The organism is Streptomyces sp. NBC_01471 (assembly GCF_041438865.1).
Classification (GTDB): domain Bacteria; phylum Actinomycetota; class Actinomycetes; order Streptomycetales; family Streptomycetaceae; genus Streptomyces.
The window spans coordinates 627,244-857,929 of the sequence record NZ_CP109450.1 but is presented as its reverse complement, the minus strand read 5'-3'; the positions used below and the strand labels follow the sequence as shown (position 1 = coordinate 857,929).

The following is a 230,686-nucleotide window of genomic DNA, read 5'->3' as shown; positions in this document are numbered from 1 at the left end:
GAGTTCGGCGCACCACCTCGCGTACAGCTCGGGATGGTTCCTCGCGATGAGCGCCATCTGGAATCCGATGACCGACTTGGCGCCGGCCAGCAGGTCGTACGCCTGAAGGGTGCCGCCGCCCGAGCTGAAGGCGACCAGCCGTCCGTTCGGCGCGAGGGCCGCGACCGCCGGAGCGAGCAGCGCTCCGCCGACCCCGTCCACGACCACGTCCACCGGCTCGCCCCAGTCCGCTTCGCCGTACGTCACCACCGCGTCGGCGCCGAGTCCGCGCAGGAACTCCGACTTATCCGACGACCCGGTGGCGGCGACCACCCGCGCGGCGCCGTCCAGCCGGGCGAGCTGGAGCGCGAGATGGCCGACACCGCTCGCGGCGGCCGTCACCAGCACCGATTCGCCGGGGCGGGGCCGGGCGGCACGCAGCGCGCCCCGCGCCACCAGTCCGCTGCGCACCAGGGCCACGGCGTCCACCGCGCTCGCGTGCTCCGGGATCCCGGTGGCGAACGGCTCGGCCAGCACGGCGAGGTCCGCGTAGGAGTCGGCGAAGCAGAGCCCGGTCACCCGGTCGCCCGCGGCGAAGCCGGTGACCCCGGCGCCGACCGCAACGACCGTGCCCGCGATCTCCCCGCCCAGGGGTGCGGGTGCGCCGGCCTCGCGCACTTTCCGTACGGCCGGCAGGGTCACCCCGATCGCTTCCGAGTGCACCAGGAGTTCGCCGGGCCCGGCTTCGGGCGCCGGGACGTCCTCCAGGTACAGCACGCCGGGCCCGCCGTTCCTGTCGTACCGAACACGGCGCACGGGTACCTCCAGATGTCATGGGGAGCCCCAACGGTATCTGGTTTTCATTGGGAGCCCCAATGGTTTCGCGCTAGGGTTCCCTCATGACTGCCGTCCCCCCTCCCGCGCTTGCCCGGATCACCGCTCTGCCCAGCTGGCTGCTCGGCCGCGCCGCGGCCCGCGGCCACCGGCTGCTCGCCGATTCGTTCGCGGGGGAGGGGATGCGGATGCCGCACCACGTGGTGCTGACGGCCGTCGCCGCGCTCGGACCCGTGTCCCAGGCGGAGCTGGGCCGCACGGTGCGCATCGACCCCAAGGACATGGTCACGGTGCTCAACGAACTCCAGGCCAAGGACCTCGTCACCCGCACGGCCGACCCCGCCGACCGGCGCAAGAACGCGATCACCATCTCGCCCCCGGGACGCACCGCACTGCACCGCCTGGAGGAGCTGGGCGACGCCGCCAACGACGAACTGCTCGCCCCGCTCGATCCCGCCGAACGGGCCCAGCTCACGGCGCTGCTCGCCCGGATCGTGCACGCGACGGACAGCCCGGACACCCAGGAGAGGTGACGGCGGGTCGCTCCGGCGGGCCGGGGGAGAACCGTGCCGCCGGACGCGGCGGGGGAGAACCGTGCGCCGGACGCGGCGGGGAATGCCGTGCGGTCAGACGCGCCGGGGCGAGGCCAGCAGATAGGCCGCGCCCGCCCGCCGGTCCGCATGCGCCGAGGTCTGCCAGCCCGCACGCGCCAGCGTCTCGGCGTACGCCCAGGAGTCCGGCCCGTCCACCCGGACCGCCTCGGGCTGCGCGGACTCGCTCACCAGATAGCCGCGGCAGCAGCCCGCCTCCAGCGCGAGCGCGGCGGCCTGCGTCAGATGCGTACGCTCCCAGGCGCACGGCCGGTCCACCGAGCGGTCGGGGTTGCTGACCCGGCGCATCTCGACCAGGCCGGCCCACGCGCTGCGCACCTCACGCTCCCGCACGGGGTCCGGTTCCGCTGAGATGTCCCCGGCGCTCCCGGCGCTTCCGGTGGCGGTGCGGGCGTGGAACACGACGGGTGGCTCCCCGGCCGCAGGGCCCGGCGCCGGTGCGGGGTCCGGATCCGGCGGCGGGACCAGCCTGACCGGCTCGGCGGCCAGCCGCTCCCGCATCCGCTGTCCGGCCGGTGTCAGGTAGTGCCGGTGCGGGGGGCGCGGGTGGCGCAGCGCGAGACCCTGGGTGACCAGCGAGGCCAGGGCCGACGCGGCGCCCTGGAGAAGTCCGGACTCGGCGTCGGCGGTGCGGATCGCCCGGCGCTGGGCTGCGGACGGCTGACGGGTCATGCTCCTGACCGTACTGCCGCCGCACGGCGCAGGGAACAGCGGCCGCAGCCGCTCACCGGGGCGGCCGGTTTTCCGTCCGGATCAGACCCGGGGAGCCCGTCATGCTCCGGACGAAGGGCCCTGCACCCCGGAGCGCAGGGCGATCCGCTCGTCGCCGGCGTAGACGTTCATGGAGGAACCGCGGAGGAAACCGACCAGGGTCAGGCCGGACTCGGCGGCCAGATCGACGGCCAGCGAGGAAGGGGCGGACACGGCCGCGAGGACCGGGATGCCCGCCATCACCGCTTTCTGGGCCAGTTCGAAGGAGGCCCGGCCCGAGACCAGGAGAACGACCTGCGAGAGCGGGAGCAGGCCGCTCTGCAGGGCCCGGCCGACGAGCTTGTCCACCGCGTTGTGGCGGCCCACGTCCTCCCGTACGTCGAGCAGTTCGCCCTCCGGCGTGAAGAGCGCCGCCGCGTGCAGTCCACCGGTGCGGTCGAACACCTGCTGCGCCGCCCGCAGCCGGTCGGGGAGGACGGCGAGCACATGGGGTTCCACCCTGACCGGCGGGGTGTCGGCGATCGGGAAGCGCGCGGTGGTGCGGACCGCGTCCAGGCTCGCCTTGCCGCAGAGCCCGCACGAGGAGGTGGTGTAGACGTTGCGTTCCAGCGTGATGTCGGGCAGCTCGACGCCCGGAGCCAGCCTGACGTCCACCACGTTGTACGTGTTCGAGCCGTCGGCGGTGGCCCCCGCGCAGTACACGATCGACTGGAGCTCCTCCGCCGAACCGAGCACGCCCTCGCTGACCAGGAATCCCGCGGCGAGGGCGAAGTCGTCGCCCGGGGTGCGCATGGTGATGGCGAGGGCCTTGCCGTTCAGCCGGATCTCCAGCGGCTCCTCGGCCACCAGGGTGTCGGGCCGGGTGGTCACCGCTCCGTCCCGGATGCGGATGATGCGGCGGCGTTCGGTGACCCGGCCCATGGGAATCAGTCCTACTCTTCGATCGGTGCTGCGGCGAGGTGACCTCGACGGTCCCATTCTCCCGGACCGGGCGGGCGACCTGGCAACGGCACCGGACATCCGGCTGACAGGGGGTGCGGCGCTTCCCGTACGCGCGGCCGTTGCCCGCCAGGCGCCCGGAAGTGATCCGAAGCCTCCAAGAGGAGCGCCCGAATCTTGGTGCTTTACGTGCCGTCGTACCCGTGAGTCGCTGACGAGACTGGAGGGCTCCTGACATCAGCAGCAGAGGGGTCCCGGGCATGACCGGAACACGCATCGCCGCACTCGGCCATTACCAGCCGGCCAAGGTTCTCACCAATGACGATGTAGCCGCCCTTGTCGACACCAGTGACGAATGGATCCGGACCCGGGTGGGCATCAAGACCCGCCACATCGCCGGACCCGAGGAGCCCGTCGACGAACTCGCTGCCCAGGCCGGAGCCAAGGCCCTCGCCGCTGCCGGGCGGGCGCCGGGCGAGATCGACCTGGTCCTCGTCGCGACCTCCACGGCGATCGACCGCTCGCCCAACATGGCCGCGCGTGTGGCTGCCAAGCTGGGCATGGCCTCGCCCGCGACCATGGACGTCAACGTCGTCTGCTCGGGCTTCACCCATGCCCTGGCCATCGCCGACCACGCGGTACGGGCCGGATCCGCCGAGCGCGCACTGGTGATCGGCGCCGACAAGATGGCCGAGATCGCCGACTGGACCGACCGCTCCACCTGTGTCCTGGTGGGGGACGGTGCGGGCGCCGCCGTGGTCGAGGCCTGCGAGGAGGACGGCATCGGCCCGGTGCTGTGGGGATCGGTCCCCGCGATGGGCAACGCCGTACGGATCGAGGGGACACCGCCTCGCTTCGCCCAGGAGGGCCAGTCCGTCTACCGCTGGGCCACCACCCAGCTGCCGCCGATCGCCCGCAAGGTCTGCGAGAAGGCGGGGGTCACTCCGGAGGAACTGGCCGCCGTCGTGCTGCACCAGGCCAACCTGCGGATCATCGAGCCCGTCGCCGCGAAGATCGGCGCCGTGAACGCAGTGATCGCCCGTGATGTGGTCGATTCCGGCAACACGTCGGCCGCCAGCATCCCGATGGCCCTGTCCAAGCTGGTGGAGCGGAGGGAGATCCCGTCCGGCGCGCCGGTCCTGCTCTTCGGGTTCGGAGGAAACCTCTCGTACGCGGGGCAGGTGGTCCGCTGTCCGTGACGGACGGCGTACGGCTGACCGGCCACCGCCGGCCGGGCACTTCGGCCATGGTCCGCGCGCTCGTAGACTGTAGACGATAACCAATTGCTCCACGCCGACCGCCGACCCGCCGCCGACGCACCGCCGGCCCAGGCGGGCCGCAAGGGGGACCGTGATGTTGTCCACAGGACTGTCGCAAGGGGCCGTACCGAGGCTGGAGCGGCCGGGACCGCTGCGGGAGCGGGTGTACGAGACGCTGCTCGAACTCATCACCACGCGGGCGCTGTCGCCGGGCCAGCACCTGGTCGAGAGTGAACTCGCCGGTCACCTCGGGGTGTCCCGCCAGCCGGTGCGTGAAGCACTGCAACGGCTCAACACCGAGGGATGGGTCGATCTGCGCCCCGCGCAGGGCGCGTTCGTCCACGAGCCCACCGAACAGGAGGCCGACCAGCTGCTTTCGGTCCGCACGCTCCTGGAGGCGGAGGCCGCCCGGCTGGCCGCGGCCGGGTCCGGGTCCGCGGGGGTCGCCGCGCTGGAGAAGCTGTGCGAGAAGGGCGAGCGGGCCGTCGCGGACGACGACCCGGACCTCGCGGTGGCGGCCAACGCCGAGTTCCACGCCAAGGTGATGGAACTGGCCGGCAACGTCGTTCTGGCGGAACTGGCGGGGCAGGTGGACCGCCGGGTGCGCTGGTACTACCAGCCGGTCGCCCGGCAGCGCGGCACGCAGTCCTGGATCGAGCACCGTGCGCTGATCGCGGCGATCTCGGCACGGGACGAGAAGGCGGCGACCGAGGTCATGCGGGCGCACACCGAGCACACCCGCGCGATCTGCCACCGGCGCGAGAACGGCTGATCGCCCGGGTGCACGGTGGGGTGGCGGTCGACGCCCCGGTGGCGTCACTCGCCGTGGTGATCTGCACACGACGTGGTGGTCCTCGCGGCGTACGCTCACAGAACGGGCACCCGTGTCATCGGACCCGACCGTCCCGGCGTGACGGACCCGTAAGCCCAGCCCGGCAAGTCCGGCCCGCCGGGTCCGGGCCGAGAGGGCGGTCTTCCGCGCGCCGGGTCGCGTGCCAGGAATGCCACCACATGCCCCGCCCCAGCTGAGCGGAGACCCACCGATGGCGCCCACCCTCACCCTCAAGTCCGGAACCTCCTGGGCCGACGCCTGGCAGCGCTGCCGCGACGTGGCACCCGAGGCGTTCAGGGACGACCGTGTACTGAACCTCTGGAACGGTGCGTGGCAGGCCGACGGGCGCGTGCTGCCCGCGACCAGTCCGGTCGACGGCAGCCGCATCGCGGGCCCGCCGCGCCTGGACGCCCCCACCGCCCAGCAGGCCGTACGCGCCTCCCTCGACCAGCACCGCGCCTGGCGCCACGTCCCGCTGCCCGAGCGCCGGGCCCGGGTCTGCGCCACGCTCGACGCGCTCACCGAGCACCGCGAGCTGATGGCGCTCCTCCTGGTCTGGGAGATCGGCAAGCCCTGGCGGCTGGCCACGGCCGATGTCGACCGCGCCATCGACGGTGTGCGCTGGTACGCGGAAGGCATCGAGGCGATGGTCGCGGGCCGTACCCCGCTCGAAGGCCCGGTCTCCAACATCGCGAGCTGGAACTATCCGATGTCGGTGCTGGTCCACGCGATGCTGGTGCAGGCCCTGGCCGGGAACGCGGTCATCGCCAAGGCCCCGACCGACGGCGGTGTCGCCTGTCTGACGCTGGCGTGCGCACTCGCGGCCCGCGAGGGCATCCCGGTCACCCTGGTCAGCGGCAGCGGCGGCGAACTCTCCGAGGCCCTGGTCCGCTCCCCGGAGATCGGCTGCGTCTCGTTCGTGGGCGGCCGGGACACCGGGGCGAGGATCGCCACCGCCGTGGCCGACCTCGGCAAGCGGCACATCCTCGAACAGGAGGGACTCAACACCTGGGGCTTCTGGAACTTCACGGACTGGCCCGCACTTTCCGCGGTGATCCCCAAGCTCTTCGACTACGGGAAGCAGCGCTGCACGGCCTATCCCAGGTTCGTGGTCCAGCGCAGCGCGTTCGACGCGTTCCTGGCGGCGTACCTGCCCGCCGTGCGCTCCATCCGTACGGGCCACCCGCTGGCCGTGGAGAACCCGTCCGATCCCTTCCCGGAGCTGGATTTCGGGCCGCTGATCAACTCGGCCAAGGCCAAGGAACTGGACGGTCAGGTGGCCGAGGCCATCGACCGCGGTGCGATCCCGCTGTACCGGGGAAGCCTCGCGGAGGGCCGCTTCCTGGCCGGGCAGGACACCGGTGCCTACCTGCCGCCGGTCACGCTGCTCAATCCGCCGCCGTCCTCCCCGCTCTTCCACGCGGAGCCCTTCGGCCCGGTCGACACGATCGTGCTGGTCGATACCGAGGCAGAACTGCTGGCCGCCATGAACGCCTCCAACGGGGCACTGGTCGCCACCCTGTCGACGGACGACCCGAAGACGTACGACCGGCTGGCCCCGCAGATCCGGGCCTTCAAGGTCGGCAACTCCAAGCCCCGGTCGCGCGGCGACCGCGACGAACTCTTCGGCGGCCACGGCGCGTCGTGGCGCGGCGCCTTCGTGGGCGGCGAACTGCTGGTCCACGCGGTGACGGAGGGGCCGGCGGGGGAGAGGGCGCCGGGCAACTTCCCGGAGTACCAGCTCATGCCGTGACGGCCCGGCAGACGGTGCCGGGAACTGGCCCCCGTACGACGGCGCCGGGGACTGGCCGTGCGCGCTCGGCTACGCGTGGTACCGCCGCCGGGAACACGGGGCCGAAGCACCCCGGCGGCCGTCCGGGGCCAGCCGCTGACCACGGTAAACACGGGTGAAGGCGACCGCGAACCCCTGGTATTGTTGTCCTTGTCGCCGCGGGGAACAAAGCCGTGGCCGACAGACACCTTGTCCGGGTGGCGGAATGGCAGACGCGCTAGCTTGAGGTGCTAGTGCCCTTTATCGGGCGTGGGGGTTCAAGTCCCCCCTCGGACACTTCGAACAGACAAGAGACGGGTGGTGCGGACCGGATATCCGGTCCGCACCACCCGTCTCTTGTTCTTCCTGGACGTCACATCAGTCGGTGCGGTCGGGTCGGCCTGCGCGACTGAGGCGGCTCGCTCCGCCGGAACTCACGGCGCGGGCGTGGGCGGTGCGACTGCGTTTGGCCGCTACTACGGTGCACACCAAACCGAGTAGGGCGGTGACGCCACCGATGACCGCGTTGCTCCAGATGATCCCCTTGTCCGGATGGCTGCCCACGATCCATGGGGCAACGACCAGCCAGGCGCCCATCACGACCATGGCCCAGCTGAGGCCGTACATCCGCTCCGGCATGATGGTGAACCCGAGACCCAGCAGGGCAATCGCGATGCCCATGATGAGGTTGTGCGTCGTCAGCGCCGACTGGGTGCTCGAGAAGTGGATCACCCACGCGGACACCGCGCAGTACACACCGACGAGAAACACCGGCCCGTCCACGAGCGCCACATCGCGCCCGCCGAGCATTCGGTCGTACCGAGCCCGCATTTCGGGGACGTCGGGGTGGGTTGCTAGATCGCCTCTTGTGTGTGAGACGTCGGCCATGCGACTCGCCTCCTTCTTCGCTGCAAGTCCGACCGCGTGTGCACGGCCAAGCCGCGCACGTTCCAGTTTGCCCCTGTTTGCGTGTTTTGTATAGAGAAGATAAAGCGCCCGGGATTTCTGGTGGTCCTGGCCCCACCTGGCAACGACGCCGAGAGGGGCCCGCTGTCTCGCACCCATGGCGAGCAGCGGGCCCCTCTCTCGTGCGTGCTGTACGGGCCCGGTCGGCGAGCTCCTGCAGCGGACTCGGTCGGCGGGCTCCGTCAATGGTCCCGTCAGCGCAAGGTGGCGTAGACGATCAGGTTGTTCACCGGGTGTCCCTGCGCGTCGAACGATCCGTCGCATGTGATCAGGCGCAGGGCGCGGTCCGTGGTCTTGCCGTAGACCTTGTCGGTCGGGAACGTCTTCTTGCTGACGCTCTCCGTGCCGGTGACCGTGAAGTGGGCTGTCTTTCCGAGCGTGTTGCGGACGGCGATGTCCGCGCCCTTGTGGATCTTCCTGAGGTCGTGGAAGACGGCTTTGCCGAAGCGGGTGTCGTTGTGGCCGATCAGTACGGCGGCGCCCTTTTCGCCGGGGGTGGCGCTCCCCGTGTACCAGCCGGCCGTCATGCCCTTGTCCGCCGGCGGGACCTCGACCGTGCGGTCCGCGTTGAGTCCGAGCCGCAGCAGCGAACTGGTCACCCCGATCGACGGGATCGACACATCCGTCGGGGGCGCGGGCTGCTTCGTGTCCGTCTTCGTGTCTGTTTTGGTATCGGTCTCGGTGCTCTTGCCGGCGTCGGAGCCCGACGCCGTACTCGCCGTGCCGGCGGGCTTGTGCCCCGCTGAGTCCGAGGACCCGGACGAACAGCCCGTGAGCGCCGCCAGGGTGAGGCAGACGGCTGCTGCGGGCAGTGCGGCGGATCGCCATATCGGCTGGTGCGTACGGGGCATGAGGGCTCCAGGACGTTCAGGGCTACGGGAGAGAAGCGTGGGGCTGACTGAGTACACGGCGGACACGGGTGAGGACGCGAGACGCAGGCAGTGGCGCCGCCCGGTGACGGACGGCGCCACTGCTGGGGGTGTGTCAGCCGTTGCGCTGTGCGGCGGAGCGGCGGCGCAGCACGACCGTGCCGGCGCCCGCGAGAAGGACGGCCCCGGCGGCCGAGCCGATCAGGGCGGTGGTGTCGCTGCCGGTCCCGGCCGGGCGCTCACCCGCGGCGACGGCGCCGCGCGGGGCGACGACCGGCTGGGCGGCCCGGGCGCTCGGGACACGCGTGGCGGGCCGGGGCGCCGGGGCGGGCTTGTCGCCCGCGGCCACGGCGCCCTGCGGGGCCTGCGCGGCCCGCTTGGCTGCCTCGGCCCTGCGGGCGGAGGGGACCACGGTCGGCTGCTTGGACTTGGCCTTGCCGGCGGACGGCGCCGCGGACGGCTCGGCCTTGGGGGCGACGGGCTTGGGGCTGTCGGACGCGAAGGCGGCGGTCGACGGGACGATCACCGTGCCGACCGCTACGGCGGCGAGCAAAGCGGTACGCAGGGACAGACGTGGGGACATGAACAGCTCCAGTTCCAGCCCGGCCTTGGTGATTCCTGGTTGCGGTTCGCAGCAGGCGCCGGGCACAGCGACAGACTGGCAAGCAGTTATGAGGAAGCTGTCAGGACGCTGTGGTCATGGGATCAGGGCGAGGGCGCCGAGGTTTCAGCCGCCGGGCTCTGCGTTCCCCCCGGCCGCCGGCTCGTCCCTGTCCGTTGCCGGCTCCGGTCGTCGCAGCGGCAGTCTGAGGGTGAAGACCGAGCCCTCCCCCTCCGTACTGGCCGCACTCACGGTGCCGCCGTGCGCCTCGGCGAGTTTGCGGACGATCGCCAGGCCCAGGCCGCTGCCGCCCGTGCGGCGATTACGTGACTTCTCGGCACGCCAGAAGCGGTCGAAGACGTACGGAAGGTACTCGGCGGGGATGCCGGTGCCGGTGTCGGCCACCTCCAACACGGCCTCCGTGAAGGCCGCCTCGGCGGCCCGGCCCGCGGCCTGACCGGGCGTACCGCCCCGTACCCGCAGCGTGACCTGTCCGCCCGCCGGTGTGTGGCGCACCGCGTTGGAGACCAGATTGCCCACCGCCTGCCGCAGCCGGACCGGGTCGGCCGCCAGGACCAGCGCGGGGGCTGCCGGTGGGGCGCCGCTCACTGTCAGCGTCACCCCCGCGGTCTCCGCGCGCGCCTGGTGGGCCGACGCGACCTGGCCCAGCAGGTCCTGGATCCGTACCGGCTCCACGTGCAGCCGCAGCGCCCCCGCGTCGGCAGCCGAGAGGTCCTGGAGGTCGTCGATGATGTGCTGCAGCTGCACGGCCTCCTCCAGGAGCGAGGAGACGAAGGCGGGATCCGGTTCGGCCAGGCCGTCCTGTGCGGCCTCCAGCCAGCCGCGGATATTGCTGAGCGGCGTGCGCAGCTCGTGCGCGACATCGCTGACCATCGCCTTGCGCTGCTCCTCAAGACGTGCGCGGTGCGCCGACATGTCGTTGAACGTGGCCGCGAGTCGCCCTATCTCGTTGTCGGTTGTGACCTCGACCGGCTCCGAACTTCCGCTGTCCCGCATCCGCTGCGCGGCGTTGGTGAGCGCGTGGAGCGGGCGGACCAGCCGGGCCCCGGCGAGCACGGACGCGCCGACCGTGAGGGCGAGGACGAGTGCGGCGACCCCCGCGATACGGGCGGTGTTGGCCGGCGAGAGGTTGAAGCCGGGGACCGTGGCCCTGCCCTGGTCGCCGATGAACAGCAGGGCGGGCGACGCGACGTACGAGCTGAGCTGTTCGCGGCGCGCGGTGCCGACGCAGGACGCGATGGCCCGGTCGTCGTCGCTGTTGCGGACGCTCGGTGGCACGGGACTGGGCTGGGCGGCAGAGGGAGTGGGAATGGGAGCGGGCTGGTCGGCCACGGCGCTCGCGGCCCTCTTGGCCACGGGCACCGCGGCCTCGTTCCAGGAGAGGTTCAGGCTCAGATGAACCGCGTCGCGGTGCTGGCGGTCCAGGCAGGCGTCCGCCAGGTGGTTGAGCGCGGTGAGCGCCTTCTGCTCGGTGGGGGTGGGCGCGTCCAGCGCCTCCGTTTCGCACCTGGTCCCCTGGGTGCGGTCCGGGTCGTTGCCGACCGCCTGGATACGGGGGCGGCCACTCGGCCCCTCCACCACGTCCGACGCGATCCCGAGGCTGCCGAGGCAGGCCACGGCGTGGTCGGCGGCGTGTCTGAGCGTCCTGCGCTCCGGCGCGGGCAGCCGGAACGGCCCGACGGCCCGTGGATCGATCCGGTCGGCCGAGGTGTCGTTCTTGGTGGCACTCCGCGCAGCCAGCGTGGTGTCCATGGAGAGCGGGTCGACGACCGCTGAAACCTGGGGTGGCAGCGCCGGGGGCTGCTTCTGGGTCGCGGAGTCGGCGACGAGTTGGTGGTTCTCGGTGGTCAGGGCGATCCGCCGGCCGGACTGCCGGGCCAGGTCGCGCACCGTCGCCTCGACGCCGTCCCAGCGGGGATGCGCGGCCGCGTAGCCGAGCAGGGTGTTGTAGATGCGGGTGTCGGCGGTGAGGTTCTGGCCCTGCTCCTGCTTGATCGCACCGGATGTGGTCTGTGCGGCGAGCCAGGCGGTCGCCATCACCGAGCACGCTGCCACCAGCGCCGACACCGCCAGGAGCCGGCCGAGCAGACTCTTGCGCAGCGGCAGCCGGATCCGCCGTACAAGCTCCGGCTGCCCCACGGGACCGGAAGGCCCCGACGGCTGCCGGCTCCGCCTCTTACTGCGACGCAAGGTGGGCGCCCTTCGCCGGATCGGTCAGTTTGTAGCCGACACCGAACACGGTGAGCAGCCGGGCCGGTCTGCGCGGGGCCGTCTCGATCTTCTTGCGCAGGTTCATGACGTGTACGTCGACCGTGCGGTTGCTGATGTACCGGTCGAAGCCGTGCAGTTCGGCCAGCAGCTGCTGCCGGGTGAAGACCCGGTCGGGCTCGGCGGCCATCGCGGCCAGCACCCGGAACTCGCCCGGCGTGCAGTCGACCTCCCGGCCGCCGACCGACACCGAGTGCCGCGCCGGGTCGATGACCAGCGCGCCCACCGACAGCAGCGGATCGGCGGCGGGCGCCGCACCCCCGGACCGCTGCGAGCGGCGGAGCAGGGTGCGGACCCGCGCCATCAGCTCCCTTGGGCTGTAGGGCTTGGTCATGTAGTCGTCGGCGCCCAGATCGAGCCCGAGCAGCAGATCGTCCTCGGTGGTACGGGCCGTCAGCATCAGCACCGGCAGCTCCCGTGACTCCGCGCGCAGCACCCGTACGACGTCCAGGCCGTCGGCGCGCGGCATCATCACATCCAGGACCAGGAGGTCCGGTGTCCTCTGCCGTACCTCCTCCAGAGCAGCGAGGCCGTCACCCACGACGGTGACCGCGTGCCCTTCGCGTTCGAGGTATCGGCGTACCAGCTCGGCCTGTTTCTCGTCGTCTTCAGCGACGATGACATGTGCGCACACGTCGCTGATCGTAGATGAGTTCGGAAACCCCCGACGGCCGCCGCCTACCATGGGGCCGCATGGGGAACTGGGAGAGGGCCGGACAGCCGGCCCGGGACGTACCGGCCGCGCTGTCCTCCGTTTCGGGGGAGCCGGGCGGCCGCCTGAGCCTGCCCGAGGTAGAGGCGCTCGCCCGCCGGGTGCACGCCGAGCAGACCGACAAGGCGGGGCAGCCGTACACCGTGCACCTGGCGGCGGTCGCGGAGGGAGTCGCGGTACGGGGCGGCACCGACGACCAGATCGCCGCGGCCTGGCTGCACGACTCGGTCGAGGACGACGCGCTGAGCGCGGACTGGCTGGAGGGGGCGCCGCTGCCGCGCGGTGTCAAGGACATGGTGTTCGCCATGACCAAGCGGACGGGGGAGAGCCCGGAGGCTTACGCGGCCCGGATCCTCGCGGTGCCGGGGGCGCTGCTGATCAAGGAAGCCGACCTCGCCCACAACGCCGACCCGCGGCGGCTGTCCGTACTGGACGCACCGACCAGGGAACGCCTCACGGCCAAGTACGCGCGGATGCGGGAGTTGTTGGGGCTCGGCTGACTCCACCCCGGTCCGCCCAGCTGCCATGGCCGGGGTGGGCCCCCGCCCATGGCCCGAGCGACGGAACACCTGCGGGCAGAACGCCCGCAGGCGCCACAGCCGGCGGGGCTCAGGTACGCGGCCGGTGCCCCCGTTCCTGTCGTGGGAAGCTCTGGTCGGCGCCCGGCAGTGTCGGCTTCGGGAGCGTGGCCACCTCCTCCTTTGCCTGCTCCAGCTGTTCAGCCGTGTCCTCCGGCAGGTGCGGCGGGCGGCGGTGGGCGTCGGAGAAGCGGAAGGCCGAGGTCAGATCGCCGAAGGTGCGGCGGCGCCACTGGGTGATGTTGGGTTCCCGTACCCCAGTGAACCGCTCCAGGAACTGGAGCGCCGACGTGTGGTCGAAGCGCTCGCCCGCGACCCAGCCACCCACGGTCCAGGGCGACACGATGATCGCGGGGACCCGGAAGCCGCCGCCGATCGGCAGCCCCTGGACGAACTCGTCCGCCGTGCCGGGCTTCGGGGTGGGGGGCGCCACGTGGTCGAACAGGCCGTCGTTCTCGTCGTAGTTGAGGATGAAGGCGGTCTTCGCCCACACCTTCGGATTGGACGCGATGGCCTCGATCTTCTGAGCCACGAAGTCCGCGCCCGCCGCCGGCAGGTAGTCCGGGTGTTCGGACTGGTAGCTCGTTGGCATGATCCAGGAGACGGCAGGCAGCCGGTCGTTGCGGGCGTCGTCCTCGAACGTGCCTTCCGGCTGCGGGCGCACTCCGCGTTCGTACAGCTCGTCACCGGGCTTGGCGTCCTTGAAGGACTGGAAGTTCTCCAGCATGTTGCACCCGTAGTCGTCGTCCTGCTGGTAGACCTTCCAGCTGACGCCCGCCGCCTGCAGCCGCTCCGCGTAGGTCGTCCAGCGGTACGGCGTGGGGGCGGTGTTGTTCAGGATCGGGCCGCCCTGGGTCCCGTTCGGGTCGAGTGTGCCCGTCATCCAGTACAGCCGGTTCGGCCAGGTGGGCCCGAACACCGAGCAGAAGTAGTTGTCGCAGATGGTGAAGGTCTCCGCCAGCGCGAACTGGAAGGGAATGTCCTCCCGCGTGTAGTAGCCCATGACGTAGGGGCCGTTGAGCCCGTCGGCCTTGCGGTGGGCGGGGAGCCACTGGTCCATCCGGCCGCCGTTCCACGCCTCGTGCTGTACGGACCAGGCGTGGCTGGTGGACGGGATGGCCTGGGCGCTCGACGTGTGCGTGTCCAGGTGGAACGGGAGCAGATAGCCCTTCGGATTCACGGTGTCGGGCTGGTAGAAGACCGGCTTGCCGTTGGCCAGCTTCTGCGCCTGTGGATCGCTGAAGCCGCGTACGCCGGACAGTGTGCCGAAGTAGTGGTCGAACGAGCGGTTCTCCTGCATCAGCATGACGACGTGTTCGATGTCGCGCAGGGAGCCGTGGCGCGGCGGCCCGGCCGCGACCGCCTTCTGCACGCTGGGCGGAAGCAGCGACAGTGCGGCCGCACCGCCGACCGCGCCTGCCGCTGAGCCAAGGAGTCTGCGTCGCGTCAACTCGGCCATGAACATCCCCTTCTCAAGCTCGGACGGGCCCCTTTCAGGGCCCTCCGGAAACTCTTGCGGGCAGCCGGTGAGGAGCAGAGGGGTGAAACGGTGAACACGTGGACAATGAGTGGCAAGGGGTTGGCCAAGCCAGAACCTTGTGTTCGCACACGGACGGATCCCGCCCGGATGTGGTCCGGGCGGGATCCGTGGTCTCCGGGATACGGAGGCGAAGCCGTCAGTGCATCAGCGTGCCAGTGGGGGAGGCCGGTGCCGGTCGGCAGCTCGTGGTGCACGCGCTGCCGGTGGTGCCCGCCACGGCAGTTGACGCACGCACAGCTGTGGGTGCGCCCACAGCCGGTGGCGCACGCGCAGTTGGTCAGCTGACGGGGGCCGTCGTCCGCGCCGTCGTGCCGTCCGCGTCGTGTGCCGGAGCTGTCCGCGGCAGGAGATGACGCTCGGCGAGGTGGCCGAAGATCATGCCGAACCCGGTCCACAGGGTGAGCTGGATGGCGAGTGCCGAGAGCCGGAACTGCCAGAGCAGAGTGGCCGGGAAGTCCTTGGGCACCTCGTTGATGGCGGGCAGGAACTCATAGGCGAGTCCGACCACCACGAGGAAAGCGGCGCCCGCCGACACAGTGGCGTTCCAGTTGCCCAGCCGGGGCGCGAGCCGCTTGCCGAGGATCACGGCGGCGACGGCGAGCAGCACGCTGAGGACCATCATCAGGAAGTACAGCGTGGTGCGTTTGCCGATGGTGCCGGGGTCGCCGACGGACGGCGGGTTGGCCGGGTACTTGAGGAACGGCACGACGTACACGGCGATCAGGGCGCCGGCCGACACCAGCACGGCTGTCGCCCGGGGGCCGAACCTGCCGGTACGGCCGAGTGCGAAGCAGAACGCGAGGGCGGCGATGCCGCCGACCGCGACGCCGAAGACGAGCACACCGGTGGCCAGGCCGGCTGTCGACTGGAGGGAGCGGCTGACCACCTCCATCTCGTGCTCGTGGCTGTGCGCGTCCTCGAAGGCGATGGCCGAGTCCACCCGCGGCTCACCGAGCAGATAGGCGACGACCAGCGCCAGCACACCGGCGGCGAGGCCGGCCAGCATGCCGCGGACGAGCAGGGCGCGTATGGATATGGAGTTCATGAGAGAGGTCCCCTGGACGTCAGCGGTCAGTGGCAGGGGAAGCCGAGAAGGTGACGCCCGTCATGGACCCACTCGTGCACATCCGTCCCGGAGACGAGCGAGGTGGCGCCCTGTTCGGCGCCGACGAAGTACAGCAGGATGAGCATGAGGATCCCGAAGAAGACCGCCCAGGGGGCGATGGCCTTGAGGGAGAGAGGAGCGATCGCCGGAGTGGCGGGGGCGCTCGGGGTGGGGGCAAGGGAGTTTGCCATGGCAGAACCTCCTGGGGAACACGCGTCCCGATCGTGGTGCCTGAGACGAAGGTGCTGGGTCTGACTTCCCGCAGAACGGGTTCACAGTGGCGCGACCGTGCCGGATTCCCACCGGACTTCCATCACACCCTCGTCATGTTCATGTGGACCGTACCGCTTGCCGGGCCGGCTCCGCTACGGTGCCGGTCGGCCGGACGGCCCGTCACACCCCGTGCCCGCCGCCCCCAACTCACGTGATCCGCTTGCCCTGCCGAGCGGACGGACACCGCGACGGGGACAGCGATGACGGTACGCGTGATGTTGATCTCACCTGCCCACAGCGCCGCACTGCGCGAAGCGCGCTTCGACGGCGAGGGGCCGCGGATCCCGCCGCGGCGCCGCACGGTGGTGAGTCCCTGCACGCGCTCCGCGAGCGGACGGGCACCTGGCTGGAAGGGCCGGCCGGCGGGGGCGGCCGGGGGCTGGCAGTGGCCGGTCCCGCCGTGGTGCGGGCCGCCGTACCGCAGGTGCCGGCCCTCCCCGGCGAGGTGCTCTGGCGGCTGGACGCGGCACCGTGACGCTGACCGAGCTGAGCGGCAGGGCCGGACGGTGGAACCTGCGCATCGGACGGCCGCTGGAACCGTGACCCGGGATGCGCGCCCGCAGCCGGTGCGCTCCGCTGGGAGGCACGCGACCGGACTGGACAGCACCGGACTGGCCGACCGGGCTGGACAGCGTCGGACCGGACAGCACCGGACTGGCACAGCACCGGACCGGCACAGCACCGGACCGGACCGGGCCGGACTGCACCGGAGGAGCTGGACCCGGGCGTACCGCGGGCAGTGCGCCGAGCATCACAGCCCGCGGGCCCGCTCTGCGGGAATCTTCGCTGGTCGTGACAGGCTGAAGCCCTTGTACAACATCAACACCGACGTCACCCCCGGCACCGGCATCACACCGGCTTCGAGGTGACAGACGCGAAAGGGCAGGGCGGTCATGGGAGAGCTGATTCTCGTACGGCACGGTGAGACCAGCTGGAGCCGCACCGGGAAACACACCAGCTGGACGGATCTGCCGCTGACGGCGTCCGGCGAGGAGCAGGCCCGCAAGGTCGCACCACTGCTGGCCCAGCGGCGCATCGCGCTCACCCTGACCAGCACGCTGACCCGGGCCAGGCGGACCGCCGAGCTGGCCGGGCTGGTGCCCGCCCACACCGACGCCGACCTGCACGAGTGGGACTACGGGGCGTACGAGGGCATCACCAGCGCGGAGATCCACCGGGACCGGCCCGACTGGGACCTGTGGACCGACGGAGTGGCCGAGGGGCCGCCCGAGCACCCCGGTGAGACCCCGCAGCAGGTCGGTGAGCGCGCCGACCGCGTCCTGAAGCGGGTCGACGTGGCGCTGCGCGACGCCGACCTCGACGGCGAGGGCGGAGACGTCGTCCTGGTCGCGCACGCCCACTTCCTGCGGGTGCTGACCGCGCGCCGCCTCGGCCTGCCGCCCTCCGCCGGAGCGCTCTTCCGGCTGGACACCGCATCCGTGAGCCGGATCGGCACGGAGCACGGCCGGCCCGCCCTCGCCGTGTGGAACCAGGTCCCGCAGCCCGTCAGCGGCTGACGGGCACCGTCCCGGCCGTCGTCTCGACCTCCAGCAGCGAGGCGCTCTGCCGCTCGGCCTCGAAGGCCGCGTGCCCGCCGCGCAGGCCGAACAGGCGCTTGCCGAGCAGGATGTAGAGCACCGCCAGGATGTTGATCGCCAGCGTGGCGATCTTCAGCCAGCTGACCTTCTCGGTGAGTTCGTAGACCTCCAGCGGCAGGAACACCGCGGTGGCGATGACGGTGAGATACTCGGCCCAGCGCTTCGCGCGCCACAGCCCGACACCCTCGATGATCTCGATCAGCGCGTAGACGACCAGCAGCGCGGCCACGAGCACCAGCGTGGAGTGCTTGTAGCCGAAGGTCTTCTGGATGGTGCCGACCACCGGCGAGTTGTCCAGGTCGTAGTGGAAGTGACGGAACACCGGACGCAGCACGTCCAGATTCTCGTCGAAGAGCCGGCGCACCGCGTCCTGGCTGTTGCTGAACTTCCACACGGCCACGGCCGCCAGCACGATGAACACGCCGCGCACCGCCCGCTCCACGGCGAGAAAGCGCAGGATGAACAGATCGCGCAGCACCCTGCCGCGCGGCACCAGCGGGGCGTCCCGCGCGGGACCCGCCCCGTGCGGATCCCCCAGAGCGAAGTCCCCGCAGCGGAGGCAGCGCCAGGCCTCGCCGAGTCCCGTCTCGGCACGCAGCCGCGCCGCCAGTTCCGGTTCCTGCGGGGCGTACGTCACGTGCCCGCGCCGTGCGCAGGTGCGCCGGTCCCAGTCGATCTTCATGCTGTCTTCCCCGTGATCGTTCGGTTCTTGATGTTCTGGTCCCTCATGTTCCGGTCTTCGATGTTCCTGGCGGAGACCGGTGGCCGGCCGCACCGGTCCAGCGCGGACCGTAGCAGGGCATCGTAGGCGCCGGATGACAGGGCACCGACAGACGGGGGAGACGAGCGGGCGAGCCGAAAGCAGGGGCGGTTCACAGGATTAAGGCAGGGCCGGTTCACAAGATTACTGCCAACGCCCGCCGGGCATGCGAACTTCTGCCCACTCGTGAACCGGTCCTTCCGGACCGCCCCGCGGCCCCGGCCTGCCGGGATATTCTCGAAATCCGTTTTCAGGCAGGGGGAGGAACGATGGGGTCCCGGAAGGAACGCCCGGCCGCCGTGACGCTGCTGGAGCGGGACAGCGAGATCGCCGTGGGCACGCACGCCGTCGAGGCGTTGTGCGCGGGGGAGTCCGCCGGGGGTCTCCTCATCTACAGCGGTGAGGCGGGCCTGGGGAAGACCGCACTGCTCGACACGGTCAGCAGCCAGGCGGCCGGGCGCTGCACGGTGTGGTCGGCACGTGGCGGTGAGACGCTCACCTCCGTACCCTTCCACGTCGTACGCCAACTCCTGCAGCCCGCGCTGACGATGCCCGGGATCCGGGACGCGCGCGATCTGCTGGGCGACCGGTACGACATCGTCGGGCCCGCACTCGGCGTCGCCCCGCCCGGCGCCCAGCAGGCGGACCCGCAGGGGGTCCGCGACGGTCTGGACGCCGTGGCCGTGCGGCTCGCCGGGCTGTTCCGCCCGCTGGTTTTCATCGTGGACGACGCCCAGTGGTGCGATCTGGAGACGCTCGCCTGGCTGGCCTCCTTCACCGGGCGCGACGGCGGGCCGCCGGTGCTTGTGGTCCTCGCCTACCGCACCGGCGAGGCGGTGGGTGACGCCGCGGAGTATCTGCGCCTGCTGGAAGCCGCGGCCGAGAAGAGCGTGCTGCTGCGGGCGCTCACCCCCGACGCCATCGCCCAGCTCTCCCGCAGCGCGCTCGGGGAGCACGCCGACGACCCGTTCTGCCGTGAGGTCTGGGCGGTGACCGGTGGTAACGCGTACGAGACCGTCGAGCTCCTCGCCCGGGTGCGGGACGATGCGCTGGACCCGGTGGAGGACTCGGCGGGAGCGCTGCGCGCGCTGGGAGCATCGGCCCGCGGCTCGGGGCTGATCGCCCGCCTGGAGGAACTGGGCACCGGAGCCACCCGCTTCGCCTGGGCCGCCGGGATCCTGGGCACCGGTATCTCGCTGAGCCTGGCCGGGCAACTGGCGGGCATGAGCGAGGCCGAGGCGGCCGACTGCGCCGAGCGGCTGAGGGCGGCCCGCATCCTGACCGGCACCGACCCGATGGAGTTCGTCCACCCGCTGATCGCCGGCGCCGTCTACCGCGCCGTGCCGGCCGCCACCCGTACCGCGATGCACGGCCGGGCCGCCTGGGCCGTCACCATGGCGGGCCGGGGCGCGGCAGCCGCCGCGGCGCACCTGCTCCAGGTCCACCCCGACGACGACCCCGAACTGGTCGCGCAACTGCGGGAGGCGGCGGCCGAACACCTCGCGGTGGGCGCGCCGGACGCGGCCAGGCGCTGTCTGGAGCGGGCGCTGGACGAGCCTCCGCTGCCGACCGTGCGCGCCAGTGTCCTGTACGAGCTGGGCTGCGCCACGCTGCTGACCTCACCGGCCACCACGGTCGGCCATCTGCGTGCGGCGCTCGCCCTGCCGGGGCTCGACGGCGCCCTGCGGGTGGACGCGGTCTTCCGGCTCGCCCAGGCGCTGACCCACAACAACCAGACCCGTGAGGCGGCCGAAGTGGTGGCAGCCGAGGCGGAGGTGACCGAGCCGGGCAGCGCGAGGCGGCGGCTCCAGACCGCGCACTTCCTCTGGGAGGGTGTCCAGGCGGTCGAGGACGACGGCCCCGCCCGCTCCCGCCGCCTCGCCGCGATGACCGACGGTCTGGGCGGCCGGGACAACTCCGAGCGGATCCTGCTCATACTGCGCGCGTTCGACGGCACCGCCCGTGGTGAGAGCGCCGAGGAGATCGTGGAGATCTGCGACCGGGCCCTGGTCAACGGACGGCTGCCACCGGGCATCGGCTGGACCGGCACCTCCTGGGGGTTCGAGCCCGCCGCGCTGCTCGGCCTCTCCTACGCCTTCGCCGACCGGCTCGACCGGGCCGAGAGTCTCTTCTCGGAAGCACTCCGCTCGTTCGAGGTGTCCGGCTGGAGCGGCGGCCACCTCTCCTTCGCCAACGCGCTCGTCGGCTATCTCCAGCGCAGGCGCGGCCGGCTGGCCGAGGCGGAGACCTATCTGCGCGAGAGCCTGCGCCTCGCGCAGCGGGTCGGCAACGGCCTCCCGATGAACTGGGACGCCGCCTGCATGCTCATCGACACCCTGCTGGCCCGCGGCCATGTCCAGGCCGCCAGTGAGGCCGCGGAACAGTACGGCTTCGCGGCCCCGTACCCCTCCACGATCGTCATTCCCGACGCGCCTTCCGTGCGCGGCAGGCTGCTGCTGGCGTGCGGCCGTACCAAGGAGGCCGTCGCCGAACTGGAGGCCGCGGGAGAGGCGTTGCGCGGGCGCGGCCGGCACAACAGCGTGATGGCGCCCTGGGCGGGCGATCTGGTACGGGCCCTCGCCGTCGAGGACCCGGCCCGCGCGGCGCGGCTGGTCACCTATGTCCGTGACCGGGCCGAGCGGTACGGGACGGACACCGCCATCGGCGAGTCACTGCGGATCGCGGCCGTCCTGGAGAACGGCGGGCGCGCCGTGGAGCTGCTCGGTGGCGCCGTCGCCTATCTCGAAGCGTCGCCCTGCGCGTACGAACACGCGCAGGCCCGGGTGGAGTTCGGTATTGCCGCCCGCTCCGAGCCCGACCTCGTGCGCGGGCTCGCGCTCGCCGAGTCCTGCGGCGCCGACGGCCTTGCCGACCGGGCCAGGAGCGCCCTTTACCTGGGCTGATAGCAAGCTGTCCCCATTCGGGGGTAGTTGGGACACATGTGCGGTCACTCCTTGTGTGTGAGCGGGAGCTGACCGTGTAAAACCGGCGAGTCTATTCCTCCGGAGTCGCCACCGCACAGGGTTGGGAGAATGTGCCGCCGCGGTGATCTGATCGGGCTACGCTCGCTCATTGTGAGTTGAGATGACATGTATTCATGCACTTGTTCCCACATGTCTTGATAGTTCGATTCTCCCCACCGTCAACTGCCAGAGGGATCACATGGTTCGCGTTGAGGCGCCTCCAACCGATCGGACAGCGCCACTGGTTCGTGCGCTGCTGCTCTCCGTCGTCACGACGTCGGCAGCCACGGCCGTCGGCGCGGTCGTGGTGGACCGGGCCGCCCGGATACCCCTTGTCTGGGCCGGGGCACTGGCCACTGTCGTCATCGCCGTACTCGTCACCGCACTCGTCCGCCGCGCGTCCGCGACCCGCACGCTCCACCGGGCCTACGGCGAACGGCTGGCGTTCCTGGAGCAGCGGCTCGCCGCACACGACGCGGAGACCGTACGGCTCGCCAAGGAGCTGATGCCCGCCGCGATCCACCGGCTCAAGCACGGTGAGTCGCCCCCCGAGGTCATGCGCATCCTCGTCGACAACAGCGAGATGTACCGCGATCTCCCCTCCGCGCAGCGGGAGATCCTCGCTTCGCTGCTGAAGATCGTCGACGACGAGGAGTCGCAGCGTGAGGGCGCGCAGTTCGCGTTCGTCGGCATCGCCCGCCGCGTCCAGGCCATCGTCCACCAGCAGGCCGCGGAACTGCGGGAGATGGAGGAGGCCCACGGCCGTCAGCCGGAGGTCTTCGACGACCTGCTCCGGCTCGACCACGGCAACGCGCTCATCGGGCGTCTCGCCGACAGCATCTCCGTGCTCGGCGGCGCCCGGCCGGGACGCCAGTGGCCCAAGCCCGTACCGCTGTTCAGCGTGTTGCGCGGCGCGATGTCCCGCATCCTGGAGTACCCGCGGGTCGATCTGCACTCCATCGCCAAGGTCGCCATCGTGGGCCCGGCCGTCGAGCCACTGATCCACGCCGTGGCCGAACTCCTCGACAACGCGACCCGCTACTCGCCGCCGCAGACCCGCGTCCACGTCACCGCGGTCGAGGTGCAGACCGGGATCGCGGTCGAGATCGAGGACGGCGGTGTCAGTCTCAGCGAGGAGGCCCGCAAGCGGGCCGAGGGCATGCTGATCAAGGCGCAGGCCGGAGCCGACCTGAACCACCTGGGCGAGTCGCCCCGGCTCGGCATGGCCGTCGTCGGCCGGCTGAGCCAGATGTACAACCTCAAGGTCGCGCTGCGTCAGTCGGCCTACGGCGGCGTCCGGGCGGTGCTGATCGTGCCCCGCGAGATGATCACCACCGGGCCCGCCCCCGGGATCGCTCACGGAATCGGCGCGGCCGGGCAGCCCCGTACCGGAGCGGACACGGACATCGGCGCGTTCGCCGACCGCGTCCCCTCCAGGGCGCCGCGCAAGGCCACCGCGCCGAAGCGGCCCGCCCCGGCGGCGCTGTCGATGGAGGACGACGTACCGGTGGTGACCGAGTGGACCCCGAACGGGCTGCCGCAGCGACGCAGCCGCCTTCGTTCTTCCTTCGGCTCCGAGCCGGCCGCGGCGCCGGTGCCCGCCCCGGCCCCCGAGCCCGACCCGTACACGCCTCGGGCACCCGAGGGCAAGCAGCAACCGGAGAAGGAGGAGCCCCAGCCGGGAATCTGGCTGGAGGCCTTCACCAAGGCGGCCAACGGAGTGCCGCAGGAGCCGTCGGCCGTCGGAGAGTCCGGCGATCCGTGGGATAAGGGGGACCTGGCGTGATTCAGCAACTGGGCAGCATGGACTGGATGCTCAAGGAGCTGGCCGACGGGGTCCCCGGTATCCAGCAGATCGTGGTGCTCTCCGCGGACGGTCTGCGGATCGCCCGCCACGGCGGCGACCCGGACGGCGCGGACCGGCTCGCCGCGGCCTGTGCCGGACTCCAGAGCCTGGCGGCCGCGGTCGCCACCGAGATCCCGGACAGCGACGGCAGGATGCGCCTCGTCGTCATCGAGATCACCGGCGGGTTCTTCTATCTGATGGCCGCGGGCACCGGCTCGTACCTCGCGGTCCTCACCGACGAACGGGTCGAAGCCGGCCTGGTCGGCGCGCAGATGCGCGACATGGTGGTACGGATCGGCGCCCACCTGGCCAGCCCGCCGCGGCACGACGGGAAGGCCGGATGAATTCGCCACCCCGCAGAGAACGCCGCAGGGCGGAGCCGGACTCGGGGGACCCGGAACGTCTCTATGTGATCACCGGCGGGCCGGACGGCGGCGAACGGGCCGCGCTCGACCTGGTCACCATCGTGGTGTCCCGGGCCGAGCCGTCCCCGACCGTCCAGCCGGAACAGGCCGCGATCGTACGGCTGTGCAAGTCGCCGTTGTCCGTGGCCGAGATCTCCGCCTACCTGCGCCTGCCGTTCAGCGTGGTGACCGCGCTGCTGACCGATCTCCTCACGGCCGAACTCGTCGAGTCGCGCGCGCCCATCATCCGCGCCGCGCTGCCGGACAGGGCCCTTCTCGAAGCGGTGATGCATGGACTCCAGAAGCTCTGACACGATCGCAGGCCCCAGGAGGGAAGACGTACTGCCCGACACGGCCACGGCCGCGGTCAAGATCGTGATCGTGGGCGGGTTCGGGGTCGGCAAGACGACGATGGTGCGTTCGGTGAGCGAGATCCGCCCGCTGACCACCGAGGAGACGATGACCCAGGCCGGGGTCGGAGTCGACGACAACTCCGGTGTGGAGAGCAAGACCGCCACCACAGTGGCGATGGACTTCGGCCGCATCAGCATCAGCGAACAACTCGTGCTGTACCTCTTCGGCACCCCCGGCCAGGAACGCTTCTGGTTCCTGTGGAACGGCCTCTTCGAGGGCGCGCTCGGCGCCGTCGTGCTGGTCGACACCCGCCGGCTGGAGGTCAGCTTCGACGTGATCGGCAGGCTGGAGGAGCGCGGCGTGCCGTTCATCGTCGCCATCAACACCTTCCCCGACGCGCCCCGCCACCGGCTGGAGGCGCTGCGGGCCGCGCTCGACCTGCCCGACGAGATCCCGATCGTGGACTGCGACGCGCGGCAGCGCGCCTCCAGCCGCGACACCCTGATGGCCCTCATGCGCTATCTGCACTCCCTCGCCATGCGACGTGCCCAGACCTCGTGACGTCCTGGACCTCTCGTGACGTGCTGAGACCTTTCGTACCGTCCCGTCCGTACGTATTGGAGTGACCGTGACAACCCCCTTCGACCACCAGCCCGGCACCGGCGCGGCAGTCCCGCCGCCGCAGTGCCCGGCCCACGGGCTCGGGCCCGGCGGGCTGCGGCGGCTGTACGGGACCGAGGCAGAGCAGGACCCGATGGGCCTGTACGAGAAGCTGCGCGCCGAACACGGCCCGGTGGCACCCGTACTGCTGCACGGCGACGTCCCCGCCTGGCTGGTGCTCGGCCACAGCGAGAACCTGTACATGACCCGTACGCCCTCGCTCTTCTCGCGTGACTCACGCCGCTGGCGCGCCCTCCAGGACGGCACGGCGGCCCCCGACCACCCCCTCGCACCGGTCTTCACCTGGCAGCCGATCTGCGTCTTCGCCGACGGTGCCGAACACGAGCGGCTGCGCGGCGCGGTCACCGACGCGATGGCGCACATCGACACCCGCAGCACCCGCCGCTTCATCAACCGCTACAGCAACCGGCTGGTCAACGACTTCTGCCAGGACGGCAAGGCCGATCTCGTCAGCCGGTTCGCCGAACACCTGCCGATGATGGTGATGTGCCAGATCCTCGGTATGCCCGAGGAGTACAGCGAACAACTGGTGCAGGCCGCCCGCGACATGATCAAGGGCACCGAGACCGCCATCGTGAGCAACGCCTATGTGATGGCCGCGCTCAACCGGCTGGTCGCGCAGCGCAGATCCGCACCGCGGGAGGACTTCGCGAGCCGGCTGATCACGCACCCCGCAGGGCTCAGCGACGACGAGGTGGGCCAGCACATGCGGCTGGTGCTCATCGCCGCCTACGAGACCACCGCCAACCTGATCGCCAACGTGCTGCGCATGGTCCTCACCGACCCGCGCTTCCGGGCCCAGCTGAGCGGCGGCCACATGACGGTGCCCGAGGCGGTCGAGCAGACCCTCTGGGACGAACCGCCCTTCACCACGATCTTCGGCCGCTGGGCGGTCGGTGACACGGAGCTCGGCGGGCAGCGGATCAAGGCGGGTGACGCCCTGGTCGTCGGGATCGCCGCCGCCAACATCGACCCGGTCGTCCGCCCCGACCCGAGCGCCTCCATGCAGGGCAACCGGGCCCATCTCGCCTTCAGCGGCGGTGCGCACGAGTGTCCCGGGCAGGACATCGGACGCGCCATCGCCGACGTCGGGGTCGACGCGCTGCTGATGCGGCTGCCCGATGTGGAACTGGCGATGGGTGAGCACGAGCTGAGCTGGACCGGTTCGCTGATGTCCCGTCATCTGGACCGGCTGCCGGTGACGTTCGCGCCGCGCCCGCCGCAGGACATCATGGTGGCGCCGTCCCCCGCGGCGATGCCGCCTGCCCGCACCGACTGGGAGGTCACCTCGCACGCGCCGCCCGAGGCACCGGCCGTACCGCGGCCGGCACCACCGGCCGAGGCACCGGCCACAGGGACGCCGGCGCCCGCAGCGACGGTACCGGCCCAGCGCGGCACGGCACCGAAGCGGCTGTGGCGGGCGCTGACCAGCTGGTGGCGCGGCTACTGACCGTCGTCCAGCTGCTTCCACCACCAGGAGACGGACGGCAGGGGGAGCGGGTCCTGGTCCACCACGGCCGGGAGCCGCTTCCACCAGCCGTCGGGCCCGCTGGACGGGGCGCCCGGCACGGTGTACCGGGGGCAGACCGAGGCCCAGTCCAGGTGGCCGCGCACGAACTGGCCCAACCCATCGACGTACTGCGCAAGTTGGGGCCCGGCATCGCGCAGCGCCCGCTCCCGCAGCCGCATGAAGAGGACCATCACCCGGTCGCGCATCACCACGGCCTCCTGCTGGGCGCGGAGCGCGTCGATGCCGTACTCCTGGGCCAGTACGTCGATCAGGTTCAGATCGTCGTCGGCCCGCAGGAGTTCCTTGTTGCGGGAGTAGAGGTCGTTGTCCCAGCTGACCAGCGTCCAGGCGATCTCGGTCAGTGCGCGTATGCGGGGCTCGTCCAGTTCCTCGTCGGTGAGCGTCAGGCCGCCGGTGATCTCGATCATCGCGGTGGAGGGAGCCATGCCTATGGCCCGCATCCAGAGGGTGACGTAGTCGTCCAGCGAGGGGAGGCCGGTACTGGTGCGCCAGGACGCCTCCCAGACGAGCCCGGAGGTGTAGACACGCATGGCCTCGGTCCAGCGCCGCAGCTGGACCGGCGTCGCGTGCCTGCCGAGGTCGAGCCGGATGGACCGCAGCGCGGCCGTGCGCGCGGACTCACCGGACGAGGGGACCGCGTACGGAGCCTCGACCGCGCGCATGATGCGGCCGGTCTCCTGGGCGAGCAGGCCGGCCGTGGCGTACGACTCGTCGCACAGTCCGTCGTCGAGCGAGAACAGCACGGCGTGCAACCGGGCCATCAGGGTCAGTGGCTCGATCCGTCCGTACGGCATGGTCGAGGCGGTGAGGCCACCGAAGTCGCAGAGGGTGAGACGGCGCCGCTGCTGTTCATCGGTGTCCAGGTCCTGCTCCAGCATCCACCGTACGGTCGCCTCATTCAGTGAGGCGGCCTCGGGGTGCGTGTCGGGCGGCACCGGGCAGTAGAAAGGCGCTGCTGGGAGCTGCTGAACCAGCCGTTGGTGCGGGGCGATGGTCATGATCAGCCTCCAAGTGCGGAATGCCTGACGATGCGCTGGAGCGTATACGCCCACGCCCGATCGTTGTTTACCATACAACTATCAGACGGGTGACCTCAATTGATCAATTATTGTCTTGATTCGAATCTAGCGCAGGTGTGTTGCGCGGTCGATGGTCTGTGACCTGTTGCGCACCGGGCCTTGGTCGGACCGTGACCGGCCGCTCGGCCGGGCGGTCCGATCGAGGCCTTGCCGCAGTCATATCCACCTGGTTTCACGGTGGTTGACGCGGGGATTCTTCGCGGGTTGACTCTGGCCCTGCACCAAAGTCTGGACCGGAACGAGGGGTCGCCGCTGTCCGTGCTCCGACAGGCGCGTGTCACCCGAACCCCCGCTGGGACGCGGCCCTTTCCCCCCACATCCAGCCCCACATCAAGGAAGGCTCCCTATGAGCCACCCCTCCCGGCACGGCGTCAGGCCACTGCGCCGGCGTGTCCGTCCGCTCTCCCTCGCTGTCGCGGTGACGGCTGTCGCAGCCGGTACCGCTTTCAGCGCGCAGGCGGCGGCCCCCGCTCCGGCCGCCGCGCCGCAGGCAGTGGCCCCGTACCTCTACAACGGATGGGGTAGCCCGCCGGACCCCACCGAAGTTCAACAGGCCACCGGCGTGCGCTGGTTCACCCTCGCGTTCGTACTCAGCAACGGCGGCTGCGACCCCGAGTGGGACGGCTCCCGGCCGCTCACCGGCGGGGTCGACCAGCAGACCGTGGACGCCGTACGGCAGGGCGGCGGCGATGTGGTGCCTTCGTTCGGCGGCGCCAGCGGCAACAAGCTGGAGGAGTCCTGCGCGGACGCGGACGCACTCGCCGGCGCGTACCAGAAGGTGATCGACGCCTACGGCCTCAAGGCCATCGACATCGACATCGAGGGCGACGCGTACAACAGCGCGGACACCCAGCAGAAGACCGTCGACGCGCTCAAGAAGGTGAAGGCGGACAACCCCGGCCTGGTCACCTATGTCACCTTCCCCAGTGACCAGAGCGGCCCCGACGACAGCATGATCCGGCGCGCGGCCGACTCGGGGCTCACGGTGGACGGCTGGACGATCATGCCGTTCGACTTCGGCGGGGCCGGGAAGAACATGGCCGACCTGACCGAGCAGGCCGCCGACGGCCTGGCGAACTCCGTCAAGAGCGCCTACGGGTACAGCGACGACGAGGCCTACCGGCACAGCGGGATCTCCTCGATGAACGGCGTCACCGACGACCAGGAGACCGTCACCACGGCGGACTTCCAGGCGATCACCGACTACGCGTCGGAGCACCACCTGGCCCGGCTGACGTTCTGGTCGGTGAACCGCGACCGCCCCTGCCCCGGCAGCTACCCCAACGACGACACCTGCTCGGGCGTCTCCCAGGACCCGTGGCAGTTCAGCAAGATCCTCGCGCGGTACCAGGGCTGAGGGCAGGGCGGGACACGGAGGGACCGCCCGGGTGTCCCCGTCGCGGCACCCGGGCGGTGCGCCGACGCGTACGCGGACCCGGGCCGGGGCACCGATGACCTTCCCGGGACGGACCCGGGACGGCAGAGAGGACGCCCCGTATGACCCGCACCGCCTCCAGGACCGTCCAACTGCGCGCAGCCGGTGTCGGCCTGGTCGTCGAGCTGTCCGCCCCGCTGCCCCGGATCCTGCACTGGGGTGAGGACCTGGGCGACCTCACGGACGAGGAGTGCGCCGCGCTCGCGCTCACCGCCGACGGCGCCGTACTCCACAACGCCCTTGACACACCACGGCAGTTCACCGTCTGGCCCACCGAGGCAGACGGCTGGTCCGGCACCCCCGCCCACCAGGGGCACCTGGCAGGCGCCGCCACCACGCCGAAGCCCCGCCTCGTCGCTGCCGAGGAGAGCGACGGCGGACTGGTCGTCCGCCTCGCCGAGGACGGGGCGGGCCTCGATCTCACTCTCGCCTACCGGCTGGACCCCTCCGGGGTGCTCGCGGTACGGACCACGGTCGCCCGGCGCCCGGACGCGGAACCCGTTCCGTACGACCTCGGCGGGGTCACCACCCTGCTGCCGCTGCCCCGCAGGGCCTCGGAGATCCTCGACTTCACCGGCCGGTGGTGCCGCGAACGGTCCCCGCAGCGCAGGCCGCTCGGCCATGGCAGCCACGTCCGGGAGCAGCGCCGGGGGAGGACCGGCCAGGACGCCCCGTACCTCCTCACGGCCGGGGTGCCGGGCTTCGGATTCCGCACCGGCGAGGTCTGGGGGGTCCACATCGGCTGGAGCGGAAATCAGCGCTGGCTGGCCGAGCGGCTGCCCGAGGGCGCCGGGGCGCACGCCGCCGTGCTCGGCGGCGGCGAACTGCTCGCGCCCGGTGAGATACGCCTCGCGCCGGGGGAGACGTACACCTCGCCGGTCTGCTGGTTCAGCTGGTCAGGCGCCGGGCTCGACGGCCTGGCCGACCGCTTCCACGCGCTGCTCAGGGCCCGTCCCTCGCATCCGGTGACACCGCGCCCGCTGACCCTGAACAGCTGGGAGGCCGTGTACTTCGACCACCGGCCCGAGCGTCTTGCCGCTCTCGCCGACACGGCCGCCGGTATCGGAGTGGAGCGGTTCGTGCTGGACGACGGCTGGTTCCTGGGCCGCCGGGACGACACCGCCGGACTCGGGGACTGGGCCGTGGACCCGTCGGTGTGGCCGGACGGGCTGGCCCCGCTCGCCGACCGGGTGCACGCGCACGGGATGCAGTTCGGGCTCTGGGTCGAGCCGGAGATGGTCAACCTCGATTCGGAGCTGGCCCGCGCCCACCCCGGTTGGATCCTCGGGCCGAGCGCCGGACTCGGCCCCGCCTCCCGCCATCAGTACCCGCTCGACATCGGGCACCCGGAGGCGTGGTCGTATCTGCTGGAGTCGCTCGACGCGATCATCACGCGGTACTCCGTCGACTATCTGAAGTGGGACCACAACCGGGACCTGCACGAGGCGGTCCGACGCGCGGCGGACGGCCGCGACCGGCCGGGCGTGCACGCCCAGACCGAGGCGCTGTACCGGCTGCTCGACACGCTCAGGGAACGGCACCCCGGACTGGAGATCGAGAGCTGCTCCAGCGGCGGTGCCCGCGTCGACCTGGGGGTGCTGGCCCGGACGGACCGGGTGTGGGCTTCGGACTGCAACGACCCCGTCGAGCGCCAGGCCATCCAGCGCTGGACCGGGCAGCTGCTGCCGCCCGAGCTGATCGGCGCGCACGTCGGCGAGGCCCGCAGCCACACCACCGGGCGGATCACCGGCAGCTCCTTCCGGCTGCTCACCGCGCTGTTCGCACATGCCGGGATCGAGCGCGACCTCGGCGCCTGCTCACCGGACGAGCTGGCGGAGCTGAGGGCCTGGGGCGCGCTCTACAAGGAGCTGCGGCCGCTGCTGCACGGCGGACGGGTGGTCCGCGCCGATCTCGGCGGTGACGCCGCGCTGCTGCACGGGGTGGTGGCCCCTGACGCGAGCGCCGCCGTGTACTGCTGGGCGCAGCTGGCCAGTACGCCGGAGGCCCAGCCGGGCCGTACCGCGCTGCCCGGCCTGGACCGTACGGGGAGCTACCGGGTCCGCGTCAGGACCGAGGCCGGGCTGCCCTCGTTCCGCGAGGTGGTGGCGCCCGCCTGGGTCACGGCCGCCCTTGCCGGGTGGGTGGCGCTGCCCGGGGCGGTGCTCAGTGGAGCAGGGGTGCCGATGCCGGTGCTCGATCCGGGGCAGGCGCTGCTGATCGAGGTACGGAGGGTGGCGCGGGAGGAGCGGACGACAGGGGCGGGGTCTGCGGCCGGGGCGTGACGGTGGCCGGCGGCGTGGTCGGCAGCTCGGGCATCGCGGGTGGCCTCTGGAGGGCCGGCGGCCCGGGGGCGGCGGGTGACGGCGGTGCGGCCGGCGGATGAGACGCGGGCGTCGTCGTCGCGGTCGCCCGGGTGAGGAGGACCACTCCCCGGGCGGCGGCTGCCGCCCCCACGACGGCGAGCAGCACCCCGACGGCCCCGCCCTGGAGGCGTTCGCCCAGCAGCGCCAGGCCGATCACCGACGCGGCGACGGGGTTGGCGAGGGTGACCATGGCGAGCGGGGCGCCGAGGCCGCCCCGGTACGCGGTCTGCGAGAGCAGCAGCCCGCCCACCGCGAAGGCCGCGACGAGCAGGGCAAGGACGGCCGTCCGCCAGCTGATCGCCGGGCCGTGGGTGTGGTCGGTGACCGAGACCGTGACGGTCTGGGTGAGCGCCGACGCGACGCCCGAGACGAGCCCCGACGCGGCGGCGAACCGCAGGCCGGGGCGTGCGCCTGGCCTGCCCGCGCGCCGGACGAGCGTGGTGACCAGGACGAGCGCCACCGCCGCGATACCCAGCGCCTCGGGCAGCGAGAGCGTTTCGTGCGGGGGCGTGCCTCCGGCGGCCAGCAGCAGGGCGGCCAGACCGAGGAGCGTGAGGACGGTGCCGCGCCACTCGGTACGGGCGACCCGGCGCCCGGCGAGGCGGGCGCCGAGCGGGACGGCCGCGACCAGGGTGAGCGCGCCGAGCGGCTGTACGAGCGTGAGCGACCCGTATTTCAGCGCAGCGACGTGCAGGAGGGCCCCTGCCGCGTTGAGGCCGACCGCCCACCACCAGGCACCGTGGCCGAGCAGCCGAAGCACCCCGGAGCCCGGCCGGGTACGGGAGGCGAGTCGCTCCTGTGCGACCGCGGCCGTGGCATAGCCGACGGCGGAAAGGAGCGAGAGGACGACGGCGGCCAGAGTGGCGTTCATGGGCACACTCCTGGGGCGGTGAGGGCGCGGGCGGGCTCGGAGTACGGCTCGGGGCCGGTGCCCGGCCCGGGGCCGCGGGGCGCGGCGGGCGCGGGTACGACGGCGGCAGGGGTGGCGGGACCGGATGCGGCGGTGCCGGGCACGGTGGGACCGGGCGTGACGGTGCTGGGTGTGACGGTGCTGGGGGTGCCGGGCGCCGGTGTGTCGGTCGCGGCCTTCGCGCCGGGCAGCCGGATGAAGGCCAGCGCGACGGCGAGCAGCGCCGTGGCGACGATCGAGTCGAGCCAGTAGTGGTTCGCGGTGCCGACTATGACCAGCAGGGTGACCAGCGGGTGCAGCAACCACAGCCAGCGTGCGCGGGACCGGGTGGCGGCGATCAGGCCGATCGCGATCATCAGCGCCCAGCCGAAGTGCAGCGAGGGCATCGCCGCGTACTGGTTGGCCACCGAGTCGGTCGCGGGTGCGGAGCCGTAGACGGTCGGTCCGTAGACCTGCCCGGTGTCGACCAGGTGGGCCTCGGCCAGCATCCGCGGTGGCGCCAGCGGAACGAGCAGATGCAGGACCAGCGCGGCGCCGGTCAACGCGGTGAGGACCCGGCGCACCCACACGTAGTGGCGCGGACGGCGCCAGTACAGCCAGGCCAGGAAGAGGATCATCGCCGGAAAATGCACGGCCGCGTAGTACGTATTCGCGATGTGTATCAGCGAATCGCTGTGCAGCAGTGCCCGCTGCACCGAGCCCTCGCCGGGAAGGTGTACCGCGCGCTCGGCGTGCCAGACGCGGTCCGCGTTGTGGAACAACGCGGTCCGCGTTGTGGAACGCCTCGCCCACGTGGCCGCTCGCCACCTGGCGGCCCAGCTTGTAGACGAGGAAGAGACCGACGACCAGCAGGAGCTCACGGACGAGAGGGGGCCGGGCTGTGGTGTCCGGCTCCCGTTCGACTGGCTCGGTGAGGGCACTCATCACCCCGGCCCCTTTGCATTGCGTAACAGGATGTCCGAGGCGGAGTCCGGGAAGTTCCGGATCGCACCTCATCGAAACGACAGTGTACCGATACGGAGACGTATCGGTACACCAGCGTATCGGTACACTGGCGTATCGGTACGATGAAGTGCCGATGCTGCTCGTCACACCGAAAGGGAGAGCTCATGCCGCCCCAGGACTCCGCGCCGATGTCCTCGCGCTCCAAGATCACGCCGGAGCGTGAGCAGGAGTTCTACGAGGCGGTACTGGAGCTTCTCCGTGAGGGCGGCTACGACTCGCTGACGATGGAGGGCGTCGCCTCCCGGTCGCGCTGCGGCAAGTCGACGCTCTACCGGCAGTGGGGGAGCAAGCCGCAGCTGGTGGCCTGCGCACTGCGCGGCACCCGCGCCGGAAGCCTCACCGCCATCGACACCGGTACGCTCGCGGGGGACCTGCGGGAGGCCGCGAAGTCGCTGGGAGCGCACTCGACGCGCGACACACCGCTGATGCACGCGCTCAGCCACGCGGCCCTGCAGAACCCGGAGCTGCTGGAGGCGCTGCGCGAAGGGCTGGTCGAGCCGGCGGCGGCCGCGATCAACGCGATGGTCGCCCGTGCGGTGACCCGTGGCGAGGTCGCGGCGGACAACCCGGCGCTGGAGTTCGTCGCGCCGCAGCTGATGGGCGCGATGCGTATCCGGCCGATGCTGGAGGGCCACTACGGTGATGCGGAGTACCTCAGCCGCTTCATCGAGGGCGCGGTGCTTCCCGCACTGGGGCTGGCAGGCTCCCGGGGGGAGCGCGAGTCTCCGAGGGTGCCGGACCCGGCCGGCCCGGCCTGACGTACACCGAGAGGCCCGGGGCGTGCAGTCACCGGGCCCTGAAGACTGGCGGCCGTCGCCGAGCGGATGACGGCGGACCGCCTGCGCCGCACCGTGGGGACGGGGGCGGCGCGCCCCTCCGCCCGGAGCCCGCCCGCGAAGGCGGGCTCCGGGCGGCGCAGGGGATCTGCTCCTCGACGCGCGTACGCTGCCTGCCGCCGCACTGCCCGCGTCCGTGCGGGGCGCCTCGTCGTCCCGGCGGGCCGTTCGCCAGGGCTGCTGTTCCCCCTTCCTGGCGGGCCGGTCCGCGTCAGCGGTGTGACACGGACGGGAAATGCAACTCCAGTGCCGGTGCGGGCGGTTCGGGCCGCATGAGGGGCGCGGGTGGTTCGTGGGGCCCGGTGAACCTAGTCAGCGAACCGTCCGCGCAGCAAGCGGATTCCGCACCGTACGGGAGCCCCGGTGCTGCCGTGTGCCGTCTGCGGGCAGAATGCAGGGTATGTCCCGACGTACCCCCCGGCCGCAGAGGCCCCAGCCGGCCCAGCACATCCAGCGGCCCCGGCGGAGCCTGCCGGCCGGTGTTCCCTGTCCCTGCGGTCTGCCCGCCCCGTACGGCGAGTGCTGCGGCCGCTTCCACAGCGGGCAGTCCGCCGCACCCACCGCCGAGGCTCTGATGCGGTCCCGGTTCAGCGCGTTCGCCGTCGAGGACGCCGCTTATCTGCTGCGCAGCTGGCACCCGGAGGCAAGGCCGCCCCGCGTCGACTTCGACGCGGGGCAGCGGTGGCAGCGCCTGGAGATCCTGGCGACCACCGGGGGCACCGCCTTCCACACCACGGGCACCGTCACCTTCCGCGCCCACTACACCGTTCGGGGGGAGCCCGGCGAGCTTCGCGAGCACAGCCGGTTCGAGCGGTACGAGGGCGCCTGGGTGTACGTGGACGGATCCACCGACTGATCCGGATCCAGCGACTGGTACAGATCCATCGACCTGGTCCATCGACTGGTCCGTCGACGGGGAAGGCGGCGTGGGCGGTGGCGCGCAGGAGTGATCCTGCGGTCAGCAGGTGAAGTCGACCTGCTTGAAGGTGACGTAGTGGTCGGCGGTGTAGTAGTCCTCGGCGCTCTTCTCGCCGGTGATGATGCGGCGGGTCCCGCGGGTCGAGCTGCCCGGGGTCTTCACCGTGTACTCGTGGTAGTAGCCGGTGGACTGCGACGGCAGCACGCCTTCCCGGTTCTGGAAGACGACCCCGTCCTGCGAGTAGGGGAACGGGCCGTTGGTCTTGATGAGGTCCAGCGTGTCGTGCGCCTGGGAGGGGAGGGCGCCGTAACAGATGGTGCCGCTCACGGAGGCATGGGTGACGGTGGCATGGGCTTCGGTCGCGAGGAACACGGTAGGCGTGACGACGATCGCGGTGGCGATGCCGACGGCAGCAGCACGGGTGCGCAACGCGCGTAGAGTGATTCGCATGGCTCCAGGATGAGGGTGCCGGGAGCCCAGCGGAAGAGGCGTGATGAACCGTCACTTCCGCTTTACCCGAAGGTAATTGACCTCTACGGAACTTTCACCCAATGCGCGTGCGCGGGGGGCCCGCAGTGTGGTTCCGGGGTGTCCCGCCCGGCTGATACGGGACAGCGCGGGGCGGCACGGAGGAGGCGGACGGAAGCCGCCGGAGCACCGCGTGAAGCTCCGCTGTGACCCCGCTTAAGAAATCCTCGATGGACTTGGGAGGCCGCCGCTCGGCAGATTGGTGCCCTGTCCACCGAACATCACCGTCACGCCTGGAGCCGCCGCGATGAAGGCCCTTGTCAAGCAGCATGCCGAGCCCGGGCTGTGGCTCCTGGACGTCCCCGAGCCCCAGGCCGGCCCCGGCGACGTACTGATCAAGGTGGCGCGCACCGGTATCTGCGGCACGGACCTCCACATCCGTTCCTGGGACGGCTGGGCACAGCAGTCCGTCGGGACGCCGCTGATCCTCGGTCACGAGTTCGTCGGCGAGGTCGCCGAGGTCGGCGCCGATGTCACGGACATCGCCGTCGGCGACCTGGTCAGCGGCGAAGGACACCTCGTATGCGGCAAGTGCCGCAACTGTCTCGCGGGACGCCGGCACCTGTGCCGTTCCACGGTGGGCCTCGGCGTCGGACGCGACGGCGCGTTCGCCGAGTACGTGGTGCTCCCCGCGTCGAACGTCTGGGTGCACCGCACCGAGGTCGACCTCGATGTGGCCGCGATCTTCGACCCGTTCGGCAACGCCGTCCACACCGCGCTCTCCTTCCCGCTGGTCGGCGAGGACGTGCTGATCACCGGCGCGGGCCCGATCGGCATCATGGCGGCGGCCGTGGCGAAGCACGCCGGTGCGCGCAACGTCGTGATCACCGATGTCAGCCCCTACCGCCTGGACCTGGCCCGCAAGGCCGGAGCGACCCTCGCGCTCAATGTCGCCGAGAGCGGCATCGCCGAAGCGCAGCGCAGTCTCGGTCTCAAGGAGGGCTTCGACATCGGCCTGGAGATGTCCGGGCGGCCCGAGGCCATGCGCGACATGGTGGACAACATGACGCACGGCGGCCGTATCGCGATGCTGGGCCTGCCCGCCGAGGACTTCGCCGTCGACTGGGCGAAGATCGTCACCTCGATGATCACCGTCAAGGGCATCTACGGCCGCGAGATGTTCGAGACCTGGTACGCCATGACCGTGCTGCTCGAAGGCGGCCTCGACCTCTCCCCGGTGATCACCGGAAAGTACGCCTACCAGGACTTCGACGCGGCCTTCGACGAGGCGGCGGGCGGCAACTGCGGCAAGATCATTCTCGACTGGACGGCCTGACCCGAACCCCCTGAGGAGCACCCTGATGTACGAGTCCGTCCGCGACGGTCTGCGCGCCACCCTCGACGAGATCACCGAAGCCGGTCTCTTCAAACCCGAGCGTGTCATCTCCACCCCGCAGAGCGCGGCCGTCGGCGTCGCCTCCGGCGAGGTGCTGAACTTCTGCGCCAACAACTACCTGGGCCTCGCCGACCACCCCGACGTGGTCGCGGCCGCCAAGGACGCGCTGGACCGCTGGGGCTACGGCATGGCGTCCGTACGTTTCATCTGCGGCACCCAGGACGTCCACAAGCAGCTGGAGCAGCGCCTGTCGGCCTTCCTCGGCCAGGAGGACACGATCCTCTACTCCTCCTGCTTCGACGCCAACGGCGGTGTCTTCGAGACGCTGCTCGGCCCCGAGGACGCGGTGATCTCCGACGCCCTCAACCACGCGTCCATCATCGACGGCATCCGCCTCTCCAAGGCCCGCCGCTTCCGCTACGCCAACCGCGACCTCGCCGACCTGGAGCAGCAGCTCAAGGCAGCGGCCGAGGGCGGGGCCCGCCGCACGCTCATCGTGACCGACGGCGTGTTCTCCATGGACGGGTACGTCGCCCCGCTCGCCGAGATCTGCGATCTGGCCGACCGCTACGAAGCGATGGTCATGGTGGACGACTCGCACGCGGTCGGCTTCGTCGGCGCGGGCGGTCGCGGCACCCCGGAGCTGCACGGGGTGATGGACCGCGTCGACATCATCACCGGCACCCTCGGCAAGGCGCTCGGCGGCGCCTCCGGCGGGTACGTCGCCGCCCGCGCCGAGATCGTCGCCCTGCTGCGCCAGCGTTCGCGCCCCTACCTCTTCTCGAACTCGCTGGCCCCGGTGATCGCCGCCGCCTCGCTGAAGGTCCTCGATCTGATCGAGTCCGCAGGTGAGCTCCGTGAGCGCCTCGATGCCAACACCCGGCTGTTCCGTACGAAGATGACCGAGGCGGGCTTCGAGATCCTCCCCGGCGACCACGCCATCGCCCCGGTGATGATCGGCGACGCCGCCGAGGCGGGCCGGATGGCCGAGCTGCTCCTGGAGCGCGGGGTCTATGTGATCGGCTTCTCGTACCCGGTGGTCCCGATGGGCAAGGCCCGGATCCGGGTCCAGCTCTCGGCCGCGCATTCGACGGCCGACGTGGAGCGGGCCGTGGCGGCGTTCATCGACGCACGGGCGACAATGGCAGGGTGATCGACCCCCGCCGCCTGCGCATTCTGCGGGCCGTGGCGGACCACCGTACGGTGACCGCCGCGGCCGCAGCGCTCTATCTGACCCCCTCGGCCGTCTCCCAGCAGCTCGCCGCGCTGGAACAGGAGACCGGGCACGCCCTGCTGACCCGCAGCGGCCGCGGCGTACGGCTGACGGCCGCCGGTGAGATCCTGCTCACCCACGCCCACGCCGTCCTCGCCCAGCTGGAGCGGGCCGAGGCCGAGCTCGCCGCCTACGCGGGCGGCGCATCGGGCGAGGTCACGGTCGCCGCCTTCGCCACCGGGATCGCCGAAGTGCTCGCCCCGGCCATCCGCACCCTCGCCGGGCGCAGCCCCGGCATCCGGGTCCGGGTCAGGGACTCCGAGGGCGACGAGAGCCTCACCCTCGTCCTGGACGGGGAAGCCGATCTGGCGCTGGCCGTCGAGTACCGGGGCGCGCCCCGCGAGGACGACCGCAGGCTCGCCCGGGTGCCGCTGTACGCCGAGCCCTTCGACGCCGTGCTGCCCGCAGGCGACCCACTCGGCCAGGGCCCGCACGTCACCCTCGCCGAGCTGGCCGACAGCGAGTGGATCGGCCCCTATCCGGGCAACCCCTGCCACGATGTGGTGCTCCTCGCCTGCGAACGTGCCGGGTTCGAGCCCCGTCTCCTGCACTCCTCGGACGACTTCCGGGCCGTCGTCGCGCTGGCCGGCGCGGGCGCGGGCGTCGCGCTGGTGCCCCGCTCGGCGCTGGGCGGGATGGAGCTGAAGGACGCGGTCGTCCGCCCGGTGGAAGGCCCGGCGGCGACGCGCCGGGTGTTCGCCGCCGTACGCCGCGGCGCCGAGGACCACCCGCTGTTCCGGCCGCTGCTCGACGCCCTCGTCGCCGCCGCGGCCGGGCTGACCACGGGCTGACCGCGTACCGGACCCGGGCCGCCCGTGTGCGGCCGGGCCCGGTACGTTCCGGGTCCAGGACAGCTCAGGACCCGGGCTCCCCGGTGAAGACGAAGCCGAACTCGGCCGGACCTGCGTGGAGTTGGTGCTGCGGAAGGACGCCGGGACCGCAGGACTGCGAGCCGATGCCCTGCTGGGCGTGGTCGAGGTTCACCCAGACCTGCCGGCCGGCCGGGCGCAGATCCGTACGGTGCTCCGCCGCGTCGAGCTGCTCGCTCGTCCAGCGGCGGGCCGTGAACCAGAACTCCGGGTCGCCCGCCACCCGCACACCCCCGATCGTGACCCACCGGACGTCGGCCCGGGCGCCGTTCTCCTGCGGGCGGACGTACGGCGTCTGCAGGCCGTCCACCGAGGACTCCCACCGGCCGAGCCTCGACGCCGCCCGGGTGTCCGGATACGCCTCGCCGGGACCGCCGCCGAACCAGGTGGCCGAATCGGCGCCGCCCGGCAGCGCGAAGCGGATGCCGAGCCGGGGGAGCGGCACCGTCCACTCGCCCTCGGGTGTCACGGACACGGCGAGTCGCAGCCGGGTCCCGTCACTGGTCCAGCGGTACACGGTCACCAGCCCGGCGTCCCGCGCCGCGGGTGCCACCCTGGTCCGTACCGTCAGGGCGGTGCCGGACAGCTCGACGGCGTCCAGCCGGTGCTGCATCCGGTGCAGCCCCAGCTCGCGCCAGAGCTGCCCGTAGCGGGCTCCGGTCTCCGGGTCCCGGCCGTTGTCGTTGTCCGTCGGCGCCCGCCACACGTCCAGCCGCAGTTCCCGCAGAGCGGTGCGCCCGACCGTCCGCAGTTCCCCGGTGCGCGCGTCGAAGGCGGCCGGGCCGAGCATGATCAGCTCCCCGGCGCGGCGCGGTCCGCTGCTCTCCGCTACGGCCGTGGACCGCGTCCGGGGCGCCGCGGGCAGCTGCGCCCAGGCGACCTCGTGGCGGGTGCCGTCGGCGAGCAGCGCACGGACCGTCCACCGGCTCTCGCTGTCCCCGCCCGTGTCCGGCGGGGCGGGGAGCGGCACCTCGGCCCGCTCGCCGGGTGCCAGCGCCGGTACGCCGAGGACGCCCGCGCTCACGGTCTCGCCCGCCACGTCGTAGGACCACTCGAAGACCAGGTGCGACAGATCGGTGAAGTCGTGGCGGTTGACGACGCGGACCGTCCCCGCCGCTCCGCCCCCGTCGATGCCGACCGGCTCGATGACCTTCTTGTACTCGGCGAGAGCGGGGGACGGGGTGCGGTCGGGGAACAGCAGCCCGTCGCAGACGAAGTTGGCGTCGTGCAGTTCCTCGCCGAAGTCACCGCCGTAGGCGTAGCCGAGCCCGGGGTGCGTCAGCCCGTGGTCGATCCACTCCCAGACGAAGCCGCCCTGGTTGCGCTCGTACGCCTCGAAGAGCTGCTGGTACTCGGTGAGGCCGCCGGGCCCGTTGCCCATGGCGTGCCCGTACTCGCACAGGACGAAGGGGAGTTGGCGCCGCTCGGCCGGTCCGCCGTCCTCGCCGCGGCCGATGGCCGCCACCTCGGCGTGCGAGGCGTACATCCGCGAGTACATGTCGGTGTCCGCGCAGGACTGGTCGCCCTCGTAGTGGATGGGCCGGTCCGGGTCGCGGTCGCGGATCCAGCCGGCCATCGCGGTGAGCCCGCGTCCGGTGCCGCACTCGTTGCCCAGCGACCAGATGACGACCGAGGGGTGGTTCTTGTCGCGCTCCACCATGCGCGAGGCCCGGTCCAGCAGGGCCGGGGTCCAGCGTTCGTCGTCGACCGGATTGCCCCGCCAGTCCTGCTCGGTGAAGCCGTGGGTCTCCAGGTCGCACTCGTCGACGACCCAGAGCCCCAGCTCGTCGCAGAGCTCCAGGAAGTCGGGGTGGGGCGGGTAGTGGCTGGTGCGTACGGCGTTGATGTTGTGCTGTTTCATCAGCACCGCATCGGCCCGCATGGTCTCCACGTCCAGCGTCCTGCCGGTGTCCGGGTGGAACTCGTGGCGGTTCACCCCGCGGAAGAGGATCCGCCGCCCGTTGACCTTGATGACGCCGTCCTCGACCCGGACCGTACGGAAGCCGATGCGCAGCGCCACCCGCTCACCGGCGGTGGCCAGTTCACCGTCGTACAGCCTCGGGGTCTCCGCGGTCCACGGCTCGACCGGCACCGACACCTCGGCCCCGGCGGCCAGCTCGACCCCGAGCTCCGGTACGGTCACCCGGCCCGGAACCGCGCTGTCCACCCGCAGGGTCCCCCGGCCGGTCACATGGTCGTAGCCCGCGTGCACGAAGAAGTCCCCGGCGGCCCCCTCCGGGCGGTGCAGCAGCGTGACGTCGCGGAAGATGCCCGGCAGCCACCACTGGTCCTGGTCCTCCAGATACGACCCGGACGACCACTGGTGGACCCGGACGGCGAGCACGTTCCCGTCCGGCCGCAGCAGCGGGCCCACCGCGAACTCGTGGGGCAGCCTGCTGCCCTTGAACTCGCCCAGCTCCTCGCCGTTCAGCCAGACGCGGGCGCACGACTCGACCCCGTCGAACCGCAGCACGGCGCCACCGGACGACGGCCACCCCGGCGGCAGGCCGAACGTGTGCAGATGGTCGGCGGTCGGGTTGCCGGTCGGTACGCGCGGCGGGTCGACCGGGAAGGGGTAGAGGTGGTTGGTGTAGACGGGCGCGCCGTGTCCCTGGAGGACCCAGTGGCCGGGGACCGCCACCTCGTCCCAGCCGCTCGCGTCGTACCCCGGCGCGGCGAACGTGGCATCGGCGGTGTCGGCGGCCGGCGAGAGCCGGAAGCGCCAGTCGCCGTTCAGCGACAGGGTCATGGCATCGGATTCCGCGTACCGGGCGCGCGCCGGGAGGGCGCCGCTGCCGGGGGACACGTCTTCGTAGTACGGGGTGCTCATCGGTGCCGGCTCTCCTCGCTCCTGGGGTTTCCCGGTCGGGGCGCACGTCGACGCCCTTGCTGCGGGCGTGCGTTCGCGACTCACACGCTGCCCAGCAGCGGTGCCAGGAAGGTGTTGGTGAACTTGCCCCGGGGGTCGAACTCCCTTGCCAGGCCGCGGAAGTCGGCCAGTCTCGGATAGAGCGCGGACAGCCGCGCGGCCGGGACGGTGGAGAGCTTCCCCCAGTGCGGACGTGCGGCGACCGGCTCCAGCCGCTCTTCGAGCAGCCGGAGCGCCGGCAGTACGGCCGCCGGGTCCTTGCGCCAGGTGAAGTGCATCCCCACCGTGTCGTGGCCGTAGGCCGGACTCAGCCACAGGTCGTCGGCGGCCACCGTCCGGACCTCACAGACCTGCAGCACCGGCGCGAGCACGTCCCGGATCGCGTCGACGGCGTGCAGCGCGGCGAGCCCGTGGCGCCGGTCCACCAGGTACTCCGACTGGATCTCCTCGCCCGAACTCGGCGTGAACTCCGCCCGGAAGTGCGGCAGCCGCTCGTGCCACGGCCCCGGCACCCCCTGCTGCTGGGTGCAGTGCACGGGCGGTACACCCGGTACGGGGTGCAGCGGACCCGGCGCCTCGGCGCCCCAGGGGAACTCGGGTTCGAGGTCCGCGGCGTACTTGAGCCACACCTGCCCGAAGTGCGGGCCGCGCCAGTCGGTGAAGAGACTCACGCTGTACGCCGCCGATGTCACCGCGTCGAAATGCTCGTCCAGGACCGACAGCGGCAGCCCGGTACGGACCCGCTGGGCCAGTTCGAAACCCGGCACCAGGTCCAGGGTGAGTGAGGTGACGGCGCCGAGGGCGCCCAGCGAGACCACCGACCCGGCGAACCGGTCACCGTCCCGGTCGCGGCCGATCGTCCGCATTTCGCCGTCGGCGGTGACCAGTTCGAGCTCCCTGACCGAGGTGGCAAGACCGCCGAGCGCCACCCCGGACCCGTGGGTGCCGGTGGCCACGGAGCCCGCGACGGAGATGTGCGGCAGGGAGGCCATGTTGGGCAGGGCCAGCCCGTGCGCGTGCACCTCGCGGGCCAGCTCGGCGTACCGTACGCCCGCCGCGACCCGGACGGTCGACGCGGCCCGGTCCACCTCGATCTCAGGGGGCAGTCCGGCCACCGAGACCAGCGCGCCGTCGGTGTCCGCCAGGGCGTTGAACGAGTGGCCGCTGCCCAGCACGCGCACCCGGGCGGATGAGGCGACGAGGTCTCGCAGCTCGCGGAGGGTGGCGGGCCGGTCGATGTGCTGCGCCGTGAAGGCGATGTTCCCCGCCCAGTTCGTCAACATGTTCGAGATGCTAATCGGCGGTGAGGCGCTGCAGCAGGGGGTGTCGCAGGACGCGTGCCTGGTCAGCTGTGCAGGAGAGGCGGCCCGGCGCCGCGCGGCCGGGGCTCACCGCCGCCCGTCGACCAGACCGGATTCCCAGGCCCAGGCAGCGATCTCCACGCGGTTGCGCGCGGACAGTTTGATCTGCACGTTGGCGAGATGGGTCTTCACCGTGCCCACCGAGATGGACAGTTCGGTGGCGATCTCGGCGTTGGTCAGCCCTCTGGCCACCAGTCGCACCAGGTCCGTCTCCCGTGCGGAGAGCGCGGTGTGCGGTTCCCGGGGGGCCGGCACGGCGCTGTGCAGACGCCGCAGCAGCCGGACGGTGACTGCCGGGCTCACCAGCGCCTCGCCGGAGGCGGCCGCCCTGACGGCCTCGACCAGCAGGGCCGGGCCGGAGTCCTTGATCAGGAAACCGGAGGCGCCCTCGCTCAGGGCGCGCTGGACGTACTCGTCGTCGTCGAACGTCGTGACCACGACGACCTTCGGCGGATTCACCGTGCCGGGGCGCGTCAGCCTGCGCAGCGCCTCCAGCCCGTCCATGCGGGGCATACGGATGTCCATCAGCACCACGTCGGGCCGGTGCCGCCCGGCGAGCTCCACGGCGTGCAGCCCGTCCGTGGCCTCCGCGACCACGTCGATGTCGTCCTCCGCGGCGAGGATCATCGCGAACCCGGCGCGGACCATGGCCTGGTCGTCGGCGATCAGTACGCGGATCGTCATACGGCCACCGCCCCCGCCGGGGGCACCGGGAGCGTCGCCTCGACGCCCCAGCCGCCGGCCGTCACCGGCCCCGCCCGGACGCTTCCACCGATCAGGCCCACCCGCTCGGACAGGCCCTTCAGCCCGAAACCGCTGTGGGAGACGTGGCGCGGGCGTCCGTCGTCGCTGACCCGTACGGTGACCCGGCCCCCCGAGCGGTCCACGCGCACCAGCACTTCGGTGCAGCCGTGGGCGTGTTTGCGCACGTTGGTGAGGGCCTCCATGACCACCCGGTGCGCGGTGGTGGTCACCTCCACCGGCAGGTCGTCGAAGGTCCCTTCCAGATCGAGCCGGGCCCGGGCACCACCGACGGCCGAGAACTCCTCGACGAGCGAACGCACTTCGCCGATCCCGGCCAGCGGCGTCAGAGCCACTTCCCCGTCGGCGCCACGCAGCATCCCCACCATGTGCCGCATGGAGGTCAGCGCCTCCGAGCCCGCCTGTTCGATCCGCCGCAGTGCGGGCGGCACCAGTTCGGGCCGCCGGCCCGCCATCACCTGGGCACCCTGCGCCTGTACGACGATGCCGGTCACGTGGTGGGCGACGAAGTCGTGCAGGTCCCTGGCGAACTCCGTCCGCTGTTCCAGCCTGAGGGCCGCCGCCTGTCGCCGCCGGTCCACCAGCAGCAGGCGCATCCCGAGGCCGGTACCCAGTGCCGTGACCGCTGCCAGGGCGAAGAGCAGCGCCATGATGGTGGTGGACTGCCGCACCGAGACCGACACGGGCCGCAGCACGATCGCCATGACCAGCAGAGGGACGGCGAGCGCCGCCCACGACGGCTTCCCACGTCGGGCGACGAGCAGCAGGAGCCACACGAGCCCCGCCGGCTCGGCGAATCCCAGCGACTCCGAGCTGCCCGCCATTTCCAGGTGAATCCAGAACGAGAGACACAGCGACCCGACCGCGCACACGCACGCGGCCACCGGCAGCACCCGGCTGTCGAGCCGGGGTGAGACGACGGCGAGAGCGACGATCAGCAGGGCGCCGATCAGCTTGGCGGGGCCGTGGTGCTGGATCCAGTAGAGGCCGCCCGCCGAGTCGAGCACGACGAGGCCGACCAGGCCCCCGGCGAGCAGCATCCACGCCGTGACGGGCAGTACCTGCGAACGCCCCGTCTCGCTTGTGTCCGTGGGTGCGGGCGCTTGGTTCGCCGTCTGCACCATTTCTCTCAACCGTCCTTCCGGCGGACCGGCCGAAAGGAGGAGCCGGCCTCGCATGATCTGTCTTTCGCCCGATCCGCCGCGAGTCGCCGCGGAGGAGAGTCGTGGTCACCGGGCGGCGTTCGCCCTTCATCACGCAAGGACCACGTCATGATCACGGCCGACATCACCTTAGTGGGGAGCCCCGGAGGGGCGGGAACCCGCGTGGGGCGACTTCCCGGCAGTGGTCGACCGTACACAGCCGGCCCCCCCACATGTACAGGGCCGGCCCTCCCACACGCACAGGAGCCACACATGGACCACCCAGGAACGCATCGCGGAAACGGAGCGGGCTTCGCACCCCCCGCCGGTGAATCGGCGATCGAGGCCCATGGGCTCGGCAAGCAGTACCGGCGCGGCTGGGCCCTGCGGGACGTCTCCTTCCGGCTGCCGACCGGGCGGATCTGCGGCCTCGTCGGCCCCAACGGCGCAGGCAAGAGCACCCTGATGGGACTGGCCACCCACATGATCCGGCCGACGACCGGCGCCCTGCGGGTGTTCGGCGCGGCACCGGGGTCGACGGAGGCGGTCCTGCGCACCGCGTTCCTCACCCAGGAGAAGCCGTTGTTCCGGCGCTTCACCGTGGCGGAGACCCTGCGCCTCGGCCGTGAGCTCAACCCCCAGTGGGACCAGGAGGTCGCCGAGGGCATCGTCCACGCGGGCCAGGTGCCGCTGAAAGCGAGGATCGGCACGCTGTCCGGCGGGCAGCGCACCCGCGTCGCCTTCGCCCTGGCCTTCGGGAAGCGCCCCGACCTGCTCATCCTCGACGAGCCGATGTCCGATCTGGACCCGCTGGTCCGCCGGGAGCTCATGGCCACGCTGACGGCGGAGGCCGCCGAACACGGCACGACGGTCCTGGTGTCCTCGCACATGCTCGCCGAGCTGGAGTACATCTGCGACTACCTCCTCGTCGTCGCGAACGGTGGTCTGCGTCTCGCGGGCGAGGTGAACGAACTGCGTGCCGCACACGCCCTGTTCACAGCCCGGGTGGATGGTTCGCTCCCCGCCGTCGCACCGCACACGGTCATCGACTCGTGCAGCGGCGAAGGCCGGCCGGGCACCCTGGTGCGCCTCGACGGACCGGTCGAGTACGCCGGCCATGGCGGGCCCCCCACCCTGGAGGAGCTTCTGCTCGCCTATCTGCGTTCACCCGACGCGCCGCCGCTGATCGCCCCCAGCGCCCGGGTCGGCGACATCCACGACATCATCACCCGCGACCGGACGAAGGCTGTGACCGCATGACCACGCTCACTCGTGACCCCGCCCGCCAGGCGCCCGGGGAGCGCGCCCGGAACGGGCGGGGCCCCCGGCTCAGCGGTCCGGCCTGGCTCGTCTGGCGCCAGCACCGCGCGGCGTTCTGGACCCTCATCGCCCTCACCCTCCTGTGCGTGGTCGTGATGGTCCTTCTGCGTGGGCAGATGATGGACTATCTGGACACCCTGAGCTCATCCCGGCGGAAGCCGGGCAGCCTGCCGCCGGACTTCGAGAAGTACTCCTACCGCCTGGCCGACTTCGGGGGTTACCTGGGCTACCTCCCTGTCCTGGCCGGGGTCTTCCTCGGCGCCCCGCTGATCGCGGGCGACCTGGAGACCGGCACCGCCAAGCTGGTGACCTCGCAGTCCGTCAGCCGGCGGCGCTGGCTCACCACGAAGCTCGCCATGCCCGCCGTGCTGATCGCCCTGTCCGCCGCCGTGCTCGCCGCCGTGTTCAGCTGGTGGTGGCACCCGGTCAAGACCCTTACCGAGCAGCTGGAATGGACCAGCGGCATCTTCTTCGACGTCACGGGGGTCATGCCGGTGGCCTACGCCCTGCTGACGTTCTCCGTGGGCGCGGCGGTCGGCATGCTCCTGCGCCGCACACTGGTGTCGATGGTGGTCACTCTCGGCATCGTGGTGGCGGTCGGGGTCGTCTGGGACCGGTTCCGGCTGGACCTGGGGCACGTGCTGTCGGTCAGCACCAGCAAGGGTGTCGGCCCCGGCGCCAGGCTCCCGAAGCTGCCCGCCGGGGCGGTCCAGCAGGGACAGGGCGCCCACTTCCTCACCAGCTCCGGAGACCGCCTGGACTGGACCACCTGCCTCGGCACGTCGGACGACTCCAACGCGCGGACGGCCTGCCTGGAGTCCAAGCACGTCATCGGCTGGTCGGTGGACTACCTCCCCATCTCCCAGATGCACACCATGCAGTGGCTCGGAGCGGGCATCATGCTCGCCGTCAGCGCCGCCCTCGTCACCTTCATCATCCTCCGGGCCCGCAAGCGCCTGTTGTGACCCGCGGCTGCGGGCCCTCCCGGGAGCGGCCGTCCGGCGGGGCCCCGCCGCTCCGTACGCCGGATCCGTACACGGGATCCGTGCACCGGAAAAGCACCTCCCGGTGCTACGCGTCAGTGATGGCCGGACGAGGCCTGGGCCGCCTCGATACCGCCGTGCAGATCCGTCGCGGCGTCCAGTGCCCCGCCCGCCGACAGCGAGACGCACACGAGCAGCGCCCCGGCGAGGGCACAGGCGGCCCGGCCGTGCCACCCGTGGCCGGCGGCGCAGGCCGGACGGTGGCCCAGCAGCGCGGCGACCCGGCGCGGGACCGGGCCGGCCGTGGCGGCGAGTACGACGCTGGGGCGCGCGGCGGGCATCCGGTGGGCGGCCAGGGCCGCGCGGCCTATGGCACGGGCCGCGAGGGAGCGGTCGCCGACGGCCCCGGCCGCCGACTCGTCGGCGCAGCGCTCCAGGGCGTAACCGAGAGGCGCCCGCAGCCCGCGCAACGCCGGGTGGCAGAGCGCGGCCAGCTCCGCCGCCGCGATGAAGAGGTGGTGGCGGCCCGCGAGGTGCGCGCGCTCATGAGCGAACAGCGCCTCACGCTCGGCCGGTGCCAGGGCCCGCAGCATCCCGGTGGTGACCACGATCCGGCCCGGGCGGCCGGGCAGTGCGTACGCGTCGGGGGCGGTGTCCCGGACCACGGCCAGTTCGCCGCCGGTCCCGATCCGCCGCCGGGCCTCGCGCAGTTCGGCGCGCTGCCGCAGGACGGTCCGCACCAGCGCGGTGGCGCAGCCGGCGAGCGCGGCAGCGGCTGCCACGGCCGCCACGGCGGTGACCGGTCCGTCACCGTTCACGGGGTGGATCAGCCGGCCGAGCGCGGCGACCGGCGGCAGCCGCAGCAGACCCGCCACGACGAGCAGCCCCAGCGCCGCGGCCGAGCAGCCGCCGAGCGTGAGCGCCGCCGCCGTCAGCAGCCGGACGGCCTGCCGCGGCGCCAGCAGCTCGGCGAGCCACCGGGCGGCGGGCGCCACGAGCAGGGGTACCAGCAGGGGCACCCATACGGCGTAGATCACTTGCCCTCGCTCTCCAGCAGTTCGCGCAGCAGCCGCTCGTCGTCGGAGCTCAGCCGGGAGACGAAACGGGCGAGCACCGTGGAGCGGTCCTGCTCCTTCTCCAGCTCGGAGTGCATCCGGCGGGCGGTGAGGCCGGGGGAGTCCTCGGTCGGGGTGTAGGCGAAGCCGCGGCCCTCGCGGGTCCTGGTGACCCACCCCTTGTCGTGCAGCCGGCTCAGGATCGTCGTCACGGTGGTTCTGGCGAGGCCGCTGCCGAGGGTGCGCTGCACGTCGGCGGGGGTCAGCGGCTCTCCGGCCGCCCAGAGCACCGCCAGCACGCTCGCCTCCAGCTCGCCGGCCGGGCGCCGTTCCGGGTGCTCCTCGCTCATGGGGCTCTTCCTCCAGGAATGGGCGCTGCTGATCCGGCGGACGGGCCAAAATGCGGTGGTCGTCCGGGGGCCTCCGCCGCGAAGGCTCCGCACACCATTATGAAAGAACGCCCGGCGTCCGGGTTCCGAGCCCCCCGCCCCGCGGCATTCCCGGGGCGATGGCCAGCCGGCCCCGCTCAGCGGGCCGCCGTGGCCGTCCCGCGGGCCCGCGGCAGACCGGTGGCCAGGTCCTCGGCGAGGAGCCGCTTGGCGATGGCGTCCGCTGCCGCCCGCAGCTCCGCGCTGCGCGGCCTGCCGGTGTCCTCCTCCAGCTGGGCGTTCAGCCACTGAGCCCAGGCCGCCGTGATCGTCTGCGCCTCCCGGAAGCCGGCCGGCGTGTGTGAGAAGAGGCTGCCGTCCCGGGTCAGATAGCCCTCGTCGACCATCCGGTCGAAGACCGGTACCAGCACCTCGGGCGGGATCCGGTACCGGGCGGCGGTCACCCCGATGCTCGCGTGCCCGACCAGCCGGGTGAGCAGCTCGACCTGCATCACGGCCCAGGCGCCCGCCACGTCGAGCCGGGTGTCGGACTCGGCGACGATCCGGCGGGTGGCGTCCGGGCCCTGACTGTGCAGGATCTTCGCGACGGAGAACTCCAGCATCGTGGCCGAGTCCCCGGACGCGGGGGCGGCGAAGCCCTCGCCCATGTCGGTCGACCCGGCGCGGGCGGAGTCGCGGAGCTTGACCTGCTTCAGGAAGAGCGCCACGACGAAGCCGATGAGCGCGACCGGCACCGTCCACAGGAAGACGGTGTGGATGGTGTGCGCGTACGCCTGGATGACGGGTTCAGCCGTCGCGCCGGGGAGCTTGTGCAGCGACTTCGGGTCCTGTGCGGCCCTGGCGATCATGGCCGGGTCGCCACCGGAGGCTCCCGCGGCCCGGCCGATGGCCGAACTGAGTCTGGGCTTCAGGGTGTTGGCGTAGATCGTGCCGAACACCGCGGTGCCGAAGGCGCTGCCGAGCGTACGGAAGAAGGTCACGCCGGACGTCGCGGTGCCCAGATCGGCGTAGTCCACGGTGTTCTGCACGGCGATGGTCAGCACCTGCATGCAGAGCCCGATGCCGAGGCCGAGCACGAACATGTACAGCGACTCGCGCCACACGCCCGCGTCCGGACCCATCCGGGACATCAGGAACAGCCCCACCGCCATCACCAGCGATCCGACGATGGGGAAGATCCGGTAGCTGCCCGTCTTGCTGACGACGTTCCCGCTGAACACGGAGGCGATGAGCAGTCCGACGACCATCGGCAGCGTCCGTACACCGGAGATCGTGGCCGAGTCCCCGTCGACGTACTGAAGATAGGTCGGCAGGAAGGTCATCGCGCCGAGCATCGCGAAACCGACGATGAAGCTGAGGATCGAGCAGACCGCGAACACCGGGTTGGAGAAGAGCCGCATGGGCAGCATCGGTTCCGCCGCACGCGTCTCGACCACGCAGAACAGCGCGAGCGCGACCAGCCCCAGGGCGAACAGCCCGATGATGGTCCCCGAGCCCCAGGCGTACTGGTTGCCTCCCCAGCTGGTGGCCAGGATGAGCGCGCTCGCCCCGACCGTGACCAGCGCGATGCCCAGATAGTCGATGACCGGCCGGCTGGCGGACTTGACCGACGGGATGTTGCGGGCGGCCGCGATCACCACCAGCACGGCGATCGGGACATTGACGTAGAACGCCCAGCGCCAGGTCAGATGGTCCGTGAACACCCCGCCGAGCAGCGGGCCGATCACCGTGGACACCCCGAAGACCGCACCGATCGCGCCCTGGTACTTGCCGCGTTCGCGCAGCGGGATGACGTCCGCGATCAGCGCCATCGCGGTGACCATCAGCCCGCCCGCGCCGATGCCCTGGACCGCACGCCAGGCGATCAGCAGCGTCATGTTCGTCGCCAGGCCGCACAGGAACGAGCCCGTGATGAAGATGACCGCCGACACCTGGAAGATCAGCTTGCGGCCGAAGAGGTCACCGAACTTGCCGACCAGGACGGTGGAGACCGTCTCGGCGAGCAGGTACGCGGTGACCACCCAGGACATGTGCGCCGCCCCGCCCAGGTCCGAGACGATCGTCGGCAGCGCGGTACCGACGATCGTCTGGTCGAGAGCGGCCAGCAGCACACCGAGCATGATCGTGCCGAACACGATGTTCCGCTGCCGGATGTCGAGTACCGGCGGTGCGGCAGGGGCTGGACTGCTGGCGGTGGTCACAGTGGCACCCTCACACCGGCGCGCGGACGGCGCACACGCTGGAGGCCGGACCAGCGATCACCCGGCCGTGAGGTTCAGTCCTTCGGCGGTACCCGCGCCCAGGCGGATGTGGTGCCCCGGGATCGCCGCCGCCGCCGGGCGGCAGGTGCGGCCGGGCCCCGGGAGGTCAGGCGCGCCTCACACCGAGCGCCGGAAGCACTGTCTCCGCGACGCGGTACGCCTCTTCGAGGAGGGGGTTGCCGGAGAGGATGAAGGTGTCGATGCCCAGGGCCCGGTACTCCTGGAGGCGGTCGACGACCTGGGCGGTGGAGCCCACCACCGCTGTTCCGGGGCCGGGGCGGAAGAGGCTCATACCGGGCCAGATGTTGGGGTGTGTCTCCAGCTCACGGGCGTGTGCCGGGACCCGGCCACCGTGCTGGCGGAACTGACGCTGCCAGCCGACCCCGTCCTCCCCGGCCTGGCCGAGCTGCCGCTGGTAGGTGGCCTCGCCGGTGACGTCGAGCAGCCGGTCGGCGGCCGCCCACGCCTCGTCCTCGGTGTCGCGGACGATCAGATGGACCCGCAGGCCGAGACGGAGCGTGCGGCCGTGGGCGGCGGCCCGCTCCCGTACGACCGCCAGTTTCGCGGCGAGCTGTCCGGCCGGTTCGGCCCAGGTGAGATAGACGTCGACATGCTCGGCGGCCATCTCGATGCCCGGTGCGGACGACCCGCCGAACCAGAGTGGGATGTGCGGTGTCTGCACCGGCGGCAGTTCGCGCAGTTCGGCCCCGGCGTCCTTCAGATCGTAGAAACGGCCCTTGTGGTCGAAGACCTCGCCTGCCGTCAGCCGCTTCACCACGGACCAGTACTCGGCGCTGAGCTCGTAGCGCTCGTCGTGGCCGACGTGCAGTCCGTACTGCTGGAGCTTGGCGGTGGAGCCGTTGACGACGTTGAAACGGAGCCTGCCGCCGAACAGGTGGTCGAAGGTGAGGGCCATCTTGGCGAGCAGCGGCGGCGCGATCAGGCCGGGGTGCACGGCGAGGAGGGGCTTGAAGGCGGTACTGGTCCGGGCGGCGAGCGCGCTGCCGAGCGGCCAGACGTCGTGCAGGTCGGTGGCGAGGAGCGCACCGGTGTAGCCCAGCGACTCGACGGCCCCCGCGAGCCTCGACAGATACGCCAGATCGACGGGGCGACGGCCGGCCGGCTCCCAGGGGTAGGGCCCTTCGCGCGGGATGATGTACCAGAGAACTTCGGGCGCGGACACGGGTGTTCAGCCCTCCTGAACTGTGCTGACGGAGTGGGCCACGGCATCGGCCACGGTGACCTGCCCGGGCAGGAAGCCCGCCGCGTACAGGATGTCCGCGGCCTGCTGCTGCTCGTCGAGGAAGGCCTTCCCCGGCGCCTCGGTACGCCACGGGAGCGCGGAGAGCGCCTGCTGCCAGTGCACGGCGCTGCCGCCCGCCGCACCGGCGATCTGCGCCGCCGCCTCCTGCGGATGCGCGGCCACCCACGCGTCGGCCCGGTGCAGGGCCCGGGTGATCGCCGCCACCAGCTCGGGACGCTCTTCCGCGGTGTCGCGGCGGGCGAAGAACACGGAGCGGTCCGTGAGGACGTCGGCCGTGGGGATCAGGACACGCAGTCCGCCGCGCTCGCGGGCCGCCACCAGGTCCGCGCCCTGGGCCACCCAGGCGCCGATCACACCGTCACGCAGCAGCTGTTCCGAATCGGAGGTGCCGCGCCGCGGGGTGATGTCGCTGCCGTAGTCGAGTCCCGCGTCGTGCAGGGCCTTGGCGACCAGATGGGTCTGCCAGGATCCGATGGCCAGGTGGACGGTGGCGGTACGCAGGTCGGCCACGCGGTGCACGGGTCCGTCGTCGAGCACGAGCAGCGCACCGTGTCCTGGGCGGGGCGCGGAGACCGCGGTGTAGACGATGTCGTGACCTGCGGCCTGCGCGGTGATCGGCGGAGTCGATCCGGTCCCCCCGAAGTCCAGGGTGCCGTCCGTGAGCAGCGCGCCGGTGGAGACTCCGTCGGTGTAGTGGTGCCAGTCGACGGTCTCGCCCAGCGGAGCGAGTTCCTGCTGCGCGTAGTCGAGCCGGGCCAGGTGGAAGAGGGTCGGGTTGGCTGGGTGCACGCCGATGGTGACGCTCACGCGGGGACTCCTGTCGTAGTGGGGGCGGCGCCGGGCCGGTGCACGCCGAGGTCGTCGAGCAGTCGGCGGCGCAGCGCCGCGAAGGCGGGGTGCGCCGGGTCGCGCGGGTGGGCGATGTTCACGGGTTCGTCGGTGATGAGCCGGCCGTCGCGGAGCACGGCGACGCGGTCGGCGAGCCGTACCGCCTCGTCCACGTCGTGCGTGACCAGCAGCACAGCCGGCTGGTGCACCCGGCACAGCTCTCCCACCAGGTCCTGCATCCGCAGCCGGGTCAGCGCGTCGAGTGCGGCGAACGGCTCGTCGAGCAGCAGGAGTTCGGGGGAGCGGACCAGTGCCCGGGCGAGCGCCACACGCTGCGCCTCGCCGCCGGACAGGGTCCCGGGCCATGCGTCGGCGCGGTCCGCGAGGCCGACTTCGGTGAGCGCGGCCAGTGCGGAGTCCCGTCCGGCGGCGGCGCGCGGCAGGGCGACGGTGACGTTCTGCCAGGCCCGGCGGGAGGGGATGAGCCGGGGTTCCTGGAACACGGTCGTGCGTGCCTCGGGGACGAGCACGGTGCCCCCGTCGCTGTGGTCGAGGGCGCCCAGGATCCTCAGGAGGGTGGTCTTTCCGCTGCCGCTGGCACCGAGGAGCGCCACGAACTCTCCGCGCGCGACGGTGAGGTCGAGGCCGTCCAGGACGGGGGTGCCGTCGAAGACCCGGCGCACCCCGCGGACGTGTACCGCGATGTCACCGGCGGGCTGCACGGGTGCGGCGGTCATCGGGAACCCCCCTGGCGGGCCCAGGGCATGGCCACGTACTCCAGGAGCCGCACCGTCCCGTCGGCGAGCAGGCCGAGTGCGCCGTAGATCAGGATGCAGACAGCGAGGACGTCGGTACGGGCGTAATTCTGCGCCTGCGTCATCAGATAGCCGATGCCGGCCGTGGCGTTGATCTCCTCGGCGGCGATCAGTGCGATGACGCTGAGCGTCATCGACAGCCGCAGCCCGGCCAGCAGCGAGGGCAGCGCCCCCGGCAGGATCACCGTACGGATCAGACTCCACCGGCCCATGCCGAAACTGCGCATCGCCTCCAGCAGTCTGCGGTCGGCGTTGCGTACGCCGCTGCTGGTCGCGACGTACATGGGGAAGGTGGTTGCCACCCCGATCAACGCCACCTTGGCCGTCTCGTTGATGCCGAACCAGACCATGAAGAGCGGGACCAGGGCCAGGAACGGGACGGTGCGCAGCACCTGTACGGAGGAGTCGAGCAGCTCGTCGCCGAGCCGGGTGGAGCCGGTGATCACACCGAGGGAGAGACCGGCCGTGAGCCCGATGAGCAGACCGAGCGCGGAACGGGTGAGGGAGGTCCGCAGGGCGTCACCGAGCTGCCCGTTGGACCACAGCTCGCCGGTGGCGGAGAGGACCTGCGAGGGTGAGGCCAGCACATCGGCGGTGAGTACTCCGGTGGCCGATGCGGCCCACCACAGACCGATCAGGACGAGAGGCCCGACGGCGCGGACGCCGAGCGCGTAGCCACGCGGCCTCGGCCGGTGGCGCGGCGGACGCGGCGCGACGAGCCCGGTCGCGGCGGCCCCGGTGCCGGGGACGGTGAGGGTCATCGCAGCTTTTCCACATCGATGACGTGCCCGGCGGCCCTGGCGGCCTGCTTGGTGATGCCCTGGGCGGCGAAGAACGACGCGACGTGGTCGAAGTGCGCTGTCTGCTCCGCGCCGATCGGCTCGACGGGAGCGCCGGTCCGGGTGAGGCTGAGCTGTACGTTCCTGGCCCCGCCGGTGACGGCGGTGGGACCGGCGTCGGTGAAGACGTTGACGTACTCCTCCGGGTGGTCGTGCTGAGCCAGACTATGCGTGTGCAGATAGGAGTAGAGGGCCTTGACGACACCGGGGTTCTTGTCGGCGAAGCCGTCCCGGACAGCCCAGACGGTGTAGTTCTCGGAGCCGATGGCTGACCCGTCGGCAAGGAACTCCGCCGTGCCGCCGCCGAGTGCGGCGACCGAGTAGGCGCTCCAGGTCGCCCAGGCGTCCACCTGGCCGGAGGCGAAGGCGCCGGCCGTCTGGTCGGGGCGCAGATAGACGCGGTGCACGGCGCTCGGCTTCACACCGGCCTTCGACAGGGCCTTGAGCAGCAGGTACTCGCCGGTGCCGCCCTGGTTGACGGCGACCTTCCGGCCGGCCAGCCCCGCGATGCCCTTGATGCCGCTGTCCTTCTTGACCAGGATGCCCTCGCCTCCGTTCTCCGGTGCACCGGCGGCGAAGAAGGAGAACTTCGGCTGCTGGTTGAGAGCGTTGGTGCCCGAGGTGATCGAGCCGAGGGCGACATCGAGCCGGCCGGCGTTCATCGCCTGGGCCGCGGGCGCGAAGGGCCCGCTGCTCCCGGTCCAGGAGACGCCGGCGCCCGCCTTCGCCAGAGCCCTGGCGAGGCTGCCGTCCTTCTTGCCCTTGGCGAGGATCCCGGAGTTGCCCGGGTCCGGGATGCGCACGGTGATCCGGCCGCCGGATCCGGCGGCCGCCGTGGCCCCGGTCTTCGCGCACGCTGTCAGGGCCAGCAGGGCGGTGACGGCGGAGAGGGCGGTCAGGGCGGTTCGTACGGCTGGTGGTCGCATGAGGAGTCCTCGGCTGTCGGTGACGGGTGCGGCGGTACGGAGGTGTCGGCCCGTCATACGGCGTGCTCCGGACGCGTGTTGCGGTCCGCCGCGCGGCGCAGGGGTCCCGGGTCCGCCCAGGCGCCCACGTCCACCGGCTCGGGCAGGAAGCCCAGCGCGTGCAGGGCGCCCTGCTGCTCTGCGAGCAGGCCGAGCCGGTGGGGGGAGAGATCGAGCCCGAGCCGGGTCCCCGGGCGGTAGGCGCCCGCGACCCCTTCGGGGCCGGCGCCTGTCTCGCTGCCGAGGATGGCGGCCAGCTCCTGGGGACGCTGTGCGGACCAGCGCGCAGCGCGCAACAGCACGGCCAGGAAACGGTCGACGGCTTCCGGATAGCGGTCGAGCAGGTGCTGATGGACCGTCACCGGCCGAGGGGTGCCGTTGTTGATCCGGTGCCGCGGGTCGGGCAGTTCGTCGAGTTCGACGGCGACCTCCGCACCGGCCCGGCGGGCCGCCTCGACGGCGACCGCTCCCTTGGCGTAGACGGCGTCGACCTCCCCGCGGGTCAGTGCGGCGAGTTCGGCCGCCCACTGCCCGGCGCGGTCGGTGGCGGGGACCTCGACCAGCCGCGCGTCATCCAGCGTGAGACCCGCGGAGGCCAGCGCGCCCTGGAATCCGCGCAGTGCCATGGCCCGCCAGAAGTCGATCGCGATGCCGTGCACCGGGACGGCCAGCCGCAGGCCGCGCAGGGCCGCGGCCCCGCTGATACCGCTGCCCGCCCGGACGAGGACGGTCTGACGTTCCTCGATCCACGTCAGCGCGATCAGGCGGGTGTTCTCCCCGCGGGCCCTGGCCCAGAGGGCCGGTACGTTCCCCCCTTCGCGGACGAGCAGATCGAGCGAGTGAGTGAAGTGGTGGTCGGCCGCGACCTCGGCGGGGGCGTCCTGGAGCGAGGAGACGGTGAGGCCCTCGGCCGCGAACTCCTTGTCGAACCAGCCCAGCCGGGCGGCGACACCCGTTGCGGTGGGCACCGGGCAGCGGGTGTACCAGAGGCTTTCGGGCAGGGCGGAGACGGACATATGAGTTCCCATATCGTGAAAGGAGTGGTGGCGCCGCGAATCCCCGCAGCGGCGCTGCTCGGACAGGTCGCGGTGGGGCGGGGGCGGGTGAGCGGGCCTGCGTGAGACAGACGTGACCGCGCCGTCACGCCCGTGCGGTCCGGTCCGGGAGTGGTGTGGAGCCGAAGCGGCCGGGCGGCGGGTGGTCCGCGCGTCCCGCGGCGTACGCGCCCCACCGTGCGTGGTGGGGCGGCGCGAGGAGGCTTCGGACTACGCCCTGTTCGGGCCGGTTCGATGGGGGTGCGCCCGGCCTGGCGTCGGCGGGCCCGGCACCCGGAAGGTCAGCGACAGCCGGCGCTGTTGACGCGTGCCAGATCGATGTGGCGGCGGTGGGTGAGCCCCGGGAGTGCGGGAAGGGCGACAACGGCCTGACCGGCTCGCATCGAGGCACTCCTCCGTTCGGATTTCTGCGCGGTGTGCGGCTGATGCCGTGGCGCGCTGACGAGGAGGAGAATTCCACGTCGCCCCCTCCGTGAGCAAGTGGCTTCCCATAATGTGGGATGCGTGTCGCCGGGGCTGTCGGTGTGGCGCTAGGGTGATCGCGCGTCAGCCGCCGCTCACCGACGGCCGCCTCCTCCGGCCGGCCGCCACCCCCCCCCGGGTCCGGTGGACCGGCGTACGACAGAAGGAGTCTCCATGTCCACCGCCGCTCCCGCCGGCGCGCAGGCGGTCACCAGGGCGCTGCGCATCCTCGACTGTTTTCACGACAGCGGCCCCACCCTGAGCGCCTCGGACCTGTCGCGCCGTACCGGGCTCTCCGTGTCCACCGCCCACCGGCTGGCCCGCACCCTGGTCAGTGCCGGGTTCCTGGAGCAGGCGACCGGCGACTCCCGCTACCGCCTCGGTCCCTCGCTGACCGAACTGGGCCAGCTCTCGTACCACCAGCGCGGCCTGCACCACGCCGCACCCGAGGTGGCGGCGCTGTCCGCCCGCACCGGAGTCACGGCGGACCTCGCGGTCCGCAACGGCGGCCATGCGGTGATCCTCGTGGGCGACTCGCTCGGCCCCTCCGGCACCGGCCTGCGCAGGCCGCTGCACTCCACCTCACTCGGGAAGACCCTGCTGGCCTGGCGGCACCCGTCCGACGGCGGGCCCCGTTCGCTGGAGGCCCCGCAGCGTTTCACCGCGCGCACCCTCACCGACCCGGCCTCTCTGGAAAGGGAGTTGGAGCGGGTACGCAGAGCCGGGCACGCGGTGAACGAGGGCGAGTCCGCGCCCGGCGTACGGTCCCTGGCGGTCCCGGTCCTCGACCGGGAGGGCGTCGCGCGCTTCGCCCTGGCGCTGCGGTCCACTCCCGGCGTCATCACCGAGGACCGCAGGGACTGGTTCCTCGGCCGCCTCCACGACTGTGCCCGCACCCTGCAGATCCTGATGCTCCCGCTGGAGGAGCGGCCGGAACCGCAGTGACCGCGGGTCCTCGGACCTCGCAGCCGATCACCGGGCGGGCCGGGCCCGTTGGGCCGCTCCGCTCCGTATCAGGTCGCGGGCATCCTCTGGTGGCGGCCGGGGGGCTGTGCTACAAATCCCCCGTGACCAGCGATCAGTATCTGGTGGAGTGCCTCACCATCGATCTCTGCCGTGTGACCAGCTGCTCCTGTTGAGCCTGGCCCGGCAGCGCTGAGTACTTCCCGCAGACTGCGGCGTTGTCCGCCTGCCCATCGGCTGCCCCTCGGGTGACCGGGTGCCTCCCCCGACCGCGGCCTCCGCACGCCGGACGGTACGGCAACCGTTCCCGTACGGCGCACCGGCCGCGCACCTTCTCCGGGATCCCTCTCTCCCGGTCCGCGAACGCCGTCGGCCGTCACCTCGTACCGCCTCTCCCTGCCCTGGCGGTCTTCCGCCCTTCCGCACCTCTCGCCGGAGTCCGCCTTGACCACATCCACCGCCACGGAGAAACAACCGTCCGCCCCGGCGCCGACCGCGGAACCGCCGCCCCCTCGGCGGCGTTCCCCGGAAAGGGCCGCGCTGCTGCGCAGGGCGGGGCTGCGGCTGCTCGCGCTGGTCGTGCTGTTCGCCCTCTGGCAACTGGTCACCACTCTGCGGCTGTGGCCGCCCTTGCTGGTCCCGCCGCCGTCGGCCGTCTGGCACGCACTCATCGAGACGTCCGGCACCCATGACGGGGTACGCGGCTACCAGGGCCACACCCTGATCGAACACCTGGGCATCAGCCTGCGGCGGATCGGGATCGGGGCCGGCGCCGGAGTACTGGCGGGGCTCGTGGCAGGGTTGCTGATGGGCACGCTGCCGTGGGTGCGGGTCGTGTTCGAACCGGCGGTGGCGTTCCTCCGTACGCTGCCGCCGCTCGCCTACTTCAGCCTGTTGATCATCTGGTTCGGCATCGACGAGGCTCCCAAACTGTGGCTGCTGGCTGTCGCCGCCATGCCGCCGGTGGCTGTGGCCACCGCGTCCGCGGTCGCCTCCGCGCCCGCCTCGCTGATGGAGGCCGCACGGGCCATCGGCGCACGCCGCTCACAGGTCGTGACGTCCGTCGTCCTGCCGTCCGCGCTGCCGGAGATCCTGGTCGGCGTCCGGCTGGCCTTCGGTATCGCGTACTCCTCGGTCGTCGCCGCGGAAACCGTCAACGGACTGCCCGGCATCGGCGGCATGATCCGCGACGCACAGCGCTACAACCAGTCCGACGTGGTGGTTCTCGGACTCTTCGCGATCGGCGTCTCCGGGCTGCTGATCGACGCGTTGCTGCGGATCGCCGAGAACCGGCTCGCACCCTGGCGACGGCTTTCCTGACGTCCCGTCATCCGCCCTCCGTGCTCCATCCGCCATCCGGCGCGCTCATCCCTCCGCACATCGAAATGAAGGACTACGCCATGCCCGGAACACGCGGTCTGCGCCGCACCTCCACGCTCGTCGCGGCTCTGGGAGCGCTGATCGTCGTCGCCGGCTGCGGTACCGGCGGCGCCGGCGGCGGCGAGGGGGACGGCAAGACGATAAGGATCGCCTATCAGGCCTTCCCCAGCGGCGACCTGATCGTGAAGGAGAAGGGCTGGCTGGAGAAGGCGCTGCCGGGCCGCACGATCAAGTGGATCAAGTTCGACTCCGGCGCGACCATCAACACCGCTTTCGTCTCCGGTTCGGTGGATCTGGCCGCGATCGGCTCCAGCCCGGTGGCGCGCGGTCTGTCCGAGCCGCTGAACATTCCGTACCAGGTCACCTGGGTCCTGGATGTCGCCGGTGACAACGAGGCGCTGGTGGCCCGTGACGGCTCCGGCATCAAGGACGTCAGGGATCTGGTGGGCCACAAGGTCGCGACGCCGTTCAGTTCCACCTCGCACTACAGCCTGCTCGCCGCACTCGACAAGGCGGGCGTGGCCCCGTCCAAGGTGAAGCTGCTGGACCTCGAACCGCAGGACATCGCCGCCGCCTGGTCGCGCGGCGACATCGACGCGGCCTACGTCTGGCTGCCCACACTCGACGAACTCGGGAAGACCGGCAGGACCCTGGTCTCCAGCCGTCAGCTGGCGGCGGCAGGCAAGCCCACACTCGACCTGGGAGTGGCGTCGACCAGCTTCATCAAGGCCCAGCCCGAGGTGATCGCGGCCTGGCGCAAGGTGGAGGCACGTGCCCTGAACCTGATTCATGACGACCCGTCAGCCGCTGCCGGATCCGTCGGCAAGGAGCTCGGGATCAGCAGTCACGACGCCGCGGCCCAGCTCAAGCAGGGCATCTTCCTCAAGCCCGCCGAACAGGCCGACTCCACGTGGCTGGGCCGGCCCGGGCACGTGGGCGGACTGGCGCGGAACCTGCGCAGCGCGGCGGACTTCCTGGTCGGGCAGAAGCAGATCCCGGCCGCGCCGAAACTCTCCGAGCTGGAGAAGGCCGTGTACGTGGAAGGGCTCAGCGATGCCGTCTCCAAGTGAATCCCCGGCAGCGGGCGCGGGGGGAGCCGCCCCGGAGGCCGCCGCGACGGACACGGACGGCACGGCCGACATGGGTGCTGCGGCCGTCCCGGCCGCCGTGGCCGTGCGTGAGGTGCGGCACCGGTACGGCCGCGGAGCGGACGCCGTCACGGCGCTCGGCCCGCTGACCCTGGACATCCCGGCCGGCGAATTCCTGGTGCTCGTGGGCCCGTCGGGGTGCGGGAAGAGCACGCTGCTCCGGCTGATCGCCGGCTTCGAGCGCGCCTCGTCCGGGACGGTCGCCGTGCACGGCGGGACGCCGGAGCCGGGACGCCAGGCAGGAGTCGTCTTCCAGCAGCCGCGGCTGTTCCCCTGGCGCACGGTCGGCGACAACATCGCCCTGGCACTGCGCTTCGCGGGAGTCCCCAGACCGGAACGCCCGCTCCGGGTGGAGGAGTTGCTGGAGCGGGTCGGACTCGCCGGTACCGCGGGTCGCAGGACCTGGCAGATATCGGGTGGCCAGCAGCAGCGGGTGGCCATCGCCAGGGCGCTGGCAGGCGGCAAGGACCTGCTGTTGCTCGACGAGCCGTTCGCGGCCCTGGACGCGCTGACCCGTGAGCGGCTCCAGGAGGATCTGCGCACGGTGAGCGCCCAGACCGGAATCACGTCGGTCTTCGTCACGCACAGCGTGGACGAGGCGGTCTTCCTCGGTACCCGCGCGGTCGTTCTGAGTGCCGGTCCGGGCACCGTCGCACTGGACATCCCCATCGCGCTGCCCCGTACCGGGGGCGAGGACCCGGACGGGCTGCGAGGGCTGCCCGAGTACGCCGGACTGCGCGCCGAGATCGGCGCGGCGGTCCGCGACGCCGCTCGCTGAGCCGGCGGGGCCGACCCCGGCCGGGCGGCCCTGCCCGGCCGGGGCGGCCGGCGTCACCGCTACTGACGGGTACGCCGGACAACGCCACCCGGTCCGGCCCGGGTTACAGCCCGTCAGCGGATGTGGCGCCCCGAGATCGCCCGTGCGATCACCAGTCGCTGGATCTCGCTGGTGCCCTCGAAGATCGTGTAGATCTTGGCGTCTCGGTACATCCGCTCGACCGGATGCTCACGGCTGTACCCCGCGCCGCCGAGGATCTGCACGGCCTTCTCCGACGCCGCGACCGCCAGCTCGCCGGCGCGCAGCTTGGACATGGAGCCCTGGCCCGCGTCGAAGGTCTTGTCGTTCCTGGCCATCCAGGCGGCCTGCCAGATCAGCAGCCGTACGGACTCGATCTCGGTGCGCAGGTCCGCGAGGGCGAAGGCGATGGACTGGTTCTCGATGACGGGGCGGCCGAAGGCCTGCCGGTCGCCCGCGTACTCCAGCGCGTACTCGTAGGCGGCCCGGGCGATCCCCAGGGCCTGGGCGCCGACGGTCGGCCGGCTGACTTCGAACGTCGCCATGGCGGCCTGGCCCGTGGCGCGGCCGCCCTCCCGGGCGCGGGCGAGCCTGCGGTCCAGCTTCTCCTTGCCGCCGAGCAGGCAGTGGCCCGGCACCCGGACCTCGTCGAGGAAGACGTCGGCGGTGTGCGAGGCGCGCAGCCCCAGCTTCTTGATCTTGCGGTTCGCCGCCAGGCCCGGGGTGCCGGGCGGCACGATGAAGGCGGCCTGGCCGCGCGAACCGAGTTCCGGCTCGACCGAGGCGACGACCACGTGCACATCGGCTATGCCGCCGTTGGTGATCCACGCCTTCTGGCCGTGGATCACCCACTCGTCGGTCGCCTCCTGGTAGCGGGCCCGGGTCCGCATCGCGGAGACGTCCGAACCGGCGTCGGGCTCCGAGACGCAGAACGCCGCGAGCCGGGGGTCGTCCGGCTCGCCGAAGCACTGCGGGACCCACTCGGCGAGCTGGTCGGGGGTGCCGGACGAGAAGATCCCGGCGACCGCGAGCGAGGTGCCGAACAGCGCCATGCCGATCCCCGCGTCGCCCCAGAACAGCTCCTCGTTGGCGATCTGGAGGGAGAGCCCGCTGGGGTCGCCGTACATGTCGGCGAGCGACTCGAAACCGTAGAGGCCGATCCGGGCCGCCTCCTTGATGACGGGCCAGGGCGTCTCTTCGCGCTCGTCCCACTCGGCGGCTGCCGGGCGCACGACGCCGGCGGCGAAGCCGTGCACCCACTCCTTCAAGTCGCGCTGCTCCTCGGTGAGTTCGAGGGAGAATCCGCTCATGTCCTGCCCCCTCTCAGGCCTTGGGAATGTCGAAGTACCGGGTGAGTCCCGAGGCGAGGCCCACATCTCCCGCGATCTTGACCTTGCGCAGCATGAAGAGGGTCACCGGGCTCGCGTTGCCGGACACCAGCTTGAGGAAGTCGGCGTCGCCCATGATGAGCGTGAGACGCGGATCGGCCTCCGAGCGCCCCTCGGTGACGCTGCACGCCCCGTCGGCGATCGTGGTCTCGTACACCACGTCGCTCTCGCCCGTGATCTTCCAGCGGATCACGGCGGCGAGCGCACCGGCGCTCTCCGGACGGAACTGCCGCTCCATGCGTCCGAAGACCTCCGCGAGCACCCGCCGGCGCAGGTCGCCCCGGGCGATCTCGCCGAGTTCCTTCGTGGAGAGCCCCTTGATGATCTTCGCGAACTCCTGTGGAGAGACGGACGCGAAGTCCAGCTCCGCGAGCCTCTCGCTGATGCTGTCCGCCACGGATAGTTCCTTACTCCCGAGTAAACTTACTGGGGGGTCAGGTTATGGCGCGACAGGCATCCGGGCAAGGCGGGCGGCCCGGCGGGCGGGTCGGCGCCCCGGAGGGGCGGGCCGGTGTCAGCCGCCGCTCGATTCGAGCCGCATCGCGCGCAGGACGATCTCGATGGCGAACCGCCGTTCCGGATCGGACAGTTGCTGTCCGAAGATGCTCTCCAGCGTGCGCATGCGGTAGCGGACGGTCTGCGCGTGGACGTCCAGGACCTCACCCAGATGGGCGGCGGTGCCGCGGGTCGCGAGCCAGGCGTGCAGCGTCTCCAGGAGACGGTCCCTGCGGTTCGCGGTGAGGTGGGACACGGGGGCCAGTTCCCGTCCGGCCAGCTGTTCCAGGAGCGCTCGGTCGGAGAGCAGCCAGAGGGTCACCATGTGGTCCTCGCAGCGGACCGTCGGCGCGTCCTCGATGACTCCGGTGTCGACGAGATCGAGCACCCGGCGGGCCCAGCGGAGCGAGTCGGCGGCGTTCGCGAGCGGGACCGTGAGACCGATGGTGCGGTGCGCCCCGGGAAGCGCGACGTCCAGCATGTGCTGTCTTCGCTCGTCGAACGGTCCGGGGATCAGCAGATGGGGCTGCGGCTCGGCCAGGTCCGCCAGGACATCGTTGTCCAGAAGGGCGGACGGGATGCCCGCGGGGGGCCGCAGGGCGACCAGGGTGACCTGGTCGGGAAGCGTCCAGCAGGTCTGCTCCGCGAGTTCGGCGATGGCGGCGCGGGGCACCGGGGATCCGGCGAGGATCAGATGCACCAGGCGGCGCCGCTGGGTGTCGAGCTGGTCCCCGCCGGCCGTCCTGACCTCCAGATATCCCTCACGGGAGAGCGCTTCGAGCTCATCGACATAGGTGAACAGCGCGTCGGCGAAGGTGAGCATCAGGGTGGGGGAGAGGTTGTACCGCCGTCCCACCCGCTTCGCCCGCCGCAGCGCTATGCGGGCGCCGAGCCGGTACGCACCCTGGAGCTGGTCCAGAGTCCTGCCCTCGTACGCCTCGAACCGGCCGAACCGCCGGCACATCTCGTCCCGCAGCGCGGACGACGCGGTGGGCTCGGCGACCTGGTCGACGAAGACGGAGATGTTCTGCTCCACGCCGATCCGGATGCCCTGGGCGTAGGGGCCTTCGAGCAGCCGTGCGTACTCGGGGTAGGCGCGGGTGACTTCGAGTCCGATCTCCTTGATCAGGCTCGGGAGTTCGGGCCGCATGACGGCTGCGAACTCCTGGGGAAGCGGCCCCAGCGGTTCTCCGATGTCCGAGGGTTGTGCAACTCCCGGCATTCCTCGACCCCTTGCTCTCCGGCGCCCGGTGGGGGGTGGCCGACGGGAGAGCGCTCCCGGAGACCGTCAGGTGCGTACCGATTTGGGTTGCCGAACATAGTCGACGCCGGGGGCCGGTGGACACAGCCAGGACACGGCCCGAGGTGTCAGGGGGAGCGTATCCAGCCAACCCGTGCCCCGAGTTCCGGTCGTCGGACCGTTCGCTCGGGCAATTCCCCTCCGGTTCCGGAGTGTTCCCTTGTCATTTCTTGACAAGGAAATCGCCTCCGCTGTCGGCCGGGACGGGTGCTGCGGTGCCGGATCCGGCCGGGCCAAAGAGCGGGCAACTGTCACCGGGGCACACGGCGGGCCGCGCGGAATTACTCACTTTCGGCTAATGGGGAACCAGTCCCGTACTCGCCGGACAACAGGAAATCGACCCCGGAGAAGCCGCACCAGGATTTCTTCGTACAGGCCATTGCGGACTCAGGTTACTCACTCGTAGCGTCATCGCCGCACGGTCGGAACAAGCGGTCGCCCGGGACGAAACCGCCGTCCGGCCAAGTGAACCTCGTGGGGGCTCCGTTCTGCTCGGGACGGAACTCCGGGAATCTGATCAAGACGCCACGAAGGGAAATCACACCATGCACAAGCTTGTTGCAAGAGCCGCAGTCGTGACCGCCGCCATCGGTGCGGCCGTCGGCCTGGCCGCGACATCGGCTTCGGCCACCGCCACGTCCTCATGGACGGTCACCCACTCCGGCGCCTACACCGCGCACGCCGTCAACCCCTCGCTGGCGGTGCCTGCGGCGACTCTGAACTGTGCGTCGTCCGACGTGACCGCGGGCTCGCTCCAGGCGACGAGCACCAACGGTGTCGGGCTCGGCACCATCAACACCATCACGTTCACCAACTGCAGCGTGGCCGGCATCACGTTCAAGGTCACGATGAAGGCCACCCCCTGGAAGATCAACGCGGTCAGTGTGAACGCCACCCACCCGACCTGGGTGAACGGCACCGTCAGTTCCATCTCGGCGCACATCGCGGGCGTCGGCTGCGCGGCCGACTTCACCGGCACGGTCAACGGCCACTACGACAACACGGCCCACGCCCTGGTGATCGACGGCACGGGCACCGGCCTGGTGGCGTCCGGCGCGAGCTGCCTCGGACTCATCAACAACGGTGACGTGGCGGCGTTCAACGCCTCGTACGCGGTGAGCACCCTGCCGGTGATCAGCACGCCGTAACCCCGATGAAGCACAGCCGTACGGGCCGGAGGCAGCAGACGCTGCCTCCGGCCCGGATTTGACGTTTGCGGCCCGGCAGGCCGGCAGGGCCGCGCGGCAGCGGACGTCGGCGCGGCACCGGAAGTACAGGGAACCAGACCGTATGAGGCGGAGGGCAGGGCCGGAATGAATCCCAGGACAGCTGTGAAGGGCGGCAGGCGGCCGGTACGGCTGGCCTCCGCCGCGGCGGCCGCGCTCGTCGCCGGGCTGCTGGCCGGCAATGGCTCGGCCGCCGGTGAGGGCGGAACCCCGGGCACCCTCGCGTACGACTGCGGCCTCCCCTCCGGCGGCCCCGGCCGTGCCACCGTCGAGGTGGCGATGAACCTCCCGGCGTCCGCCGAGGCCGGCAAGCCGGTGCAGCCGGGCCCGGTGAAGGTCACGGTGGGGCTGGCGCGCGCGGATCTCGCGCCGCTGCTGCCGAAGGACACCGACGCGGTCCTGAGTACCGCGTCACTCGCCGTGAAGGTGAGCCAGAACGACCAGTCGGCCACGGCGATGTGGTCGGATCTCGCCGCGCCCAGCACGCCGGTTCCGGCGGAGGGCGACGTGCGGCTCGTCCACGCGGGCGCCGTACCCACCGTCACCGTGGGCGGCACGGGTGATGTCACCCTGGCCGCAGGCGAGTTGAGGCTCGGGCTGCTGACCGCGACGCCCGGCACCGGCCAGGAGGGCGCGCCGAAGCCCGTGCCGCTGGTCTGTGAGCCGGTCGCAGGACAGAACCTGCGGCTCGGGACCGTCCCGGTACCGGGGGACGGGAGCGCCGAACCCTCCACGACGCCGGGCGGCCCGGCGCCCAGCACCCCGGCGGGCGGGAAGGGGCGGAAGGAGCGAGGTGGCGGCGTCACCGTGCAGCCCCGGTCCGATCCCGCCCCGGTGGGCAAGTGCCCGACCGTGATACCCAAGGGCAAGGCCGACCCCAGCGACGCACCGGTGGCGCCGCCCGGCGCCACACCCGGCGAGTTCGACCTGCCCGGGAGCCCGGGCTGCGCGTACGCCCTCGGCGTGGCCAACGTCCGCAAGCTCAACGGCGCGATGATCATCAACGACCCCCGGCACAAGCCGGTGACGATCAGCGTCCTGGCGGTCACCCACTCATCGGTCAGGTCCAGCGTCCAGCCGGGCGGCCTCTATCTGCGTCTCGACTCGCTGGCGGACCTGCGGCTTCCCGACGCCGAATCGACCTTTCTGACGTTCGGATTCCAGCCGGTCACGGCGAAGGTGCGGTTCGAGACGGGGCCGGTCACCATCTCGACCGGAAATGTCGGCACCAGTGTGTTCTCGGTGATCTCGTTCAAACAGTCGCTGCGCCTGTACGACGTGAAGGTGAACGGGACTCCACTGGATGTCGGAACTTCCTGCAGAACCGCGACGCCGTACAAGGTGGTGCTCAATGGCGGTGCCAAATACACCAACGTGTTCTACGGCGGCACTCTCGACGGCACGATAGACATTCCGAAGTTCTCCGGATGCGGCACGAACGGTGAGGACCTGGACCCACTTTTCACCGCCGCGCTGTCGGGCCCCGGGAACAGTATCGAGATGAACCAGGGAACGACCTGCATTCCTGATTCCCCCGACAACCTCTGCCCGCCCAATATCCCCGAGCTTCCGGGCTCCGGGGCCGCCAAGCCGTGACGTCACGCTCCGTCCCGCCGGCCGCTCGCCATGAATGGCTGGTTGTCGGCACCGCGTCGGCTGTCGGCGCCATGCCTGGTGCCGGGCCGCATCGCCCGGCCCGGCAGGCCGATGGGGCCGCCCCCGTCTCGGGAGCGGCCCCACCGTGCGGGGTGGGGTGGACCGTCAGGGGCGGACGGCCGAGTGCCAGGCGTCCGAGAGTGCCTTGCCCTCGCCGGGGGCGGCGCTCGCCGGGTCGTTGAGCGTGGCGACATAGGTCGACGCGCTGTTCAGGGTCACGCTGTTCTTGCCCGATGGGGAGGGCAGCGCCGTCTTCAGGTTCACCGCCCAGTTCAGCAGGTTCAGCCCGCAGCCGCTGGCGCCCGGGACCGCGTAGGAGGAGTCGCCCTGGTTCGCGCCGAGGAGGTTGATCCGGCCCAGGGCGCCGTCCGGGTCGGCGGTGCCGTCGGCGTCGAACGCCTCGGTTCCGGGGGTCGGGGCGGTGAGGTTCTGCGGGCGCAGCAGGATCGGGTCCGCCGAGGTGCCGATGTAGCACTTGTCACCCAGGAACGGGTTCTGCAGATGGATCCGCACCGGCAGTGTCACGATCGGCTTCCCCGTGCCGGCCCCGGCCAGCAGGGTGAAGTCGCTCGGGTTGTTCACCGATTCGATCGTGGCGGTGACCCGGTTGAGGCTGTTGTCGGTGAGCTGCTTGCAGACGCCGCTGACCACGGGGACGTTGCTGGGACACATCAGGCCCAGCAGACCGCCCGGCAGCTGGGCGGAGTCGGCCACCAGGGCGCCGCCCGCGGGGGAGACCAGGGTCGAGGTGCCGTCGGGGTGGGTGATCACGCCGAGCTGCAGATCGCTCGCCCCTGTGGGGACCACGGAATTGCCGAGCTTGATGGAGCCGTTCGCCGAGTGCGAGGAGACGCAGAGCGCGGTGTCGTCCTGTCCGTCGGCCGCCAGCATGGCCGGGGCATCCACGGGGCACCGGGAGAACGGCGCCCAGCTGCCGTTCAGGCTGACGGGCCCACCGGCCGCGGTGGCCGAGCCCACGGACACGAACGCGGTGAGGGCGGTGGAGCCGGCGAGCAGTCCCAGGCGCAACCGGGTGGAAACGGATCTCATGTCTTCCCCTTTTTTCGGCAGACTTCCAGAAGGCAGTGCCGTACTCGGATCTGAATCGAGGTGCGCGAGGCCGGTTTCGCCTCCGAATTCACCGAGCCGTGAGGTTACTGGCGGGAAACACCGCTGCACAATCCTGCTGTCCGATGAACTTCGGCCGCCCGGGTCTTCTTGTTCCGGAATGAGCAAGGGGGAGCAGTCGCTTGTCAGTTGGCGCGCACCCGCGCGCGGTGGGCGGCTCCTGGTGCCGGTACGGAGGATTCGCGGCCTGCCGGCGCGGGGTGCGGGGGTGTGCCCCGGCGTCGCACCCCCGCACCCCTCCCGACGGCAGGCGGGATTTATCACTTCCGGATGAGTTTCCGTCCGGCACCGCTCAATAACCGCAAAGAAGCGGGTGGCTGAGCGTCAGCGGGACGAAACTTGCGGAACTGCTATTGCGGCCCCAGGTTACCCGGCCGTAACGTCGCTCTCCGCGCACCACTCGGCCGGTTGAGGCCGGGGCGTACGTCCCTCACCTGCGTCCCTGCTGTGAGTCAGCACTTTTCAACAAAGTTTCCGCACGGGCTTGTCACTCCATGACAAGTAGCTGGATTTCTTCGGGAGTTACCTGTTCAAGGGCTTGTCCCGGTGGCACCGGTGAACTTAACGTGCGCCTCTCGGCGCACTTCTGTCACTTCGTGAGTGCATGCAGGAGGTGAGATGGGAATCGAAGTAGTTGTTGAAGGGCTCACGAAGTCTTTCGGCAAGCAGAGAATCTGGCAGGACGTGACACTCACGCTCCCGGCCGGTGAAGTCAGTGTGATGCTCGGCCCTTCCGGCACCGGAAAGACCGTGTTCCTCAAGTCTCTGATCGGGCTGCTGAAACCCGAGCGGGGCAGCGTGCTCATCAACGGCGTCGACATGGTGAACAGCCCCGAGCGCGACATCTACGAGACCCGCAAACTCTTCGGCCTGATGTTCCAGGACGGTGCACTCTTCGGATCGATGACGCTCTTCGACAACGTGGCTTTTCCGCTCCGCGAGCACACCAGGAAGAAGGAGACCGAGATCCGCCGCATCGTCATGGAGCGGATGGACATGGTGGGCCTCCTGGGCGCGGAGGAGAAGCTGCCCGGTGAGATATCCGGCGGAATGCGCAAGCGGGCCGGTCTCGCGCGCGCCCTCGTACTCGACCCCCAGATCATCCTCATCGACGAACCCGACTCCGGACTCGACCCGGTCCGTACGTCGTACATCTCCCAGCTGCTCATCGACCTGAACGCGCAGTTCGACGCGACGATGCTGATCGTCACCCACAACCTCGACATCGCGGCCACCGTGCCCGACAACATGGGCATGCTCTTCCTGCGCAACCTGGTCACCTTCGGGCCCCGTGAACTGCTCCTGACCAGCGAGGAGCCGGTGGTCGCGCAGTTCCTGAGCGGCCGGCGCGAAGGGCCGATCGGGATGTCCGAGGAGAAGGACGCGGCGACCCTCGCGGCCGAGCAGCGCAGCGCGGCAGGCTCGCGCCCGCAGCCGCCCCGGCCCATCGTCCCGCAGCTCGAACCCTCCGCAGGGCTGCCCGAGCGCCAGGCGGTGCTGCGGCGCAGGGAACGGGTGCTCGGCATGATGGCGGAGCTGCCCGAAGCGGCACGCACCGCCATCCTGAAGAGTTACGTGGCGACGGGCTCCGGCGGTGGCCGCCCATGACCGCACCCCCGCCGGTCCGCCCCTCCGAGCCGTCCGCGAACGGCGCCGCCGGCCGGGCCGCCGACTACCGGCAGCCCCGCCCGCCGCTGCGGGTGCTCGCGCCACTGCGCGAGACCGGGAAGCTCTTCGCGCTCGGGGCCACCGTCACCCGGGCCGTCTTCCGAAGACCCTTCCAGGTAAGGGAGTTCATCGAGCAGTTCTGGTTCATCGCGAGTGTCACCATCCTGCCGGCCGCCCTGGTCTCGATCCCCTTCGGCGCGGTCATCGCCCTCCAGGTCGGTTCGCTCACCCAGCAGCTCGGGGCCCAGTCCTTCACCGGCGGCGCGAGCGTGCTCGCCGTCATCCAGCAGGCCAGCCCGCTGATCGTCGCGCTGCTGATCGCGGGCGCCGGCGGCTCGGCGATCTGCGCCGACCTCGGCTCGCGGAAGATCCGCGAGGAGCTGGACGCGATGGAGGTCATGGGCGTCTCGCCCGTCCAGCGCCTGGTCGTCCCGCGGGTGCTCGCCACCATGTTCGTCGCGGTCCTGCTGAACGGACTGGTCTCGGTCGTCGGCACACTCGGCGGATATTTCTTCAACGTGATCCTCCAGCACGGCACCCCGGGCGCCTACCTCTCCAGTTTCTCCGCGCTCGCCCAGCTGCCCGACCTCTACATCAGCGAGGTCAAAGCGCTGATCTTCGGGTTCCTCGCCGGAATCGTCGCCGCCTACCGCGGACTGAACCCGAGGGGCGGACCCAAGGGCGTCGGCGACGCGGTCAACCAGTCCGTCGTCATCACGTTCATGCTGCTGTTCTTCGTGAACATGGTCCTCACGGCGGTCTATCTCCAGATCGTCCCCGCGAAGGGGAGCTGAGAGATGTCCATGCTCGGCTGGCTCGACCGCTCCGGCGACCAACTCGCCTTCTACGTACGGGCGCTCATCTGGATCCCGCGCACCCTGCGCCGCTACATCAGAGAGGTCCAGCGGCTGCTCGCCGAGGTCGCCTTCGGCAGCGGCGGCCTCGGGGTCATCGGCGGCACCATCGGCGTGATGGTCGGCATGACCCTGTTCACGGGGACGGTCGTCGGCCTCCAGGGGTACGCCGCGCTCAACCAGATCGGCACCGCCGCCTTCACCGGGTTCATCTCCGCGTACTTCAACACCCGCGAGATAGCCCCACTGGTCGCCGGACTCGCCCTCTCGGCGACCGTCGGAGCGGGTTTCACCGCCCAGCTCGGCGCGATGCGCATCAACGAGGAGGTGGACGCCCTCGAAGCGATGGGGGTGCGCTCCATGCCGTACCTCGTGACCACCCGGATCATCGCGGGTGTCGTCGCGATCATTCCGCTGTACGCCATGGGGCTGCTCAGCTCGTACGTCGCGTCCCGGCTGGTGACCGTCCTCTTCAAGGGGCAGTCGTCCGGCACCTACGACCACTACTTCAACTTGTTCCTCTCCCCGGACGACGTGCTGCTCTCGGTGCTCAAGGTGCTGATCTTCAGCGTGCTGGTGATCCTCGCCCACTGCTACTACGGCTTCCGCGCCACCGGCGGCCCCGCCGGGGTCGGGGTGGCGGTCGGCCGGTCGGTGCGCAACGCCATCGTGCTCATCAGCGTCACCGACTTCTTCCTCTCCCTCGCCATCTGGGGTGCCACGACGACCGTGAAGGTGGCGGGATGAGCGCGCGGACAGTACGGCGCAGGCTCGCCGGTGTCGTCTTCATCGTGGTCCCCGCACTGCTGATCTGGCTGTCGATCGCCGTGTACCGCAAGGACTTCACGGACTCGGCGACGGTGCGGGTGGACGCGGACACCGTCGGCAGCGAGATGCACCTCAACGCCGACGTGAAGCTGCGCGGTGTCGTCATCGGGCAGGTGCGCGGCATCAGTTCGGACGGCGGCGGTGCCCGGCTGACCCTCGCCATCCAGCCGGACAAGCTGGGCCAGGTCCCCTCCGACGTCACCGCGCAGATGCTGCCGACGACCCTCTTCGGTGAGCGGTACGTCGCCCTCGTACCCCCGGCCCACGCGTCCACCCGCGCACTGAAGGCGGGCGACACCATCCCGCAGGACCGCTCGCGCAACGCCATCGAGCTGGAGCAGGTGCTCGACCACGTACTGCCGCTGCTCACCGCGGTCGAGCCGCAGAAGCTCTCCGCCACACTGACCGCCGTCTCGCAGGCCCTGAGCGGGCGGGGCCAACAGCTCGGCGACACGTTCGTCGCCCTCGACACGTACCTGAAGAAGCTCAACCCGCACCTCCCGACGCTGAACCGGGACATCGCGGAGCTGGTCAAGGTCACCAAGGTCTACTCGGACGCGGCGCCCGACATCCTCACCGCGCTCACCGACTTCACCACCACCAGCTCCACCCTCGCCGAGAAGCAGGCCCAACTGGCGGGCCTGTACGGCACGACCACCAGGACCGCCCAGGACATCACGGCCTTCCTCCAGCAGAACAAGGACAACATCATCCGGCTCTCCGCGACCGGCCGGCCGACCCTGGAGCTCCTCGCGAAGTACGCCCCCGAGTTCCCCTGCACCCTGAGCACCCTGGCGGGCTTCGTCCCCGCCATGGACAAGGCGCTCGGCAAGGGCACCGACGAGCCGGGACTGCACGTCAGCCTCGACTCCGTCCCCTCGCTCGGAAAGTACACACCGGGCAAGGACACCCCGTCCTACACGGCGAGCGGCGGGCCGCACTGCTACTCCGTCCCCTACACAGGCAGGACCGTGCCCACCGCCGCCACCGGAGCGAGCAGATCCGGCAGCCTCGGGCTGCCCAACTCGCCCCAGGAGAACGAGCTCGTCAACGAACTGCTGGCCCCCGGCGCGAAGACCTCGGCGCAGTCCCTTCCCGACTGGAGCAGCCTGCTGGCCGGCCCGGTCTTCCGCGGTGCGGAGGTGAAGCTCAAGTGAAGCGCCGCAGCCTGACGGCTCCGCTCGTCAAGTCCCTGGTCTTCGTCCTGGTGACCTCGTTGGCCACCGCGGTCCTCGGGCTGAGCATCGCCAACACGGACGTCGGCGACACCGTCTCCTACCGGGCGCGCTTCACCGACGCCACCGGGCTGATGGAAGGGGACAGCGTACGGATCGCCGGGGTGAAGGTCGGCCAGGTCGAATCCGTGAAGGTCGCCGACCGGCGGCTCGCCGAGGTGCGCTTCGCGGTGGAGAAGGGGCGCACGCTGCCCGCTTCGGTGACCGCGTCGATCAAGTACCTCAACATGGTCGGCCAGCGGTATGTCGACCTGGAACAGGGCACCGGGCCCGTCGGAAGGCTCTTCCCGCCCGGCGACACCATCCAGCTCTCGCACACCACACCGGCCCTGGACCTCACCGAGCTGTTCAACGGGTTCCAGCCGCTCCTCCAGGGGCTGGCGCCGGCCGAGATGAACCAGCTGGCCAACTCCATCGTGCAGGTGCTCCAGGGCGAGGGCGGCACCGTCGACAGCCTGCTGCAGCACGTCGGATCGCTGACCACCACGGTCGCGGCCAAGGACAAGGTCATCGGCCAGGTCATCAAGAACCTCAACACGGTACTGACGACGGTCAACGACCGGGAGTCGGACTTCAACGACCTCGTCGTCACCCTCCAGCAGCTCGTCTCCGGCTTCGCCGGGGACCGCAAGCCCCTCGGCGACGCGATCACCGCGATGGGCGCGCTGACGACCTCGACCGCCGGACTCCTCCAGGACGGCCGGGCGCCGCTGAAGAAGGACATCAGCGAACTCGGCCGCGTGTCGAAGCAGTTGGGCGACGCCACCCCGCAGCTTCAGGACTTCCTGCGGAACACACCCGCCAAGATGCAGGCCGTCACCCGGCTCGCCTCCTACGGGTCGTGGCTCAACCTCTATCTCTGCGAGGCCAGGGTGACGGGCGTGACCACATCGGACGGCAGTAAGCCGCCCACCGGCATCCCGGTCACCGAATCGAGGTGCCAGGGATGAACGCGTCCCGCCTGCGGCTCCCGCGGATCAAGCCCGTACGGGAGCGCAACCCGGTTGCCGTGAGCCTCGTCGGGCTGCTGGTGCTCGCACTGATCGGGCTCGCCGCCTACCGGGCCGACTCGCTGCCCTTCATCGGCGGCGGCACCACGTACACCGCCGACTTCAGCGAGTCGGCGGGGCTCAGCCCGGGCGACGAGGTACGGATCGCCGGGGTCAGGGTCGGCCAGGTGAAGGCGGTCGCGCTGGACGGCGCCAAGGTGAAGGTGTCCTTCAAGGTCAAGGGCGCCTGGGTCGGGAACTCCAGTACGGCGGCCATCGCCATCAAGACGCTGCTCGGCGACAAGTACCTGGCACTCGACCCGGTCGGTACGGGACCGCAGGACCCGTCGGCCCGGATCCCGCTGAGCCGCACCACATCCCCGTACGACGTCACGCAGGCGTTCAGCGGGCTCAGCGACACCATCGGCGACCTCGACACCAAACAGCTCGCGAAGAGCTTCGAGACGATCTCGGACACCTTCAAGGACTCGCCCCCCGATGTGAGGAACGCGGCGACCGGCCTCTCCGCGCTGTCGCGGACGGTCTCGCAACGGGACGCCGAACTGGCCAAGCTGCTCAAGGGCAGCAAACAGCTCACCAAGACCCTCTCCGACAAGAACAGCAGCTTCGACGCCCTCCTCAAGGACGGCAATCTGCTGCTCGGCGAGATCCAGAACCGGCGGGACTCCATCCATCTGCTGCTCACCGGGACCACCGACCTGGGCACGGAACTGACCGGTCTGGTCAAGGACAACAACAAGCAGCTGAAGCCGACACTGACGGCACTCGACAAGGTCACGACCGTCCTGCTGAAGAACCGCAAGAGCCTGGACAAGGCGCTGTCACTGGCCGGGCCGTACTACCGGCTCGTCGGCAACACCCTGGGCAACGGCCGCTGGTTCGACAGCTACATCTGCGGGCTCGTCCCGAAGAACTACCTGCCGACGGGCACACCTCCGGCCACCGGATGCATGTCGCCGCGGCAGACCCAGGGGGGCAGCCGATGAACCACACCACCAGGCGGATCGTGGGCATCGGGGCCGGACTCGTGCTGGTCGCGGGCGTGACCACCACCGGTGTCCTCGCCCTCGACAGCGCCGGTGGCCACCGGATCACCGCCTACTTCGACCGGGCCACCGGCCTCTACGCAGGCTCCGACCTGCGGATCCTCGGAGTGAAGGTGGGCAAGGTCGACTCCGTGCGGCCGGACGGCCGGGAGGTGCGGGTGGTGCTCGTCCTCGACCGGGGCGTGAAGGTGCCGGCCGACGCCCGCGCCCTGATCGTCGCGCCGAGCATCGTCGCCGACCGGTACGTCCAGCTGTCACCCGCGTACACCGGCGGCTCGCAGCTCAAGGACCGGGCCACGCTGGCGGCGGCCCGCAACGCCACCCCCGTCGAGGTCGACCAGCTGTACGCGAGCGTCACCCGGCTCGCCACCGCGCTCGGGCCGAAGGGCGCCAACTCCCAGGGCGCGCTGGACGATCTGCTGAAGACCGGCGCGGCCAACCTGGACGGCAACGGCAAGGCGATCGGCGACTCGATCGAGCAGTTCGGCAAGGCGGCCAAGACGCTCGACAAGAGCAGCGGCAACCTCTTCGACACGCTCGCCTACCTCCAGTCCTTCACCACGATGCTCAAGGGCAACGACGGAAAGGTGCACACCGCGGAGCAGCAGCTGGCCACGGTCTCCGGCTTCCTCGACGACGACAAGGACGATCTCGGCACCGCCCTCAAGGAACTGGGCACCGCGCTCGGCCAGGTGAAGACCTTCATCGAGGAGAACCGCGGCTCCCTCAAGAAGAGCGTCAGCCAGCTGCGGCCGATCACCGACACGCTGGTCAAACAGCGGGCCTCGCTCGCCGAGATGCTGGACGACGCACCGCTCGCGGCCGGCAACCTGCTCAACGCCTACGACCCCGTGCACCGCACCATCGACGGCCGGGGCAACCTCAACGAGATCAGCATGAACGGCCAACTCGGTTCGGCGGGCGCCGCATCGACGGCCGGGCCGGGGGCCGGAACCGCCGGCGGCGTCCCGGCCGGCGCCGGGCTCGACGGCCTGGTCCCCGTACAGCCGTCCCAGCAGAAGTCGCTGCCCGCGCTGCCGCTTCCGGCGGTCGGTGACGTGTACGGCCCCCCGTCGAAGCCGGCCGCGAAGCCCACGGCACAGAAGGGGGCCGCCCGGTGACCCGGACCACTGCTTCCCGCTCCTCCCGCACGTCCCGCTCCTCCCGTACGGGCATCGCGGCCGCGGTCGCCCTGGCCGTCGGCTGCACCGTCACCCTCGGTGGCTGCGCCGCGCCGTCGTTCTCCGGCATCGAGAACCTGCCGCTGCCGGGCGGAGCCGACCTCGGCCCGCACCCGTACGAGATCACCGCGGACTTCGGCGATGTGCTGAACCTGGTCCCGCAGGCCGCGGTCAAGGTGAACGACGTGGCCGTCGGCCGGGTCTCGAAGATCACGCTCTCGCCGGGGAACTGGTCGGCGCGGGTCACCATGCGCGTCAACGGCAAGGTGCGCCTGCCGCGCAACGCCTACGCGCACCTCGAACAGTCCAGTCTGCTCGGCGAGAAGTTCATCCAGCTCACCGCGCCCGACAAGGGTGCGGACGCCGCCCCGCTCACCGACGGCCAGACGATCCCGATCTCGCGCACCAACCGCAACCCGGAGGTCGAGGAGGTCTTCGGTGCGCTCTCCCTGCTGCTGAACGGCGGAGGCGTCCAGCAGCTCAAGACGATCAGCACCGAACTCAACAAGACCCTGGGCGGCCGGGAGCCGCAGATCCGCTCCACGCTCCAGTCCGTCAACACTCTGGTGACCAGCCTGGACGGGCACAAGAGCGACATCACGGACGCGCTCGACGGCGTCAACCGGCTCTCCGCGACGCTCGCCACCCGCAAACAGGAGATCGGCAAGGCGCTCACCGGACTCAGCCCCGGGCTGAAGGTCCTGGAGAAGCAGCGCGGCTCCCTGCTCACCATGCTCAAGGCGCTCGACACCCTCTCCGGGGTCGCCGTCGACACCGTGAACAAGAGCAAGGCCGACATGGTCGCCGACCTCAAGGCCCTCGCACCGACGCTCCAGCAGCTCGCCGACTCCGGCAAGGACCTGCCCGACTCGCTGCAGGTGCTCTTCACCTACCCCTTCACCGACGAGGTGCTGCGCGGTGTGAAGGGCGACTACCTCAATGTCTATCTGGATGTGACCGCCGTGCCGGGGACACAGATCATTCCGCCGATCACCCTCAGCGGGGGAGGGGCCCAGACAGGGGGCGCCACAGCGCAGCAGAAGCCCGGAGCCGCCGGTGCTCCACCACTGCCGCTGCCCTCACTCACCGCCCCGTCCACGGAAGGCGGCCACTGATGGTCACCAGGGCCACCCGGCTGAAGAACATCGCCTTCCTGCTGATCGCGGTGCTCGTCCTCGGCTACCTCGGCGCCCGCTACGCCGACCTCGGGCATCTGGTCGGGCTGCGCGGCTACTACGTGGTGAAGGTCGAACTCCCGGAGACCGGAGGGCTGTTCACCCACGCCAACGTCACCTACCGGGGTGTCTCGGTGGGCCGGGTCGGCCCGATCCGGCTGACCGCCAACGGCGTGGAGGCCGACCTGCGGATCAGCGATTCGGCGCCCGCCATCCCCGCCGACCTCAAAGCGGTCGTCGCCAACCTGTCGGCGGTCGGCGAGGAGTACATCGATCTGCGTCCGGTCGCCACGGGCAGCCCGTACCTGGCGGACGGCTCCCGGATCGCCCGGTCCGACGCGAGTGTCCCGGCCCCGGTGACCAACGTCCTCACCAGCGTCAACGACCTGACGTCGTCGGTGGATCTGGACGCGCTGCGCACGGTCGTGGACGAGTTCGGCACCGCACTCGACGGGCGCGGCGAGGACCTCCAGGTCCTGATGGACAGCAGCACCGACTTCCTCAAGGCCGCGGACAAGGCCCTGCCCACCGACACCAAACTGATGACCGACGGCGAGACCGTGCTCCGTACCCAGACGCAGGAGGGCGAGGCGCTGAAGTCCTTCGCCAGGGGTGCCAGGGGCCTGGCCGGACAGCTGGTGGACTCCGACACCGATCTGCGCGCGCTCATCGCGGCCACACCGGAGGCCGCGACGCAGGTCAGCGGACTGCTCAGAGACCTGAACCCCGATCTGAGCGTGGTCCTCGCCAATCTGCTGACGACCTCCGACGTAGCGGTCACCCGGCAGCGCGGCACGGAGGAACTGCTGGTGAAACTGCCGGCGGTGGCCGCGGCGGGGTCGACCGCGATCAATGCCAAGGGAGCACGCTTCGGGATGGCCGTCACCTTCTTCTCGCCGCTGCCGTGCACCGCCGGGTACGGGGGGACGACGTACCGCAACGGCCTGGACACCAGCGCCACTTCGGAGCTCAACACCGCAGCGCGCTGCACGTCGCCGCCCAGTACCGGCAAGGAGGTGCGCGGGTCCGCGAACGCACCGCGCGGCGGTCCGGTTCCGGCGCCCGCCAAGCCGGGATCCCTGCTCCTGGGGACCGACGCGGGTGGGTCCGGTTCGCTCCCCGGCGCGCTGGGGACACCCGCGCTGCCCGCCGGGGGCCCCACCGATCTGGGCGGCCTGCTCGGGCTGGGAGGCGGCGCGTGACCACGCGTACCAAGGTGCTGAGCGGGCTGGCCGTCGCGGTGGCCGTCCTCTTCTGCGCCGTCTCAGGGTGGGTGTACTGGCAGGCGCACCAGGACGGTTCGCTGAGGTACGCGGCGTCCCGGGACGCCGCGCTGGCGGCCGGGCGCGAACGGGTCGCCGAGCTCAACACCCTCGACGTGAAGGACACCGACAGCGGGCTGAAGCAGTGGCTCGACGCCTCGTCCGGCGCGCTCCACGACAAGCTGGCGGCCACCCGCGCCACCGATCGCACCACGCTCACCAAGGCCGGGACCTCCGCGCGCGGCACCGTCACCGGCGCAGCGCTCACCGCGCTCGACGACCGGGCGGGCACAGCTTCGCTGATCGCCACCGTCGACGTCGCCGTCACCCCCAGGGGCGGTACGGCCACCACCGACCGCAAACGCTTCACGGCCACGCTCGCCCGCACCCCGGACGGCTGGAAAGTCACCGCACTCAGCGCAGTGCCGGTCGGTAAGGAGGGCGCGTGAGCAGCACCGTCGAGGACATCGGGGTCGACGCCCCGGACGAGGAGACGCCCGCGGCGGGCGGGCGCGGCCACCGCAGGGCCCTGATCGCGGCGGGCCTGGCCGTTCTGCTGCTGGTGCTCGGCGGGTCCGGGATGCTCTTCCGGGCGCACCAGCTGAGGAGCACCCCGGCCGCCGGAAACCGCGCCCTCACCGACACGGAGGCGACCTCGCAGGTCACCGGCGACGTCAGCGACACGCTCGGCAAGGTCCTCTCCTACACACCGCAGGCCACCGACGTCACGGCGCAGTCGGCGCGCGAACTGCTCGCCGGGAAGGCCGCGAAGCAGTACGCGGAGCTCTTCGGCCAGGTCGGGAAGCGCGCGAAGGAGCAGAAGCTGACGCTCACCACCCAGGTGGTACGGGCCGGAGTCACCCGGCTGACCGGCAGCGAGGCGCGGCTGCTGGTCTTCCTCGACCAGACCGCACAGCGCAAGGGCAGACCGGCCGGGGCGGTGGCCGCGCAGCTTTCGGTGACCGCCGAACTCCGCGGCGGCAACTGGCTGATCACCGACATCACGGCCCGCTGAGGGAGACGTACATGCTGAGGACGCTCAGGACGGCAAGGAACCCGCTGACGGTCGTGGCGCTCGCGCTGACGCTGCTGGCAGCGGGGGCGGCGGGCTGGGGAGGGTGGTCCTGGTACGCGGCCGCGCACGACGACTCCGCCGTGTACGCACGGTCGCGGGACCGGGTACTGGCCGCGGGGGAGCAGGCCGTACAGAACATGAACACGCTGGACCACCGGAAGCTGACGGCCGGGCTCGACGCGTGGGAGGCGTCGACCACGGGAGATCTGCACAAGCAACTCACCGACGGAAGGCCCGAGTTCGAGAAGCAGATCAAACAGGCGCAGACGGTCTCCACGGCGAAGGTGCTCTCCGGCGCGGTCACCGAACTGGACGACCGGGCGGGCAGGGCGAGCGTGATGGTGGCGCTGCGGATCACGGTGACCGCCCCGAAGGGCAAGCCGGCCGAGAAGGAGAGCCGACTGCTCGGTGAACTCACGCGTACGTCCGGGGGCTGGAAGCTCAGCGCCCTGGGCCAGGCGCCCGTCGGCAACACCGCCGGCTGACCAGGAGAGGAGCTGAGGACGACATGTCGACCACCCGTCATCTCATCAACCGGCAGCGGCGACTCGCGGCCGTGGCCCCGGTGCGCGTCAGGCCGCGGGGGACGGAGGACCCGCCACCGGAGCGGGCGGAGCCCGGGCCGCCCGGGGAGCGGGGACCGGGCACGCCCGATGCGCCTGGCAGCTCCGACGCGCCTGGCCCCGGCACGGACGAAGCCGAACCCGATGAGGCGGGGTCTCCGGAGCCCGATGCCGGCAGCGTGTCCGGGGGAACCGTGCCCGGGAAGGCCGAGTCCGGGAAGGCCGCGTCCGGGAAAGGCACGTCCGGGAAGGCCGGGGCGGCGCGCCCGTCGCTCCGTGCATGGGTGCGGCTGCCCGTGGTGCTGGCCGTCCTCACGGTGCTGCTCGGCGGGTTCGCCGCCTACGCGGGGACGCGGGCCTCCGCCCTGCACGACGACGCCGCGACCAGCAACGGCGCACTGACCGACGTGGCCCGTACGACCGAGGTGAAGGGGCAGGTCACCAGCGCCGTCAACGCCCTCTTCTCGTACGACTACACCAGCACGGCCAAGGCCGACCGGGCCGCTGCGGCCCTCCTCACCGGCAAGGCCGTCAAGCAGCACAAGGACATGCTGGCGGCGGTACGCGCGCAGGCCGCCAAGCAGAAGCTCGTGCTGACCACCACCGTCACCGAGAGCGGCGTGGAGCTGATCGACGGCGACCGCGCCCGGGTGCTCCTCTACGCGGACCAGAGCAACACCGACACGGCGGCCAAGAAGGACCGGACGACCTACGCGGCGGCGATGTTCGCCGTCGACGCGGTGCGCGGCGGCGGCAAGTGGCGGATCTCGGACATCGACACGTTCACCCGATGACCCGGCGCAGTGCGATCAGTTGGCCGGTCGGCCGAGCGGCCGGCCGGCGGATTCCGGAATTCCGATGAGGGAGCGGCGTATGAGGCACGTGCGGCGGATGCGGCGGGGACTGGGGGGCAGCGCGGTGGCCGCCGTGGCCATGGCCGCGCTGACCGCCTCGCAGGCGCCCGGACTCGTGCACCATCAGCTGCCCCAGCCGAGGAGATCATCCGTACCGGCGGGTGAGACCACCGCGCGGGTCGACGGCCCCACCGACAACTCGTTCCACACCGAGATCCCGCCGCTGATCACTCCGCCTCCACCGGGCAATCCGGTCGACGCCACGGGCGCGGGACAGGTGTACGAACAGTCGGGGATCCCGGCGACCGTGCTGGCCGCCTACCGGTCCGCCGAGGCACAGCTGCGCCGCAGCGACCGCGCCTGCGGGCTGCCCTGGCAACTGCTCGCGGCCATCGGCAAGGTCGAATCGGGGCAGGCGCGGGGCGGGGCGGTCGACACGCACGGCACCACGCTCGCGCCGATCCTCGGCCCGGTGCTCAACGGCTCGGGCTTCGCGCACATCCCCGACACCGACCACGGCGCGTACGACGGGGACGCGACGTACGACCGGGCGGTGGGCCCGATGCAGTTCATCCCGTCCACGTGGGCGACCTGGGGGCAGGACGGGAACCACGACGGCAAGAAGGACCCCGAGAACGTCTTCGACGCCGCGCTCGCCGCCGGACACTACCTCTGCGCGGGAGGCCGTGATCTTCGCAGCAGCGGCGGTCTGGACAGCGCGGTCCTCAGCTACAACCACTCCGACGCCTACCTGCGGCTCGTGCTGTCCTGGCTCTCCTTCTACCGCAACGGGACGCACGAGGTCCCGGACGGCGAGGGGGTCCTGCCGGAGAGTCCGGGTGCGGGCGGCGCGTCCGACAGCAGCGGGACGCCGTCCGGCACAGGGCACGGGCACAAGGGACCGGGGCACGGCGGAAAGGGGGGACACGGCGGCGGAATCGTCATCGGACCGCAGCCCTCCCACACCCCGTCCGCCGGCCCGTCCCCGAGCCCGTCCGGCGGCGGCACACCGACCCCACCGGGCAGTTCACCGAGCGCCCCGGGGGATCCGGGCGGTACCGGCTCGCCCTCGTCCGGCCCCACATCGGGGCCGCCGGACACCTCGTCGCCCGATCCCGGCAGCGGTGGCAGCACACCCCCGGACTGCCCGTCGCCCTCACCGTCCCCCTCCGGTGCGCCCACGCCGGACCCGAGCCCGTCGGGCACGCCAGGCGACGGCTGCGCCTCGGCCCCCGCGGATCCGGGTACGCCGTCCTGACTGTGCCGATCTGTAGGAGGCGGCGAGCGCGGATGCTCCACATTGTCCGGTCACGCGGGCCGGGTATTCCGTGAGGCTGGTACGCATGCTGCGCAACTACATCAACGGTGAGTTCAAGGAGGCGGCCGACGGCCGCACTCTCGACGTGATCGACCCCTGTACGGGAGAGGTGTACGAGACCTCCGCGCTGTCGGGGGCCGCCGATGTCGACGCCGCCATGGAGGCCGCGGCCGCCGCGTTCCCCGCGTGGCGCGACGCGACCCCCGGCGCCCGGCAGAAGGTGCTGCTGCGGGTCGCGGACGTCTTCGAGGAGCGGGCGGCCGACCTGATCGCGGCCGAGGCGCGCGACACGGGCAAGCCGCTCGCACAGCTGACCGACGACGAGATCCCGCCGGTGGTGGACCAGATCCGCTTCTTCGCGGGCGCGGCCCGGCTGCTGGAGGGCCGGTCGGCCGGTGAGTACATGGAGGGGCTGACCTCGATCGTCCGGCGGGAGCCGGTCGGCGTCGTGGCCCAGGTCGCGCCGTGGAACTACCCGCTGATGATGGCTGTCTGGAAGTTCGCTCCGGCCCTCGCGGCCGGCAACACGGTCGTCATCAAGCCGTCCGACACGACCCCCGCCTCGACCGTCCTGGTCGCGGAGATCATCGGCGGTGTGCTGGCCGAACTCGGCCACAGCGAAGGCGTGTTCAACGTCATCTGCGGAGACCGCGAGACCGGCCGGCTGATGGTCGAGCACGCCACCCCGGCGATGGCCGCGATCACCGGCTCGGTGCGGGCGGGCATGCAGGTCGCCGCTTCGGCGGCCAAGGACGTCAAGCGGGTCCACCTGGAGCTGGGCGGCAAGGCGCCGGTCGTCGTCTTCGGCGACCTCGACGGCGAAGCCCTCACCAAGGCCGCCGGGGACATCGCCGTGGCCGGTTACTTCAACGCGGGCCAGGACTGCACCGCGGCGACCCGTGTCATCGTGCACGAGTCCGTCCACGACGCCTTCGTCGCGGCGCTCGCCAAGGCCGCGACGGCCACCAGGACCGGTGGCCCGGACGACGCCGAGGCGTTCTTCGGACCGCTGAACAACGCGAACCAGCTGGCCCAGGTGTCCGGTTTCATCGACCGGCTCCCCAGCCATGCCACGGTCGAGGCGGGCGGCCACCGGGTGGGTGACCGTGGGTACTTCTACGCCCCCACGGTCGTCTCCGGACTGCACCAGGACGACGAGATCATCCAGAACGAGGTCTTCGGTCCGGTCATCACCGTCCAGTCGTTCAGCACCGAGGAGCAGGCCGTGGCCTACGCCAACGGCGTCGACTTCGCCCTCGCCTCATCGGTGTGGACCAAGGACCACCAGCGGGCGATGCGGATGTCCAGGAGCCTGGACTTCGGCTGCGTGTGGATCAACAACCACGGTGCGCTCGCGGCGGAGATGCCGCACGGCGGGTTCAAGCTCTCCGGTTACGGCAAGGACCTCTCGGCGTACGGATTCGAGGACTACACGCGCATCAAGCACGTCATGACCGCGCTCTGACAGCCGACGGTCCCACGCGACACCGGTGAAGGCCCGCAGAGATGCGGGCCTTCACCGTCCCGGGGGCGGATCACGTACGCCATTGGGGTCGCCCGGCTACCCGCCCGGCCGTACCCGGAGGGCCGTGGCGAGCCGGATTGTCGGTGCCCGGTGCAAGACTCGGAAACGCAGGTCGACGGGGGACCCCAACCGAGGAGCGCACCATGCTGAGCATTCCGTTTGCCGCAGGCTCACCCAACTGGATCGATCTCGCGACCCCCGACCAGGAGGGGGCCACCGCCTTCTACGGCGCGCTGTTCGGCTGGGAGTTCCGGTCGGCGGGCCCCGACTTCGGTGGCTACGGCATGTATGTCCTGGACGGGAAGACGGTCGGCGGGGTGATGCAGGGGATGGACGGGCAGGCGGGCAAGGCGTCCTGGTCCGTCTACTTCCGTACGGCGGACGCGGAGGCGACCGCGCGGGCCGTCGGGGCGGCGGGCGGCGGATCGCTGTTCGGCCCGCACGACGTGGCCACGCTGGGCCGCATGTCCGGGTTCACGGACACGACAGGTGCGGCCTTCTCGACCTGGGAGCCGGGGGAGCACCAGGGCATGGACGTGGTGAACGATCCGGGCACGCTCTGCTGGACCGAGCTGTACACCACGGACGTCCCCGCCGCCGCTGCGTTCTACCGCGCGGTGTTCGGCTGGGAGACCAACTCCGCGCCGTACCCGGGGGGTACGTACACGATGGCGGCCCCGGAGGGGCGCGGCCCGGAGGCCAACATCGGGGGCTTCGTCGAGACCGGGGCGGCGGACGCGGGCCACTGGCTGCCGTACTTCGAGGTGTCCGACACCGACGCGGCGGTGGCATCGGCGCGGCGGCTGGGCGGCTCGGTCGTCATGGAGCCGGTCGATCTGCCGGGGGTGGGCCGGATCGCCAAGGCGACCGACCCCTACGGAGCACAGTTCGCGCTGATCAAGGGGGAGTCCGCCGCCGCGTGAGGCGTGAGACCCGAGGCCGGGGTGCTCGTTCATCGTTTGTTGAACGGACATTGATCGCCGCCGGGCACTGTGTCCGTCATGTCGATCACCACCAGCAACGCCCCTGAGCTCGCCTGGCAGGAGCGGGCCCTGTGCGCCCAGACGGGTCCGGAGTTCTTCTTTCCCGACCCCGGAAGCTCCACCCGTGAGGCCAAGCGCCTCTGCGGCATCTGCGAGGAGCGAGTGGCCTGCCTGGAGTACGCCCTCGACCACGACGAACGGTTCGGGGTCTGGGGAGGACTCTCCGAGAAGGAGCGGTACGGCCTGAGACGCGCCGCGAGCTGACGCCGGCCCGCACGGTGCGGGCGGGGGGCCCGCACGGAGGGCGCCCCCGCCCCGGCCGGAGGCCGCCGAGCGGTACCGGCCGGGGCGGGGGCGGGCGTTGACGGGGCCGAGCAGGCGCTGGGGCTGCTCGGTCTACGACGCTGCGGCGCGGGCGGCCAGCCGGGACTTGCGGGCCGCGAGCTTCGCGTCGAACTTGGCGGCCTCGGCATCCAGACCGCCCATGTACATGCCCAGCTCCTCCTGCGCCTTCAGTCCCTCCGGGCCGAGCCCGTCGATGTCCAGGACCTTCAGATAGCGCAGTACGGGCTGGAGCACGTCGTCGTGGTGGATCCGCATGTTGTAGATCTCACCGATGGCCATCTGCGCGGCGGCCCGCTCGAAGCCGGGCATGCCGTGTCCGGGCATCCGGAAGTCGACGACGACGTCGCGCACCGACTGCATGGTGAGATCCGGGGCGATCTCGAAGGCCGCGCCCAGCAGATTGCGGTAGAAGACCATGTGCAGGTTCTCGTCGGTCGCGATCCGCGCCAGCATCCGGTCGCAGACCGGGTCGCCCGACTGGTGGCCGGTGTTGCGGTGCGAGACCCGGGTGGCGAGCTCCTGGAACGCGACGTACGCGACCGAGTGCAGCATCGAGTGCCGGTTGTCGGACTCGAAGCCCTCCGACATGTGCGCCATCCGGAACTGCTCCAGCTTGTCCGGGTCGACGGCGCGCGAGGCCAGCAGGTAGTCGCGCATCACGATGCCGTGCCGGCCCTCCTCCGCGGTCCACCGGTGCACCCAGGTGCCCCAGGCGCCGTCGCGCCCGAAGAGTGAGGCGATCTCGTGGTGGTAGCTGGGGAGGTTGTCCTCGGTCAGCAGGTTGACCACGAGAGCGGTCCTGCCGATGTCCGTGACCTTGGACTGCTCGGGCTCCCACGCCTTCCCGTCCTCGAAGAAGCCGGGAAAGTTGCGGCCGTCGGAGAACGGCACGTACTCGTGGGGCATCCAGTCCTTGGCCACGGAGAGATGGCGGTTGAGTTCCTTCTCCACCACCTCCTCCAGCGCATACAGCAGCCGGGCGTCTGTCCACGCGTCCGTACTGCCGAGGTGGGGAGAGGTGATCGTCACGGGGGCTCCTGGGGACGGGAGTGGTTACCTACGGATTCGTAGGTTACGTATCCGTAGGTTAAGGCGGCAGTAAGCCTCAGCCAACCCCCACTTCCGATATGTGCCGTTACAGGCTGTTATGCCTCCAGGTCGGGAGCCGATACGGAGAGCCACATCACGCCTCGGCCCCGGGCTATTCGCTCCCGCCCAGTGTGAGCCACCGGGTGATGCCGACCGATTCCAGGAACGGCAGGTCGTGGCTGGCCACGATCAGCGCCCCCTCGTAGGACTCCAGCGCGGCCGTCAGCCGGCGCACGCTCGCCATGTCCAGATTGTTGGTCGGCTCGTCCAGCATCAGCAGTTGCGGGGCGGGCTCGGCCAGCAGCAGCGCGGCGAGCGCCGCCCGGAACCGTTCACCGCCCGAGAGCGTCCCGGCCGGCTGGTCGGCCCGCGCCCCTTTGAAGAGGAACCGGGCGAGCCGTGCCCGGATCAGGTTGTTGCCGGCGTCCGGGGCGTTGCGCGCCACGTTCTCCACGACACTCAGCCCGTCGTCGAGTACGTCGAGCCGCTGCGGCAGGAACCGGAGCGGCACATGGGCCGTCGCCTCCCCGGAGACCGGCTCCAGCTGGCCCGCGATGGTCCGCAGCAGCGTGGTCTTCCCTGATCCGTTGCGCCCGACCAGGGCGATCCGCTCGGGTCCGTGTGCGCTGAAGTCGCCCTCGACGCCGCTCCCGTAAGGCAGTTGGAGATTCCGCAGGGTGAGCACGCTCCGGCCGGGGTGCACCTTGGTGTGCGGCAGCTCGATGCGGATCTCGTCGTCCTCCCGCACCGCGTCCGCCGCCTCGCTGAGCCGCTCCTTCGCGTCGTCCAGCCGCTCGGTGTGCATGATGCGGTGCTTGCCCGCCGACTCCTGCGCCGCGCGCTTCCGCGCGCCCATCACGATCTTGGGCTCACGCTTCTGCTCCATCATCTTCTGTCCGTACCGCTTGCGGCCCGCCAGTTTGACCTGGGCATCGGCCAGTTCGCGCTTCTGCTTCTGCACATCGGCCTCCGCGACCCGCAGCATGCGCTCGGCCGCTTCCTGTTCCACGGCGAGTGCCTCCTCGTACGCGGACAGGGCTCCGCCGTACCAGTGGACCTCGCCGTCCCGCAGGTCGGCGATCTGGTCGACACGCTCCAGGAGTTCACGGTCGTGACTGACCACGACCATCACGCCCGGCCAGGCGTCGACCGCCGCGTACAGCCGCTGCCTGGCATGCCGGTCGAGGTTGTTGGTCGGCTCGTCGAGCAGCAGCACGTCGGGCCTGCGCAGCAGCAGCGCGGCGAGCCTCAACAGGACGGACTCGCCGCCCGACACCTCGCCGATGGTCCGGTCGAGGCCGATCGATCCGAGTCCGAGCTGGCCGAGTACCGCGTGGGCGCGCTCCTCCACGTCCCAGTCGTCGCCGACCGCCGTGAAGTGCTCCTCGCTCGCGTCACCCGCCTCGATGGCGTGCAGCGCGGCACGCTGCACGTCGATGCCCAGTGCCTGGTCCACGCGCAGCGCGGTGTCGAGCACGAGATTCTGCGGGAGGTGGCCGATGTCGCCCGTGACACGGACGGTTCCCCCGCCCGGGGTCAGCTCACCGGCGATCAGCCGGAGCAGGGTCGACTTCCCCGAACCGTTGAGGCCGATGAGGCCCGTCCGGCCGGGGCCGACGGCGAGCTGGAACCGGTCGAGGACCGAGGTTCCGTCCGGCCAGGAGAAGGAGAGCGCGGTGCACGAGATGTGGGTGGACGCATGGGTTGACATACGGGTCTCCCGGTTGCTGCGGAAAAGGGCGGGGGCAACGGGTGGAGACACCGCAGGGCGGACACGGAGAAGGCCCTGTTCCGGGAGGACAGCTCGAATACCGAGGTCACACGCGGTGCGCGCAGGTGTGTTCACTGCACGGCACGGTGTCTCAAGACCTCAGTAGCGCAATGTCCTGCTCCGATCAACGACGACAGGGCCAGGGAGAACGTTACGGCCGGCCGGGCCCGGCCGCAAAGTGTTTTACGGCCTCCGGCTCCGGACGGCTCATGTCCGGTCGGCGTGGAGCAGGGGGCGGCGTCCCCAGGCGGAGATCATGGGGGCGGTGGCCAGGTCGAGGCGGCCGGTGGCGACGTTCGCCAGGTGCCGGTCGATGTCCTGGTCGGTGGCGAGCCCGGCCGCCACCAGGCGGGCGCGGATCTGCCGCACGGTGGCGGCCTCCAGGACCGTGCAGGCCGGGGAGGTGATCGGGAAGTAGGCGTCCGCCCGTACGTCGTCGAGGCCGGCTTCGCGCAGCAGCCGGGGCAGCGTCCGCCCGTAGGCGAGATCCGCGCCGCGCGAGGCCATCAGCTCGCGGAAACCTGACCGCAGACGGTTGGCGAGCCGCTGCTCGGGACCGGACTCGTCGGGGCACAGGAGCGGCTGCAGCCCGGGGTCGGCGTCCTCGACCAGCAGCAGGCCGCCGGGGCGCAGCGCCCCCACCATCCGGCGCAGGGCTTCGGCCCGGTCGGTGACGTGGACCAGGACCAGGCGGGCGTGGACCAGATCGAATCCGCCGGGCGGCGGCGGGTCGGCCGCCACGTCGTGGCGCAGGACCTCGATCGTCCCGCCGGTTCCGGTTCCGGTGCCGAGTGCGGACTCGGTCCACGAGGTGTCGATGTCCGTGGCCACCACGGCACCGTCCGGGCCGACGCGTGCGGCCAGTCCCAGGGGGACGGTGGGGCCGCCGGCGCCGATCTCCCAGCACCGCATGCCCTGGGCGATGCCGAGCCGGTCGATGTGGCGGAAGGTCACCGGATCGAACAGTTCGGCCAGCGCGCCGAAGCGGATACCGGCTTCCGCCTGCTGGTTGTCGAGCAGATATCCGTCGTCCGCGCCGTGATCAGCCATCCCGCGAGTATCGCCGATCGGTCATGACCCTGACGACAGCCCTCAGCAGGCGTCCCGCAGTAGTTCCACGACGTCCTGGTCCAGGTCGAGGTAGCGGTGTTCGCGCCCGGCCGGGACGAGCGTCTCGGTCCGTTTCAGGAAGTGGCGCAGCTCGGCGGTGTGGATGTGGACCATCGCGACGCCCTCGCGCGAGTGGAATTCCAGGACGGTCCGGTTGTAGCCGAACGGCCGGATCCGTACGTCACCCATACCGGCCGGCGCATGGATTCCGGCGGCCAGCAGGTCGCGGGCGAACGCCCAGCGGACCGCCACGCCCGCAAGTGTGGCCTGCGCCGGGAAGCCCACACTGATCGCGAAGGGGTCCGCACGGTCGTAGCGCAGGGTGGTCGGGACGGTCTCCAACCGGGGTACGGGTGTGACCAGGCGAGCCTGGACAGCCTGTTCGACGACATGAGGCAAGGTCTCGCTCCCTTCTCGCGTTTCGGCCGGCGGTATTCCCTCGAAGGGTCAGACGTCCGGCGGGACCGTTCCGTGCACCGGGAGAAGGAGTGACGTCCATCACCCTGCGGTGAAGCGGCGCAGGCCCATGCTCGCAACTGCTCGGAAAGGCCTTCCTGCGCGCATCATTGACACACCATCAGTCGAGTGGTCTAGTCCTCCACAGCCCCGTCCAGGGGTCGGTGCCGAACCGTGGAGGATCGTTGATGTTCCGCAAAAAGCCGGCCGGACCGCGTCTCAGCCCGCTCTCCGGGCCCCTGCTCAGACCCCTCGTGGCCGGTCTCGCGCTGGCCCTCTCGGCGGCCTCGCTCAGCGCGGTCACCGCCGGGACCGCGAGCGCGGCCCCGGAGCCCGCCGCCCCCGTCATCACCCCCGCACCCCAGTCCGAGTCCGCCCGCCCGGACAGCGTCCGCATCACTCCGTCCGTCGACATCGTCACCGGCAGCACGACCGACGCCGCCGCGCTCTCCCTGGTCGAGAAGTCCCTCAGGACCGCCGGAGCCACCCACCTGACCGTCGGGCCGAAGAGCACCGGCCGTGACCGGCTCGCGGTCTACGTCGGCGGCCCCGGCGAGAACCCGGCGTCCGCCACCGCCCTCACCGCACTCGGCGTGCAGGGCCCCCAGGGCCTCGCCGCCGAGGGCTACGTACTCGCCGCGGGCCGGGCCCACGGCGACGGCGCGGGCCGGATCGTGCTCTCCGGGACCGACGCGACCGGGACGTACTACGCCGCCCAGTCACTGCGCCAGGTGCTTCCGCACCGCAGCGGCCCCGGTGCTTCCGTGCGCGGTCTGAAGGTGCGCGACTGGCCGGCCACGCCGGTACGCGGCACCATCGAGGGCTTCTACGGCACTCCGTGGTCGCAGGCCGCGCGCCTGGACCAGCTGGACTTCTACGGCGCGCACAAGATGAACATCTACGTCTACTCGCCGAAGGACGACGCCTACCTCCGGGACAAGTGGCGTGACGCGTACCCGCCGGACCAACTGGCCCAGATCAAGGAGCTGGTGGACCGGGCACGCGCCAACCACGTGCAGTTCACCTACGCGCTCTCACCCGGGCTGAGCGCGTGCTACAGCTCCGATGCCGACCTCAAGGCGCTGGTCGACAAGCTCCAGACCATCTGGGACATCGGAGTGCGGCAGTTCGCCATTCCGCTGGACGACATCAGTTACACCCACTGGAACTGTGACGCCGACCAGGCGAAGTTCGGCACCGGCGGCGGCGCGGCCGGCGCCGCGCAGGCGTATCTGCTCAACCGGGTCAACAAGGAGTTCATCAAGACCCATGAGGGCGCGCAGCCGCTGGAAATGGTGCCGACCGAGTACTACGACGTCACCCCGTCCCCGTACAAGACCGCCATCGCCGGACAGCTCGACAAGGACGTCCTGGTCGAGTGGACCGGTGTCGGCGTCGTCGCACCGACCATGACGGTCGCCCAGGCGAAGTCCGCCCGTACGGTGTTCGGCCATCAGATCCTGACCTGGGACAACTACCCGGTCAACGACTACGTGACCGACCGGCTGCTGCTCGGCCCGTTCAACGGACGGGAGAAGGGGCTCGCCGAACAGCTCGCGGGGATCACGGCCAACCCGATGATCCAGCCGTACGCCTCGAAGCTCGCGCTGTACACCGTCGCCGACTACACGTGGAACGACGCGGCGTACGATCCCGACCGCTCCTACCGGCAGGCCGTGCACGAACTCGCGGGCGGCAGCCCGCGCGTGGAGCGGGCTCTGCGGGCCTTCAGTGACGTCAACTACAGCTCGGCGCTGAACAAGCAGGAGGCCCCCGAGCTGTCCGCGGTCATCTCCCGCTACTGGGACGGCAGGGCGTCGTCCCGCACCCTCGCGGCCTCCCTGCGCGAGCTGCACGACGCCCCCGGTGTGCTGCGTGCCGAACTGCCCGACCGGGGCTTCGTCACCGACGCCGGGCCGTGGCTCGACTCCGCGCAGGCGTGGGGCACGGCGACACTCGCCGCGCTGCGGATGCTGGACGACGCGAAGGCCGGACACGGCGCGGCCGCCTGGCAGGAGCGGCAGCAGCTGGCCGGTCTGGTCGCGAAGGCCAAGGCGCCGGTCTACACCGACATGAACGGCGGCAGGATCCCGGTGGTCGTCGGGGACGGTGTGCTGGACGCGTTCGTGACGCGCGCGCTCACCGAGGAGGGCCGGCTCATCGGGCTTCCGCCGCAGCCTGCGGGCCAGAGTGATCTGGGCGTCTACTCGGGCAACGCCCCGGCCCGGATGACCGACGGCGACGACTCCACCTACTTCTGGAGCAGTGCGGCGGCGGCCAAGGGCGACTGGGTCGGCGTGGACCTCGGTGCCCAGCGTCCCCTCAGCGATGTCACCGTCACCATGGGCAAGTCCGGCAGTGAATCCGACTACCTCCACCAGGGCGTCCTGGAGTACTCCTCGGACAACAGCACCTGGCACGAGCTCGGCTCGTTCAAGGACCTGCCGACGGTCACGGCGAAGGCCCCGGCGGGCACCACCGCGCGGTACGTGCGGGCCCGGGCGACCGCCGACCAGACGAACTGGGTGGTGGTACGGGAGTTCCACGTCGGCGGTGCGGACGCACCGGACGTGACCGGCAACCCGCCCGCCGCGGAGGGAAGCAACCAGGCCTCGGCCGCGGACGGCAACGCGGAGAGCGTCTACCGGGCGTCCCGCGCACCCGCCGCCGGTGAGTCCCTCGACGTAGCCCTGCCGCAGGCCAGGACGGTGCACACCGTGACCGTGCTGGCGCCCGGCGGGGCGAAGGGCGTCAAGGCGGCCGTGCAGATCCGCACCGGCGGCCGCTGGCAGACACTCGGCGCGACGGCCGGTCCGTACACGCGCCTCACGACGCGTGCGGTCACCGCCGACGCGGTCCGCCTGCTGTGGGCCAAGGGCTCGGCGGCGCCGCAGATCAACGAGGTGGCCGTGCGGTAGCCGCGGGAACACCGCGCAAGGCGTGGGGGCCGGGCGGCCACGAACCGCCGGGCCCCCACGGCGTACCCGGACGGCTGGGTACGCGTACCCGGACAGCGGCGTACGCGGACATCGGAGTACCCGGACGGCGGCGCGAACCACGCCCCGGCACCCGGAACCAGTACCCTTCACCGCCCGCTGCCGGCCCCGGCGCCCCGGAGCCAGTACCCCTCAGCCCGCCCGCTGCTCCGTGTACGCGACCGGATCGGCCAGCACCTCCTGGACGATCAGCGCCGCCGCACCGCGCGCGGCGTCCCCCGACACCGAAGAGGCGCGCAGCCTGCCGCTGCCGCGCGGCCAGAGTCCGGAGACCACCCGGCCGGTCAGCTCCCGGTCGGCGCCCGGCGACAGCCAGGGCATCAGGCCGCGGAAGATCCCGCCGAGCACCACCGCGTCCGGGTCGAAGAGGTTCACCGCCCCAGAGAGCACCCGGCCCAGCATCACCCCGGCCTCCGCGATGGCGGCCACCGTGCGCTCGTCACCGGAGTGCGCCCGCCGCTCCAGCTCCGCCACCCCGGACGCTCCCGCGCCCTCGTCGATCCCGGCGGCCCACATCAGCGCCGACTGGCCCGCGTACTGCTCCAGGCAGCCGCGCGAGCCGCACCGGCACTCCGGACCGGCCGGGTCCACCACCACATGGCCGATCTCACCGGCGAACCCGTGCGCACCGCGCAGCAGTTCACCGTCGAGCACCAGTGCGCCGCCCACGCCCGTCTCACCGGTCAGATAGAGGAAGCTGCGGATCGCCCCGAGCCCGCCGAACCACAGCTCGGCCAGCGCGGCCAGATTGGCCTCGTTCTCCGAACTGACCGGCAGCGGGCGGTGGTCCGGGTGCAGCGCCGAGAGCGCCTGGGCGAAGACCGCCTCGGCCGCCACCCGGTTCCAGCCGAGGTTGGGCGCCTGCCGCACGGTCCCCCCGGAGACCAGACCGGGCAGCGCCAGCTGGACGCCGACGGGCCGCAGTTCCTGCTCGCGGGCCGACGCCAGCGCCCGCGCCGTGATCCGGGCGGCGCGGGCCAGTACGCCGGCCGGCGGCGTGCCCCGGTTGTCGAGGTGCTCGGTCAGGCGTACGCGGCCGGTGCCCGCCAGGTCCACCACACAGACCGACACGTAGTCGACGTTGATCTCGACGCCGACACCGGCGGGCCCCGTGCGGGCGGGCTTGAGCACCGTGCCCGGCCGCCCGGCCTGCCCGCTGAACGTCTTGCCCGACTCCGTCAGGAAGCCGCTCTCCAGGAGCTGCTCGACCAGCGACGAGACGGCCGCCCGCGTCAGCCCCACCCGTGCGGCGACACCGGCCCGGGTGGCCTCGCCCTGCTCCCGTACGGCGCGCAGCACCAGACTGAGATTGTGCCGCCGTACGGTGTCCTTGTCGGCCTTGGGGCCGAGCGGCGTGAGGTTGTTGGTCATATCGCCGCCGAGCCTATGCGACCCGATACCTCCTTCCTAAGCGCATGCTCAGCCAAAAGGCTTGTGCGGAGTGGAACACGTTCTTAACATCATCGATGTCACATCAGTTGTGTCACAGTCCTGGGGGCGTGATGGCAGAGGCAGGGAACGGTCCGCTGGCGGGAGTCCGGGTGGTCGAGCTGGCGGGGATCGGGCCCGGCCCCTTCGCCGCGATGGTCCTCGCGGACCTCGGCGCCGACGTCGTACGGGTCGACCGGCCGGGCGGCACCGGGCTCGCGGTCGACCCGGAGTACGACCTCACGAACCGCAACAAACGCTCGGTGCTCATCGACCTCAAGGCCGACGACGGGCCCGCCCGCGTCCTCGGCCTCGTGGAGCGCGCCGACATCCTGATCGAGGGGAACCGGCCGGGCGTCGCGGAGCGTCTCGGCGTCGGCCCGCAGGAGTGCCACGCCCGCAATCCGAAGCTCGTGTACGGACGGATGACCGGGTGGGGGCAGGAAGGGCCGCTCGCCGGACGCGCCGGGCACGACATCGCGTACATCGCCGTCACCGGCACCCTGGGGATGATCGGCAGCCCCGGTGAGCCGCCCACCGTCCCCGCGAACCTGGTCGGTGACTACGCGGGCGGCTCGCTCTATCTGGTCATCGGCATCCTCGCCGCGCTCCAGCACGCGCGCACCGAAGGGGGAGCGGGGCAGGTGGTCGACGCCGCCATCGTGGACGGTGCCACGCACCTCGCCACCATGATCCACGGCATGCTCGCGGCCGGCGGCTGGCAGGACAGGCGCGGGGCGAATCTGCTCGACGGGGGCTGTCCCTTCTACGGCAGCTACGCGACGTCGGACGGCGAGTACATGGCCGTGGGCGCCCTGGAGCCGCAGTTCTACGACGAGTTCGTGCAGCTGCTCGGCATCGCGGCCGAAGCCCCGGCGCGCAAGGACGTCGCACGCTGGGGTGGGCTGCGCGAGACGATCGCCGCCCGTTTCCTGACCCGGACCCGGGCGGAGTGGACGGCGGTCTTCGAGGGATCCGACGCGTGTGTCGCGCCGGTACTCTCCCTGCGTGAGGCACCGGACCATCCGCATCTCGCGGCCCGTGGGACGTTCACCGAGCACAGCGGGATCGTCCAGCCCGCGCCCGCGCCGCGCTTCTCCACCACGCCCGGCTCCGTACGGCTCGGGCCCGCCCGCCCGGGTGCGGACACGGCCGAAGTCGCCCGGGACTGGGACCTGCCCGGTCTCGCCGGGGCGGCCGGCCCGCCGGGCACGGCGGGACCGGACCGGGAAGCGAACGGCAGCGCGGCAGGGGGAGACCGGTGAAACGCCAGATCTTCACCGCGGAGCACGACGCGTTCCGGCAGACCGTCCGCACCTTCCTCAGCAAGGAGGTTCTCCCGTACTACGAGCAGTGGGAGAGGGACGGGATCGTCTCACGGGACGCCTGGCTGGCGGCCGGCCGCCAGGGGCTCCTGGGGTTCGCGGTCCCCGAGGAGTACGGCGGTGGCGGGAACCCGGATTTCCGCTACAGCGCCGTGCTCGCCGAGGAGTTCACCCGCGCGGGGGCGCCCGGACTCGCACTCGGGCTGCACAACGACATCGTCGGGCCGTATCTCACCGCCCTGGCCACCGAGGAGCAGCGCCGGCGCTGGCTGCCCGGCTTCTGCAACGGGCGGATCATCACGGCGATCGCGATGACCGAGCCGGGCGCCGGGTCGGACCTCCAGGGCATCCGGACGACCGCCGAGGACCGCGGGGACCACTGGATTCTCAACGGCTCCAAGACGTTCATCTCCAACGGGATCCTCGCCGACCTGGTGATCGTGGTCGCCAGGACCTCACCCGAGGGCGGTGCGAAGGGTCTGTCCCTGCTGGCCGTCGAGCGCGGGACCGCCGGGTTCGAGCGCGGCCGCAACCTGGACAAGATCGGCCAGAAGTCCCAGGACACCGCGGAGCTGTTCTTCCACGACGTCCGGGTGCCCAAGGAGAACCTGCTCGGCGAGCTCGACAGGGCCTTCATCCATCTGATGACCAACCTCGCCCAGGAGCGCCTGGCCATCGCCGTAGCCGGCATCGCCGCCGCCGAACACCTCCTTGAGATCACCACGGCGTACGTCAAGGAGCGCGAGGCCTTCGGCCGCCCGCTGTCGAAGCTCCAGCACATCCGTTTCGAGATCGCCGAGATGGCCACCGAGTGCGCGGTCACCCGTACGTTCATCGACCGCTGCATCGTCGACCACGCGGCGGGCGGACTCGACGCCGTACACGCCTCGATGGCCAAGTGGTGGGCCACCGAACTCCAGAAGCGGGTCGCCGACCGCTGCCTCCAACTGCACGGCGGATACGGCTACATGACCGAGTACCCGGTCGCCAGGGCGTTCACCGACGGCCGCATCCAGACGATCTACGGAGGCACCACCGAGATCATGAAGGAGATCATCGGCCGCTCGCTGCTCGCCTGACTCCCACGCCGTCTCACCCGATCCGCATCCCGATCCGTATTCCGATCCGTATTCCGAAAGGCCGCTGTCTTGAGTACCGAAGCGTTTGTGTACGACGCGATCCGCACCCCGCGCGGGCGCGGAAAGGCCAATGGTGCCCTGCACGGCACCAAGCCGATCGACCTCGTCGTCGGGCTGATCCACGAACTGCGCCGCAGGTTCCCCGGTCTCGATCCGGCGGCCATCGACGACATCGTGCTCGGCGTGGTCAGCCCGGTCGGCGACCAGGGCTCCGACATCGCCCGCACGGCGGCCGTCGCGGCCGGGCTCCCCGACACCGTGGCCGGTGTCCAGGAGAACCGCTTCTGCGCCTCCGGTCTGGAGGCCGTCAACCTGGCCGCCGCGAAGGTCCGTTCCGGCTGGGAGGATCTGATCCTGGCGGGCGGGGTCGAGTCGATGTCCCGCGTCCCGATGGCCTCCGACGGCGGGGCCTGGGCGATGGACCCGATGACCAACTGGGACACCGGTTTCGCGCCCCAGGGCGTCGGCGCCGACCTCATCGCCACCATCGGGGGCTTCACCCGGCACGATGTCGACTCCTACGCCGCGCGCTCGCAGGAACGGGCCGCCGAGGCGTGGAAGGACGGCCGGTTCGCCCGCTCCGTCGTCCCCGTCACCGACCGCAACGGCCTGGTCGTCCTCGACCACGACGAGCATCTGCGGCCGGGCACCACCGCCGACTCGCTCGCCGCCCTCAAGCCGTCCTTCGCCGCCATCGGCGAGATGGGCGGCTTCGACGCGGTGGCGCTGCAGAAGTACCACTGGGTCGAGAAGATCGACCACGTCCACCACGCGGGCAACTCGTCCGGCATCGTCGACGGCGCCTCGCTGGTCGCCATCGGCTCCGGCGAGGTCGGCGAACGGTACGGACTGACACCCCGGGCCCGGATCGTCTCCGCGGCGGTCTCGGGATCGGAACCGACGATCATGCTGACCGGCCCCGCGCCCGCCACCCGCAAGGCACTCGCCAAGGCAGGCCTGTCCATCGGCGACATCGACCTCGTGGAGATCAACGAAGCCTTCGCCGGTGTCGTCCTGCGCTTCGCCCGCGACATGGAGCTCCCGCTCGACAAGATCAACGTCAACGGCGGAGCCATCGCCCTGGGACACCCGCTCGGCGCCACCGGCGCGATGATCCTCGGCACCCTCATCGACGAACTGGAGCGCCGCGACCAGCGGTACGGCCTCGCCACGCTCTGCGTCGGCGGCGGCATGGGCGTCGCCACCGTCGTCGAGCGCCTCTGACCGCGTCCCCTCCCACGACCCACGGCCCTCACGGAGCAGCCACACCATGAGCGAGAACACCACCATCCGCTGGGAACAGGACGGGACCGGCGTCGTCACCCTCGTCCTCGACGACCCCAACCAGTCCGCGAACACCATGAACCAGGCCTTCAAGGAGTCGATCGCGGCGGTCGCCGACCGCGCGGAGGCCGAGAAGGACTCCATCCGCGGCATCATCTACACCTCAGCGAAGAAGACCTTCTTCGCGGGCGGCGACCTCAAGGACATGATCAAGGTCGGCCCCGACCAGGCCCAGCAGGCCTTCGACACCGGCACGGCCATCAAGAAGTCCCTGCGCCGCATCGAGACCCTGGGCAAGCCGGTCGTCGCCGCCCTCAACGGCTCCGCGCTCGGCGGCGGTTACGAGATCGCCCTCGCCAGCCACCACCGCATCGCGCTCGACGCGCCGGGCTCCAGGATCGGCCTGCCCGAGGTCACCCTCGGCCTGCTGCCCGCCGGAGGCGGCGTCACCCGGACCGTACGGCTGATGGGCATCGCCGACGCGCTGCTCAAGGTGCTCCTCCAGGGCACCCGGTACAACCCGCGGCGCGCCCTGGAGAACGGCCTCGTCCACGAAGTCGCGGACACCGCCGACGAGATGCTGGCCCAGGCGCACGCCTTCATCGACGCCCACCCCGAGTCGCAGCAGCCCTGGGACGTCAAGGGGTACAGGATCCCCGGCGGCACCCCGTCGAACCCGAAGTTCGCCGCCAACCTGCCCGCCTTCCCCGCCAACCTCAAGAAGCAGTTGCAGGGCGCGCCCTATCCCGCGCCGCGCAACATCCTCGCCGCGGCCGTGGAAGGCTCCCAGGTCGACTTCGAGACGGCGCTGACCATCGAGGCCCGGTACTTCACCGAGCTGGTCACCGGACAGACCGCCAAGAACATGATCCAGGCGTTCTTCTTCGACCTCCAGGCAGTCAACTCCGGCGCCAACCGCCCGCAGGGGATCGAGCCCCGCCAGGTCCGCAAGGTCGCCGTGCTCGGCGCCGGGATGATGGGCGCGGGTATCGCCTACTCCTGTGCCCGCGCCGGGATCGACGTCGTCCTCAAGGACGTGTCGGCGGAGGCCGCTCAGAAGGGCAAGGCGTACTCGGAGAAGCTGCTCGCGAAGGCGCTCTCGCGCGGCCGCACCACCGAGGCCCAGCGGGACGAGCTGCTGGCCCGCATCACCCCGACCGGCGACCCGGCCGACCTCGCGGGCTGCGACGCGGTGATCGAGGCGGTCTTCGAGGACGTGGCGCTCAAGCACAAGGTGTTCCAGGAGATCGAGGGCGTCATCGAGCCCGACGCGCTGCTCTGCTCCAACACCTCCACGCTCCCCATCACCCTGCTCTCCGAGGGAGTCGAGCGGCAGAGCGACTTCATCGGGCTGCACTTCTTCTCGCCCGTGGACAAGATGCCGCTCGTCGAGATCATCAAGGGCGAGCGGACCGGCGACGAGGCGCTGGCGCGCGCCTTCGACCTCGTACGCCGGATCAACAAGACCCCGATCGTCGTCAACGACTCCCGCGGCTTCTTCACCTCCCGGGTCATCGGCCAGTTCATCAACGAGGGCGTGGCGATGATCGGAGAGGGCGTCGAGCCCGCATCGGTCGAGCAGGCCGCCGCCCAGGCCGGCTATCCGGCCAAGGTGCTCTCGCTGATGGACGAACTGACGCTCACCCTGCCGCGCAAGATCCGCAACGAGGCGAAGCGCGCCACCGAGGAGGCGGGGGGCACCTGGACCGGGCACCCGTCGGACGCGGTCATCGACCGGATGGTCGACGAGTTCGGCCGGACGGGCCGCAGCGGGGGAGCGGGGTTCTACGAGTACGAGGACGGCAGGCGGGCCGGACTCTGGCCGGGGCTGCGTGAGCACTTCACGAAGCCCGGGACGGACATCCCCTTCGGCGACATGAAGGAGCGGATGCTCTTCTCCGAGGCGCTGGACAGTGTCCGCTGCCTGGAGGAGGGCGTCCTCACGTCGGTCGCGGACGCCAACATCGGCTCGATCCTCGGCATCGGCTTCCCGGGCTGGACCGGCGGTGTGCTCCAGTACATCAACGGCTACGAGGGCGGCCTGCCCGGCTTCGTCGCGCGCGCCCGTGAACTCGCCGAGCGGTACGGGGAGCGGTTCACGCCGCCCGCGCTGCTGGTCGGGAAGGCCGAGCGGGGCGAGACGTTCAGCGACAGCTGATCCGGGGGTCAGGCCTCCCGCCGGACCGGGCCCGGTCCGGCGGGAGGCCGGGCCGTGCCGGGCTTGTCAGGGTGCTGCGGGGCCGTTCACGTAGCGGGCCCGTAGCTCCTCCTTCAGTGACCGCCGCGATGTGGGGCACCAGTCGGCCCGGGCCCGCCGGTCAGGGTGCTGCGGGGCCGTTCACGTAGCGGGCCCGTAGCTCCTCCTTCAGTGACCGCCGCGATGTGGGGCACCAGTCGGCCCGGGCCCCGCCGGTCAGGGTGCTGCGGGGCCGTCCACGTAGCGGGCCCGTAGCTCCTCCTTCAGTGACCGCTGGAACGCAGTCACCAGGGCCTGTACGACCATCGGCTGCATGTCGGCGGAGAGCGACTTCATCGCCTCCACCGCCGCGGGGTCGCTCTCGCGCTCCCGGTAGGGGCCCCACACCTCGTCCTGGAACAGCCGCGTCAGCTCCTTTGCCGCGGCCCGGGTGTGCTCCAGCACCACCGTGCGCGCGGCCAGGATCGTCTCGTGGGCGATCGGCACGTCGAGCAGCTGCACCCCGAGCGCGAGCAGCCCCGGATCGACCCGGAAGGCGTCCCTCTCGCCCTCGACGCGCTCCAGTACGTTCATCGCGGCGAGCCGGTCGATGTCCGGCTCGGGCAGTGGCCGCCCGGCCCGGCGCTCCAGCTCCGCGCGGGTCGCGTCGTCCGCCCCCTCCGGCGACCACGAGGCCACCACGGCGCGGTGGATCGCGAGATCGTGCGCGCTCAGATCGTCGGGCAGCTGCCGGAGATAGCGCTCGATCGCGGCGAGCGTCATCCCGTGGTGCTGCAGCTCCTCGACCAGTGCGAGCCGGGACAGGTGGGCGGGCCCGTACAGCCCGACGCGGCGCGGCCCGATCTCCGGCGGGGGGAGCAGGCCGCGCGCGCTGTAGAAACGGACCGTGCGGACGGTCACCCCGGCGCGCGCGGCCAGTTCGTCGACCGTTAGGGCCGCGGCCGTGGCCGTGTTGTCGGGCCCGGTCGCCATGTCTGTGCCTCGTTTCCCGGATACCGGGCCGATCCCTGGTCGGTCACTCGGCTGATCCGGTACAACAGTATTGCTGTCCCACCAGCCTTGTGAAAGCCCTGGGCCGCCGGCCGGGAGGTCAGCGGCCGGCGAGGAGCGGGTAGTGGTCGCTCAGATTCGTGTAGGTGTAGTCGGTGCCCCAGCTGCTCACGGTCCAGGGCGTGCTCTCCTCCTTGACCACCTCGTTCCGCCAGCCGGACGGTCGGGCGTGACCGGCGCGGTGCAGTACGTAGTCCAGGTCCTGGCGCGGGTCGTCCGGGTAGCGGTAGCGGGCCACCGAGTTCTCCCGGGTGTCGAAGGAGTACGGGTGCCCGGTGCGCGCGTCCGCCGCGACCAGCCCGCCGTCCCGCAGCATCGAGGTGTACTCGGCGCTGCGCGAGTCGATGTTGAAGTCGCCCGCGACCATGACTTCCTCGTCCGCGGGAATGTTCTTGGCCGCCAGGAACGCGTCGATCTGCTTCAGCTGGAGACTGCGGTCCCCGGCCGCCTCGCCCGCCGCGCACGCCGTGTCGTCGGACTGGGTGTGGGTGCCGACGATGTGCACCCTGGTGCCGTTCACATCGAGGACGGCGTACAGGAACCCCTTGTCGGAGAGGGCGTCGGAGCCGCAGGCGTTCTTGTAGATGAACTGCTCCTGACGCAGCACCGGCCACTTGCTGAGCAGGGTCACCCCGCCGTCCTCCGGGGAGAGCGCCGAGTACGAACCGCCGGTCGCGTCCCAGCCGTCCTTGCTGCGGCCCACGACCGGCGTCTGGTACGGGTACTGGGCCGCAGCGTTGCGCTTCAGGGCGTCGGACGAGGAGTTGTCGAAGGCCTCCTCCAGCACCACGACGTCGTTCCCCTGGAAGAAGGAGGCGGCGGGTATGGCTGCGGCGCGGTGGTCCTGGCCCCAGTTGGGGTAGAGGTTCTTGCTCATCATGAACGTGTTGTACGTCAGCACCTTGAGCCGGGGCGGCGCGGAGACGGCGGTCGCCGCCGAGGCGGCCGGGGCGGCCGAGGCCAGCGCGGCGGCCACGAGGGCGACGGCGAGACCTGCGCGGGGGAGGCGGCGGAGCGAGGGAAGCGGCACTGGAACTCCCGTTCCTGGGGCGGGGACAGAGTGGCCCGCTCATCAAACCAGCTGGAGTTACTTCGGGGTAACCACCGTGCGTCGGCCACCTGGCCGGGGCGAGGCGGCCGCTCCTGTCCTTCCCGGCCCCGGGGCGCCACCGGTGCCCCTGCTGTCCTTGCAGGCCCCCGCGCCGCTCCGGACCCGGCCGTCGCATACTGGAACACAGAGAGAGCGGGCACCGGACCGGAGCCCGCCACGGCCGACGGCAGCAGCGACGGGAGCCCGGGCATGAGCAGCCGCACCACGCGGACGGGGCCGCCACCGCCACCGCCGGGCGGCGTGCTGTGGAGCGAGGTCGGTGACATCCGGGTGCTGCTCACGCTGCCCGCGGCGCTGACCATGCAGGTGGCCCACCCGGCTGTCGGCGCCGGCGTCGACGCGTACTCCGTCTTCCGTACCGATCCGTGGGGCCGCGGTGAGCGCTCCCTGCGCTCGATGCAGCTGTGGGTGTACGGCGGGGACGCCGCCGCCGATGAGGGGCGCAGGCTGCGCCGTATGCACCGGACCATCCGCGGCACCGACACCCGTGGCCGCCCGTACCACGCCCTCGCCCCGGCCACCTTCTCCTGGGTGCACGCCACTGGTTTCCCGGTCTTCCTGCAGGGCCGGAAGTACCTCGGGCGTCCCTACACCGACGCACAGGAACGGCAGTTGTACGCGGAGTGGCTCCAGGTCGGGCGGATCCTCGGCATCGCCGACCGGGACATGCCACAGACCGTCGAGGAGTTCTGGCCGTACTACCGGAAGATGCTCGCCGACGAGATCGAGGCGACCCCGGTGGTGCGGGAGCTGACCGACCCGGGCAGCCCCGTGCCGCCCCCGGACCGCGGGCCGCGTCCGCTCCGCCCGCTGCTCCGGATGCTCTGGCCGGTGCTGCTGCCGCCGCTGGCCCGCTTCCGGCACTTCGTCACCGTGGGGCTGATGCCGCCCGAGGCGCGCCAGGCGATCGGTCTGGAGTGGTCGGATTCCCAGGAGCGGACACTGCGCCGTTTCGGCCGGTGTGTCCGGGCCGTGGTGCCCGTGCTTCCCGAGCGGGTGCGCTATCTGCCGCTGGCCCGTGCGGCACGGGCCGGTCACCGGGCCGCGGTGCAGGGCGTTGCGATGTCCGGCCGTACGTCCGACGTCACGCGGAGGCCCGGCGCACCAGGTCGGTCGGCATGATCACGGAGTCCGGCGGAGTGACGCGCTCCCCGTCCAGTACGCCGACCAGCATCCGCACCATCAACCGCCCCATGCCCTCGATGTCCTGACGGACCGTCGTCAGCGGTGGGTCGGTGCACTCGGCGACCTTCTCCATGTCGTCGAACCCCACCACCGCCACATCGTCGGGGACCCGCCTGCCGTGTTCCCGCAGGACCTGGAGCGCGCCCGACGCCATCAGATCGTTCGCCGCGAACACCGCGTCCACCTCGGGCCGCCGCTCCAGCAGCCCGGACATCGCCGCGGCGCCGCTCTCCACCGTGAAGGCCCCCTGCACGGTGAGCCCGGGGTCGACATCGAGGAGCACGTCCCGGTAGCCGTCCAGCCGGTCTATCCCCGATGTCTGGTCCTGCGGGCCCGCGATGTGCGCGATCTGTCTGCGTCCGAGAGAGACCAGATGCTGGACGGCCGCGCGGGCGCCGCCCCGGTTGTCGCAGTCGGCATAGGGCAGCGCGAGACCGGACTCCGGCCCCGCCCACACCGGCCGGCCGCCGAAGACCGTGGGGATCCCGGCCCGGTGGATCACCGCGGGCAGCGGATCCTCGGTGTGCAGCGAGAAGGCCAGCGCACCGTCCACGTGGCCGCCCGCCAGATAGCGGCCGATCCGGTCGTAGTCCTTCCTCCCCTCCACCAGCAGCAGCACCAACTGTGAGTCATGGGCGGTCAGTTCACGGCTGATGCCGCGCAGCTGCTGGGAGAAGAAGGGGTCCGAGAAGATCCGGATCTCCGGCTCCGCGATGATGACGGCGACCGCGCCGTTGCGCCGGGTGACCAGCGTCCTGGCCGCGTGGTTCGGTACGTAGCCGAGTTCCTCCACGGCCTGCTGGACCCGGTCCACCAGCGGCTGCCGCACACCGGCGCCGCCGTTCACGACGCGTGAGGCCGTCGCCCGCGACACACCCGCGCGGGCTGCGACGGCCTCCAGGGTCGGCCGGGAGCCGTGGGTCGGTTCGGGCAACGGATGCTCCTCGTCGGGCGCGGCAGCAGGGCGTACGGGCACTCGCTCCGCAGGGCCTCGTACCGCGGTGCCGGAGCAGCGTAACCACCGGCGGCCGTACGCAGGAAGCCGCGCCGCCCCGGTCACCGGAGCGGCGCGGCTTCCTGCCCGCGGGTCAGCGGTCGTGCACGGTGTGCGTCCGCTCGATCTGCTGCCAGGACTTCGGCGCGACGGGCCTGGCGTCCGTGTGCGCGATCCGGGCCTGCTGCGCCGCCGGTGCGGCGGGCTTGGACGTGGTGAACAGCCAGGTGTCGAAGAAAGCGGCCAGCGGCTTCCCCGAGACCTGCTCCGCGTACTTCTCGAAGTCGGCCACCGACGCGTTGCCGTAGGCGTGCTCCGTCGGCCATCCCTTGAGGATCTTGAAGAACGCGGTGTCACCGACCTTGTTGCGCAGCGCCTGGATGGCGAGCGCGCCCCGGTCGTAGACGGCGTCGTCGAACTGGTTCGCCGCACCGGGGTCCCCGGGCTTCACCTTCCAGAACGCGTCGTCGGCCGGGTGCGAGGCGTAGACGTAGTCGGCCAGCTCCTGCGCGGTCCCGTCGCCCTGGCTCTCCGACCAGAGCCACTCGGCGTAGGAGGCGAAGCCCTCGTTGATCCAGATGTCCTTCCAGCCCTTGAGGGACACGCTGTCGCCGTACCACTGGTGCGCCAGCTCATGGACGACCACCGAGACGTTGGCGCCGTTCGCGAACTGCTTGGGGCTGTAGAACGGCCGGGTCTCGGTCTCCAGCGCGTACCCGGTGGTGGTGTTCGGCACATAGCCGCCGAGCGCGTTGAAGGGGTAGGGGCCGAAGTAGCCGCTCAGCCAGTCGGCGACCTCGCCGGTCCGCTCCACACTCGCGCGCGCCGCTCCGGCGTTGTCGCCCAGATCCTTGCTGTACGCGTTGATGATCGGCACACCGGAGTCGGTGGTGCCGGTGGTGATGTCGAACTTGCCGACCGCGAGCGTGGTCAGATAGGTGGCCTGCGGCTTGTTGGACCGCCAGTTGTACGTGGTCCGGCCCAGCTGCGAACGCTGCGACTGGAGCACGCCGTTGCTGATCGCCTGGGTCCCGTCGGGCACCGAGACCGACACGTCGTACGTGGCCTTGTCGAGCGGGTGGTCATTGCTCGGGAACCACCACCACGCCGACTCGGGCTCGTCCGCCGCCACCGCGCCGTCCGGGGTGCGGTGCCAGGTGGAGAAGCCGTAGGCCGACTTGGTGGACGGCACACCGCTGTAGCGGACCACGATGGTGACGGCGGAGCCCTTGGCCAGCCCCTTGGCCGGGGTGACCACCAGCTCGTGCTGCCCCGACGTGGCGAAGGCCGCCTTGGCGCCGTTGACGCGCACCTCGCTCACATCGAGCAGAAAGTCCAGATCGAACCGGGAGAGATCCTGGGTCGTGGTGGCCAGGATGGTCGCGGTGCCGTCCAGCCGGTCCGTCGACGGCTGGTACTTCAGCTTGAGGTCGTAGTGCGAGACGTCGTATCCGCCGTTGCCGTACGCCGGGTAGTAGGGGTCGCCGATGCCCGGTGCCCCGGGCGTGAAGCCGGCCGCCGATGCCGGGATCGCCAGCAGGAGCGAGGCCGCGAGCACGCTCGGGACGATGAGTCTGCGGTGCACTGAAGCTCCAAGTCATGGGGGTCGTCGTTGTGTTCGACCCTATTCAGCCCACCCGTCACTGGTCATGTCCACGGTCACAGCTGTCACAGGATCGCCATTCGGCCGACATAGACCCTGCCGCACCACCGCTCTCCGCGGCGCCCGCCCCGCCGCACCACCGGCCCCGGGGGCGCGGCCTGGTCCGGAGGGTATGCCGCACCCCGATTAGGATCGGTTCCCTCATGACTGCAACCCTTGTCGCCAAAGACCTCGCCGCGGGCCACGGCGACCGCTCGCTCTTCTCCGGCCTCGACCTCGTCGTGGCGCCGGGAGACGTGATCGGTCTCGTCGGTGTGAACGGCGCGGGCAAATCGACCCTGCTGCGCCTCCTCGCCGGGCTCGACACCCCTGAGGAGGGCGAGCTGAGGCTCTCGCCGCCCACCGCCACCGTCGGCCACCTCCCGCAGGAGCCGGAGCGCCGCGAGGACGAGACCGTCAGCGCGTTCCTCGCCCGCCGCACGGGTGTGGCCGCCGCCCAGAGCGCCATGGACGAGGCCACCCAGGGCCTGGTCGACGGAGTCGCGGGAGCCGACGACGCGTACTCCACGACGCTGGAACGCTGGCTCGACCTCGGCGGGGCCGACCTCGACGAGCGCGCCGGTGAGGTGGCGGCGTCGCTGGGACTGACCGTCGGTCTCGACCAGCCGATGGCCTCGCTCTCCGGCGGCCAGGCGGCCCGCGCCGGGCTCGCCTCGCTGCTGCTCTCCCGCTACGACGTGTTCCTGCTCGACGAGCCGACGAACGACCTCGACCTCGACGGCCTGGACCGTCTTGAGCGCTTCGTGAGCGGGCTGCGCGCGGGCACCGTCGTCATCAGCCACGACCGCGAGTTCCTGACCCGCACGGTCACCAAGGTCCTCGAACTCGACCTCGCCCAGCAGCAGATCACCCTGTACGGCGGCGGGTACGCCGGATATCTGGAGGAGCGCGAGACCGCCCGCAGGCACGCCAGGGAGGAGTACGACGAGTTCGCCGACAAGAAGGCGGCCCTCGAAGGCCGGGCCCAGATGCAGCGCGGCTGGATGGACAAGGGCGTCAAGAACGCCCGCCGCAAGGCCACCGACAACGACAAGATCGGCCGTAAGTTCCGCAGCGAGGCCAGCGAGAAGCAGGCGGCCAAGGCCCGGCAGACGCAGCGCATGATCGAGCGCCTCGACGTCGTGGACGAGCCCCGCAAGGAGTGGGAGCTGCGGATGGAGATCGCGGCCGCTCCGCGCTCCGGCTCCGTGGTGGCCACGCTGCGGGACGCGACCGTCGTCCGCGGGGACTTCACCTTCGGTCCCGCACACCTCCAGATCGACTGGGCGGACCGGGTCGCCATCACCGGAGCCAACGGGGCGGGCAAGTCCACCCTGCTCGGCGCGGTGCTGGGCCGTGTCGCGCTGGACACCGGGCACGCGGCGCTCGGCCCCGGCGTCGTGGTCGGCGAGGTCGACCAGGCCCGCGCCCTCTTCCACGGTACGGAGACGCTGCTGGCCGCGTTCTGCGCGGCGGTCCCCGACACCGAGCCCGCCGAAGTCCGCACGCTCCTCGCCAAGTTCGGCCTGAAAGCGGCGCATGTGCTGCGCCCCGCCACCACCCTCTCGCCGGGCGAACGGACCAGGGCCGCTCTCGCGCTCCTGCAGGGCAGGGGAGTCAACCTGCTGGTGCTGGACGAGCCCACGAACCATCTGGACCTGGAGGCCATCGAGCAGCTGGAGTCGGCGCTCGACACGTACGAGGGGACTCTGCTGCTGGTCACCCACGACCGCCGGATGCTGGACGCGGTCCGGACGACGCGCCGTATCGAGGTGGCCGACGGCAAGGTCACGGAAGTCTGAGCCGGGCGGCCACCCCTGAAGCCGTCGCCGGGCGGGCCCTTCGGGGCCCGCCCGGCGCGTGCGTCAGATCATGCTGCGGCAGGGAGCCGCAGTGCCGGCCGGGTCAGCCGCGACCTGTGCCCCGCCCCTTGCCCTGACCGGGGTCCGTGAGACCGGCCCGCCGCAGCGCGTCCGCCATCGCGCTGTTGGCCGGTGCCGGAGCCGACGACGGGCGGCCACCGCCGCCACCGCGCCTTCCCCCGCCGCCCTGCCGCTGCTGCGGGGGCCGGCCGCCCTGGCCGTCCTGCGCCCGCCTGCCCCGGTCCTGCCGCTCCTTGCCGCCGCCCGGCTTGGCCCCGGCCTCGTCGTCGAGCCGCAGGGACAGCGAGATCCGCTTGCGCGGGATGTCGACGTCCATCACCTTCACCTTGACGATGTCACCCGGCTTGACCACATCACGCGGGTCCTTGACGAACGTCCTGGAGAGCGCGGACACATGCACGAGGCCGTCCTGGTGGACCCCGATGTCGACGAACGCCCCGAACGCGGCGACATTGGTGACCACGCCCTCCAGGACCATCCCGGCCGTCAGGTCGCCCAGCTTCTCGACGCCCTCCTTGAAGGTGGCCGTTTTGAACGCGGGCCGCGGATCGCGCCCCGGCTTCTCCAGCTCCCGCAGGATGTCCGTCACCGTCGGCAGCCCGAAGGTGTCGTTCACGAACTCGGCGGGATCCAGCGAGCGCAGCAGCGCCGCGTTCCCGACGAGCGGTCCGCCGCCTGCCTTCTTGGCCATCGTCCGGACCACCGGATACGTCTCCGGGTGCACGCTCGACGCGTCCAGCGGGTCGTCGCCGTCCCGGATGCGGAGGAAGCCCGCGCACTGCTCGTACGCCTTGGGGCCCAGCCGCGCCACGTCCTTGAGTGCCTTGCGCGACCGGAAAGGACCGTTGGTGTCACGGTGCGCCACGATGTTCTCGGCGAGCCCCGAGCCGATGCCGGAGACCCGGGAGAGCAGCGGGGCCGACGCGGTGTTGACGTCCACGCCGACACCGTTCACACAGTCCTCGACGACCGCGTCCAGCGAGCGGGAGAGCTTCACCTCGGAGAGGTCGTGCTGATACTGCCCGACCCCGATCGACTTGGGGTCGATCTTGACCAGTTCGGCGAGCGGATCCTGGAGCCTGCGGGCGATCGACACCGCGCCCCGGAGCGTCACGTCCATGTCGGGCAGTTCCTGCGAGGCGAAGGCGGACGCCGAGTAGACGGAGGCCCCCGCCTCCGAGACCATCACCTTGGTGAGCTTCAACTCGGGGTGCTTCGCGCACAGTTCACCGGCGAGCTTGTCCGTCTCGCGGGACGCCGTGCCGTTGCCGATCGCGATCAGGTCGACCGCGTGCTCCTTCGCCAGCCGGGCCAGCTTGGCCAGCGCCTCGTCCCACCGGTTCGCGGGGACGTGCGGGTGGATCACGTCGGTGGCCACGACCTTGCCGGTCGCGTCGACGACGGCGACCTTCACCCCTGTACGGAACCCGGGGTCCAGCCCGAGCGTGGCGCGGGTCCCGGCGGGCGCGGCCAGCAGCAGGTCGCGCAGATTGGACGCGAAGACCTTCACGGCCTCGTCCTCGGCAGCCGTCCGCAGCCGCAGCCGCAGATCGATCCCGAGGTGGACCAGGATGCGGGTGCGCCAGGACCAGCGGACCGTCTCGGCAAGCCACTTGTCGCCCGGCCTGCCGCGGTCGGCCACCCCGAAGCGCCGCGCGATCATCGACTCGTACGCCGAGGGCCCCGCGGTGTCCGACGGCTCCTCCGGCTCCAGGACCAGGTCGAGCACGTCCTCCTTCTCGCCCCGCAGCATCGCCAGCACCCGGTGCGAGGGCAGCGCCGTGAACGGCTCGGCGAACTGGAAGTAGTCGGCGAACTTGGCGCCCGCCTCCTCCTTGCCGTCGCGCACCTTCGCCGTCAGCCGCCCGCGGGTCCACATCCGCTCACGCAGCTCACCGATGAGGTCGGCGTCCTCACCGAACCGCTCGGTGAGGATGGCCCGTGCGCCCTCCAGCGCTGCCGCCGGATCGGCGACGCCCTTGGCCGCGTCGGTGAACGCGGTGGCAGCGGTGAGCGGTTCCACCGAAGGGTCGGCCAGCAGTCCGTCGGCGAGCGGTTCGAGACCGGCCTCCCGGGCGATCTGCGCCTTGGTCCTGCGCTTCGGCTTGAAGGGCAGGTAGATGTCCTCGAGCCGCGCCTTCGTCTCGGCCGCCCGGATCTGCGCCTCCAGTGCGGCGTCGAGCTTGCCCTGCTCCCGTACGGACTCCAGAACTGCCGTCCGCCGCTCCTCCAGCTCCCGCAGATAGCGCAGCCGCTCCTCAAGGGTGCGCAGCTGTGCGTCGTCGAGCATCTCGGTCGCTTCCTTGCGGTAGCGCGCGATGAACGGCACGGTCGAACCGCCGTCGAGCAGCTCGACGGCAGCCTTCACCTGCCGTTCCCTGACGCCGAGCTCCTCCGCGATCCTGCTTTCGATGGAAACTGGGGTGGTCGTGGTCACGATCCCGTACCGCCTTCTCGCTGAGCTTGCCGCATTCTTCCGGAGCAGCCTCCGGACCCCGCCCGGTGAACGGACCGCCGGTGGGAGCCGGGCCGCCGCCGTGCGGGGAAACAGTGCATCCGCATTGTGGCAGGCGGCGCCGACAGACCGGGGAGCCCGCCCGCGGCCGGATCAGCTGAGGCCGGACGGGAAGGCGCCCGCTGCGGCCGCGGTGGCGAGGAAGCCGCGCGCCAGCCCGGTGAGCCGCTCCACGCCCTCGGCGCCCAGGTGCTCGTACGGGGCGAGGTCGAGGCGGTCGGTGTCCGACTCCACGTCCTGGCGCAGCTGGGTCCCCGCATCGGTGAGCCCGCCGTCCGCGTCCAGCAGCCCGCGCCCGCGCAGCCGCTCGACGGCCGCGTCCCAGTCGGTCCGCTGCCAGCCGCGGGTGGCGAGGATCCAGCGGGGCGCCATGCCCTTGCCGGTCGCCGTGTGGCTCACCAGCGCCTCCAGCGGGTCGAGCCCGGCGGTGAGCAGCACGGCGAGATGGCCGTCGCCCCGGTGCTCGCGCAGCAGCGTCGCCGCGTGCCAGAACGCCAGATGCGGCTGCTCGGGGACCGGCAGGTCCGCGTGGGCGGCGTAGAGCGGCCGGGCGTGCCGGGTGCAGGCCTCGGCTGCGCGCAGTGCGAGCCGCGCCGCCTCGGCCATCGCGTCCGATGTGACCGTCTCCTCGCCCAGCAGCCGCCGCAGCGTGGCGTCGGCGGCGCGCAGCCGGGCATCCAGCACGGTCCGCGGTGAGGCGGTCTCCCACACGGCGGGGACATGCCGGGCGATCAGCCCGGGGTTGAAGTTGTAGAATGTGGCGGCGATCGTGCCGGGCCCCACGGCCCCCATCGCCGCGCCGCGCGCGGCGAAGTAGGCGGCGCTCGCGTCGTCGATCCCGACGCCGGCGAGCTGTTCGGAGAGGTCGGGGGAGAAGTAGAGCGTCGAGTGCAGCGGGTTGACGGAGTGGTGGCAGCGACGGCCGGCGCGCGGCGGGAGCGAGGTCATTGGCTGAACGTTACCGACTGGTCGGTACGTGTGGAAGTGATGGCAGGAAAGGTGGGACATTCGTCATTGCGGACACGCTGTCCGCCGCCCATGCTGAGTCGTATGCCACAGCGAGAGGTGCTGTTCGTCGTCTTCGACGGACTGCAGAGCCTTGATGTGACCGGCCCCATGGAGGTCTTCGCGGGCGCCGGCCACATCGACCGGGACGCGTACACCCTGCGCACGGCCTCGCTCGACGGCTGCGCCGTCCGCACCTCCAGCGGCCTCACCCTCGTGCCCGACGGGAGGCTGGCCGACGCCGGGGACCCGCACACCCTGCTGGTCCCCGGTGGGCAGGGGACCCGCGCGCCCGACCCCCGGCTGATCGACTGGCTGCGGGAGCACGCCCCGCGCGCCGAGCGCATCGTCTCGGTCTGCACCGGCGCGCTGCTGCTCGCCGGGGCCGGTCTGCTGGACGGCCACCGCGCCACCACGCACTGGTCGGTCTGCGACCATCTGGCGCGGACCCATCCGGCCGTGGAGGTCGACCACGAGCCCATCTTCGTACGGGACGGGAAGCTCGCCACCTCAGCCGGAGTCACCGCGGGTATCGATCTGGCACTCGCGCTGGTCGAGGAGGATCTGGGCCGGGACATCGCGCTGGCTGTCGCCCGTCATCTCGTCGTCTTCCTCCGGCGCCCGGGAAACCAGGCTCAGTTCAGCGTCCAGCTCGCCGCCCAGATCGCCCGGCGCGACCCGCTGCGCGACGTCCAGCAGTGGATCAGTGAGCACCCCGGCGGCGACCTGTCGGTCGAATCGCTCGCGGGCCGCGCCCGTATGTCGCCCCGCCACTTCGCCCGCGCCTTCCGCGCCGAGACCGGTACGACGCCGGGCCGCTACGTCGAACTCGTCCGGCTGGAACACGCCAGGCGGCTGCTCGAAGACACCACCGACCCGGTCGCGGAGATCTCCCGCACCTGCGGCTACGGCACACCGGAGGCCATGCGCCGTGCCTTCCTGAAAACTGTGGCGGCGGCTCCGGCCGAGTACCGCCGCCGCTTCCGTTCACCCATCGCCGGTCGCTCCGGAATTCCGTCGGCGCCACCCCCGGCGAACCCGTCGCAGTCCGTCTGAAAGGCACCCCGTGCAGATCGCGATTGTTCTCTTCGACCGTTTCACCGCACTGGACGCGGTCGGTCCGTACGAAATGCTCTGCCGCGTCCCGGACGCCGAGACCGTCTTCGTCGCCGAGCGGACCGGTCCCGTACGCAACGACAGCGGAAGCCTCGCACTGGTCGCGGACCGGACGCTCGGCGAGGTGCCGCGCCCCGACATCGTCGTGGTGCCCGGCGGCCCGGGACAGACCGCCCAGATGGAGAACGGGACCCTGCTCGGCTGGCTGCGCGCCGCCGACGCGGCCAGCACCTGGACGACCTCCGTCTGTACGGGATCGCTGCTGCTGGCGGCCGCGGGTCTGCTCAAGGGCCGCCGGGCCACGTCGCACTGGCTGGCGCTGGAGGCCCTGACCGCGTTCGGTGCCGAACCGACGGGCGAACGGGTCGTCACCGACGGCAAGTTCATCACCGCGGCCGGAGTCTCGTCCGGCATCGACATGGGGCTCACGCTGGTCGGGCGGGTCGCCGGGGACCGGCACGCGCAGGCGGTCCAGCTGGGCACCGAGTACGACCCGCAGCCGCCGTACGACGCGGGCTCACCGCAGAAGGCCCCGGCCGATGTGGTCGAGGAACTGCGCGGGCGGAGCCGCTTCATCCTCCAGTAGTGCCTCGTGGCACCGACCCGGGGTGAGGCGTCCAGGTGAAGCGGGGCTCCCGCCGCTCCAGGAAGGCCGTCACGCCTTCCACCGGATCGTCGGAGTCCCGCGCCGCGGCCCGCCAGTGAGCGCCCCGGTCGTCCCGGCCCGCGGCGAACTCCTTGGCCGCCGTCTGCGTCAGCTGGGAGCGGGACACCAGCACCCGGCTGAACTCCGCCACCCGCGGGCCCAGCATGTCCACGGGCGCCACCTCGTCCAGCAGGCCCGTCCGCAGCGCGTGGTCCGTACCGATCAACTCGGCCGAGAACAGGAGGTACTTGGCGGTTGCCGGGCCCACCAGGGACACCAGTCGCGCGGTGGACGCCGCCGGGTAGACGATCCCGAGCTTCGCCGGAGTCACCCCGAACAGGGACCCCTCCTCGGCGAACCGCAGATCGCAGGCTGCCGCCAGCTGGCAGCCGCCGCCGACGCAGTACCCGCGCACAGCGGCGAGCGTCGGCTTGGGGAAGGCGGCGAGGGCCTCCTCCGCCCGGACCGCGAGCCGCTGCGGGTCCTCGCGCGGATCCCGGAGTGTCGCTATGTCGGCGCCGGCGCAGAAGGTGCTCCCGGCACCGGTCAGGACCAGGACCCGGACGGCGGTGTCGTCCGCCAGCCGGTCGAGCAGCACCGGCAGGGCCCGCCACATGGCCGCCGTCATGGCGTTGCGCTTGGCGGGGTTGCTGATCACGACGGTGGCGACCCCGTCGGCGACGGTGTGCTGCAGCTGCGGCTCCATGGGCCGGATGCTATCCGGCCGGTCCGAACCGGCTGAGCGACGGGCAATGGACACTCAGGACACCGCACACGCCAACAGGAGACCAGAAATAGTCACGCCTTTAACAGGGTCAGTCGCATTCCCTCGAATAACGCCGATTAGTGCTGACTTCAGTTCAGCCGCTCGGTACTGACCAGCTCATTCCCAACACTCGATGCGTGGTCACCATTGAGCGCGAGGGCGGGAGCCGGGATATGGAGAGCCGCGGGAGAAACAGCCCGCCCGACCCGGCGGTCGCCGGCGTCCTGCCCTACGAGGGGGTCTGGCGGTTCACCGCCCCCGCAGTCGACATCTCCGTACCGCAGGCCCGGCACGCCGTACGCGATCTCCTGACGCGCCAGCAGGTCCCGGTCGGCGGCGACACCGTCCAGGGCCTGCTGCTGATCGTCTCCGAGCTCGTCACGAACGCCGTACGCCATGCCGCGCTGCTCTCCCCGGAGGTGGCCGTCGAGGTCGCAGTCGGGGCCTCCTGGATCCGGGTGTCGGTCGAGGACAACCACCCGTACCGGCCGAAGGCGCTGGACGCGGACCAGGGGCAGACCGGGGGGCGCGGGCTGATGCTCGTACGGGAGATCACCACGGAGGCCGGCGGGACCTGCGGGGTCGAGCAGACGGCGAGCGGCGGCAAGATCGTCTGGTCCGCACTGCCGCTCGCCCCCGTCGTCACCAGCCGCCGCTCGGCCCCGTCAGCTCTCTGACCGCGGGGCGCGCGGCGTCGAGCACCGTCATGAACCACGAGGAGAACGGCGCGGAGGAGTGCCGCTCGGCCAGTTCGTCGGCGGTGACGAACGCCGTGTCCTCCACCTCGTCGGGGTCCGGCCGCAGTTCCGCCTGGGCGAGTCCGACGAACAGGTGGTTGAACTCCTGCTCCACCAGGCCCGAGTCGGGGTCCGGGTGGTTGTAACGCACCGTGCCCGCCTCGGCGAGCAGCGCCGGGGAGACGCCCAACTCCTCGTACGTGCGCCGGGCGGCCGCGGCGAAGGGGGATTCGCCCGGATAAGGGTGCCCGCAGCAGGTGTTGGACCACACGCCGGGGGAGTGGTACTTGCCGAGTGCCCGACGCTGGATCAGCAGCCGCCCCGCCCCGTCGAAGAGGAATACCGAGAAGGCCCGGTGCAGCTGACCGGGTGCCTGGTGTGCGGCGAGCTTCTCCGCCGTTCCGATGGTCCTGCCGCTCTCATCGACCAGTTCGAGCATGATCGCTTCTGCTGCGCCGTTCGACATAACCATCCTTCGCATCGGGCGTCACCGGCTCCTCAGTCTGCCGTACAAAAGCGGCTTGTCCGCACTTCGGAGCGCAGGACGTGTCGGTGCCCCCGCCACACTGCGTGGCGGGGCCACCGACCGGAATATCAGAATTCGCCGCCCGCCGGGAAACCGGCCCCGCGCGCCGGGCACAGCACCTATGCTGCATAGCCGTATGCGCCGCCGTGCCCGCGGTGCGTGGCGGGTTCCTCGCCGCTGCCCGCGAGTGCCTGTGCCACGGCGGGCCCGTCGGACACCTCGGCGGCCACCGCGCGGCGAACGGGACGTCGTACTCGTCCCGGTCGCCCGCAGGCTGCTCGTCCCCCCCCCAAGGACGCGGAGCCGACGAGGCACGCGGATCCCCCGGCCCGGACGGGATCGAACATACCGTCGGGGAAGGGGGGTTGGGCCAGGCCTGCCACAAGGGCCCAGACGCGGGGGTGCACATCAGCGGCGCCGGCCCGGGTCGAGTACGCGAGCGAACGCTCAGTGACAGAGCTTCGCCTCGTGTTCCGCGTGGCCGCCCGGCTCCAGCTGGAAGGTGCAGTGTGCGACATCGAAGTGGGTGCCGAGACAGCCCTGGAGATCGTGGAGCATCTTCTCGTGCCCGATCGCGTCCAGGGTGTCGGGGCTGACCACCACGTGCGCGGAGAGGACCGGCATCCCCGAGGTGATCGTCCACGCGTGCAGGTCGTGGACGTCGGCCACTCCGGGAAGGCCCAGGATGTGGGCCCGGACCTCGCCCATGTCGACATTCTTCGGGGCCGCTTCCAGCAGCACGTCGAGCGTCTCGCGCAGCAGCTTGACCGTACGCGGGACGATCATGAGGCCGATGACGATCGAGGCCACCGGGTCGGCCGCCTGCCAGCCGGTCGTCAGGATCAGGGTGGCCGAGATCAGCACGGCGACCGAGCCCAGTGCGTCGGCCAGTACCTCCAGATAGGCGCCGCGGACGTTGATGCTGTCCTGCTGCCCCCGGACGAGGACGGAGAGCGAGATCATGTTGGCGGTCAGGCCGATGAGGCCGAAGACGATCGTCCGGCCGCCCGCGGTGTCGGCCGGCGTGATGAACCGCTGGATCGCCTCGTACAGGACATAACCGCCCACGCCCAGCAGCAGAAGGCAGTTGGCGAGCGCGGCCAGGATCTCCGCCCGCGCATAGCCGAAGGTGCGGTTCTCGCTGGCCGGGCGGTTGGCGAAGTGGATCGCGAGCAGCGCCAGCGCCAGCCCGAGCGCGTCCGTCGCCATGTGTGTGGCGTCCGCGAGCAGCGCCAGCGAGTCGGCCAGCAGACCACCGGCGATCTCCACCACCATCACGGTCAGCGTGATGCAGAGCGCGATACGCAGCCGGACCCGGTGAGCGGCGCCGGCGGTCCCGGTCGGCGGCGGTCCGCCGTGCGAATGCCCGTGGTCGTGCCCAGCCCCCATGAGAGCGCCTCCCGATCGTGAGCGTGCCGGTCCGAGAGGTCAGCCAACTACGGGGCAGGGGTATCGGGCAACACGAGACCGAACACCATTGTCAGCTGCTCTGACCTGCGGAAATAATGGCAGGTCAGAGCGGGGCGCGAGATCATTCGCGGCGCGCGCCGGGGTGTCGCAGGCACCAGCCCTCCCAGGCCGACCCGACCATCTCGCGCACTCCGCGCGACGCCTTCCAGCCGAGCTCCCTGGCGATCAGCTCGCCCGACGCGACGGCCTTCGCCGCGTCGCCCGGGCGCCGCGGCTCGATCACGGGCGACATCGGCAGCCCGGTGACCGAGGCGACGAGGTCCGCCAGCTCGCGTACCGATACGCCCGCACCGCGCCCGACATTGACCGTGAGATCCCCCGCGCCCCCGTCGGCGGACAGCTTGCGGACCACGGCGAGATGGGCGTCGGCGAGATCGGCGACATGAATGTAGTCACGGATGCAGGTGCCGTCGGGTGTGGCGTAGTCGTCGCCGAAGATCCGCGGCTCCTCGCCGCGGGTCAGCCGGTCGAAGAACATCGGGATGACGTTGTGCACCCCGATGTCGGCCAGTTCGGGCGAGGCCGCCCCGGCCACGTTGAAGTAGCGCAGACACGCGGTGGAGAGGCCGTGCGCCCTGCCCGCCGCCCGCACCAGCCACTCACCGGCCAGCTTCGTCTCGCCGTACGGATTGATCGGCGCGCAGGGTGTCGATTCGGTGATCAGCTCCGCGTCGGGGACGCCGTAGACGGCGGCCGACGACGAGAACAGGAAGCGCCGCACCCCGGCGGCGACCGAGGCCTCCAGCACCACGGTCAGGCCGTGCACATTGTCCCGGTAGTAGCTCAGCGGGTGCTCGACGGACTCCCCGACCTGCTTCTTGCCCGCGAGATGCACGACCCCGGTGATGGCACCCCCGTGGCCGCTCAGGGTGGCGTCCAGGAGCCCGCGGTCGAGGACCGAGCCGCGCACCAGCTCCACTCCGGCCGGAAGCCGCTCGGCGAGCCCGCTCGACAGGTCGTCCAGGACGACCACCCGCTCGCCGGCCTCCACCATCGCCCGCGCCACATGCGCTCCGATGTATCCCGCCCCGCCTGTGATCAGCCACGTCATACCGGCCACCCTATCGACCGCCCGGCCGGGCACCCCGGCTCAGCCTTTTCCGCCGGACCGGGGGCGCGGTTTGTGGGGCGAGGCATGGATCGATCATGATGACCGCGGCAGGTGGCACGGGGTCATGCCCGGTCGGATCGGGACGTAAACGGCCCGTGAACTCCTGCTTCCGTCCATCCGATAGCCTCTGCCGACATGCCGCCCGCCCCTGCCGGGAACGGGCCGTCTCCGCGTGTGTCACGCCAGCTCCAAGGAGTGAGTTCGTCTGTCGACCGCCATCCTCGCCGGTGCGCCGGTACCCGGATCGTCGCTGGAGGGCGATCTGCGGTCGCTGGGCTTCGACGTACGCACCGCAGCCGATGCGGCAGAGACCGCGAAGCTGCTCACCGCCGCACCCGCCGACGAGCGCGTGGCGGTCGTCGACACCCGTTTCGTCGGCCACCTCCACTCGCTCCGCCTGGCACTGACCGATCCCCGGTTCGCCGCGGCCGCGGTCCCCGGCGCGCTCGCCGTCCAGCCGGAGGCGCGTCCCGCGCTCAACCGCGTACTGGCGGGTTCGGGGCCCGGCCCCGACGCCCTGGCCGCGGCGCTGGACAGCGCCGGGACCTCCGTGCAGCGCCCCGAACTGGGCACCCTGGTCGCCTCGGTCCCTCAGGACCCGCAGAGCCGCCACGAGGCCAGGGCCGCCGTCGCCGCCGTCGATGACGAGGCCGTGCGGCTCCGTACGGCCGTGAAGTCCCGTGACGGCTTCTTCACGACGTACTGCATCAGTCCGTACTCGCGGTACATCGCACGCTGGTGCGCCCGCCGCGGGCTGACCCCGAACCAGGTCACCACCGCCTCGCTGGTCACCGCGCTCATAGCGGCGGCCTGCGCCGCGACCGGCACCCGCGGCGGTTACATCGCCGCCGGTGTCCTGCTGATCTGTTCCTTCGTCCTGGACTGCACGGACGGCCAGCTCGCCCGGTACTCGCTCCAGTACTCGACGCTCGGCGCCTGGCTGGACGCGACCTTCGACCGGGCCAAGGAGTACGCCTACTACGCGGGGCTCGCCCTGGGTGCGGCCCGCAACGGCGACGACATCTGGGCCCTGGCCCTCGGCGCGATGGTCCTCCAGACCTGCCGCCACGTCGTGGACTTCTCCTTCAACGAGGCCAACCACGACGCGACCGCCAACACGAGTCCCACCGCGGCTCTCTCGGACAAGCTCGACAGCGTCGGCTGGACGGTCTGGGTGCGGCGCATGATCGTGCTCCCGATCGGTGAACGCTGGGCGATGATCGCCGTGCTCACCGCGGTGACCACCCCGCGGATCGTCTTCTACGCACTCCTCATCGGCTGCGCACTGGCCGCCTGTTACACCACGGCCGGCCGGATCCTCCGCTCGCTGACCCGCCGGGCCACGCGCACCGACCGCGCCGCCCAGGCACTGGCCGATCTCGCCGACTCGGGCCCGCTCGCCGAGCTCTTCGCCCGGTTCCTCAGGGGACCGCGCGCGGCCCTGCCGGTGATCGCGTTCGTCGGCGGTGCGCTGGTGGTGGCCGCGTCGCTCTTCGCCCCCGTGGGCAGCTGGTGGCCAGCCGCGGCCGCCGCCGTGTACTGCGTACTCTCCGGAACGGCCGTGTCGCGCCCGCTCAAGGGCGCGCTCGACTGGCTGGTGCCCCCGGTGTTCCGGGCGGCCGAGTACGTCACCGTCCTCGTGCTCGCTGCCCGCTCCGATGTCCACGAGGCGCTGCCCGCGGCCTTCGGTCTGGTCGCTGCCGTCGCCTACCATCACTACGACACGGTGTACCGCATCAAGGGCGGTACCGGCGCGCCGCCCCGGTGGCTGGTGCGTACGATCGGCGGCCACGACGGCCGGACCCTGGTGGTCGCCGTACTCGCCGCCGTGCTGACGGCAGGGCACGCCCCGGGCGACGGTTTCGCCGTCGCCCTCACGGTGCTCGCCGTGGCCGTGGCGATCGTGGTGCTCGCGGAGAGCATCCGCTTCTGGGTGTCCTCCGGCGCACCCGCTGTACATGACGAAGGAGAACCCGCATGATCGGCCTCGTACTGGCGGCCGGCGCAGGCAGGCGTCTGCGCCCCTACACCGACACGCTGCCCAAGGCCCTCGTGCCCGTCGGCCCCGAGGGGGAGGGCGAGCCGACGACCGTTCTCGACATCGCGCTGAGCAACTTCGCCGAGGTCGGACTGACCGAGGTCGCGGTCGTGGTCGGCTACCGCAAGGAGGCGGTGTACGCGCGCCGGGCGGAGTTCGAGGCCAAGTACGGCGTCACCATCACGCTGATCGACAACGACAAGGCCGAGGAGTGGAACAACGCGTACTCCCTCTGGTGCGCCCGTGAGGTGCTCAAGCAGGGTGTGATCCTCGCCAACGGCGACACCGTGCACCCGGTCTCCGTGGAGAAGACGCTGCTCGCCGCGCGCGGCGACGGCCGGCGCATCGTCCTCGCCCTCGACACGGTGAAGCACCTCGCCGACGAGGAGATGAAGGTCATCACGGACGACACCGACGCGGTGACCCGGATCACCAAGCTGATGGACCCCGCGACCGCCACCGGCGAGTACATCGGGGTCACCCTCATCGAGCCCGAGGCGGCCGAAGAGCTCGCGGACGCGCTCAAGGTCACCTTCGAGCGCGACCCGGACCTCTACTACGAGGACGGCTACCAGGAGCTGGTGAACCGCGGCTTCCGTATCGACGTGGCCCCGATCGGCGACGTCGCCTGGGTGGAGATCGACAACCACGACGACCTCGCGAAGGGCCGTGGCATCGCGTGCCAGTACTGACGAGGCTCATCCCGTCCCCGGTCGTCGTCGACATCAGCAGTGGCGCACTCGACGGTCTGGCCGGGCTCCTCGCCGACCAGCGGATCTCGGCATCCGGCAAGCTCGCCCTCGCCGTCAGCGCGGGCTCGGGACAGGCGCTGCGCGAGCGGCTCGCGCCGGTCCTGCCCGGCGCCGACTGGTACTCCGTCGCCGACGGCACCCTCGACTCCGCGGTGACGCTGGCCGACGGGATCAAGGGCAAGCGGTACGACGCGGTCGTCGGCCTCGGCGGCGGCAAGATCATCGACGTGACGAAGTACGCGGCGGCCCGGGTCGGCCTTCCGATGGTCGCCGTCGCGACGAACCTCTCGCACGACGGCATCTGCTCGCCGGTATCGACCCTGGACAACGACAACGGACGCGGCTCGTACGGGGTCCCGACCCCCATCGCGATCGTCGTCGACCTCGATGTGATCCGGGACGCGCCGCCCCGCTTCATCCGCGCAGGCGTCGGCGACGCGATCTCCAACATCTCGGCCATCGCCGACTGGGAGCTGTCCCACAAGGTCAACGGCGAAGCGGTCGACGGACTGGCCGCGGCAATGGCCCGCACCGCGGGCGAGGCGGTCCTGCGCCACCCCGGCGGCGTCGGCGACGACGAGTTCCTGATGGTGCTCGCCGAGGGGCTCGTCCTCTCCGGCATCGCGATCTCGATCAGCGGCGACACCAGGCCCTCGTCCGGCGCCTGCCACGAGATCTGCCACGCCTTCGACCTGCTCTTCCCCCAGCGGGCCGGCAGCCACGGCGAACAGGTCGGTCTCGGCGCGGCCTTCGCGATGCACCTGCGCGGCGCGGCCGACGAGGCCGGCCTCTTCGCGGACGTCCTGCGCAGGCACGGCCTGCCCGTGCTGCCCGGGGAGCTCGGCTTCAGCGTGGACGAGTTCGTCCAGGCCGTTCAGTACGCCCCGCAGACCCGCCCCGGGCGCTTCACCATCCTCGAACACCTCAACCTGTCCGCAGACCAGATCAAGGACGCTTACGCCGACTATGCAAAAGCCATCGGTAGCTGAACTCCGCCCGGTCGTGCACCCTCCGGGCGTCAAGGACCGGCGGAGCGGCGAGCACTGGGGCGGCCGGTTCTACATGCGCGAGGTATCGCTGCGCATCGACCGCCACCTGGTGAACACGCGCATCACGCCCAACCAGCTGACGTACGTGATGACCGTCGCCGCCGCCTTCGCCGCCCCCGCCCTCCTCGTGCCGGGGATCTGGGGCGCGGTGCTCGGCGTGCTGATGGCTCAGCTCTATCTGCTTCTCGACTGCGTCGACGGCGAGGTCGCCCGCTGGAAGAAGCAGTACTCGATGGTGGGCGTCTACGTGGACCGCGTAGCCGCCTACGTGCTCGACGCCGCGGTCCTCGCCGGCTTCGGTCTGCGTGCCGCGGACCTCTGGGGCTCCGGGCGGATCGACTGGCTGTGGGCCTTCCTGGGCACGCTCGCCGCCCTCGGCGCCGTCATGATCAAGTCCGAGACCGACCTCGTCGGTGTCGCCCGTCACCAGCAGGGACTGCCGCCGGTCAAGGAGACGGCGTCCGAGCCCCGCTCCTCCGGCATGGCGCTGGCCCGCAGGGCTGCCGGGGCGCTGAAGTTCCACCGGCTCGTCCTCGGGATCGAGGCGTCCCTGCTGATCCTGGTGCTCGCGATCGTGGACCAGATCAGGGGCGACCTCTTCTTCTCCCGGCTCGGCGTCGCCGTGCTGGCGGGCATCGCGCTCCTGCAGAGCGTGCTCCACCTCGTGTCCATCCTCGCTTCGAGCAGGCTCAAGTGACGGCCCCCGGCGCGGGCGGCTCCGCGAAGGTCGGCGCGGTCATCATCACGATGGGCAACCGCCCCGACGAGCTGCGCGCCCTGCTGGACTCGGTGGCCAAACAGGACGGCGACCCGGTCGAGGTCGTCGTGGTCGGCAACGGCGCACCCGTACCGGACGTCCCCGAAGGCGTACGGACGGTCGAGCTGCCCGAGAACCTGGGCATCCCCGGCGGGCGCAACGTCGGCATCGAGGCGTTCGGCCCGGCCGGCACCGACGTGGACATCCTGCTCTTCCTCGACGACGACGGGCTGCTCCCGAACACCGACACGGCCGAGCTGTGCCGCCTGGCCTTCGCCGCCGACCCCGGGCTGGGCATCATCAGCTTCCGGATCGCCGACCCCGACACCGGCGTCACCCAGCGCCGCCACGTCCCCCGGCTGCGCGCATCCGATCCCATGCACTCCTCGCGGGTCACGACCTTCCTCGGCGGGGCCAACGCCGTACGGTCCCAGGTCATCGCCGAGGCCGGACCGCTCCCCGGCGAGTTCTTCTACGCACACGAGGAGACCGATCTGGCGTGGCGGGCCCTGGACGCGGGCTGGATGATCGACTACCGGGCCGACATGGTGCTCCACCACCCGGCCACGGCTCCGTCCCGGCACGCGGTGTACCACCGTATGGTGGCCCGCAACCGCGTCTGGCTGGCCCGGCGGAACCTGCCCGCACCGCTCGTGCCGGTCTACCTGGGGGTGTGGATGCTGCTCACGCTGGTCCGCCGCCCCTCGGGAGCCGCGCTCAAGGCCTGGTTCGGCGGGTTCAAGGAGGGCTGGACCACTCCCTGCGGACCACGCCGACCGATGAAATGGCGTACGGTCTGGCGGCTGACCCGACTGGGCCGGCCTCCGGTGATCTGAGAAGTGATCTGAGAAGCTCGACTCTGAGAGCATCGGACGTACTCCGGGACCCGGCATCCGAGCCCGGTCCCGATCCGGCAGCGCATCTTGAACACGGAAGTTTCAACTTGTGAGTGACACAACCCATGACGGTGCGGTCGCGCTGAGCGACCGCCCGTCTCCCGACGACGGTCTGTCCTCGGCCGAGCTGGCCGGGAAGTACGGCCTGTCGGTGAGCGGTGCCCGGCCTGGGCTCACGGAGTACGTCCGCCAGATCTGGGGACGGCGCCACTTCATCCTGGCCTTCTCGTCCGCGAAACTGTCAGCCCAGTACAGCCAGGCCAAGCTGGGCCAGGTCTGGCAGGTGGCGACCCCGCTGCTCAACGCGGCGGTCTACTACTTCATCTTCGGCCTGCTCCTCAACACCAAGCGGGGGCTGGCGCCCGACGTCTTCATTCCCTTCCTGGTGACCGGGGTCTTCGTCTTCACCTTCACGCAGAGCTCGGTGATGGCCGGAGTCCGGGCGATCTCGGGCAACCTGGGGCTGGTGCGGGCGCTGCACTTCCCACGGGCCTCGCTGCCCATCTCGTTCGCGCTGCAGCAGCTCCAGCAGCTGCTGTACTCGATGATCGTGCTGATCGTGGTCGCCGTCTGCTTCCACAGCTACCCCTCGCTGTCCTGGCTCCTGGTCATCCCGATCCTGGCGATGCAGTTCGTGTTCAACACGGGGCTGGCCCTGATCATGGCGAGGATGGGCAGCAAGACGCCCGACCTCGCGCAGCTGATGCCGTTCATCATGCGCACCTGGATGTACACGTCGGGCGTGATGTTCTCCATCACGGTGATGCTCAAGGGCAAGCCGCCGTGGATCGCCCATGTGCTCCAGTGGAACCCGGCCACCGTCTACATGGACCTGGTCCGGTTCGCCCTGATCGACGGCTACGGCGCCGAGAACCTGCCCCCGCACGTCTGGGCGGCCGCAGCGGGATGGGCGGTTCTGCTGGGCCTCGTGGGCTTCGTGTACTTCTGGAAGGCTGAGGAGCGGTACGGCCGTGGCTGAGGAAACCATTCAGGGGCACATCCCCACCGTCATCGCCGACGACGTGCACATCGTGTACCGCGTCAACGCCGGTGGCGGCGGCAAGGGCGCGGCCACGGCGGCGCTCAGCCGGATCGTGGGCAAGGACAGGAGCGCCGCACGCGGCGTCCGCAAGGTGCACGCCGTACGCGGGGTGACCTTCACGGCCTACCGCGGCGAGGCCATCGGCCTCATCGGCTCGAACGGCTCCGGCAAGTCCACCCTGCTGCGGGCCATCGCCGGGCTGCTGCCGACGGAGAGCGGCAAGGTCTACACCGACGGCCAGCCGTCGCTGCTCGGCGTCAACGCGGCCCTGATGAACGATCTGACCGGCGAGCGCAACGTCATCCTCGGCGGTCTCGCCATGGGCATGTCGCGTGAGGAGATCCGCGAGCGGTACCAGGGGATCGTCGACTTCTCGGGCATCAACGAGAAGGGCGACTTCATCACCCTGCCGATGCGGACGTACTCGTCCGGCATGGCGGCGAGGCTGCGCTTCTCCATCGCGGCCGCCAAGAACCACGACGTGCTCATGATCGACGAGGCACTGGCCACCGGTGACCGCAAGTTCCAGATCCGTTCGGAAGAGCGCATCCGCGAGCTGCGCAAGGAGGCGGGCACGGTCTTCCTCGTCAGCCACAGCAACAAGTCGATCAGGGACACCTGCGACCGCGTCCTGTGGCTGGAGAAGGGCGAACTTCTGATGGACGGCCCGACCGAAGAGGTCGTCAAGGCGTACGAGAAGGAGACCGGCAAGTAATAGCCGATCGGACCTTCCCGCCTTACCGCATCGCGGCAGTGGCCTCCGCCGGACTCTCCGGCGGGGGCCACTGCCGTGCGGCGGGCCGCCCGCCCGCATCATCCCGACACGCCGGTGCGAGCAGGGTGTTCAAGCCAATGACGGACCGTCGTACAAAGGTCCCGGCGAGTCAAGTGATCGTCAAGTACTGTGCGGGCGGGGAAGGTTGCCGGGGATTGAAGTGTTCTTGTGACGCACGCTGTACCCCGCCGACGTGTCAGTCGTTGTACAACGTAAGCTGTACCGGTGCTGATTCACGGCAAGCGGGGTCATAACCCTGCGTCGCCAACCCGGCGTCGCCTTGCCTGACGGTCCGCGCGGCGTGTCCGAAATGGGTTGTATTGAGTCGGCAGTGTAGAACGGGAGATGTGACGGCAATGGCAACGGACGTGTCCCAGCTCCGCGATGTTCCCGCCGTCCCCGCGCCTGGCAGCATGCGGTGACGGGCGTCCGGGACGCGGGCACCGACGGCCATGCGCGCACCACACTGGACAAGGCATCCGGCGAGAACTTCCCGGTAGCACCGTTCTTCCTGCCGCGCGCCTGGCGCGACGACCTGATGGCGGTCTACGGCTATGCCCGGCTCGTCGACGACATCGGCGACGGGGACCTCGCGTCCCCCGCGGCCGAGGCCCGGCTTCTGGGTCTCGACCCCGCGCGCGCCGACGACCGCCTCGCGATGCTCGACGCGTTCGAGGCCGACCTGCACCGTGTCTTCAGCGGGTCCGCCGGATCCACCGGACCGGTCGAAGAGCCGCACCACCCCATCCTGCGCGCGCTCCGGCCGACCGTCCGCCGCTGCGCCCTCACCCCCGAACCCTTCCTCGGGCTGATCGCGGCCAACCGTCAGGACCAGACGGTCCGGCGCTACGAGACCTACGAGGACCTCCTCGCGTACTGCGAGCTCTCGGCCAACCCGGTCGGCCGTCTCGTCCTGCAGATCACGGGCACCGCCAGCCCCGAGCGCATCCGGCGGTCCGACGCCGTCTGCTCGGCGCTGCAGATCGCCGAGCACCTCCAGGACGTCGCCGAGGACCTCGGCCGCGACCGCATCTACCTGCCCGCCCGGGACATGAAGGAGTTTCATGTCCAGGAGGCGGATCTGGCCGTCCCGAGCGCGGGCGCTTCGGTGCGCGCGCTGATCGCCTACGAAGCCGAACGCGCCCGGGATCTGCTGAATGAAGGCGCCCCGCTGGTGGGTAGCGTCCATGGCAGGCTCAAGCTGCTGCTCGCCGGGTTCGTGGCCGGCGGAAGCGCCGCTCTCCAAGCGGTCTCCGCTGCCGGATTCGACGTGCTTCCCGGACCGCCCAAGCCCACCAAGCTCGGCCTGTTGCGCGAAATGGGAGCCGTCTTGCGAGGAACGCGTAGAGAGGGGTGAGCCGGACCGTGGAGGGACAAACACCGGTTTCGGGGCCCGTGATGGCCGCGTACACGTACTGCGAGGCCGTCACGGGACAGCAGGCGCGGAATTTCGCGTACGGCATCAGGCTGCTGCCGGCCGACAAGCGGCAGGCGATGTCCGCGCTGTACGCCTTCTCGCGACGCGTGGACGACATCGGCGACGGCGAACTGGCACCCGACATCAAGCGGGAGCGGCTGGAGTCGACGCGTGAGCTGCTCGGGCGGATCCGCGAAGGAGCCGTGGACGAGGACGACACCGACCCGGTCGCGGTGGCCCTGACCGACGCGGCACGCCGGTTCCCCATCCCGCTCGGCGGGCTCGACGAGCTCATCGACGGCGTCCTGATGGACGTACGCGGCGCGACCTACGAGACCTGGGACGACCTGGAGGTCTACTGCCGTTGCGTCGCGGGCGCCATCGGTCGGCTCTCGCTCGGTATCTTCGGCAACGCCGCGAGTACGGCCGCCGCCGACCGGGCCTCCCAGTACGCCGACACGCTCGGCCTCGCGCTCCAGCTCACCAACATCCTCCGGGACGTCCGCGAGGACGCGGGCAACGGACGCACCTATCTGCCCGCCGACGACCTCGCCAAGTTCGGCTGTTCGGACGGCTTCCACAGCGCGACGCCGCCCGCGGGCTCCGACTTCGCCGGTCTTGTGCACTTCGAGGTCCGCCGCGCCCGCGCCCTGTTCGCCGAGGGCTACCGGCTGCTGCCCTTCCTCGACCGCCGCAGTGGGGCGTGTGTCGCCGCGATGGCGGGCATCTACCGGCGCCTCCTCGACCGCATCGAGCGCGACCCCGGGGCGGTCCTGCGCGGCCGGGTCTCGCTGCCGGGGCGGGAGAAGGCGTACGTCGCGGTCCGCGGCCTCTCCGGTCTCGACACCCGGAACATCACGCGTCAGAGCGCCCGGAGGCGCGCCTGATGCCCCTCGACAGACCCGCTCCGCCACGGTCCGCCGAGCGGTACTCAACCTCCCGGGACGATCACGCGTCCCTGACTTCGACGGCCCGCCCTCCGTACCCGGACGGCCTGTCCTGGAAGGGGGGCGTATGACAGCCGACGCGGTGCGGCCGGCGCGCGCGGTCGTGGTCGGCGGAGGGCTGGCCGGCACCACCGCCGCACTCGAACTCGCCGACGCGGGCGTAAGCGTGACCCTGCTCGAAGGCCGGCCACGGCTCGGGGGTCTCGCCTTCTCCTTCCAGCGCGGCGGACTGACCGTGGACAACGGCCAGCACGTGTACCTGCGCTGCTGCACCGCCTACCGCTGGTTCCTCGACCGCGTCGACGGAGCCGCCCTCGCACCCCTGCAGGACCGGCTCGACGTACCCGTCCTCGACGTCGCGCCCGCGGGCGGCCCGCGCCTCGGCCGGCTGCGCCGCAGCGGACTGCCGGTTCCGCTGCACCTCGCCCGGAGCCTCGCGACGTACCCGCATCTCTCCCTCGCCGAGCGCGCGAGCGTGGGCCGGGCCGCGCTGGCGCTCAAGGGACTGGACCTCGCCGATCCCTCCCTGGACGACACCGACTTCGCGAGCTGGCTGCGCGCGCACGGGCAGTCCGACCGCACCATCGAGGCCCTCTGGGACCTGGTGGGCGTGGCGACACTCAACGCGACCGCGCCGCACGCCTCGCTGGGTCTCGCCGCGATGGTCTTCAAGACCGGGCTGCTCTCCGAAGCGGGCGCCGCCGACATCGGCTGGGCCCGGGTGCCGCTCGGCGACCTGCACGACACACTCGCCCGCAAGGCCCTCGACGCGGCCGGGGTGCGCACCGAACTGCGCGCCAGGGTCGCCGGTGTCGGCCGGGCCGCGGACGGGAGCTGGCGGGTGGAGACGGACGGCGAGACGCTGGAGGCCGACGCCGTGGTACTCGCCGTACCGCAGCGCGAGGCGCATGCGCTGCTCCCCGAAGGGGCGCTCGACGCACCGGACGGGCTGCTGGAGATCGGTACGTCACCGATCCTCAACGTCCATGTCGTCTACGACCGCAAGGTGCTGCGCCGGCCCTTCTTCGCCGCGCTCGGCACCCCGGTCCAGTGGGTCTTCGACCGTACGGAGTCCTCGGGCCTGCAGGGCGGCGGGCAGTACCTCGCGCTGTCCCAGTCCGCCGCCGACGACGACATCGACCAGCCCGTCTCCGTTCTCAGAGAGCGCTATCTCCCGGAGCTGGAACGGCTGCTGCCCGCCACGCGCGGCGCCGGTGTACGGGACTTCTTCGTCACCCGCGAGCGGACCGCGACCTTCGCGCCCACCCCCGGTGTCGGACGGCTGCGTCCCGGCGCCCGCACCAGGATCCCCGGCCTCTGCCTGGCCGGAGCGTGGACCGCCACTGGCTGGCCCGCGACCATGGAGGGCGCGGTGCGCAGCGGTCTCAGCGCCGCCGGTGCCGTGCTCGCCACGCTCGGCCGTACCCACGACCATCCGCTTCAGGAGGCGGCATGAGCACTGTTACTGGAACAAGAGGAGAGCCTGTGACCCCGGCCGCAGACACCGTCGATATTGTCGCGCTCCTGGAGCGTGGACGGACCCTGTCCTCACCGGTGCTGCGCGCTGCCATTGACCGGCTCGCACCGCCCATGGACACGGTCGCCGCCTACCACTTCGGCTGGATCGACGCCGAGGGACGCCCCGCCGACGGGGACGGCGGCAAGGCCGTGCGCCCCGCGCTCGCCCTGCTGTCGGCGGAGGCCGCCGGCGCGGCGGCCGAGGCCGGGATCCCCGGCGCCGTCGCGGTGGAACTCGTGCACAACTTCTCGCTGCTGCACGACGACCTGATGGACGGTGACGAACAGCGCCGCCACCGGGACACCGTCTGGAAGGTGCACGGTCCCGCTCAGGCGATCCTCGTCGGTGACGCGCTCTTCGCGCTGGCGAACGAGATCCTGCTGGAGCTCGGCACCGTCGAGGCAGGCCGTGCCACTCGCCGGCTGACCACCGCCACCAGGAAGCTGATCGACGGTCAGGCCCAGGACATCTCCTACGAGCACCGCGAACGGGTCACCGTCGAGGAGTGCCTGGAGATGGAGGGCAACAAGACGGGCGCCCTGCTCGCCTGCGCCGTCTCCATCGGTGCGGTGCTCGGCGGCGCCGACGACCGCACGGCGGACACGCTGGAGGCGTACGGCTACCACCTCGGCCTGGCGTTCCAGGCCGTCGATGACCTGCTCGGCATCTGGGGCGACCCGGAGACCACCGGGAAGCAGACCTGGAGCGATCTGCGCCAGCGCAAGAAGTCCCTGCCCGTCGTCGCGGCACTCGCAGCCGGCGGACCGGCGTCGGAACGGCTGGGCGAACTGCTCGCAGCCGACGCCAAGAGCAACGACTTCGACACCTTCTCCGAGGAGGAGTTCGCCGCACGGGCGGCTCTGATCGAGGAGGCGGGCGGCCGGGAGTGGACCTCGCAGGAGGCCCGCAGACAGCACACGATCGCGATCGACGCGCTCACCGGGGTCGAGATGCCGGAAAGGGTGCGGGCGCAGCTCATCGCGCTCGCCGACTTCGTCGTAGTACGGAAGAGATGATCACCATCGCCACATAATTCGCGGTCGCCGGCCGGTGTCCCCGGGACACCGGCCGACGGAGACCCCAGCACAGCAGAGGAAGCACTGCACGAAGGGGAAGCCATGACAGCGACGACCGACGGAAGCCCCGGAGCCATGGAGCCCCGCGCAGCCTCGGCAACCGGAACAGCTGAAACAACCGAATCCACGGAAACCACCGACACGATCCTTGCCGGGCACCCGGTGCGGGACGCCGCGGAGCGGGCCGCAGGGCGTTCGGTCGACTATCTGCTGGGAACCCAGGACGCCCAGGGCTGGTGGAAGGGCGACCTGGAGACGAACGTAACCATGGACGCCGAGGACCTGCTGCTGCGGCAGTTCCTCGGAATCCAGGACGAGCGCACCACGCGGGCCGCCGGACAGTTCATCCGCGGCGAGCAGCGCGCGGACGGCACCTGGGCCACGTTCTTCGAGGGCCCCGGCGAACTCTCCACGACCATCGAGGCGTACGTGGCGCTGCGGCTCGCCGGGGACGACCCCGACGCCCCGCACATGGCACTCGCGTCCGCCTGGATCCGCGCCCACGGAGGCGTGGCGGCGAGCCGGGTGTTCACCAGGATCTGGCTCGCTCTCTTCGGATGGTGGAAATGGGACGACCTCCCCGAGCTACCACCTGAGATGATTTTCCTGCCCAAGTGGTTCCCGCTCAACATCTACGATTTCGGCTGCTGGGCCCGGCAGACCATCGTGCCGCTGACCGTCGTCTCCGCGAAGCGCCCGGTCCGCCCGGCCCCCTTCGCGCTCGACGAACTGCACACCGACCCGGCCGATCCGAATCCGGCCAAGCGCCCGGCCCCGCTGGTCAGTTGGGACGGAGCCTTCCAGCACCTCGACCGGGCGCTGCACATCTACCACAAGGTCGCCCCGCGAAGACTCCGCAAGGTGGCCATGAACGCGGCAGCCCGCTGGATCATCGAGCGGCAGGAGAACGACGGCTGCTGGGGCGGCATCCAGCCGCCCGCCGTGTACTCGGTCATCGCCCTCCACCTGCTCGGCTACGACATCGACCACCCCGTGATGCGGGCGGGCCTGGAGTCGCTGGACCGGTTCGCCATCTGGCGCGCGGACGGCGCCCGCATGATCGAGGCCTGCCAGTCCCCGGTGTGGGACACCTGTCTGGCCACGATCGCGCTGGCCGACGCGGGCCTGAGCCCCGACCACCCGGCGCTCGTCAGGGCCGCCGAGTGGATGCTCGCCGAGGAGATCGACCGCCCCGGCGACTGGTCGGTGCGCCGCCCCGGACTCGCCCCCGGCGGCTGGGCCTTCGAGTTCCACAACGACAACTACCCCGACATCGACGACACCGCCGAGGTCGCCCTCGCACTGCGCCGGGTCCGGGTGCCGGACCGGGCACGGCTGGAAGGGGCCATCGCACGCGGCGTGCGCTGGAACCTCGGCATGCAGTCCAAGGACGGCGGCTGGGGCGCCTTCGACGCCGACAACACCAGCCCGTTCCCCAACCGGCTGCCGTTCTGCGACTTCGGCGAGGTCATCGACCCGCCGTCGGCCGACGTCACCGGCCATGTCGTGGAGATGCTCGCCGTCGAGGGCAAGGCGCACGACCCGCGCACCCGGCGCGGCGTCGAGTGGCTGCTCGCCGAACAGGAGGCGACCGGTGCCTGGTTCGGGCGCTGGGGCGTCAACTACATCTACGGCACCGGGTCGGTGGTCCCGGCCCTCACCGCGGCCGGGCTGCCCGTCTCCCACCCGGCGATCCGCCGTGCGGTCACCTGGCTGGAGTCCGTACAGAACGAGGACGGCGGCTGGGGCGAGGACCTGCGCTCGTACAAGGAGGAGGCGTGGATCGGGCACGGCGCTTCGACCCCCTCCCAGACCGCCTGGGCGCTGCTCGCGCTGCTCGCGGCGGGGGAGCGGGAGAACAAGGCCGTGGAACGGGGAGTCACCTGGCTCGCCGAGACGCAGCGCCAGGACGGCGCCTGGGACGAGCCGTACTTCACCGGTACCGGCTTCCCCTGGGACTTCTCGATCAACTACAACCTCTACCGGCAGGTCTTCCCGCTGACCGCGCTGGGACGGTACGTCCACGGTGAGCCCTTCTCCGGAACCCGGCAGGGGAGCTGATGGCAGAGGCCCCGGACAGCGCTCCGCTGCTGATCGCCTGCGCGCTCGGCATCGAGCGGTTCGCCCTGCGCACGGGCGCCGGCCGCGGCGGCGCACCGGGCCCGGTGACCGTACTCCGTACGGGCATGGGACCCGAGGCGGCCGCGTACGCCGTCACCCGCACACTCGGCGAGCTCCCCTCGCGGGAGTCCGCCGTGATCGCGTCCGGTTTCTGCGCCGGTCTCGCACCCGGAATGCATCCGGGTGACGTGATCGTCGCCGATGAGACCAGGGACAGCAGGGGCGCCACAGCCTGCGTGGGCACCGAGGTGCTCGCGAAGGCGCTCGCCGCCGCCCTGCCCGGGCGTACTGTGCACACCGGTCCGCTGACCGGGTCAGACCATGTTGTACGCGGCCACGAAAGGGCCGAGCTGCGTGCCACAGGGGCGATCGCCGTGGACATGGAATCCTCGGCGACGCTCTGGAGCGCCGTACGGACCGGGCCCCGCCCGGTTGCGGCCGTACGAGTGGTCGTGGACGCTCCAGAACATGAACTCGTCCGTATTGGGACGGTACGCGGTGGAATATCGGCCTTCCGCGTACTCCGTGCCGTCCTACCAGCTTTCTATGAATGGCACCGTTCTTTGCTGCTCCCCAGGAGGTGAGCTAGATGGCCATGCCGCTCCGTCAGACCATCAGGGTCGGGACGTATCTCTTCGAACAGAAGCTCCGCAAGCGTGAGAAGTTCCCGTTGATCGTGGAGCTGGAGCCGCTCTTCGCGTGCAACCTCGCATGTGAGGGCTGCGGGAAGATCCAGCACCCGGCGGGAGTGCTCAAGCAGCGCATGCCGGTGGCGCAGGCAGTGGGGGCCGTCCTTGAATCGGGTGCTCCGATGGTTTCCATCGCGGGTGGTGAGCCCCTCATGCACCCGCAGATCCATGAAATCGTGCGCCAGCTGGTGGCGAAGAAGAAATATGTCTTCCTCTGCACCAACGCGATGCTGATGCGCAAGAAGATGGAAAAGTTCACACCGTCGCCCTACTTCGCGTTCACCGTGCACATCGACGGGCTGCGCGAGCGGCACGACGAGTCGGTGGCGAAGGAGGGAGTGTTCGACGAGGCCGTGGAGGCCATCAAGGAGGCGAAGCGGCGCGGTTTCCGCGTCACGACCAACTCCACGTTCTTCAACACCGACACCCCCCAGAACATCATCGAGGTGCTCAACTACCTCAATGACGACCTGGAGGTGGACGAGATGATGATCTCGCCCGCCTACGCCTACGAGAAGGCCCCGGACCAGGAGCACTTCCTGGGGGTCGAACAGACCCGGGAGCTTTTCAAGAAGTCCTTCGCGGGCGGCAACAGGCGCCGCTGGCGCCTGAACCACTCGCCGCTCTTCCTGGACTTCCTGGAAGGCAAGGTGGACTTCCCCTGCACCGCGTGGGCCATTCCCAACTACTCGCTCTTCGGCTGGCAGCGACCCTGCTATCTGATGAACGACGGGTATGTCCCCACGTACAAGGAGCTGGTCGAGAAGACCGACTGGGACAAGTACGGCCGGGGCAAGGACGACCGCTGCGCCAACTGCATGGCGCACTGCGGTTACGAGCCGACTGCCGTACTCGCCACGATGGGCTCCCTCAAGGAGACCATTCGCGCCGCACGCGAGACCGTGTCAGGAAACCGCGGGTGACGTGACGGTCGCAGGAGAGCCCGTCGCACCCGGGCTCCCCGAGCCGCCGGCCCGACCTGCCCAGGTCGGGCCGGCGGCCGTCGGCGCGTACGCGCCGGTTCCGGTGCCGTCGGTGGCGCGGGCGCAGGCTCCGTCACCGACTGCACCGGGTGTGTGAGCGATACGAATCCGAGAGGGGGCCTGAGCGTGTCGATCTTGGAGAATATCCGGGGACCGCACGACCTGAAGGCGCTCGCCGAGGCGGAACTCGGTGAACTGGCCGTAGAAATAAGGGAGTTCCTGATCCAGGCGGTGGCCAGGACCGGCGGACACCTGGGGCCGAACCTGGGGGTGGTCGAACTCGCCGTCGCACTGCACCGGGTCTTCGACTCACCCGTCGACCGCATCCTGTGGGACACCGGCCACCAGAGTTATGTGCACAAGCTGCTCACCGGCCGGCAGGACTTCTCCAAACTGCGCAGCAAGGGCGGCCTCTCCGGCTACCCGTCCCGCGAGGAGTCCGAGCACGACGTCATCGAGAACTCGCACGCCTCGACGGTGCTGGGCTGGGCCGACGGGCTGGCCAAGGCCAACGAGGTGCTCGGCCGGACCGGCCACGTGGTCGCCGTGATCGGCGACGGCGCACTCACCGGCGGCATGGCCTGGGAGGCGCTCAACAACATCGCCGCCGCCAGGGACCGCCCGCTGATCATCATCGTCAACGACAACGGGCGCTCGTACGGCCCGACGACCGGCGGCCTGGCCAACCACTTCGCCACCCTCCGTACGACCGACGGCTACGAGCGGGCCCTCGCCTGGGGCAAGGAGGTCCTCCAGTCGACGCCCGTCCTGGGACAGCCGCTGTACGAGTCGCTGCACGGCGCGAAGAAGGGGTTCAAGGACGCCTTCGCACCGCAGGGCATGTTCGAGGACCTGGGGCTCAAGTACGTCGGCCCGGTCGACGGCCACGACCTGGCGGCCCTGCAGTCGGCACTGAACCGCGCCAAGCGCTTCCACGGGCCGGTGCTCGTGCACTGCCTCACCGAGAAGGGACGCGGCTACCGGCCCGCGCTGGAGGACGAGGCCGACCGCTTCCACACCGTCAGTGTCATGGACCCGCTGACCTGCGCACCCCTCGCTCCGCCCGGCGGACCCTCCTGGACCTCGGTGTTCGGCGCCGAGATCGCCGCGATCGGTGCCGAGCGGCCCGATGTCGTCGCCATCACGGCGGCGATGCTGCACCCGGTCGGCCTCACCGAGTTCGCCGAGCGCTTCCCCGACCGGGTCTGGGACGTCGGGATCGCCGAACAGCACGCCGCGGTGTCCGCCGCCGGGCTCGCCACCGGTGGGCTGCATCCGGTGGTCGCCGTGTACGCGACCTTTCTCAACCGGGCCCTCGACCAGCTTCTGATGGACGTGGCCCTGCACCGGTGCGGGGTGACGTTCGTCCTCGACCGGGCCGGGGTCACCGGGGTCGACGGCCCCTCGCACAACGGCATGTGGGACATGTCCGTCCTGCAGGCCGTACCGGGACTGCGCATAGCCGCGCCGCGGGACGCCGACCAGCTCCGCGCCCAGCTGCGGGAGGCGGTCGACGTGGACGACGCGCCGACCGTACTGCGCTTCCCCAAGGAAGCGGTGGGCGAGCCGGTCCCGTCGGTCGACCGGGTCGGCGGCATGGACGTACTGCACCGGGCCGACCGGCCCCAGGTACTGCTGGTCGCCGTCGGAGTGCTCGCCCCGGTCTGCCTGCACGCGGCCGAACTCCTCGAAGGACGCGGCATCGGCTGCACCGTCGTCGACCCGCGCTGGGTCAAACCCGTGGACGCCGAACTCCCGGGGCTCGCCGCCGCACACCGGCTGGTCGCGGTCGCCGAGGACAACAGCCGCAGCGGCGGCGTGGGTTCGGCGGTCGGCCAGGCCCTGCGCGACGCCGGGGTCGACGTACCGCTGCGGACCTTCGGAATCCCCGAGCAGTTCCTCCCGCACGCCAAACGAGCCGAAGTGCTGGCCGACATCGGGCTCACGCCCGTCGAGATCGCAGGACGGATCAGCGCCGCCCTGAAAGCCAAGGAGAAGACGGAATGACGGAAGGCGCACCCAAGGGTTTCGATCTGACGACCCTGCTCGCCGAGCGAGGTGCCGAGCGCTACGAGCTGCACACCCGGTACCTGAACCACCAGCTGCCGAGGATGCTGCACACCATCGGCTTCGACAACGTCTACGAGCGCGCCGAGGGCGCCCACTTCTGGGACGCGGACGGCAACGACTACCTCGACATGCTCGCGGGCTTCGGGGTCATGGGGCTCGGCCGGCACCATCCGGTCGTCCGCAAGGCGCTGCACGACGTCCTGGACGCCTCACTGGCCGACCTGACCCGCTTCGACTGCCAGCCGCTGCCCGGACTGCTCGCCGAGAAGCTGCTGGCGCACTCGCCGCACCTGGACCGGGTGTTCTTCGGCAACAGCGGTACGGAAGCCGTCGAGACGGCACTGAAGTTCGCCAGGTATGCCACCGGGAAGCCCAGGATCCTGTACTGCTCGCACGCCTTCCACGGGCTGACGACCGGCTCGCTCTCGGTCAACGGCGAGGACGGCTTCCGCGACGGCTTCGCACCGCTGCTGCCCGACACGGCCATCGGGATGGGCGATCTGGCCGCGCTGGAACGCGAGTTGAAGCGCGGCGACGTGGCGGGCTTCGTCGTCGAGCCGATCCAGGGCAAGGGCGTCCTGGAGTCCCCGCCCGGCTTCCTGCGCGCGGCCCAGGACCTGCTGCACCGGTACAAGGCGCTGCTGATCGCCGACGAGGTGCAGACGGGACTCGGCAGGACCGGCGACTTCTACGCCTACCAGCACGAGGAGGGCGTCGAACCGGACCTGGTCTGTGTGGCCAAGTCGCTCTCGGGCGGCTACGTGCCGGTCAGCGCGACCCTGGGCAAGGACTGGATCTTCAAGAAGGTCTACTCGTCCATGGACCGGGTGCTCGTCCACTCGGCCAGCTTCGGCTCCAACGCCCAGGCCATGGCCGCCGGGCTCGCCGTGCTCTCGGTCATGGAGGACGAGGAGACCGTCGCCCACGCCCGCGCGACCGGCGAGCTGCTGAAGTCCCGGCTGGCCGCGCTCATCCCCCGGTACGAACTGCTGCACGACGTACGCGGCCGGGGGCTGATGATCGGCATCGAGTTCGGCCGCCCCACGTCGTTGAAGCTCCGCAGCCGGTGGACCATGCTCCAGGCGGCCCGCAAGGGGCTCTTCGCGCAGATGGTCGTCGTACCGCTGCTCCAGAAGCACCGCATCCTCACCCAGGTCTCCGGGGACCACCTGGAAGTGATCAAGCTGATTCCGCCACTGGTCATCGGTGAGGCGGATGTGGACCGTTTCGTCGAGGCGTTCACCGCGGTGATGGACGACGCGCACGGTGGCGGCGGACTCATGTGGGACTTCGGGCGGACCCTGGTGAAGCAGGCGGTCGCCAACCGCTGAGAGCCCTGACCGGACTTGAGCTTTTGCCTCAGAGGCAAAAAATTTGCCTCTGAGGCATTCCGCTGTCCCAATGGGGTGTATGAGCACCCCCGCAGAGGATCTGCCCGATGTCGCCCCGCGCCTGCGCGAACTGCGCCGGCGCGGGCGGCTCACGCTGGAGGCCGCGGCCCGCAGGGCCGGCCTCTCCCCGGCGCACCTCTCCCGCCTGGAGACCGGAGCCCGGCAGCCGTCGCTGCCCATGCTGCTGTCGCTGGCCCGCATCTACGGTACGTCGGTCTCCGAGCTGCTCGGCGAGGTGCCGCCCGAGCGCGACCCCGTCATCCGGGGCGACCGCCGGGACTCCGTCGAGGCCGACGGCTGGACGTACCACACGGCGGGCTCCCCGGGCCGGGCGATGCAGGCCCTGCGGGTGCAGGTGCCGTACGGGGCGCAGGGCGAGCTGGTCCGGGTCCATCCCGGCGAGGAGTGGCTGTACGTCCTCAGCGGGAAGCTGCGGCTGACCCTCGGCGACGCGGCGCACGACCTCGACCCCGGGGACAGTGCCCACTTCGACTCGCTCACCCCGCACCGGATCGCCGCCGCGACCCGGGCCGGGACCGAGCTGCTCTTCGTGCACACCCTGCTGCAGAGCCCCGGCCTGCACTGACCCTGATTCTCTCCCCCCGCCCGAGACCCGATCCGACGAGAGGCCCGCCATGCCGGAAACACCCGAAGACACGCACGAGGAGAAGAAGTTTCCCCGGGGACTCGTCATCCGGCTCGTCGCCTACCTGGTGGCGGGGCACCTCTTCGCCGGGTTCGTCTATCTGCTGTTCACGCTCGGCGGTCAGCAGTAGCCCTGTCCCGGCAGTCGCTCAGGAGGCGTCTTCGAGCAGCCGGGCGCGCAGCTTCTCGCGCGTCTCCGGGGTGAGCTTCAGGCCCTCGGTGAGATAGCGGTCGGTGGTACCCCAGGTCTCGTCGATGGCGGTGAAAGCGGTCTCCAGGTATTCGGCGCGGGCCTCGAAGAGCGGGCTCAGCAGCCGCATGACCTCGTCGGAGTGCGCGCCGGCCGACTCGTCGCTGCGCTTGACCAGGTAGCGCCTGCGGGGATCGTTCGACTTGAGGTAGTCCGCCTCGACGGCGTCGCGCTCCACGCCCACCGCGAGCAGCGTCACCGCTATCGAGAGTCCCGCCCGGTCCTTGCCCGCCGCACAGTGCATCAGGGCCGGCACGCTGTCCTCGGCGAGGTCGTGCAGCACCCGGCTGTGCTCGGCGGTCCTGGTCGTGATGATCGACCGGTACGAGTCGGCCATCCGGCCCGCGGCCCGGTCGTCGGAGAGGACCCGCCGCAGCTTGTCCAGATCGCCGTCGCGCACCATTCGCCAGAACTCGGAACCGTCCGCCGGGTCCGTCAGGGGGATGTTGACATTGCGGACGCCCGTCAGCTCGACGTCCCGTCCGTCCAGGGACACGTCGGCGGCGTTGCGGAAGTCGAAGATCGTGTGCAGCCCCAGCGAGGACAGGAAGGCGGCGTCCTCGGCGGTGGCGTGCGCGAGGTGACCGCTGCGGAACAGCCTTCCCTGGCGTACCCGTCGGCCGTCCACGGTCGGCAGTCCGCCCACGTCGCGGAAGTTGCGCACCCCGGCCAGCTCGGGTTCTGCCGACGGGACCTGCGGAAGTTGCTGCGTCACGGGGCTCCTCGGTGTCCTGCCGGCGTCGTGGTTCGCCGCCGTCGGCGCGTGGTGGACCTGGCGGTCCGGCCGTGTCGTAACGGCCCTGGATTTCCGACGATACGACATCCGTGCGTCATGCAGGCATCGTGCCCCGGAGAAGCGGGAGGGCGCTCCTTATTCCGCCTTTAGACAAACTGACCAGGTGGTCTTTCTCACGGCCTGTCACCCCGTATATACGGTCGCGTAGGTCACATCGTGAGGTGCAGGATTGGCCGTTGTGGCAGACGATTCGGCAATCAAGAACAGAGACATCATCGGGTCGTACGCGGCGATCGGCGACAGCTTCACCGAGGGCGTCGGGGACCCCGGCCCCGACGGGACCTTCGTGGGCTGGGCCGACCGGCTCGCCGTACTCCTGGACGACCGCGTCCCCGAACACACCTTCCGATACGCGAACCTCGCGGTACGCGGACGGCTCCTCGACCAGATCGTCGACGAGCAGGTCCCGCGGGCCAAGGAGCTCGCCCCCGACCTGGTCAGTTTCTCGGCGGGCGGCAACGACATCATCCGGCCGGGCTCCGACCCGGACGACGCGGCCGAGCGCTTCGAGCGGGCGCTCGCCGATCTGACCGGCTCGGTCGGCACCGTCATGGTGACCACCGGGTTCGACACCCGGGGTGTCCCGGTCCTGCGCCATCTGCGCGGCAAGATCGCCACGTACAACGAGCACGTCCGGGTCATCGCCGCACGGCACCACGCCCCGGTGCTCGACCTCTGGTCGCTCAAGACCGTCCAGGACCGGCGCGCCTGGGACGCCGACCGGCTGCATCTGTCGCCCGAGGGCCACACACGCGTCGCGCTGCGGGCCGCGCAGGTGCTGGGCCTCGACGTCCCCGCCGACCCGGACCAGCCGTGGCCCCCGGAGCCGCCGCGCGGCTCGGCGGCGGTGCGGCGCGACAACATCCAATGGGCCCGCGAACACCTGGTGCCGTGGATAGGCCGCAGGCTCCGCGGGGAGTCCTCCGGCGACCACGTCGGGGCCAAGCGCCCCGACCTGCTGCCGCTCTGACGCGAGCCCGCAGGCCCCCGGCACGGATCCGGCGCGACAGATCCGTGCCGCGGTGGCGCCGGGGACCGTTCACGGGGCCGTTCCCCGAGCCGTCGTGCCCGCCGCACATAATGGATCGACACCGCACACCTGGAGGTCCTCGTGCCCGCTTCCCGTTCCCTGCCGCCCCGGCTCCGCGCGCTGCGGCCGGAGGGCTTCGGTGCGGACCCGGCCGGAGAGCGGATGGCGCGTATCCGCCGCTCGCCGAACTTCGCCGACGGAGAGTTCCAGAACCCGCTGGGCGCCAGGACCCGGCCGTCCGGCTCCATGGCCGAGTTCGCGAAGGTCTACTTCCGCAAGGAGGAGCGGGTCCTCAGGTTCCCCGAGGGCACCGTCCCCGTCCACGCCACCACCGTCGCCGACCTCGCGAAGCCGCCGGCCTCGGGGCTGCGGCTCACCTGGATGGGGCACTCCACCGTCCTCGCCGAGATCGACGGGCGGCGGGTGCTGTTCGACCCGGTCTGGGGGCAGCGCTGCTCACCGTTCTCGTTCGCGGGGCCCAAGCGGCTGCACCCCGTGCCGCTGCCGCTCGCGGCTCTGGGGCCCGTCGACGTCGTGGTGATCTCGCACGACCACTACGACCACCTGGACCTCCCCACCATCAAGGCCCTCGCGGGGACCGACACGGTCTTCGCCGTACCGCTCGGTGTGGGCGCCCACCTGGAGCGATGGGGCGTACCCGCCGCCCGGCTGCGCGAGCTGGACTGGAACGAGACCGCCGAGGTGGGCGGCATCCGGCTCACCGCCACCCCGGCCAGGCACTTCTGCGGCCGCGGGTTGCGCAACCAGCAGCACACCCTCTGGGCGTCCTGGGCCGTCGTGGGACCCGAGCACCGGATCTACCACAGCGGCGACACCGGGTACTTCCCCGGCTTCGTGGACATCGGCGCCGGGCACGGCCCCTTCGACGCCACGATGATCCAGATCGGCGCGTACTCGGAGTACTGGCCCGACATCCACATGACGCCGGCCGAAGGCGTGCGGGCACATCTGGACCTCCAGGGCGGGAAGCCCGGTGGCGTGCTGCTCCCCATCCACTGGGGCACCTTCAATCTCGCCCCGCACCCGTGGGCGGAGCCCGGCGAGTGGACCCGGGACGCCGCGGGGGAGGCCGGGCAGGCGGTGGCGCTGCCGCGGGCCGGTGAACCCTTCGAGCCTTCGGGCAAGCTCCCGTCCGAGCCGTGGTGGCGGGCGGTGTCCCCACCGATCGCCCACCCGTGGCGCGGCGCCGGGAAACCGGACACCACTCCTCCGGCGGGCCGGAGCGGTGTCGGCCTCGCGGAGGAACAGCACAGCTGAGCGCGATACCGCGTCTCCACCACCGAAGGGGGAGGCGCGGTACGGCAGTTGGCCGGGGAACGGCCTTCCGGCCGCCGCGCCGTGAACTGGAGGCCGCCGCGATGCCCACCGCACACCCGCGCCCCCGGCGCGCGCGTCGCCCAGCCCGCTCAGTCGCTCTGCCCGGTGCTCTGTCCGGCCTGCTCCCGGGCGCCGGTCTGCCGGGCCGCGGCCACGATGTTCTGGAGCGCGGTGAGGTGGTCGTCCAACGCCTGCCGGCCCACGGGGGAGAGGGACAGCCAGGTCCGGGGGCGCTTGCCGACGTGGCCCTTGCGGATGTCCAGATATCCGGCGGCCTCCAGTGCGGAAGCGGTCTTGCTGAGGACCGAGTCCGACACCTGGCAGCCGTCGCGTACGGCGGCGAACTCGGCCTCGTCGCACGCGGAGAGGAAAGCGGCGACGGTCAGCCGGGTCGGATGCTGGATCGTCTCGTCCAGGTCCGGCCCTCCCTGCTCCGGCCGAGTGCCTGTCACGCCGGCTCCGCCAGGGTCCGCCTGATCGCCGTGTTGCGGGCCACGCACACGGCCCACACTCCGAGGCCGAAGATGCCGAACGCCGTGAGCTGGGCTGCGCCCTGGCCCCCGCCGAGCACCCAGCACAGCCCTCCGGCGAGGGCGCCCGCCATCAACACGACCGGGAGCGCGACCCTGCTCCGCCACAGACGCGCGGGCCAGGACCGGGCGACCAGGACCCCGGCTCCCCTCCGCGCGGCCCGGGCGAGCACGACAGCGAGGGCGAGCCCCAGGAGCGACACCACGAGCCCGATCAGCGTGGCCTGACCGCCCCTTCCGTGGCTCCAGACCCGGACGCCGGTCGGCACTGTCAAGGCCACCGCCGCGGCCGGTCCGTACCACGCCGGGACAAGACCCGCCCTGAGGCGGGCCTGCTCCTGGGCCGTCCGTACGTCCCGCAGGGCGCCCGCGGCGTACTCCGCCGAGCCTGCCTCGGTCTTGAGGCGTACGGACTCGTTCTCCTGCGGCGGCATGATCACACCGGACCTTTCTGAGGACACACGATCGGGCTGACGCTTGCCATCGTGCCACATACTTTCCAGCATGGAAAGTGCTTGCCTGAGCCGATCGCGACTGCTCGGGGACCACGGCGTTCCGTCACTGGGGCATCGCGTCCGGGGCGGCGGGCGGGCCGGCCGGCCGGTTCGAGCGGCTGAGGGCGTTGGCCTCGGCGACGCGGGCCTGCAGCAGTTCGGCCGGGCCGACCGGGCGTACGCGGGCCGGGTCGGCGTCCCACTCGCGCCCGCCGCCCAGCGGCCGGAGCTGGAGCCACGGTCCCTCGTGCCCCATGACGATGCCGACGCGGTTGGCCGCGTTGTCGCGGACGGCCGTTCCGGGGCGGGGGAGTGCGGTGTCCGGCTCCGGCTGCCGGGTGTCGCTCACCGGCCCGCGCCCTTCGCGACGACGGCGGCCAGGGCGAGTGCGACCGGCGCGGAACACACCCCGAGGTACACGAGCGCGTACCGGGTACTCGTCGGGGCCTCGTCGTGTTCAGCCCCGGCCTCGAACCAGGGCGTGCGTACGTCCATGGCGGGGAGCTGGATCCCGGCACCGGTCAGAGCCTCGGCGAGCGCGTCACGCGCGTCGAGCGCCTCCTGGACTTTCGGACTGTCGGCGGAAGGCCGGTGGGGGGCGCGGCGGGGGAGCGGGGGACGCGTGGACATGGCTGGGGTCTCCTTGCGGTCGGTGTCCGGAGGAGCGGCGTGGGGCCGGGTCCGGATGGTTGTGCGGTTTCGCTGCCGGGCCCACCAGCCGTGAATTACGGTGCGTAGTGGGGGTGTTACGAGAATGACGCCCGAGCGGACCGGCGTGCGGCGATGGCGCGTTCCTGTTCCCCCGCGGTCCGTGGACGTTCCACACCTTCCACACGGAATGCGAGGGACGGACGGCCACGCGTGTATGTGTACCGGTACGGGGGCGAATTCCGGGCGGGCCGGAGCGCCCTGGAAGGAGCGCCATGCCGCAACGACGCCTCGTCACCAGCCGCAGCAAGGAGCCGCGCCAGCGATTCGCGGAGGAGTTACGGAAACTGCGCGCCCAGCACGGCCTCAGCCTGCGACAGCTCGGCGACCGACTGGGCTGGGACTACTCGCTGTTCGGCAAGATGGAGAAGGGTGAGACGCTGGGCGGGCCCGAAGTGGTCCAGGCGCTCGACCAGTTCTTCGGGACGCAGGGGATGCTGCTCGCCCTCTGGGAGCTGGCGACGGGGGACCGTACGCAGTTCCGGGAGCGGTACCGGCAGTACATGGCCCTGGAGGCGGATGCAGTGAGTCTGTGGCACTTCGCGGTGAGCGTGCTGCCGGGGCTGCTTCAGACTCCGGCCTACGCGCGCGAGGTTCTGGCGGCAGGCGGCCTCAAGGGAGACGAACTGGAGCAGCAGGTCAAGGCACGGATGGGGCGCCGTGACCTGCTGACGACAGACGAGGCGCCGACATTCCGAACGATCCTCTCCGAGGCTGCACTGCGCACGCCGCTGCTCGGTGCAGGGGAGTGGCGGGCGCAGTTGGAGTATCTGGCGGAGGCGGCGGAGCGGGACAACATCACCATTCATGTGCTGCCCCAAAGCGCCGGTCTGCACGCGCTGATGGGCTTCGATGTGTGGTATTTGCTTCTGCCGGAAGGCCGGACGGTGGTCTACACCGAGAACGGGTACCGGGGCGAACTCATCGAGGAAAGTGCGCCGGTTGTGCGCCTTCAGAAGGCGTACGATTCGGTGCGCGACCTGGCGATGTCCCCCTCAGAGTCGCGCAAGTACATCCTGCGCCTGTTGGAGGAAGTTTCGTGCGAATCGTCGACCTGAATGCCGTTACGTGGCGCAAGAGCAGCTACAGCAATCAGGACGGTGGCGCGTGCGTCGAGGTCTCCGATGACTTCGCCGCCATCGTCCCCGTACGCGACAGCAAGTACCCGGACGGCCCCGTCGTCACGTTCGCGGCGCACGGTTGGTCGTCCTTCGTATCCGCTCTGTGCGAGGGCGAGTTGAGCGCCTGAGCGCGGGCGCACCCTGAGCCATCGATGCGGCTCCCGCCGGCCGGAAAACGGTCAGCGGGGGCCGCGCCGTCGTGTTCGGGCCACCTCTCCAGCCGGATGGCCCGGCGCCGCCGGGGCTCCCGGCCGCCACCCACCGGACCGCACCGACGCGCACGGCATGGAGGAACGCGTGGTCGGCGGCGTGCGCCAGGGCGGGCTGGTGGATCGCGGCGGCTGCGTGCCGGGCGGGCGGCTCCGCATGGGTGGATTCGCCGGAACACGTTCGAAGACGGGCCCGCGCCGTGGGCCCCAGTGGTGCTGTGACCGTTCGAGCCCCTGGCCGGAAGAGGTACCACGGCATGCGACGTACTCCCCGACGCCGGTTGCTCGCCACGACGCTGTTCGCGGCATCCGTCCTGATCCCGATGACGGCGGCTCCCGCCATGACCGTCCATGCGGCGACCGCCGACCGGCACGAGGCGGACCAGCGCCCTGCCGGTGGTCTCGGCCCCGCGCTGACCGCCCGGCTCGACAAGGCGATCGAGGACGCCCGGCGACAGGCGGGCGTTCCCGGTGTCGCCGTCGGCCTGTGGATGCCGGGCAGGGGAAGCTACGTCCGCGCGACCGGTGTCGCCGACACCGTCACCGGCGAGCCGATGACCGTCGACCCCTTCGTGCGGATCGGCAGCGAGACCAAGACCTTCACCGTCACCGCGCTTCTCCAGCTCGTGGACGACCACCGGATCCGCCTGGACGACCCGATCTCCCGCTACGTCCACGGTGTGCCGGACGGCGACCGGATCACGCTCCGCCAACTCGCCGAGATGCGCAGCGGCCTGTTCCCGTACACCTCCGACGCGGACTTCACCCATGCCCTGTTGAGCGACCCGCACCGTTCCTTCACTCCGCACGAGGTGCTCGCGTACGGCTTCCGGCACGCGAACACCGCCGCACCGGGATCGGTGTTCCAGTACTCGAACACCAACCTGGTCCTCCTCGGCCTGGTGATCGAGAAGGTCACCGGTCACCGGCTCGCCGACGTCATCGATCACGAGGTGCTCCGCCCGGCGGGCCTGCACTCCACGCTGTTCCCGCACGGAGCCGAGTTCCCCGAACCGCATCCGCACGGGTACACCGACCAGACGCTGAGCGGAGCGGTCGCCGACGCCACGGACTGGAACCCCAGCTGGGCCTGGGCCGCCGGGGCGATGATCTCGAACCTGCACGACCTGCGCCGCTGGGCGGACGTCGTCGCCACCGGAAAACTGCTCAGCCCGCAGACCCAGGCGCAACGCCTCAAGACGCTGCCGACCGGCTTCCCCGGCGCCAGCTACGGCCTCGGCATCTTCGAGACCAACGGATGGATCGGGCACAACGGCTCAATCCCGGGATACGAGACCGTGACGGTCTATCTGCCCTCGCAGAAGGCCACCCTCGTGATCATGATCAACACGGACTCGACCAGTCAGGGCCAGGAGCCGTCCACCCTCCTCGCCCGCGCGATCACGGCAGTCGCCACGCCGGGCAACGTCTACGACGGCGCGGTCGTCACGCCGTAGGGCCTCTTCCTGGCAGGGGCGCTCTGCTGCTCAACCCCCCTTGTTGGGTAAGCGCGTTGCCACGAGGGCGGCACTGAGTGAGGATCGGGCCGGACCTCACCCCGGGGCGTGGGCCAGCTCACCGGCCGGACCCAGGGCCCGGGGTCGGTGCTGTGTCGATGGCGAAGCCGTTGCAGGATGAGGGGCTTACGCGGAGAAAGGGGCGGTCGGCTGGAACGGAACCCGGCCGAGGTCTACGGATCGGGACCGGAGTCCCGGCACGTGAGCAACAACTTTCGGTGGGGCTCAGCATGGTGGCGTTCGCCCGGCCCGGGGAGATTGGCTGACGTCGTGATCAGCAACGAGCAGGAATTTGACGTCGTGGTGCTGGGAATCAGCATGGTCGGCGCCGTGGTGGATATCGATGGAGTGCAGGGTTTCATCGACCAGACGAAGCATCCTTCCTGGTGGTCAAGTGACGTGGAACCTGCCAAGGCGGGGGATCGGCTTCACGTAGTTGTTCTCGATGATTCCAGGACACCGCCTCGGCTGAGCGCCCTGCGGATCGATATCGAGAATGGCCGGCGCGTTCGAGGTGAGGGCAGTCTCCGGGCTGTTTCCGACCTGGCGGCACCAGGCGCACCAAGGAGGCGGCTGATGTCGGACATGGGCTTCTACGTTGACGCCATGATGAGGAACGCGGTTCTCGGAATCCCGATGGGCGCACCTCCGGAGGCGTGGGAAGCGGAGCTCGGCGGAGAATTCCTGGACGATGTGCGGAAGTCGCGCATGCGCCGGGATTACGGGCTGATCGAAATCGCGTTCATCCGGAACTCGGGGGTCTGGGAGTCCGTGACGGCCTCGGTCCAGATCCATCGCCTGGCACGTGGACTGGAGGATGTCGTCCCGGCGCCGCTCACACACGCCTTCGGGGCGTTCTCCGAATGCGTCTGGTTCGATCCGTTCCGTGTGGAATTGGAAGCGCGTGGTGGTCGCCTGGTGGAGGTCGTGGACTCCTCCGGCAGGGGAGCCACGGAGTACCGGGAGGCCGAGGCCGGGACCTCGGTGTACGTAGTCGGAGAACCCCCCGTCGGTGACCGGGAGCCCGGCAGCCTCTGGTCGATCGTCCTGTCGCGTGGTGGTCGTTCGTAACCGTCCGGCAAGGCAGCGCGCCCCGTGCCCGTGTCCCGGCCGAGTCGCCGGTCCCGCTCTGCCTGCTGCTGCGGCGGGACCGGGCCGCGCGTCGGCCGGTCAGCCCAGGTGTACGGGCAGGGAGTCGACGCCGAAGACGGCGGAGTACTTGCGGAACGCGAGCTCCTCCGCCGGTACGGCCAGCGACATGTCCGGAAAGCGCCGCAGCAGGGCCGGGTAGGCCGCGCACAATTCCATACGGGCGAGTTCGGCGCCGATGCAGCGGTGGATGCCGTAGCCGAAGGCGACATGGGACGAGGACGGCCGGGCGGGGTCGAAGGTGTCCATGTGCGGGCCCAGGGACGCGTCCCGGTCGGCGCCGCTGAGGGAGCACAGCACCACGTCGCCGGCGGATATCCGGGTACCGGCTATCTCCATGTCCTCGCGGGCGAAGCGCGGGAAGGCGACCTGGACCACCGTGAGATAGCGCAACAGCTCCTCCACGAAGGGGCTCACGGCCGTCTCGTCGTCGCGGAGGGTCGCGAAGTGGGCCGGGTTCTGGAGGAGCACCAGGGTGCCCAGGGCGAGCATGCTGGCGGTGGTCTCCAGGCCGCCGGTCAGCACGCCGTCGGCGAGACCGGTCAGCTCCTCGTCGTCTATGGAGTCCCCGTGCTGCTTGATCAGCATGCCGAGCAGGCCGTCGCCCGGGTTCTCGCGCTGCTTCTTGACGATGTCGCGGAGGTAGGAGAGGGATTCGGAGATCGCGCCGAACGAGGCGTCGGCTCCGGCGAAGAGGTCGAAGCGGGTGGTGCCCAGGCGCTGGAAGTCCTCCCGGTCCTCGTACGGGACGCCGAGAAGTTCGCAGATGACGAGGGAGGGGATCGGCAGCGCGAAGGCCTGGACGAGGTCGACCGGGCCCGGTGTCCGCGCCATCTCGTCCAGCCGGTCATCCACGATCTCGTGGATGCGCGGGGTGAGCCTGGCGAGCCGGCGCATGGTGAACTCCGGCGTCAGCAGGCGGCGCAGCCGGGTGTGGACGGGCGGGTCGGAGAATCCGAGGCCGCCGGGGTGCTGGCCTCCGGTGACCCCGGCATTGCCTATCAGGTTGGTGAAGTCGTTACTGAAGCCCTTCGTGCGGCCCAGTACCGCCTTGCTCTCCTCGTACCCCGTGACCAGCCACACGTTCAGTCCGAGCGGTACGGACAGCTTGCTGATCGGTTCCCTGTCCCGCAGTTCGCCGAGGTCGGCCACCGGGTCGAGGCCGGTACGCCGCAGCGGCATGAGGGTCGCCTCGGGGAGCAGCGCCGCCTGGGACAGGTCGAACCCCTTCTTGCGGATGTTCGCCAGATAGCGGCGGCCCAGCCAGGTGGTCATACGTGAACGGATATTCGTCATGCGCGCAATACTGCCCGGACTCCATGTGCGGGCGTTCCGCAGCCCCGATGCCCGGCCGGCTCCGTGACATCGGGGAAGCCGGTCGGGGCGCGTCATGACAGCAGCATAATTTTCGTCCGTGCGTACGAACCCTCATACCAGAGCGGGACGCTCGGCGCTCAAGTTCCGCAACTAGACGTCGAGCGACACGGCGTGGCGACTACTGTGAGTGGCTGCTGATCAACAGGGAGACGCGTCAGGCGAGTTGCATTCCCTGTCGGTGAGCCCTGGTATCCCACGTACCGAGGAAGCTGATGTCTCAACTTCGCGCACCTGAAGCGCGGAACGACCGGCCGGAAGGCGGACGGCACGGCCGGACGGGCAACCGCCCTGCCTCTCGGCCGGGCCCTTCCCCGGCTCCGTCCGCCCGCCGCTCGCGGTCCGTGCCGCCGACGCCCGAGGCCCGCATACGGCCTCAGCTTCTGCGTACCGCCATTCTTCCCACCGTCGTGGCGGCGCTGAGCGGCACCGCGGCCGTGGTGTACACGATCCACTCCGCCGGGGTCCACCCCTCGGCGTCGCTGCGGGGGGTGCTGGCCGGGTGCGCCGCGCTCGCGGCGGCCGCCATGGCCGCCGCCGCGCTGGGCGCCGACCGGATCACCAGGACCGTGCTCGACCGGTGCAACGCGCTCCGCCGCTCCAGCGTGCGCGGCCAGGCCGACCTGCGGACCGTGGTCGACCGGCTCAGCAGGGGGGAGGCGCCGCCCGGCGGACGGGGCGGTACGACCGGGCCGTCCCGGGGCGACGCCTTCGACCTGCTCGCCCTGGAGATGAGCCGGGCGCAGGAGGCCGCCGTGGAGTCCGTGGTCCGGGCCGCGCGCATCGCGGGGCCCGCCGTGACCACGGTCGACGAACAGAAGGTCGAGGTCTTCGTCAATCTCGCCCGGCGCCTCCAGTCGCTGGTGCACCGGGAGATCCAGCTGCTCGACGAGCTGGAGAACCAGGTCGAGGATCCCGAACTGCTCAAGGGGCTCTTCCAGGTCGACCACCTGGCCACCCGGATCCGCCGGCACGCGGAGAACCTCGCGGTGCTCGGCGGCGCGATCTCCCGGCGCCAGTGGTCCAACCCGGTCTCGCTCACCGAGGTGATGCGCTCCGCCGTCGCGGAGGTCGAGCAGTACCCGCGCGTCAAACTGGTGCCGCCGGTCGACGGAACACTGCGCGGTCACGCCGTCGCCGACGTCATCCACCTGCTGGCGGAACTGGTCGAGAACGCCACGGTGTTCTCCGCCCCGCACACCCAGGTCCTGCTGCGCGCCCAGCACGTCACCGCCGGACTCGCCGTCGAGGTCGAGGACCGGGGCCTCGGTATGTCCGTCACCGAGACGGACCGGATGAACGCCCTGCTCGCCGAGCCCGACCAGGTCAATGTGGGCCATCTGCTCCAGGACGGACGGATCGGCCTGTACGTCGTCGCCGCCCTGGCCCGCCGACACGGCGTCTCGGTCCGGCTCCAGGCCAATATCTACGGCGGAGTGCAGGCCGTACTCGTCCTGCCCGCGGCTCTGCTCGGCGCCGACGAGACGGGGCTCCAGACGGCGGCGGCCGGACGTACCCCCCAGGCTCCGCAGGTCACGCAGACCCACCACGTCCCGCAGGTCCACCACGAGCCGCACGTCCACCACGACTCGCACGCCCACCAGGCCGCGCCGCCCGTGCCCGAGCCGGAGGCCGAATCGGTTCACCTGCCGCTCTCCCCGCCGCTGCCCGTACGGGAGCCGGAGGCCGAGCGGCCCAATCCTGCCGCGGCCCTCCCGGGTGCCCACTACGGACCACCGCCGGTCGCCGGAGCGTTGACCGACAGCCCGCGGTACGACACCGGGCCCGGTCCGCTGCTCACCCCCGCGGACCGGCCCGATCTGCCCCGGCGCCGGAGCCAGCAGAATCTGGTGCCCCAGCTCAAGGACGTCCCCGCACCCCGGACGGACGAGGAGCACCCGGCCGTCCACGATCCGGGCCTGATGGCGGCCTTCCAGCGCGGCATCAGCCTCGCCGAGGCGCAGCCCCGGAGGCAGGACACCGGCCGGCCGCCGCACCGTGACGACGGTTTCCACGACGACATCTCCAACGACATCTCCGACGACTTCTCCAACGACTTCTCCAAGGAGGAGATGCACCATGGCGAGTGAAGCGCCGACCTCGCACGTGTCCGATCTCGACTGGCTGCTGAGCGGCCTGGTCCAGCGCGTCCCATTCACCCGCAACGCCGTCCTGCTCTCCGCCGACGGGCTGGTGAAGTCCGTGCACGGCCTCGACGCCGACAGCGCCGACCACATGGCGGCCCTCGCCTCCGGCCTGTACTCGCTCGGCCGCAGCGCCGGAGCGCGCTTCGGCGACAGCGGGGAGGTCCGGCAGGTGGTGGTCGAGCTGGACTCCACCCTGCTGTTCGTCTCCACCGCCGGTTCGGGCACCTGTCTCGCCGTACTGGCCGGGCGTGAGACGGACGCTGCGGTACTCGGGTACGAGATGGCCATGCTGGTGAAGAGCGTGCGGCCCTATCTGGTGACACCGGCCCGCAGCCGGGTCGGCGCATCGAGCGCCACGGGGCGCTGAACGTGCCGTTCCAGCAGGACAGCCCCTGGCTGGACGAGGCGGCCGGCCGGCTGATCCGTCCGTACGCCGTGAGCAACGGCCGCACCCGCCCCACAGCGCACCTGGACCTGCTCTCCCAGGTCATGGCGACCGGGCTGCCGCTCCCGGCCCACCTCGGGCCCGAACACGCGCAGACACTCGGGCTGAGCGAGCGGCCCACTTCGGTGGCGGAGATCGCGGCCCATCTGCGGCTGCCCGTCGTCATCGCCAAAGTGCTGCTCTCGGACCTGATGGACAGCGGGGCGGTCACCACGCGGGCGCCCCGCCCCGACGAAGACCCCACCGACCTTTCCTTGCTGGAGGCAGTGCTCGATGGCCTACGACGACGGCTCTGATCTCTTCCCCACCGCGCTGAAGATCCTGGTCGCAGGCGGTTTCGGGGTCGGCAAGACGACCTTCGTGGGAGCGGTCAGCGAGATCTCACCGCTGAGCACGGAGGAGATGCTCACCCAGGCCGGTGAGCAGACGGACAGCCTGGAAGGCGTCGAGTCCAAATCCACGACCACCGTCGCCATGGACTTCGGCCGGATCACCCTCGACCCGCAGCATGTGCTCTACCTCTTCGGCACACCCGGCCAGGAGCGCTTCTGGTTCCTGTGGGACGAACTCTCCGCGGGCGCGCTCGGCGCCGTGGTGCTCGCCGACACCCGCCGCCTCGCCGATTGCTTCGGTGCGATCGACTTCTTCGAGCAGCGGGGCATCGGATTCGTCATCGCCGTCAATGAGTTCGACGGCGCGTTCCGCTACGGGGAGGACGAGGTCAGGGCGGCGCTCGACCTCCGGGCGGACATCCCCGTGGTGCTGTGCGACGCCCGTATCGCCAGTTCGGGCATCCGCACCCTGGTCACTCTCGTAGGCCATCTGCTCGACACCGCACCGGAGGCCGGTCCGGCAACGGGCCCGGCGCCGGATCCGGTCACCTCCCAGGGAGTCCACCCATGATGTACGACCCGACAGGGCGGCTCCTGCTGACCCCCGTCGACCGGGACGCGGCCGTCCGGGGCCGGCGGCTGCGCAGACTCGGCCTGGGGCAGCACCCCGACCCGGTCTTCGACGAGTTCGCCCGGCGGCTCGCCGAGGCGACCGGGGCGCCGTACTCCCTGGTCAACTTCATCGACGAGAACCGGCAGTTCTTCGCCGGACTGCACACCCCGGCCGGGACGCACTCGGGCAGCGATCTGAGCGCGGTGGCCGCGGCCTGTGGGATCAACCGTGTCATGGCCCGCGACCACGGCTACTGCCCGCACGTGGTGGCCCGCCGCAAGGCGCTCGTCCTGGAGGACGTCTGCGACTACCCGAGGTTCGCCGGGAATCCGGTGGTGGACGAGATCGGCATCCGTTCGTATCTGGGCGCGCCCCTGATCGACCGTACGGACACCGCCCTCGGTGCGGTGTGCGTCGTGGACACCGTGCCGAGGCAGTGGGGGCTCGCCGGTCTGGAGACCATCAAAGCGGCGGCGGCCGAGCTGGTCGCACAGATTCACCACCGGGAGGACGGCGGGATCTGACGGCGCGGCCGCGGTCGAGGGGTGGGACGGCCCCGGTCAGGCGGTCACGGCCGTGCCGTCCGGAAACACCACCTCGACCGAGCCGTCCGTGACCGCCACCGAGACCGACTCCTGGAGCGCCCCGGGGTGCACCGTGTCCCGCGAGAGGGCGACCAGGCTCACGTGCACGCTCCGGCCGCCGGGGTGCCCGGCGCGGCTCAGACACGGCGTCGCGGAGTGCGGGCCGTACGCGTTGGCCTGCACGTCGCGCGCGACCGCCGCCTCCGCCAGGTCCCAGCCGTACAGCCCCACGAGTGCACTGGTCAGGCCGTCCGCCGTCCGGGTCAGCGCCCATCCGGCGCCCTCATCGGACCACGGGCGTTCCTGATGGGCCACCGGATGGCCGCCCTCGCGTACGGTCACGCCCTGTGCGGCGTCCACCCGGTGCACCCGGATCTCCCAGGGCCCGTGCAGCACACTGGTTGTCTCGACCCGGACCCCCGCGTCCTCGTACCAGGAGGACGCGGTCCGCCCCTCGCAGGCCAGCCGGTTGACGCGCCGCCGCCGTGACGGCACGCCGTCCGGGCCGATCACCGCGAGATGGTTGTCCACGGCCCGCTCCCGTGCGTGCGGCGCCGACTCGGGCGCGGTCGCCGTGGAGTAGCCGAACGTGGCGTAGTGCGGGTCGTCCTCCGCATCGCCCTGCGGCGGGTTGTGGTCGCTCCCGTGGTTGACGAGCCGCACGATGCCGTCGTGCCGGGTCCCGTGCAGCAGCCAGCCGGGTGCGGGCAGCGCCGTGTACTGGTCCGACTCCTCAAGGGGCAGGGCCTGTTCATGCGCCGTCCAGGTGGGGTGGTCGGCCGGCAGCAGCAGCCCCAGGAAACCCTTGGACGCCCAGTAGGGCGAGGCGGGCCCCGAGTACGGCTGGGTGGTGGGCAGGAACGTGTCGTACCAGCCCAGCGTGAGCAGCCCCCGCTCGTCGGGCACCCCGCGCTCCGCGAAGTGCCGCATGGTGCCCGACGCGAGGCGCCGGGTACGGCCGGGGGAGAGCGGGGTGCAGTCGGCCAGCGCGCCCATCCAGACCGGGGCGAGCGCCGCGTACCGGTAGGTGAGGGAGCGGCCCTGGTGCACGGGTGCACCGTCCGTGCCGAAGAAGTGCTGGTAGCCGTCCAGGAACTGGCCGAGCCGCTCACGGTAGACCTTGGTGCGCCCGGTCTCCGGATCCGCACCGGCGATCCGGGACCAGAGCAGCGGGTACAGATGGAGCGCCCAGCCGATGTAGTAGTCGAAGTTCTGCCCGTCGCCGTCGGTGTACCAGCCGTCGCCGACGTACCAGTCCTCGATCCGGTCGAGCCCGCCGTCGATGTCGGACTGGCTGTACGGGGCGCCGACCGAGGCGAGGAACTGCTCGGACACCACCTGGAAGAGCCGCCAGTTGTTGTCCCAGGTGCGGCTGGACACGAAGCCGGAGAACCAGTCGACGACCCGCTCCTGGACCCGGGTGTCGAGCCTGTCCCAGATCCAGGGGCGGGTCTCGTGCAGCGCTACTGCGACCGACGCGGCCTCCACCATCTGCTGGGAGCACTCGGTGAGCCTCGGCCAGGCCTCGCGCGACGCCGGATCGGTGCCGGTGGCCAGGCCCTGCGCGTAGCGCTCCACGAGACGCGGATCCGCTCCGTCGCCCGCCCCCGCGATACGGAACGCGGCCAGCAGGAAGGAGCGCGCGAACCCTTCGAGACCGTCCGACACCACCCCCGACCAACTGCCGCGCCCCGGCAGCCGGTACTGCGCGAAACCGGGGGTCGCGTACGGCACGAGCGCGTCGAGGAGACGGTCGGCGAGCGTCTCCCAGTGGGCGCGGGTCCACCCGGTGCGCGAGGAGAGGAGCCGGTCGGTCGGAGGGAGGTGGAGGAAGGGCGGGGTCATCCGGGTACTGCTCCTGAGCTGTGGGAAGGGGGCCGGCGGGCTGCGGGCCCGCCGGCCCCTGGAGGGCGGGGCGTCAGCGGAGTTCGGCGGTGTGCGTATGACCGCGCGAACCGGCCACCGTGATCGTCAGCACCGGGCGGCGCCCGGTGTTGACGATCACCGTGTCGTCGGCGCGGACCACCTCCCGCACGCGGAAGGGCAGTTCCAGCTTCAGCGTGAGCTGGTCGTGTCCGGGGTCGGCGACGGCGACCGAGAAGCCGCCGCCGTGCCTGCGCAGCAGGACCGACGCCGGGCCGCTGGAGGTGAGACCGGAGGCGGTACCCGCCTGCCAGAAGGTGGCCGCGGTCAGCCCGGTCCTGGCCACCTCGATCAGGTGCACGGTGGCGTTGTTCGCCACGATCCGCACCGGCCGGGTGTGCGCCTGGACCGCGGTGGCGGCCGGGGACGCACCGGGCAGCAGGACGTAAGCGTACGAGGCGTCGGTGGGGGAGACCCCGTGGTCGAGCCAGAGCGTCGCGTACGGGCGGGTGACCGGGGTGGTGGAACCGGCGGTGTCCGCTCCGGTGTCCAGATCGCTCCAGCGACCGGTGCGCTCCTCGCGCAGCGCGTGAAGCGGGGTGCCCGGCGACGGGAACACATAGCCGCCCACACCGTCCAGATGGGCCCAGCGGGCGCCGTGGAACGTCCTGCTCCAGCCCTGGTCCGACGGCTGGCGCGCACCGTCGACGGTGAGCCGCCGGTCGCCGGACGTGTGCAGATTGCGGTTCTCCACGACGGTCTCGACCGTGCGGCCGTCGCTCGCGGTGATGCCGGAGCCGAGCGCGATCACCGCGTTGTCGACGAGGAACCACGACTTGCGGGCGCGCAGCGTGCTGCCCTGCGCCGCCAGTTCCATGGCGGCCGCTCCGTACCGTCCGCCGAGGACCGCGCCGCCCGCGATGCTGTTACCCGGCAGATAGGTCCCGGTACCCGAGCCGGTCGTGATGTCCGCGCGCCGCCGGGTGTCCACGGTGGTGCCGGGCAGCCGGTAGGGGTCGACGGTCGGCCAGAAGCCGTCGCCGAACTGCCCGAGGTCGTCGCCGGTGTAGAGGTACGCCATGCCGTCACCGGTGTACCAGCCGTGCAGGTTCTCGCCGTTGCCCCCCTCATAGGCGGCGATGCGCTTCGACGAGAGGGAGAGCGCCAGGGACCAGGCCGGCCGCCGGTGCACCACCCGGTCCATGTCCGCGAAGACATGGTGACCCGTCACCCGGTCCGCCGCGACGACGCTCCGGTCCGCGAGCAGCTCCTTGGCGAGCGCGACCTGCGGTATTCCGACAAGGCCGAGGTACGGGTCGGTCCGGTTGCGCTCGATCCAGCCCTTGACCGTGGCCCGCCAGCCGTCGGCGACGGAGGCGGGCGCGGCGCTCGCCAGCAGCAGAACCGCCGATACGGCGGCCGCGCCGTCGGTGTGGTCGGCGGCCCGCTCGCGCGAGATCGCCCGCCCGCGCACCGCGTCCATCATCAGCCCGTCGAAGATCACCGGCGAGAAGGTCCCCGTGACCGCCTCGTACATCACGGAGATCTGCGGATCGCTGACCGCCCAGGGCGAGCCGGCGAGCAGCGCGCTCATGTACGCGGCCCCGGCGAGCAGCACCGCTCCGTACGAACCGGTGTACGCGACGGCGTCGTGCTGGACGAACGAGCCGTCCGCGTAGAAGCCGTCGCCCGAAGTGACCGTCTGGAAGAGGCTGTTGAGCCCCTTGTCGCGTACGTCGGAGAGCCCGTCGCGGGCCAGCGCGACCTTCGCCGAGTCCTGGGCGAGCAGCCCGTGCAGCGCGACGATCACGGACTTGTCCGCCCGGTTGGCGCCGGTCTCGGCCAGAGTCGGGGAGTTGGTGCGGCGGTCCGGATTCGGGGCGAACTTCTCGACGCTCGCCAGGTGGGCCGCCAGGTCGGCGGCGGGGATCCGCGTCCTGAGGAGCACACAGCAGTCCAGCAGGGCGCGCGGCGCTCCGATCTCCCAGAACCACCAGTTGCCGCTTTCGCGCTTGCCGGGGTTGTACGCCGTGTCGTGCAGGAAGCGCAGCGCGGACACCAGCGCGTCCGCCACCTCGTCGCTCCCGCTCAGCGCCGCACCGGAGGTGGCCCAGGCGGTGGCGAGGGTACGCAGCCGGGTGTAGCTCTGGCTGAACATCCCCGGGTCGGTCACCGGGACGTAGTCCGGCCAGAGCGCGGTGCGTGCGGCAGTGCGGTCCAGCCGCTTCCAGAAGTCGGCCGCAGAGGCGTCCAGCGTGGCCAGCGCGGCGGCGAAGTCGGGGTCGGAAGAGTCGAACGCACCCCCGGTGATGAGCTGTTCGGCACGGGACAGCGCCGTCTCGTAGGCGTCGGCCGGGTCGGCCGCGTCGGTCGTCCGGGCATCACCGGAGGCCTGGGCGGTGCGTTCGGCGGCTCGCGCCGTACCCGCGCCCACGGCCCCCGTGACGACCGGGACGGCGACCGATGCGGCCCCGGCTGCCAGGAGCGTTCTCCTGCTGAGGGCGGAATGGGACTGGTCCATGGCGGTTCCCTTCGGTTCCGGAGTCGGACGCACGGCGTCAGTCGCTCAGCGAGCTGGGGTCGACGGGCGGACGGGGCAGCCGCAGCGCGGCGATCTCGGCGACCCCGGCGGCATCGACGGGGAAGGCCCACTTCCGTACGAAGAAGTCCGTCAGGTCGTATCCCGACACCCGGCTGGCGTAGGTGGCGAGCGCCCGGTACTGCCTGGCTTCCACGGCCGGGTCGTGGTCGTAGTCCTCGACCGGCGCGTCGTGCTGGTGCTCGGTGCGGACCAGCTGGTGCAGCCTCGGCCAGAAGTCGTCGCCGAAGGCCAGTTCCAGCTGGCGCAGTGGGACGAGCTGCTCGTACGGGCCGAACGTCGTCTCGTACGCGATGCCGGGCGTGCCGACCTTGGGCGCCGCCGACTGGAACCAGTTGAGCCCGGTCGTCGCGTCCCTGGTGAGCAGGTTGGACGGCTGGCCCAGGGTGCGCTGGGCGGCCAGCGAGTAGATGTTGACGGTGACCTCGGTGAGCCCGCCCGCCTGGTAGGCGGCCTGCTGATTGAGGTGGCCCAGCTCGTGGTAGAGCCCCCAGCCCCGGGTGCGCAGCCCCTGGACCGTGCACAGGCGGTCCATGTAGGCGCGGGGGAAGCCGTTGAAGCCGTGCCAGGCGTAGGCGCCGACCCCCTTGGGGACGATGCTCACCTCGTTGAAGTGGTAGCGGCCCGCCTTGGGCCGGTTCAGCGGCGTGGAGCCGTCCAGGCCGCTGATTCTGTTGTGCGAGTCGATGATGGTGTCGAAGAGCCGCAGCAGCGCCGCGTGGTCCTCACCGCGGTAGAGCAGTGCGCCCTCGCGGGTCAGCGTCAGGATGGTGTGCCCGGTGGTGAGCTCCACCCAGGGCACATCGGTGATGCTGTCCAGCTGCCGCTGGAAGTCCGCCTCGGAGGTGCGCCCCAGCTCGAAACCGGCCATCCGCGCGGTACCGGAGACGAAGGTGACGGCCGCCCGCCGGCCGTGGCCGGCGAAGCTCAGATACAGCGGGCCGCCGTACACGTCGGAGACGGTGTTGAGCCCGGCCCGCAGCGGGAACACCCGGGGGGCCTTCAGGTCGGGGTTCGTGTTGTAGTCGTCGAAGGTGCCGATGTGCAGGACGGGCAGCGCCCCGTGCCCCGCACGGATCCGCACCGTGACCTGAGCGCCGGGGGCGGCATAGCGGCCGGTGGGGATGAACTCGCTGGCGCGCAGGGACCGGTCGAGCCGCAGCCGCTCGGTCTCCGCGCCGGGGAACGCCTCGATCAGCAGCGTGCTGCTGCCCTCCCGAGCGGCGTGGGATGCGGGGGAGGCATGGGCCGTGCGGGAACGGCCGTCCGCCGCAGCGCTTCCGGAGCCCAGCAGCGTGACGGCTCCGGCGCCCGCCAGCGCGGCGAGCGCGGAGCGGCGGCTGACCGAGGAGGCGGTGAGGGGCAGGTGGGCAGGGCGCATCCGGACTCCCAGGGGGCAGAGGTGGTGGAGTGGCGTACGAACTGCGCGTCAGCATGTAAGCGGTTGCTATCAACCCGCAAGAGGATCGGGGAAGTTACTGTCTTTTACTATGGCCAACTGCGGACAGGCCGTAAGCAAGCGGTCACGCCCGGCGGCCGCGGGCCGGCGGCGGAGCCACCGAGTCGCGTACGACGAGATGGGTACCGAGCCGCACGGTCCCGGTGGCCGGCTCCCGCCACTCGTCCTCGTCACCCCCGGGCACCGCGAGCCGTACGGCCTGGCGCCCCATCTCCTCCAGCGGGATGTGGACGGTCGTCAGCCGGGGCCGCAGCTCCTGTGCCACCGGAATGTCGTCGTACCCCGCGAGTGACATGTCCTGCGGCACCCGGACGCCGGCTTCCTCCAGGGCCTGGGCCGCCCCCGCGGCGACGTTGTCGTTCGCCGCGAAGACCGCAGTGAAGTCCGGCCCCTCGCGCAGGAGTTCGGACAGCCTGCGGCGTCCGAAGGCACGGCTGAACGACCCGAGCTGCTCCAGTGCTGGATCGCGGGACACACCGCGCCGCTCCAGCGCGCGGCGGTGCCCGGCGAGCCGGTCGCGAGTGGTCGAGAGGTCCGGTGGGCCGCCGAGGTAGAGGATCCGCTCGTGGCCCTGCGTCAGCAGATGGTCGGTGATGGCGAAGGCGCCGCCCTCGTTGTCGTACTCGACGGCCGCGCCGCGCGCCTCCTCGCCGAGCGACGGCCGCCCGCACAGGACCAGCTTCGATCCGCCGGACTCCAGGTCGCGGGCCCGGCGGCCCAGTTCGGCGGAGTGCGCGCGATTGGCGACGCTGCCGCCGACGACGACCACGGCGTCGGCGCGCCGCTCGTGCATCAGCTCGATGAAGGCCAGCTCCCGCTTGGGGTCGCCCTGGGTGCAGCAGACCAGGCAGAGCCGTCCGCCGAGGCTCGCCTCCCGCTCCACACCGCGGGCGATGTAGGCGTAGAACGGGTCGATCAGCTCGTTGACGATGATGCCGACCGTGCGCCCCGACACCCCGGCCAGCGCGCGGGCGTGCGCGTTGACGACATAGCCCAGCTCGCGCATCGCCTCCTCGACCCGCTCCCGGGTCGCCGTGGCCACCGGGTAGTTGCGGTTGAGCACGCGGGAGACGGTCGCGGTCGACACCCCCGCCAGCCGTGCCACGTCCGTGACGGTCGCGCGTCGTCGGCTGTCGGCTGCCGAGGTCTGGCGGCGCATCCGTCCCACCCCCTGGTTGTCGTCCTGTGCCGCTGAGCTTATGGCCTGCGGGGCGGGGCCGTTCATGCGATCCGCTCCAAGTCGGCCAGGTGGACGGGGTGATTGAAGGGCAGCCCGCCGGCGTAGCGGCACAGTTCGTCCACGGCGAGCGCCCCGAGCCTGCCGACCTCGTTGCCCTGGGCGCCCGCCATGTGCGGGGTGATGAACACGTTCGGCAGGTCCCACAGCGGGTGCCCCGGGGGAAGCGGCTCGGGGTCGGTCACATCGAGTACGGCGTCGAGCCGCCCGCTGACCAGGTGCCCGGTGAGCGCCTCGGTGTCGACCAGGCGCCCGCGTGCCGTGTTGACCAGCAGGGTGCCGGGGCGCATCAGTCCGATCCGCCGGGCGTCGAGGAGGTGCCGGGTCACGGGTGTGTCCGGCGCGTGCACGGTCACCACGTCACTGGTGGCCATCAGGGTGTCGAGATCGGTGGAGACGGCCCCCAGCAACCCGGCCTCGGCGGAGCTGACATAGGGGTCGTACAGCAGGACGTCGGCGTCGAGCACCCGGAGCAGTTCGATCACCCGTCGGCCGATCCGGGAGGCGCCGATGACGCCGATGGTCAGGCCGTGCGTACCGATCCAGTGCTGCCGGTCGAGGTCGGCGGCGGTGCGGTGGGTGCGGCGCTCACGGAAGAGCTGGGCGAACGGGAAGGCGCGCTTGGCACCCATGATGATGGCCGCCAGGGTGAATTCCGCGACCGGCACCGCGTTGGCGTCGGCCGCCGACGACACGGCGATCCCGCGTTCGTACGCCTCGGGGGCGAGGAACGTCTTGACGGTGCCCGCCGCGTGGATGACGGCCCGCAGCCTCGGTGCCCGCTCCAGCAGTCCCGCGTCGATGGGCGGGCAGCCCCAGCCGGTGAGCAGCACCTCGGCGCCGGCCAGCGCGGCGACGGCATCGGGAGAGCCGAACTCCCTGATGACGTAGGGCGGATGGAGATCGGCCGACTCCTCAAGACGGGAGCGCACCCGTGGCGGGAAGATGTCGTCGATCAGTCCGGGGTCCATGGCCAGTACGGTCCGGGGGCGCCGCGGGGGCGGGTCCGGCTCGTCCGTACCGGTCTGGGCCGGTGCCTCGTCGGTGGTTCGCACCCTGCCTCCGGACAGTAAACGCGTTCTATTGATGGGCGGCACGGTAGGGAGCCCAGACGTCAAACGTCAAGCGATCCGCGCGGCCATCTGCCCTATTTGCGCCGCTATTTGGTGACCTTTCCGGGCGATCCCTCTGGCAGAAACATCGCGTAACGCAGACGTTTCTGCCGATCTCTTGACGATGGGGTTAACCGCTTACTACGTTGCGGCGGCAGAAGGCTCGCTCTGCGCCACCCCAGCCGAACAGGACTGCACCATGGCTGAAACAGCACCTCCGATGCCGCTGGACAAGCGGCGCGGGAAGTCCAAAGCGCCATCCCCACCCCCCGTCGCCCAGCACCGGCTGTCCCTGTGGCAGCGGATCAAGCGCGACAAGGTGATGCTGCTGCTGACCCTGCCCGGACTGCTGTACTTCGTGGTGTTCCACTACATTCCGCTGCTCGGCTACATGGTCGCCTTTCAGGACTACCAGCCGTACCTCGGATACATGCACAGCGCGTGGACGGGCTTCGCCAACTTCTCCAGCGCCTTCGGCGACCCGGCCTTCTGGTCGGCGACCGTGAACACGGTGGAGATCGCCTTCGTGCAGCTGATCTTCTTCTTCCCGGTGCCGATCGCGCTCGCCCTGCTGCTCAACAGCATCGTCAGCGACAAGCTCCGCCGGTTCATCCAGAGCGTGGTCTATCTGCCGCACTTCATCGGCTGGGTCATCATCGTCTCGATCTTCCAGCAGGTCCTGGGCGGCGCCGGGCTGCTGCCCGACCTCCTCGGGGACCTGGGGCTGCCCCGCTACGACATGATGAGCGACCCGAACGCCTTCCCCTGGCTGATCGCCCTCCAGTCCATCTGGAAGGACGCGGGCTGGGGGACCATCATCATCCTCGCCGCGCTGCTGGGCATCGACAAGCAGCAGTACGAGGCGGCGGCCATCGACGGCGCGAACCGCTGGCGCCGGCTGTGGCACGTCACGCTGCCCGGCATCGCCCCGGTGATCATCCTGCTGCTGATCCTCAACCTCGGCCAGATCCTCTCCGTCGGCTTCGAGCAGATCCTGCTCCAGCGCGACGCGGTCGGCCCCGGCTCCGGTGAAGTGCTCGACACCTACGTCTACTACCACGGCATCAAGGACAACCAGTGGGGCATCTCGGCGGCTGTCGGCCTGGTGAAGGCAGTCGTGGGAACCGTCCTCGTCCTGGGCGCGAACAAGTTCGCCCACCGTCTCGGCCATGAAGGGGTGTACCGCGGTGCGGACAGCTGAGAAGTCACCGGCGAAAGCCCCCGTCACCGCGGCGCCCCTGGCGGCGGCGCCCGTGATCAGGCCCTCGGACGGCCGCCCGCCGTGGATGGAACGACCGACCCGTCTCGGTCTGACCGGCAAGGGCATCGTCCTGGTCCTCGTCGTGGTCGCCGTGGCCTACCCGCTGCTCGGTGTCATCGGCACGAGCTTCGCCTCGCAGACCGACATCATCAAGTCCACCGGCCTGGTCCTGTGGCCCGACCACCCGACGCTCGACGCGTACCGCACCATCTTCACGGGCGGCGTCGTGAGCCGGGCGCTCCTGGTGAGTGTGGGCATCACGGTCTTCGGCACCGCGGCCAGCCTGCTGGCCACCATCGGCATGGCGTACGGGCTCTCCCGCCGCAGTGTCACGGGCTCCCGCTTCATCCTGATGACGGCCCTGTTCACCATGCTCTTCAACGCCGGCATCATCCCGAACTTCCTGCTGGTCAACCAGCTCGGCCTGTACAACACCTACGCCGCTCTCGTCATCCCCACCCTGATGAGCGCCTTCAACCTGGTCGTGCTGCGCGCCTTCTTCATGAACCTGCCCGAGGAGCTGTACGACGCGGCGCGCGTCGACGGCGCCGGGGACTTCCGCATCCTGCTCCAGGTCGTCCTGCCGCTCTCCAAGGCGGTCATCGCGGTCGTCGGCCTCTTCTACGCCGTCGCGTACTGGAACGCCTTCTTCAACTCGCTGCTCTACCTCCAGGACTCGGACAAGTGGCCGCTGCCGATGGTGCTGCGCACCTTCGTCCTGCAGGGCCAGAGCCTCAGCGGCGCCGCGGCGGGCGAGAGCGTCGCCCCGCAGGAGGCCGTTCAGATGGGCGTCCTGGTGGTCGCCGTCGTACCGATCCTGCTCGTCTACCCGTTCGTCCAGCGCTACTTCACCAAGGGCGTGCTCACCGGCGCCATCAAGGGCTGAGTCCCGCCTCCGCCACCCCCCGGCCTTCCCTCCCTTCTCTCAAGGAGATGTCCGTGCCGAGCTCCACCCCGATCAACCGCAGAGCCCTCTTCCGGATGGGCGCGGGCCTCGGCCTCGGCCTCGCCGCGACCCCGCTGCTCGCCGCGTGCGGCGACGGCGGTACCGCGGCCAAGGCCGAGACCAAGAGCGCGAGCCTGCTCCCGGCCACCGCGGTGCGCAACATCGGCCTCAAGCCCGACCTGCCGGGCACGGCGGCGGGTGTGCCGCAGGCGTTCTACAGGTACCCGGCCAGCACGCCGCGCGCCACCAAGGGGCAGATCCTCAAGGGCGCGAAGCCGGTGTCCGCGGCGATGGAGACCTTCTCCCCGCCGCCGCCCGCGCGCGGCAAGAACGCGGCCTGGCAGGCGATCGAGAAGCTGCTCGGCGGGAAGGTCGACATCACCGCGGTCCCGACCGACGACTACTCGACCAAATTCACCACCATGGTCGCCAGCGACACCCTGCCGGACATCTTCATGTACCCGGAGACCGGCGGTGTCGACAACAAAGCCGCTTTCCTGGCGGCCAAGTGCGCCGACCTGACGCCGTTCCTGGCCGGTGAGAAGGTCAAGGACTACCCCAACCTGGCGGCCATCCCGCAGCCGGCCTGGCAGGGCGGCATCTTCGGCGGGAAGCTCTTCGGCATCCCGATCTCCCGGATGGGTACCGGCGGTGCGGGCTTCTACCGGCACGACCTGTTCGCCGAGGTCGGGATCTCCAGCCTGGACGAGATCAGCAGCCTCGACAGGTTCGTCGAGGTCTGCAAGGAGCTGACCCGCCCGAAGAAGGACCAGTACGCCATCATCGCGAGCGCCACCAACCTGCTCGCCATGTCGGCGGGGGCGCCCCTCTACTGGCGGATGGACCCGAAGACCGGCAAGTTCGTGACGGACCTGGAGACCGACGAGTTCCGCCTGGCGATCGAGACGGCGCGCAAGCTGTACAAGGCGGGCTGCTACTACCCGGGCACGATCGGTATGTCGGGTGCACAGAAGTCCCAGTACACCGACATGTTCAAGAACGGCAAGGGCGCCTACGTGTACGACGGGATGCCGTCGTACTACACGCCCAGCACCGGGTACGTGGCGGCGATGGCCTCCGTCGACAAGAAGTTCGACCCCCGGCCCATCACGCCGTTCAGCGACAAGGCCATCGCCTGGATGGACAACGTCGCGCTCCAGAACACGCACATCAAGAAGGCGTCCCCCGAGCGCGTCAAGCAGCTTCTGGCCCTCGCCGACTTCGCCGCGTCCCCCTTCGGGAGCGAGGAGTACACGCTGATGAACTACGGCGTCGAGGGCACCGACTTCACCCGCGACGCCAAGGGCAACCCGATCCTCACCAAGAAGGGCAGCCAGGACGTCACCGTCCCCTGGAAGATGCTCGCCTCCGCCGTCCCGGCCGTGTTCAGCACGGACACCGAGAAGGGCGTGCGGTACGTCCACGAGGCGTACGCGAAGATGATCCCGGTCATGGAGCAGGACCCGACCCTCAAGGTCTCCTCGCCCACCTGGGACTCCAAGGGCTACGGCAGCCTCTACACGCTCAAGCTCGACGGCCTCAAGGACATCGTCTCCGGCCGCAAGCCCATGTCGTACTACTCCCAGCTGACCAAGGAATACCTGTCGAAGGGCGCCGAACAGGCCCGCCACGAGTTCGAAGAGGCCGTCCAGAAGGGCAAGAAGTGACCACTCGGCGCACCGTCCTCCAGTTCGGCGGCGCGGCGGTGGCAGCCGCCGCGGCCGTACCCGTCCTCGGTACCCCCGCCCTCGCCCGCTCCTTCGATCCGGAGCCCGGCTCCAGCGGTGTGGGCGACCCGCTCTTCCCGACCCTCGGCAACGGCGGCTACCAGGTCACGCACTACGACCTGACCTTCGACTTCACCCCGGTGACCTACGACTTCACCGCGGCCGTGCGGATATCGGCGCGGGCCACCCAGGACCTGTCCGCCTTCAACCTGGACACCGACGGCCACACCATCGACGCGGTCGCCGTCGACGGCCACGCCGCCCCCTGGGAGCTCCTCGCCGGCAGCAGCGGCCAGGAGCTGACGGTCACCCCGGCCCACGCCCTGCACGACGGCCGGCCGTTCACCGTGGAGATCCGCTACCACGGCAACGGCAAGGCCAGGCGGCTAGGCCTCAACGGCTGGGTCTTCGGCAGCGAGGGCGGCTTCGCGTCCGCGGTGCAGTCCTCCCGCGCCGACACCTTCCTGCCCTGCAACGACACCCCGTCCAACAAGGCGACCTGGGCCTTCCACATCAGCGCCCCCCACGGCTATGTGGCCGCGGCCAACGGTGAGTTGCTGCACCGGACCCCGCGCGCCGACGGCTCGGCCGTCTGGCACTTCGCGCTCCGCGAGCGGATGCCCACCGAACTGCTCGGCATCGCGGTCGTCAAGGGCACCTATCTCTACGGCAGCAGCCACACCGGTCTGCCGCTGCGCCACATCGTGCCGCAGGGCCAGGAGGACACGTACGCGCCGATCGTCGCGCGTACCGCCGACCATCTGGCCTGGCTGGAGGCGAAGTTCGGGCGGTTCCCGTTCTCCACCTACGGGGTCCACATCTACGACGGCTACACCGACGCGCTGGAGAACCAGACCCTCACCCTGATGGGCACCAACTGGTTCAAGCCCAACGCCGACGGCGACCCGACCTACGAGAACACCATGGTCCACGAGCTGACCCACCAGTGGTTCGGAGACTCCGTCACCCCGCACGACTGGCAGCAGGCCTGGCTCAACGAAGGCCCTGCCACCTACTACGCCGCCGTGTACAGCGAGGAGCGCGGCTGGTCGGTCGTCGCGGACAAGATGAAGGCCGTCTACGGGACGCTGGACGCGGTCCGCGCCGCGGACGGCCCGCCCGGACTGCCCAAGGCGCTCGGCGGCGCCAACATCTACGACGGCGGGGCACTCGTCCTGTACGCGCTCAACCAGCAGATCGGGCAGCGCGCGTTCGACCGGGTCATGCGCGAGTGGGTCCGGCGCTTCAAGGACTCGACCTACACCAGCGAGAAGTTCATCAAGCACACCGTCGATGTCACCGGCGACCGCACCCTGGACCGTTTTCTGCGCGACTGGCTGTTCGGCGCCACCAATCCGCCGATGCCCGGCCACCCCGACTGGAAGGCTGCCGCATGAACCGCCGCACCACCCACCGCCCGGCCGCCCGGCGGATCGGCACCGCGCTCGCCGCCGTCGCCGCGCTGCTCGCGACCGCGCCGCTCGCACAGGCCGCCCGCCCCACGCACACCGACACGCTCTACGCGTCCCCGCACGGCGCCGGAGCGTCCTGCACCCACAGCCGCCCCTGCTCCCTGGACGGCGCCCGGGACAAGGCCCGCACACTGCACGGCCAGCACGCGACCGTGCAGCTCGCCGGTGGTACGTACACCCGCAGCGCGGCCCTGGAACTCACCGCGGCCGACTCCGGCACCACCTGGACCGCGGCGCCCGGCGCCCGCCCCGTCCTCTCCGGCGGCCGCACCGTCACCGGCTGGACGAAGACCTCCGGCGGGGCCTGGACCGCCCGGGTGCCCGATGGCATCACACCGCGCCAGCTCTTCGTCAACGGCGTCCGGGCCACCCCCGCCCGCGGTGAAGCCTGCGCCGCCAGTGTCTGCGACGCCACGAAGACCGGGATGACCGGCGCGAAGGCCACCGGGATCGCCGACTGGAAGCGCCCCACCGACGCCGAGGCCGTCATCAAGGTCCGCTGGCGCAACTACCACTGCCGGATCGCCGGGGTCAGCGGCGACACCATGACCTTCGCCCAGCCCTGCTGGACCAACTCGGCGAGCGGCACCGACCGCACCGGACCCGCCTGGGACTCCACGACGGTCGATTCCACACGCTACCCGGGCGTCGCCTTCTTCGAGAACGCGCCCGAACTCCTCGACCAGCCGGGCGAGTTCGTCCACGACTCGGCCACGCACACGGTCACATACCTGCCGCGCAAGGGCGAGGACATGCGGCGCGCCACGGCCGTCACGCCCGCCACCGAGCACCTGATGACGGTCGACGGTGCGCACGACGTCAGCGTCCGGGGGATCGGCTTCGCGTACGCCGCCTACCACCAGCCTGACACCGACGAGGGCTACGCCGGCATGCAGGCCGGACTCACCCTCACCGGCGCCACCGGGCCCGTCGACCACTCCGGCCGCTACTACACCAAGCCGTCGGCCGCGCTCACCGTGCACGGCGGCCGTCATGTCACCGTCGACGGGGCGGCGTTCACCCATCTCGGCGGCGCCGGCGCGATCCTCGAAGCCGGTACCAAGGACTCCGGGATCACCCGTTCCGACTTCACCGACCTGTCGTCGGGCGCCGCGTACATCGGCGACACCGATCCGATGCCCGCGCCCGGACTGGCGGGTGAGCGCAACACGTTCGCCCACAACACGGTCACGCGCGCCGCCGTCGAGTACACGGACGCGGCCGCGGTCTGGGCGGGTTACGAAGCCGGACTCACGATCGACCACAACTCGCTGGACCAGCTTCCCTACTCCGGCATCTCGGTCGGCTGGGGCTGGAACCAGCCCGACTCGCAGAAGTCGGTGCTGCGCGACAACAGGATCACGGACAACCGCATCACCAACGTCATGCGGGTCAAGGACGCCCAGCACGACGGCGGCGCGATCTACACGCAGGGCGCCCAGCCCGGCACGGTGGTCTCCGGGAACTACATCAACCGCTCCGCGTACGGCAACACCGAGCGCGACGGCAACGGCATCTACCTCGACGAGCAGTCCTCGTACATCACCGTCGAGAACAACGTCCTGACCCGGCTCGGCTACAAGTGGGTCTCCAACTGGGCCGATTACGGAATCCAGAACACCGCCCGCGGAAACTGGACCGACACCGACACGCCCCCCATCGCGGGAACCGGCTCGACCATGAGCGACAACCACACCCGCCTGGAACAGCTCCCCGCCCCCGCACTGCGGATCGCCGCCGCGGCGGGCGCGCACCGCGCCCCCGTCGAGCAGCTCAGCCCCGACCTGGCCCGAACCGGCACCGCGACCCAGTCGTCCACCAACGGGGCCGCCGCCGCACTCGCCGTCGACGGAGACACCTCCACCGACACCCGGACGCTCTCCGAGCAGGGCGCCTGGTGGCAGGTGGACCTGGGGTCGGTGCACCATGTCGGGCAGATCGAGATCTGGAACGACGCGTCCACCACGACGTCCGGCTTCGACGTCCGCACGGACCACCGGACCGTCCACGTCGCAGGCAAGGCGCTGCGGCCCACCGTGCTGGACCTGAACACCGCCACGCGGTACGTGAGGATCCAGCTCACCGGGACCGGACGGGTCGGTCTCGCCCAGGTCGCCGTCCACCCGTAGGCTGCCGCAGTTCTCAGCCCACGAGACTCAGCTCCACCCGCACCAGCGAAGGAAACCCATGTCCGACCTCCGTATCGGCGTCCTCGGCTACGGCCTGCGCGGCAGCATCGCCCGCACAGCCCACCGCCCCGGAGCCGGCTCGCGCGTCACCGCACTCGCCGACCCCGACCCGGCAGCCCGTACGGAGGCGGCCACGGCCTTCCCCGGCGCCCTGATCTCCTCCGCCCACCACAAGGTCGTCGAGGACCCCGACGTCGACGCGGTCCTGGTCCTCACCCCCGACCACACCCACGCCGACCTGGCCTGCGAGGCGCTGCGCGCGGGCAAGCCGGTCTTCGTGGAGAAGCCCCTCGACATCACGGTCGAGCGGTGCGACGAGATCCTGCGCACCGCGTACGAGACCGGTACCCGCCTCTACATCGGCCACAACATGCGCCACATGCCGGTCGTCCGGCTGATGCGCGACCTGATCGCGGCCGGCACGATCGGCGAGGTCAAGACCGTCTGGGTCCGGCACTTCGTCGGGTACGGCGGCGACTGGTACTTCAAGGACTGGCACGCCGAGCGGAAGTACACCACCGGACTGCTGCTCCAGAAGGCGGCCCACGACATCGACGTGCTGCACTGGCTGGCGGGCGGCTACGCCCGCGACGTCCAGGCCATGGGCGACCTGATGGTCTACGGCGACAACCCGCACCGCCGCGAGCCCGGTGAGCCCAAGGCCGCCGACTGGTACACCAAGGACGGACACTGGCCGCCGCACACCCAGCGCGCCCTCAACCCCGTCATCGACATCGAGGACGTCTCCCTGCTGAACATGCGCCTGGACAACGGGGTGCTGGCCGCCTACCAGCAGTGCCACTTCACCCCCGACTACTGGCGCAACTACACCGTCATCGGCGACGCGGGCCGGCTGGAGAACTTCGGCGACGGGCCGGGCAGCACGGTGAAGGTCTGGAACACCCGCCGCTCCCCCTACCGGGAGGACGCCGACGAGACCCACGCCGTGCCGGAGGCACAGGACGAGGCGGGCCACGGCGGCGCCGACCCGCTGCTCATGGACGAGTTCCTGCGGTTCGTGCGCGAGGGCGGCCGCACCGACACCTCGCCGGTCGCCGCCCGGATGGCCGTCGCGGCCGGGGTCCGGGCCACGGACTCGCTCCGGGACGGCGGGACCCCGCGCCGGGTCACTCCGCTGGATCCGGCGCTCGCCGACTACTTCGAGCGCGGCCAGCAGCGCACGGGGTGAGCGCCGGGGTGCCGCCGGACCGCCGCTCGCGGCCCGGCGGCGGCCTCACCCCTGCGGCGTGAGGGACCCGGCCAGGAATCCGCCGATGCTCCGGTGCAGCGAGGCGGCGTCCAGGCCGTGTGCGGCGACATGCTCCTCGATCTGTCCGTACCGCCTCAGCTCCTGCCGTCCGACCCCGAGACCGAGGACCCGGTGCGGCCGGTCGGCCAGGGCATCGTTCGTGGCGGCCGTCGACGTACCGGCCAGATACGGCTCGACCAGCACCACATCGGCCCGGCCGGGAGCGTCGGTGGCCCGGCGGAGTGCGGCGCCGTCGAAGGGCCGCACGGTCGTCGCGTACAGCACGGTGACGTCCATCCCCTCCGTGGCCGCCAGAACCGCGTCGAGCATCGGCCCGACCGCGATCACCACCCCGCCGTGTCCCTCCCGCACCGTGCGGAACCCGCCTCCGGTGACCGGCTGCGGCCGCTGATTCGCCTGCAGCGACAGCCGTACGTACACCCGGTCGTCCCCGCGCACGGCGTGGCGCAGCAGGGCCTCCGCCTCGTCGGGGTGGCCCGGCACATGCACGGTCCAGCCGTCGAGCGTGTCGAGGAGCGCCACGTCGCCCGGCGACATGTGGGTGAAACCGCCGGCCGGCCAGTCGTACGAGCCCCCGGCGCTCACCAGCACGGCGCCCAGTCCCTGGTGGCCGAGGTCCAGCTTGACCTGCTCGAAGGGGCGCTCGACCAGGAAACTGGCGAAGGTGTGCACGACGGGGCGCATCCCGGTCAGGGCCATCCCGGCACCCGCACCGATCAGCAGCTGCTCCCGGATCCCCACATTGACCACCCGGTCGGGGTGGGCGCGTGCGGCGTCGGCGAATCCGTCGCGGGTGATCTCGGCCAGTACGACGGCGAGCCGAGGGTCCTCGTCCAGCAGCCGCGACGTGGTGGCGGCGAAGCGCTCACGCATGTTGTCCATGACAAATCCCTTTCTGGTGGTTCCGCTCAGGCGTTCTTGGGCTCGACCCGGGCGACCACGGCGTGCGGCCGGCCCGGGTGCGGTGCGGTGAAGGCCGCGTACAGCTGTTCGTGGTCCCGCCCGTCGACGGTCCGGACCGACCACCCGCCCGCTTCGAAACGGGCCGCGATCCCGCCGGGGGAGCCGTAGCTGGCGGAGGCGTTGTCGATCACCAGGGTGTGCAGCTGGTCCAGGCCGGCGGGTCCCGCGTAGGCGATGGCCTCGTGCACCGAGCCCTCGTCCAGTTCGGCGTCCCCGATCAGTACCCACACCCGCGGCTCGGTGAGCTGCTGCGCCCGGAGCCCGAGCACCGTGCCGACGCCGAGCGGGAGGCCGTGGCCGAGCGATCCGCTGCCGATCTCGGCACCGGGCACGCGCAGCCGGTCGGGGTGGTGGCCGAGCGGTGAGTCGTACGAGCCGAAGCCCGCCAGCAGCTCCTCGGGGAAGTACCCCTTCGCCGCGAGGACCGCGTAGTACGCCATGGGGCCGTGCCCCTTGGAGAGCAGGAAGCGGTCCCGGCCGGGCGCTGAGACCGTCTGTGGCGTGACCCGCAGCACCCGGTCGTAGAGCACCCACAGCGCGTCCAGGGTCGAGGTCGCCGCCGGCCCGTGCTTCTCGTCACCGGTCATGAGAGCCATCAGCCGGTTCAGGTCTGTGTTCATGCGGCCGACGATCCAACATCAAGCGCCCTTGAGGTCAAACCGAACGGCCGGGAAAGGGGTTCGTGACCACCGGCTGAAGTGCGGTATTGTTTCGGTGCGCGTTCGGCCGGGCAAACCCGGGGCCGGATCGGGCATCGGGACGTGGCGCAGCTTGGTAGCGCACTTGACTGGGGGTCAAGGGGTCGCAGGTTCAAATCCTGTCGTCCCGACTCGTGAGAGTCGTAGGTCAGGGGCCGTTTCAGAGCAATCTGAAACGGCCCCTTGATCGTTTTTGGGGACCCGGTCGGGGGCCGGCTCCCTCAGATAACTCCGCCCGTAGTCGCCTGTGGCGGCACGCTTCAGCGCTGGTGAGGCGGGAGCGGCCGGTCTGCGGTTCCGGACGTGGTCAAAGGCGCCGGAGCGGGGCGAGGACGCCCGACGGGGGCCTTGAGGCCGGCGGGCCGTGGTCGCGCGGACCGTCGGCGTGAATGCCGGGGGAGACGAACGTGTGTCCCAGGGTGTACGTCTTGATCCACCGGATGACTCCGGCAGGCCCGGGCGGACGCCGACCAGCCCGACCGCCGGGGAATTTCCTGGTTGCCGACTCGACGGGCCGGTTACGACCTGCTCCCGGCCCGTGATGGGAGCGGGTCGGGCAACGTCGCTGCGGGGGCGTCCGCGAGTGCCCGTATCACCGCTGTTGATGCCGAGCCGGGGATGGTGGAGCTGGCCGCGAGGTCGGTGCCGTCGGCCGGTTGACCACCGTGGGCGCGCCGTAGCGGACGCCTGTCGCCGGGGCGGGTGCCACAGCTTTGCGGAATGGTCGTGGAACATCGACGACGGTCTCGCGGCGTTCCTGGCGATCGCAGTACTTCGCCCCGCAGAGTCGGTGCTCGGCGGGGCGAAGTACTGGCTGGTGCGAGGTGCGAACCCGCGCCCCGACCGGTGTCAGGCCCCGCAGAGCGGCGCCGTCCGCAGGTACCCGCCGAGGTTCTCGTCGTCGGTGCCGAGGAGGGCGTCGGCGGATCCGGGCAGACACTCCACCCCCTCGATCTTGTGCCGCGGGAACGTCTGGAGCACCTTCGGGGAGGCTGCGAGTGTGACCCCTGCCCGGCCGGCGGCCGACACGGTCACCCGGCCCGCGTCGCTCACCGCGGAGTCGAACGGGCCGTCGTCTCCCTCGTCCGTCGCCGAACTCACGATGATCCGGCCGGAGTCGGTCACCGAGATGTCGGAGATGTGCCTCACCGCGTCCCCGGCCGGGTACGCGGCCCGGTAGGTCCGGTGGGTCACGCTGCCGAACTGCGGCTGACCGTAATCATCGAAGGTGAAGGGCGCCGCGTACAGCGTGGCGGGACGGTCCTGGCCGGCTCCGCGGTCGGCCCACAGGGCGGCGAGATGTCCGTTCCGGGCCACGAGCGCGATGCTCTCGAAGTTGTCGCCCCCGCCGATCGCCGGGAGGGGTGTGTAGTCGAGGACCTTGGCCTTGGAACCGCTGACCTCGAGGTGGTAGACGATGCCCCGGCTGGCGAGGGCCAGGTACTCCGAGGGCTTCTGGGGGACGGCTTCGATGGCCTCCAGGTCGACGGGTTCCGGTCCGTCCCAGGTGACCGGAGTGACGCTGTCGGAGCCCTTCTTGTCGGTGATCCTGGACAGGCGCCGCTGCCCGGTGTCCTTGTTGTCGTGCACGATCAGTGCGCGCACCCCGGCCCCGTGCGGGGTGCGGCCTTCGTACGCGATACCGCTGACACCGCTGCGGGCGTCGCTGCCCACCTTCTGCCATCCGTCGGCCGCGCCGGCGGGGGCGGTGCCAAGTGCCGTCAGCACCGCGGCCGCCGCTACGAGCCCGGCTGTGCGCTGCAACTTGGGGAGTTTCACTGGGGGTCGCTCGCCTTCCTCTCCGGCAGACGCGAGGTCACGCGCCTGGTGTCAGAGTATTGATCATGAAGCAGCCCGGAGGAGGGTGCCTCCCCGGGAGCTGCCGCCACCCTCACGCACACCGGACCCCGCCACGGCACCAACGGCAGCCCGCTGACGCTCTCCGCCGCCCGCGCCGACGATCTCGGTATCCCCGTCGCGGGCAAGACCCTGCACTTCCGCGTCGGGTCGGGCGACGCCGCACAGTCCTGCGACGGTAGACGAATACGACGGGCGACGCCCGGTGCACCATCAACCCACTCCGCCGGCAGCCCACTTCGGTCCCGGTCGCGGTGAGCTTCGCCCTCGGTACGGGTGCCCCGGGCTTCCCGCTGGAGAGCAAGGCCGCGCTCTACGTCGAGCACTTGAGGGAGCGCGTGCTCACCGGCCCGCTACCCGGCGGGAGCGGCCGGCGGGGCGGCTGTCGTGCTGTAAGCGGACGGAGGCGGGGGCCTGGCCCCGGCGGCGACGGCGTACGCGTCGGTCGCGGCCTTACCGCGAGCACCCCCTCGGAGGCCGAAGCGCTTACGCGACAGCCGCGGTGCTGGACGAAGGCGTTGCTGCCGGGCGGGCGCCGGTGCGGGTGGCGCCGATGCCTGCGATCACCACGAGGGCGATGCCGACCGCGGGTGCGGGGCCGGGTATCTGGCCCAGCACCAGGAGGCCGATCAGCATGGCGATACCGGGTTCCAGGCTCATCAGGGTGCCGAAGGCGGACGTGGTCAGGCGGCGCAGGGCGAGGAATTCGAGGGCGAACGGCAGCACGGGGCTGAGGGCGGCCAGCCCGAGCATGATCCACAGGCTCGGCCAGGTCACATGGGACGAGACGGCCGGTGCGGCGACGAGCATGCCGAGCACGCCCGCCACGGGCATGGAGACGGCCAGTCCCTTCAGTCCGGTCACGCTGTCACCGACGCGCTGGGTCAGCAGGATGTAGGCGGCCCAGCAGACCGCGGCGGCCAGCGCGTATCCGGCACCGAGCGGATCGAGGCCGCCGTGCCAGGGCTCGGTCAGCAGCACGACGCCGATCGCGGCCGCCCCGGTCCATGCCCTGCGGCCGTGTCCGGGCCCGTACAGGGAGACGGCCAGCGGCCCGAGGAACTCCAGGGCGCTCGCGGTGCCGAGCGGCAGGCGGGTGAGGGCGAGCATGAAGAAGAGCATCATGCCCGCGGTCGCGGTGCCGAGCACGGAGCAGGCCAGCAGGTCCGGGCGGGTGAAGTCGCTGCGCCGGGGCCGGATGAGGACCAGGAGAATCAGGCCGGCCCAGCCCAGACGCAGTCCCGCCGCGCTCAGTGCGCCGAGTTCGCCGAACAGAGGCACCGTCAGGGCCGAGCCGAGCTGAACGGTGGCCATGGAGGTCACCGCCATGAGGAACCCGGTCCGGGCGCCGCCCGGGCGCGGCCGGTGTGAGGACTTCTGCGGGCCCGTGGGCGGGCTCGTGGGCTGACTCATGGGCTCCAGTAGAGGTCCCGGGCCCTGTCCGTGTCCACGTGCCGATCATGGGGAGTCCGCACGAGGGTTATGGACAATGTGGCTATGGAGACGCGGTGCCTGCGGCTGCGCTCGGCCCGGCGGTCCTCACCGTGCCGAGTGCAGCAAACAGCACATCCCGCCCCGTCCGCGCCGGGGCTGCCCGCCGCCCTCCGGGATCTCAGCCGTCCGATGCGATGCGGCCCAGCCACTCCCTCAGCAGGTGCTGCTCCGCGCCGCTGAGCGCCGACTGTTCGGGCAGTGCGGCGATCAGGGCGCGGGCGGCGCCCGCCGGGCCCGCGGTCTGGACGGCGGGCTCCTGGTTGGTCACGGCGGTGACCATGGACTCCCGCATCGTGGTCAACAGGGCCGGGTCCCGCCCGTCCTCGGGCAGGGACAGCCAGGTGAGGACCGCGCCGCGTGCCGTGGCGTGGATGAGCATGGCCGCGAGGTGCTCGTCGACGCGGAGCCAGCCGTCGGCGGCGAGCCGCCGGATACGGCCCATGAGGATCTTCATGCCTGTCGTGAAGGCGGCTGACGCGGCTCTCGTGGGCTCGCTGTACATCAGCGAGTAGAGGGCGGGATGGGCGAGACCGAACTCGACCGCCAGGTCCCAGCCGGCCCTCAGGTCCTCGACGGGATCCTGCGGGGCCTGGCCCGCGCGCTTGGCCTCCTTGGCCGCCAGGAACGAGGCGAAGCCGTACTCGGCGACCGCGTCGAGGAGCCCGGCCTTGTCGCCGAACAGCCGGTAGATGGCCGGTGGCTGCAGACCGGCCGCGACCGCGACCGCGCGGGTGGTGACGGCGTCGCGGCCCTCACGTGCCAGCAGGTCGGCCGCGGCCTCGATCACCCGCTGCCGGGGCTGCTCGCGGTCGGTGGCCGCGGTGTCGGAGTCGACGGCGGCGGCGCTGACGGGCTGAGATGGAGGCATGTATCAACGATACCGTCCGGGCGGTTCCCCCGGCATTATCAGTGATACTCTAAAATGGATTCCACTGGAAACAAGCGCTGGAGTGCACCATGATCATCGTGACCGGAGCCAGCGGACGGCTAGGACGCCGGATCGTCGAGAGGCTGCTGACGCGCGTCCCTGCGGACCGCGTGGGTGTGAGCGTCAGAGACCCGCACAAGGCGCAGTTGTTCGCCGACCGGGGGGTGCGGGTGCGGTACGGCAGCTTCACGGACCCGGACAGCCTCAGCCATGCCTTCGAGGGTGCGTCCCAGGTGCTGATCGTCTCTGTCGACAAGATGGGCGAGGAGACCGTACGGCAGCACCTGGCCGCGATCGACGGGGCCGTCGCGGCGGGCGCCCGCCGGATTCTCTACACCAGCCAGATCGGCGCCAGCCCCTCGTCGCGTTTCCAGGCCTGCCGCGACCATGCCGCCACCGAGGAAGCGCTGCGTGCGTCCGGCGTGCCGTCCACCTCGCTGCGCAACGGTTTCTATGCGGCCAGTGCGATGCAGCTGGCAGGCCACGGCCTGGAGGCCGGCGAGGTCGCGCTCCCCGCGGACGGGCCGGTCAGCTGGACCACGCTCGCCGACCTCGCCGATGCGGCGGCCGTCATCCTGGCCGACGAAGGGCGCTTCGACGGTCCTACGCCGCCGCTCACCGGGGCGCAGGCGCTGACCTTCGCCGACCTCGCCCGCATCGCCACCGAGGTCACCGGCCGGGCCATCCCGAGGAGCACCGTCACCGACGACCAGTTCAGGCAGCAACTGACGGGAAACGGTGTCCCGGCCGAGGCGGCGGAACAGCTGCTGGGCATCTTCGCCGCCGCCCGCGCCGGTGAATTCGCTGCCGTCGACCCGACGCTGGCGACGCTGCTCGGCCGGGACCCCATCGCCCTGAGCACCTTCCTGAGCGAGGAGCTGACCCGCCACGACGTGCGTTGACCGGCCGACAGCCGCTCGGTGAAGGCCCGTTGCTCCTGCACGCGGAGAGGGTCAGGCGCCAGGTGTGCGCAGCCCGAGATGGTCGCGGAGCGTCGAACCCTCGTACTCGGTACGGAACACCCCGCGCTCCTGGAGCAGCGGCACCACCGTGGCGGCGAACTCGTCCAGCCCGCCGGGGACCAGATGCGGGGCCAGGATGAACCCGTCGGACGCCTCGCTCTGCACGGCGGCGTTCACCGCGGCGGCGACCGTGGCGGGCGAACCGATGAACGTCTGCCGGGCGCTGGTCTCGATCACCAGCTCCCGGATGGAGAGCCCTTCCGCCTTCGCCCGCTGCCGCCACTCGGACGCCGTTGCCAGCGGATCACGCACCATCCGCACGCTCGCCCGGCCCCGCGCCACCGTGTGCTCACCTGTGTCGGGGTCGATGTCGGGCAGCGGCCCGTCCGGGTCGTAACCGGACAGGTCCCTGTTCCAGACGTGCTCCAGGAACTTGATCGCGGTCTGGCCGCTGACCTGGCTGCGCCGGACCTCGTGGGCGCGGTCCTCAGCCTCGGCGTCGGTGTCGCCCAGGACGAAGGTGGCCGCGGGCAGGATCAGCAGCTCGTCCGGCTTCCGTCCGTGGCGGGCCAGCCGCCCCTTCACGTCGCGGTAGAAGACGCGGCCCGCCTCCGGCGCCGAGTGCCTGCTGAAGATGGCGTCCGCCGTCGCCGCCGCGAACTCCCGCCCCTGGTCGGAGTCGCCCGCCTGGAAGATCACCGGCCGGCCCTGCGGAGAGCGCGGCACGTTGAACCGGCCCGCGATGTCGAAGTGCTGGTCGCGGTGGGCGAACGTACCTGCGTCGGCAGTCCGCAGGAAGCGGCCGCTCTCCCGGTCGGCCAGGACCTCCCCGTCCGCCCAGGAGTCGAACAGCTTCCAGGCGGTACGGAGGAACTGCTCGGCGCGGGTGTAGCGGTCCGCCTCCGCGAGGAAGCCGCCGCGCCGGAAGTTCTCCCCGGTGAAGGCGTCCCAGGAGGTGACGACGTTCCACGCGGCCCGCCCGGCCGACAGGTGGTCCAGGGAGGCGAACTGCCGTGCCACCTCGTACGGTTCGTTGAACGTGGAGTTGATCGTCCCGGCGAGCCCGATCCGATCCGTGACCGCGGCCAGCGCGGCCAGCACCGTGAAGGTGTCGGGGCGGCCGACCACGTCCAGGTCGTAGATCTCGCCGCCCTGCTCGCGGAGCCGCAGCCCTTCGGCCAGGAACAGGAAGTCGAACTTGGCCCGTTCCGCGGTGCGCGCGAAGTGGCTGAAGGAGGCGAAGTCGATCTGGCTGCCTGCCTCCGGGTCGCTCCAGACCGTGGTGTTGTTCACCCCGGGGAAGTGGGCGGCGAGGTGGATCTGCTTCTGGGTGTCGCTCATGACTGTCCTCCGGCCCGGACCCGGGCGTAACGGTTGGCGGGCCGGGCGAGGCCGAGCAGACCGCGCAGCGAGTCGGCCTCGTAGGCGCGGCGGAAGGCGCCCCGGCTCTGGAGTTCGGGGACCAGGCCCCGGCTGATGGCGGGCAGGTCGTGGGCGGTCACGGCGGGGCGCAGCCGGTAGCCGGTCAGGCCCGCGCGCTGCCAGTCGACGAGCAGATCGGCGAGTTCGGCCGGGGTGCCGGTGAACACCTCTGCGTCGCTGGTCAGCGGGGCACCGGCGGTCTCGTCGAGCCGCTGCCTGCGGGCCTTCGCGGCGGCGGCCGTCCCGTCCAGGAAGACCACCAGGTCCCCGAAGACGTGGATGGTGTCCCCGCCCCGTCCGGCGTCGTCCCGGGCGGTCAGGATCTCGTCGGTGACGGCTCGCGCGCCGGCGGCGTCGTGCGGGGTGATGTACCCGACGTCCGCCGAGCTCGCCACGAGTCCGTACGGGACGGACGCGTGGGCGAGCGCGGTGACCGGCGGCTGGCCCTGCGGCGAACGCGGCGTGATCGAAGGGCCCTTGACGCTGAACCGGTCGCCCTCGAAGTCGATGTAGTGCAGCTTCGCGCGGTCGATGAACCGCCCGGTGGCGCTGTCGCGTATCTCGGCGTCGTCCTCCCAGCTGTCCCAGAGCCTGCGGAGCACCTCGACGTAGTCGGCGGCCTCGCCGAACAGTTCGCGGACCAGTTCCCGTGTGCCCGGGAGTCCGAGGTCCTGCGGGCGGAACTCCGGCAGGGTCCGGCGCCCGAAGTGCGCCGCCTCGTGCGCCGACGCGGAGACCCGCACCCGGACGCCGGCGCGCCCCCTGCTCACGTGGTCCAGCGTCGCGACGGCCTTCGCCAGGTGGAAGGGCTCGGTGTGGGTGACCACCGCGGTCGGTACGAGCCCGATGTGCCGGGTCAGCGGCGCCACGGCGGAGGCGGTCAGGACCGCGTCCAGCCGGCCGCGCACCTGGTCGGTGCGCCGGTCGTCACCGGCCGGGTCGGTGGACTGGAGGGACAGCGCGTCCTCGAAGGTCACGAAGTCGATGAGGCCCCGTTCGGCCTCCTGTACGGCTTCCAGCCAGTAGCCGGCGGTGAAGAGCCGGTCCGGGCGGGACCGGGGGTCGCGCCAGGACGCGGGGTGCCAGCCCGCGCCGTCCAGCGCCACGGCGAGGTGCAGGGGTGCGGGGGGAGAGGAAGGGGTGGGTGAGGGCGACATGTCCGCGGGGAGCCTTTCCTGAGGGACGGTGGGAGAGCGGGGGAGGAGCTGTGGTCCGGGGCGGCCGCCCCGTGGAGTCAGTCCTCCGGTACGGCGGGGGAGTCACCTCCCGGGACACGGACCACAACGAACAGATTGCGTCGGCGCAGCACGAAGCCCATCGACAGATACAGCCGGATGGCGTTCTCGTTCTCGGCGGCCGCGTGCAGGAACGGGGTGTCCCCGCGGTCCCTGACACCGTCGGCGACATGGCGTACCAGCCGGGTGGCGAACCCCTGGCCCCGGTGTCCGGCATCCGTGCAGACGGCGCTGATCTCGGTGTGGCCCGGCGGGCGGAGCCGCTCGCCGGCCATCGCCACCAGCCGCCCGCCGCGCCGGATTCCCCAGTACGCGCCCAGTTCGATCGTGCGGGGGAGGAAGGGACCGGGTCTGGTCCGACTCACCAGGTCCAGCATCTCCGGTACGTCGGCCGGGGTCAGCCGGACGGCTTCCGGATCGCGGGCCGTGCGCAGGGTGTCGGCGACGAGCTGGACACCGGTACCGCTGCGGACCGTCTCCCAGCCGTCCGGCACCGCTGTGACTCCGGTGACTGCGGTCTGCTCACCGGGTCCGACCAGTACGGCCAGGTCGTCCCAGGCCGCGGGGGACGCCGGATCCGCCAGTGCGACGAAGGGGGCGACGTCCGTCCGGTAGCGAGCGGCGGAACCGACCGTCTCGGCGAAACGCCGGTGCGGTCCGGCGAGCGCCGCCCAGGCGGCGTTGTCCAGCAGATGCGCCGGGGCCGGCCCGGTGGACGGCGCGGGGCCGGGTACCGGGAGGGGCCGCGGTGGCTGGAGTTCGGTGGACATACAGCGCCTTCTCTTCTCTCCGGGTTTCTCTCCGGGGCTTCTCGCTGGGCTTCTCGCTGGGCTTCTCTCCGGGGTGGACGCCTTCGCTGCCGGAAGGCGGTGACCTGGCTCAGGAGTTGGTGACGGGCAGGCCGGGCGGGTTGACCTCGGCGGTCTTCACGGCCTCGTTCCTGAGGTTCCACGCCTGTAGCCACGTGGCGTACTGGCCGTGCTCGATCAGGTAGTTGATGGCTTCGGCCAGTGGCTTCGCGAGGCCGCTGCCCTTCTTGGCGGTCGCGCAGATCAGCCCCTGCAACGAGGCCCCGGCGCCCGAGAACGTGCCTGCGCTGCGGGTCGCCTGCGGGGTCGAAGCCGTACGGGTGATGTGGTACGAGAGGCTCGGGTTCGGGCCGAAGTACGCGTCGATCTTCTTCGAATTGAGCGCCAGATAGGTGCTGTTGCTCTCCTGGTAGTACTTCACCGTCAGCTTCTTGCCCGCGGCCGCCAGCTTGTCCCGCCATTCGAGCAGGAGCTTCTCCTGGTTGGTTCCCGCGCCCACCGCGACGGTCCTGCCCGCCAGGCTCTTGTACGTGCCGTCGAAGTTCCAGCTGGAGTCCTTGCGCACCTCGAAGCCGAGATTGTCCTCGCGGTAGCAGGCGAACTCGTACTTCTTCTTCCGCTCCTCGGTGTCGGTGATGTTGGAGAAGCCCGCCTCGGTGCGCCCGCTGTCGATCCCGACGAACAGGTTCTCCCACGTCGAGTTCTTCACGTCGGGGCGCAGACCGAGGACGGATGCGACCAGCCTGCCGAGGTCGGGCTCGGACCCGGTCACGGTCTTCTGGTCGTCGCCGACGTACCCGAGTGGCGCCGAACCGGCCGGGAGCATGCCCAGCCCGATGGTCAGCTTCCCGTCCGCGGTGACGGACTTGGGCAGCTGCGACCGGATCGCGGCCACCTCGGGGACGTGCAGGGTGGTCTGCTTGGCGGCCCCGTTCGAGACCGCGCCGATGACCACCGACCCCTTGGCCGCGGCGACCGGTGAGCCGGACCCGTCCTTGGTGCTGCTGCCACCGCAGGCGCTGAGCCCGGCGGCCAGGGCGAGAACGGTGCCGGCGGCGGCGAGAGTGGACAGGGGCGAGCGGCGGCGGGGCATGTCGGATTCCTTGGAGGTGGGTGCGGTGGTGGCGGGCGGCAGGCGTACGCGGGACGAAGGAAGGTGACGGGTGATCAGGGAACCTTGCCGAGGAACTCCCGGGTCCGGGCCTCGCGGGGGTGGTCCAGTACCTGACCGGGCGGCCCCTGCTCGACGATGCGCCCCTGGTCGAGGAAGACGACCTGGTCGGCGACCTCGCGGGCGAACCCGATCTCGTGGGTCACCACGATCAGCGTGGTCCCTCCGGTCGCCAACTCCTTGATCACGGAGAGGACTTCGCCGACGAGCTCCGGGTCGAGCGCCGAGGTCGGCTCGTCGAAGAGGATCACCCCCGGTTCGAGGGCCAGCGCCCGTGCGATGGCCACCCGCTGCTGCTGGCCGCCGGACAGCTGGCGGGGATACGAGCCCGCCTTGTCGGCGAGGCCCACCCGCTCCAGCAGAGCGCGGGCCAGGGCCCGGCCGCCCTCGCGGTCGGTGCGGCCGATGGCGGTCGGCGCCGCTGCGACGTTCTCCAGGACCGTCAGGTTCGGGAACAGGTTGAAGTGCTGGAAGACGAAGCCGATGCGGCTGCGCTGGGCCCGGATCGTGCGCTCGGCCAGTTCCTTGAGCCGGCCGCGGAAGTGCCGTACGCCGATGGCTTCGCCGCCGACCGTCACATGGCCGATGTCCAGCTTCTCCAGATGGTTCACGGCGCGCAGCAGTGTCGACTTGCCGGACCCGGACGGCCCGATGACGACAGTGACCGAGCCGGGTTCCACCGTCAGATCGATACCGCGCAGGACCTGGTGCTCCCCGAACCACTTGTGCGCCCGGTGGATCTCCACGGCCACCGGCGCCGAGCGGACGGGAGCCTCCTCGGTCCGCTGTGCGGCCAGCGGTGCGGTCCCGGGTGCGGCGGCACTCATATGCCCGCTCCGATCGCGATCCGGGCACGGGCGCCGCGGATCCCGGAACGGACCTTCTGCAGCGGCGTGGGAGGTACGGTGCGCAGCGCGCCCCGTGAGTAGTGACGCTCCACATAGAACTGGACCACCGAGACGGCGCTCGTCAGGACGATGTACCAGAAGGTGGCCACGAGCAGCAGCGGCACGACGTCCCCCGGGTACGTGCTGCCCAGGCTCTGCACGGTGCCGAAGAGGTCGAGCAGGGAGACGTAGAAGACCAGCGAGGTGCTCTTGACCAGGCCGATCAGCTGGTTGACGTACGTGGGCACGATGACCCGCAGGGCCTGCGGGAACACGATGCGCCGGAACTGGAATCCGCGCGGCAGCCCGAGGGAGGAGGCCGCCTCGTGCTGCCCCTGGTCGACGGAGAGCACACCTGACCTGACCACCTCGGCGGCGTACGCGGCCTCGTTGAGGCTCAGGCCGACGACGGCGACCACCAGGTCCGTGGCGAGATGGGACTCGTCGAAACGGAAGAAGGACGGTCCGAACGGGACGCCCAGGCTCAGAGTCCGGTACAGCGCACTGAAGTTGTACAGGAACAGCAGGACGACGATCAGCGGCACGGAGCGCAACAGCCAGATGTAGACCCAGGAGACCGACCTGAGCACCGGATTGGGGGAGAGCCTGCAGAGTGCGAGGATCACCCCGCCGACGAGCCCGGCCACAGCGCTGAGCGCGGCGACTTCGAGGGTGATCACCAGCCCGTCGAGCACCACCGGGCGGAAGAGCCAGTACGAGAACCGGCTCCACTGGTAGAACGGGTTGCTCACCAGACCGTGGACGAACTGGGCGACCAGGACCAGGACCACGGCCGTCAGCACCCAGCGCCATGGGTGGCGCAGCGGCAGCACCCGCTCGGCGGCGAGACGTGGGTCGCGCACCGGGCCGTCGGGTCCGGCGTCCGGGCCTGCCGGAGGCTGTCCGGGTGGAACGGGCGCTGAGCCGGCGGTCACCGGCTCGTCCGGAGGCGCGGACGTCTCGGGCATGGGTACTCCAGAGATCAAGAAGTGGCCGGACCGCGGATGCCGGCACGGTCGCGCCGAGCCGGCGGCGCCGGGCTGAGTGCCGGGAGAGGCGGAATGGGGAAGGCGGGGGACCTGGGGGGCGGGCTCTGTCCGGGCTGTCAGCGGCCGCGGTGCGGAGCGCCGGCCGGTAGCCCGCCGGTACACGAGCGACAGGGGTGGCCCACGGGTGACTGCGTACGCGCGGAGCCGGGGTGCGGCACGGCGCAGCGGAGGCGGCTGACGGTCGCCGTCCTCTCCGGTGCGCTCTCCATGCTGGTCACCCTGGTTCTCTCTGCCGTACGGGCGCCGCCCGGGGCGCGCTCGGTGAAACGGGCGGCACACGCGGATCGTGGCCGCCGGACCGGCGGGGGATCACCGGGCCGGTCCGGCGTCAGTAACCCACGCGCGGCAGTCGGCGTCAATGCGCGTCCGGGGTGTGTGAACAGGGGGCGGAGCCGGGGTGGCCGGTACCGGGGGAGGGCAGCCGTCACGGCTCTGAACAGGGAGAACGCCCACAACAGGCCGACAGCCCACGAGACCCGTCCGGGTGGGGCGGCCGGGACCGGCCGCCGTTCATTTCGTGATGCCGTAACACGGGCTTCATCCCCGGAGGAGGGTGCTCACTCCGGGGTCGCGGCTGTCGATACCGATGCCGGCGTCAGGAATTGCCGGACGGTGTCCCGTCCTCCGTCTCGTCGAGGTGTGCCAGCTGGGTCGTCACATCGTCGGCGAAGCGGGTCAGCAGGCGGCCGAGGTCAGCGCGGTCCTGCTCCGACCAGTGGGCGACGGCCCCGGTGAACCACCCGATCAGTGTGTGCGCGTAACGCTCGGCGGACTGCGCCCCGTTGGCCGTCGGCTCGATCAGGCTGACGCGTCCGTCGTCCGGATCGCCGATCCGGTGCACCAGCCCGCGCCGCTCCAACTGCTGGACCTGCCGGGTGGCATGGGGCTGGACGACCTGTACCTTCTCCGCGATCTCCTTGACCCGCAGCGGCCTGCCGGCGAAGTGCAGGGCCAGGAGGACGGAGAAGGCCGGCCGCTCCAGCGTGATCCCGGCGGCCTCCATGGCGTGCTGGATCAGACGGCCGCGGCTGACGGCGTTGCTCAGCTGCGCCAGCCGGGGCATCACGGCCAGCACGTCGTCCCGGTCGCCGGCCTGCTCGGGTCCATCCAGTGGTGACGTGTCCATCCCAGCTCCATTTGCATACTTAACACAGGTATCTATATCGTGGCACTCGATGGTGCTCGCGAGTGCACTGCGTCCGCAATAAGGATACCTAAAGTAGGCATCTACTGCTCCGGGTGGGAACCCGAACGGGGAGGACCCATGATGAACCGCACGGCCAACCGCAAGATCCTCATCTCCGGTGCCAGCATCGCCGGCCCGTCCCTCGCCTACTGGCTGGACCGGTACGGCTTCGAGGTCACCGTGGTGGAGAAGGCACCCGGGCTCCGCGGCGGCGGATACGCGATCGACGTCCGCGGCGCCGCGCGCGACGCCGTCGACCGCATGGGCCTGCTGCCGCGGCTCCGGCAGGCCCACGTGGATACCCGGAAGATCTCCTTCCTGGAAGCCGACGGCAGTCTTGTGGCTGCCGTACGCCCCGAGGCCGTGACCGGTGGCGCGGAGGACCTCGACCTGGAGGTGCGCCGGGGAGACCTGGCCGACTGCCTGTACGGTCTGGTCCGGGACCGGGTCGAGTTCCTGTTCAACGACTCCATAGCGACCCTCGACGACCGCGGTGACCGCGTGGAGGTCACCTTCGCCGGCGGCGCCCGGCGCACCTTCGACCTGGTGATCGGCGCCGACGGGCTGCACTCCCACACCCGCCGCCTGGCCTTCGGTCCCGAAGAGCGGTACCACCGCTACCTCGGCTACTGCTTCGCCGGCTTCACCCTGCCCAACGACCTCGGCCTCGAACACGAAGCCCGTCTGTGGAACGTCCCGGGCAGGGCCGCGACCCTCTACGCCCACGACCCCGCCGACACCCTGCACGGATTCCTGACGTTCGCTCAGGAGGACGCCCCCTTCGGTGCGTTCCGTGATCCGCAGGCGCAACGTGCCCTGGTCGCCTCGCAGTTCACCGACGCGCAGTGGGAGATCCCCCGGATGGTGGCGGCCATGAGCGGCGCCGACGACCTTTTCTTCGATGTCGTGAGCCAGATCCACCTGCCCAGCTGGTCCACCGGCCGTACCGCCCTGGTCGGCGACGCCGCCTACGCGACCTCCTTCATGTCCGGCCAGGGGTCGAGCGTCTCGCTCGTCGGGGCCTATGTCCTGGCCGGTGAGCTGGCGACCCGCGCCGACCACACCACCGCCTTCGCGGCCTACGAGAGGACGCTCCGGGCGTTCGTGGAGATGAACCAGGCGCTCGCCCTGGACGGCAGCGCCACCGTCGCCCCCCGCACCCGGGAGCAGCTCGACGCGCGCAACGCGCGCCTGCGGAGCCGCACCGCTCTCCCGTCGGAGAGCCGGGGCCGCGCGGCCGGCACCGCCCTCGTGCTGCCCGAATACGGGCACGCTGGGTAGGCGCCTTCGGCTCGCCCGGTGCGCCCGCTCCTCGCCTCCGGTTCCCCGCTCCCGGTTGCCCGGTCCTCCGGCGCGGGGGGCCGGAGGAGTGCACACCCTAGGCTTCACCCGGCATCCGGCAGCCGCGCCGGATTCGATGTGAGGAGCGCGATCCGTGTTCGACCTCGTTTCAGAGCACCCCTACCCCGACGGCCACCGCCCCGACGAAGCGCCCGCTCCACATGAGCTGCTCGCGCCCGTGCTCGGCCTCCTGGGCAGCTGGCGCGGCCGGGGAGAGGGTGAATACCCCACGCTGGCCGGGGATTTCAGCTACGCGCAGGAGGTCACCTTCAGCCACGACGGCCGGCCCTTCCTCCGCTACGAGGCCCGGGCCTGGCTGCTCGACGCCGACGGTGCGCCGCTGCGCCCCTCCGCCCGGGAGAGCGGCTGGTGGCGGCTCCAGCCCGACGGCCGGGTGGAGGCGCTGATCACCCAGCCCACCGGCATCGCGGAGATCGCGGTCGGCGCCGCGTCCGGCAACGTGATCGACCTCGCCACCCACGAGGTGGCCCGCACTCCGACGGCCAAGGAGGTCAGCGCCACCCGCAGGCGCTACGCACTGACCGACGACGGCGCGCTCACCTTCGTCCACGACCTGGCGGCGGTCGGTCAGCCGCTGCAGCACCACCTCTCGGCACGGCTGCGCCGCACCGTCGACGGCACGCGGCGCCAGTAGAACGAGCGCCCGGGGGCGGGTGGGGCGGGCGGTTACTACCGCCCGGTACGTGCACACCGGCGTGCAAATATGGGGTGTTTACCCACAATGGGCTGTCCTATGCCTGTGCTTTTGTTCACGGTTGAACAAGCGCGTAATACGGGGGCACTCAGGACAAACGGAATGTCAGGTTCCTCTAAGGTGCCGACACATGAGCACTGCCACCACCCACCGCACCCCCGCACGGCATCCCGTACGCGTCCTCCGTCATGTCTGGATCCCTCTTGGGGACGGCACCCGTCTCGCCGCCCGGATCTGGCTTCCCGCCGACGCCGAAGGGCCCGTACCGGCGGTTCTGGAGTACATCCCGTACCGGAAGAACGACGGGACGGCTCCGCGCGACGTGACGCTGCACGGCCAGTTCGCGCGGGCCGGGTACGCCGCGGTGCGGGTCGACTGCCGGGGCAGCGGTGACTCCGGCGGCATCATGCTCGACGAGTACCACGCCACCGAGCTGTCCGACGCGCTCGAAGTCCTCTCCTGGATCGAACGGCAGGACTGGTCGGACGGCCAGGTGGGCATCATCGGCAAGTCCTGGGGCGGCTTCAACGGCCTCCAGATAGCCGCCCTCCAGCCGCCCCAGCTGCGCTGCATCGTCACCGTCTGCTCGACCGACGACCGGTACGCCGACGACGTGCACTACGCGGGCGGCTCCCTGCTCGCCTCCGAGATGCTGCCCTGGGCCGCGACGATGCTCGCGTACAACGCCCGCCCGTCCGACCCCGCCGTGCTCGGAGACTCCTGGCGCGCGGAGTGGCTCGACCGGCTGGAGCGGACCGTCCCTTACGCCGAGGAGTGGCTGACCCACCAGCGCCGGGACTCCTACTGGCAGCACGGCTCGGTCTGTGAGGACTACTCGGCCATCCAGGTGCCGGTCTACGCGGTCGGTGGCTGGCTCGACCCGTACCGCGGTGCTGTCTTCCGCCTCATGGAGAACCTGCGGGTACCGGCCAAAGCCATGCTCGGTCCCTGGGCGCACACCTACCCCCACCAGGCCGAGCCCGGCCCCGCCATGGACTTCCAGGGCGAGTGCGTGCGCTGGTTCGACCACTGGATGGGCGGCGCCGACAACGGCATCATGGACGAACCCGCCCTGCGGGCCTGGATACCCGACCCGGCCCCGGTCGGGTCCGACGGTGAGCGGCGACCCGGCCGCTGGGTCGCCGAACCCTCCTGGCCGGCCCCCGGCGTCGAAGCCTCCGTCATCCCGCTCGGCACACTCGGGGGCGGCCAGGGCACGGCCGTCCTCCGTTCGCCGCTCGCGATCGGCGCCTCCGGCGGCGACTTCCTCAAGTTCGGCGACATACCGGGGCAGTACGGGGACCAGGCCGCCGACGACGGCCGTTCGCAGACCTTCACCGGTCCTGCCCTCCCCGGGCGGCTGGAGATCCTCGGCGCCCCCGAGGTGACCCTGCGGGTCACCAGCGACCGGCCGCAGGCGCAGCTCGCGGTGCGGCTCTGCGAGGTCTGGCCCGACGGCAGTTCCAGGCTCGTCACCACGGGCTTCCTCAACCTCACCCACCGGGACGGGCACACCGACCCTCGCCCGCTGGAGCCGGGCCGCGCCTACGAGGTGACGGTGCCGCTGTTCGCGATCGGGCACGCCTTCGCCGCCGGCAACCGGGTCCGGGTCTCGGTCTCCGCCTCGCTGTGGCCCTGGGTCTGGCCCTCACCGGAGCAGGTCGCGCTGGAGCTGGACACGGCGTACGGCGAACTGACCCTCCCGGTCCGCGCGCCCCGCCCCGCCGAGGAAGCCGGACTGCGCCCGTACGGACCGCCCCTCGACGTGCCGCCGCACAGCATCGAGCTGGTCCCGCTGCCCGGCGACCGGAAGGTCAGCCACGACGTCGAGACCGGGGAACAGGTCATCGTGACCACGCCGGCCGACGGCACCATGACCGACCGGGCCGACGGACTGACCCGTACCGGCAGCGACCTCAACCGCTTCCGGCTGGTCGAGGGGGATCCGCTGTCCGCGTCGGTGGAGAGTGAGCGCGAGGAGTCCATCAGCCGGGGGGACTGGGCCACGCGTATCAGCACCCGGTCCCGGATGACCGCCGACGCCACGGACTTCTGCGTGGTCAACCAGCTGTCCGCGTTCGAGGGCGCGGGCGACGACGAGCGCGAGGTCTTCAGCCGTACCTGGTCCTTCAGCGTCCCCCGGGACCAGGTGTGAGGGGCCTCCGCCGCACCCCTGCGGCAGTCTCCCCGGCCCCGGTCCCGGCGGCGAACGCGGCCCCCGCGACGGGGCGCCGGCCGCTGCGGCGCCCGCCGGCCCGCCGCTCCTCGCGCGTCCTGGCCATCTGCGCGGCCCTCGTGTCCGTCGCCGCCCTGTCCGGCTGCGGCGCCGTGTCCGAGACCGCGGGAAAGCCCACCGTGGTCATCGGGGCGAAGGAGTTCACCGAGCAGTGGACCATCGGTGAGCTGTACAAGCAGGCGCTGACCCACGCCGGATACAACGTCGAACTGAAGTCGAACATCGGCAGCACGACCGTCATCGACGGGGCACTCACATCCGGCCAGATCGACCTGTACCCCGAGTACACCGGGGTCATCCTCCAGGTGCTGGCCCGGAGCAGGACCGTGCCGCACTCCGCCGCGGCGACCTATCGCGCGGCCAAGGCCTACGAGGAGACCCGCGGGCTGACGATGCTGGATCCGACCCCCTTCCAGAACCGTGACGCGATCGCCGTCAAGCCCGCGTTCGCGAAGAAGTACGGGCTGAAGACCATCAGCGATCTGAAGAAGGCGGGGCATGTCGTCTTCGCCGAGTACCCGGACAACATGGAGGGCGCTCTCGGCTACCGCGACATGGTGAAGTCGTACGGACTGCACAACACCGAGGTGAAGACCCTCAACATCGGCCTGCAGTACTCCGCCCTCGACCACGGACAGGTCGACGCCGCGGACGTCTTCACCACCGACCCGCAGCTCGCCCGCGGCGGTTACACCCTTCTCGACGACACGAAGGGCTACTACGGCTTCCAGAACGTGGCCCCCGTCGTACGCAAGGGCGTGCAGGAGAAGCAGGGTCCGGAATTCGCCAGAACGCTGAACCGGGTGGACGCGCTCCTCACTGACCAGGCGGTGCGCGAGATGAACCGCGCGGTCGACACCGTGCGGCTCGCCCCCTCCGAGGTCGCGGCCAGGTTCCTGAAGGCCAACGACATCAGCTGACGCAGGCAGCCGCCCCGCGACGACCGCGGCGGCGTCCTGCCACCCATCCGCGACCTTCGTCGCCCTCCAGGAGAAAAAGCCCCCAATGAGCCAGGAAAGCCATAAAATCTCCACCTCCGCGCAGGAGATCGTCTTCGACCACGTGGTCAAGACGTACCCCAACTCCGCGTCGCCCGCGGTCGACGACCTGTCGCTGACCGTGCCCGCAGGGGAGATCTGCGTGCTGCTCGGCCCGTCCGGCAGCGGCAAGACCACCGCGCTGATGATGGTGAACCGGCTCGCCGAGCCGACCGGCGGCGACATACGCATCGGCGGCCGCTCGATCCGCGATCTCGACCCCATCCAGCTGCGCCGCTCGATCGGCTACGTCATCCAGCAGACGGGGCTCTTCCCCCATCTCTCGATCGCGGCGAACATCGCCACGGTCCCCAAGGTCCTCGGCTGGGACAGGAAACGCATCAAGGACCGGGTGGCCGAACTGCTCGACCTGGTCGGCCTGCCGGTCGGCGAGTACGGATCGCGCTACCCCACCCAGCTGTCCGGCGGCCAGCGGCAGCGGGTCGGCATCGCCCGCGCCCTCGCGGCCGACCCGCCGGTCATGCTGATGGACGAGCCGTTCGGCGCGCTCGACCCCATCACACGCGAACACGTCCAGGACGAGTTCCTGGCTCTGCACGAGCGCATCCGCAAGACCGTGATCTTCGTGAGCCACGACATCGACGAGGCCGTGAAGATGGGCGACCGGGTCGCGATCCTCCGTGAGGGCGGCAGGCTCGCCCAGTACGACTCGCCCCGCGCCCTGCTCAAGAAGCCGGCCGACGAGTTCGTCGCCCGTTTCCTGGGCGCCGACCGCGGACTGAAGCGCCTGTCCCTGGTCCGGCTCGGCGATCTCGACCTCACCCCCGTCGCGGCCACCGGCGCCGGCGAGCTGCCCGGCCTCCCCGGCGATGCCACCCTCCGCTCCGCGCTGTCCCTGATGGTGGCCGAGGGCGCCGACGCCGTACGGGTCACCGGAGACGGCGGAACGGTCCTCGGCACCGCGTCCATGGACGACGTACGGAAGGCGGGCGCGGCATGAGCGCGGGACCCGTCATCCCGGACTACGGGAGCCCCAGTGCCTGTGTGGCGAACAACTCCACCTTCTGCGTGGACTGGTTCACCGCCCACTGGTCGAATCTCTTCTGGCCGGCGCTCGTCCAGCACATCGAACTCACCGTGATCGCGGTCGTGGCGGGCTTCGTCATCGCCTTCCTGATGGCCGTACTCGCCCACTTCCAGGGCTGGTTCGCCATGCCGGCCTCCGCCCTCTCGTCGTTCCTCTACACGGTGCCGCCGCTGGCCCTCTTCCAACTGCTGGTCCCGGTCACCGGGTTCTCCGTGCTCACCGTGGAGATCGCCCTCATCGCGTACAGCCTCTATCTGCTCTTCACCACCATCCTCACCGGGCTGCGCGAAGTCCCCGAGGACGCGGTGCGCGCGGCGCGCGGCATGGGGCTGACCCGGCGGCAGATCCTGTTCAAGGTCGAGCTGCCGATGTCCCTGCCGTCCCTCATCTCCGGACTGCGGGTCACGACGGTCATGACCATCGGGACCGTCGCCATCGCGGCGTACGTCATCGACTCCGGACTGGGCTCGCTGATCCTCAAGGCGCTGCAGTCGCCGTTCAACACCCAGTTCATCGGCGCGGGCGCACTCGCGGTCATCCTGGCGCTGACCGCCGACGGACTGCTGGTACTCGCCGGACGGCTGCTCACCCCGTGGGCCCGGAGCAGGAAGGCCGCGTAAATGGACACCTTCGTCGGATCGTTCACCTTCATGCACGATCGGCTGTCGCTGATGCTGGAGAAGACCGGCCAGCACATCTGGATGTGCGCGATCGTGATCGCCGTCTCGCTCGTGGTCGCCGTGCCCGTCGGGCTGTGGCTGGGACATCTGCACCGCGGTGAGTTCGTCACCACCAGCATCTCCAACGTGGGCCGCGCCCTGCCCAACCTCGCGGTCATCGCGATCGGCCTGGGCATCTTCGGGCTCAACTTCGTCAACATCGCCGTCGCGCTGCTGATCACCGCCATTCCCCCGATCCTCAGCCAGGCGTATCTGGCCGTCGACCAGGTCGACCCCGACATGGTCCGCGCCGCCCGCGGCATGGGCCTCACACCCCTGCAGGTCCTCCTCAAGGTGGAGCTGCCGCTGGCGCTCCCGCTGCTGTTCTCCGGCATCCGGATCGCGGTGGTGTACGTCATCTCGGCCGCGACCCTCGCCACGGTGGCCGGAGGCGGCGGGCTGGGGGACATCGTGCTCGGCCAGGCCAACTACGGGCTGGAGGGGGTCATCGCCGCGGCGCTGTGGGTGGCGGCCCTGGCCCTGGCGGCCGACGGTCTCATCGCGCTGGTCCAGCGGCTGCTGGTGCCCAGGGGGCTGCGCGTGTCGCGCGCCTAGCCTCCGTGGCCGGCGGGCCCGCCGTCCGCCGTCCGGACAGTCCGACGCCCCCGGTACCGCGCAGTCGCGGTGCCGGGGGCGTCGGGGGTCCGGATCAGCGGGCCATGAAGCCGAACCAGCCCTCGCTCGCGTTGTGGTAGGCGCCGGCGTCCGTGATGCCCGCCGGGCCACCGAGGTTGTGGTAGTAGAGGCCGCTGGACTCCTTGTGGAAGCTGCCCGCGGCGGCGATGCCGTGGTGCTGGTGGTGCTCGTGGCCGTAGCCGTAGTCGTGGGCCGACGCGGACGCGGCGCCGCCCAGCACGGCGGAGGCGGCGAAGGCGCTGGCGACGAGCATGCTGCGAAGACGCATGAAGACTCCTAATTCGACAACTACATGGGCAACCACATGCATATCGGTTGGGAGGTGCATCTGGAAGCCGCCCCGCCCGATCCCAGCCGAACGGACGCACCTGTCCGGGAAACGGGGCAGGAAACACGCCCTGACATGGGGACACGGGTGCGGTTCTCGTACGTGTCGGCGGTACCGGAACCCGGCCGCGGGAGCCGTGGGAGGAGGGCCCGGCTCACTCCTCGAAGTACACGTCCAGGACAGTATCGAGCCGCGCCGACCAGTCCTTGAGCTCGTCCCGGCCGGACGCCGTGACATCGGCCTGGTAGGTGTGGCGGTTCGGCATGTGGACGAAGACGGTCAGGCGGCGCCCGTACCTGGACGTCTCGAACTCGACCGCGCCGATCTCGCTCCAGTCGAACTCGGCCTCCTGGTCGTCCAGCCGGAGCACGATGCCCGCACGGTTCGCGATGATCGCCGAACGGCGGTCGGCGATCTCGAAGGACGGATCGCCCCCGGCCCCGGCCCCGGCCTCGTGCCCGGCGGCCCCCGGTCCGGAGGTCTCCTGCTCCGTGGTGTCGGCGCCGGTCTCCGCCGGCTCCGGAGATGCCGCAGCGCTCTCCGTCGCAGGTGTGCCGTCCGGCGCGCCGTCCCTGCCCCCGTCGGTGGCCGGCGCCGCAGTGTCGGCGGGCACCTCCGTACGCCCCGGGGCTTCCCCTTCGGCGGGTTCCGGCGAATCGGCGGCCGGCGCGTCGGCACGCGGCGGCATCAGGCCGGGGACGTACGCCGGATCGATGGCGGCGGCGTGCACGGGAGGTGGGCTCTTCGGACCTATGTGCTGTTCCACGGTGCGCAGTATGGACGATGGACCTGTGTGACAGCCAGTGGCCCAGGATCGCGTCCCGCGGCCGCCCGACTGCCGCGGCGCCCCTGCCCCCGCTGTTCGCGACCACCACGCCCGGGTCAGCCCTCCGTCCGCTCATGGATGACATCCGCGTACGCCTGCTCGCCCTGTGCGTTGGGGTGCAGCGGCGCCGCGGGCGCGGTGGGTACGAAGCCCTCCACCCACTTGGCGCCGGGTGCCCGACAGGCGTCGTGACCCTCGCTCGGGGTGCGGACGTCGACGTACGCGGCGCCGTGCGCGGCGGATGCCGCGGCGATCACCCGGTTCATCCGGTCGATGCTGTCCTGCAGCCAGTCCGCGTCGCTGCCGAGCAGCGGTACGGCCGGCCAGCAGCCGCCCGCCCTGAGGTAGTCGCCGTACCCGGTGACCAGTACCCGGGCCACGGGGGAGCGCCGGTGGATGACGTCCAGTACGGCGCCGAGCTTCGGGCCCAGGCCGTCGATACGGGCCGCCTCCTCGTCCACCCCGTCCCTGACGTACGTGTCCCGGCAGTGCCCGCCGACCGGGCTGAGCCGCACGCAGCCGGCCGCGACGCCGACCAGCCCGGCGTCGTTGCCGCCGACGGTGAGGGTCACCAGCGTGGTGCCGGGGCTCAGGGAGTCGATCTGGGGCGGCACGGTGCCCGCGGCCACGCCGAGTACGGAGAGCTGCTGAGGTGCGGTCATGTCCCCCGTCCTGGCGCCGCTGCAGGTGACATCGCGGAAGACCCCGGCCCCGAGCCGGGCGGCCAGCCGGTGCGGGTAGTTGCGGGTCGAGCGTCCGCAGGCGAAGGGGCCCGTGCCGCGCGGGACGAACGGGCCCGCGGCCATCGAGTCACCGAGGGCCACATACACCGGGCGGGCGCCGCCCGCCCTGCCTCGGCTGTCGGCCGCCGCCGGCGTGAGACCGGCCGCCGTGGCCGACGCGGCGAACGCCGCCGTGGCGAACACGGCCCCGATCAGCCGGCGTACTCCGCGGCAAGTGGCAGTGCGGCGTGCAGAGTTCACTGGGGGCTCCCGGCTCCTGGCTGTGCGCTGGTGCGGTCGTGCGGTGCGGTGCGGTGCGGCGGTGCGGTCGGTGGACGGCTGCGCAGCGGAGCGCCGCCGGCGGGCGGAACCGTTCACCACAACTTCCGTCACTTCGCCGGCGTTGTCGAGCACCGACGCGGTGCGGCGGCGGCGCCTCAACGCCGCTTTCCCGGAACGGTGTTCGCGCGCTCATCGAGGGAGGACCGCCCCCGCGGCGCCGACGGCGCGCGAAGTAGGCGAGACTGTTCCGGTGTCGGGCTACCTTCCCCGCGAGACCACGAGTCTCGTGGGACGAAAGAACGAGTTGGGCCGTCTGCGGAACGCTCTCGCGGGGCACCGGATGATCACGCTGACCGGGATCGGCGGGGTGGGCAAGACCCGCGTCGCGCTCCGTGCGGCGGGCCGTGCGGCACCGGACTGCCCGGACGGAGCATGGTGGGCGGACCTCTCGCCGATCTCCGGCGAACAGCTGCTGCTGCCCACGGTCTGCGACGCCGTCGGCCTCTCCGACCACACGACGCGCAGCCAGGCGGACGCGCTCTGCGAATGGCTCGCCGACAAGGAGGGACTGCTGGTGCTCGACTCCTGCGAGCACCTGGTCGAGCCGTGCCGCAGCCTGGTGGGTGATCTCCTCATGGCGGCCCCCGGTCTCACGGTGCTGGCGACCAGCAGGCAGGCACTGGGGGTCGGCGGCGAGTGCGTGGTCGAGATCGAACCGCTGCCCGTCGAGACCGGCCGGGCGGCGCTCGCGCTCTTCACCGAGCGGGCCGAGCGTGCCGTACCCGGCCTCTCGCTGGCGGATCCGAGCGTCGCCGCCGCGGCCGCCGGTATCTGCCGGCAGCTCGAAGGGATTCCGCTGGCGCTTGAACTCGCCGTCGCGCAGCTGCGGGACAGCTCGGTGGAGGAGGTGGCCGACAAGCTGAGCTCCCGCTTCGAGACCCTGGTGCTGAGCGACCGGGCGGGGGCGCTGCGGCACCAGACCCTGCGGACCGCCATCGGCTGGAGCCACGAACTGTGCGAACCGCTCGAACGGCTCCTCTGGGCACGGCTGTCCGTCTTCCGCGGCCCCTTCGACGCGGAGTCGGCGCGTGCGGTCTGCTCCGGTGGGCCGCTCTCTCCGGCGGACGTCGGCCGTGCGCTGTGCGGGCTCATCGAGAAGTCCGTCGTCGGCTGGGACGGCACCCGGCACCGCATGCTCGACACCGTGCGGGAGTACGGCCGGATGTGGATCGCCGAACTGGGTGAGGGTGAGGAACTGGCCGAGCGGCACGCCGGGTACTGCCTGGACCTCGCACGCGCCGCCGACGCCGGCTGGCGGAGCCCGGAACAGAGCGAGTGGTACCGGCGGGTGGCCGATGTACACATCGACATCTGTACCGCGCTGGACCGGCTGCTGGTCAGCGACCCCGGACGTGCGCTCGAACTGGTCGGCCTGGTCGGCTTCTACTGGAGCTGCTGCGGCCACCTGCACGAGCTGCGCGGCTTCGTGGAACGCGCCCTGGCCCTCCACCCGGTGCGGGGGCCGGCCCGGAGCCGGGCGCAGTGGGTGCTCGGTGTGAACGCGCTGCTCCAGGGCGAGCACGACCTGGCACACGACCTGGGGCTCCAGTGCGACGCGGAGGCGCGGCTGGGGGACGACGCGGAGGAGTCCCTCGCCGCCGCGTACCTCCTCGGCCTCAGCCACCTCATGGCCGGCCGGCCGCTGGCCGCGCACACCGTGGCCGTCCGCCTGCCGGGCTCCCCGGACATGCGGCAGGACTCGGCGTCCCGCCGCAAGTGCCGGCTCGTCGAGGTGTTCGCGCTCACCGGACTCGGCCTGCTCACCGAGGCGCACGCTCTCGCCGTCGAGTTGAGGGAGGCGTGCCGGGAGACCGGCGACTGGTGGACCCGCTCCTACACCGAGTACCAGCTCGCGCTGATCGCGCTCTTCCAGGACCGGCCCGGCGACGCGGCGGCCCATGCGCGGTCGATGCTCATGGGCAAGCGGCACATCGGTGACGCCTTCGGGATCGCCCTGGGCCTGGACGTCCTCGCGGCCGCCCTGGCGGCGCAAGGGGACGGCGAACGGGCCGCCCTGGTCTACGGGACGAGCCAGGCCTACTGGCGCACGGTCGGCCACCCGCAGCGCGGCACACCCGAGCTGGGACCCGTACGCGAGGAGTGCGAGCGCAGCGCCCGGGCGGCCATCGGGGACGAGGCGTACGGCGAGGCCTTCGTCCGGGGTGCCTCGGTACGGACCGCTCCGGGCCTCGCCCGTGCCCTCGACGGACAACTGACCCTGCCATGAGCCGGGTGGTCTTGAAGGTGGCCGCACACCTGCGATGATGTTCACACTTTGTGCACAGATGACCTGGGGGGGCCATGGGATCCGTGGGTACCGCGCTGCTCGAACTGCGGACGGCGCAGAAGTCCGCCAAGGGAGTGTCGCTCTACTCCCGCTATGTGAACCGCCCGGTGGGCCGCTACCTGGCCGCCGGATCACACGCTCTGGGGCTGAGTCCCAATCAGGTGACCCTGGTGAGCGCGGTGTTCAGCTTCGCCGCTGTCGCAGGGGTGGCGCTGGGTGATCCCTCCTGGGGCCGGGGCGTCGCCGTGTGGGCCGGTCTCGCCGTGGGGTTCGCCTTCGACTCGGCCGACGGGCAGCTGGCCCGGCTGCGCGGCGGCGGCAGTGCGGCGGGGGAGTGGCTGGACCACGTCGTGGACTGCGCCAAGATCACCGCGCTGCACTCCGCCGTGCTCATCGCCTTCTTCCGTCACCCCGGCCACTTCGGGGTGACCGACGACGTCTGGCTGCTGGTGCCGCTCGGCTTCCAGTTCGCCGCCGTCGTCACTTTCTTCGGCGGACTGCTCACCGAGAAGCTCACCCCCGGGCCGGCCCCCGGGAGCCCGGCCGCGGCGCCGTCGCGGCTGCGCGCGGTCGCGCTGCTCCCCGTCGACCACGGGATCTTCTGCCTGGTGTTCCTGCTGCTCGGCGCCGGGGCGGGCTTCCGCTGGGCCTATACGGTGCTCGGTGCGGCCAGTGCGCTGTTCCTGGCCGCCTTCCTCACGAAGTGGTTCCGGGAACTGAGCGCAGTTCAGCGCTGAACTGCGGTTCCGGCTGGGCCAGTACGTCGAGGGCGCGGCGCAACTGCGTACTCGACGTGTGCACCGTGTACGGGAAGTAGACGATCTCGACGCCCACCGCGGCGAAATCCCGCTCCAGCTTCTCGCCCTTCGCGGTGCCCCGCCAGTCGTCGCCCTTGAACAGGACGTCGAAGCGCACCTGTCTCCAGGTCTCGACCTTGTCCGCGACGGTCTCCACGAACGCCGCGTCCACGTATCTGACACTGCGGACGATCTCCAGCCGCTCCACGAGCGGGATCATCGGGCGGCGCCCCTTGGCCCGCTCGGCCATCTCGTCGGAGACCACGCCGGCGACCAGGTAGTCGCACTGACTGCGCGCGTGACGAAGGATGTTGAGGTGACCGATGTGGAAGAGATCGTAAGCGCCGGGTGCGTAACCGACCCGGTACGGTTTGCCTGCCGTCATGACTGAACCCCCCAGGGAACCACACCCCCCGGTGTGGTGGAAGGTACTGACGATAGCGTGCACATTCCGTTCAGGATGAGTGAACGATCGGGGTGACCAATGGGTTCGCCTCTGGGGGAAGGGACCGCCGCGTGACACAGACGCGACGCAATGATGAACCGGCCGTGAACCGGCGCCGGCTGCTGCTGGTTTCCACCAACTACGCGCCGGAGCACGCGGGCATCGGGCCGTATGCGACACAGATAGCCGAGCACTGGGCACGAGACGGCCACGAGACCCATGTGCTCACCGGGATGCCGCACTACCCGTCCTGGTCGACGGACCCGGCGTACGCCGGTGTCTGGCGCCGGTCCGAGGACCGCGAAGGGGTACGGGTGCACCGCCGGAGGCACACCGTGCCGCCCCGGCAGACCGCCGTCCGGCGGGCGCTCTTCGAGGCCACGATCCTGCTGCACGGCCTGGCCGCGCCACCCCGGACCGGGCGCCCGGACGCCGTACTCGCCCAGATGCCGAGCCTCGCGGGCGGTGTGCTCGGGGCCCGGCTCGCGGCCCGCTGGAAAGCGCCGTACGTCCCCGTGGTGCAGGACCTGATGGGCGCCGCGGCGGCGCAGAGCGGGATACGCGGCGGGGACCGCGCCGCCGCTCTGGCCGAGCGCGCCGAGTCGTACGCCCTGCGCCGCGCCACCCTGGTGGGCGTGATCCACGAGACCTTCGTCGAGAAGGTACGGGCCATGGGCGTCGATCCCGGGCGGATCCGGCTGGTGCCCAACTGGAACCACATACCGGGCCCTTCGCGCCCGCGTGCGGAGAGCCGGGCCCGGCTCGGCTGGCGCGAGGGCGACACCGTCGTCCTGCACTCCGGGAACATGGGACTCAAACAGGGGCTCGACGTCCTGGTCGAGGCGGCCAGACGCGATCCGGCCCTGCGCGTGGTGCTGATGGGCGACGGCAACCAGCGCGGGACGCTGGCCGCGCTCGCCGCCGACGTACCCAATCTGGTGTTCCTGCCGCCCGCCGATGACGGTGAATTCCCGGACATTCTCGCGGCGGCGGACGTCCTGGCGGTCACCCAGCGGGCTTCGGTGCTCGACATGAGCGTCCCCTCCAAGCTGACCTCGTACTTCGCCTCCGGGCGACCGGTGGTGGCCTCCGTCGCCGCCGAGGGCGGCACCGCACAGGAAGTGCTCCGGTCGGGGGCCGGGGTGCTCGTTTCCCCGGAGGATCCGGACGCCCTGCTGGCCGCGGTGCGTAGACTCGCCGGAGATCCGGTGACCGCCGATGCTCTGGGGGCTGAGGGGCCGCGTCATGTGGCGTCCCACTTGTCGAGGGACGAGGGACTGGCGCGGATCGACGCACTGATCGAAGAGGCCTTGGGGGGTCCACACACGTGACGGACACGCACGCTTCCGCGGCGAGGGACGACGAACCGGACCTGCTGAGGGACCAGTTCCGGCAACTGCTGCGCTACCGCCGTCTCATCGGCCTGGGAATCGGGATCGGCCTGCTCGGCGGTGCCTGGCTCGGGGTCACCTCCGCCGAGAGCTACGCGGCGGCCAGCGACATCCGGCTGCGCGCCCCCACCAACGACCCCTTCAACCCGGCCCTTTCGGTGGACAAGACCATCAACATGGGCACCGAGCGGCAGACCGCGGTCAGCAGCAGTGTCGCCGAGGTCGCCGTCCAGGCCCTGGGCCTGCCCGACAGCCGTCTGGCCGCCTTCCAGCGCGGGCTCCAGGTCACCAACCCGCCGCAGACGATGGTGCTCCACTTCACCTACACGACGACCTCGCCCGAGGAGGCGGCCCGCCGTGCCAACGCGGTGACGAAGGCATACCTCGATCTGCGGAAGAAGCAGTGGGGCGAGCTCCGGGACAGCATGGTCAAGAAGTCACAGAACCAGCTGAACCCGATCGCCAAGGAACAGAACGACCTGGCCAAGCAGCTGGCGGTCGAGGGCAGCGGCGCCCCGGACTCCTCACGGGCCCGCAACGACGACCTGCTCAGCAAGGTCGGCACGCTCAACAGCCAGATAGCCAGCCTCAAGGCGCTCGACATGACGGCCGGCACCGTCATCGTCAAGGCCGTGCCGCCGACCGCCTCCAGCGGTCTCGGACTGATCGTCTCGCTCGGCGTCGGCGGCGCCGTCGGCATCGCGCTCGGACTGCTCGCCGCCTGGGTGCGGCTGGTCTTCGACCCGTCACCCCGCTCGTCCGGCGACGTCGCCCGCGCGGTGCGGGCCCCCGTACTCGGCACCCTGCCGCGCGTCGCCGACGGCGGCCCGCTGCTCGCCGTGGACCAGTCGGACTCCCGCCTCGCCGAGGAGTACCGCTCCGTCGCCTTCCGGCTCGCCTACGACCAGCGGTTCGCCGACCGCCGCCGGCTGCTGGTCGCGGCCCCGCGCGGCGGCAACAGCGAAGCGGCGGCGGCCGTGGCATCCAATCTGGCGGCGTCGTTCGCCGAGACCGGCAAGGACGTACTGCTCGTCGAGGCCGACCTGCGCACACCGTCGCTCACCGCCCGGCTGCGCGCCAACGCGCCCAGCCGCCCGGGCTGGAGCCTGCCGCCCGACTTCGACGAATCCGGCTGGCCCGGACCCCGGCAACTCCAGGTCGACGCGGGCGAGTCGGGGGCCTTCGACCTGATCCCCGGTGAGCGCGTACGGAATGTGGCGCGCGCCCTCACATCGGCCCGGATCACCCGGCTGATCGAGGAGGCCGACTCGCCGAACGCGACGGTCGTCGTGCTCGCTCCGCCCGTCCTCGCCTACGCCGACGCGCTGGCCCTGGTCGACCGGGTGGACGGGGTGCTGATCGTCTGTGACCCGCGTGCCGTGCACCGGGCCGACCTCGTCCGCATCCGGGAACTGATCACCGGCGCGGGCGGCACCGTACTGGGCGCCGTCACCCACTCGGCCGCCCGCAGGCCGGGTCGCCGTACCGCCGCCAAGTCCGGCCACCGGGGCGGAGGCGGCCGGGCATCGGGCAGACCCGCGCCGCCGGGCGCGGCGCCGCAGCTTCCGGCACCGGCACCGTTCCCGGCGGCGCCACGCGTCCCGGCAGGGGACGACACCGTCGCCCTCGGCATCATCCGCGCCGGCGACCGGTGAGACGTTCGGCCGTCGTCGCCGCCTCGGTGCTCGACCAGGCTGCCTCAAGCCTCACCAACATCCTGGTGCTGGTCATGGCGGCCCGGGTCTCCACCACCGCCGGGTTCGCCGCGTTCTCGATGGTCTATCTGACCTTCACGGTGCTGCTCGGCCTCAACATGTCGTACGTCGGACAGGCCGTCGTGCTGGAGCGCGGCGACCGGACGGCGCTCGCATCGGCCTGCCGCTCGGCCGCCGCCTTCACCGGCTCTGCCTCACTCGCCGCGGGCGCGCTGCTCGCGGCGGGCGGCGCGGCCGTCGGCGGCCGGCTGGGGCAGACCTTCCTGGCGCTGGGACTCGTGCTGCCCTTCGTGCTGCTCCAGGACGGCCTGCGCTACTCCTTCTCCGCGCTCCAGCAGCCCCACCGCGCACTCGTCGCCGATGTGCTGCGGCTGCTCTGCGTGGTGCCCGCCCTGCTCCTCCAGCCGCACCACGCGAACCCCGCCCGGCTGGTCGCCGTCTGGGGACTGTCCGCCGTCCCGGCGCTCCTGACCGGCCTGCTGCTGCTGCGGCCCCTGGTACGCGGGGCCCCCACCCAGGTACGGCGCTATCTGCGGCGCGGCCACCTCGGGATGCGGTTCGTCGTCGAGTTCGCCGTCGGCAACGCCTCCAGCCAGCTGGCCGTCCTCGGCCTCGGGCTGTTCGCCAGCCCGCTGGCCGTCGGCGCGCTGCGCGGCGCGACCACGCTCTTCGGCCCGCTCAACGTGCTGTTCAACTCGGTCAACGCCTTCGGCCCGCCGGTCCTCGGCCGGCTGGGCGGCCGGCGGGCCACCGCGCGCGCCGCCGCCGTGCTGGGCTGCGTACTGGCCGGGGTGGGCTTCGGCTGGGCCGCGGTCCTCTACGCCCTGCCCGACCGGGTGGGACACCAACTCCTCGGCGCCACCTGGCAGTCGGCATCGGCGCTGCTGCCCGCCACCGGCAGCCAGTACGCGGTGATGGCGCTCGGCACCTGCGCTCTGGTCACCCTCCGGGTGCTCAGCCCGCGCGCCACCCTCTCGCTCCAGGTGGTCTTCTCGCTGGTCTCCGTGGCGCTGATGCTCGGCTGCTATCCGTTCGGCGGCGTCATGGGCGCGGCCTGGGGGCTCGCGGCCGGTTCCGCGCTCAAGGCGGTCGCCGCCTGGACGCGCGTCGTCCGGCTGGGCCCGGCGGCCGAGCCGGTCACCGGCGGGGACGCTCAGCGCAGCACCGCACCCCTGTCCTGACGGTAGGTGGTGACCATCGCGATGCAGATCACCGCGATGGCCACCCGGCCCGACGCCTGGAGCAGCGGACCGCGCAGCAGGATGAACGAGTAACCGGCGACGAGCGGCACCACGAGAGAGATCAGGCTTCCCGGAGGTGTGCGCCGGATCGCGCGGCGGGCGTATCTCCGGTCCACCCGGGCGGCCGCGTACCCCATCGCGAGCAGCCCCAGCGTCATCCCGGCCGGGCCGAAGTCGATCCACAGCTCCGCCCACACCGGCGAGGAGAGGTTCGTGTTGACCGCGTCCATCCACTCCCCGACCATCACCCCGGTGTCGTGCGGCTTGCCGTGCCACACCGAGCGCGGGACGGCGAACAGTAGCGATCCGGCCAGCTGCTTGCCGTAGAGGTGTCCGACACCGGACCGCTCGAAGGTGATGGTGTTGGCGAACATCCCGATCTGGTCGTAGTCCTTGAGCGCCAGCGGCTCCAGTACCGAAGTGGTCTCCACCGGGTGGTAGTTCTGCTCGTCGTAGCGGAAGCGGTCGGCGAACGGGAAGATCACCAGCGCCACCACCACCCCCAGGCTCAGCGCCGAGCGGTACATCGCCGCGCTGACCGGGAACACCGTGAAGAGCAGCGCGAGCAGCACGGTCAGGAACCAGTAACGCGGGTTGGAGATCGGGTTGTTGACCACGGTGTTCAGTGCGGCAAGGGCGATCCAGACGGTGATCACCGCGGGGGATCTGCGGGCGCGGCGCGACGTGACGAGCCAGCGGGTGTACGCGAGCAGGGCGAAGAGCGCGGGGACCGTGCCGAAGCCGCGCAGCAGGGCCTGGCCCGCCTGCGAGTCGGCCTGCGAGATGCCCGCCTCCTCGATACCGGCGATGATCTCCTGCCGGCTGCTGAAGAAGACGGCGGGCCCGCCCAGTTTGACGATGAGCGCCGCACTGCACACGAAGGCGACCACGACCAGCAGATACAGCCGCCTGCGGTGCACCAGCGCGGGTCTGGTCCCACCGCGGCCCTTGCCGCCGGGCCGGTGCCGGGCGAGCAGCGCGCCCACGTCGAAGGCGGCGCAGCCGATGAGGACGAGCGCCACGGCCTCCGTCACGTCCGAGCGCGGCCCCACCACGGGCGTCGGAACCTTGCCGAGCACCGCCTGAGCCAGCGGCGCCACCCCCATCGCCATGTAGACGAAGAGCCAGAACGACCCCTGGAGCAGCTTGCGGTGGCTGGTCAGGATCATGCCGGACAGCCTGGCCCCCGCGTAGACGGTCAGGGTGAGCTGGAGCCAGTACGCGGCGTCGTGGACCCCGTCGCCGGGCTGTACGGCGACGAGCAGCGGCAGTACGAGCGAGAGCCCGAGCGCGAGCGGCACCGACAGGGCCCGTGAGAGCAGCGTGCGCGGGGAGACGGCGGGCGCGAAACGGAGGGCGGCCGCGGGGACCCCGGCGGGGCCGGGGACCGGGCCGCGCCCGGCGGCAGCGGCCGGCGGCCCCGGCCGGGCGCTCTCGCTCGTGTCCGTCGCCATGGATGGCCCCCGCCCCCTGTTGAACGCCCCGGTGTCGTTCCCCGCAGTTCCCCGCCCGCAGTCTACCGACGCCGCGCTGTCGCCTCTCGTCACGCACTAGGCTGAGCGCTCAGGCGTCTGGGGAGGCGCCAGTGGGGGTGAAGTGATGCGGAATCTACCGGCGTTCACGCTGGCCGGGTACGACAAGGGCCGGGGGCGGCTGACCCAGGCGCTCTGGTTCGCCGTGATGAACACCGTCTTCATGGCGTGGTTCTGCCCGGCCCGGCTGCGCGTCGCGCTGCTGCGGGCCTTCGGAGCGACGATCGGTGAAGGGGTGCTGATACGCCACCGGGTGCGGGTCCTGTGGCCGTGGAAGCTGACGGTGGGTGACCACACCTGGATCGGTGAGGGCGCCTGGCTGCTCAACCTGGAGCCGGTCACCCTGGGGGCGCATGTCTGTGTCTCCCAGGAGGCGCTGCTCTGCACCGGCAGCCATGACCACCGTGCCGCGGACTTCCGCTACCGCAACGCCCCGATCGTGGTGCAGGACGGCGCCTGGGTCGCCGCCCGCGCCACGGTGCTCGCGGGCGTCACCATAGGCGCGCACGCCGTCGTGGCGGCGGGCACCGTCGTCCACCGGGACCTCCCGGACCTCACGCTGCACACGGCCGAGGGCCGCCGCCCGGTCGAGGAGCCCGTATGAGAGTCCTGCACGCCGTCACCCTGCACAGTCCGACGCACGCCTTCGGCGGCCCCGTCCGGGTCGCGCTCAACCTCTCCCGGGGGCTGCGGGAGCGCGGTCACGAGGCGCGGCTGCTCGCCCTCGGCGACGGCTTCGGAGGTCCGCTGCCCACCGAGGTGGAGGGCGTACCCGCCCGGCTCTTCCGCGCCCGCAGAATGCTGCCGCTCGGCTTCAGCGGCATCACCTCACCCGCCCTGATCGCAGCCGCCGGGCGTCTGGTCCGCGACGCGGACCTCGTCCATGTGCACCTCGCACGCGACCTGGTGACCCTGCCGGTCGCCCTGGCGGCGCTGCGCGCGGGCAAGCCGCTCGTGCTCCAGACCCACGGCATGGTCGACCCCAGCGACCGGCTCCTCGCGAAGGTGCTCGACGCGCTGGCCGTCCGCCGAGTGCTCCGCCGGGCCTCGGCCGTGCTGTATCTGACGGACCACGAACGCAGGGGCCTCGAAGCCGTGGCCCCCGGCCGGCCCCTCCGCCTCGTCCGTCTCGTGAACGGCGTGCCGGCCCAGGAGGCCCGGCCCACCCCGTCCGGACCGCCGCGCATCCTCTACGCGGCCAGGCTGCAGGCCAGGAAGCGGCCGCAGGACTTCGTGGCCGCGGTCCCGGAGATCCTGCGCCACCACCCGGAGGCCGAGTTCGTCCTGGCCGGGCCGGACGAGGGCGAACTCGCCTCCGTACAGGGGCTCATCAGTGGCCTCGGGCTCGGCGAGCGGGTGCACTGCCCCGGTTCGCTCTCGTCCGGTGAGATGCTCGCCGAGCTGCGGCACGCCCATGTCTATGTACTGCCCTCGGTGGACGAGCCGTTCCCGATGTCGGTCCTGGAAGCCCTCGCGGCCGGGACGCCCGCCGTGGTCACGCACTCCAACGGGCTCGCCCGGGACATCGCGGACGCCGGCGCCGGACGTGTGGTCGGCGGCGCGGCGGATCTGGCCTCCGGCGTGCTGGAGCTGCTGGACCCCGGTGCCGGCGAAGCGGCCTCCGCCGCAGCGCGGAAGCTGGCGGCGGAGGCGTTCTCGATGGACGCCGTGCTCGACACCCTGCTCGGCGTGTACGCGAGGTGCTACGCCGGGACCCAGGCGTAGCAGCCGGTCGAGGTGAACTCGGCGGCGCCCGCCGGGACGCGGGCCTCGACCGTACCCTTGGCGCCCGTGCCGGGCCCGGATGCGAGCAGCTTGCCGCCGCTGCCCGAGACGCGCCAGGTGCAGTCGGCGGTGGTCGTCAGGGCGCGGTAGGTGCCCGCCCGCGGGTTTTTCCGCGTGCCGTCCGGGAAGCCCGCGTCCGCGGCCTTGAGGACCGGCTTCTGGTCCGGGCAGAGCAGGGTGATGGCCGCCTTCGCGTCGGGGATGTCGCCCGCGATGACCGCTCCCACCGCCGCGTCCTTGTCGTGTGCGGCGGTCCTGGAAACCCGCTGGCAGCTCTCCTGGCCGGTCTGCAGCACGGCGGAGGGATCCATGTCCTGCGGCACCCGCCCGCTCAGGTACTTCTTGTCCTTCTTGCTGAACGAGCCGGTGACGGGTGTGAGCCGGGAGTCCGGCAGCACCGGTTCCTTCGCCGACGGGGACGGCGAAGGGCCGGTCCCGGTCCGCGGGTCCGGGACGCTCGCCGACGGAGCCGGGGTGTGCTGAGCGCCGGCCCCGTTCTTCCCGCTGTCGTGCGAGGAACCGGACGAGCCGCAGGCGGACAGGGAGACGAGGGCGGCCAGCGCGGCCGCCGCGGCTGCCGTACGCCGGTGGAGTGGACGCATGAGAGTGCTCCTGTGGTACGGGCGGTGCGGGGCCCGGCGGACCGGGCCCCGCACGCGGTCATTGCGGTGGCGTCACCGGCGGATCACGGTGCGCCGAAGGTCAGCACGAGCTGCGGAGTGCCCTCGGCCGCGGTGGCCTCGCGGGACCACAGCCAGAGCGGGTCCGTGCCCGTACTCGTCAGTGCCAGGCTGTAGGGGCTGCCCAGCGCAGGGGTGAGCGCGGTCGGGTCGAGCGGGGCCGAATAGACGGTGGACCCGTCCGTGGCGCCGCTCAGCGTGCCGAGTGTGCCAGGTCCCGGCGCGGGCCGGTCGGTGTACGTCAGAGCCGGCTCGGTCCAGTCCCCGGTGACCGGCACGACGGACTGGCTGTCCGTGGAGCCCGCCCCCGTCTGGGCCGAGGTCTTCACCGAGAGCCTGGCGCTCTTCAGTACCGTGCCCGCCGGGGCCGGCGGCAGGGTGAAGCGCAGATACGACGCGTACGCCGGTGTGCCGCGTACCGCGAGCGAACTCGACGTGCCGTAGTTCGTGCTCGGTGCACCCGCGTTGACGTAACCGTCGTCGGACGCGCGGACGGTGGTGACGGTGTCCGCGGGGGCGCTCGCCAGTCCGTGGTGGTCGGCCACCTGCTGCGCGGTGAGCACCGAGGGGTAGATGGCCGTCTCGTCGATCTGGCCCGCGAAGAAGTTGCTCGTGGGCTGCTGCGGCCAGCCGTTGAGCTGGTCACCGCCGACTCGCCAGTAGCCTGAGTACGCCTGGTTGCCCGTCACCTTGGACGAGGCCTTGAGCGCACCGTCGACATAGAGCGCCATGCCGGAGGCGCCCTGGGTGGCGACCACCTGGTGCCAGGCGCCGTCGTTGTAGGTGCCCGGGGTGGTGACGGTCTGGGCCGAGCCCGGGTACACACCGAAGACCACATTGCCGCTGTCGGTCATGTAGAGGTGCTTGTCGTAGGTGCCGCTGGTCCGGGTGGTGTTGTCGCCGAAACCGACCAGCTTGCCGCCGCGGCCGGTGGTCGTCCTGAACCACGTCTCGATCGAGTAGTCACCGTCCACGGTCGTCCTGCGGTCGCTGTAGACCAGCTGGTCGGTGCCGTCGAGACCCAGCGCCGTACTGGAGCCGTTGACCGCGGCCGGAGTCTGCCGCAGCGACGGGCCGCCCAGCTGGATACCGCTGTTGTCGGACGGGGACGAGTCGCCGGTGAACGGGGAACCGGCCTCGTCGTAGCGCCAGTACAGGGTCGCGCCGTCCTTCAGGACGGCCGCCGGGTACGCATCGGCCGACGAGGGGACGGTGACCGTCGCCGTGGGCGAGAGCCCGCTCGCGTTGCCGGCCGCGTCCGTCGCCGTCACCCGGTAGCTGTAGGTCCGGCCCGCGGTCACACCGGTGTCCCGGAACGACATCTGGGGCCGCGACCACGGCAGCGAATCGCCGTCCACGGTGTACAGCGGGGTGGACGAGCCGTTCCGGTAGACCTTGTACGTCAGCCTGCTGTCGTCCAGGTCGGTGCTGGAGCGCCAGCGCACCTGCACCTCACCGGGCCTGAAGCTGGACGCACTGGCCTGCGGCACCCCCGGCACCCCGGTGTCGGGGCTCGCCGCGAACCGGGTGAGTCCCTGGGCGGGCGCGGCGTTGACCGTGGTGAACTCGCCGCCGACCCAGAGGTACTTGTTGGAGGAGGTCTCCGCGACGGTCAGGGCGCGCGGGCCGATGCCCTCGCCAAGACCGTCGTTGGTGTTCGGGAACCAGCCGAGCTTGCCCACGCCGGTGGTCGGCTGGGCCAGCAGATGGTTGCGCGGACCGTCGGGGAATTCGCCCACGCTGGAGCAGTCGTGGGCGTGCGACGCGCTGTAGAGGACGTTCTCGTACGACAGCACGGCCTGGGTGGCGCCCAGGCAGGTGTCGCGCCAGCGCTGGCCGAGATCGCTGAGGTTCAGCGCGATCCGCCCGTCGAAGACGCCGCCGCCCGTCCCCTCGTTGCCGGTGTAGAAACCGGTCGCGTCGGTCCCGATGGTCTTGACGACCGAGTTGGTCTCGATGAAGCCCGGATAGGTCTTCACGTTCTGGCCCGACGTGGCGTCGACCACGGCGAGCGCGTGCGAGGCGGCGCCGTTGACGGTGAAGAAGTCACCGCCGAGCAGGACGTCGTGCCCGTCGGGTGTGACCGCCACCGCACGGCCCGGCAGATCCGCGTCGGCGCGGAACGGGCGCAGGGCTCCGGTGCCGCTGTCCACCGCGGCGAACCGCTTGCGCGTCTCGCCCGCGACGGTCCCGAAGTCGCCGCCCGCGTACACCGTGTCGCCGGTGGCGGCGAGCGCCCGCACCGTCGCCGGGAAGCTCGGGTGGAAGTCCGCCTTCGGGGCGCAGGTGGCGATGTCGATCGCCGCGAGGCTGCTGGCCTGTACGCCGTTGACGGCGCCGAAGTAGCCGCCCGCGTACAGGGTCTTCTTGTCGGGCGAGACCGCGAGTGCCCGCACGGTCGCGGTGCCACTGCCCACGGTGAACGACAGCTTGCAGGACGTGGGCGCCCCGGTGGCGGCGTTCATCGCCACGAAGTTGACCGCGTCCTGCGGTGTGCCGCTCGCCCCGTCCGGCGGCCGGATCTGCGAGAACGTACCGCCGACGAAGACGGTCCCCTGCGCCTCGGCCAGCGCCCAGACGATTCCGTTCGTCTGCCAGGTCGGCAGGTCGTCCGCGGTGAACGCCACCGGAGGGGTGACCGCCGTGGCCGGAGCCGCGGCTGTCACCCCCAGACCCGCGGTGACCGTGAGGACGAGGGCGGCCGAAAGCCCTCTGGATCTACGCATGTACATACCCCCCAGGCATGAAGTCGTCACGTCAGCGGTCGATGCGGACGTTCGCACCGGCCAGTTGGTCCGCGACCTGACGCACATCGGCGTCCACCATGATCCGGGCCAGCTCCTCGACGAGCACTTCCGGTTTCCAGCCGAGCAGTTCGTTCGCCTTCGCCGGGTCGCCGATCAGCGCGTCCACCTCGCTGGGGCGCTCGTACTTCGGGTCGTAGCGGACGTACTCGTCCCAGTCCAGACCCGCGTGGGCGAACGCGGTCTCCACGAACTCCCGTACCGTCGCCGCGACTCCGGTCGCCACCACGAAGTCGGTGGGCTCGTCGTGCTGGAGCATCCGCCACATCGCGTCCACGTACTCCGGGGCGTACCCCCAGTCGCGTACGGCGTCCAGATTGCCCAGGTACAGCCGGTCCTGGAGCCCCGCCTTGATCCGCGCCACCGCGCGGGTCACCTTCCGGGTCACGAAGGTCTCGCCCCGGCGCGGCGACTCGTGGTTGAAGAGGATGCCGTTCACCGCGTACATGCCGTACGCCTCGCGGTAGTTGACCGTGGTCCAGTACCCGAAGACCTTGGCCGCGCCGTACGGGCTGCGCGGATGGAACGGCGTGCCCTCGTGCTGCGGGGGCGGGGTGGCGCCGAACATCTCGGAGGACGACGCCTGGTAGTAGCGGGTCTCGATACCGCTCGCCCGGATGGCTTCGAGGAGCCGCAGCGCCCCGAGGCCGGTCACGTCACCCGTGTAGAGGGGAGCGTCGAAGGAGACCCTGACGTGGGACTGGGCCCCGAGGTTGTAGACCTCGTCCGGTCTCAGCTCGCGCAGCAGGTTCACCAGCGCCACCCCGTCGGCGAGGTCCGCGTGGTGCAGCACGAAGGACCGGTCGGGCTGTTGCGGGTCCTGGTAGATGTGGTCGACGCGCTCCGTGTTGAAGCTGGACGAACGCCGGACGAGGCCGTGGACCGTGTACCCCTTGGAGAGCAGCAGCTCCGCCAGATAGGAACCGTCCTGACCGGTGACCCCGGTGATCAGTGCGGACTTGCTCATATGGAATGTCCCTCTCTGGCGGACCGGTCCGGGACCGGCCCGGGCACCGTGGTTATGTTGTGGTTCGAGAAACAAGTCAGCATCTTGGCCACGGTGACGGGCTTCGTCCTGGCATGATCCGGCCCATGACTGATTCGCTGTTCCTGCCGGCAGGTGCCCGCATATTCGTCGCCGGCCACCGGGGCCTCGTCGGATCGGCGGTGGCCCGCCGGCTCACCGCCGACGGATACCAGGTCCTCACCCGCACCCGTACCGAGCTGGATCTGCGCGACGCCGCGAGCACCGCGCGCCACCTCGCCGACACCCGCCCCGACGCGGTCGTCCTGGCCGCGGCCAAGGTCGGCGGGATCATGGCGAACAGCACCCACCCGGTCCAGTTCATCGAGGAGAACCTGCAGATCCAGCTGAGCGTGATCGCCGGAGCGCACGCGGCGGGCGTCGGCAGGCTGCTCTTCCTCGGCTCGTCCTGCATCTATCCGAAGCTCGCCCCGCAGCCGATCAGCGAGGAATCCCTGCTGACCGGAGCACTGGAGCCCACCAACCAGGCGTACGCCCTGGCCAAGATCGCCGGAATCGTGCAGATCCAGTCCTACCGGCAGCAGTACGGGGCGGCCTACATCTCCGCCATGCCGACCAACCTCTACGGACCCGGCGACAACTTCGACCTGGAGACCTCGCACGTCCTGCCCGCACTGATCCGCCGCTTCCACGAGGCCCGCACGGCCGGCCGGGACGAGGTGGTCCTCTGGGGCTCCGGCACGCCGCGCCGGGAGTTCCTCCATGTCGACGACCTCGCCTCCGCCTGCGCGCTGCTGCTCCGCTCGTACGACGGTGACGCGCCGGTCAACGTCGGCTGCGGCACCGACCTGACCATCCGTGAACTCGCGGCCACCGTGGCCGATGTGACGGGCTTCGAGGGGCGGATCGGCTGGGACACCTCCAAGCCCGACGGCACCCCCCGCAAGCTGCTCGACATCAGCCGGCTGAGCTCGCTCGGCTGGAAGCCGGGCATCGCGCTGCGCGACGGGATCGCCGCCACGTACGCCGCGTGGCAGCGCGGCTGACGGGCGGTACGCCGGGGCCCCGGTCCGCACGGAATGCGGCCGGTCAGTACGCACCGCGGCCGTCGACAACGGCGCGGAGCGTACGGGCCATCACGTCGACGTCGCTGGTGAACGACCAGTTGTCGACGTACTGGAGATCGAGCTGGATGGCCTCGTCCCAGGAGAGGTCGGACCGGCCGCTGACCTGCCAGAGTCCGGTCATCCCGGGGCGCACGGCCAGCCGCCTGGCCTCCGTCTCGTTGTACAGCGCGACCTCCTCGGCGAGGGGCGGGCGCGGGCCGACCAGGGACATCACACCGAGCAACACGTTGATCAGCTGGGGGAGTTCGTCAAGAGACGTCCGGCGCAGCAGCCGGCCGGCCCGGGTGACCCGCGGATCGCGCCGGATCTTGAACATCGGCCCGTCGGTCTCGTTCGCCGATGCCAGCTCGGCCCTGCGGGCGTCCGCGTCCAGCCGCATCGTGCGGAACTTCCACATGACGAACGGCGTACCCCCCTGGCCGATCCGCTGCTGCCGGTAGAAGACCGGACCGGCCGAACTCAGCCCGACCACCAGGGCTATCACCAGGAACAGCGGTGACAGCAGCAGCAGCCCCAGCCCCGCGCCCGTCCGGTCCATGACGGACTTCAGTACCGGCTGGGCGCCGCGCCGTACCGGCGGCACGATCCGCAGCAGAGCCATCCCGGCGGCGGACGCGGGCTCCATCCGCTTGACGGAGATCTCCACCAGCCCGGGGGCCAGGGCCAGTTCGACACCGGCGTCGTGCAGGGCCCAGGACAGCCGCCGCAGCCGCTCGCCCGACATGCCCGCGCCGGGGGCGACCAGGACGACGTCGGCCGCCAGTTCGCGGGCGGCGCCCAGCAGCGGCACGGTGTCGTCGGCGGTGGCCGCCGGGGCGTGCGGAGCCAGCCGTCCGGCCAGCCGCGAGCCGCTGTCCACCGCACCGGGGCCGACCGCCACGATGCCGACCACGACGTACGGATGGTCGGTGCGGCCCGCCAGATGGCCGGCCACGTCGTCGGCGGCCGCCGGTTCGCCGACCACCAGGACCCGGGTCACGACCTGGGCCTTGCGGCGGGCCGCCGCGAGGTGCCGGTAGGTCGCCCGGCGGCAGACGAGCGTGGACAGCAGGGACGGGACGAGCACCAACAGGCACAGCAGCGGCGGGTGGTGCAGTTCCGCCGCGCTGCGGACCACGGCCAGCACACCCAGCAGGATCAGCCAGTCGTGCAGGACGGGCAGCGCTCCCCGGGACTCGCCCAGGGCGCGCTTGGTGTAGCGGTGGCGGAAGGCCTGCACCCCGAGCCAGGCGCCCGCTGTCACGGCGGCCGACCGGAGTGCGTACGGCTGTCCCTGGGCACGGAACGCGAGAGCCACCGGAAGCGCTGTCGCGGCGACGTCGGCGAGCAGCGCCGTCGGCAGGTACCACGGTGCTTTCAGGCGCATCCCATGCGGGATCGCGCCTGATGAAGTGCTGATGTCGGACGCACTGGTCTCAGGCGTTCGGACATGCCACATGTACCCCCCCGGCACGTGTTGACTGGTTCGTCCCGTTCGTCGATTCCCCGATCGACGAACTGGAGTCGCAACAGGGAACAGTACGACAAACTTCAGGTCGCACCATGCCGTTTACGTAAACATTGCGACCGATTGGCCCCGCATCCATCGGGAGACCGTGTGGCGAAGAGGTGGTGGCCTCGTGTAATTCTTTCCCGGGACCGCCCCGCGGCCACCGCTGTGATCACCCTGCGGCCACCTCACGACCATGTGTGCGAACGGAGCCCCGCCGGAGCGGCCCCATTCCGCGGCACGTGATGCGGAGCGACGGCCTCAGCGCCTGCCCCGCTGGTCACGGCGGGGATCCGTCGGCCGGACGCGGCTGCTGAACAGCCGTGTGCGGCCCGGTCCGGGACGGACCCCTGTTGTCCCGAAGCCGCATTTCGGCTCTACTACTGCCCAACCCCCGCACTGCGGGCGGCTCTCCGGGAGGGAACGACGATGGCCGAAGCGCCGGTACGACCGTTGGCGCACCGCCGCCGCAGAACCGCCGGGCGGCGCATCCTGCTGCCGGGAGCCGGTCTCGGGCTCGGCCTGCTGCTGATCTGCCTGCTGGCCGGAAGCGGAATGGCCTGGTCACCCTTTGGTGCGGACGGCAGACCCGCCGGCGGTGCTCCCGCCGCCGTGCCTTCGGCACAGGGCCCGGCTGACCGTGCCGGGGCGCTCACCCCACGGCCGCAGCGGGTCACCGGCAGGGAACTGCCCTTCGACCTGCCCGCACCCGCGGTGCTGCGCGGCGGCCACCACCTGGTGTTCGCCCACTACTTCACGCCGTATCCACTGTCCCTGGACAACGAACCGGCCGGGCAGGACTACTACAGCCGCAACTACCTGACCCCACAGGGCGAGGACGGCAAACACGCCCCGTACGGCGGCCTGTTGCGTGACCGGCCGCTGCCCGTCGCACCCCGGAGCGGCGACTGGCAGCTCGCCAACCTCCAGCAGGAGGTCCGCACCGCGAGGGCCGCGGGCATCGACGGGTTCAGTGTCGACATCCTGTCGCTGACCGGGCTGAACTGGGAGCGGGTCAACCTCCTGCTGAAGGCGGCCGCTTCGGCGGCACCCGGATTCCGGATCATGCTGATGCCGGACATGACATCGCTGCACACCGACCCCACGACGCTGGCCGACGCCCTGGCGGGGCTCGCCGCCTACCCGGCCGCCCACCGGCTCGGCGACGGGCGGCTGGTGATCTCCCCGTTCAAGGCGGAGGCGCACGATCCCGGCTGGTGGTCGCAGCTGACGACCCGGCTGCGGAACCGCCACGGCATCCGGACGGCCCTGGTCCCGCTGTTCCTGAACTTCACCGCGAACGCGGAGCGGTTCGCCCCCGTCAGCTACGGCTTCTCGGAGTGGGGGAACCGCAGCTACACCGCACAGTCGGGCGCCGCCGCCGATGTGGCGCTGGCCCACCGGCTGGGCAAGACCTGGATGCAGCCGGTCTCGGTGCAGGACGCCAGGCCCAACCAGGGGGTGTACGACGAGGCCGGGAACACCTCGACGCTGCGGGCCGGCTGGGGCCACGCGATCGACGACGGAGCCGACTGGGTCCAGCTCACCACCTGGAACGACTACTCCGAGGGGAGCCAGTTCGCGCCCTCGCTGCACAATGGTTACGTCTACCTCGATCTCTCCTCGTACTACCTCACACGTTTCAAGACGGGCCGGTGGCCGAGAATCGTGCGGGACACGGTCTATCTGACCTCGCGGGTCCAGTTCGCCGGGACGCAGCCGGTGCCCGGTGCCCAGCAGAAGCTGATGAGTCCCCGTGAAGGGACGGCCCCGCCCCGCGACATGGTGGAGGCGCTGACCTTCCTGACCGCGCCCGCCGTGCTGGACACCGTGGTCGGGACCGACCGGCAGAGCCACCCGGTGCCGGCCGGGGTCCGGCCCACCCTGGTTCCGCTGCACACGGGGTGGAGCGCGGCCACCGTGCGCCGGGACGGCCGGACGGTGGCGGAAGTGACCTCGCGTCATCCGGTGCGGAGCCAGGTCCAGGTCCAGGATCTCCAGTACTACGCGGAGAGCAGCGGCCGCCCGGACACTCCCTGAGCCGGCGGCCGGGCCGAGCACGGCGGGAGGCCCTCCCCCTCGTGTCACAGGGGAAGGGCCTCCGGAGTTCACACGGCCGCGGTACCTCCGGTGCTCACGGGTACGAGACGACGGTGGACGGCACGGTCGACGTCCCCGAGGTGGCGGATCCGGTGTTGTTGATGACGTGGTTGTACTGGCCCTTCCCGCCGAGCGACACGACCAGCAGATCGTGGAACTTCACGCCTGCCTTGTCGGGGGCGGCGAAGCCGTGGTCCTGCTGGATGGTCGGGTCCGCGGTGAAGTTGCAGTAGCTGCCCAGGCCCCAGCCCTCATGGGTGTTCACCGAGTCGGCGACCTTGTAGGCGGCGTATCCCTTGGTGGCACCGTCCTGGACCGCGGCCTGGTTGGGGGCGTCGTAGGCCTTCTCGTTCTGGAAGAAGATCGTCTTGCCGTTCTCGCCGTTCCACTGGACGTCGTACTTGTTGAAGTGCTCGACGAACAGCCCGGTGGCCAGCACGTTGTCGCCGTTGACGGTGAGACCGTAGTCGGCTCTGTTGGTCTCCCAGCCGACGCCGTCACCGTGGTCGGCACGCCAGAGCCAGGTGTGGTCGACGATGGTGTTGTTGCTGTTGATCTCCATGCTGGTGGTGGCCTTGCCCGGACCCGCGCCGCCGATCCGGACGAAGACGTCCTGCACGGTGGTCGGGTTGGCGGAGTGGTCGGCGGACGAACCCTCGGGACCGACCTGGAGCAACGTGTCCGAGTTGGTCGTTCCCGCGTCGATGAGCAGACCGGCCAGCTTGACGCCGTCCACGTCGGCGACCTTCATCGCCGTCACCCCGTTGTCGGGGACGATCGTCGCGTATCCGAGGCCGAGCACCACCGTGTTGGCCCGCTTCACGTCGATGGTCTGGTCGACGTGGTAGATGCCGGGCGTGAAGAGGAGGTTGAGGCCCTGGTCCAGTGCCTGGTTGATGGTTGCCGCGGTCGCTCCGGGCTTGACCACGTAGAACTGGTCCAGCGGGATCGAGTCGCCCTTGGGCGTGCCGCTCTCCCAGGTGGTGCCGCTGGCGTTGGTGCGCTTCTCCGGCGTGAACACCTTGTAGTCGTTGCCGTCGAGATACAGGAACGGCTTCTCGCGGGAGACGGGCGTCGTGTCCAGGGTGGTGTACACGGGGTTGGGGAAGCCCTGCGCCGGTGCACCCTTGACGCCGGAGAACACCATGTTCCAGACGCCGTTGGCCCAGCCGCCCACCGAGCTGTCGCGGGTGTACCACTGCTGCTGGGAGTACGGGCTGACCGTCCCGTCGATCTTGCTGTCGGCGATGTAGCCGCCGCTGGCCCAGCCGTAGCCGTCGGGGGCCAGATTGAGCCCGCCCTTGACGTGCATCCGGCGGAACGGAGCGGCCTGGGCCACGGCCCAGCGGTCGGTGCCGCTGACCGGGGTCAGTGCGAGGTTCTCCGCCGAGCGCCAGAAGTTCTGCGTGGCGTTCCCGTTGAACCAGCCCGCGTCCACGGTGACATCGCCGTTGATGTTGGTGTCGTCGGGGGACAGGCCGAGCCCGGCGATCGAGGTGTAGAAGCCGAGCTGGGCGTTGATGTTGCTGTACGTGCCCGGCTTGAAGAAGAAGGCGTCCCTGCCGGTGCCGAACTGGGCCGACTCCTGCTGTTTGAACACCGAGTCCAACTGGCCCTGGATGTCGGGTGTGGAGGGGTCGAAGACATGCACGTTCGGGCCGAGGTCACCGCCGCCGGGCAGATCGGCGGCGTGTGATTTCGACGGGGCGACGACGAGCAGAGCGGCAGCGAGCGCGGCCGCTGCCACCACCGACATCCTTCTCCTGCGTGCTGTGGGGGGAACAAGCATGGGGAAATCTCCCGCAGTTGGTGGCTCGACGGTGAGCCTTCAAGAAGTGAAGAGCGAATGGCTATGGGAGCGCTCTCTGATGGGTTGGATCGTTCCTCCGGGCGTGCGCCACGTCAAGAGTTGTGCAAAAAGTGGTGCCGATGAGCTGTGTTTCTCCAACTCTGTTGAATAAAGGGCTGTTTGACGGCGAGGACCCCGGCTCCCCGGGCGTTGTCGACGAGGGTGATTCCCGGCTCGGGACCGCTCCGGACGAGGGTGCGGATCGCGCCGAAACGTTGACATGTACTGACCGTAAGGTGAATTGTGATGCTCGAAATTCCAGTGTTCCAAGCATGTCTGCGCAGGCATTGCACATTTTGCTGTTCGGTACGAACGGAGAACACTCCTTGCGAATCCTCAGAAGCCGCCCCCGGCAGGGCGCGGCCGCCGTGGTGTCGGCGCTGGTACTCGCCCTCACCACCTTGACCGTTCCGGCGTCGCAGGCACACGCGGCCGCCGCCCCGTCGGGAGTCCTCGACAGCGGTACGAAGAGCGTCACCTGGCAGAGCCCCGTCTATGCCAAGGGCACCGTCGACGGGCCCGACAAGTGCGGCACGGCGGCCGACGATCCGGACCAGGCGAAGTGCGCCCGGTTCGATCTGACCGTGAACCCGCCGGCGGGCGAATGGGACGACAACCCCGAGGGCGGGGTGCCGGTCTCCATCCAGTGGCAGACACCCACCGACGACTTCGACATGTACATCTACGACAAGGACAACAAGCAGGTCGCGTCGAGCGCCGGAACCGCCGACCCCGAGGCGACGGTCATCCCCAAGGCGTCCGGCACCTACCACGTGGTGGTCGTCCCGTACACCGTCCACAACAACTCGTTCACCGGCAAGGCGTACCTCCCGGAGTCCACCGACGCGGGCAACCTCACCGGTTTCAGCGGCTCGCACGGCACCTACGACATCGCGGCCGGTGACCTCAAGGCGCGCGCCTCCTTCTTCACCGACGAGACGATGCGGCTCCAGGCCTCCCCCGACGGCGACCTCTCCGGTCCCGCGGGCAGCCACATGATCCAGAAGCAGCCGAAGGCCCAGTCGCACACCTCCGCCTTCAACGCCGGTACCTACTACGGGATCCGGTCGAAGGGCGTCGTGCTGCGCGTCTACAAGAAGCCGCTCACCTTCGCCCTGTACAAGGCGGACAACCGTACGGTGATCTGGGCCGAGGCCGACCCGCTCCGCTGGACGACCGGCGGCATGCGGCAGAGCCTGAAGCGCGGTTCCAGGGAGCAGTTCTTCGGCGGAGGTGAACAGAACGGCAGCTTCTCCCACCGCGGCCAGGTCATGAACGTCGGCAACAACACCAACTGGGACGAGGGCGGCTACAACAACTCCCAGCCGTTCTACATCTCCACCGCGGGATACGGCGTCTTCCGCAACACCATGACGCCCGGCGTGTACGACTTCGGCTCGCCGGTCCGCACCGGGCAGCAGGAACGGCGCCTGGACGCCTACTACTTCACCGGCGACACCAAGAAGGTCATCGGCGAGTACACCTCGCTGGTCGGCAAGCCGTTCATGCCGCCGGTGTACGGACTCGAACCGGGTGACTCCGACTGCTATCTGCACAACGCCAACCGGGGCGAGCGGCACACCCTGGACTCGCTGAAGATCGCGGACGGCTACAACCAGAACCAGATGCCGCTCGGCTGGATGCTGGTCAACGACGGCTACGGCTGCGGTTACGAGGACCTGCCGCAGACCGGCGCCGGCCTGAACAAGAGCCACGCCCAGCTCGGGCTGTGGACCCAGGACGGCCTGCCGAACCAGCCCGAAGAGGCCAAGGCCGGGGTGCGCGTCCGCAAGCTGGACGTCGCCTGGGTGGGCAACGGCTACGGCATGGCGCTCGACGCCTGCGACCAGGCCAAGGCGGGTATCGAGGACAACAGCGACGCCCGCGGCTTCGTCTGGCTGCCGGTCTCCTGGGCCGGTGCCCAGCGCTGCGGAGTGCTCTGGAGCGGTGACCAGAAGCTGTCCTGGGACTATCTGCGCTGGCAGATCCCGACGTATGCCGGTGCGACGCTGTCCGGCATCGCGTACAACACCGGTGACGTCGGCTCGATCTACGGCCACGACCCGAAGATGTACGCCCGCGACCTCCAGTGGAAGGCGTTCCTCCCGGCCATCATGACGATGGACGGCTGGGCCAGCGACCTCACCACCAAGAAGCCGCACGACCAGCAGCCCTGGCTGGACGGTGAGCCGTACACCTCCATCAACCGGAAGTACCTCCAGCTGAAGGAGCGGCTGCTGCCGTACATGTACACGCTGTCCAAGGACGCCACGAAGACCGGTGTCGGTCCGGTGCGCCCGCTCTCGCTGGAGTACCCGGACGACCCGGCGACGCTCGGCGCCGACGCCAAGTACGAGTTCATGTCCGGCTCGGACTTCCTGGTCGCGCCCGTCTACAGCGACACCGACGTCCGCAACGGCATCTACCTGCCGAAGGGCACCTGGACCGACTACTGGACGGGCAAGGCCTACCACGGCCCGACCACGGTCAACGGCTACAAGGCGCCGCTCGACACCCTTCCGCTGTTCGTCAAGGGCGGCTCGATCGTGCCGATGTGGCCCAAGGGCACGACGTCGTGGGAGACCCGCGACAAGAGCGAACTCGACTACGACATCTACCCCAAGGGCACCACGGACTACACGCTGTACGAGGACGACGGCGTGACCCGGAAGTTCGCGAAGGGTTCGTCGGCCACCCAGCACGTCCAGGTGAAGGCCCCCACGCACGGCAAGGGCGCCACCACCATCAAGGTCGGGGCCAGCGTGGGCAGTTACACCGGCAAGCCCGCCTCCCGCTCGTACACCTTCACGGTGCACGCCAAGGACGCGCCGTCCCAGGTGGTCATGGCGGGCGGCAAGCTGCACAGGCTGAACTCCGCGAAGGCCTTCGCGGCGGCCACGTCCGGCTGGTACACGGACCCCGCCACCGGGGTCACCCAGGTCAGGACACCGTCGCTCGCCACGGGCCACGGCTTCTCGGTCGCGCTGCGGAGGTAGCGGTACCGGAGCAGTGGTGAGGCAGGTCAGGGGCCGTTCACGGACGGCCCCTGACCTGTGTCCGGGGTGCGGGACGTCCGCGGTCCGGACGGGGCCCGGGTGCGGACGGACCCTCGGTGCGGATGGATCCTGAGGCCGTTGATCCGAAGGGCTGGGCATAGGATCTCCAGCTCTATGGACACGCTGAACATCACCGGAAACATATGGGGCCTGGCCGCCCTCGCGGCGGCGGCGATGCTGGTCGGCTTCTCCAAGACCGCGGTCAGCGGAGCCAACACCATCAGCCTCGCCGTCTTCGCCGCGGTCCTGCCGGCCCGGGAGTCGACCGGCGTGCTGCTGCCCGTACTGATCGCCGGTGACCTCCTCGCCGTCCGTACCTACCGCAGGCATGCCCACTGGCCCACGCTCTGGCGGCTGTTCCCGGCCGTGGCGGTGGGGGTGGTGATCGGTACGGGGTTCCTGTTCTGGGCCGACGACGCGGTCGTCCGCACGTCGATCGGCGCGATCCTGCTGTTCATGGCAGGCGTCACGCTGTGGCGCAGGCGCTCCGCGGAGAAGGCCCGCACGGCCGTCTCCCCCGACCCGGATGGCGCGGGGGAAGCGGGGGAAGGGGACGACGGGGCACCGGCGGGGCCCGCCCGGCGCGGACGCGCCATGGCCCGCTCGTACGGTGTGCTGGGCGGCTTCACCACGATGGTCGCGAACGCGGGCGGCCCCGTCATGTCGCTCTACCTGATCTCGGCGGGCTTCCGGAAGCTGGGCTTCCTCGGCACGTCAGCCTGGTTCTTCCTGATCGTCAACACCGCCAAGGTGCCCTTCAGCGTGGGCCTCGGCCTGATCGACGCCAAGTCGCTGCTGCTGGACGCGGCGCTGCTGGTCTTCGTCATCCCCGGCGCGTTCATCGGACGGGCCTGTGTGCACCGGATCAACCAGCGGCTCTTCGAGCGGCTGGTGCTCGGCGCGACCGTGCTGGGTGGCGCCCAGCTGCTGCTGAGCTGAGCCGTACAGGTCCCCTGGCTACGCCCTTTCGGTTGAGATGAGGCCGGACGCGCCTGAGGACGGCTGCCCGACAGGCGCCGAGCCGATCGAGACTGACGCGCCGCTGGGCAGATGCTGGTAACGGGCCCCGACTCCCGGGCCGTTGTCGCCCAGGAAGCCGCCGACCATGGAGGCGCCGACATCGTTGAGGGCGCCGTCATGGACGGCACAGACCTGCCGCGGGCCCACCTCGCGCACGTAGTCGATCAGCTGCCCGGTGGTGGACCAGGGGCCGTGGACCGGCAGCAGCAGGGTGTCAACGGCGACGTCCGGCACGGTGAGGGCGTCTCCGGGGTGGAAGAGAGCGCCGTCGACGAGGAAGCCGACGTTGCCGACGCGCGGGATGTCCGGGTGGATGACCGCGTGCCACGTGCCGAGTACTGCCACGTCGAAGCCGGCCGCCGTGAACGCCACTCCCTCTCCGACGGTGGTGACCCTCCCGCCGAGGCCGTCCAGCCGCCCGGCGACGGCGGTGTTGGCCCAGATGCGCAGGGTGGGATTGTCCTCGGCTGCCCTGCGGAGCACCTCCTCGGAGAAGTGGTCGAAGTGTTCGTGGGTGACCAGGACGGCGTCGGCGCCGTCGAGTGCCTCCGGTTCCGTCAGGCCCCCGGGGTCGATGACCAGCCGGCGGCCGTTCTTCTCGATACGGACGCAGGCGTGGCCGAACTTGGTGAGATGCATGTGGTCCTCCTTGATGACCCCATAAACATACAACCAAGTTGTACAGATAGATTCCATGGTTCGGTTAGGGTGGGCCCATGGACGACGACGAGCTGGCCGAAGATCTGCGACAGGCGATCGGGGAGCTGGTGCGCGCCGTGCGGACCGCCGACACGATGCCCCCCGGGGAGGCCGCCATCCTCGGTCACCTCGACCGGAGCGGCCCACAGACCACGGCCGAACTCGCGCACCGGCGTGGAGTGACCCATCAGTCCGCTGCCAAGTCCGTCAAAGAACTCATCGCCAGTGGCGCGGTGCGCGCGGAACCGCATACCAGCGACGGCCGCAAGCTCCTGGTGCACCTCACCGGCACCGGGCGCGCCCGCCTCCGGGAAGAGCGCGGTCAGCGGGCCGCGTGGCTCAACACCGCCATCCGCGACGCACTCGACCGCGACGAGCGGCGACAACTGCGCGACTGTGTGCCCCTGCTGGCCCGGCTCACCACCCGCATCACCGGGCCGTGACCGGGGAGACCGAGAGCAGGACTGGGGGCCTTTCGTCTGGACCGGGCCGGACCAGGCCGGACCGGGCCGGATCAGGGGGCGGGGTCCGGCCCGGTCCGAAGGGCAGACCCCGGATTCGTCACCATGACCGAACCCCAGTCGTGCCGTTCGGCCTCGGTGAAGCCGAGCGCCAGATAGAAGGCGCGCGCTCCAGGATTCCCGGCGCCCACACCCAGGTGGAGCCCCCGCACCCCGCGCGCCCGCAGTGCTTCCAGTACGGCCGCCATCAGACGGCGGCCGAGCCCGGCGCCCTGGCCGCGCGGCAGGATGTCGATGTGCAGATGCGCCGGATGGCTCTCGTACAGCGGACCGCCGTCCGTGAGCGGCGTGCGGTGGAGCTGCGCGACCCGCTGCCAGTCCCTGCTGCCGTCGCCCGGATCGTCCGCCATGGACTCCGGGTGGCGCAGACGCAGCGGGGCGTACCAGTGGTCCTCCCGCCATTTCTCGTACGCGGTGGAGTCCGCGGTCGCCACGACGTAGCCGACGACCCCCTGCGCGTCGGCGGCCACGAAGGTCAGGCCCGGATCGGCGGCCGGGTAGGGGCCGGCGAACACATGGCCCAGCAGATCGGGGTCGTGGTAGAGCGCGGTGGCGTCGCCGCCCGAGTCACCGGTCAGCAGGCAGACCCGGTACATGCCCGGCAGGTCGAAGGGCTGGAACGGCCGGATGTCGATACTCACCGGGCGGCCGCCAGGGACCGGGGGAGGGCCGCCGGAGCCGGACGGGTGTGTGCGGTGCGCCGGGGAGGCCGGTGTGGGGTGGGGTCGGCTGTCATCCTGCCAGCGTAGGCGGCCGGGCGGACGCGCGGTCTCCGGTGCCACGGCCGAGGTAGGTCAGCGGACCCGCGTCCGCCACCGGGATCTCGTGGAACCCGAGCCGGTCGTAGAACGCCCGCGCCGGGGTGTTGGCCGTGACCATGCCCAGATGGACAGCCGGTACGCCCCGCTCCGCCAGCGCGCCGAGGAACCGCGTCATCAGAGCGCGCCCGAACCCCGCACGCTGATGGCCGGGCAGCAGATCGATGTGCAGATGGGCGGGGTACGCGGCCAGTTCGGGCAGCAGCATGCGCTCGGGGCGGTGCAGCAGCGCGGCCATCTGGTCGGCCGGTGTCCGCAACGGCCCGGCCGGATCCGGGTAGCGCCCGGCGACCGCGGGCAGCCACTCCGTACGGAACCGCTCGACGAACAGCGCGGTGTCCGCCGTGCCGAGGACGTACCCGACGGGAAGGCCGCGGCCGTCGTCGACAACGAAGGTGAGACCCGGTTCGAGCTCCGCGTAGGGTCCGGCGAAGACGCTCGGCAGCAGCCTGTGATCGGCGTACAAGTGCCTTGCGTCGCCGCCCTCTTCACCGGTCCGTATGCAGATCTCGTAGAGCGCCGGCCGGTCCTCGGGGCGGTAGGGGCGCACGAAGGGCTGAGGAGTCACAGCAGCCACTATGAGCGGTGGGGGAGCGCTCCCACAAGCGCATTGCGAGCAGACGGTGAGCGGGCCGGAACGACCGGTGCCGGTGCGCCGCGGTCGGCCCGCCGGTGAGGGTCAGCCGGCGGTCAGCTGGTACGCCCACAGCCCGTCGAGGTCGGCGAGCCGGGTGAATCCGGCCCGGCCCAGGACCTGTTGCGAGGGCAGATTGCCCGGGTCCGTCGTGGCCAGCACCGTGTGCACACCGGGGAGTTGCAGCGTCCAGCGGCAGAGCGCGATCACCGCGTCCGTGGCCCAGCCCGCGCCGCGCGCCGACTCCGTCAGGTCGTAGCCGATCTCCACCGCGCCGTCGGACGGCGGCCCGTGGAACCCGATCCCGCCCAGCGCGGCCCCGTCGCCCGCCCGCTGGATCACGAACAGCCCCCAGCCGGGCAGATACGCCCCGGCTTCGGCCGCCATCGCCACCATCTTCCCGGCGATCTGCGTCCCGCTGCCCGGAGCCGCGTCGAGCCAGTCGAGTCCTGCCGTGCCACCCTCGGCGAGCACCGCGGCCGCGGCGGGCGACTGCTCGCGCAGGACGAGCCGGTCCGTCTCCAGAACGAGCAGGCCGTTCTCTCGGAAGTAGCGCAGGGTCATGGCGTCGGGCCACCTCGATACGGGGGAGTGGAGACCGGCGCCTCCTTGAACTCGGCCCGGACAGTATCTCCCGGCCCGCACCGGGAGGCCGCCGCAGTGGCAGAGCCCGGCCTGTCCGGGGGCGTCCGGGGCCTTCCGCCGGGATCGGGCCCGACTGCGTCGGCGCCGACCGCGCGCCCTCCGTTACGATTCCCGCTCATGAGCACTCCTGACCAGAGCGAAGCGGTGGACACGGACCTGACCGAGCCCGGGAAGCCGGGCCTGACGCCTCGTCAGGCCCGGCGGATACGGATAGCGGTGGCGTCCGTGATGATGGCCGCGGTCGCGCTGGTGCTCGCTGAGCGGATCACCAGCAGGTCGTCGCTGCTGGTCGTGGCCGACTACGGGATGGCGCTGATCCTCTGCGGTGTGGTCATCGAACTCAGCCGCAGCGGCCGTACCAGGATCGCGAGCTGGCTGCTCTGTGTGGGGTTGGCCGCCGCCGTCGCCGCGGACTGGCTCGTACTGCCCTGACACCGCCGGGGCCGCGCACCGCGCCCCGGCCCCGGAGCCTTCCGTGTTCCGGTTCCCTGGGGCCCGGCCGTGAGGCCGTCCTCCGGGGAACCGGCCTCGGAGGACGGGGCGTCAACAGGCCGGGTGCGCCGAGGAGTCAGGCGCCCTGGCCCGACCCGGTCCCCGAAGTGGAGGCCGCCTTGATGCCCTTGGTGATCCGGTCCATGACGGAGAGTGCGGGCGCCTTGGCGTTGATGTCGAAGCCGGAGCGGACGACGATCAGCATGCCCTCGGCCCCCGGGGACGGGAAGGCCAGCGACTGCACGTACCCGTCGTCACCCTTCTTCGTCACCACCTTCCAGCGCACCAGGTAGCCCTGCCGGCCTGCCACGGTGACGGCCTCGGACTTCAGCTGCTGGTGCGAGGTGATACCCGAAGAGGTCTCCCCGTACGACTCCTTGGCGTTGCCCGCGATGTCCTTCTTCGCCGCGGTCTTCGGGTCCGTGGTCGAGATCTTCAGGGCGATCGCGGGTTCGGAGAAGACGCCGCCGCGCACGCACTGGGTGTCCTTGCCGTCGGCGCCGGCTCCGCCCGGGCAGGTGTACTTGCCGATGGTCACGCCCGCCCCGACGGTTCCCGACTGGCCGGTCCAGCCCTTCGGCACCGGGATGCTGATCCCGCTGGCCGCGTCGGTGGCGTAGCCGTCCTCGGTCGGTGGAGTCTGCTGGCCGGGTCCCTGGTCTCCGCCGCCCCCGCCGCTGCCGCCGCCGTTCTGCCCGCTCCCGCCACCGCCGCCGGGCAAGCCGGGGCGGCTGGGGGCGCCGGACGGCGCCTTGGACGGCGCGGTCGCCGCATCCGGTGTGTGCCCGGAGTCCGACCCGCCCGTCAGCAGATAGATGCCGCCTCCGACGGCCGCCAGGACCACCACGGCGGCCGTGACCGCGGCGCCGATCCGCACCCGGCGCCGCCGGGTCGCGGCAGGCGGCATGCGCAGCTGGTCGGTCCACTGGGCACCGTCCCACCAGCGTTCCTGGGCAGGGCCTATTCCTGAATACCCGGGGTCTCTGTGCCAGCCGGGCGGGCTCATCTGGGTCACAGCCGCCACCGTAGCCCGGCTGCGTGAAAATCACATGAATCAGGGTCGGGAGCGCAGAGCGCCGTCCCGTCTTCCGCCGGGCCGTGCGGACATCAGCGGTCGGTGAACTCCGCCAGCGCCTCGGTGAGCCACCCGACCCAGTACTTCTCCAGATCGATGCCGCCCCGGAGCACCAGATGCTGGAGACGTTCCTCGGCCGACGGGTCGTGCCGCGAGAAGTCGCGCTCCTCGATGGCCAGATACTCCGCCAACTGCCGCTCGTGCAACTGGAGATGGCGTTCCAGCTCGGACCCGAGGCCATGCGTCCCCACCACGGCCGCCGCCCGCAGCCGCAGCAGCAGGGGATCGCGCACCGCTCTGGGATCCTCAGCCCTGGCCACCCAGGCCGTCAGTTCGGCGCGTCCCTCGGAGAGAACCTCGTACTCCCGCTTCTGTCCCCGCGAGGGCTGCTGCGGCAGCGGGCGGATGAAGCCGGACTGCTCCAGTTTCGCCAGTTCGCGGTAGATCTGCTGGTGTGTCGCCGACCAGAAGTAACCGATCGACCTGTCGAATCTCCGGGTCAGCTCCAGTCCCGACGAGGGCTTTTCGAGCAGGGCGGTGAGGATCGCGTGCGGGAGGGACATGCGGGCATCCTAAAGAGGCCCCGGCCGGGGGCTGCTGCTGTGCGAGGGCTCAGAGCCTCGCTGCCAGCTCGGTCCCCTGGCGTACGGCCCGCTTGGCGTCCAGCTCGGACGCCACGTCGGCGCCTCCGATCACATGCGCCGGGTGGCCTGCGGCGCGCAGCGCCTCGTACAGCTCGCGGCGCGGTTCCTGGCCGGTGCAGAGCACGACCGTGTCGACCGGGATCACCTGGCCGGCGCCGTCGACCGTGATGTGCAGGCCCTCGTCGTCGATCCGTTCGTACGTCGCGCCCGCGACCATCGTGACGCCGCGGTGCTTGAGCTCCGCACGGTGGATCCACCCCGTCGTCTTCCCGAGCCCCGCACCGACCTTGCCGGTCTTGCGCTGGAGCAGGTGCACGGACCGCGGCGGGACCGGCCGGACCGGTGCGCACAGACCGCCGGGCGCGCGGTGCTCGGTGTCGACACCCCACTGCCGGAAGAAGACCGCGGCGTCCTGGCTCGCGGACTCGCCGCTGTCGGTGAGGAACTCCGCCACGTCGAAGCCGATCCCGCCGGCGCCGATGACCGCGACCCGCCGTCCCACGTGCACGCCGTCCCGCAGGACGTCCAGATAGCTGACGACGCTGGGGTGGTCGAGGCCGGGGATGTCCGGGGTGCGCGGGACGACTCCGGTGGCGAGCACGATCTCGTCGAAGCCCTCCGCCGTGAGCGTCTCCGCCGTGACCGGGGTCTTCAGCCGGACATCGACACCGCGCAGTCCGAGCTGGACCCGGAAGTAGCGCAGGGTCTCGTCGAACTCCTCCTTGCCCGGTATCCGCCGCGCCACATTCAGCTGTCCGCCGATCTCGTCCGCGGCGTCGAAGAGGGTCACCGCGTGGCCGCGCTCGGCAGCCGATACGGCGAAGGCGAGCCCGGCGGGCCCGGCGCCGACCACACCGATGCGCTTGCGCCGACGGGTCGGCGACAGGACCAGCTCGGTCTCACGGCAGGCCCGCGGGTTGACCAGGCAGGAGGTGATCAGGCCGCTGAAGGTGTGGTCGAGGCAGGCCTGGTTGCAGCCGATGCAGGTGTTGATGGTGTCGGAGCGGCCCTGCCCGGCCTTCGCGACGAACTCAGGGTCGGCCAGGAACGGGCGGGCGAGCGACACCATGTCCGCGCCACCCCGGGCGAGCAACTCCTCGGCCAGCTCAGGGGTGTTGATCCGGTTGCTGGTGACCACGGGGACGGAGACCGCGCCCATGACCTTCTTCGTCACCCAGGTGTACGCGCCGCGCGGCACCGAGGTCACGATGGTCGGGATGCGGGCCTCGTGCCAGCCGATCCCGGTGTTGATGATGGTCGCGCCCGCTGCCTCGATCCGCTGGGCGAGAGCGATCACCTCGTCCTGGGAGGACCCGCCGGGGACCAGGTCGAGCATGGAGAGCCGGTAGATGAGGATGAAGTCGGGCCCCACCCGTTCGCGCACCCGGCGGACGATCTCCAGGGGGAAGCGGATGCGGTTCTCGTACGATCCGCCCCAGCGGTCCTCGCGGTGGTTGGTCTGCGCCGCGATGAACTCGTTGATCAGGTAGCCCTCGGACCCCATGATCTCGACACCGTCGTACCCCGCGCCGCGGGCCAGCCCGGCCGCCCGGACGAAGTCCTCGATGGTCTGCTCGACCTCGTCGTCGGTGAGGGCGTGCGGGACGAACGGGCTGATCGGCGCCTGGATCGCACTCGGTGCGACCAGGCCGGGGTGGTAGGCGTACCGGCCGAAGTGCAGGATCTGCATCGCGATCCGGCCGCCCGCCCGGTGGACGGCCGCGGTCACGGTCGCGTGCTGGGCGGCCTCCGCCGCGGTGGTCAGCTTGGCGCCGCCGTCGAGCGGCCTGCCCTGCTCGTTGGGGGAGATCCCGCCCGTCACGATGAGCCCGGCACCGGCGCGTGCGCGGGCCGCGTAGAACTCGGCCATCCGCTCGAAGCCGTCCGGCGCCTCTTCGAGTCCGAGGTGCATCGATCCCATCAGGACGCGGTTCGGCAGCGTCGTGAAGCCGAGGTCGAGGGGGCTCAGCAGGTGGGGGTACGGGCTCATCCGGTGCCTCCGGTGCGCAGTGGTGGTCAGCTCTTTCTAGACCAGCCGCACACGGTTGTGCAACAAGTTGCACAATGGGCTTCGTCACTGCCCGTGCCGTACCCGCCGCGCGGCGCCGGTGGCTGCTCCAGTCCGTACGCCGACCCCGTTGTCAGTCCTCGTGCCGGTCTCTGCGCAGCAGATAGGTGTCCATGATCCAGCCCTTCCGGGCCCGGGCCTCCGCACGGAGTTCCTCGATGCGCCCGGCGACTTCCGAGAGCCGTCCGGAGACCAGGATCTCGTCCTCGGTGCCCAGATAGGCGCCCCAGTGGATGACCGGGTCCTCGGCGGTGTGGTGGCGGAAGGCCTGCTGCGCGTCGAGCATGACGACGACGTCGTCCACGCCGTCCGGCCACCCCTCGGCGAGCCGCCGTCCGGTCGTGATCTGCACGGGCCGCCCGACCCGGTTCAGTCCGGTGCGGTGTCTGGCCGCCAGCGCGGACACACTGCTGATACCGGGAATCACCTCGTGGTCGAAGGTGACCGCGCCCCGCTCCAGGACTTCTTCGAGCACGGCGAGCGTGGAGTCGTACAGCGCGGGATCGCCCCAAACCAGGAACGCACCGCACTCGTCCTCGCCCAGGTCCTCCAGGAGCATGCGTTCATAGATGCCGGCGCGGGCCCGCCGCCAGTTCTCGACGGCCGTGGCATACCCGGAACTCCCGGCTCCGCGGTCCCGGTCGGGATCCCGCGCCTCGACGAGCCGGTAGCCACGGCCGTGCTCGATGTGCTCCTGCAGGATGGTGTGGCGCAGCCGGATCAGATCGGACTTCTCCGCACCCTTGTCGAGGAGGAAGAAGACGTCCGTCTTGTTGAGGGCCTTGACCGCTTGAATCGTCAGATGGTCCGGGTCGCCCGCACCGATGCCGATCACATAGATCTTTCTCACCCGCCGAGTCTGACGCATGTCCACGACGCCCGGCTCCCGCCGGGTCGCATATCGGCCGCGTACCCGGGCCTGCCGTGCCATGCCCTCGGCCGAACGCCGGCCGAGCACGGTCGAAGGCCGGCCGGCGGACCCGTCGCGGCTCGAAGACGCCCGGACGGGCCCGTAGGGCTGCTCAGGCGCCAGTCAGGTGTGGAGCCGACGCCCTCGCGTCGACTGGTCCCCGGAGCCCGCCCGCGAGTTGCTCCGCCCAGGCAGTCAGCCCGCCGATGTCGATCCCGTACGGCATGGGCTCCGGATACGAGGCGAGTTCGCCCGCGCCCCGGAGCAGCAGACGCGCACCGCCCGCGGTATTGCCGCGGGCGGCGTGTGTGAGCCCGACGGCCAGTTGCGCCAGTCCCCGCCACAGCGCGCGCTCCGACTCGGGGCCCGCCTTCCAGGCGTCCTCGAACACCTCATGTGCGTGGAAGGGCATCCCGGCGTCGAGCAGTCGCTGCGCCTCCCGCACGGTCGCCGCGGGAGTGCGCTCCACCCCCTCGGGCTGCCGCTCCACCCCCTCGGTCCCGTACGGGAGCGGCCGGCCGAGCCCGTCCCGGGGCCGCGCGTTGCGCGCCCGTCCCTCCGCGTCGCGATCCCTCGTGGTGTCGCGCGAGCCGTCGCTCTTCTCGTCCATCCGCTGATTGTGCCCCTGCTGCCGTCCCTCATGGCGGAGTCGGTCCGGCGGCCGGAGTGGGGTATGGTTCTCGTGCAGGTCAGGCCAAGGGAAACCCCAGGTCAGACGGGCATCGGGACGTGGCGCAGCTTGGTAGCGCACTTGACTGGGGGTCAAGGGGTCGCAGGTTCAAATCCTGTCGTCCCGACTCGTGAGAGTCGCAGGTCAGGGGCCGTTTCAGAGCAATCTGAAACGGCCCCTTGATCATTTCTGGGGACCGGCTCGGGACTGGTCGGAATCATTCAATACCATCTCGAATGAAATAAAAAGCATCCCCCCTCACACCGGCCACAGGCCGCATCCGGAGCCGCAAGGATCTCGCGATGTTCACCGCCACGGTCGACCCGCGCCCCGCCGAAACTTCCAGCACCATGCCGGGAGATGGGCTCGTTCCCCGGCCGGACACCGACCTCATAGGGATCCGGGCGACCTCGCAGGGAACGGGGTGCCGGTTTCTGCGCAGGGGACTTGTGCCCGGGTATCGTCCAGCGGGTCGGGTCGGGTCGGGTCGGGTCGGGGTCGCAGGCGGTGCGGGCGTGAGGAGTACGGGTGAACGGACTGAGAGCACTCCGGGCGGGCGCGGCCGCGGCCCTGGTCGTGGGCCTTGCCGTCGGCTGTTCGGCGGCCAGGGGCGGGCACGGCGGTGCGGGCCGTTCCGTCCTCACGGGGGAGCGCGGAACGGCCGGGCGGGTGCTCGCCGTGAAGGTCGACAACGTACGCGCCGCCCGGCCGCAGACCGGCCTCAATGACGCGGACCTGGTGTACGCCATCGAGGTCGAAGGCGGGCTCTCGCGG

199 protein-coding genes, 3 tRNA genes, 5 pseudogenes and 1 riboswitch (2 of these 208 running past the window's edge) are annotated in these 230,686 nt (G+C 71.2%); of the genes and pseudogenes, 116 read left to right on the top strand and 91 right to left on the bottom strand.

Annotated features, from left to right (window positions below):
* A protein-coding gene (locus OG285_RS03740; protein ID WP_371790152.1) for a zinc-binding alcohol dehydrogenase family protein crosses the window boundary here: on the bottom strand, positions 1-795 show its 5' portion. It extends 132 nt beyond the left edge of the window; only the first 795 of its 927 coding nucleotides appear in the window; the start codon lies at positions 793-795; its stop codon lies beyond the left edge, outside the window.
* 83 nt (positions 796-878) lie between these two features.
* Between OG285_RS03740 and OG285_RS03735 the strand changes: the two genes are divergently transcribed.
* Positions 879-1,346, top strand: a complete 468-nt coding sequence (locus tag OG285_RS03735) for a MarR family winged helix-turn-helix transcriptional regulator (RefSeq protein WP_356830941.1) — start codon at positions 879-881, stop codon at positions 1,344-1,346.
* Between the two features lie 93 nt (positions 1,347-1,439).
* Here OG285_RS03735 and OG285_RS03730 read toward each other — a convergent pair whose 3' ends face one another.
* On the bottom strand, positions 1,440-2,096 hold the full coding sequence (locus OG285_RS03730; RefSeq protein WP_371790151.1) for a hypothetical protein: 657 nt from the start codon (positions 2,094-2,096) through the stop codon (positions 1,440-1,442).
* 99 nt (positions 2,097-2,195) lie between these two features.
* The gene (gene fdhD, locus OG285_RS03725) at positions 2,196-3,056 is read right to left on the bottom strand and encodes a formate dehydrogenase accessory sulfurtransferase FdhD (RefSeq protein ID WP_371790150.1); all 861 of its coding nucleotides are present in this window, start codon (positions 3,054-3,056) and stop codon (positions 2,196-2,198) included.
* A gap of 278 nt (positions 3,057-3,334) precedes the next feature.
* Here fdhD and OG285_RS03720 point away from each other — a divergent pair, with 278 nt between their 5' ends.
* The 4 genes from OG285_RS03720 to OG285_RS03705 all read left to right on the top strand — a co-directional run bounded on the left by OG285_RS03720 (position 3,335) and on the right by OG285_RS03705 (position 7,233).
* On the top strand, positions 3,335-4,273 hold the full coding sequence (locus OG285_RS03720) for a beta-ketoacyl-ACP synthase III (RefSeq protein ID WP_356830935.1): 939 nt from the start codon (positions 3,335-3,337) through the stop codon (positions 4,271-4,273).
* A gap of 154 nt (positions 4,274-4,427) precedes the next feature.
* Positions 4,428-5,105: a GntR family transcriptional regulator gene (locus OG285_RS03715; RefSeq protein ID WP_371790149.1), complete on the top strand. Its 678-nt coding sequence runs from the start codon at positions 4,428-4,430 to the stop codon at positions 5,103-5,105.
* A 271-nt stretch (positions 5,106-5,376) separates the two neighbouring features.
* Entirely contained in the window at positions 5,377-6,918 is a 1,542-nt protein-coding gene (locus OG285_RS03710; protein WP_371790148.1) for an aldehyde dehydrogenase family protein, read from the top strand.
* 230 nt (positions 6,919-7,148) lie between these two features.
* Positions 7,149-7,233: transfer RNA gene (locus OG285_RS03705), tRNA-Leu, on the top strand.
* A gap of 153 nt (positions 7,234-7,386) precedes the next feature.
* Here the strand turns inward: OG285_RS03705 and OG285_RS03700 are convergent.
* From OG285_RS03700 to OG285_RS03680, 5 genes and pseudogenes are all read right to left on the bottom strand, one after another.
* A pseudogene (locus tag OG285_RS03700) lies at positions 7,387-7,824 on the bottom strand (SPW repeat protein); the annotation flags it as partial.
* 272 nt (positions 7,825-8,096) lie between these two features.
* Positions 8,097-8,753: a class F sortase gene (locus tag OG285_RS03695; RefSeq protein WP_356834432.1), complete on the bottom strand. Its 657-nt coding sequence runs from the start codon at positions 8,751-8,753 to the stop codon at positions 8,097-8,099.
* A gap of 133 nt (positions 8,754-8,886) precedes the next feature.
* Positions 8,887-9,354: an LPXTG cell wall anchor domain-containing protein gene (locus OG285_RS03690; RefSeq protein ID WP_356834430.1), complete on the bottom strand. Its 468-nt coding sequence runs from the start codon at positions 9,352-9,354 to the stop codon at positions 8,887-8,889.
* Positions 9,355-9,498: 144 nt separating this feature from the next.
* Positions 9,499-11,583 carry a sensor histidine kinase gene (locus tag OG285_RS03685; RefSeq protein WP_371790147.1) on the bottom strand — a complete coding sequence of 695 codons (2,085 nt, stop codon included), beginning with the start codon at positions 11,581-11,583 and terminating at the stop codon, positions 9,499-9,501.
* Positions 11,570-12,295 (bottom strand): response regulator transcription factor, encoded by a 726-nt coding sequence (locus tag OG285_RS03680; RefSeq protein WP_356834428.1) that lies wholly within the window; start codon positions 12,293-12,295, stop codon positions 11,570-11,572. Before OG285_RS03680 ends, OG285_RS03685 begins: the two co-directional genes overlap by 14 nt.
* A gap of 59 nt (positions 12,296-12,354) precedes the next feature.
* Here OG285_RS03680 and OG285_RS03675 point away from each other — a divergent pair, with 59 nt between their 5' ends.
* Positions 12,355-12,873, top strand: a complete 519-nt coding sequence (locus tag OG285_RS03675) for an HD domain-containing protein (protein WP_371790146.1) — start codon at positions 12,355-12,357, stop codon at positions 12,871-12,873.
* A gap of 109 nt (positions 12,874-12,982) precedes the next feature.
* On the opposite strand, the gene OG285_RS03670 is transcribed toward OG285_RS03675, so the two are convergent.
* The 3 genes from OG285_RS03670 to OG285_RS03660 all read right to left on the bottom strand — a co-directional run bounded on the left by OG285_RS03670 (position 12,983) and on the right by OG285_RS03660 (position 15,787).
* Positions 12,983-14,410, bottom strand: a complete 1,428-nt coding sequence (locus tag OG285_RS03670; protein ID WP_356834424.1) for an alkaline phosphatase family protein — start codon at positions 14,408-14,410, stop codon at positions 12,983-12,985.
* A gap of 358 nt (positions 14,411-14,768) precedes the next feature.
* On the bottom strand, positions 14,769-15,536 hold the full coding sequence (locus OG285_RS03665) for a CbtA family protein (RefSeq protein ID WP_371790145.1): 768 nt from the start codon (positions 15,534-15,536) through the stop codon (positions 14,769-14,771).
* Positions 15,537-15,562: 26 nt separating this feature from the next.
* Positions 15,563-15,787 carry a CbtB-domain containing protein gene (locus OG285_RS03660; RefSeq protein ID WP_356834420.1) on the bottom strand — a complete coding sequence of 75 codons (225 nt, stop codon included), beginning with the start codon at positions 15,785-15,787 and terminating at the stop codon, positions 15,563-15,565.
* 3 nt (positions 15,788-15,790) lie between these two features.
* Positions 15,791-15,935: riboswitch (adenosylcobalamin (AdoCbl) riboswitch) on the bottom strand.
* A gap of 214 nt (positions 15,936-16,149) precedes the next feature.
* On the opposite strand from OG285_RS03660, the pseudogene OG285_RS03655 reads away from it, so the two are divergent.
* Positions 16,150-16,412: pseudogene (locus tag OG285_RS03655) on the top strand (histidine phosphatase family protein); the annotation flags it as partial.
* 208 nt (positions 16,413-16,620) lie between these two features.
* On the opposite strand, the gene OG285_RS03650 reads toward OG285_RS03655, so the two are convergent.
* A complete protein-coding gene (locus OG285_RS03650; protein WP_356834417.1) occupies positions 16,621-16,764 on the bottom strand; it encodes a hypothetical protein in 144 nt (47 codons plus the stop codon).
* Here OG285_RS03650 and OG285_RS03645 point away from each other — a divergent pair.
* Positions 16,763-17,386, top strand: coding sequence for a histidine phosphatase family protein (locus tag OG285_RS03645; RefSeq protein WP_356834415.1), 624 nt, complete (start codon positions 16,763-16,765; stop codon positions 17,384-17,386). The two genes, OG285_RS03650 and OG285_RS03645, sit on opposite strands and share 2 nt — an antisense overlap.
* Here the strand turns inward: OG285_RS03645 and OG285_RS03640 are convergent.
* Positions 17,376-18,149 carry a DUF2127 domain-containing protein gene (locus OG285_RS03640; protein ID WP_371790144.1) on the bottom strand — a complete coding sequence of 258 codons (774 nt, stop codon included), beginning with the start codon at positions 18,147-18,149 and terminating at the stop codon, positions 17,376-17,378. The genes OG285_RS03645 and OG285_RS03640 overlap by 11 nt on opposite strands.
* A 347-nt stretch (positions 18,150-18,496) precedes the next feature.
* Between OG285_RS03640 and OG285_RS03635 the strand changes: the two genes are divergently transcribed.
* The 6 genes from OG285_RS03635 (at position 18,497) to OG285_RS03610 (ending at position 25,925) form a co-directional block, all read left to right on the top strand.
* Positions 18,497-21,130, top strand: a complete 2,634-nt coding sequence (locus OG285_RS03635; protein WP_371790143.1) for an AAA family ATPase — start codon at positions 18,497-18,499, stop codon at positions 21,128-21,130.
* Between the two features lie 259 nt (positions 21,131-21,389).
* Entirely contained in the window at positions 21,390-22,976 is a 1,587-nt protein-coding gene (locus tag OG285_RS03630; protein ID WP_356834408.1) for an ATP-binding protein, read from the top strand.
* Positions 22,973-23,380 carry a roadblock/LC7 domain-containing protein gene (locus OG285_RS03625; protein ID WP_266851262.1) on the top strand — a complete coding sequence of 136 codons (408 nt, stop codon included), beginning with the start codon at positions 22,973-22,975 and terminating at the stop codon, positions 23,378-23,380. Before OG285_RS03630 ends, OG285_RS03625 begins: the two co-directional genes overlap by 4 nt.
* Entirely contained in the window at positions 23,377-23,751 is a 375-nt protein-coding gene (locus tag OG285_RS03620) for a DUF742 domain-containing protein (protein WP_356834406.1), read from the top strand. Before OG285_RS03625 ends, OG285_RS03620 begins: the two co-directional genes overlap by 4 nt.
* Positions 23,732-24,355 carry an ATP/GTP-binding protein gene (locus OG285_RS03615; protein ID WP_356834404.1) on the top strand — a complete coding sequence of 208 codons (624 nt, stop codon included), beginning with the start codon at positions 23,732-23,734 and terminating at the stop codon, positions 24,353-24,355. The genes OG285_RS03620 and OG285_RS03615 overlap by 20 nt, the downstream gene beginning before the upstream one ends.
* 67 nt (positions 24,356-24,422) lie before the next feature.
* Positions 24,423-25,925, top strand: coding sequence for a cytochrome P450 (locus OG285_RS03610; RefSeq protein ID WP_371790142.1), 1,503 nt, complete (start codon positions 24,423-24,425; stop codon positions 25,923-25,925).
* Here OG285_RS03610 and OG285_RS03605 read toward each other — a convergent pair.
* Positions 25,919-27,004, bottom strand: a complete 1,086-nt coding sequence (locus OG285_RS03605; RefSeq protein WP_371790141.1) for a hypothetical protein — start codon at positions 27,002-27,004, stop codon at positions 25,919-25,921. The two genes, OG285_RS03610 and OG285_RS03605, sit on opposite strands and share 7 nt — an antisense overlap.
* 547 nt (positions 27,005-27,551) lie before the next feature.
* Between OG285_RS03605 and OG285_RS03600 the strand changes: the two are divergent.
* Together OG285_RS03600 and OG285_RS03595 are read left to right on the top strand one after the other, a co-directional pair.
* Positions 27,552-28,442, top strand: a pseudogene (locus OG285_RS03600) (chitinase); the annotation flags it as partial.
* 140 nt (positions 28,443-28,582) lie between these two features.
* Positions 28,583-30,802 carry an alpha-galactosidase gene (locus OG285_RS03595; protein ID WP_371790140.1) on the top strand — a complete coding sequence of 740 codons (2,220 nt, stop codon included), beginning with the start codon at positions 28,583-28,585 and terminating at the stop codon, positions 30,800-30,802.
* On the opposite strand, the gene OG285_RS03590 is transcribed toward OG285_RS03595, so the two are convergent.
* Both OG285_RS03590 and OG285_RS03585 read right to left on the bottom strand, forming a co-directional pair.
* Positions 30,684-31,754 carry a DMT family transporter gene (locus OG285_RS03590; protein ID WP_371790139.1) on the bottom strand — a complete coding sequence of 357 codons (1,071 nt, stop codon included), beginning with the start codon at positions 31,752-31,754 and terminating at the stop codon, positions 30,684-30,686. The genes OG285_RS03595 and OG285_RS03590 overlap by 119 nt on opposite strands.
* Positions 31,751-32,717: pseudogene (locus OG285_RS03585) on the bottom strand (phosphatase PAP2 family protein). Before OG285_RS03585 ends, OG285_RS03590 begins: the two are co-directional and overlap by 4 nt.
* Before the next feature lie 185 nt (positions 32,718-32,902).
* Between OG285_RS03585 and OG285_RS03580 the strand changes: the two are divergent.
* Positions 32,903-33,556, top strand: coding sequence for a TetR/AcrR family transcriptional regulator (locus OG285_RS03580; protein ID WP_356834392.1), 654 nt, complete (start codon positions 32,903-32,905; stop codon positions 33,554-33,556).
* 478 nt (positions 33,557-34,034) lie between these two features.
* Positions 34,035-34,490: a YchJ family metal-binding protein gene (locus tag OG285_RS03575; RefSeq protein ID WP_356834390.1), complete on the top strand. Its 456-nt coding sequence runs from the start codon at positions 34,035-34,037 to the stop codon at positions 34,488-34,490.
* A gap of 102 nt (positions 34,491-34,592) precedes the next feature.
* On the opposite strand, the gene OG285_RS03570 is transcribed toward OG285_RS03575, so the two are convergent.
* Entirely contained in the window at positions 34,593-35,003 is a 411-nt protein-coding gene (locus OG285_RS03570; protein ID WP_356834388.1) for a ribonuclease, read from the bottom strand.
* A gap of 325 nt (positions 35,004-35,328) precedes the next feature.
* Here OG285_RS03570 and tdh point away from each other — a divergent pair, with 325 nt between their 5' ends.
* The 3 genes from tdh to OG285_RS03555 are packed head-to-tail and all read left to right on the top strand — an operon-like array spanning position 35,329 to position 38,481.
* Positions 35,329-36,357 carry an L-threonine 3-dehydrogenase gene (gene tdh / locus OG285_RS03565; RefSeq protein WP_356834386.1) on the top strand — a complete coding sequence of 343 codons (1,029 nt, stop codon included), beginning with the start codon at positions 35,329-35,331 and terminating at the stop codon, positions 36,355-36,357.
* A gap of 25 nt (positions 36,358-36,382) precedes the next feature.
* A complete protein-coding gene (locus OG285_RS03560) occupies positions 36,383-37,570 on the top strand; it encodes a glycine C-acetyltransferase (RefSeq protein ID WP_356834384.1) in 1,188 nt (395 codons plus the stop codon).
* Entirely contained in the window at positions 37,567-38,481 is a 915-nt protein-coding gene (locus OG285_RS03555; protein ID WP_371790138.1) for a LysR family transcriptional regulator, read from the top strand. Before OG285_RS03560 ends, OG285_RS03555 begins: the two co-directional genes overlap by 4 nt.
* Positions 38,482-38,545: 64 nt before the next feature.
* On the opposite strand, the gene OG285_RS03550 is transcribed toward OG285_RS03555, so the two are convergent.
* From OG285_RS03550 to OG285_RS03535, 4 genes are all read right to left on the bottom strand, one after another.
* Entirely contained in the window at positions 38,546-41,389 is a 2,844-nt protein-coding gene (locus OG285_RS03550; RefSeq protein ID WP_371790137.1) for a glycoside hydrolase family 2 TIM barrel-domain containing protein, read from the bottom strand.
* Positions 41,390-41,469: 80 nt separating this feature from the next.
* Positions 41,470-42,720 carry an FAD-binding protein gene (locus OG285_RS03545; RefSeq protein WP_371793438.1) on the bottom strand — a complete coding sequence of 417 codons (1,251 nt, stop codon included), beginning with the start codon at positions 42,718-42,720 and terminating at the stop codon, positions 41,470-41,472.
* Between the two features lie 96 nt (positions 42,721-42,816).
* Positions 42,817-43,473: a response regulator transcription factor gene (locus OG285_RS03540; protein ID WP_356834378.1), complete on the bottom strand. Its 657-nt coding sequence runs from the start codon at positions 43,471-43,473 to the stop codon at positions 42,817-42,819.
* Positions 43,470-44,675 (bottom strand): sensor histidine kinase, encoded by a 1,206-nt coding sequence (locus OG285_RS03535; RefSeq protein WP_371790136.1) that lies wholly within the window; start codon positions 44,673-44,675, stop codon positions 43,470-43,472. The genes OG285_RS03540 and OG285_RS03535 overlap by 4 nt, the downstream gene beginning before the upstream one ends.
* A 291-nt stretch (positions 44,676-44,966) precedes the next feature.
* Between OG285_RS03535 and OG285_RS03530 the strand changes: the two genes are divergently transcribed.
* Positions 44,967-45,953, top strand: a complete 987-nt coding sequence (locus OG285_RS03530; protein ID WP_371790135.1) for an ABC transporter ATP-binding protein — start codon at positions 44,967-44,969, stop codon at positions 45,951-45,953.
* Complete coding sequence (locus OG285_RS03525) at positions 45,950-46,978, top strand: ABC transporter permease subunit (RefSeq protein ID WP_371790134.1); 1,029 nt, start codon at positions 45,950-45,952, stop codon at positions 46,976-46,978. The genes OG285_RS03530 and OG285_RS03525 overlap by 4 nt, the downstream gene beginning before the upstream one ends.
* A gap of 113 nt (positions 46,979-47,091) precedes the next feature.
* Here the strand turns inward: OG285_RS03525 and OG285_RS03520 are convergent, their stop codons facing one another.
* The 9 genes from OG285_RS03520 to OG285_RS03480 form a co-directional block, all read right to left on the bottom strand.
* Positions 47,092-48,033, bottom strand: a complete 942-nt coding sequence (locus tag OG285_RS03520) for a M56 family metallopeptidase (protein ID WP_371790133.1) — start codon at positions 48,031-48,033, stop codon at positions 47,092-47,094.
* Entirely contained in the window at positions 48,030-48,401 is a 372-nt protein-coding gene (locus tag OG285_RS03515) for a BlaI/MecI/CopY family transcriptional regulator (protein WP_356834368.1), read from the bottom strand. Before OG285_RS03515 ends, OG285_RS03520 begins: the two co-directional genes overlap by 4 nt.
* A 176-nt stretch (positions 48,402-48,577) precedes the next feature.
* Positions 48,578-50,641, bottom strand: a complete 2,064-nt coding sequence (locus OG285_RS03510) for an MDR family MFS transporter (RefSeq protein WP_356834366.1) — start codon at positions 50,639-50,641, stop codon at positions 48,578-48,580.
* Positions 50,642-50,807: 166 nt separating this feature from the next.
* A complete protein-coding gene (locus OG285_RS03505; RefSeq protein ID WP_356834364.1) occupies positions 50,808-51,884 on the bottom strand; it encodes an LLM class flavin-dependent oxidoreductase in 1,077 nt (358 codons plus the stop codon).
* A gap of 6 nt (positions 51,885-51,890) precedes the next feature.
* Complete coding sequence (locus OG285_RS03500) at positions 51,891-52,772, bottom strand: ABC transporter substrate-binding protein (protein WP_371790132.1); 882 nt, start codon at positions 52,770-52,772, stop codon at positions 51,891-51,893.
* The gene (locus tag OG285_RS03495) at positions 52,769-53,530 is read right to left on the bottom strand and encodes an ABC transporter ATP-binding protein (protein WP_371790131.1); all 762 of its coding nucleotides are present in this window, start codon (positions 53,528-53,530) and stop codon (positions 52,769-52,771) included. The genes OG285_RS03500 and OG285_RS03495 overlap by 4 nt, the downstream gene beginning before the upstream one ends.
* A complete protein-coding gene (locus tag OG285_RS03490) occupies positions 53,527-54,369 on the bottom strand; it encodes an ABC transporter permease (RefSeq protein ID WP_371790130.1) in 843 nt (280 codons plus the stop codon). The genes OG285_RS03495 and OG285_RS03490 overlap by 4 nt, the downstream gene beginning before the upstream one ends.
* Entirely contained in the window at positions 54,366-55,373 is a 1,008-nt protein-coding gene (locus tag OG285_RS03485) for an NrtA/SsuA/CpmA family ABC transporter substrate-binding protein (protein WP_371790129.1), read from the bottom strand. Before OG285_RS03485 ends, OG285_RS03490 begins: the two co-directional genes overlap by 4 nt.
* A gap of 53 nt (positions 55,374-55,426) precedes the next feature.
* Positions 55,427-56,428, bottom strand: a complete 1,002-nt coding sequence (locus tag OG285_RS03480) for an ABC transporter substrate-binding protein (RefSeq protein ID WP_371790128.1) — start codon at positions 56,426-56,428, stop codon at positions 55,427-55,429.
* Positions 56,429-57,103: 675 nt separating this feature from the next.
* Here OG285_RS03480 and OG285_RS03475 point away from each other — a divergent pair.
* The 4 genes from OG285_RS03475 (at position 57,104) to OG285_RS03460 (ending at position 61,198) form a co-directional block, all read left to right on the top strand.
* On the top strand, positions 57,104-57,874 hold the full coding sequence (locus OG285_RS03475) for an IclR family transcriptional regulator (RefSeq protein WP_371790127.1): 771 nt from the start codon (positions 57,104-57,106) through the stop codon (positions 57,872-57,874).
* Between the two features lie 462 nt (positions 57,875-58,336).
* Positions 58,337-59,212, top strand: a complete 876-nt coding sequence (locus OG285_RS03470) for an ABC transporter permease (RefSeq protein ID WP_356834350.1) — start codon at positions 58,337-58,339, stop codon at positions 59,210-59,212.
* A gap of 80 nt (positions 59,213-59,292) precedes the next feature.
* Positions 59,293-60,342, top strand: a complete 1,050-nt coding sequence (locus tag OG285_RS03465) for an ABC transporter substrate-binding protein (RefSeq protein ID WP_356834348.1) — start codon at positions 59,293-59,295, stop codon at positions 60,340-60,342.
* Positions 60,326-61,198, top strand: coding sequence for an ABC transporter ATP-binding protein (locus tag OG285_RS03460; protein WP_371790126.1), 873 nt, complete (start codon positions 60,326-60,328; stop codon positions 61,196-61,198). Before OG285_RS03465 ends, OG285_RS03460 begins: the two co-directional genes overlap by 17 nt.
* Before the next feature lie 113 nt (positions 61,199-61,311).
* Here the strand turns inward: OG285_RS03460 and OG285_RS03455 are convergent, their stop codons facing one another.
* The 3 genes from OG285_RS03455 to OG285_RS03445 form a co-directional block, all read right to left on the bottom strand.
* Positions 61,312-62,526, bottom strand: a complete 1,215-nt coding sequence (locus OG285_RS03455) for an acyl-CoA dehydrogenase family protein (RefSeq protein ID WP_356834346.1) — start codon at positions 62,524-62,526, stop codon at positions 61,312-61,314.
* Between the two features lie 13 nt (positions 62,527-62,539).
* Complete coding sequence (locus tag OG285_RS03450) at positions 62,540-63,001, bottom strand: SCP2 sterol-binding domain-containing protein (RefSeq protein WP_356834344.1); 462 nt, start codon at positions 62,999-63,001, stop codon at positions 62,540-62,542.
* A gap of 117 nt (positions 63,002-63,118) precedes the next feature.
* Positions 63,119-64,321, bottom strand: coding sequence for a helix-turn-helix domain-containing protein (locus tag OG285_RS03445; protein WP_356834341.1), 1,203 nt, complete (start codon positions 64,319-64,321; stop codon positions 63,119-63,121).
* Positions 64,322-64,944: 623 nt separating this feature from the next.
* Between OG285_RS03445 and OG285_RS03440 the strand changes: the two genes are divergently transcribed.
* Together OG285_RS03440 and OG285_RS03435 are read left to right on the top strand one after the other, a co-directional pair.
* On the top strand, positions 64,945-65,547 hold the full coding sequence (locus OG285_RS03440; protein ID WP_356834338.1) for a hypothetical protein: 603 nt from the start codon (positions 64,945-64,947) through the stop codon (positions 65,545-65,547).
* 165 nt (positions 65,548-65,712) lie between these two features.
* Entirely contained in the window at positions 65,713-67,221 is a 1,509-nt protein-coding gene (locus tag OG285_RS03435) for a DUF6801 domain-containing protein (protein ID WP_371790125.1), read from the top strand.
* A gap of 165 nt (positions 67,222-67,386) precedes the next feature.
* On the opposite strand, the gene OG285_RS03430 is transcribed toward OG285_RS03435, so the two are convergent.
* On the bottom strand, positions 67,387-68,331 hold the full coding sequence (locus OG285_RS03430; protein WP_371790124.1) for a hypothetical protein: 945 nt from the start codon (positions 68,329-68,331) through the stop codon (positions 67,387-67,389).
* A gap of 696 nt (positions 68,332-69,027) precedes the next feature.
* Between OG285_RS03430 and OG285_RS03425 the strand changes: the two genes are divergently transcribed.
* From OG285_RS03425 to OG285_RS03345, 17 genes are all read left to right on the top strand, one after another.
* Positions 69,028-70,017 (top strand): ABC transporter ATP-binding protein, encoded by a 990-nt coding sequence (locus OG285_RS03425; protein WP_371790123.1) that lies wholly within the window; start codon positions 69,028-69,030, stop codon positions 70,015-70,017.
* On the top strand, positions 70,014-70,871 hold the full coding sequence (locus OG285_RS03420) for an MlaE family ABC transporter permease (protein WP_371790122.1): 858 nt from the start codon (positions 70,014-70,016) through the stop codon (positions 70,869-70,871). The genes OG285_RS03425 and OG285_RS03420 overlap by 4 nt, the downstream gene beginning before the upstream one ends.
* Positions 70,872-70,874: 3 nt before the next feature.
* Positions 70,875-71,678 (top strand): ABC transporter permease, encoded by an 804-nt coding sequence (locus OG285_RS03415; RefSeq protein WP_356834328.1) that lies wholly within the window; start codon positions 70,875-70,877, stop codon positions 71,676-71,678.
* Positions 71,675-72,916, top strand: a complete 1,242-nt coding sequence (locus OG285_RS03410) for an MCE family protein (protein ID WP_356834326.1) — start codon at positions 71,675-71,677, stop codon at positions 72,914-72,916. The genes OG285_RS03415 and OG285_RS03410 overlap by 4 nt, the downstream gene beginning before the upstream one ends.
* Positions 72,913-73,944, top strand: a complete 1,032-nt coding sequence (locus tag OG285_RS03405; RefSeq protein ID WP_371790121.1) for an MCE family protein — start codon at positions 72,913-72,915, stop codon at positions 73,942-73,944. Before OG285_RS03410 ends, OG285_RS03405 begins: the two co-directional genes overlap by 4 nt.
* Positions 73,941-74,990 (top strand): MCE family protein, encoded by a 1,050-nt coding sequence (locus tag OG285_RS03400; protein WP_371790120.1) that lies wholly within the window; start codon positions 73,941-73,943, stop codon positions 74,988-74,990. Before OG285_RS03405 ends, OG285_RS03400 begins: the two co-directional genes overlap by 4 nt.
* A complete protein-coding gene (locus OG285_RS03395; protein ID WP_371790119.1) occupies positions 74,987-76,171 on the top strand; it encodes an MCE family protein in 1,185 nt (394 codons plus the stop codon). Before OG285_RS03400 ends, OG285_RS03395 begins: the two co-directional genes overlap by 4 nt.
* The gene (locus OG285_RS03390) at positions 76,168-77,346 is read left to right on the top strand and encodes an MCE family protein (protein WP_371790118.1); all 1,179 of its coding nucleotides are present in this window, start codon (positions 76,168-76,170) and stop codon (positions 77,344-77,346) included. The genes OG285_RS03395 and OG285_RS03390 overlap by 4 nt, the downstream gene beginning before the upstream one ends.
* Positions 77,346-78,608, top strand: coding sequence for an MlaD family protein (locus tag OG285_RS03385; protein ID WP_356834317.1), 1,263 nt, complete (start codon positions 77,346-77,348; stop codon positions 78,606-78,608). The genes OG285_RS03390 and OG285_RS03385 overlap by 1 nt, the downstream gene beginning before the upstream one ends.
* Positions 78,605-79,117: a hypothetical protein gene (locus tag OG285_RS03380; RefSeq protein WP_356834315.1), complete on the top strand. Its 513-nt coding sequence runs from the start codon at positions 78,605-78,607 to the stop codon at positions 79,115-79,117. The genes OG285_RS03385 and OG285_RS03380 overlap by 4 nt, the downstream gene beginning before the upstream one ends.
* Positions 79,114-79,683, top strand: a complete 570-nt coding sequence (locus tag OG285_RS03375; protein WP_371790117.1) for a hypothetical protein — start codon at positions 79,114-79,116, stop codon at positions 79,681-79,683. The genes OG285_RS03380 and OG285_RS03375 overlap by 4 nt, the downstream gene beginning before the upstream one ends.
* An 11-nt stretch (positions 79,684-79,694) precedes the next feature.
* A complete protein-coding gene (locus tag OG285_RS03370) occupies positions 79,695-80,228 on the top strand; it encodes a hypothetical protein (RefSeq protein WP_371790116.1) in 534 nt (177 codons plus the stop codon).
* 23 nt (positions 80,229-80,251) lie between these two features.
* Positions 80,252-81,100: a hypothetical protein gene (locus OG285_RS03365; protein WP_371790115.1), complete on the top strand. Its 849-nt coding sequence runs from the start codon at positions 80,252-80,254 to the stop codon at positions 81,098-81,100.
* A gap of 79 nt (positions 81,101-81,179) precedes the next feature.
* Positions 81,180-82,418: a lytic transglycosylase domain-containing protein gene (locus OG285_RS03360; RefSeq protein ID WP_371790114.1), complete on the top strand. Its 1,239-nt coding sequence runs from the start codon at positions 81,180-81,182 to the stop codon at positions 82,416-82,418.
* An 85-nt stretch (positions 82,419-82,503) separates the two neighbouring features.
* Positions 82,504-83,943 carry an aminobutyraldehyde dehydrogenase gene (locus tag OG285_RS03355; protein ID WP_371790113.1) on the top strand — a complete coding sequence of 480 codons (1,440 nt, stop codon included), beginning with the start codon at positions 82,504-82,506 and terminating at the stop codon, positions 83,941-83,943.
* A 203-nt stretch (positions 83,944-84,146) separates the two neighbouring features.
* The gene (locus OG285_RS03350) at positions 84,147-84,926 is read left to right on the top strand and encodes a VOC family protein (RefSeq protein WP_371790112.1); all 780 of its coding nucleotides are present in this window, start codon (positions 84,147-84,149) and stop codon (positions 84,924-84,926) included.
* A gap of 78 nt (positions 84,927-85,004) precedes the next feature.
* Positions 85,005-85,250 carry a WhiB family transcriptional regulator gene (locus OG285_RS03345; RefSeq protein ID WP_356834301.1) on the top strand — a complete coding sequence of 82 codons (246 nt, stop codon included), beginning with the start codon at positions 85,005-85,007 and terminating at the stop codon, positions 85,248-85,250.
* Between the two features lie 132 nt (positions 85,251-85,382).
* Here the strand turns inward: OG285_RS03345 and OG285_RS03340 are convergent, their stop codons facing one another.
* The 4 genes from OG285_RS03340 to OG285_RS03325 form a co-directional block, all read right to left on the bottom strand.
* Positions 85,383-86,360 (bottom strand): acyl-ACP desaturase, encoded by a 978-nt coding sequence (locus OG285_RS03340; RefSeq protein ID WP_356834299.1) that lies wholly within the window; start codon positions 86,358-86,360, stop codon positions 85,383-85,385.
* Between the two features lie 172 nt (positions 86,361-86,532).
* Complete coding sequence (locus OG285_RS03335; protein WP_371790111.1) at positions 86,533-88,131, bottom strand: ABC-F family ATP-binding cassette domain-containing protein; 1,599 nt, start codon at positions 88,129-88,131, stop codon at positions 86,533-86,535.
* A 267-nt stretch (positions 88,132-88,398) separates the two neighbouring features.
* Complete coding sequence (locus OG285_RS03330; protein WP_371790110.1) at positions 88,399-89,241, bottom strand: class I SAM-dependent methyltransferase; 843 nt, start codon at positions 89,239-89,241, stop codon at positions 88,399-88,401.
* A 42-nt stretch (positions 89,242-89,283) separates the two neighbouring features.
* The gene (locus OG285_RS03325; protein ID WP_371790109.1) at positions 89,284-89,700 is read right to left on the bottom strand and encodes an SsgA family sporulation/cell division regulator; all 417 of its coding nucleotides are present in this window, start codon (positions 89,698-89,700) and stop codon (positions 89,284-89,286) included.
* A 245-nt stretch (positions 89,701-89,945) separates the two neighbouring features.
* Between OG285_RS03325 and OG285_RS03320 the strand changes: the two genes are divergently transcribed.
* Complete coding sequence (locus OG285_RS03320) at positions 89,946-92,675, top strand: beta-N-acetylglucosaminidase domain-containing protein (protein ID WP_371790108.1); 2,730 nt, start codon at positions 89,946-89,948, stop codon at positions 92,673-92,675.
* A gap of 210 nt (positions 92,676-92,885) precedes the next feature.
* On the opposite strand, the gene OG285_RS03315 is transcribed toward OG285_RS03320, so the two are convergent.
* Positions 92,886-94,124 carry an ROK family transcriptional regulator gene (locus OG285_RS03315; RefSeq protein WP_356834289.1) on the bottom strand — a complete coding sequence of 413 codons (1,239 nt, stop codon included), beginning with the start codon at positions 94,122-94,124 and terminating at the stop codon, positions 92,886-92,888.
* Between the two features lie 131 nt (positions 94,125-94,255).
* Between OG285_RS03315 and OG285_RS03310 the strand changes: the two genes are divergently transcribed.
* The 4 genes from OG285_RS03310 to OG285_RS03295 all read left to right on the top strand — a co-directional run bounded on the left by OG285_RS03310 (position 94,256) and on the right by OG285_RS03295 (position 100,087).
* Positions 94,256-95,446 (top strand): CaiB/BaiF CoA transferase family protein, encoded by a 1,191-nt coding sequence (locus OG285_RS03310; protein WP_371790107.1) that lies wholly within the window; start codon positions 94,256-94,258, stop codon positions 95,444-95,446.
* Entirely contained in the window at positions 95,443-96,585 is a 1,143-nt protein-coding gene (locus OG285_RS03305; RefSeq protein WP_371790106.1) for an acyl-CoA dehydrogenase family protein, read from the top strand. The genes OG285_RS03310 and OG285_RS03305 overlap by 4 nt, the downstream gene beginning before the upstream one ends.
* 69 nt (positions 96,586-96,654) lie before the next feature.
* Entirely contained in the window at positions 96,655-97,869 is a 1,215-nt protein-coding gene (locus tag OG285_RS03300; RefSeq protein ID WP_371790105.1) for an acetyl-CoA C-acetyltransferase, read from the top strand.
* Between the two features lie 46 nt (positions 97,870-97,915).
* On the top strand, positions 97,916-100,087 hold the full coding sequence (locus tag OG285_RS03295; protein ID WP_371790104.1) for a 3-hydroxyacyl-CoA dehydrogenase NAD-binding domain-containing protein: 2,172 nt from the start codon (positions 97,916-97,918) through the stop codon (positions 100,085-100,087).
* 255 nt (positions 100,088-100,342) lie between these two features.
* Here the strand turns inward: OG285_RS03295 and OG285_RS03290 are convergent, their stop codons facing one another.
* Both OG285_RS03290 and sph read right to left on the bottom strand, forming a co-directional pair.
* On the bottom strand, positions 100,343-101,098 hold the full coding sequence (locus OG285_RS03290) for a MerR family transcriptional regulator (protein ID WP_371790103.1): 756 nt from the start codon (positions 101,096-101,098) through the stop codon (positions 100,343-100,345).
* Positions 101,099-101,216: 118 nt separating this feature from the next.
* Entirely contained in the window at positions 101,217-102,206 is a 990-nt protein-coding gene (sph, locus tag OG285_RS03285; RefSeq protein WP_356834277.1) for a sphingomyelin phosphodiesterase, read from the bottom strand.
* A 270-nt stretch (positions 102,207-102,476) separates the two neighbouring features.
* Between sph and OG285_RS03280 the strand changes: the two genes are divergently transcribed.
* Positions 102,477-103,409, top strand: a complete 933-nt coding sequence (locus tag OG285_RS03280; protein ID WP_371790102.1) for an oxygenase MpaB family protein — start codon at positions 102,477-102,479, stop codon at positions 103,407-103,409.
* On the opposite strand, the gene OG285_RS03275 is transcribed toward OG285_RS03280, so the two are convergent.
* Both OG285_RS03275 and OG285_RS03270 read right to left on the bottom strand, forming a co-directional pair.
* On the bottom strand, positions 103,372-104,406 hold the full coding sequence (locus OG285_RS03275; RefSeq protein ID WP_356834273.1) for a LacI family DNA-binding transcriptional regulator: 1,035 nt from the start codon (positions 104,404-104,406) through the stop codon (positions 103,372-103,374). The two genes, OG285_RS03280 and OG285_RS03275, sit on opposite strands and share 38 nt — an antisense overlap.
* 154 nt (positions 104,407-104,560) lie before the next feature.
* Entirely contained in the window at positions 104,561-106,051 is a 1,491-nt protein-coding gene (locus tag OG285_RS03270; RefSeq protein ID WP_371790101.1) for a M1 family metallopeptidase, read from the bottom strand.
* Positions 106,052-106,272: 221 nt separating this feature from the next.
* Here OG285_RS03270 and OG285_RS03265 point away from each other — a divergent pair, with 221 nt between their 5' ends.
* The gene (locus OG285_RS03265) at positions 106,273-107,910 is read left to right on the top strand and encodes an ABC-F family ATP-binding cassette domain-containing protein (protein WP_371790100.1); all 1,638 of its coding nucleotides are present in this window, start codon (positions 106,273-106,275) and stop codon (positions 107,908-107,910) included.
* Between the two features lie 103 nt (positions 107,911-108,013).
* On the opposite strand, the gene OG285_RS03260 is transcribed toward OG285_RS03265, so the two are convergent.
* On the bottom strand, positions 108,014-110,428 hold the full coding sequence (locus OG285_RS03260; RefSeq protein WP_371790099.1) for a Tex family protein: 2,415 nt from the start codon (positions 110,426-110,428) through the stop codon (positions 108,014-108,016).
* A gap of 171 nt (positions 110,429-110,599) precedes the next feature.
* Positions 110,600-111,454, bottom strand: a complete 855-nt coding sequence (locus OG285_RS03255; protein ID WP_371790098.1) for a hypothetical protein — start codon at positions 111,452-111,454, stop codon at positions 110,600-110,602.
* A gap of 102 nt (positions 111,455-111,556) precedes the next feature.
* Here OG285_RS03255 and OG285_RS03250 point away from each other — a divergent pair, with 102 nt between their 5' ends.
* Entirely contained in the window at positions 111,557-112,567 is a 1,011-nt protein-coding gene (locus OG285_RS03250) for a GlxA family transcriptional regulator (RefSeq protein WP_356834263.1), read from the top strand.
* Between the two features lie 10 nt (positions 112,568-112,577).
* Entirely contained in the window at positions 112,578-113,213 is a 636-nt protein-coding gene (locus OG285_RS03245; protein ID WP_356834261.1) for a DJ-1/PfpI family protein, read from the top strand.
* On the opposite strand, the gene OG285_RS03240 is transcribed toward OG285_RS03245, so the two are convergent.
* Positions 113,200-113,979: an enoyl-CoA hydratase/isomerase family protein gene (locus OG285_RS03240; RefSeq protein ID WP_371790097.1), complete on the bottom strand. Its 780-nt coding sequence runs from the start codon at positions 113,977-113,979 to the stop codon at positions 113,200-113,202. The two genes, OG285_RS03245 and OG285_RS03240, sit on opposite strands and share 14 nt — an antisense overlap.
* A gap of 197 nt (positions 113,980-114,176) precedes the next feature.
* Between OG285_RS03240 and OG285_RS03235 the strand changes: the two genes are divergently transcribed.
* Complete coding sequence (locus OG285_RS03235; protein WP_371790096.1) at positions 114,177-114,716, top strand: ATP-binding protein; 540 nt, start codon at positions 114,177-114,179, stop codon at positions 114,714-114,716.
* Here the strand turns inward: OG285_RS03235 and idi are convergent.
* The 3 genes from idi to galE all read right to left on the bottom strand — a co-directional run bounded on the left by idi (position 114,682) and on the right by galE (position 117,823).
* Positions 114,682-115,242, bottom strand: a complete 561-nt coding sequence (gene idi / locus OG285_RS03230; RefSeq protein WP_356834255.1) for an isopentenyl-diphosphate Delta-isomerase — start codon at positions 115,240-115,242, stop codon at positions 114,682-114,684. The two genes, OG285_RS03235 and idi, sit on opposite strands and share 35 nt — an antisense overlap.
* Positions 115,243-115,749: 507 nt before the next feature.
* Positions 115,750-116,691: a cation diffusion facilitator family transporter gene (locus OG285_RS03225; protein WP_356834253.1), complete on the bottom strand. Its 942-nt coding sequence runs from the start codon at positions 116,689-116,691 to the stop codon at positions 115,750-115,752.
* A 142-nt stretch (positions 116,692-116,833) separates the two neighbouring features.
* Entirely contained in the window at positions 116,834-117,823 is a 990-nt protein-coding gene (gene galE, locus OG285_RS03220) for a UDP-glucose 4-epimerase GalE (RefSeq protein ID WP_371790095.1), read from the bottom strand.
* 265 nt (positions 117,824-118,088) lie between these two features.
* Here galE and OG285_RS03215 point away from each other — a divergent pair, with 265 nt between their 5' ends.
* From OG285_RS03215 to OG285_RS03130, 18 genes and pseudogenes are all read left to right on the top strand, one after another.
* Positions 118,089-119,864: a DUF5941 domain-containing protein gene (locus OG285_RS03215; protein WP_356834438.1), complete on the top strand. Its 1,776-nt coding sequence runs from the start codon at positions 118,089-118,091 to the stop codon at positions 119,862-119,864.
* Positions 119,861-120,613 carry a sugar phosphate nucleotidyltransferase gene (locus OG285_RS03210; RefSeq protein WP_371790094.1) on the top strand — a complete coding sequence of 251 codons (753 nt, stop codon included), beginning with the start codon at positions 119,861-119,863 and terminating at the stop codon, positions 120,611-120,613. Before OG285_RS03215 ends, OG285_RS03210 begins: the two co-directional genes overlap by 4 nt.
* Positions 120,601-121,662 carry an iron-containing alcohol dehydrogenase family protein gene (locus OG285_RS03205; protein WP_356834247.1) on the top strand — a complete coding sequence of 354 codons (1,062 nt, stop codon included), beginning with the start codon at positions 120,601-120,603 and terminating at the stop codon, positions 121,660-121,662. The genes OG285_RS03210 and OG285_RS03205 overlap by 13 nt, the downstream gene beginning before the upstream one ends.
* Positions 121,640-122,419 carry a CDP-alcohol phosphatidyltransferase family protein gene (locus OG285_RS03200; RefSeq protein WP_356834245.1) on the top strand — a complete coding sequence of 260 codons (780 nt, stop codon included), beginning with the start codon at positions 121,640-121,642 and terminating at the stop codon, positions 122,417-122,419. Before OG285_RS03205 ends, OG285_RS03200 begins: the two co-directional genes overlap by 23 nt.
* A gap of 50 nt (positions 122,420-122,469) precedes the next feature.
* Positions 122,470-123,315 carry a glycosyltransferase gene (locus OG285_RS03195; protein ID WP_356834436.1) on the top strand — a complete coding sequence of 282 codons (846 nt, stop codon included), beginning with the start codon at positions 122,470-122,472 and terminating at the stop codon, positions 123,313-123,315.
* Positions 123,316-123,424: 109 nt separating this feature from the next.
* Positions 123,425-124,354, top strand: coding sequence for an ABC transporter permease (locus tag OG285_RS03190; RefSeq protein WP_356834243.1), 930 nt, complete (start codon positions 123,425-123,427; stop codon positions 124,352-124,354).
* Positions 124,347-125,132 carry an ABC transporter ATP-binding protein gene (locus tag OG285_RS03185; RefSeq protein ID WP_356834241.1) on the top strand — a complete coding sequence of 262 codons (786 nt, stop codon included), beginning with the start codon at positions 124,347-124,349 and terminating at the stop codon, positions 125,130-125,132. The genes OG285_RS03190 and OG285_RS03185 overlap by 8 nt, the downstream gene beginning before the upstream one ends.
* Positions 125,133-125,610: 478 nt before the next feature.
* Complete coding sequence (gene hpnC / locus OG285_RS03180) at positions 125,611-126,549, top strand: squalene synthase HpnC (RefSeq protein WP_356834239.1); 939 nt, start codon at positions 125,611-125,613, stop codon at positions 126,547-126,549.
* Positions 126,546-127,496: a presqualene diphosphate synthase HpnD gene (gene hpnD / locus OG285_RS03175; RefSeq protein ID WP_371790093.1), complete on the top strand. Its 951-nt coding sequence runs from the start codon at positions 126,546-126,548 to the stop codon at positions 127,494-127,496. Before hpnC ends, hpnD begins: the two co-directional genes overlap by 4 nt.
* A gap of 76 nt (positions 127,497-127,572) precedes the next feature.
* Positions 127,573-129,012: pseudogene (gene hpnE / locus OG285_RS03170) on the top strand (hydroxysqualene dehydroxylase HpnE); the annotation flags it as partial.
* Positions 129,009-130,091, top strand: coding sequence for a polyprenyl synthetase family protein (locus OG285_RS03165; protein WP_356834235.1), 1,083 nt, complete (start codon positions 129,009-129,011; stop codon positions 130,089-130,091). The pseudogene hpnE and the gene OG285_RS03165, both read left to right, overlap by 4 nt.
* A 102-nt stretch (positions 130,092-130,193) precedes the next feature.
* Entirely contained in the window at positions 130,194-132,212 is a 2,019-nt protein-coding gene (shc, locus tag OG285_RS03160) for a squalene--hopene cyclase (protein WP_356834233.1), read from the top strand.
* Entirely contained in the window at positions 132,212-132,856 is a 645-nt protein-coding gene (locus OG285_RS03155) for a 1-hydroxy-2-methyl-2-butenyl 4-diphosphate reductase (RefSeq protein ID WP_356834231.1), read from the top strand. Before shc ends, OG285_RS03155 begins: the two co-directional genes overlap by 1 nt.
* Before the next feature lie 5 nt (positions 132,857-132,861).
* Positions 132,862-133,884: an adenosyl-hopene transferase HpnH gene (gene hpnH, locus OG285_RS03150; protein ID WP_371790092.1), complete on the top strand. Its 1,023-nt coding sequence runs from the start codon at positions 132,862-132,864 to the stop codon at positions 133,882-133,884.
* A 186-nt stretch (positions 133,885-134,070) separates the two neighbouring features.
* Positions 134,071-135,951, top strand: a complete 1,881-nt coding sequence (gene dxs, locus OG285_RS03145; RefSeq protein WP_356834227.1) for a 1-deoxy-D-xylulose-5-phosphate synthase — start codon at positions 134,071-134,073, stop codon at positions 135,949-135,951.
* The gene (locus tag OG285_RS03140) at positions 135,948-137,345 is read left to right on the top strand and encodes an aspartate aminotransferase family protein (protein ID WP_356834225.1); all 1,398 of its coding nucleotides are present in this window, start codon (positions 135,948-135,950) and stop codon (positions 137,343-137,345) included. Before dxs ends, OG285_RS03140 begins: the two co-directional genes overlap by 4 nt.
* Positions 137,346-137,424: 79 nt before the next feature.
* Positions 137,425-137,991 (top strand): XRE family transcriptional regulator, encoded by a 567-nt coding sequence (locus OG285_RS03135; protein ID WP_356834223.1) that lies wholly within the window; start codon positions 137,425-137,427, stop codon positions 137,989-137,991.
* A gap of 49 nt (positions 137,992-138,040) precedes the next feature.
* Positions 138,041-138,181 carry a DUF6126 family protein gene (locus OG285_RS03130; protein WP_356834221.1) on the top strand — a complete coding sequence of 47 codons (141 nt, stop codon included), beginning with the start codon at positions 138,041-138,043 and terminating at the stop codon, positions 138,179-138,181.
* Between the two features lie 18 nt (positions 138,182-138,199).
* On the opposite strand, the gene OG285_RS03125 is transcribed toward OG285_RS03130, so the two are convergent.
* Complete coding sequence (locus OG285_RS03125; RefSeq protein ID WP_371790091.1) at positions 138,200-139,015, bottom strand: tyrosine-protein phosphatase; 816 nt, start codon at positions 139,013-139,015, stop codon at positions 138,200-138,202.
* Positions 139,016-139,274: 259 nt separating this feature from the next.
* On the opposite strand from OG285_RS03125, the gene OG285_RS03120 reads away from it, so the two are divergent.
* Both OG285_RS03120 and OG285_RS03115 read left to right on the top strand, forming a co-directional pair.
* A complete protein-coding gene (locus tag OG285_RS03120; RefSeq protein WP_371790090.1) occupies positions 139,275-140,066 on the top strand; it encodes an SGNH/GDSL hydrolase family protein in 792 nt (263 codons plus the stop codon).
* A gap of 141 nt (positions 140,067-140,207) precedes the next feature.
* Positions 140,208-141,404 (top strand): MBL fold metallo-hydrolase, encoded by a 1,197-nt coding sequence (locus tag OG285_RS03115; RefSeq protein ID WP_356834215.1) that lies wholly within the window; start codon positions 140,208-140,210, stop codon positions 141,402-141,404.
* Positions 141,405-141,553: 149 nt separating this feature from the next.
* On the opposite strand, the gene OG285_RS03110 is transcribed toward OG285_RS03115, so the two are convergent.
* The 4 genes from OG285_RS03110 to OG285_RS03095 all read right to left on the bottom strand — a co-directional run bounded on the left by OG285_RS03110 (position 141,554) and on the right by OG285_RS03095 (position 143,118).
* Complete coding sequence (locus OG285_RS03110) at positions 141,554-141,916, bottom strand: transcriptional regulator (RefSeq protein ID WP_356834213.1); 363 nt, start codon at positions 141,914-141,916, stop codon at positions 141,554-141,556.
* Positions 141,913-142,428, bottom strand: a complete 516-nt coding sequence (locus tag OG285_RS03105; RefSeq protein ID WP_371790089.1) for a hypothetical protein — start codon at positions 142,426-142,428, stop codon at positions 141,913-141,915. Before OG285_RS03105 ends, OG285_RS03110 begins: the two co-directional genes overlap by 4 nt.
* A 124-nt stretch (positions 142,429-142,552) precedes the next feature.
* On the bottom strand, positions 142,553-142,744 hold the full coding sequence (locus OG285_RS03100) for a hypothetical protein (protein ID WP_356834434.1): 192 nt from the start codon (positions 142,742-142,744) through the stop codon (positions 142,553-142,555).
* Between the two features lie 89 nt (positions 142,745-142,833).
* Positions 142,834-143,118 carry a hypothetical protein gene (locus tag OG285_RS03095; RefSeq protein WP_356834209.1) on the bottom strand — a complete coding sequence of 95 codons (285 nt, stop codon included), beginning with the start codon at positions 143,116-143,118 and terminating at the stop codon, positions 142,834-142,836.
* Between the two features lie 293 nt (positions 143,119-143,411).
* Between OG285_RS03095 and OG285_RS03090 the strand changes: the two genes are divergently transcribed.
* From OG285_RS03090 to OG285_RS03075, 4 genes are all read left to right on the top strand, one after another.
* The gene (locus tag OG285_RS03090) at positions 143,412-144,254 is read left to right on the top strand and encodes a helix-turn-helix domain-containing protein (RefSeq protein WP_371790088.1); all 843 of its coding nucleotides are present in this window, start codon (positions 143,412-143,414) and stop codon (positions 144,252-144,254) included.
* Complete coding sequence (locus tag OG285_RS03085) at positions 144,236-144,445, top strand: DUF397 domain-containing protein (RefSeq protein WP_371790087.1); 210 nt, start codon at positions 144,236-144,238, stop codon at positions 144,443-144,445. Before OG285_RS03090 ends, OG285_RS03085 begins: the two co-directional genes overlap by 19 nt.
* Positions 144,446-144,783: 338 nt before the next feature.
* On the top strand, positions 144,784-145,983 hold the full coding sequence (locus OG285_RS03080) for a serine hydrolase domain-containing protein (RefSeq protein WP_371790086.1): 1,200 nt from the start codon (positions 144,784-144,786) through the stop codon (positions 145,981-145,983).
* A gap of 330 nt (positions 145,984-146,313) precedes the next feature.
* Entirely contained in the window at positions 146,314-147,114 is an 801-nt protein-coding gene (locus OG285_RS03075; protein WP_371790085.1) for a hypothetical protein, read from the top strand.
* A gap of 99 nt (positions 147,115-147,213) precedes the next feature.
* Here OG285_RS03075 and OG285_RS03070 read toward each other — a convergent pair whose 3' ends face one another.
* The gene (locus tag OG285_RS03070) at positions 147,214-148,488 is read right to left on the bottom strand and encodes a cytochrome P450 (RefSeq protein ID WP_371790084.1); all 1,275 of its coding nucleotides are present in this window, start codon (positions 148,486-148,488) and stop codon (positions 147,214-147,216) included.
* Positions 148,489-148,976: 488 nt separating this feature from the next.
* On the opposite strand from OG285_RS03070, the gene OG285_RS03065 reads away from it, so the two are divergent.
* Genes OG285_RS03065 through OG285_RS03045 form a run of 5 tightly spaced genes read left to right on the top strand, consistent with a single transcriptional unit; the run spans position 148,977 to position 152,627 of the window.
* Complete coding sequence (locus OG285_RS03065) at positions 148,977-150,656, top strand: ATP-binding protein (protein ID WP_371790083.1); 1,680 nt, start codon at positions 148,977-148,979, stop codon at positions 150,654-150,656.
* On the top strand, positions 150,646-151,080 hold the full coding sequence (locus OG285_RS03060; protein WP_356831724.1) for a roadblock/LC7 domain-containing protein: 435 nt from the start codon (positions 150,646-150,648) through the stop codon (positions 151,078-151,080). Before OG285_RS03065 ends, OG285_RS03060 begins: the two co-directional genes overlap by 11 nt.
* Positions 151,081-151,082: 2 nt before the next feature.
* The gene (locus OG285_RS03055) at positions 151,083-151,454 is read left to right on the top strand and encodes a DUF742 domain-containing protein (protein WP_356831722.1); all 372 of its coding nucleotides are present in this window, start codon (positions 151,083-151,085) and stop codon (positions 151,452-151,454) included.
* Complete coding sequence (locus tag OG285_RS03050; protein WP_356831720.1) at positions 151,432-152,061, top strand: ATP/GTP-binding protein; 630 nt, start codon at positions 151,432-151,434, stop codon at positions 152,059-152,061. Before OG285_RS03055 ends, OG285_RS03050 begins: the two co-directional genes overlap by 23 nt.
* Positions 152,058-152,627 (top strand): GAF domain-containing protein, encoded by a 570-nt coding sequence (locus tag OG285_RS03045; protein ID WP_356831718.1) that lies wholly within the window; start codon positions 152,058-152,060, stop codon positions 152,625-152,627. Before OG285_RS03050 ends, OG285_RS03045 begins: the two co-directional genes overlap by 4 nt.
* A 36-nt stretch (positions 152,628-152,663) precedes the next feature.
* Here OG285_RS03045 and OG285_RS03040 read toward each other — a convergent pair whose 3' ends face one another.
* The 5 genes from OG285_RS03040 to OG285_RS03020 form a co-directional block, all read right to left on the bottom strand.
* Entirely contained in the window at positions 152,664-154,532 is a 1,869-nt protein-coding gene (locus tag OG285_RS03040; protein WP_371790082.1) for a DUF2264 domain-containing protein, read from the bottom strand.
* Positions 154,533-154,605: 73 nt separating this feature from the next.
* Positions 154,606-157,071 (bottom strand): polysaccharide lyase 8 family protein, encoded by a 2,466-nt coding sequence (locus OG285_RS03035; RefSeq protein ID WP_371790081.1) that lies wholly within the window; start codon positions 157,069-157,071, stop codon positions 154,606-154,608.
* Between the two features lie 37 nt (positions 157,072-157,108).
* Positions 157,109-158,530 carry a M60 family metallopeptidase gene (locus OG285_RS03030; RefSeq protein ID WP_371790080.1) on the bottom strand — a complete coding sequence of 474 codons (1,422 nt, stop codon included), beginning with the start codon at positions 158,528-158,530 and terminating at the stop codon, positions 157,109-157,111.
* 142 nt (positions 158,531-158,672) lie between these two features.
* Positions 158,673-159,767, bottom strand: a complete 1,095-nt coding sequence (locus OG285_RS03025) for a LacI family DNA-binding transcriptional regulator (RefSeq protein WP_356831758.1) — start codon at positions 159,765-159,767, stop codon at positions 158,673-158,675.
* 62 nt (positions 159,768-159,829) lie between these two features.
* Positions 159,830-160,816, bottom strand: coding sequence for a hydroxyacid dehydrogenase (locus OG285_RS03020; protein ID WP_356831756.1), 987 nt, complete (start codon positions 160,814-160,816; stop codon positions 159,830-159,832).
* Between the two features lie 340 nt (positions 160,817-161,156).
* Here OG285_RS03020 and OG285_RS03015 point away from each other — a divergent pair, with 340 nt between their 5' ends.
* From OG285_RS03015 to OG285_RS02990, 6 genes are all read left to right on the top strand, one after another.
* On the top strand, positions 161,157-162,158 hold the full coding sequence (locus OG285_RS03015; RefSeq protein ID WP_356831710.1) for an ABC transporter permease subunit: 1,002 nt from the start codon (positions 161,157-161,159) through the stop codon (positions 162,156-162,158).
* A gap of 85 nt (positions 162,159-162,243) precedes the next feature.
* A complete protein-coding gene (locus tag OG285_RS03010; protein WP_356831754.1) occupies positions 162,244-163,104 on the top strand; it encodes a carbohydrate ABC transporter permease in 861 nt (286 codons plus the stop codon).
* 53 nt (positions 163,105-163,157) lie between these two features.
* Positions 163,158-164,831: an extracellular solute-binding protein gene (locus tag OG285_RS03005; RefSeq protein WP_371790079.1), complete on the top strand. Its 1,674-nt coding sequence runs from the start codon at positions 163,158-163,160 to the stop codon at positions 164,829-164,831.
* Positions 164,828-166,288 carry a M1 family metallopeptidase gene (locus OG285_RS03000; RefSeq protein WP_371790078.1) on the top strand — a complete coding sequence of 487 codons (1,461 nt, stop codon included), beginning with the start codon at positions 164,828-164,830 and terminating at the stop codon, positions 166,286-166,288. The genes OG285_RS03005 and OG285_RS03000 overlap by 4 nt, the downstream gene beginning before the upstream one ends.
* Positions 166,285-168,492: a right-handed parallel beta-helix repeat-containing protein gene (locus OG285_RS02995; RefSeq protein WP_371790077.1), complete on the top strand. Its 2,208-nt coding sequence runs from the start codon at positions 166,285-166,287 to the stop codon at positions 168,490-168,492. Before OG285_RS03000 ends, OG285_RS02995 begins: the two co-directional genes overlap by 4 nt.
* Positions 168,493-168,550: 58 nt before the next feature.
* On the top strand, positions 168,551-169,741 hold the full coding sequence (locus OG285_RS02990) for a Gfo/Idh/MocA family oxidoreductase (protein WP_356831702.1): 1,191 nt from the start codon (positions 168,551-168,553) through the stop codon (positions 169,739-169,741).
* Positions 169,742-169,786: 45 nt separating this feature from the next.
* Here OG285_RS02990 and OG285_RS02985 read toward each other — a convergent pair whose 3' ends face one another.
* The gene (locus OG285_RS02985; protein WP_371790076.1) at positions 169,787-170,704 is read right to left on the bottom strand and encodes a transketolase family protein; all 918 of its coding nucleotides are present in this window, start codon (positions 170,702-170,704) and stop codon (positions 169,787-169,789) included.
* 26 nt (positions 170,705-170,730) lie between these two features.
* Positions 170,731-171,405, bottom strand: coding sequence for a transketolase (locus tag OG285_RS02980; protein WP_356831698.1), 675 nt, complete (start codon positions 171,403-171,405; stop codon positions 170,731-170,733).
* A 135-nt stretch (positions 171,406-171,540) separates the two neighbouring features.
* Between OG285_RS02980 and OG285_RS02975 the strand changes: the two genes are divergently transcribed.
* Both OG285_RS02975 and OG285_RS02970 read left to right on the top strand, forming a co-directional pair.
* A tRNA-Pro gene (locus tag OG285_RS02975) sits at positions 171,541-171,614 on the top strand.
* Between the two features lie 367 nt (positions 171,615-171,981).
* The gene (locus tag OG285_RS02970) at positions 171,982-172,143 is read left to right on the top strand and encodes a hypothetical protein (protein WP_371790075.1); all 162 of its coding nucleotides are present in this window, start codon (positions 171,982-171,984) and stop codon (positions 172,141-172,143) included.
* Between the two features lie 189 nt (positions 172,144-172,332).
* On the opposite strand, the gene OG285_RS02965 is transcribed toward OG285_RS02970, so the two are convergent.
* The 3 genes from OG285_RS02965 to OG285_RS02955 form a co-directional block, all read right to left on the bottom strand.
* Positions 172,333-173,247: a hypothetical protein gene (locus OG285_RS02965; protein WP_371790074.1), complete on the bottom strand. Its 915-nt coding sequence runs from the start codon at positions 173,245-173,247 to the stop codon at positions 172,333-172,335.
* A 579-nt stretch (positions 173,248-173,826) separates the two neighbouring features.
* On the bottom strand, positions 173,827-174,753 hold the full coding sequence (locus tag OG285_RS02960; RefSeq protein WP_371790073.1) for a DMT family transporter: 927 nt from the start codon (positions 174,751-174,753) through the stop codon (positions 173,827-173,829).
* A 199-nt stretch (positions 174,754-174,952) separates the two neighbouring features.
* Positions 174,953-175,702 carry a TetR/AcrR family transcriptional regulator gene (locus OG285_RS02955; RefSeq protein ID WP_371790072.1) on the bottom strand — a complete coding sequence of 250 codons (750 nt, stop codon included), beginning with the start codon at positions 175,700-175,702 and terminating at the stop codon, positions 174,953-174,955.
* An 89-nt stretch (positions 175,703-175,791) separates the two neighbouring features.
* Here OG285_RS02955 and OG285_RS02950 point away from each other — a divergent pair, with 89 nt between their 5' ends.
* The gene (locus OG285_RS02950) at positions 175,792-176,664 is read left to right on the top strand and encodes an NAD(P)H-binding protein (RefSeq protein ID WP_371790071.1); all 873 of its coding nucleotides are present in this window, start codon (positions 175,792-175,794) and stop codon (positions 176,662-176,664) included.
* Between the two features lie 51 nt (positions 176,665-176,715).
* Here OG285_RS02950 and OG285_RS02945 read toward each other — a convergent pair whose 3' ends face one another.
* The 7 genes from OG285_RS02945 to OG285_RS02915 form a co-directional block, all read right to left on the bottom strand.
* Complete coding sequence (locus OG285_RS02945; RefSeq protein WP_356831688.1) at positions 176,716-178,065, bottom strand: NtaA/DmoA family FMN-dependent monooxygenase; 1,350 nt, start codon at positions 178,063-178,065, stop codon at positions 176,716-176,718.
* On the bottom strand, positions 178,062-179,303 hold the full coding sequence (locus OG285_RS02940) for an LLM class flavin-dependent oxidoreductase (RefSeq protein ID WP_371790070.1): 1,242 nt from the start codon (positions 179,301-179,303) through the stop codon (positions 178,062-178,064). The genes OG285_RS02945 and OG285_RS02940 overlap by 4 nt, the downstream gene beginning before the upstream one ends.
* A gap of 77 nt (positions 179,304-179,380) precedes the next feature.
* Positions 179,381-180,151, bottom strand: a complete 771-nt coding sequence (locus OG285_RS02935) for a GNAT family N-acetyltransferase (RefSeq protein WP_371790069.1) — start codon at positions 180,149-180,151, stop codon at positions 179,381-179,383.
* A 109-nt stretch (positions 180,152-180,260) separates the two neighbouring features.
* Entirely contained in the window at positions 180,261-181,283 is a 1,023-nt protein-coding gene (locus tag OG285_RS02930; protein WP_371790068.1) for a transporter substrate-binding domain-containing protein, read from the bottom strand.
* Between the two features lie 74 nt (positions 181,284-181,357).
* Positions 181,358-182,188 carry an amino acid ABC transporter ATP-binding protein gene (locus OG285_RS02925; RefSeq protein WP_371790067.1) on the bottom strand — a complete coding sequence of 277 codons (831 nt, stop codon included), beginning with the start codon at positions 182,186-182,188 and terminating at the stop codon, positions 181,358-181,360.
* Positions 182,185-183,216, bottom strand: a complete 1,032-nt coding sequence (locus OG285_RS02920; protein ID WP_356831678.1) for an amino acid ABC transporter permease — start codon at positions 183,214-183,216, stop codon at positions 182,185-182,187. The genes OG285_RS02925 and OG285_RS02920 overlap by 4 nt, the downstream gene beginning before the upstream one ends.
* 676 nt (positions 183,217-183,892) lie before the next feature.
* Positions 183,893-184,423 (bottom strand): MarR family transcriptional regulator, encoded by a 531-nt coding sequence (locus tag OG285_RS02915; RefSeq protein WP_356831676.1) that lies wholly within the window; start codon positions 184,421-184,423, stop codon positions 183,893-183,895.
* 141 nt (positions 184,424-184,564) lie between these two features.
* On the opposite strand from OG285_RS02915, the gene OG285_RS02910 reads away from it, so the two are divergent.
* The 7 genes from OG285_RS02910 (at position 184,565) to OG285_RS02880 (ending at position 192,134) form a co-directional block, all read left to right on the top strand.
* Entirely contained in the window at positions 184,565-185,764 is a 1,200-nt protein-coding gene (locus tag OG285_RS02910) for an FAD-dependent oxidoreductase (protein ID WP_371793437.1), read from the top strand.
* Positions 185,765-185,918: 154 nt separating this feature from the next.
* Positions 185,919-186,479 carry an FABP family protein gene (locus tag OG285_RS02905; RefSeq protein ID WP_356831674.1) on the top strand — a complete coding sequence of 187 codons (561 nt, stop codon included), beginning with the start codon at positions 185,919-185,921 and terminating at the stop codon, positions 186,477-186,479.
* Between the two features lie 190 nt (positions 186,480-186,669).
* Entirely contained in the window at positions 186,670-188,694 is a 2,025-nt protein-coding gene (locus tag OG285_RS02900) for a CocE/NonD family hydrolase (RefSeq protein WP_371790066.1), read from the top strand.
* A complete protein-coding gene (locus OG285_RS02895; RefSeq protein ID WP_356831670.1) occupies positions 188,691-189,695 on the top strand; it encodes a glycine betaine ABC transporter substrate-binding protein in 1,005 nt (334 codons plus the stop codon). The genes OG285_RS02900 and OG285_RS02895 overlap by 4 nt, the downstream gene beginning before the upstream one ends.
* A gap of 85 nt (positions 189,696-189,780) precedes the next feature.
* On the top strand, positions 189,781-190,773 hold the full coding sequence (locus OG285_RS02890; RefSeq protein ID WP_356831668.1) for an ABC transporter ATP-binding protein: 993 nt from the start codon (positions 189,781-189,783) through the stop codon (positions 190,771-190,773).
* Positions 190,770-191,480, top strand: a complete 711-nt coding sequence (locus OG285_RS02885) for an ABC transporter permease (RefSeq protein WP_356831666.1) — start codon at positions 190,770-190,772, stop codon at positions 191,478-191,480. Before OG285_RS02890 ends, OG285_RS02885 begins: the two co-directional genes overlap by 4 nt.
* Positions 191,481-192,134: an ABC transporter permease gene (locus OG285_RS02880; protein WP_356831664.1), complete on the top strand. Its 654-nt coding sequence runs from the start codon at positions 191,481-191,483 to the stop codon at positions 192,132-192,134.
* Between the two features lie 94 nt (positions 192,135-192,228).
* Here OG285_RS02880 and OG285_RS02875 read toward each other — a convergent pair whose 3' ends face one another.
* From OG285_RS02875 to OG285_RS02865, 3 genes are all read right to left on the bottom strand, one after another.
* Complete coding sequence (locus OG285_RS02875; protein ID WP_371790065.1) at positions 192,229-192,483, bottom strand: hypothetical protein; 255 nt, start codon at positions 192,481-192,483, stop codon at positions 192,229-192,231.
* Positions 192,484-192,697: 214 nt separating this feature from the next.
* Positions 192,698-193,309: a hypothetical protein gene (locus OG285_RS02870; protein WP_371790064.1), complete on the bottom strand. Its 612-nt coding sequence runs from the start codon at positions 193,307-193,309 to the stop codon at positions 192,698-192,700.
* A 116-nt stretch (positions 193,310-193,425) separates the two neighbouring features.
* Positions 193,426-194,295: an SGNH/GDSL hydrolase family protein gene (locus tag OG285_RS02865; RefSeq protein ID WP_371790063.1), complete on the bottom strand. Its 870-nt coding sequence runs from the start codon at positions 194,293-194,295 to the stop codon at positions 193,426-193,428.
* A 328-nt stretch (positions 194,296-194,623) separates the two neighbouring features.
* Here OG285_RS02865 and OG285_RS02860 point away from each other — a divergent pair, with 328 nt between their 5' ends.
* Complete coding sequence (locus tag OG285_RS02860) at positions 194,624-196,660, top strand: regulator (protein WP_371790062.1); 2,037 nt, start codon at positions 194,624-194,626, stop codon at positions 196,658-196,660.
* Positions 196,661-196,734: 74 nt separating this feature from the next.
* Positions 196,735-197,457, top strand: coding sequence for a CDP-alcohol phosphatidyltransferase family protein (locus OG285_RS02855; protein WP_371790061.1), 723 nt, complete (start codon positions 196,735-196,737; stop codon positions 197,455-197,457).
* Here the strand turns inward: OG285_RS02855 and OG285_RS02850 are convergent.
* Positions 197,417-197,902: an adenylyltransferase/cytidyltransferase family protein gene (locus tag OG285_RS02850; RefSeq protein WP_356831652.1), complete on the bottom strand. Its 486-nt coding sequence runs from the start codon at positions 197,900-197,902 to the stop codon at positions 197,417-197,419. The two genes, OG285_RS02855 and OG285_RS02850, sit on opposite strands and share 41 nt — an antisense overlap.
* Positions 197,903-198,087: 185 nt before the next feature.
* Between OG285_RS02850 and OG285_RS02845 the strand changes: the two genes are divergently transcribed.
* The 3 genes from OG285_RS02845 to OG285_RS02835 are packed head-to-tail and all read left to right on the top strand — an operon-like array spanning position 198,088 to position 202,249.
* Positions 198,088-199,293, top strand: a complete 1,206-nt coding sequence (locus tag OG285_RS02845) for a glycosyltransferase family 4 protein (RefSeq protein ID WP_356831750.1) — start codon at positions 198,088-198,090, stop codon at positions 199,291-199,293.
* Positions 199,290-201,008 carry a lipopolysaccharide biosynthesis protein gene (locus OG285_RS02840; protein WP_356831650.1) on the top strand — a complete coding sequence of 573 codons (1,719 nt, stop codon included), beginning with the start codon at positions 199,290-199,292 and terminating at the stop codon, positions 201,006-201,008. The genes OG285_RS02845 and OG285_RS02840 overlap by 4 nt, the downstream gene beginning before the upstream one ends.
* Positions 201,005-202,249, top strand: coding sequence for a hypothetical protein (locus tag OG285_RS02835; protein ID WP_371790060.1), 1,245 nt, complete (start codon positions 201,005-201,007; stop codon positions 202,247-202,249). The genes OG285_RS02840 and OG285_RS02835 overlap by 4 nt, the downstream gene beginning before the upstream one ends.
* On the opposite strand, the gene OG285_RS02830 is transcribed toward OG285_RS02835, so the two are convergent.
* The gene (locus OG285_RS02830; protein ID WP_356831646.1) at positions 202,222-203,763 is read right to left on the bottom strand and encodes a hypothetical protein; all 1,542 of its coding nucleotides are present in this window, start codon (positions 203,761-203,763) and stop codon (positions 202,222-202,224) included. The two genes, OG285_RS02835 and OG285_RS02830, sit on opposite strands and share 28 nt — an antisense overlap.
* A gap of 145 nt (positions 203,764-203,908) precedes the next feature.
* On the opposite strand from OG285_RS02830, the gene OG285_RS02825 reads away from it, so the two are divergent.
* Both OG285_RS02825 and OG285_RS02820 read left to right on the top strand, forming a co-directional pair.
* Positions 203,909-204,445, top strand: coding sequence for a WcaF family extracellular polysaccharide biosynthesis acetyltransferase (locus OG285_RS02825; RefSeq protein WP_356831644.1), 537 nt, complete (start codon positions 203,909-203,911; stop codon positions 204,443-204,445).
* Entirely contained in the window at positions 204,442-205,566 is a 1,125-nt protein-coding gene (locus tag OG285_RS02820) for a glycosyltransferase (RefSeq protein WP_371790059.1), read from the top strand. Before OG285_RS02825 ends, OG285_RS02820 begins: the two co-directional genes overlap by 4 nt.
* Here the strand turns inward: OG285_RS02820 and OG285_RS02815 are convergent.
* The 3 genes from OG285_RS02815 to gmd all read right to left on the bottom strand — a co-directional run bounded on the left by OG285_RS02815 (position 205,545) and on the right by gmd (position 210,077).
* Positions 205,545-206,228: a hypothetical protein gene (locus tag OG285_RS02815; RefSeq protein WP_371790058.1), complete on the bottom strand. Its 684-nt coding sequence runs from the start codon at positions 206,226-206,228 to the stop codon at positions 205,545-205,547. The two genes, OG285_RS02820 and OG285_RS02815, sit on opposite strands and share 22 nt — an antisense overlap.
* Positions 206,229-206,311: 83 nt before the next feature.
* Positions 206,312-209,032, bottom strand: a complete 2,721-nt coding sequence (locus OG285_RS02810; protein WP_371790057.1) for a LamG-like jellyroll fold domain-containing protein — start codon at positions 209,030-209,032, stop codon at positions 206,312-206,314.
* Between the two features lie 31 nt (positions 209,033-209,063).
* The gene (gene gmd, locus OG285_RS02805; protein ID WP_356831636.1) at positions 209,064-210,077 is read right to left on the bottom strand and encodes a GDP-mannose 4,6-dehydratase; all 1,014 of its coding nucleotides are present in this window, start codon (positions 210,075-210,077) and stop codon (positions 209,064-209,066) included.
* 125 nt (positions 210,078-210,202) lie between these two features.
* Between gmd and OG285_RS02800 the strand changes: the two genes are divergently transcribed.
* Positions 210,203-211,141 carry a GDP-L-fucose synthase gene (locus tag OG285_RS02800; RefSeq protein WP_356831634.1) on the top strand — a complete coding sequence of 313 codons (939 nt, stop codon included), beginning with the start codon at positions 210,203-210,205 and terminating at the stop codon, positions 211,139-211,141.
* Positions 211,142-211,184: 43 nt separating this feature from the next.
* Here OG285_RS02800 and OG285_RS02795 read toward each other — a convergent pair whose 3' ends face one another.
* Entirely contained in the window at positions 211,185-212,588 is a 1,404-nt protein-coding gene (locus tag OG285_RS02795) for a sugar transferase (RefSeq protein WP_371790056.1), read from the bottom strand.
* 552 nt (positions 212,589-213,140) lie between these two features.
* Here OG285_RS02795 and OG285_RS02790 point away from each other — a divergent pair.
* Positions 213,141-214,751 (top strand): glycoside hydrolase family 71 protein, encoded by a 1,611-nt coding sequence (locus OG285_RS02790; protein WP_371790055.1) that lies wholly within the window; start codon positions 213,141-213,143, stop codon positions 214,749-214,751.
* Between the two features lie 94 nt (positions 214,752-214,845).
* Here OG285_RS02790 and OG285_RS02785 read toward each other — a convergent pair whose 3' ends face one another.
* Positions 214,846-216,600, bottom strand: a complete 1,755-nt coding sequence (locus tag OG285_RS02785; protein WP_371790054.1) for a coagulation factor 5/8 type domain-containing protein — start codon at positions 216,598-216,600, stop codon at positions 214,846-214,848.
* Between the two features lie 386 nt (positions 216,601-216,986).
* Here OG285_RS02785 and OG285_RS02780 point away from each other — a divergent pair, with 386 nt between their 5' ends.
* Together OG285_RS02780 and OG285_RS02775 are read left to right on the top strand one after the other, a co-directional pair.
* Positions 216,987-219,656: a TIM-barrel domain-containing protein gene (locus OG285_RS02780; RefSeq protein ID WP_371790053.1), complete on the top strand. Its 2,670-nt coding sequence runs from the start codon at positions 216,987-216,989 to the stop codon at positions 219,654-219,656.
* Positions 219,657-219,830: 174 nt separating this feature from the next.
* Positions 219,831-220,655, top strand: coding sequence for a sulfite exporter TauE/SafE family protein (locus OG285_RS02775; RefSeq protein WP_371790052.1), 825 nt, complete (start codon positions 219,831-219,833; stop codon positions 220,653-220,655).
* Positions 220,656-220,673: 18 nt separating this feature from the next.
* Here OG285_RS02775 and OG285_RS02770 read toward each other — a convergent pair whose 3' ends face one another.
* Positions 220,674-221,375 (bottom strand): MBL fold metallo-hydrolase, encoded by a 702-nt coding sequence (locus OG285_RS02770; RefSeq protein WP_371790051.1) that lies wholly within the window; start codon positions 221,373-221,375, stop codon positions 220,674-220,676.
* 77 nt (positions 221,376-221,452) lie between these two features.
* Here OG285_RS02770 and OG285_RS02765 point away from each other — a divergent pair, with 77 nt between their 5' ends.
* A complete protein-coding gene (locus OG285_RS02765) occupies positions 221,453-221,878 on the top strand; it encodes a MarR family winged helix-turn-helix transcriptional regulator (RefSeq protein ID WP_356831620.1) in 426 nt (141 codons plus the stop codon).
* 71 nt (positions 221,879-221,949) lie between these two features.
* On the opposite strand, the gene OG285_RS02760 is transcribed toward OG285_RS02765, so the two are convergent.
* The 3 genes from OG285_RS02760 to OG285_RS02750 form a co-directional block, all read right to left on the bottom strand.
* Positions 221,950-222,597 (bottom strand): GNAT family N-acetyltransferase, encoded by a 648-nt coding sequence (locus OG285_RS02760; RefSeq protein ID WP_371790050.1) that lies wholly within the window; start codon positions 222,595-222,597, stop codon positions 221,950-221,952.
* 91 nt (positions 222,598-222,688) lie between these two features.
* Positions 222,689-223,342, bottom strand: a complete 654-nt coding sequence (locus OG285_RS02755; RefSeq protein WP_371790049.1) for a GNAT family N-acetyltransferase — start codon at positions 223,340-223,342, stop codon at positions 222,689-222,691.
* Positions 223,343-223,453: 111 nt separating this feature from the next.
* The gene (locus OG285_RS02750; protein WP_356831614.1) at positions 223,454-223,972 is read right to left on the bottom strand and encodes a GNAT family protein; all 519 of its coding nucleotides are present in this window, start codon (positions 223,970-223,972) and stop codon (positions 223,454-223,456) included.
* 198 nt (positions 223,973-224,170) lie between these two features.
* Between OG285_RS02750 and OG285_RS02745 the strand changes: the two genes are divergently transcribed.
* The gene (locus OG285_RS02745; RefSeq protein WP_356831612.1) at positions 224,171-224,485 is read left to right on the top strand and encodes a hypothetical protein; all 315 of its coding nucleotides are present in this window, start codon (positions 224,171-224,173) and stop codon (positions 224,483-224,485) included.
* Positions 224,486-224,621: 136 nt separating this feature from the next.
* On the opposite strand, the gene OG285_RS02740 is transcribed toward OG285_RS02745, so the two are convergent.
* The 5 genes from OG285_RS02740 to OG285_RS02720 all read right to left on the bottom strand — a co-directional run bounded on the left by OG285_RS02740 (position 224,622) and on the right by OG285_RS02720 (position 229,852).
* On the bottom strand, positions 224,622-225,560 hold the full coding sequence (locus tag OG285_RS02740; RefSeq protein ID WP_371790048.1) for a DUF2510 domain-containing protein: 939 nt from the start codon (positions 225,558-225,560) through the stop codon (positions 224,622-224,624).
* Between the two features lie 92 nt (positions 225,561-225,652).
* Positions 225,653-226,183 carry a helix-turn-helix transcriptional regulator gene (locus OG285_RS02735; protein ID WP_356831608.1) on the bottom strand — a complete coding sequence of 177 codons (531 nt, stop codon included), beginning with the start codon at positions 226,181-226,183 and terminating at the stop codon, positions 225,653-225,655.
* A gap of 49 nt (positions 226,184-226,232) precedes the next feature.
* A complete protein-coding gene (locus OG285_RS02730; protein ID WP_371790047.1) occupies positions 226,233-228,254 on the bottom strand; it encodes an FAD-dependent oxidoreductase in 2,022 nt (673 codons plus the stop codon).
* Positions 228,255-228,405: 151 nt separating this feature from the next.
* On the bottom strand, positions 228,406-229,182 hold the full coding sequence (gene cobF, locus OG285_RS02725) for a precorrin-6A synthase (deacetylating) (RefSeq protein WP_371790046.1): 777 nt from the start codon (positions 229,180-229,182) through the stop codon (positions 228,406-228,408).
* Positions 229,183-229,354: 172 nt separating this feature from the next.
* Positions 229,355-229,852: a DUF309 domain-containing protein gene (locus OG285_RS02720; RefSeq protein WP_371790045.1), complete on the bottom strand. Its 498-nt coding sequence runs from the start codon at positions 229,850-229,852 to the stop codon at positions 229,355-229,357.
* A 113-nt stretch (positions 229,853-229,965) separates the two neighbouring features.
* Here OG285_RS02720 and OG285_RS02715 point away from each other — a divergent pair.
* Both OG285_RS02715 and OG285_RS02710 read left to right on the top strand, forming a co-directional pair.
* Positions 229,966-230,039: transfer RNA gene (locus OG285_RS02715), tRNA-Pro, on the top strand.
* A gap of 401 nt (positions 230,040-230,440) precedes the next feature.
* Positions 230,441-230,686, top strand: partial view of a DUF3048 domain-containing protein gene (locus OG285_RS02710; RefSeq protein ID WP_371790044.1) — the beginning only. Its footprint extends 660 nt past the window's final position; only the first 246 of its 906 coding nucleotides appear in the window; its start codon is at positions 230,441-230,443; its stop codon lies off the right edge, out of view.

Coding starts and splice junctions, on each gene's coding strand:
- OG285_RS03035 (WP_371790081.1), bottom strand. CDS start 157,071: ATGGACCAGTCCCATTCCGCCCTCAGCAGGAGAACGCTCCTGGCAGCC.
- OG285_RS03465 (WP_356834348.1), top strand. CDS start 59,293: ATGCCCGGAACACGCGGTCTGCGCCGCACCTCCACGCTCGTCGCGGCT.
- OG285_RS03650 (WP_356834417.1), bottom strand. CDS start 16,764: ATGACCGCCCTGCCCTTTCGCGTCTGTCACCTCGAAGCCGGTGTGATG.
- OG285_RS02735 (WP_356831608.1), bottom strand. CDS start 226,183: ATGTCCCTCCCGCACGCGATCCTCACCGCCCTGCTCGAAAAGCCCTCG.
- OG285_RS03345 (WP_356834301.1), top strand. CDS start 85,005: ATGTCGATCACCACCAGCAACGCCCCTGAGCTCGCCTGGCAGGAGCGG.
- OG285_RS03715 (WP_371790149.1), top strand. CDS start 4,428: ATGTTGTCCACAGGACTGTCGCAAGGGGCCGTACCGAGGCTGGAGCGG.
- OG285_RS03095 (WP_356834209.1), bottom strand. CDS start 143,118: ATGTCCACGCGTCCCCCGCTCCCCCGCCGCGCCCCCCACCGGCCTTCC.
- OG285_RS03040 (WP_371790082.1), bottom strand. CDS start 154,532: ATGACCCCGCCCTTCCTCCACCTCCCTCCGACCGACCGGCTCCTCTCC.
- OG285_RS02935 (WP_371790069.1), bottom strand. CDS start 180,151: ATGTCCACCGAACTCCAGCCACCGCGGCCCCTCCCGGTACCCGGCCCC.
- OG285_RS03025 (WP_356831758.1), bottom strand. CDS start 159,767: ATGCGCCGCCAGACCTCGGCAGCCGACAGCCGACGACGCGCGACCGTC.
- OG285_RS02940 (WP_371790070.1), bottom strand. CDS start 179,303: ATGTCGCCCTCACCCACCCCTTCCTCTCCCCCCGCACCCCTGCACCTC.
- OG285_RS02995 (WP_371790077.1), top strand. CDS start 166,285: ATGAACCGCCGCACCACCCACCGCCCGGCCGCCCGGCGGATCGGCACC.
- OG285_RS03480 (WP_371790128.1), bottom strand. CDS start 56,428: ATGTCCGTCTCCGCCCTGCCCGAAAGCCTCTGGTACACCCGCTGCCCG.
- OG285_RS03515 (WP_356834368.1), bottom strand. CDS start 48,401: ATGAGCGAGGAGCACCCGGAACGGCGCCCGGCCGGCGAGCTGGAGGCG.
- OG285_RS02920 (WP_356831678.1), bottom strand. CDS start 183,216: ATGCCCGAGACGTCCGCGCCTCCGGACGAGCCGGTGACCGCCGGCTCA.
- OG285_RS03410 (WP_356834326.1), top strand. CDS start 71,675: ATGAGCGCGCGGACAGTACGGCGCAGGCTCGCCGGTGTCGTCTTCATC.
- OG285_RS03670 (WP_356834424.1), bottom strand. CDS start 14,410: ATGGCCGAGTTGACGCGACGCAGACTCCTTGGCTCAGCGGCAGGCGCG.
- OG285_RS03395 (WP_371790119.1), top strand. CDS start 74,987: ATGAACCACACCACCAGGCGGATCGTGGGCATCGGGGCCGGACTCGTG.
- OG285_RS02945 (WP_356831688.1), bottom strand. CDS start 178,065: ATGAGCGACACCCAGAAGCAGATCCACCTCGCCGCCCACTTCCCCGGG.
- idi (WP_356834255.1), bottom strand. CDS start 115,242: ATGTCGAACGGCGCAGCAGAAGCGATCATGCTCGAACTGGTCGATGAG.
- OG285_RS03635 (WP_371790143.1), top strand. CDS start 18,497: ATGGGGTCCCGGAAGGAACGCCCGGCCGCCGTGACGCTGCTGGAGCGG.
- OG285_RS02900 (WP_371790066.1), top strand. CDS start 186,670: ATGAGCACTGCCACCACCCACCGCACCCCCGCACGGCATCCCGTACGC.
- OG285_RS03020 (WP_356831756.1), bottom strand. CDS start 160,816: ATGGACCCCGGACTGATCGACGACATCTTCCCGCCACGGGTGCGCTCC.
- OG285_RS03290 (WP_371790103.1), bottom strand. CDS start 101,098: ATGGCGACCGGGCCCGACAACACGGCCACGGCCGCGGCCCTAACGGTC.
- shc (WP_356834233.1), top strand. CDS start 130,194: ATGACAGCGACGACCGACGGAAGCCCCGGAGCCATGGAGCCCCGCGCA.
- OG285_RS03580 (WP_356834392.1), top strand. CDS start 32,903: ATGCCGCCCCAGGACTCCGCGCCGATGTCCTCGCGCTCCAAGATCACG.
- OG285_RS02875 (WP_371790065.1), bottom strand. CDS start 192,483: ATGCGTCTTCGCAGCATGCTCGTCGCCAGCGCCTTCGCCGCCTCCGCC.
- OG285_RS03495 (WP_371790131.1), bottom strand. CDS start 53,530: ATGACCGCCGCACCCGTGCAGCCCGCCGGTGACATCGCGGTACACGTC.
- OG285_RS03015 (WP_356831710.1), top strand. CDS start 161,157: ATGGCTGAAACAGCACCTCCGATGCCGCTGGACAAGCGGCGCGGGAAG.
- OG285_RS03060 (WP_356831724.1), top strand. CDS start 150,646: ATGGCGAGTGAAGCGCCGACCTCGCACGTGTCCGATCTCGACTGGCTG.
- OG285_RS02925 (WP_371790067.1), bottom strand. CDS start 182,188: ATGAGTGCCGCCGCACCCGGGACCGCACCGCTGGCCGCACAGCGGACC.
- OG285_RS02855 (WP_371790061.1), top strand. CDS start 196,735: ATGGGATCCGTGGGTACCGCGCTGCTCGAACTGCGGACGGCGCAGAAG.
- OG285_RS03135 (WP_356834223.1), top strand. CDS start 137,425: ATGAGCACCCCCGCAGAGGATCTGCCCGATGTCGCCCCGCGCCTGCGC.
- OG285_RS02795 (WP_371790056.1), bottom strand. CDS start 212,588: ATGCGCCTGAAAGCACCGTGGTACCTGCCGACGGCGCTGCTCGCCGAC.
- OG285_RS03400 (WP_371790120.1), top strand. CDS start 73,941: ATGAACGCGTCCCGCCTGCGGCTCCCGCGGATCAAGCCCGTACGGGAG.
- OG285_RS02990 (WP_356831702.1), top strand. CDS start 168,551: ATGTCCGACCTCCGTATCGGCGTCCTCGGCTACGGCCTGCGCGGCAGC.
- OG285_RS03105 (WP_371790089.1), bottom strand. CDS start 142,428: ATGCCGCCGCAGGAGAACGAGTCCGTACGCCTCAAGACCGAGGCAGGC.
- OG285_RS02930 (WP_371790068.1), bottom strand. CDS start 181,283: ATGCCCCGCCGCCGCTCGCCCCTGTCCACTCTCGCCGCCGCCGGCACC.
- OG285_RS03090 (WP_371790088.1), top strand. CDS start 143,412: ATGCCGCAACGACGCCTCGTCACCAGCCGCAGCAAGGAGCCGCGCCAG.
- OG285_RS03430 (WP_371790124.1), bottom strand. CDS start 68,331: ATGAGATCCGTTTCCACCCGGTTGCGCCTGGGACTGCTCGCCGGCTCC.
- tdh (WP_356834386.1), top strand. CDS start 35,329: ATGAAGGCCCTTGTCAAGCAGCATGCCGAGCCCGGGCTGTGGCTCCTG.
- OG285_RS02785 (WP_371790054.1), bottom strand. CDS start 216,600: ATGCTTGTTCCCCCCACAGCACGCAGGAGAAGGATGTCGGTGGTGGCA.
- OG285_RS03550 (WP_371790137.1), bottom strand. CDS start 41,389: ATGAGCACCCCGTACTACGAAGACGTGTCCCCCGGCAGCGGCGCCCTC.
- OG285_RS03475 (WP_371790127.1), top strand. CDS start 57,104: ATGTCCACCGCCGCTCCCGCCGGCGCGCAGGCGGTCACCAGGGCGCTG.
- OG285_RS03695 (WP_356834432.1), bottom strand. CDS start 8,753: ATGCCCCGTACGCACCAGCCGATATGGCGATCCGCCGCACTGCCCGCA.
- OG285_RS03240 (WP_371790097.1), bottom strand. CDS start 113,979: ATGGAGCCGCAGCTGCAGCACACCGTCGCCGACGGGGTCGCCACCGTC.
- OG285_RS03195 (WP_356834436.1), top strand. CDS start 122,470: ATGGGCAACCGCCCCGACGAGCTGCGCGCCCTGCTGGACTCGGTGGCC.
- OG285_RS03315 (WP_356834289.1), bottom strand. CDS start 94,124: ATGACCAACAACCTCACGCCGCTCGGCCCCAAGGCCGACAAGGACACC.
- OG285_RS03440 (WP_356834338.1), top strand. CDS start 64,945: ATGCACAAGCTTGTTGCAAGAGCCGCAGTCGTGACCGCCGCCATCGGT.
- OG285_RS03490 (WP_371790130.1), bottom strand. CDS start 54,369: ATGACCCTCACCGTCCCCGGCACCGGGGCCGCCGCGACCGGGCTCGTC.
- OG285_RS03155 (WP_356834231.1), top strand. CDS start 132,212: ATGGCAGAGGCCCCGGACAGCGCTCCGCTGCTGATCGCCTGCGCGCTC.
- OG285_RS03165 (WP_356834235.1), top strand. CDS start 129,009: ATGAGCACTGTTACTGGAACAAGAGGAGAGCCTGTGACCCCGGCCGCA.
- OG285_RS02765 (WP_356831620.1), top strand. CDS start 221,453: ATGGACGACGACGAGCTGGCCGAAGATCTGCGACAGGCGATCGGGGAG.
- OG285_RS02915 (WP_356831676.1), bottom strand. CDS start 184,423: ATGGACACGTCACCACTGGATGGACCCGAGCAGGCCGGCGACCGGGAC.
- OG285_RS02815 (WP_371790058.1), bottom strand. CDS start 206,228: ATGCGTCCACTCCACCGGCGTACGGCAGCCGCGGCGGCCGCGCTGGCC.
- OG285_RS02770 (WP_371790051.1), bottom strand. CDS start 221,375: ATGCATCTCACCAAGTTCGGCCACGCCTGCGTCCGTATCGAGAAGAAC.
- OG285_RS03280 (WP_371790102.1), top strand. CDS start 102,477: ATGAGCAGCCGCACCACGCGGACGGGGCCGCCACCGCCACCGCCGGGC.
- OG285_RS03045 (WP_356831718.1), top strand. CDS start 152,058: ATGATGTACGACCCGACAGGGCGGCTCCTGCTGACCCCCGTCGACCGG.
- OG285_RS03330 (WP_371790110.1), bottom strand. CDS start 89,241: ATGGCTGATCACGGCGCGGACGACGGATATCTGCTCGACAACCAGCAG.
- OG285_RS03010 (WP_356831754.1), top strand. CDS start 162,244: ATGGAACGACCGACCCGTCTCGGTCTGACCGGCAAGGGCATCGTCCTG.
- OG285_RS03595 (WP_371790140.1), top strand. CDS start 28,583: ATGACCCGCACCGCCTCCAGGACCGTCCAACTGCGCGCAGCCGGTGTC.
- OG285_RS03200 (WP_356834245.1), top strand. CDS start 121,640: ATGCAAAAGCCATCGGTAGCTGAACTCCGCCCGGTCGTGCACCCTCCG.
- OG285_RS03605 (WP_371790141.1), bottom strand. CDS start 27,004: ATGACCATCGCCCCGCACCAACGGCTGGTTCAGCAGCTCCCAGCAGCG.
- OG285_RS03415 (WP_356834328.1), top strand. CDS start 70,875: ATGTCCATGCTCGGCTGGCTCGACCGCTCCGGCGACCAACTCGCCTTC.
- OG285_RS03435 (WP_371790125.1), top strand. CDS start 65,713: ATGAATCCCAGGACAGCTGTGAAGGGCGGCAGGCGGCCGGTACGGCTG.
- OG285_RS03720 (WP_356830935.1), top strand. CDS start 3,335: ATGACCGGAACACGCATCGCCGCACTCGGCCATTACCAGCCGGCCAAG.
- OG285_RS03210 (WP_371790094.1), top strand. CDS start 119,861: ATGATCGGCCTCGTACTGGCGGCCGGCGCAGGCAGGCGTCTGCGCCCC.
- OG285_RS03645 (WP_356834415.1), top strand. CDS start 16,763: ATGGGAGAGCTGATTCTCGTACGGCACGGTGAGACCAGCTGGAGCCGC.
- OG285_RS03320 (WP_371790108.1), top strand. CDS start 89,946: ATGTTCCGCAAAAAGCCGGCCGGACCGCGTCTCAGCCCGCTCTCCGGG.
- OG285_RS02775 (WP_371790052.1), top strand. CDS start 219,831: ATGGACACGCTGAACATCACCGGAAACATATGGGGCCTGGCCGCCCTC.
- OG285_RS03525 (WP_371790134.1), top strand. CDS start 45,950: ATGACCACGCTCACTCGTGACCCCGCCCGCCAGGCGCCCGGGGAGCGC.
- OG285_RS02745 (WP_356831612.1), top strand. CDS start 224,171: ATGAGCACTCCTGACCAGAGCGAAGCGGTGGACACGGACCTGACCGAG.
- OG285_RS03445 (WP_356834341.1), bottom strand. CDS start 64,321: ATGCCGGGAGTTGCACAACCCTCGGACATCGGAGAACCGCTGGGGCCG.
- OG285_RS02880 (WP_356831664.1), top strand. CDS start 191,481: ATGGACACCTTCGTCGGATCGTTCACCTTCATGCACGATCGGCTGTCG.
- OG285_RS03620 (WP_356834406.1), top strand. CDS start 23,377: ATGAATTCGCCACCCCGCAGAGAACGCCGCAGGGCGGAGCCGGACTCG.
- OG285_RS03575 (WP_356834390.1), top strand. CDS start 34,035: ATGTCCCGACGTACCCCCCGGCCGCAGAGGCCCCAGCCGGCCCAGCAC.
- OG285_RS03140 (WP_356834225.1), top strand. CDS start 135,948: ATGACGGAAGGCGCACCCAAGGGTTTCGATCTGACGACCCTGCTCGCC.
- OG285_RS03070 (WP_371790084.1), bottom strand. CDS start 148,488: ATGACGAATATCCGTTCACGTATGACCACCTGGCTGGGCCGCCGCTAT.
- OG285_RS02820 (WP_371790059.1), top strand. CDS start 204,442: ATGAGAGTCCTGCACGCCGTCACCCTGCACAGTCCGACGCACGCCTTC.
- OG285_RS02830 (WP_356831646.1), bottom strand. CDS start 203,763: ATGGCGACGGACACGAGCGAGAGCGCCCGGCCGGGGCCGCCGGCCGCT.
- OG285_RS03615 (WP_356834404.1), top strand. CDS start 23,732: ATGGACTCCAGAAGCTCTGACACGATCGCAGGCCCCAGGAGGGAAGAC.
- OG285_RS02980 (WP_356831698.1), bottom strand. CDS start 171,405: ATGAACACAGACCTGAACCGGCTGATGGCTCTCATGACCGGTGACGAG.
- OG285_RS02750 (WP_356831614.1), bottom strand. CDS start 223,972: ATGACCCTGCGCTACTTCCGAGAGAACGGCCTGCTCGTTCTGGAGACG.
- OG285_RS03690 (WP_356834430.1), bottom strand. CDS start 9,354: ATGTCCCCACGTCTGTCCCTGCGTACCGCTTTGCTCGCCGCCGTAGCG.
- OG285_RS02890 (WP_356831668.1), top strand. CDS start 189,781: ATGAGCCAGGAAAGCCATAAAATCTCCACCTCCGCGCAGGAGATCGTC.
- OG285_RS03735 (WP_356830941.1), top strand. CDS start 879: ATGACTGCCGTCCCCCCTCCCGCGCTTGCCCGGATCACCGCTCTGCCC.
- OG285_RS03560 (WP_356834384.1), top strand. CDS start 36,383: ATGTACGAGTCCGTCCGCGACGGTCTGCGCGCCACCCTCGACGAGATC.
- OG285_RS03050 (WP_356831720.1), top strand. CDS start 151,432: ATGGCCTACGACGACGGCTCTGATCTCTTCCCCACCGCGCTGAAGATC.
- OG285_RS03360 (WP_371790114.1), top strand. CDS start 81,180: ATGAGGCACGTGCGGCGGATGCGGCGGGGACTGGGGGGCAGCGCGGTG.
- OG285_RS03665 (WP_371790145.1), bottom strand. CDS start 15,536: ATGAACTCCATATCCATACGCGCCCTGCTCGTCCGCGGCATGCTGGCC.
- galE (WP_371790095.1), bottom strand. CDS start 117,823: ATGACGTGGCTGATCACAGGCGGGGCGGGATACATCGGAGCGCATGTG.
- OG285_RS03225 (WP_356834253.1), bottom strand. CDS start 116,691: ATGGGGGCTGGGCACGACCACGGGCATTCGCACGGCGGACCGCCGCCG.
- OG285_RS02825 (WP_356831644.1), top strand. CDS start 203,909: ATGCGGAATCTACCGGCGTTCACGCTGGCCGGGTACGACAAGGGCCGG.
- gmd (WP_356831636.1), bottom strand. CDS start 210,077: ATGAGCAAGTCCGCACTGATCACCGGGGTCACCGGTCAGGACGGTTCC.
- OG285_RS03640 (WP_371790144.1), bottom strand. CDS start 18,149: ATGAAGATCGACTGGGACCGGCGCACCTGCGCACGGCGCGGGCACGTG.
- OG285_RS02850 (WP_356831652.1), bottom strand. CDS start 197,902: ATGACGGCAGGCAAACCGTACCGGGTCGGTTACGCACCCGGCGCTTAC.
- OG285_RS03370 (WP_371790116.1), top strand. CDS start 79,695: ATGCTGAGGACGCTCAGGACGGCAAGGAACCCGCTGACGGTCGTGGCG.
- OG285_RS02985 (WP_371790076.1), bottom strand. CDS start 170,704: ATGGACAACATGCGTGAGCGCTTCGCCGCCACCACGTCGCGGCTGCTG.
- OG285_RS02960 (WP_371790073.1), bottom strand. CDS start 174,753: ATGAGTCAGCCCACGAGCCCGCCCACGGGCCCGCAGAAGTCCTCACAC.
- OG285_RS02790 (WP_371790055.1), top strand. CDS start 213,141: ATGGCCGAAGCGCCGGTACGACCGTTGGCGCACCGCCGCCGCAGAACC.
- OG285_RS03350 (WP_371790112.1), top strand. CDS start 84,147: ATGCTGAGCATTCCGTTTGCCGCAGGCTCACCCAACTGGATCGATCTC.
- OG285_RS03080 (WP_371790086.1), top strand. CDS start 144,784: ATGCGACGTACTCCCCGACGCCGGTTGCTCGCCACGACGCTGTTCGCG.
- OG285_RS03310 (WP_371790107.1), top strand. CDS start 94,256: ATGGCAGAGGCAGGGAACGGTCCGCTGGCGGGAGTCCGGGTGGTCGAG.
- OG285_RS03710 (WP_371790148.1), top strand. CDS start 5,377: ATGGCGCCCACCCTCACCCTCAAGTCCGGAACCTCCTGGGCCGACGCC.
- OG285_RS03265 (WP_371790100.1), top strand. CDS start 106,273: ATGACTGCAACCCTTGTCGCCAAAGACCTCGCCGCGGGCCACGGCGAC.
- OG285_RS03295 (WP_371790104.1), top strand. CDS start 97,916: ATGAGCGAGAACACCACCATCCGCTGGGAACAGGACGGGACCGGCGTC.
- fdhD (WP_371790150.1), bottom strand. CDS start 3,056: ATGGGCCGGGTCACCGAACGCCGCCGCATCATCCGCATCCGGGACGGA.
- OG285_RS03030 (WP_371790080.1), bottom strand. CDS start 158,530: ATGCGCCCTGCCCACCTGCCCCTCACCGCCTCCTCGGTCAGCCGCCGC.
- OG285_RS03535 (WP_371790136.1), bottom strand. CDS start 44,675: ATGGTGCAGACGGCGAACCAAGCGCCCGCACCCACGGACACAAGCGAG.
- OG285_RS02950 (WP_371790071.1), top strand. CDS start 175,792: ATGATCATCGTGACCGGAGCCAGCGGACGGCTAGGACGCCGGATCGTC.
- OG285_RS03675 (WP_371790146.1), top strand. CDS start 12,355: ATGGGGAACTGGGAGAGGGCCGGACAGCCGGCCCGGGACGTACCGGCC.
- OG285_RS03530 (WP_371790135.1), top strand. CDS start 44,967: ATGGACCACCCAGGAACGCATCGCGGAAACGGAGCGGGCTTCGCACCC.
- OG285_RS03385 (WP_356834317.1), top strand. CDS start 77,346: ATGGTCACCAGGGCCACCCGGCTGAAGAACATCGCCTTCCTGCTGATC.
- OG285_RS03250 (WP_356834263.1), top strand. CDS start 111,557: ATGCCACAGCGAGAGGTGCTGTTCGTCGTCTTCGACGGACTGCAGAGC.
- OG285_RS03335 (WP_371790111.1), bottom strand. CDS start 88,131: ATGTCAACCCATGCGTCCACCCACATCTCGTGCACCGCGCTCTCCTTC.
- OG285_RS03730 (WP_371790151.1), bottom strand. CDS start 2,096: ATGACCCGTCAGCCGTCCGCAGCCCAGCGCCGGGCGATCCGCACCGCC.
- OG285_RS02810 (WP_371790057.1), bottom strand. CDS start 209,032: ATGCGTAGATCCAGAGGGCTTTCGGCCGCCCTCGTCCTCACGGTCACC.
- OG285_RS03365 (WP_371790115.1), top strand. CDS start 80,252: ATGTCGACCACCCGTCATCTCATCAACCGGCAGCGGCGACTCGCGGCC.
- OG285_RS03420 (WP_371790122.1), top strand. CDS start 70,014: ATGACCGCACCCCCGCCGGTCCGCCCCTCCGAGCCGTCCGCGAACGGC.
- OG285_RS02800 (WP_356831634.1), top strand. CDS start 210,203: ATGACTGATTCGCTGTTCCTGCCGGCAGGTGCCCGCATATTCGTCGCC.
- OG285_RS03425 (WP_371790123.1), top strand. CDS start 69,028: ATGGGAATCGAAGTAGTTGTTGAAGGGCTCACGAAGTCTTTCGGCAAG.
- OG285_RS03540 (WP_356834378.1), bottom strand. CDS start 43,473: ATGACGATCCGCGTACTGATCGCCGACGACCAGGCCATGGTCCGCGCC.
- OG285_RS02910 (WP_371793437.1), top strand. CDS start 184,565: ATGAACCGCACGGCCAACCGCAAGATCCTCATCTCCGGTGCCAGCATC.
- OG285_RS03590 (WP_371790139.1), bottom strand. CDS start 31,754: ATGAACGCCACTCTGGCCGCCGTCGTCCTCTCGCTCCTTTCCGCCGTC.
- OG285_RS03485 (WP_371790129.1), bottom strand. CDS start 55,373: ATGCGACCACCAGCCGTACGAACCGCCCTGACCGCCCTCTCCGCCGTC.
- OG285_RS03630 (WP_356834408.1), top strand. CDS start 21,390: ATGGTTCGCGTTGAGGCGCCTCCAACCGATCGGACAGCGCCACTGGTT.
- OG285_RS03355 (WP_371790113.1), top strand. CDS start 82,504: ATGCTGCGCAACTACATCAACGGTGAGTTCAAGGAGGCGGCCGACGGC.
- OG285_RS02730 (WP_371790047.1), bottom strand. CDS start 228,254: ATGAGCCCGTACCCCCACCTGCTGAGCCCCCTCGACCTCGGCTTCACG.
- OG285_RS03100 (WP_356834434.1), bottom strand. CDS start 142,744: ATGGGGCACGAGGGACCGTGGCTCCAGCTCCGGCCGCTGGGCGGCGGG.
- OG285_RS02955 (WP_371790072.1), bottom strand. CDS start 175,702: ATGCCTCCATCTCAGCCCGTCAGCGCCGCCGCCGTCGACTCCGACACC.
- OG285_RS03455 (WP_356834346.1), bottom strand. CDS start 62,526: ATGAGCGGATTCTCCCTCGAACTCACCGAGGAGCAGCGCGACTTGAAG.
- OG285_RS03255 (WP_371790098.1), bottom strand. CDS start 111,454: ATGACCTCGCTCCCGCCGCGCGCCGGCCGTCGCTGCCACCACTCCGTC.
- OG285_RS03130 (WP_356834221.1), top strand. CDS start 138,041: ATGCCGGAAACACCCGAAGACACGCACGAGGAGAAGAAGTTTCCCCGG.
- OG285_RS03660 (WP_356834420.1), bottom strand. CDS start 15,787: ATGGCAAACTCCCTTGCCCCCACCCCGAGCGCCCCCGCCACTCCGGCG.
- OG285_RS02720 (WP_371790045.1), bottom strand. CDS start 229,852: ATGGACGAGAAGAGCGACGGCTCGCGCGACACCACGAGGGATCGCGAC.
- OG285_RS03460 (WP_371790126.1), top strand. CDS start 60,326: ATGCCGTCTCCAAGTGAATCCCCGGCAGCGGGCGCGGGGGGAGCCGCC.
- OG285_RS03570 (WP_356834388.1), bottom strand. CDS start 35,003: ATGCGAATCACTCTACGCGCGTTGCGCACCCGTGCTGCTGCCGTCGGC.
- OG285_RS02885 (WP_356831666.1), top strand. CDS start 190,770: ATGAGCGCGGGACCCGTCATCCCGGACTACGGGAGCCCCAGTGCCTGT.
- hpnH (WP_371790092.1), top strand. CDS start 132,862: ATGGCCATGCCGCTCCGTCAGACCATCAGGGTCGGGACGTATCTCTTC.